161 protein-coding genes, 2 pseudogenes and 1 riboswitch (1 of these 164 running past the window's edge) are annotated in these 187,263 nt (G+C 70.9%); of the genes and pseudogenes, 100 read left to right on the plus strand and 63 right to left on the minus strand.

The genetic code is table 11. From position 1 onward, the window contains the following. On the plus strand, window positions 1-440 hold the 3' portion of the coding sequence (locus ABT001_RS08860; protein ID WP_351274430.1) for a ribonuclease H family protein. Its footprint begins 265 nt before the window's first position; only the last 440 of its 705 coding nucleotides appear in the window; its start codon lies off the left edge, out of view; the stop codon is at window positions 438-440. Between the two features lie 15 nt (window positions 441-455). Here the strand turns inward: ABT001_RS08860 and ABT001_RS08865 are convergent, their stop codons facing one another. Continuing rightward, window positions 456-905: an ATP-binding protein gene (locus ABT001_RS08865; RefSeq protein ID WP_351274818.1), complete on the minus strand. Its 450-nt coding sequence runs from the start codon at window positions 903-905 to the stop codon at window positions 456-458. A gap of 196 nt (window positions 906-1,101) precedes the next feature. Between ABT001_RS08865 and ABT001_RS08870 the strand changes: the two genes are divergently transcribed. From ABT001_RS08870 to ABT001_RS08885, 4 genes are all read left to right on the plus strand, one after another. After that, window positions 1,102-1,980 (plus strand): Scr1 family TA system antitoxin-like transcriptional regulator, encoded by an 879-nt coding sequence (locus tag ABT001_RS08870; RefSeq protein ID WP_351274433.1) that lies wholly within the window; start codon window positions 1,102-1,104, stop codon window positions 1,978-1,980. Between the two features lie 88 nt (window positions 1,981-2,068). Then, window positions 2,069-2,326, plus strand: a complete 258-nt coding sequence (locus ABT001_RS08875) for a WhiB family transcriptional regulator (protein WP_351274436.1) — start codon at window positions 2,069-2,071, stop codon at window positions 2,324-2,326. Between the two features lie 41 nt (window positions 2,327-2,367). Beyond that, window positions 2,368-2,724 carry a YkvA family protein gene (locus ABT001_RS08880; protein ID WP_351274439.1) on the plus strand — a complete coding sequence of 119 codons (357 nt, stop codon included), beginning with the start codon at window positions 2,368-2,370 and terminating at the stop codon, window positions 2,722-2,724. 37 nt (window positions 2,725-2,761) lie between these two features. Beyond that, window positions 2,762-4,663 carry a rhamnogalacturonan lyase gene (locus tag ABT001_RS08885; protein WP_351274441.1) on the plus strand — a complete coding sequence of 634 codons (1,902 nt, stop codon included), beginning with the start codon at window positions 2,762-2,764 and terminating at the stop codon, window positions 4,661-4,663. Window positions 4,664-4,720: 57 nt separating this feature from the next. Here ABT001_RS08885 and ABT001_RS08890 read toward each other — a convergent pair whose 3' ends face one another. Next, window positions 4,721-5,452, minus strand: a complete 732-nt coding sequence (locus ABT001_RS08890; RefSeq protein WP_351274444.1) for a VOC family protein — start codon at window positions 5,450-5,452, stop codon at window positions 4,721-4,723. Window positions 5,453-5,662: 210 nt separating this feature from the next. Here ABT001_RS08890 and ABT001_RS08895 point away from each other — a divergent pair, with 210 nt between their 5' ends. Beyond that, entirely contained in the window at window positions 5,663-8,098 is a 2,436-nt protein-coding gene (locus tag ABT001_RS08895) for a GH92 family glycosyl hydrolase (protein WP_351274447.1), read from the plus strand. Window positions 8,099-8,271: 173 nt separating this feature from the next. After that, window positions 8,272-11,598, plus strand: coding sequence for a LamG-like jellyroll fold domain-containing protein (locus ABT001_RS08900; RefSeq protein WP_351274450.1), 3,327 nt, complete (start codon window positions 8,272-8,274; stop codon window positions 11,596-11,598). Window positions 11,599-11,681: 83 nt separating this feature from the next. Here the strand turns inward: ABT001_RS08900 and ABT001_RS08905 are convergent, their stop codons facing one another. Then, window positions 11,682-12,701, minus strand: coding sequence for a LacI family DNA-binding transcriptional regulator (locus tag ABT001_RS08905; protein ID WP_351274453.1), 1,020 nt, complete (start codon window positions 12,699-12,701; stop codon window positions 11,682-11,684). 211 nt (window positions 12,702-12,912) lie between these two features. Between ABT001_RS08905 and ABT001_RS08910 the strand changes: the two genes are divergently transcribed. From ABT001_RS08910 to ABT001_RS08940, 7 genes are all read left to right on the plus strand, one after another. Beyond that, on the plus strand, window positions 12,913-13,758 hold the full coding sequence (locus tag ABT001_RS08910) for a phytanoyl-CoA dioxygenase family protein (RefSeq protein WP_351274456.1): 846 nt from the start codon (window positions 12,913-12,915) through the stop codon (window positions 13,756-13,758). Between the two features lie 265 nt (window positions 13,759-14,023). Continuing rightward, entirely contained in the window at window positions 14,024-15,109 is a 1,086-nt protein-coding gene (locus ABT001_RS08915) for an ABC transporter substrate-binding protein (protein WP_351274458.1), read from the plus strand. A 101-nt stretch (window positions 15,110-15,210) separates the two neighbouring features. Beyond that, on the plus strand, window positions 15,211-16,818 hold the full coding sequence (locus tag ABT001_RS08920; RefSeq protein ID WP_351274461.1) for a sugar ABC transporter ATP-binding protein: 1,608 nt from the start codon (window positions 15,211-15,213) through the stop codon (window positions 16,816-16,818). Beyond that, entirely contained in the window at window positions 16,815-17,813 is a 999-nt protein-coding gene (locus tag ABT001_RS08925) for an ABC transporter permease (protein WP_351274464.1), read from the plus strand. The genes ABT001_RS08920 and ABT001_RS08925 overlap by 4 nt, the downstream gene beginning before the upstream one ends. After that, window positions 17,810-18,853 carry an ABC transporter permease gene (locus tag ABT001_RS08930; RefSeq protein WP_351274466.1) on the plus strand — a complete coding sequence of 348 codons (1,044 nt, stop codon included), beginning with the start codon at window positions 17,810-17,812 and terminating at the stop codon, window positions 18,851-18,853. The genes ABT001_RS08925 and ABT001_RS08930 overlap by 4 nt, the downstream gene beginning before the upstream one ends. A 59-nt stretch (window positions 18,854-18,912) precedes the next feature. Beyond that, a complete protein-coding gene (locus ABT001_RS08935; protein WP_351274469.1) occupies window positions 18,913-19,950 on the plus strand; it encodes a LacI family DNA-binding transcriptional regulator in 1,038 nt (345 codons plus the stop codon). Further along, window positions 19,950-21,056 carry an aldose epimerase family protein gene (locus ABT001_RS08940; RefSeq protein ID WP_351274472.1) on the plus strand — a complete coding sequence of 369 codons (1,107 nt, stop codon included), beginning with the start codon at window positions 19,950-19,952 and terminating at the stop codon, window positions 21,054-21,056. The genes ABT001_RS08935 and ABT001_RS08940 overlap by 1 nt, the downstream gene beginning before the upstream one ends. Before the next feature lie 74 nt (window positions 21,057-21,130). Here the strand turns inward: ABT001_RS08940 and ABT001_RS08945 are convergent, their stop codons facing one another. After that, window positions 21,131-21,730, minus strand: a complete 600-nt coding sequence (locus ABT001_RS08945; protein WP_351274474.1) for a YdeI/OmpD-associated family protein — start codon at window positions 21,728-21,730, stop codon at window positions 21,131-21,133. Between the two features lie 127 nt (window positions 21,731-21,857). After that, a complete protein-coding gene (locus tag ABT001_RS08950) occupies window positions 21,858-22,844 on the minus strand; it encodes a LacI family DNA-binding transcriptional regulator (RefSeq protein ID WP_351274477.1) in 987 nt (328 codons plus the stop codon). A gap of 502 nt (window positions 22,845-23,346) precedes the next feature. Between ABT001_RS08950 and ABT001_RS08955 the strand changes: the two genes are divergently transcribed. The 15 genes from ABT001_RS08955 to ABT001_RS09025 all read left to right on the plus strand — a co-directional run bounded on the left by ABT001_RS08955 (window position 23,347) and on the right by ABT001_RS09025 (window position 39,479). Continuing rightward, window positions 23,347-24,270 carry a carbohydrate ABC transporter permease gene (locus ABT001_RS08955; protein ID WP_351274480.1) on the plus strand — a complete coding sequence of 308 codons (924 nt, stop codon included), beginning with the start codon at window positions 23,347-23,349 and terminating at the stop codon, window positions 24,268-24,270. Between the two features lie 3 nt (window positions 24,271-24,273). Then, window positions 24,274-25,215, plus strand: a complete 942-nt coding sequence (locus tag ABT001_RS08960; protein WP_351274481.1) for a carbohydrate ABC transporter permease — start codon at window positions 24,274-24,276, stop codon at window positions 25,213-25,215. A gap of 160 nt (window positions 25,216-25,375) precedes the next feature. After that, window positions 25,376-26,722 carry an ABC transporter substrate-binding protein gene (locus ABT001_RS08965; RefSeq protein ID WP_351274487.1) on the plus strand — a complete coding sequence of 449 codons (1,347 nt, stop codon included), beginning with the start codon at window positions 25,376-25,378 and terminating at the stop codon, window positions 26,720-26,722. 91 nt (window positions 26,723-26,813) lie between these two features. Continuing rightward, on the plus strand, window positions 26,814-28,907 hold the full coding sequence (locus ABT001_RS08970) for a beta-galactosidase (RefSeq protein WP_351274490.1): 2,094 nt from the start codon (window positions 26,814-26,816) through the stop codon (window positions 28,905-28,907). A gap of 365 nt (window positions 28,908-29,272) precedes the next feature. After that, window positions 29,273-30,457 (plus strand): S8 family peptidase, encoded by a 1,185-nt coding sequence (locus ABT001_RS08975; RefSeq protein WP_351274493.1) that lies wholly within the window; start codon window positions 29,273-29,275, stop codon window positions 30,455-30,457. A gap of 166 nt (window positions 30,458-30,623) precedes the next feature. Continuing rightward, window positions 30,624-30,941, plus strand: coding sequence for a cupin domain-containing protein (locus tag ABT001_RS08980; protein ID WP_351274496.1), 318 nt, complete (start codon window positions 30,624-30,626; stop codon window positions 30,939-30,941). A 117-nt stretch (window positions 30,942-31,058) separates the two neighbouring features. Next, window positions 31,059-31,964, plus strand: a complete 906-nt coding sequence (locus ABT001_RS08985) for a YihY/virulence factor BrkB family protein (RefSeq protein WP_351274498.1) — start codon at window positions 31,059-31,061, stop codon at window positions 31,962-31,964. Window positions 31,965-32,013: 49 nt separating this feature from the next. Next, complete coding sequence (locus ABT001_RS08990) at window positions 32,014-32,703, plus strand: GNAT family N-acetyltransferase (protein ID WP_351274500.1); 690 nt, start codon at window positions 32,014-32,016, stop codon at window positions 32,701-32,703. A 5-nt stretch (window positions 32,704-32,708) separates the two neighbouring features. Beyond that, window positions 32,709-33,587, plus strand: a complete 879-nt coding sequence (locus ABT001_RS08995; protein WP_351274503.1) for a substrate-binding domain-containing protein — start codon at window positions 32,709-32,711, stop codon at window positions 33,585-33,587. Window positions 33,588-33,724: 137 nt separating this feature from the next. Then, complete coding sequence (locus tag ABT001_RS09000) at window positions 33,725-33,988, plus strand: type B 50S ribosomal protein L31 (RefSeq protein ID WP_351274506.1); 264 nt, start codon at window positions 33,725-33,727, stop codon at window positions 33,986-33,988. A 197-nt stretch (window positions 33,989-34,185) separates the two neighbouring features. Next, window positions 34,186-36,036, plus strand: a complete 1,851-nt coding sequence (locus ABT001_RS09005) for an acyl-CoA dehydrogenase family protein (protein WP_502967446.1) — start codon at window positions 34,186-34,188, stop codon at window positions 36,034-36,036. After that, the gene (locus ABT001_RS09010; RefSeq protein WP_351274509.1) at window positions 36,033-36,203 is read left to right on the plus strand and encodes a hypothetical protein; all 171 of its coding nucleotides are present in this window, start codon (window positions 36,033-36,035) and stop codon (window positions 36,201-36,203) included. Before ABT001_RS09005 ends, ABT001_RS09010 begins: the two co-directional genes overlap by 4 nt. Before the next feature lie 78 nt (window positions 36,204-36,281). Then, a riboswitch (cobalamin riboswitch) is annotated at window positions 36,282-36,468 on the plus strand. A gap of 31 nt (window positions 36,469-36,499) precedes the next feature. After that, window positions 36,500-37,567, plus strand: a complete 1,068-nt coding sequence (locus ABT001_RS09015) for an ABC transporter substrate-binding protein (RefSeq protein WP_502967447.1) — start codon at window positions 36,500-36,502, stop codon at window positions 37,565-37,567. Further along, window positions 37,564-38,649: a FecCD family ABC transporter permease gene (locus ABT001_RS09020; protein ID WP_502967448.1), complete on the plus strand. Its 1,086-nt coding sequence runs from the start codon at window positions 37,564-37,566 to the stop codon at window positions 38,647-38,649. Before ABT001_RS09015 ends, ABT001_RS09020 begins: the two co-directional genes overlap by 4 nt. Further along, the gene (locus ABT001_RS09025; protein ID WP_351274511.1) at window positions 38,646-39,479 is read left to right on the plus strand and encodes an ABC transporter ATP-binding protein; all 834 of its coding nucleotides are present in this window, start codon (window positions 38,646-38,648) and stop codon (window positions 39,477-39,479) included. Before ABT001_RS09020 ends, ABT001_RS09025 begins: the two co-directional genes overlap by 4 nt. Window positions 39,480-39,540: 61 nt before the next feature. On the opposite strand, the gene ABT001_RS09030 is transcribed toward ABT001_RS09025, so the two are convergent. After that, window positions 39,541-40,497 (minus strand): PRC and DUF2382 domain-containing protein, encoded by a 957-nt coding sequence (locus tag ABT001_RS09030; protein ID WP_351274514.1) that lies wholly within the window; start codon window positions 40,495-40,497, stop codon window positions 39,541-39,543. A gap of 242 nt (window positions 40,498-40,739) precedes the next feature. Between ABT001_RS09030 and ABT001_RS09035 the strand changes: the two genes are divergently transcribed. Further along, entirely contained in the window at window positions 40,740-41,462 is a 723-nt protein-coding gene (locus tag ABT001_RS09035; RefSeq protein WP_351274517.1) for an adenosylcobinamide amidohydrolase, read from the plus strand. A 28-nt stretch (window positions 41,463-41,490) separates the two neighbouring features. Continuing rightward, on the plus strand, window positions 41,491-42,378 hold the full coding sequence (locus ABT001_RS09040; protein WP_351274520.1) for an NAD(P)-dependent oxidoreductase: 888 nt from the start codon (window positions 41,491-41,493) through the stop codon (window positions 42,376-42,378). A 30-nt stretch (window positions 42,379-42,408) separates the two neighbouring features. Here ABT001_RS09040 and ABT001_RS09045 read toward each other — a convergent pair whose 3' ends face one another. After that, the gene (locus ABT001_RS09045; RefSeq protein WP_351274522.1) at window positions 42,409-43,281 is read right to left on the minus strand and encodes an RNA polymerase sigma factor SigF; all 873 of its coding nucleotides are present in this window, start codon (window positions 43,279-43,281) and stop codon (window positions 42,409-42,411) included. A gap of 411 nt (window positions 43,282-43,692) precedes the next feature. Between ABT001_RS09045 and ABT001_RS09050 the strand changes: the two are divergent. From ABT001_RS09050 to ABT001_RS09060, 3 genes and pseudogenes are all read left to right on the plus strand, one after another. Then, window positions 43,693-44,498 (plus strand): annotated as a pseudogene (locus ABT001_RS09050) (GNAT family N-acetyltransferase). A 24-nt stretch (window positions 44,499-44,522) separates the two neighbouring features. After that, on the plus strand, window positions 44,523-45,722 hold the full coding sequence (locus tag ABT001_RS09055; protein WP_502967449.1) for a PP2C family protein-serine/threonine phosphatase: 1,200 nt from the start codon (window positions 44,523-44,525) through the stop codon (window positions 45,720-45,722). Window positions 45,723-45,849: 127 nt separating this feature from the next. Beyond that, complete coding sequence (locus ABT001_RS09060) at window positions 45,850-46,122, plus strand: hypothetical protein (RefSeq protein ID WP_351274525.1); 273 nt, start codon at window positions 45,850-45,852, stop codon at window positions 46,120-46,122. Window positions 46,123-46,489: 367 nt separating this feature from the next. Here ABT001_RS09060 and ABT001_RS09065 read toward each other — a convergent pair whose 3' ends face one another. Further along, the gene (locus ABT001_RS09065; RefSeq protein ID WP_351274527.1) at window positions 46,490-48,292 is read right to left on the minus strand and encodes a flavin-containing monooxygenase; all 1,803 of its coding nucleotides are present in this window, start codon (window positions 48,290-48,292) and stop codon (window positions 46,490-46,492) included. 196 nt (window positions 48,293-48,488) lie between these two features. Here ABT001_RS09065 and ABT001_RS09070 point away from each other — a divergent pair, with 196 nt between their 5' ends. After that, complete coding sequence (locus ABT001_RS09070; protein WP_351274530.1) at window positions 48,489-49,505, plus strand: SMP-30/gluconolactonase/LRE family protein; 1,017 nt, start codon at window positions 48,489-48,491, stop codon at window positions 49,503-49,505. A gap of 11 nt (window positions 49,506-49,516) precedes the next feature. Here ABT001_RS09070 and ABT001_RS09075 read toward each other — a convergent pair whose 3' ends face one another. Beyond that, window positions 49,517-50,107: a TetR/AcrR family transcriptional regulator gene (locus ABT001_RS09075; protein WP_351274532.1), complete on the minus strand. Its 591-nt coding sequence runs from the start codon at window positions 50,105-50,107 to the stop codon at window positions 49,517-49,519. Window positions 50,108-50,381: 274 nt separating this feature from the next. On the opposite strand from ABT001_RS09075, the gene ABT001_RS09080 reads away from it, so the two are divergent. After that, window positions 50,382-53,873, plus strand: a complete 3,492-nt coding sequence (locus ABT001_RS09080) for a phosphodiester glycosidase family protein (protein WP_351274535.1) — start codon at window positions 50,382-50,384, stop codon at window positions 53,871-53,873. Between the two features lie 98 nt (window positions 53,874-53,971). Here ABT001_RS09080 and ABT001_RS09085 read toward each other — a convergent pair whose 3' ends face one another. From ABT001_RS09085 to dhaK, 3 genes are read right to left on the minus strand one after another with little or no spacing between them, the layout of a single operon-like run. Then, on the minus strand, window positions 53,972-54,382 hold the full coding sequence (locus ABT001_RS09085; RefSeq protein WP_351274538.1) for a PTS-dependent dihydroxyacetone kinase phosphotransferase subunit DhaM: 411 nt from the start codon (window positions 54,380-54,382) through the stop codon (window positions 53,972-53,974). Continuing rightward, on the minus strand, window positions 54,379-54,996 hold the full coding sequence (gene dhaL, locus ABT001_RS09090; RefSeq protein WP_351274541.1) for a dihydroxyacetone kinase subunit DhaL: 618 nt from the start codon (window positions 54,994-54,996) through the stop codon (window positions 54,379-54,381). Before dhaL ends, ABT001_RS09085 begins: the two co-directional genes overlap by 4 nt. A 52-nt stretch (window positions 54,997-55,048) precedes the next feature. Next, a complete protein-coding gene (gene dhaK, locus ABT001_RS09095; protein WP_351274544.1) occupies window positions 55,049-56,041 on the minus strand; it encodes a dihydroxyacetone kinase subunit DhaK in 993 nt (330 codons plus the stop codon). Between the two features lie 217 nt (window positions 56,042-56,258). Here dhaK and ABT001_RS09100 point away from each other — a divergent pair, with 217 nt between their 5' ends. The 4 genes from ABT001_RS09100 (at window position 56,259) to ABT001_RS09115 (ending at window position 59,752) form a co-directional block, all read left to right on the plus strand. Beyond that, window positions 56,259-57,347, plus strand: a complete 1,089-nt coding sequence (locus tag ABT001_RS09100) for an NAD-dependent epimerase/dehydratase family protein (RefSeq protein WP_351274546.1) — start codon at window positions 56,259-56,261, stop codon at window positions 57,345-57,347. A gap of 235 nt (window positions 57,348-57,582) precedes the next feature. Next, entirely contained in the window at window positions 57,583-58,314 is a 732-nt protein-coding gene (locus ABT001_RS09105; RefSeq protein ID WP_351274548.1) for a glycosyltransferase family 2 protein, read from the plus strand. Next, window positions 58,311-58,970, plus strand: coding sequence for a TIGR04282 family arsenosugar biosynthesis glycosyltransferase (locus ABT001_RS09110; RefSeq protein WP_351274550.1), 660 nt, complete (start codon window positions 58,311-58,313; stop codon window positions 58,968-58,970). Before ABT001_RS09105 ends, ABT001_RS09110 begins: the two co-directional genes overlap by 4 nt. Further along, a complete protein-coding gene (locus tag ABT001_RS09115) occupies window positions 58,967-59,752 on the plus strand; it encodes a class I SAM-dependent methyltransferase (protein ID WP_351274553.1) in 786 nt (261 codons plus the stop codon). Before ABT001_RS09110 ends, ABT001_RS09115 begins: the two co-directional genes overlap by 4 nt. Before the next feature lie 316 nt (window positions 59,753-60,068). On the opposite strand, the gene ABT001_RS09120 is transcribed toward ABT001_RS09115, so the two are convergent. After that, window positions 60,069-61,352, minus strand: coding sequence for a molybdopterin-dependent oxidoreductase (locus ABT001_RS09120; protein ID WP_351274555.1), 1,284 nt, complete (start codon window positions 61,350-61,352; stop codon window positions 60,069-60,071). 173 nt (window positions 61,353-61,525) lie between these two features. Between ABT001_RS09120 and ABT001_RS09125 the strand changes: the two genes are divergently transcribed. Next, on the plus strand, window positions 61,526-62,941 hold the full coding sequence (locus ABT001_RS09125; RefSeq protein WP_351274557.1) for a hypothetical protein: 1,416 nt from the start codon (window positions 61,526-61,528) through the stop codon (window positions 62,939-62,941). Between the two features lie 31 nt (window positions 62,942-62,972). Here ABT001_RS09125 and ABT001_RS09130 read toward each other — a convergent pair whose 3' ends face one another. Together ABT001_RS09130 and ABT001_RS09135 are read right to left on the minus strand one after the other, a co-directional pair. Further along, complete coding sequence (locus ABT001_RS09130) at window positions 62,973-64,151, minus strand: glycoside hydrolase family 26 protein (RefSeq protein ID WP_351274559.1); 1,179 nt, start codon at window positions 64,149-64,151, stop codon at window positions 62,973-62,975. Between the two features lie 110 nt (window positions 64,152-64,261). Then, a complete protein-coding gene (locus tag ABT001_RS09135; protein WP_351274561.1) occupies window positions 64,262-65,551 on the minus strand; it encodes a cytochrome P450 in 1,290 nt (429 codons plus the stop codon). Between the two features lie 191 nt (window positions 65,552-65,742). Here ABT001_RS09135 and ABT001_RS09140 point away from each other — a divergent pair, with 191 nt between their 5' ends. Continuing rightward, window positions 65,743-66,216: a tyrosinase family oxidase copper chaperone gene (locus ABT001_RS09140; protein WP_351274563.1), complete on the plus strand. Its 474-nt coding sequence runs from the start codon at window positions 65,743-65,745 to the stop codon at window positions 66,214-66,216. Between the two features lie 17 nt (window positions 66,217-66,233). Next, window positions 66,234-67,094 (plus strand): tyrosinase family protein, encoded by an 861-nt coding sequence (locus ABT001_RS09145; RefSeq protein ID WP_351274566.1) that lies wholly within the window; start codon window positions 66,234-66,236, stop codon window positions 67,092-67,094. A gap of 86 nt (window positions 67,095-67,180) precedes the next feature. On the opposite strand, the gene ABT001_RS09150 is transcribed toward ABT001_RS09145, so the two are convergent. The 9 genes from ABT001_RS09150 to ABT001_RS09190 form a co-directional block, all read right to left on the minus strand. Continuing rightward, on the minus strand, window positions 67,181-67,462 hold the full coding sequence (locus ABT001_RS09150) for a chaplin (RefSeq protein WP_351274569.1): 282 nt from the start codon (window positions 67,460-67,462) through the stop codon (window positions 67,181-67,183). Window positions 67,463-67,573: 111 nt separating this feature from the next. After that, on the minus strand, window positions 67,574-68,743 hold the full coding sequence (locus ABT001_RS09155; RefSeq protein ID WP_351274572.1) for a GNAT family N-acetyltransferase: 1,170 nt from the start codon (window positions 68,741-68,743) through the stop codon (window positions 67,574-67,576). After that, a complete protein-coding gene (locus ABT001_RS09160) occupies window positions 68,740-69,408 on the minus strand; it encodes a YveK family protein (RefSeq protein ID WP_351274575.1) in 669 nt (222 codons plus the stop codon). Before ABT001_RS09160 ends, ABT001_RS09155 begins: the two co-directional genes overlap by 4 nt. Beyond that, window positions 69,405-70,556 carry a glycosyltransferase gene (locus ABT001_RS09165; protein ID WP_351274578.1) on the minus strand — a complete coding sequence of 384 codons (1,152 nt, stop codon included), beginning with the start codon at window positions 70,554-70,556 and terminating at the stop codon, window positions 69,405-69,407. Before ABT001_RS09165 ends, ABT001_RS09160 begins: the two co-directional genes overlap by 4 nt. Next, window positions 70,553-71,323 carry a polysaccharide deacetylase family protein gene (locus ABT001_RS09170; RefSeq protein WP_351274581.1) on the minus strand — a complete coding sequence of 257 codons (771 nt, stop codon included), beginning with the start codon at window positions 71,321-71,323 and terminating at the stop codon, window positions 70,553-70,555. The genes ABT001_RS09165 and ABT001_RS09170 overlap by 4 nt, the downstream gene beginning before the upstream one ends. Continuing rightward, on the minus strand, window positions 71,313-72,929 hold the full coding sequence (locus ABT001_RS09175; RefSeq protein ID WP_351274584.1) for a lipid II flippase MurJ: 1,617 nt from the start codon (window positions 72,927-72,929) through the stop codon (window positions 71,313-71,315). Before ABT001_RS09175 ends, ABT001_RS09170 begins: the two co-directional genes overlap by 11 nt. Continuing rightward, on the minus strand, window positions 72,926-74,287 hold the full coding sequence (locus tag ABT001_RS09180; protein ID WP_351274586.1) for an O-antigen ligase family protein: 1,362 nt from the start codon (window positions 74,285-74,287) through the stop codon (window positions 72,926-72,928). Before ABT001_RS09180 ends, ABT001_RS09175 begins: the two co-directional genes overlap by 4 nt. Before the next feature lie 3 nt (window positions 74,288-74,290). Beyond that, a complete protein-coding gene (locus tag ABT001_RS09185; RefSeq protein WP_351274588.1) occupies window positions 74,291-75,784 on the minus strand; it encodes a sugar transferase in 1,494 nt (497 codons plus the stop codon). Next, window positions 75,781-76,956, minus strand: coding sequence for a glycosyltransferase family 4 protein (locus tag ABT001_RS09190; protein WP_351274590.1), 1,176 nt, complete (start codon window positions 76,954-76,956; stop codon window positions 75,781-75,783). The genes ABT001_RS09185 and ABT001_RS09190 overlap by 4 nt, the downstream gene beginning before the upstream one ends. A gap of 586 nt (window positions 76,957-77,542) precedes the next feature. Between ABT001_RS09190 and pgm the strand changes: the two genes are divergently transcribed. Further along, on the plus strand, window positions 77,543-79,189 hold the full coding sequence (gene pgm / locus ABT001_RS09195) for a phosphoglucomutase (alpha-D-glucose-1,6-bisphosphate-dependent) (RefSeq protein WP_351274593.1): 1,647 nt from the start codon (window positions 77,543-77,545) through the stop codon (window positions 79,187-79,189). 52 nt (window positions 79,190-79,241) lie between these two features. On the opposite strand, the gene rho is transcribed toward pgm, so the two are convergent. From rho to ABT001_RS09220, 5 genes are all read right to left on the minus strand, one after another. After that, window positions 79,242-80,381, minus strand: coding sequence for a transcription termination factor Rho (gene rho / locus ABT001_RS09200; RefSeq protein WP_351274596.1), 1,140 nt, complete (start codon window positions 80,379-80,381; stop codon window positions 79,242-79,244). 288 nt (window positions 80,382-80,669) lie between these two features. Continuing rightward, window positions 80,670-81,659, minus strand: coding sequence for a methylmalonyl Co-A mutase-associated GTPase MeaB (meaB, locus tag ABT001_RS09205; RefSeq protein WP_351274599.1), 990 nt, complete (start codon window positions 81,657-81,659; stop codon window positions 80,670-80,672). A 22-nt stretch (window positions 81,660-81,681) separates the two neighbouring features. Beyond that, the gene (gene scpA / locus ABT001_RS09210) at window positions 81,682-83,922 is read right to left on the minus strand and encodes a methylmalonyl-CoA mutase (RefSeq protein ID WP_351274602.1); all 2,241 of its coding nucleotides are present in this window, start codon (window positions 83,920-83,922) and stop codon (window positions 81,682-81,684) included. Beyond that, on the minus strand, window positions 83,922-85,778 hold the full coding sequence (mutA, locus tag ABT001_RS09215; protein WP_351274604.1) for a methylmalonyl-CoA mutase small subunit: 1,857 nt from the start codon (window positions 85,776-85,778) through the stop codon (window positions 83,922-83,924). The genes scpA and mutA overlap by 1 nt, the downstream gene beginning before the upstream one ends. Window positions 85,779-85,945: 167 nt before the next feature. Continuing rightward, window positions 85,946-88,324 carry an ATP-binding cassette domain-containing protein gene (locus ABT001_RS09220; RefSeq protein ID WP_351274607.1) on the minus strand — a complete coding sequence of 793 codons (2,379 nt, stop codon included), beginning with the start codon at window positions 88,322-88,324 and terminating at the stop codon, window positions 85,946-85,948. Window positions 88,325-88,639: 315 nt separating this feature from the next. Between ABT001_RS09220 and ABT001_RS09225 the strand changes: the two genes are divergently transcribed. Together ABT001_RS09225 and ABT001_RS09230 are read left to right on the plus strand one after the other, a co-directional pair. Next, window positions 88,640-89,134: an SHOCT domain-containing protein gene (locus ABT001_RS09225; RefSeq protein WP_351274610.1), complete on the plus strand. Its 495-nt coding sequence runs from the start codon at window positions 88,640-88,642 to the stop codon at window positions 89,132-89,134. Between the two features lie 109 nt (window positions 89,135-89,243). Further along, entirely contained in the window at window positions 89,244-90,038 is a 795-nt protein-coding gene (locus tag ABT001_RS09230) for a tyrosine-protein phosphatase (RefSeq protein ID WP_351274613.1), read from the plus strand. Between the two features lie 41 nt (window positions 90,039-90,079). On the opposite strand, the gene ABT001_RS09235 is transcribed toward ABT001_RS09230, so the two are convergent. After that, on the minus strand, window positions 90,080-91,000 hold the full coding sequence (locus tag ABT001_RS09235; protein ID WP_351274616.1) for an alpha/beta hydrolase fold domain-containing protein: 921 nt from the start codon (window positions 90,998-91,000) through the stop codon (window positions 90,080-90,082). 200 nt (window positions 91,001-91,200) lie between these two features. On the opposite strand from ABT001_RS09235, the gene ABT001_RS09240 reads away from it, so the two are divergent. Next, window positions 91,201-91,683, plus strand: a complete 483-nt coding sequence (locus tag ABT001_RS09240; protein WP_351274619.1) for a GNAT family N-acetyltransferase — start codon at window positions 91,201-91,203, stop codon at window positions 91,681-91,683. Window positions 91,684-91,747: 64 nt separating this feature from the next. Here ABT001_RS09240 and ABT001_RS09245 read toward each other — a convergent pair whose 3' ends face one another. Continuing rightward, a complete protein-coding gene (locus ABT001_RS09245; protein ID WP_351274622.1) occupies window positions 91,748-92,134 on the minus strand; it encodes a VOC family protein in 387 nt (128 codons plus the stop codon). A gap of 260 nt (window positions 92,135-92,394) precedes the next feature. On the opposite strand from ABT001_RS09245, the gene ABT001_RS09250 reads away from it, so the two are divergent. After that, window positions 92,395-92,997, plus strand: coding sequence for a DUF6328 family protein (locus tag ABT001_RS09250; RefSeq protein ID WP_351274625.1), 603 nt, complete (start codon window positions 92,395-92,397; stop codon window positions 92,995-92,997). A 17-nt stretch (window positions 92,998-93,014) separates the two neighbouring features. Here ABT001_RS09250 and ABT001_RS09255 read toward each other — a convergent pair whose 3' ends face one another. Continuing rightward, window positions 93,015-93,842 (minus strand): VOC family protein, encoded by an 828-nt coding sequence (locus ABT001_RS09255; RefSeq protein ID WP_351274628.1) that lies wholly within the window; start codon window positions 93,840-93,842, stop codon window positions 93,015-93,017. Between the two features lie 103 nt (window positions 93,843-93,945). Beyond that, the gene (locus ABT001_RS09260) at window positions 93,946-94,284 is read right to left on the minus strand and encodes a DUF6479 family protein (protein WP_351274630.1); all 339 of its coding nucleotides are present in this window, start codon (window positions 94,282-94,284) and stop codon (window positions 93,946-93,948) included. An 88-nt stretch (window positions 94,285-94,372) separates the two neighbouring features. Here ABT001_RS09260 and ABT001_RS09265 point away from each other — a divergent pair, with 88 nt between their 5' ends. From ABT001_RS09265 to ABT001_RS09315, 11 genes are all read left to right on the plus strand, one after another. After that, window positions 94,373-95,338 carry an LLM class F420-dependent oxidoreductase gene (locus ABT001_RS09265; RefSeq protein ID WP_502967450.1) on the plus strand — a complete coding sequence of 322 codons (966 nt, stop codon included), beginning with the start codon at window positions 94,373-94,375 and terminating at the stop codon, window positions 95,336-95,338. 141 nt (window positions 95,339-95,479) lie between these two features. Beyond that, on the plus strand, window positions 95,480-98,752 hold the full coding sequence (gene fdh / locus ABT001_RS09270; RefSeq protein ID WP_351274636.1) for a formate dehydrogenase: 3,273 nt from the start codon (window positions 95,480-95,482) through the stop codon (window positions 98,750-98,752). Next, entirely contained in the window at window positions 98,749-99,651 is a 903-nt protein-coding gene (locus ABT001_RS09275) for a 4Fe-4S dicluster domain-containing protein (RefSeq protein ID WP_351274639.1), read from the plus strand. The genes fdh and ABT001_RS09275 overlap by 4 nt, the downstream gene beginning before the upstream one ends. After that, on the plus strand, window positions 99,648-100,580 hold the full coding sequence (nrfD, locus tag ABT001_RS09280) for an NrfD/PsrC family molybdoenzyme membrane anchor subunit (protein WP_351274642.1): 933 nt from the start codon (window positions 99,648-99,650) through the stop codon (window positions 100,578-100,580). Before ABT001_RS09275 ends, nrfD begins: the two co-directional genes overlap by 4 nt. A gap of 12 nt (window positions 100,581-100,592) precedes the next feature. Next, window positions 100,593-100,988, plus strand: a complete 396-nt coding sequence (locus ABT001_RS09285; protein WP_351274645.1) for a hypothetical protein — start codon at window positions 100,593-100,595, stop codon at window positions 100,986-100,988. A gap of 34 nt (window positions 100,989-101,022) precedes the next feature. Next, entirely contained in the window at window positions 101,023-101,595 is a 573-nt protein-coding gene (locus ABT001_RS09290) for a 2Fe-2S iron-sulfur cluster-binding protein (RefSeq protein ID WP_351274648.1), read from the plus strand. Further along, a complete protein-coding gene (locus ABT001_RS09295; protein WP_351274651.1) occupies window positions 101,592-102,587 on the plus strand; it encodes an FAD binding domain-containing protein in 996 nt (331 codons plus the stop codon). The genes ABT001_RS09290 and ABT001_RS09295 overlap by 4 nt, the downstream gene beginning before the upstream one ends. 42 nt (window positions 102,588-102,629) lie before the next feature. After that, window positions 102,630-104,726: a xanthine dehydrogenase family protein molybdopterin-binding subunit gene (locus ABT001_RS09300; RefSeq protein WP_351274654.1), complete on the plus strand. Its 2,097-nt coding sequence runs from the start codon at window positions 102,630-102,632 to the stop codon at window positions 104,724-104,726. 146 nt (window positions 104,727-104,872) lie between these two features. Continuing rightward, window positions 104,873-105,334 (plus strand): ATP-binding protein, encoded by a 462-nt coding sequence (locus ABT001_RS09305; protein WP_351274657.1) that lies wholly within the window; start codon window positions 104,873-104,875, stop codon window positions 105,332-105,334. A 149-nt stretch (window positions 105,335-105,483) separates the two neighbouring features. After that, window positions 105,484-106,890, plus strand: a complete 1,407-nt coding sequence (locus ABT001_RS09310) for an NADP-dependent succinic semialdehyde dehydrogenase (protein ID WP_351274660.1) — start codon at window positions 105,484-105,486, stop codon at window positions 106,888-106,890. Between the two features lie 31 nt (window positions 106,891-106,921). Then, window positions 106,922-109,309 (plus strand): phosphoketolase family protein, encoded by a 2,388-nt coding sequence (locus tag ABT001_RS09315; RefSeq protein WP_351274663.1) that lies wholly within the window; start codon window positions 106,922-106,924, stop codon window positions 109,307-109,309. 98 nt (window positions 109,310-109,407) lie between these two features. Here the strand turns inward: ABT001_RS09315 and ABT001_RS09320 are convergent, their stop codons facing one another. Beyond that, window positions 109,408-110,523 carry a baeRF3 domain-containing protein gene (locus ABT001_RS09320; RefSeq protein ID WP_351274666.1) on the minus strand — a complete coding sequence of 372 codons (1,116 nt, stop codon included), beginning with the start codon at window positions 110,521-110,523 and terminating at the stop codon, window positions 109,408-109,410. A gap of 252 nt (window positions 110,524-110,775) precedes the next feature. Here ABT001_RS09320 and glsA point away from each other — a divergent pair, with 252 nt between their 5' ends. Continuing rightward, window positions 110,776-112,128, plus strand: coding sequence for a glutaminase A (gene glsA, locus ABT001_RS09325; RefSeq protein ID WP_351274669.1), 1,353 nt, complete (start codon window positions 110,776-110,778; stop codon window positions 112,126-112,128). Between the two features lie 78 nt (window positions 112,129-112,206). Here the strand turns inward: glsA and ABT001_RS09330 are convergent, their stop codons facing one another. Then, window positions 112,207-113,019 (minus strand): endonuclease I family protein, encoded by an 813-nt coding sequence (locus tag ABT001_RS09330; protein ID WP_351274672.1) that lies wholly within the window; start codon window positions 113,017-113,019, stop codon window positions 112,207-112,209. Window positions 113,020-113,231: 212 nt separating this feature from the next. Here ABT001_RS09330 and ABT001_RS09335 point away from each other — a divergent pair, with 212 nt between their 5' ends. The 5 genes from ABT001_RS09335 to ABT001_RS09355 all read left to right on the plus strand — a co-directional run bounded on the left by ABT001_RS09335 (window position 113,232) and on the right by ABT001_RS09355 (window position 119,840). Next, complete coding sequence (locus ABT001_RS09335; RefSeq protein WP_351274675.1) at window positions 113,232-113,444, plus strand: hypothetical protein; 213 nt, start codon at window positions 113,232-113,234, stop codon at window positions 113,442-113,444. 70 nt (window positions 113,445-113,514) lie between these two features. After that, the gene (locus tag ABT001_RS09340) at window positions 113,515-114,672 is read left to right on the plus strand and encodes a methyltransferase (RefSeq protein WP_351274677.1); all 1,158 of its coding nucleotides are present in this window, start codon (window positions 113,515-113,517) and stop codon (window positions 114,670-114,672) included. A gap of 239 nt (window positions 114,673-114,911) precedes the next feature. Beyond that, window positions 114,912-115,802 (plus strand): oxygenase MpaB family protein, encoded by an 891-nt coding sequence (locus tag ABT001_RS09345; protein ID WP_351274679.1) that lies wholly within the window; start codon window positions 114,912-114,914, stop codon window positions 115,800-115,802. A 33-nt stretch (window positions 115,803-115,835) separates the two neighbouring features. Further along, the gene (locus ABT001_RS09350) at window positions 115,836-118,079 is read left to right on the plus strand and encodes a serine/threonine-protein kinase (RefSeq protein WP_351274681.1); all 2,244 of its coding nucleotides are present in this window, start codon (window positions 115,836-115,838) and stop codon (window positions 118,077-118,079) included. A 186-nt stretch (window positions 118,080-118,265) separates the two neighbouring features. Next, window positions 118,266-119,840, plus strand: a complete 1,575-nt coding sequence (locus ABT001_RS09355) for a phytoene desaturase family protein (protein ID WP_351274684.1) — start codon at window positions 118,266-118,268, stop codon at window positions 119,838-119,840. 68 nt (window positions 119,841-119,908) lie between these two features. Here ABT001_RS09355 and ABT001_RS09360 read toward each other — a convergent pair whose 3' ends face one another. After that, window positions 119,909-121,774 (minus strand): serine hydrolase domain-containing protein, encoded by a 1,866-nt coding sequence (locus ABT001_RS09360; RefSeq protein ID WP_351274686.1) that lies wholly within the window; start codon window positions 121,772-121,774, stop codon window positions 119,909-119,911. 254 nt (window positions 121,775-122,028) lie between these two features. Between ABT001_RS09360 and ABT001_RS09365 the strand changes: the two genes are divergently transcribed. After that, the gene (locus ABT001_RS09365; RefSeq protein WP_351274689.1) at window positions 122,029-123,528 is read left to right on the plus strand and encodes an acyl-CoA synthetase; all 1,500 of its coding nucleotides are present in this window, start codon (window positions 122,029-122,031) and stop codon (window positions 123,526-123,528) included. 33 nt (window positions 123,529-123,561) lie between these two features. Here ABT001_RS09365 and paaK read toward each other — a convergent pair whose 3' ends face one another. Next, window positions 123,562-124,851, minus strand: coding sequence for a phenylacetate--CoA ligase PaaK (gene paaK / locus ABT001_RS09370; RefSeq protein WP_351274692.1), 1,290 nt, complete (start codon window positions 124,849-124,851; stop codon window positions 123,562-123,564). Between the two features lie 214 nt (window positions 124,852-125,065). Between paaK and ABT001_RS09375 the strand changes: the two are divergent. Then, window positions 125,066-125,932, plus strand: a pseudogene (locus tag ABT001_RS09375) (alpha/beta fold hydrolase); the annotation flags it as partial. A gap of 126 nt (window positions 125,933-126,058) precedes the next feature. On the opposite strand, the gene ABT001_RS09380 reads toward ABT001_RS09375, so the two are convergent. Then, on the minus strand, window positions 126,059-127,696 hold the full coding sequence (locus ABT001_RS09380) for an FAD-dependent oxidoreductase (protein WP_351274694.1): 1,638 nt from the start codon (window positions 127,694-127,696) through the stop codon (window positions 126,059-126,061). A 272-nt stretch (window positions 127,697-127,968) separates the two neighbouring features. Here ABT001_RS09380 and ABT001_RS09385 point away from each other — a divergent pair, with 272 nt between their 5' ends. The 7 genes from ABT001_RS09385 to ABT001_RS09415 all read left to right on the plus strand — a co-directional run bounded on the left by ABT001_RS09385 (window position 127,969) and on the right by ABT001_RS09415 (window position 133,221). Beyond that, on the plus strand, window positions 127,969-129,087 hold the full coding sequence (locus tag ABT001_RS09385) for a TcmI family type II polyketide cyclase (RefSeq protein ID WP_351274696.1): 1,119 nt from the start codon (window positions 127,969-127,971) through the stop codon (window positions 129,085-129,087). 68 nt (window positions 129,088-129,155) lie between these two features. Next, window positions 129,156-129,599, plus strand: coding sequence for a cupin domain-containing protein (locus ABT001_RS09390; RefSeq protein WP_351274698.1), 444 nt, complete (start codon window positions 129,156-129,158; stop codon window positions 129,597-129,599). Next, a complete protein-coding gene (locus ABT001_RS09395) occupies window positions 129,596-130,867 on the plus strand; it encodes a beta-ketoacyl-[acyl-carrier-protein] synthase family protein (RefSeq protein ID WP_351274701.1) in 1,272 nt (423 codons plus the stop codon). The genes ABT001_RS09390 and ABT001_RS09395 overlap by 4 nt, the downstream gene beginning before the upstream one ends. Next, window positions 130,864-132,114, plus strand: coding sequence for a ketosynthase chain-length factor (locus ABT001_RS09400; RefSeq protein ID WP_351274703.1), 1,251 nt, complete (start codon window positions 130,864-130,866; stop codon window positions 132,112-132,114). The genes ABT001_RS09395 and ABT001_RS09400 overlap by 4 nt, the downstream gene beginning before the upstream one ends. 16 nt (window positions 132,115-132,130) lie before the next feature. Beyond that, complete coding sequence (locus tag ABT001_RS09405) at window positions 132,131-132,388, plus strand: acyl carrier protein (RefSeq protein WP_351274706.1); 258 nt, start codon at window positions 132,131-132,133, stop codon at window positions 132,386-132,388. Between the two features lies 1 nt (window position 132,389). Further along, on the plus strand, window positions 132,390-132,869 hold the full coding sequence (locus tag ABT001_RS09410) for an SRPBCC family protein (RefSeq protein WP_351274708.1): 480 nt from the start codon (window positions 132,390-132,392) through the stop codon (window positions 132,867-132,869). A 19-nt stretch (window positions 132,870-132,888) separates the two neighbouring features. Then, window positions 132,889-133,221, plus strand: coding sequence for a TcmI family type II polyketide cyclase (locus ABT001_RS09415; RefSeq protein ID WP_351274711.1), 333 nt, complete (start codon window positions 132,889-132,891; stop codon window positions 133,219-133,221). A 71-nt stretch (window positions 133,222-133,292) separates the two neighbouring features. Here the strand turns inward: ABT001_RS09415 and ABT001_RS09420 are convergent, their stop codons facing one another. Together ABT001_RS09420 and ABT001_RS09425 are read right to left on the minus strand one after the other, a co-directional pair. After that, window positions 133,293-134,378 (minus strand): methyltransferase, encoded by a 1,086-nt coding sequence (locus tag ABT001_RS09420; RefSeq protein WP_351274714.1) that lies wholly within the window; start codon window positions 134,376-134,378, stop codon window positions 133,293-133,295. Between the two features lie 34 nt (window positions 134,379-134,412). Continuing rightward, window positions 134,413-135,498 (minus strand): right-handed parallel beta-helix repeat-containing protein, encoded by a 1,086-nt coding sequence (locus ABT001_RS09425; protein WP_351274717.1) that lies wholly within the window; start codon window positions 135,496-135,498, stop codon window positions 134,413-134,415. A 122-nt stretch (window positions 135,499-135,620) separates the two neighbouring features. On the opposite strand from ABT001_RS09425, the gene ABT001_RS09430 reads away from it, so the two are divergent. Both ABT001_RS09430 and ABT001_RS09435 read left to right on the plus strand, forming a co-directional pair. Beyond that, a complete protein-coding gene (locus tag ABT001_RS09430) occupies window positions 135,621-136,022 on the plus strand; it encodes an ACT domain-containing protein (protein WP_351274720.1) in 402 nt (133 codons plus the stop codon). A 46-nt stretch (window positions 136,023-136,068) separates the two neighbouring features. Then, window positions 136,069-136,569: a hypothetical protein gene (locus tag ABT001_RS09435; RefSeq protein ID WP_351274723.1), complete on the plus strand. Its 501-nt coding sequence runs from the start codon at window positions 136,069-136,071 to the stop codon at window positions 136,567-136,569. On the opposite strand, the gene ABT001_RS09440 is transcribed toward ABT001_RS09435, so the two are convergent. Continuing rightward, window positions 136,508-138,772 (minus strand): terpene synthase family protein, encoded by a 2,265-nt coding sequence (locus ABT001_RS09440; RefSeq protein WP_351274726.1) that lies wholly within the window; start codon window positions 138,770-138,772, stop codon window positions 136,508-136,510. The genes ABT001_RS09435 and ABT001_RS09440 overlap by 62 nt on opposite strands. A 331-nt stretch (window positions 138,773-139,103) precedes the next feature. Continuing rightward, window positions 139,104-140,240 (minus strand): aminoglycoside phosphotransferase family protein, encoded by a 1,137-nt coding sequence (locus ABT001_RS09445; RefSeq protein ID WP_351274728.1) that lies wholly within the window; start codon window positions 140,238-140,240, stop codon window positions 139,104-139,106. Window positions 140,241-140,471: 231 nt separating this feature from the next. Here ABT001_RS09445 and ABT001_RS09450 point away from each other — a divergent pair, with 231 nt between their 5' ends. Next, the gene (locus ABT001_RS09450) at window positions 140,472-141,968 is read left to right on the plus strand and encodes a DNA-binding protein NsdB (RefSeq protein WP_351274730.1); all 1,497 of its coding nucleotides are present in this window, start codon (window positions 140,472-140,474) and stop codon (window positions 141,966-141,968) included. Window positions 141,969-141,999: 31 nt separating this feature from the next. Here ABT001_RS09450 and ABT001_RS09455 read toward each other — a convergent pair whose 3' ends face one another. After that, window positions 142,000-143,433, minus strand: a complete 1,434-nt coding sequence (locus ABT001_RS09455; protein WP_351274732.1) for a PP2C family protein-serine/threonine phosphatase — start codon at window positions 143,431-143,433, stop codon at window positions 142,000-142,002. Window positions 143,434-143,894: 461 nt separating this feature from the next. On the opposite strand from ABT001_RS09455, the gene rpmG reads away from it, so the two are divergent. Next, the gene (rpmG, locus tag ABT001_RS09460; protein ID WP_351274734.1) at window positions 143,895-144,059 is read left to right on the plus strand and encodes a 50S ribosomal protein L33; all 165 of its coding nucleotides are present in this window, start codon (window positions 143,895-143,897) and stop codon (window positions 144,057-144,059) included. Window positions 144,060-144,302: 243 nt separating this feature from the next. Here the strand turns inward: rpmG and ABT001_RS09465 are convergent, their stop codons facing one another. Beyond that, the gene (locus ABT001_RS09465; RefSeq protein WP_351274736.1) at window positions 144,303-144,803 is read right to left on the minus strand and encodes a tetratricopeptide repeat protein; all 501 of its coding nucleotides are present in this window, start codon (window positions 144,801-144,803) and stop codon (window positions 144,303-144,305) included. A gap of 61 nt (window positions 144,804-144,864) precedes the next feature. Between ABT001_RS09465 and ABT001_RS09470 the strand changes: the two genes are divergently transcribed. Next, the gene (locus tag ABT001_RS09470; protein WP_351274825.1) at window positions 144,865-145,578 is read left to right on the plus strand and encodes a VanZ family protein; all 714 of its coding nucleotides are present in this window, start codon (window positions 144,865-144,867) and stop codon (window positions 145,576-145,578) included. On the opposite strand, the gene ABT001_RS09475 is transcribed toward ABT001_RS09470, so the two are convergent. Continuing rightward, a complete protein-coding gene (locus ABT001_RS09475; protein WP_351274738.1) occupies window positions 145,575-147,317 on the minus strand; it encodes a glycoside hydrolase family 6 protein in 1,743 nt (580 codons plus the stop codon). The genes ABT001_RS09470 and ABT001_RS09475 overlap by 4 nt on opposite strands. Before the next feature lie 728 nt (window positions 147,318-148,045). On the opposite strand from ABT001_RS09475, the gene ABT001_RS09480 reads away from it, so the two are divergent. From ABT001_RS09480 to ABT001_RS09510, 7 genes are all read left to right on the plus strand, one after another. Next, window positions 148,046-150,886: a glycoside hydrolase family 48 protein gene (locus ABT001_RS09480; RefSeq protein ID WP_351274740.1), complete on the plus strand. Its 2,841-nt coding sequence runs from the start codon at window positions 148,046-148,048 to the stop codon at window positions 150,884-150,886. A gap of 101 nt (window positions 150,887-150,987) precedes the next feature. Further along, complete coding sequence (locus ABT001_RS09485) at window positions 150,988-151,503, plus strand: DinB family protein (RefSeq protein WP_351274742.1); 516 nt, start codon at window positions 150,988-150,990, stop codon at window positions 151,501-151,503. An 89-nt stretch (window positions 151,504-151,592) separates the two neighbouring features. After that, window positions 151,593-152,306, plus strand: a complete 714-nt coding sequence (locus tag ABT001_RS09490; RefSeq protein WP_351274744.1) for a DUF4230 domain-containing protein — start codon at window positions 151,593-151,595, stop codon at window positions 152,304-152,306. A 112-nt stretch (window positions 152,307-152,418) separates the two neighbouring features. Next, window positions 152,419-153,090, plus strand: coding sequence for a TNT domain-containing protein (locus ABT001_RS09495; protein WP_351274746.1), 672 nt, complete (start codon window positions 152,419-152,421; stop codon window positions 153,088-153,090). Between the two features lie 8 nt (window positions 153,091-153,098). Beyond that, window positions 153,099-153,356 carry a hypothetical protein gene (locus tag ABT001_RS09500; protein ID WP_351274748.1) on the plus strand — a complete coding sequence of 86 codons (258 nt, stop codon included), beginning with the start codon at window positions 153,099-153,101 and terminating at the stop codon, window positions 153,354-153,356. 80 nt (window positions 153,357-153,436) lie between these two features. Next, complete coding sequence (locus ABT001_RS09505; protein ID WP_351274750.1) at window positions 153,437-154,438, plus strand: alpha/beta fold hydrolase; 1,002 nt, start codon at window positions 153,437-153,439, stop codon at window positions 154,436-154,438. 52 nt (window positions 154,439-154,490) lie between these two features. After that, on the plus strand, window positions 154,491-155,003 hold the full coding sequence (locus tag ABT001_RS09510; protein WP_351274752.1) for a mycothiol transferase: 513 nt from the start codon (window positions 154,491-154,493) through the stop codon (window positions 155,001-155,003). On the opposite strand, the gene ABT001_RS09515 is transcribed toward ABT001_RS09510, so the two are convergent. After that, a complete protein-coding gene (locus ABT001_RS09515; protein ID WP_351274754.1) occupies window positions 154,997-155,800 on the minus strand; it encodes an AraC family transcriptional regulator in 804 nt (267 codons plus the stop codon). The two genes, ABT001_RS09510 and ABT001_RS09515, sit on opposite strands and share 7 nt — an antisense overlap. 87 nt (window positions 155,801-155,887) lie before the next feature. On the opposite strand from ABT001_RS09515, the gene ABT001_RS09520 reads away from it, so the two are divergent. After that, entirely contained in the window at window positions 155,888-156,319 is a 432-nt protein-coding gene (locus ABT001_RS09520; protein ID WP_351274756.1) for a DUF2000 family protein, read from the plus strand. Window positions 156,320-156,443: 124 nt separating this feature from the next. After that, on the plus strand, window positions 156,444-156,731 hold the full coding sequence (locus ABT001_RS09525; RefSeq protein WP_351274758.1) for a hypothetical protein: 288 nt from the start codon (window positions 156,444-156,446) through the stop codon (window positions 156,729-156,731). Between the two features lie 27 nt (window positions 156,732-156,758). On the opposite strand, the gene ABT001_RS09530 is transcribed toward ABT001_RS09525, so the two are convergent. The 5 genes from ABT001_RS09530 to ABT001_RS09550 all read right to left on the minus strand — a co-directional run bounded on the left by ABT001_RS09530 (window position 156,759) and on the right by ABT001_RS09550 (window position 161,439). After that, entirely contained in the window at window positions 156,759-157,190 is a 432-nt protein-coding gene (locus ABT001_RS09530; RefSeq protein ID WP_351274760.1) for a protein-tyrosine phosphatase family protein, read from the minus strand. Window positions 157,191-157,276: 86 nt separating this feature from the next. Then, a complete protein-coding gene (locus ABT001_RS09535; protein ID WP_351274761.1) occupies window positions 157,277-159,259 on the minus strand; it encodes a PTS fructose transporter subunit IIABC in 1,983 nt (660 codons plus the stop codon). Window positions 159,260-159,341: 82 nt separating this feature from the next. Then, the gene (pfkB, locus tag ABT001_RS09540; RefSeq protein ID WP_351274763.1) at window positions 159,342-160,289 is read right to left on the minus strand and encodes a 1-phosphofructokinase; all 948 of its coding nucleotides are present in this window, start codon (window positions 160,287-160,289) and stop codon (window positions 159,342-159,344) included. Continuing rightward, complete coding sequence (locus tag ABT001_RS09545; RefSeq protein ID WP_351274827.1) at window positions 160,286-161,047, minus strand: DeoR/GlpR family DNA-binding transcription regulator; 762 nt, start codon at window positions 161,045-161,047, stop codon at window positions 160,286-160,288. Before ABT001_RS09545 ends, pfkB begins: the two co-directional genes overlap by 4 nt. Before the next feature lie 137 nt (window positions 161,048-161,184). Continuing rightward, window positions 161,185-161,439 (minus strand): DUF6296 family protein, encoded by a 255-nt coding sequence (locus ABT001_RS09550; protein WP_351274765.1) that lies wholly within the window; start codon window positions 161,437-161,439, stop codon window positions 161,185-161,187. Between the two features lie 284 nt (window positions 161,440-161,723). Between ABT001_RS09550 and ABT001_RS09555 the strand changes: the two genes are divergently transcribed. From ABT001_RS09555 to ABT001_RS09570, 4 genes are all read left to right on the plus strand, one after another. Beyond that, window positions 161,724-161,990 (plus strand): DUF5133 domain-containing protein, encoded by a 267-nt coding sequence (locus ABT001_RS09555; protein WP_351274767.1) that lies wholly within the window; start codon window positions 161,724-161,726, stop codon window positions 161,988-161,990. A 179-nt stretch (window positions 161,991-162,169) separates the two neighbouring features. Beyond that, window positions 162,170-163,024, plus strand: a complete 855-nt coding sequence (locus ABT001_RS09560) for a PepSY domain-containing protein (protein WP_351274769.1) — start codon at window positions 162,170-162,172, stop codon at window positions 163,022-163,024. 308 nt (window positions 163,025-163,332) lie between these two features. Continuing rightward, the gene (locus tag ABT001_RS09565) at window positions 163,333-164,385 is read left to right on the plus strand and encodes a hypothetical protein (protein WP_351274771.1); all 1,053 of its coding nucleotides are present in this window, start codon (window positions 163,333-163,335) and stop codon (window positions 164,383-164,385) included. 217 nt (window positions 164,386-164,602) lie between these two features. Further along, window positions 164,603-165,370, plus strand: coding sequence for an NPP1 family protein (locus tag ABT001_RS09570; RefSeq protein ID WP_351274772.1), 768 nt, complete (start codon window positions 164,603-164,605; stop codon window positions 165,368-165,370). 51 nt (window positions 165,371-165,421) lie between these two features. Here the strand turns inward: ABT001_RS09570 and ABT001_RS09575 are convergent, their stop codons facing one another. Continuing rightward, window positions 165,422-165,853 carry a VOC family protein gene (locus tag ABT001_RS09575; RefSeq protein WP_351274774.1) on the minus strand — a complete coding sequence of 144 codons (432 nt, stop codon included), beginning with the start codon at window positions 165,851-165,853 and terminating at the stop codon, window positions 165,422-165,424. A 123-nt stretch (window positions 165,854-165,976) separates the two neighbouring features. Beyond that, on the minus strand, window positions 165,977-166,399 hold the full coding sequence (locus ABT001_RS09580) for a PPOX class F420-dependent oxidoreductase (RefSeq protein ID WP_351274776.1): 423 nt from the start codon (window positions 166,397-166,399) through the stop codon (window positions 165,977-165,979). Window positions 166,400-166,579: 180 nt separating this feature from the next. On the opposite strand from ABT001_RS09580, the gene ABT001_RS09585 reads away from it, so the two are divergent. Together ABT001_RS09585 and ABT001_RS09590 are read left to right on the plus strand one after the other, a co-directional pair. Further along, on the plus strand, window positions 166,580-166,846 hold the full coding sequence (locus ABT001_RS09585) for a hypothetical protein (RefSeq protein ID WP_351274778.1): 267 nt from the start codon (window positions 166,580-166,582) through the stop codon (window positions 166,844-166,846). 120 nt (window positions 166,847-166,966) lie between these two features. Beyond that, window positions 166,967-167,632, plus strand: coding sequence for a maleylpyruvate isomerase family mycothiol-dependent enzyme (locus tag ABT001_RS09590; RefSeq protein ID WP_351274780.1), 666 nt, complete (start codon window positions 166,967-166,969; stop codon window positions 167,630-167,632). A gap of 89 nt (window positions 167,633-167,721) precedes the next feature. Here ABT001_RS09590 and ABT001_RS09595 read toward each other — a convergent pair whose 3' ends face one another. Continuing rightward, window positions 167,722-168,612, minus strand: a complete 891-nt coding sequence (locus ABT001_RS09595; protein ID WP_351274781.1) for a TIGR03620 family F420-dependent LLM class oxidoreductase — start codon at window positions 168,610-168,612, stop codon at window positions 167,722-167,724. Between the two features lie 244 nt (window positions 168,613-168,856). Here ABT001_RS09595 and ABT001_RS09600 point away from each other — a divergent pair, with 244 nt between their 5' ends. Next, complete coding sequence (locus tag ABT001_RS09600) at window positions 168,857-169,930, plus strand: glycerophosphodiester phosphodiesterase family protein (RefSeq protein WP_351274783.1); 1,074 nt, start codon at window positions 168,857-168,859, stop codon at window positions 169,928-169,930. 218 nt (window positions 169,931-170,148) lie between these two features. Here the strand turns inward: ABT001_RS09600 and ABT001_RS09605 are convergent, their stop codons facing one another. Beyond that, window positions 170,149-170,748, minus strand: a complete 600-nt coding sequence (locus ABT001_RS09605) for a hypothetical protein (protein WP_351274785.1) — start codon at window positions 170,746-170,748, stop codon at window positions 170,149-170,151. Between the two features lie 467 nt (window positions 170,749-171,215). Here ABT001_RS09605 and ABT001_RS09610 point away from each other — a divergent pair, with 467 nt between their 5' ends. Both ABT001_RS09610 and ABT001_RS09615 read left to right on the plus strand, forming a co-directional pair. Next, window positions 171,216-171,419: a cold-shock protein gene (locus ABT001_RS09610; RefSeq protein WP_014158060.1), complete on the plus strand. Its 204-nt coding sequence runs from the start codon at window positions 171,216-171,218 to the stop codon at window positions 171,417-171,419. A 292-nt stretch (window positions 171,420-171,711) separates the two neighbouring features. Beyond that, the gene (locus tag ABT001_RS09615) at window positions 171,712-173,019 is read left to right on the plus strand and encodes a geranylgeranyl reductase family protein (RefSeq protein WP_502967452.1); all 1,308 of its coding nucleotides are present in this window, start codon (window positions 171,712-171,714) and stop codon (window positions 173,017-173,019) included. A 169-nt stretch (window positions 173,020-173,188) separates the two neighbouring features. On the opposite strand, the gene ABT001_RS09620 is transcribed toward ABT001_RS09615, so the two are convergent. The 3 genes from ABT001_RS09620 to ABT001_RS09630 form a co-directional block, all read right to left on the minus strand. Beyond that, window positions 173,189-173,824: an SMI1/KNR4 family protein gene (locus ABT001_RS09620; RefSeq protein ID WP_351274790.1), complete on the minus strand. Its 636-nt coding sequence runs from the start codon at window positions 173,822-173,824 to the stop codon at window positions 173,189-173,191. A gap of 116 nt (window positions 173,825-173,940) precedes the next feature. After that, the gene (locus ABT001_RS09625) at window positions 173,941-174,669 is read right to left on the minus strand and encodes a DinB family protein (RefSeq protein WP_351274792.1); all 729 of its coding nucleotides are present in this window, start codon (window positions 174,667-174,669) and stop codon (window positions 173,941-173,943) included. A 93-nt stretch (window positions 174,670-174,762) separates the two neighbouring features. Further along, entirely contained in the window at window positions 174,763-175,209 is a 447-nt protein-coding gene (locus ABT001_RS09630; RefSeq protein ID WP_351274794.1) for an anthrone oxygenase family protein, read from the minus strand. A 90-nt stretch (window positions 175,210-175,299) separates the two neighbouring features. Here ABT001_RS09630 and ABT001_RS09635 point away from each other — a divergent pair, with 90 nt between their 5' ends. Next, a complete protein-coding gene (locus ABT001_RS09635) occupies window positions 175,300-175,878 on the plus strand; it encodes a TetR/AcrR family transcriptional regulator (protein WP_351274796.1) in 579 nt (192 codons plus the stop codon). Window positions 175,879-176,086: 208 nt separating this feature from the next. On the opposite strand, the gene ccrA is transcribed toward ABT001_RS09635, so the two are convergent. From ccrA to ABT001_RS09660, 5 genes are all read right to left on the minus strand, one after another. Further along, entirely contained in the window at window positions 176,087-177,430 is a 1,344-nt protein-coding gene (ccrA, locus tag ABT001_RS09640; RefSeq protein WP_351274797.1) for a crotonyl-CoA carboxylase/reductase, read from the minus strand. 61 nt (window positions 177,431-177,491) lie between these two features. Then, on the minus strand, window positions 177,492-178,481 hold the full coding sequence (gene rfbB, locus ABT001_RS09645) for a dTDP-glucose 4,6-dehydratase (RefSeq protein ID WP_351274799.1): 990 nt from the start codon (window positions 178,479-178,481) through the stop codon (window positions 177,492-177,494). Continuing rightward, window positions 178,478-179,545, minus strand: coding sequence for a glucose-1-phosphate thymidylyltransferase (locus ABT001_RS09650; RefSeq protein ID WP_351274801.1), 1,068 nt, complete (start codon window positions 179,543-179,545; stop codon window positions 178,478-178,480). The genes rfbB and ABT001_RS09650 overlap by 4 nt, the downstream gene beginning before the upstream one ends. A gap of 333 nt (window positions 179,546-179,878) precedes the next feature. After that, the gene (locus ABT001_RS09655) at window positions 179,879-180,592 is read right to left on the minus strand and encodes a 4'-phosphopantetheinyl transferase family protein (RefSeq protein ID WP_351274803.1); all 714 of its coding nucleotides are present in this window, start codon (window positions 180,590-180,592) and stop codon (window positions 179,879-179,881) included. Window position 180,593: 1 nt separating this feature from the next. Continuing rightward, the gene (locus tag ABT001_RS09660) at window positions 180,594-181,361 is read right to left on the minus strand and encodes a thioesterase II family protein (RefSeq protein WP_351274805.1); all 768 of its coding nucleotides are present in this window, start codon (window positions 181,359-181,361) and stop codon (window positions 180,594-180,596) included. A 244-nt stretch (window positions 181,362-181,605) separates the two neighbouring features. Between ABT001_RS09660 and ABT001_RS09665 the strand changes: the two genes are divergently transcribed. Beyond that, window positions 181,606-182,850 (plus strand): cytochrome P450, encoded by a 1,245-nt coding sequence (locus tag ABT001_RS09665; protein WP_351274807.1) that lies wholly within the window; start codon window positions 181,606-181,608, stop codon window positions 182,848-182,850. Window positions 182,851-183,028: 178 nt separating this feature from the next. Then, a partial coding sequence (locus tag ABT001_RS09670; RefSeq protein ID WP_351274809.1) for a type I polyketide synthase occupies window positions 183,029-187,263 on the plus strand: 4,235 nt, incomplete at its 3' end.

Below are 187,263 nucleotides of genomic sequence, written 5' to 3' on the forward strand. Positions count from 1 at the left end.
GCAACGGCTGGAAGACCTCGGCGGGCAAGCCGGTCGCCAACCGGGAACTGGTGGTCGGCATCGACGAGCTGCTGAGCGGCCGCAGCGTGACCTTCCGCTACGTTCCGGCGCACCAGGTCGACGGCGACCCGCTCAACGCGGTGGCCGACCATGCCGCGAGTGAGGTGGCCGTCTCGCAGCAGGCGGCGGGTACCGCCCATGGCAGCGCGGAGATGCCGGTGCCGGCGCCCGCCCGCTCGACGAAGAGCCGGACGGCGGGAGCGGGGGCCGACAAGGGCGGGTCCTCGGCCGGCTCCACCGGACGGCCGCGCTCGGGCGGCACGATCCGGGCCAAGTTCGCGGGCCGGTGCCACTGCGGAAAGCCGTACGCGGCCAAGGACATGATCGCCAAGAATCCGAACGGCTGGGGTCACCCGGAGTGCCGGGCGGCGCTCGCCTGAGCTGCCACGGGGTGCTCAGACATCGGCCCAGACGAGGCGGCCGGACACGCTGGTGCGTGTGCCCCAACGCGTCGCCAGCGCGTCCACGAGCATGAGACCACGGCCGTCCTCGGCCACCGAGGCGAGGACGGAGGCATCGTCCGGGCCGCCCGAGACCACCGGGCCAGGGCCCTCCGTGCCACGTGCCCCGTCTGCGGGAGCGCCGCAGGGCTCCGCCTTCCGGGGACCGGGCAGGCCGGCCACGTGCAGCCTGCCGCGGTTCCACACGCAGATGCGCACCCGGCCGGGAGTCCGCAGCACGCGGCACCGGATCCGCCGGCCCGCGGTGTGCTCCACGGCGTTCGCGACCAGCTCGGTCATCACCAGGGCCGCCGTCTCGACGCGCTCGTCGGGCTCTCCCCATCCCCGCATGGCTTCCTGCACACGGTGCCTGGCGACAGGGACACCCCGGGGGAGTCGGGGGATCCACCAGCTCTGTGCGCTCCGGGCGCCCGAGCCCTCGGGGGCCGGACGCGTACGTATGACTATTTCCGACATGTACGTACTGTCCGCGCAAAGCGCATACTTTGCAAGAGACAGAATGTGGGGATGGGTCCGATTCGGCGGCTGCGACCGCTCCGACACCCCACCCCGCGCCGGAGCAGGCGAGGAAGGTGCGTGGATGAGGCCCCGGTCCGGCCCCACCGTCGAACACCGCGTCCTGGCGGCGCGCCTGCGGATGCTGCGGGAGCGTGCGGGCGTCAGCCTCCAGGCGGCGGCCGTGGCGCTGGGCGCCCACCCCGCCACGGTCCGGCGCATCGAACGCGCCGAGACCGGGCTCGACGCCCACCAGGTCCGTGTCCTCCTGGAGCGGTACGCGGTCCCCGCCGCCGAGGCCGAGCCGATCATGGCGGGGATCGCGGCCGCGAACCTGCCCGGCTGGTGGCACCGGTGGCGGGACACGCTGGAGCCGTGGCGACAGGAGGTCATCGGCATCGAGTCGTCCGCCGCGCTCATCCGGACCTGGCACCCCGCCCTGGTACCCGAACTCCTGCGCATCCCCGCCTACGAAGCCGTTCTGTGCCGGGCCCTGACCGGCGGTTCCCGGCGGCGGCGCGACCAGCACCTGGAACTGCTGGCTGAGCGCCGACGCCGGCTGGCGGAGCGCGGCGCCGCCCTCTGGGCCCTGATGCCCGCCGCGGCCCTCCACACGGATGTCGGCGGGCCCGCCGTGATGGCCGCACAGCGGGCGGCGCTGGAGGAGGCGGCCGGCCTGCGGCACCTCACCGTGCAGGTGCTGCCGCTCGACTCCCCGCCGCACCCCCTGACCGGGGTCCCGCCGCTCCACCTGCTCCGCGTCCCGGTCGCGGAGATCGGGGACCGGGCGATCCTGGAGATCCCGGGGGCCCGGGTGGACATCATCGACGAACCGGCCGCCGTCATGGACTACCGCATCCGGCTGGACGGAGCGTGCGCGATCGCACCACCCCCCGGTTCGCCCCTGCCCCCGCCCCTGCCCTCCGCCGGGCCGGAGGACAACCGGAACACCGGAAAGCCTTGAAGGACCGGCCAGTTGTGGTTTCGAACGCCCGATGACGGTCACGCGCACAGTGCGGAACCGAAACGGAGCCCGAGAAGGAGTGAGCGACATGGACAACTGGCGCATGCGCGCGGCCTGCCGCGAAGAGGATCCGGACCTGTTCTTCCCCATCGGCAGCAGCGGTCCCGCGGTCATGCAGACCGCGGAGGCCAAGACCGTCTGCGGGACCTGCCCCGTACGGGAAAAGTGCCTGGAATGGGCCCTGGAGAACGGCCAGGACGCGGGTGTCTGGGGAGGCATGGACGAGAACGAACGCCGTGCCCTGAAGCGTCGCCGTGCCCGGCAGCAGGCCAGGAGCCACGGGTGACGCCTCCTGGCCCCGGGCGCTCCGCCGGGAGACGATGAACCATGGACATCTCGGTCTGGCTCCTCATCGGCGCGCTGGCGCTCCTGCTCATGGCGGGTGCCGCAGCCGTCCTCCTGGTACGGGTGATCCGGGCCAGGAAGCTCCTCGTCGACGCGGGCGTCCCCTTGCGGAACAAGGCGCTCGTGTGGGCGGCGATGATCTACACCGTGTCGCCCGTCGACCTCCTGCCGGACCCCGTCTATCTCGACGACATCGGCTTCCTGCTGCTCGCCCTGCGCTCGCTGCACGCCGCGGCGGACGCGGCCCGCCCATGGCGGGGGAAGGCGGCCGGTGCGACGCCGCCGGGCGCAACACCGACGGAACGCGACGGCAACCTTTCGGCTTCCGGGAGCAACTGAGGGGGCGTAAGCCGTCCCCTGCCAGAAGGTGCCTCTCGTGGAGCCTCTGCTTCCCCCCTCCGATCCCCGCCCCCACCGCAGACGCCGCACCACCCGTACCCGTGCGCTGGTCGGCGCTCTGACGGCCGGGCTGCTCGCCGCCGGTGGCCTCGTAGCACTCGGCCCGGCCTCGCAGGCCGCCACCGCGCGGCAGGCCGAAGCGCTCGACCGCGGCGTCGTGAGCGTGCACACCGACAGCGGGAACCTCGTCAGCTGGCGCTGGCTGGGCACCGACCCCGACAACGTCTCCTTCAACGTCTACCGGGCCGGCACCAAGGTCAACGCCACCCCGGTCACCGCGTCCACGAACTACTTCCACTCCGGTGCGCCCGCCACCGCCGACTACACCGTGCGCGCGGTCGTCGACGGCGTGGAACAGGGTGACTCCGTGCACGCGGTCCAGTTCCGGGCCGGATACAAGGACGTACCCATCAGCCCGCCCGCCGGAGGGACGACACCCGACGGCGTGGCCTACACCTACGAGGCCAACGACGCGTCCGTCGGCGACCTGGACGGCGACGGCGCCCTCGACTTCATCCTGAAGTGGCAGCCCACCAACGCCAAGGACAACTCCCAGTCCGGCTACACGGGCAACACGATCGTCGACGGGATCCGTCTCGACGGCACCCGTCTCTGGCGGATCGACCTCGGGCGCAACATCCGCTCGGGCGCGCACTACACCCAGTTCCAGGTGTACGACTACGACGGTGACGGCCAGGCCGAGGTGGCGATGAAGACCGCCGACGGCAGCGTCGACGGCACCGGAAAGGTGATCGGCAGCTCCTCCGCCGACCACCGCAACTCCGCCGGATACATCCTGTCCGGGCCTGAGTTCCTGACGATGTTCAACGGGCGGACCGGCGCGGCGATGGGCACCGTCGACTACGTCCCCGCGCGCGGCACGGTGTCCTCCTGGGGTGACTCCTACGGCAACCGGGTCGACCGCTTCCTCGCCGGTACCGCCTACCTGGACGGCGCGAGGCCGTCCCTGATCATGGCGCGCGGTTACTACACGCGCAGCGTCATCGCCGCCTGGGACTGGCGGGGCGGAGCCTTCACCCGGCGCTGGACCTTCGACACGAACAGCTCGACCAACGCCGGCAAGGGCTACGACGGCCAGGGTAACCACCAGCTGTCCGTCGCCGACGCCGACGGTGACGGCAAGGACGAGATCATGTACGGCGCCATGGCCGTGGACGACAACGGCAGCGGACTGTGGACGACGAAGAACGGCCACGGCGACGCCATGCACGTAGGGGATCTCGACCCCTCCCGGGCAGGTCTCGAGGAGTTCAAGGTCGACGAGGACAGCTCGAAGCCGTCCTCGTGGATGGCCGACGCGAGGACCGGCCAGATCCTCTGGTCCACCCCGGCGGGCGGGGACAACGGGCGCGGCGTGTCCGGTGACATCTGGTCCGGCAGCGCCGGCGCCGAGTCGTGGTCCTCCGCCGTCTCAGGCGTGCGCGGTCCGAAGGGCAACGTGGTGACCAGCCGCAAGCCGTCCAGCTCCAACTTCCTGTCCTGGTGGGACGGTGACACCACTCGTGAACTGCTCGACGGCACCCACATCGACAAGTACGGCACGTCGGGCGACACCCGGCTGCTGACCGGGGCCTCGGTCCACTCGGGGAACGGCAGCAAGGCCACGCCCGCGATCTCCGGTGACCTCTTCGGAGACTGGCGGGAGGAGGTCGTCTGGGCGACCACCAACAACACGGCGCTGCGGATCTACTCCACGCCGCACGAGACCGGCACGAAGATCACCACCTTGCTGCACGACACCATGTACCGGACGGCACTGGCCTGGCAGAACACCGCTTACAACCAGCCGCCGCATCCCAGCTTCGCCATCGGCAGCGGGATGGCCACCGCGCCCCGGCCGAGCGTCATCACGCCGTAGCGCGCCTGCGGGCCGTGCCCCCTCTCCTCTTCGGGCGCGGCCCGCTCGTCGGCGGTCCTACTCGCCCGTGACGGGGTCGCGCCCCGTGAGGCAGTAGAGACCTCCCGCCGGGTCCCGCATCACCGTCCACCCGTCGCCCTCGCGCACGAACTCGGCGCCCCGCGCTTCGTGCCGCGTCCTTCCGGCGGCCAGGTCGGAACACGCCACGTCCAGGTGCGCGGAGGCGGCGCGGGGCTCCTCCAGACGCTGGACGAGCAGATGGACCGGAAGATCCTGGGACGGGCGGAGCACATGGAACTCCCGGTGGTCACCCGGGCGGGCGTCCCAGCCGGTCAGTCCCGCCCAGAACGCGACCTCCGCGTCGAACACGGCCGGTGACACGTCGAGGCAGAGCTGGTCCAGCCGGCTCGTGGCAATGCCGGGACCCGCGAGGATCGGGGGCCGCCGCTTCTGGCCGCGCCAGGGCACGACGCAGAAGGGCTGGCCGCCGGGGGAGCGGAGGACCGTCAGCTCCGTTTCCCGGGCCGTGATCTCCGCGCCCAGCCGGCAGGCCAGGGCGGTGAAGGCGGGCATGTCCTCCACCGCCAGATCGGGATGAGCCCCGCCCGCCCCGCCCACCGATTGGACCGCCAGGCAGGCGTCAGCCCCGCCCGGGAGCAGGGTGGTGAATTCGCCCCGCTCGCCCCACGGCGTGGAGACACGAGTCCCGGTGACCGCGCTCCAGAAGGCGGCGGCTCGCCCGGCGGCCGCCGCCGGGCGGTCGATGAAGGCGTACGTCCAGCGGATCACGGTGCTCCTCTGCGGTGGGCCCGACGCGGCTCCTGGCGGCCTTCATCGTGCCAGGACCAGGGCTTCGAAGGCCCGTTCATCCCTCGTTCACCGGTCGGATCCGCCCGTGGCGTTCCCCCGCACGCCGTGGGGACCTACGCTCGGCCCGAATCGATCAACGCTGGTCCGTGTTGACAACGTTGTCCACTTCTGTCGGAGGTATCCGAGAACATGCCCTCCAGAGCGTCCGCGGCCCGGCGCCTCACCGCACGGGCCGCCGCGATCGTCCTCACCGGCGCGCTCGCCGGCGCCGTCACACCGCCGGCCGCCCAGGCGGAGGTGCTCGTCACGCGTCCCACCGCCTACGTGGACCCGATGATCGGCACGGCGAACGGCGGCAACACCTATCCCGGAGCGGTCCGTCCGTACGGGATGATCGCCTGGTCACCGACCAGCACCACGGGCGACCAGACGAGCACCGGGGCGGCCAACGGTTACGAGTACGGGGTGACCCGGATGCGCGGACTGAGCCTCACCCACGTCAACGGGGCGGGGTGCAATCCCGGAGCCGCGGGTGACGTGCCCATCATGCCGTTCGTCGGCGATGTCACCTCGTCCCCTTCCGCGGACACCAGGGACGCCGTCTACGCGTCCGGCTTCTCCCACGACAACGAGCGTGCCGTGCCCGGCCGTTACACCGTCGGACTGGACTCGGGCGCCACGGCGGACCTGGCCGTCAGTGAACGCGCGGGAGTGGCGGACTTCAGCTTCCCGGCGGACAAGCCCGCCAATCTCCTCTTCCGGGTGTCGAACTCCCTCAACGGCAGCGAGGACGCCGAGGTCGACATCGACACCGCCCACCGCAAGGTGACCGGTTCGGTGCTCACCGGGGCCTTCTGCGGCCGTCGCGCCAACGGTGGTACCAACAACCGCAAGAGCTACTACAGGCTCTACTTCAGCGCCTCCTTCGACCGTGACTTCGCCTCCACGGGAACCTGGCGCGACGGCACCCTCGCACCGGGCGCGACCAGCGGAAGCGGTGGCGAGGGTTACGCCACCGGGGCCGACCGGGCCGGGCGCGGATCCGGCGGCTGGGTCGGCTTCGACACCGGGGCCGACGACGACGTCCGCATGAGGATCGGGATCTCCTACGTCAGTCAGGCCGGCGCCGAGGCCAATCTCCGCAAGGAGATCACGCCGAGGGCGAGCGTCGACGACGTGGCCCGGGCGGGATCCGCAGCCTGGGACCGTGAACTCGCCGCCGTGCGCACCGGGGGCGGGAGCGACGCGCAGCGCACCTCGTTCTACACCGCGCTGTACCACTCGCTGATGCAGCCGAACCTGATCAGTGACACCGACGGCCGCTACCCGGGCATGGACGGGAGGCCGCACCGCGTGGTGCGGGGGCAGAAGGCGCAGTACAGCAACTTCTCCGGCTGGGACCAGTACCGCGCACAGATCCAGCTCCTCGCCCTCCTCAAGCCGAGGATCGCCGGTGACTTCGCCCAGTCGCTGTACAACTTCGCCCGGCAGAACGGAGGCGTCTGGGACCGCTGGGTGCACGTCAACGGTGCCACGCACGTGATGACCGGTGACCCCACGGCCGCCACCCTCGCCACGTTCTACGCCATGGGTGTGCGCAACTTCGACTACGAGGGCGCCTTCGAGTCCCTGGCCCGCCAGGCCACCGTGCCCCACCTGGACGGCCTCTCCGACGCGGGCTGTCCCGGCCAGTGCACCGGCCAGCGGCCCAACCTCGCCCAGTACCTCGAATCCCACTACGCCGCCCATGACGTCTGCCACTGCTGGGGCGGTGCCGCCGAGACCCTGGAGGACGCGGTCGCCGACGCGGCGCTCGGGCGCTGGGCCCGGCTGCTGGGGCGTGACGAGGAGGCCGACGCCTTCGAGGAGCGCGGCACCTGGTGGCGCAACGTGTTCAACCCCGCGGCCGGCGACGGAGCCGGGACCACCGGCTACATCCAGGCGCGCAACCTCGACGGCTCCTGGGTGACCCCCTTCGGTCCGGGCAGTGACCGAGGCTTCGCCCAGGGGACCAGCGCCACGTACACCTGGATGGTCCCGCAGGACGTGCAGGGCCTGGCGGCAGCCATGGGCGGCCGGGAGACCGCGGCGAAGAGGCTGGACGGCTTCTTCCACAAGGCGGACGGTTCCTGGTCGGTCAAGGGCGGTGACGCGCTGCGCTACGACCCGACCAACGAGCCGGGCATCCACGCCCCGTGGCTCTACAACGCGCTGGGTCAGCCCTGGAAGACCCAGGAGACCGTGCGTGAGATCGTGAACACGGTCTACGGGACCGGCCCGCGCGGTCTGCCCGGCAACGACGACCTCGGCACGATGTCGGCCTGGTACGTCTTCTCGGCGCTCGGCATCTACCCGCAGACGCCGGGCAGCGCCACCATGCTGCTGGGGGCGCCGCTCTTCCCGTCCGCGGTGCTGGACCGGCCGCAGGGCGGGGACATCCGCATCAGCGCTCCGCAGGCCGATGCCACACATCCGTACATCGACGCGGTCAGCGTCGACGGGCGGGCGAGTGACAGGTCCTGGACGGACGCCCGGCTGGTCACCCGGGGCGGGTCGCTGACCTACCGGCTCACCGACCGGCCGAACACGTCCTGGGCCACGGGGCCTGCGGGCCTTCCGCAGTAGTACACCGGCCGTACCTGTTCCGGAGCCCGGTGGGCGGCCCCGTGCCGTCCTCCGGGCTCCGGCGTGCCCGGAGGGGAGGGCAGGAGGGGCCCGGATTTTCTATCGTTGAAAATTCTGGGTGCACGACCGTTGTCAGGTGTTTGAGGCTGTGGCTCAATGTTCGACTATGTGCAGTGCTCCGCGGTTCGGGGCACTTCGGCTTCTTCGACGAGGACGACGCCTTGATACGACAACTAGCCCGCCCCCGCACGCTCTTCAGATCACTCGCCTGTACGGCGGCGCTGCTGCTCCCTGTGGGGGCCATCCTGGTCCCGGCTGCCGCCGCGTCCCCCGCCGCGGGCACCGCCTCCGCACCGGCCGCCTCGGCGGAGGTCCCCTCCACCGAGGTGCGCGGCCTCAAGGGTGAGTACTTCGCCATGTCCGCCCCGGGCGCCCGCGACTTCGCGGAGCTCGGCGCCGTGGCACTCGACCCGGAGATCAACTTCCCCGGCCTGACCGGTGCGTTCGAGTCGGCCACCGGAAGGACCGAGCACACCACCGCCCGCTGGACGGGGCAGATCGAGGCCCCGGAGACCGGCGACTACACCTTCGCCGCCATCGGTGACAACGGCTTCCGGCTCTTCATCGACGACAAGGCCGTCATCGACCACTGGGAGCCGGACTGGGACAAGGAGCAGACCAGCGCGCCGATCGCACTCGAGGCCGGCGAACCGCACACGTTCCGGCTGGAGATGTTCCAGGACACCGGCGGAGCGAACATGTTCCTGCGCTGGTCCAGCGCGAAGCTCGCCAAGCAGCTCGTCCCCGAGTCGGCCTTCACCCCGCCCGCCGACTTCGAGGTCTACCCGGTCGGGCTGAGCGTCGCCGAGAACGGTCTGAAGCTGCAGGCCGCCTTCGACCACGACATCAGCGGCATCGAGGACGTGAAGGACCACCTCGCCGTCGAGGCGGACACCACGCCGATGCCCGTCAAGTCGGTCGCGAGGGTCCCGGGCAACCGCAAGGCCCTAGTCGTCACCCTCGATGCGGCCGTCCAGAAGGGCCAGCAGGTCAAGTTCGCGTACGACGGTGAGGGCGGCCTGAAGGCCGGCGACGAGACAGTCCCGGAGATCAGCCGCCGGGCGAAGAACCTCTCCACGCACCGGCTTCTCACCCCGTGGGGCGAGAAGGTCGACCGCAGGAACCCGCTGCCCGAGTACCCCCGCCCGCAGCAGGTGCGCGACGACTGGAAGAACCTCAACGGACCGTGGGAGTTCGCCGGGGCCGAGGCGGGCGAGCAGCCGGTCTTCGGCAGGAAGCTCGACGAGCGCATCACCGTGCCGTACCCCGTCGAGTCCCAGCTCTCCGGACTGGAGCGCCACGAGGACCACATGTTCTACCGCAAGCTGGTCACCGTGCCCAAGGGCTGGTCGGTCGGCAAGCGGAGCGGTGACGACCGGCTGAAGCTCAACTTCGGTGCCGTCGACTACCAGGCCCGGGTCTGGGTCAACGGCAAGCAGGTCGCCGAGCACACCGGCGGCTACACCGCCTTCAGCGCCGACATCACCGACGCCCTCAAGGGCAGCGGCCCCCAGGAGATCGTGGTCGCGGTCACCGACACCACGGGAGCCGACCAGCCCACGGGCAAGCAGTCCCCCAACCCCAGCGGCATCTTCTACACCGCTTCCTCCGGCATCTGGCAGACCGTCTGGATGGAGCCCGTCGCGCCCGCCGCCGTCGACTCCCTGAAGACGACGCCCGACATCGACAAGGGCCGGCTCGCCCTGACGGTCGACTCCGAGAACGCCTCGAAGTCCGCCCGCGTCACCGCCGTCGCCCGGGACAAGAAGGGCAAGGTCGTCGGCACCGTCACAGGCCCGGCCAACAGCGAGCTGAGCCTGCCGGTCGCCGGGCAGCACCTGTGGACGCCGGACGACCCCTACCTGTACGACCTCCAGGTCACCCTCAAGGACGGCCGCTCCAAGGACACCGTCGACAGCTACTTCGGGATGCGGTCCTTCGGCGTCGCCGAGGTCGGCGGCTACCAGAAGCTGGTGCTCAACGGGAAGCCGTTCTTCTCCCTCGCCCAGCTCGACCAGGGCTTCTACCCGGACGGCCTGAACACGGCGCCCAGCGACGACGCACTGGTCTTCGACCTGAAGGCCCAGAAGGACCTCGGCTTCAACTCCGTCCGCAAGCACATCAAGGTCGAGCCCGCCCGGTGGTACTACCACGCGGACCAGCTGGGCCTCCTGGTGTGGCAGGACTTCGTCTCCGGCAACCTCACCGGCGAGAAGGGCCAGAAGGCCTTCCTCGACCAGGGCGCCGAGATGATGGAGCAGATGCACAACTACCCCTCCATCGGAGCCTGGATCGTCTTCAACGAGGGCTGGGGCGAGTGGGACCGCACCGAGACCGGCAGGATCACCGAAAAGGTCCAGGCCGCGGACCCCTCGCGCGTCGTCAGCGCCCACAGCGGTGTCAACTGCTGCAACTCCAAGGGCGATTCCGGCAAGGGCGACATCATCGACCACCACGACTACAACAACACCGACCCGGCCTTCCCGGACGAGACGCGCGCAGCGATCGACGGTGAGCACGGTGGCTTCACCCTGCGCATCCCCGGCCGCATGTGGCCCGGCGCGCCCACCGCGATCTACAGCGGTGTCGCGGACAAGGACGCCCTGACCGCCAAGTACGTCGACAACACCCGCACGTACTACCTGGAGCAGGCCGGCGCCGAACTCTCCGGCTCCATCTACACCCAGGTGACCGACCTGGAGAACGAGCTCAACGGTCTCTGGACGTACGACCGCCGTGAGATCAAGGTCGACCCGGCGAAGGTACGGGCGATCAACGAGGAGGTCATCGCGGCCGGCGCGGCCGCCGGTGAGCGGGACGAGGTCAAGGGCGGCGGTGCCTGGTCGCTCGACGAGAACGAGGGCACCAAGGCAGCCGACAGCGGCCCGAACCAGAAGGACCTGACCCTCACCGAGGGGGCGTCCTGGACGCCCGGAGTGCGGGGCTCGGCGCTGAAGTTCGACGGCGACGGCCAGTACGCGCAGACCGACGGCCCGGTCGTCGACACCACCGGCGACTACACCGTGTCCGCCTGGGCCTCGCTCGACGCGCTGCCGGGCAACTACGCGACCGTCCTCAGCCAGGACGGCCGCCGCCAGGAGAACCCGTTCTACCTTCAGTACGGGCAGGGCGGCTTCGCCTTCTCCACCCCCGGCGCCCACCGGGCGCGGCTGGAGATCGAGCCCGAGCTCGGCCGGTGGTACCACCTCGTCGGCGTACGCGGCGGCGACGAGATCAAGCTGTACGTCGACGGCAAGCTCGCCTCCACCGCGCAGGCCGGGACCGCGGACGTCAGCACGGGCGCGCTGTCCGTGGGCCGGGCCAAGTGGTCGGGCGGCAACACCGACTTCTGGAACGGCTCCGTCGACCAGGTGCGGGTGTACGACAAGGCGCTCACCGACCAGGAGGTGACCGCGCTCCACGACGGCGAACAGCCGTAGGTCACCGGACCGGACGACGGTTCCCGGCGGTGCGCGGCGACAGCGCCCGCACCGCCGGGAGTTCCGGCGCGGCAGGCCCCGGCTCAGACGGGGAAGACCGCGGCGCCCGTGCTCTCCCGTACCAGCAGCCGGTGCGGGACGACGATCCGGCGCGCCGGCAGCGAGCCGAGCCGGCCGAGCACACGCTCGGCCAGGCACTGCACCGCCCGTTCGGCGATCTGCTCGCGGTCCGGGGCGATCGTGGTGAGCGACGGTGCGGAGAACCGGCCGTCCTCGATGTCGTCGAAGCCCATCAGTGCCACATCGTCCGGCACCCGCACGCCCTGTTCGGCGGCGACGCGCAGCGCCCCCAGGGCCAGTTCGTCGCTGAAGCAGAAGACGGCGTCGGGGCGCTCGGGCCGGAGCAGCAGCTCACGCAGGGCCCGGGCGCCCTCCGCGCGGTGCAGGTCGGTCACCTCGACCTCGGCCACCGGGCTCAGTCCCGCGTCCCGCAGCCCCAGCCGAAAGCCCTCGGCGCGCAGTTCGGCCGTGCCGTGGCCCAGCCCGGACTGCAGTCCGATCGCGGCGACACGCCGACGGCCCAGTGCGACCAGGTGGGCCGTTGCCGCCCGGGCAGCTGCCACGTTGTCCAGGGCGACGTGGTCGATCGAGCCGAGCGGATCCAGTTCTCCGAGGACGACCAGGGGGAGACCGCCCGCGAGCGAGGCGAGTTCGGCCGGCGGCGTCGACCACGGGCTGATGACCATTCCGTCGACCTGGTGGCCCTCCGAGCCGTCGAGGAGACGCCGCTCCAGGTCCGCCCGCCCGCCCGTCCGCTCCAGGAGGACCGTCCAGCCGCGCGCCTGCGCGGCGTCGATGAGATGCCCGGTCAGCGCCCCGAAGTAGGGGGAGTGGATCTCGGGGACGACGACCCCGATGAGCCCGGTGCGTCCCTGCCGGAGGTTACGGGCGGCGAGGTTGGGGCGGTAGCCCAGTTCATCCACCGCCGCCATGACCCGCGCACGTGTGTCCGGGGCCACGGCCGCCGCATTGCTCACGACGTTGGAGACGGTCCGGACGGACACGCCCGCGAGCGCGGCGACGTCCTTGAGTCTCGCTGCCACGGCCGGTGTTCCTGCCCCTCGGTGCGCGGGGGCGGCGGACCGCGCCCTCTGAGCTGTGCACCGTAACAGGTCCTGCGGCACACGGATGTTCCTCACTCTTGCCACGTTGTTTGCAACGTTGCAACATGAGGGCGGCGCAGGGCGGATCCAGGTCGGGATCCGCTGGGAGCAGCCTGTTGCGCCGCATCCCCCCGATGAGAGGACCACCGCCATGCACGAGGCCGCGACACCCGCCGCCCCGCACCCGTACCCGCACCCCGACGAGGCGGTGCGGGACCTGTACTCGGCAGGGATCACCGCGTGCCGGGGCGCGTTCACCCCGCAGTGGGCCGGCCTGATGCGGGAGGACATCGACAGCGCCTTCGCCGAGGCCCGCGGCAGGGAGGGCGGCGCCGTCGGCAGGGGACCCCACCGGTACTACGTCGAGATCCACCCCGAGCAGTTGCGCGGCTTCGTGGACCTGGTCGATCATCCCTGGGTGCGCGGGGTGTCCGAGGCCGTCCTCGGGCCCGACTACCGCATCGTCGAGCTGGGCTTCGACGTCCCGCTGGCCGGAGCGATGAACCAGCCCTGGCACCGGGACTTCCCCATGCCGGACGCGACACGCCACGGCCGCCGGCTGACCTCCCTGGCCTTCAACCTCACCGCCGTCGACACCCGCGACGACATGGGCCCGTTCGAGATCGCGCCCGGCACCCAGTGGGACGACGACGCGCGCTTCGACCACGGGATGTTCCCGCCCCGCGAGGACCACCCGCGCTACGCCGGGCTCGCCGAACGGAAGTACCCGCGACGGGGCGACATCTCGGCCCGTTCCGCCCTGACGGTCCACCGGGGCACGGCCAACCGGTCGTCGGACCCGCGCCCCGTCCTGGTGCTGGGCGTCGACGCCCCGGGTGCGGGCAACGACGCCCACCACGACATGGCGGTCACCCGGGAGTACTGGGCGTCCCTTCCCGGCCGGGTGCGGGCGCACCTGCAGTGCCCCGTCGTGGAGGAGCTGACCCCCCTCGTCCAGAAGCACACGATCGAGGGCCTGGTCATGGGCGAGGCCTGACGGGCACGGTGTGCGAGGCCCCGGGCGACACATTTTGGAAACGCGACGTCAACTCTCTTGCCGCTTGCGGCACCTCGCCTATATAACGTTGTAAACCGAGCCGCCGAGAGGCCGCACAAGCCCTCACGACCGCAGTTCCCGCAGCTCGCAGAGGGTCGTGAGGAATTGCAGCGCCATCTGCCGCCGAGCGGCCGATGCACCGTCCCGCCATGCCCGACCGCACACCGAAGGGTGTGCCGTCACCTCGCCAAGGAGCGTCCCGCGCATGATGACCCAGCGTCGATCCCGAACCCTCGCCGCGGCCTGCCTGCTCGCCGCCACCGCCACGCTGGCCGCTTCCGGCTGTTCCAAGTCGGAGACCACGGACAGCGCGGGCAGTGACAGCAGCCAGGGAGCGCAGGCGGCGGAGTCTCCCGAGGCCGCCTCCGGTCCCGGCTGTTCCCTGCAGAGCTACGGCGCACCCAAGATCGACCTCAAGGACGCTGTGGTCGGCTTCTCCCAGTCGGAGAAGGAGGCCAACCCCTTCCGCATCGCCGAGACCCGGTCCATCAAGGACGAGGCGGCCAGGATCGGCGTCAAGAAGCTGCTCACCACCAACGCGCAGTCGCAGCTGTCCAAGCAGATCAGTGACATCCAGGACATGCTCTCCCAGGGCGCGCAGTTCCTCATCATCGCCCCGCTGAACTCCGACGGACTGGAGCCCGCGCTCAAGGCGGCAGCGGCGAAGCAGGTGCCCGTCCTCACCATCGACCGCAAGGTCAACTCCACGGCGTGCAAGGACTATGTGGCCTTCCTCGGCTCCGACTTCGTCGAGCAGGGCAAGCGTGCCGCCGACGCGATGATCAAGGCGACGGACGGCAAGGGCAAGGTCGCGATCCTCCTCGGCGCCTCGGGCAACAACGTGACCACCGACCGGACCAAGGGATTCGTCGACCGGATCAAGGCCGAGGCGCCCGGCATCGAGATCGTCGCCCAGCAGACCGGCGAGTTCGCCCGTGACAAGGGCCAGCAGGTCATGGAGCAGCTCATCCAGTCCAAGCCCGACATCACCGCCGTCTACGCGGAGAACGACGAGATGGGCCTCGGAGCCGTCACCGCGCTGAAGGCGGCCGGCAAGAAGCCCGGCAAGGACGTCAAGATCGTCTCGGTCGACGGCACCCGCAACGCCGTACAGGCCCTTGTCAACGGCGAGTACAACGCCGTCATCGAGTCCAACCCGCGCTTCGGACCGCTGGCCTTCGCGACCGCCCAGAAGTTCTACGGCGGCGAGGAGATCCCCGAGAACGTCATCATCACCGACCGCGCCTACGACGAGACCAACGCCAAGGAATCGCTCGGCGGGGCGTACTGATCCGCTTCTGAACGCATCGGCCCCGGCCGCCGTGGCGCTCGCACCAGCTCACGGCGGCTCCCGGGCCCTCCCTCTTGGACAGCGGAAGGCCGAGAACACCCATGGCACCACCCGAAGCAGTACCTCAGGCACCGGAGGTGGCCGCGCCCACGGCCTCCACGGTGCTCGAAGCCCGCTCGGTGAGCAAGCGGTTCCCCGGCGTCGTCGCACTCGACGACGTCACCTTCTCCCTGCGCGCGGGGGAGACCCACGCGCTCGTCGGTGAGAACGGCGCCGGCAAGTCCACCCTCATCAAGGTGCTGACCGGCGTGTACCGGCCCGACGGAGGTGAGCTGCGGATGGCCGGCGAACCGGTCGGGTTCGCCCGGCCCTTCGAGGCCCAGCAGGCCGGAATCTCCACCATCTACCAGGAGGTCAACCTCGTCCCGCTGATGAGCGTGGCGCGCAACATCTTCCTCGGCCGTGAACCCAGGAACCGCCTCGGGCTCATCGACTTCGGCCGCATGCACCGGGAAGCAGGCGAACTGCTCGACGGGTTCGGCGTCCGGGCCGACCCCCGGCGCCCCCTGCACACCCTGGGGATCGGCACCCAGCAGATGGTCGCCCTCGCCCGGGCCGTCTCCGTCAACGCCCAGGTCGTCATCATGGACGAACCCACCTCCTCGCTCGAACCGCGCGAGGTGGAGACCCTCTTCCGGGTCATCGGAAACCTGCGGGACCAGGGCATCGCCGTCCTCTACGTCAGCCACCGCATGGACGAGCTCTACCGCGTCTGCGACCGCGTCACCGTCCTGCGCGACGGCCGCCACATCCACACCGGCGACCTCGCCGGCCTCGACAGGATGCAGCTCGTTTCGATGATGCTCGGCCGCGACCTGTCCGAGGTGCGCCGCTCCGGAGTCACCAGCTTCGGCGCGGAAGGGCACGAGGCGGCCCGTACGCCCGTCCTCACCGCGACCGGGCTCTCCAGCCGCCTCCAGCTCCACGACATATCCGTCTCCCTGTACGCGGGCGAAGTGCTCGGCCTCGGAGGCCTCCTGGGCTCGGGCCGCAGCGAGACGGCGAAGGCACTCTCCGGAGCGCTGCCCCTGGACGCGGGCGAACTCACCGTCGACGGCACCGCCTTGAAGCGCCTCACCCCGGCCGCCGCCATCCGGGCCGGCATCAGTCTGCTGCCCGAGGACCGCAAGGCCGAGGGCATCGTGCCCGGACTCTCCGTCCGCGAGAACATCGTGCTGGCCGCGATGCCTCGCCTCTCCACGGCCGGTGTCGTCTCCCGGGCCAAGCAGGACCGGATCGTCGAGATCTTCATGAAGCGCCTGCGGATCAAGGCGTCGAGCCCGGAGCAGAAGGTCGGCGAACTCTCCGGCGGCAACCAGCAGAAGGTCCTGCTGGCCCGCTGGCTCTGTCTGGAACCCAAGGTCCTGCTGCTCGACGAACCCACCCGCGGCATCGACGTCGGAGCCAAGGCCGAGGTCCAGAGCCTCATCGACGACCTCGCCCGCGAGGGCCTCGCGGTCCTGCTCATCTCCTCGGACATCGAGGAGCTCATCGAAGGCGCCGACCGCATCGTCGTCCTGCGCGGCGGAGCCGTCGCCGGTGAACTGTCCGGCGACGACGTGGCCGAGGACCGGCTGCTCGAAGTGCTCGCCGACCACGCACCGCAGCCGGCGGACCGGGCCCCGGCCACCCAGGAGGACCCCCGATGAACCGGACAGCCGTCGCCCCGCCCACGAAGGGCGACACCCCCAGGAAGTCCACGCACCCCCTGGACCGGCTGCGTGACCCCGCCTGGTACCAGAAGTACGGCGTCTACGTGGCCGTGGCGGTGGTGCTGCTCTTCAACGCCCTGTTCACCGAACACTTCATGACCGCCGACAACTTCCGTACCCAGCTCGTCCAGGTCGCCCCCATCGTCATCGTCGCCCTGGGCATGGCCCTGGTCATCGGCACCGAAGGCGTCGACCTGTCCGTCGGCTCGACGATGGCGCTCGCCGCCGCGTTCCTGCCGCTCTACCTCGGATACGGGCTCGTACCCGCGCTCGTGGTCGCCCTGCTGGCCGGCGCGGTCGTCGGCGCGGTCAACGGCGCACTGGTCTCCCTCGTCGGGCTCCAGCCCATCGTGGCCACGCTCGCCCTGTTCGTCGGAGGCCGCGGCCTGGCCCTGGTCATGGCCGACGGCCAGCTCAAGCAGATCGTCAATCCCGACCTGCTGTCGCTGGGCACCGGCTCCTTCCTCGGGATCCCGCTGGTCGTCCTGATCGCCGCCGTACTGGCCGTCGCCGTCGCCTTCCTGGTGCAGCGCACCACCTTCGGCCGGCAGGTCGTCGCCATCGGCGGCAACCGCTCCGCCGCCGCGCTCGCCGGGCTGCCCGTCAAGCGGGTCCTCATCGGCGTGTACGTGATCTGCGGAGTGCTCGCCGCGCTCGCCGGGATCCTCGCCACGGCCAGACTCACCGCGAGCGATCCCTCCTCGCTCGGCACCCTCATGGAACTCTCCGCCATCACGGCGGTCGTGGTCGGTGGAACCCCCCTCAACGGAGGCTCCGTCCGGGTCCTCGGCACCGTGGCGGGCGCCCTGCTCATGCAGCTCCTGCGCGCCACACTCGTCAAGCACGACCTGCCCGACTCCACCGCACAGATCGCCCAGGCGGCCATCATCATCGCCGCCGTCTACGTCGCCCGGGAGCGTCGGTCCCGATGAACGAAACCAAGCCCGCCACCGCGGCCCCGGCCCCCGGGCCGACGACGGCACCCCCGGCCCGCCCCACCGCCGGACCCGAACGGACCGGCCGGCAGCGCGCCGCCGAACTCCTTCAACGCCAAGGCGTCCTCGCGGTCCTGCTGGCCGTCGTGATCGCCGCCTCCTTCATCTACCCGACCTTCGCGTCCCTGGACAACGCCCGCGGTGTGACCATCCAGGCGTCCTTCCTCGCCGTGGTCGCGCTCGGCATGACGATGGTCATCATCACCGGCGGCATCGACCTGTCCGTCGGATCGGTCTTCGCCCTCGGCGGAGTACTCGCCGCCTGGGCCTCGCAGTACGGATTCCTCGCCGCGCTGCTGCTCCCCCTCGTGGTGTGCGGCGGAATCGGCCTGCTCAACGGACTCCTGATCGCCCGGGGCAACATGGCCCCGTTCATCGTCACCCTCGCCACCCTGCTGGGCGCCCGCGGCCTGCTGCTCGCCCTCACCGACGAGGGCGCCACCACCTACCTGGTGCCCAAGGGCTCGGCCTTCGCCGAGCTCGGCCAGGGCAGCGTCTGGGGCTTCGGCCACCCGATCCTCATCGCGCTGGTGCTCTTCGGAGCCGGCGGACTCGTCCTGCAGCGCACCTCGTTCGGGCAGACACTCTTCGCGGTCGGCGGCAGCAGTGACGCGGCCACCCTGATGGGCCTCCCCGTCGCCCGCACGAAGATCCTCGTCTACACACTCAGCGGCCTGCTCGCCGGGCTCGCCGGCGCACTCAACGCCGCCAGGCTCTCCTCCGGCGTCACCATCGTCGGGGTCGGCATGGAACTCGACGCGATCTCCGCCGTCGTCATCGGCGGCACCCTGCTCGTCGGCGGCGCGGGGTCCATCAGCGGCACGCTCTGGGGCGTCCTGCTGCTGGCGGTCATCCAGAACCTCATCAACCAGATCGGCTCGCTCAACTCCTCCTACCAGTCCGTGGTCAGCGGCGGCTTCCTTATCGTTGTGGTGGTGGCCCAGCGTTACCTGGCACGCAGTCGCAGAAGTACCTGACGACGGCCACGGGCCGAGGGCCGGACCACAGACCGAGTCGAGCCGAACCAAGGAGTGCCGTGGGCGTCAGCCTCAAGGACGTAGCGCAACGGGCGGGCGTGTCCATCAAGACCGTGTCGAACGTGGTGAACAACTATCAGCACGTCACACCCGCGATGCGCGCCAGGGTGCAGCAGGCGATCGACGAGCTCGGCTACCGGCCGAACCTCACCGCCCGTCACCTGCGCAAGGGCCGCACCGGCATCATCGCCCTCGCCGTCCCCGAATTCGGCAACCCGTACTTCGCCGAACTGGCCGGGGCGGTCATCGACGCCGCCGCCCGGCACGACTACACCGTCCTGGTCGACCACACCGCCGGCCTCCGGGAGAAGGAACTCCTGGTCAGCCAGGGATTCCGCTCCCATGTGATCGACGGCCTCATCCTCAGCCCCATCCACCTGGAGACCGAGGACCTGATGGCGCGCACCGAGACGGCGCCCCTGGTCCTGCTGGGCGAGCGCGAGTACGAGGCCCCGTACGACCACATCGCCATCGACAACGTGGCGGCGGCCCGCGCGGCCGTCCGTCACCTCGTCGGCCGGGGGAGCCGCAGGATCGCCTTCCTGGGCTCACGCACCGGCCGCGAACGCCAGCCCGCCCACCTGAGGCTGCGGGGCTGGCGCGAGGAACTCTCCGCCGCCGGGCTGACCCCGGACGAATCCCTCGTCGTCGTCACCGACGGCTACGGCCGCGAGGACGGCGCCGCGGGAATGGCGGAACTCCTGGACCGGGGGGAGCGCCCCGACGCCGTCTTCGCCTACAACGACCTCATCGCCATCGGCGCCATGCGGACCATCGGCGAACGCGGACTGCGCGTCCCGGACGACATCGCCGTCGTCGGTTTCGACGACATCGAGGAGTGCCGCTACACCTCCACCACCCTCACCACCATCGCCCCGGACAAGGAGGCCATCGCCCGTCTCGCCGTCGACAGTCTCGTCGAACGGCTCTCGGGCGAAGCCGGCGCCGAACCGCGCAGGCCACGCCCCGGCTACCGCCTCGTCGCCCGCGAATCCACCACGCCCCGGCCCCGATCCGGCCCCACAGAGGACCTCTGATGCCGCGCCCCACCGTGCACAGCACCCCTTTCGGCTCCGCCCAGGGAGCCCCGGTACACCTGTGGACCCTCGACAGCGGTACGGGAGTCCAGGCCGACGTGCTGACCTACGGGGCCACCCTGCACCGCTTCGACGTACCCGACACCGCGGGTGCCACCGCCTCCGTGGTCCGTTCGCTCCCGGCCCTCGACGACTACACGGCCGAGCACCCCTACTTCGGTGCCGTCGTCGGCCGTTACGCCAACCGCATCGCACATGGCCGCTTCACCCTGGACGGCGAGGAGTACCGCGTCCCCGCCAACGACCGCGGCCACGCCCTGCACGGGGGCCCCGAAGGCTTCCACACCAAGGTGTGGGACGCGAGCCCCGACCGTACCGACGACAGCGTGGCCGTCCGGCTCACCCTGCACAGCCCTGACGGTGACATGGGCTTCCCCGGCGCCCTGGAAAGCACGGTCACGTACACCCTCGACACCACCGGCACGCTGGCCGTCGACTACGCCTGCACCACCGACCGCCCCACGGTCGTCAACCTCACCAACCACGCATACTTCGACCTGGCCGGTCACGGCGATGTTCTCGGCCACCACCTGGAGGTGGACGCCGACACCTACCTGCCGGTGGACGGCGAGGGAATCCCTCTCGGGCCCCCGGCCGGGGTCCGGGGCACCCCCTTCGACCTCACGGCCCCGCGCGTGCTCGGGGAGCGGCTCGGCCATGACGACGAACAGCTCCGTGGCGCGGGCGGGTTCGACCACTGCTGGGTGCTGCGGAACACAGGTGGCGGTCTGCGCCGCGCCGCCCGTCTGACCGCGCCGGACGCGTCCCGCGTCCTGGAGGTGTGGACCACGGAACCCGGCATCCAGGTCTACACCGCCAACCAGCTCGACGGTTCCTCCACCGATGCCACCGGCCGCCGCCACGAACGGCACGGCGCGGTCTGCCTGGAGACCCAGCACCTGCCCGACTCACCCAACCGGCCCGATCTGCCCAGCCCCGTGCTGCGCCCCGGTGACACGGCGCGCAGCCGTACCGAACTGCGCTTCACGCACCTGCGGAACCGGTCGATCGCCGCCGAGGGCGGCGGGCTGCCGGACAGCCGGTGACGGCCGCCATGAGGTGTGACGGGCACGCCCTTCGCACGAGGCCCGGCAGCAGATCCTGAAAGCCCTCCCGGCCGTCAGCGGACCGGCTCTCCCGCGGCCAGCCTCGCCGTCATCCGGGCGAGCCGTGCGGCCCTCACCTCAGGGGTCCTCGCGGTCATCAGCTGGAGAAGTACGAGGTAACGCTCCGCCCTGGTGAGCTGCTCGAAGCGTGCGCCCGCCCTCCGGTCCGCGGCCAGGGTGGCAGCCAGGTCGTCGGGCACGGTGGCTTCACGCTGCGAGGGGTACGCGGCCGCCCACCGTCCGTCGGCCTGCGCCGCCCGCACCTCGGCCAGCCCGGACTCCCGCATCCGGCCGGCAGCCGTCAGTGCCTCGACCTTGCCGACGTTGACGAGGGACCAGTTGCTGCCCCGTCGGCGCGGCGAGATCCGCTGCAGGTAGAACTCCTGGTCCAGGGACTTGCGCTGCCCGTCGATCCACCCGTGGCACAGGACGGCGTCGACGACCTCGGCAGCGGTGACCGAGGCGATGCCCGAGTCCTTCTTGGCGATCTTCAGCCACAGCCCCGTCCGCTCCGCGTGGTGCCGCTCCAGCCAGTTCTCGAGCAGGTCGGCCCGTTCGAAGAGCAGCGGTTCGGAGTCGGCTCGGCCGTCGCCCGCATCCCGGTCCTGTGTCATCTCTGCGCCCGTCCTTCTTCCGTGCCGACGTCCTGGCGTCCAGGCTAGAAGGCACTCAGGACGGTTTCTGTCCTGTACCGGGCGGACGGGCCGACACAGACGTCGGTGGTCACACCCGGGAGTGGTCTCACCCGGGCGGCGGTGGGGCCGTGCTGGCCCGGACGACCAGCCGGGTCGGGACCAGGGTGGTTCCCCGTTCCGTCGTCTCGTTGCGGATCTGCCGCAGGACGCCGTCCACGCACTGTCGCCCTATCTCGGCGAAGTCCTGGTGGACGGTGGTCAGGGGCGGAAGGAAGGAGGCGGAGTCGGCGATGTCGTCGAATCCGACGACGCTGACGTCCTCCGGTACGCGCCTGCCCCGCTCCTGCAGGGCGCGCAGAACACCCAGTGCCATCTGGTCGTTGGCCGCGAAGACCGCCGTGCAGTCGGGGTCGGCCGCCAGGGCGAGGCCCGCCGCGTATCCTGACGCCGCCGTCCAGTCTCCGTCCACCGGCGGCGGGACGGGACGTCCCGCGTCCTGCAGGGCCTGCCGCCAGGCGTGGGCACGGCGCTGGGCCGCGTAGGACCCCGCGGGACCGGCCACGTGCATCACGGTCCGGTGCCCGAGATCGAGCAGATGCCGCACGGCCGCCCTGGCGCCTCCGGACTGGTCGGTGTCCACGACGCTGTAGCGGTCGCCGGCGTCGGAGTCGGCCACCACCACATGGGTGTGGGGCGGCAGCGAGATGGCGGCGTCGAGGAGACGGACTTCCATGATCACGATGATGCCGTCCACGACCTGTTCACCGAGCAGGGTCACGGCCCCCTTCACCCCTGTGCTGGTGGGAGTGGCGACGGGCAGCAGTGTGATCGCGTACCCCTGGTCCGCGGCGGAGGCGGAAATGGCTTCGAGGGTGCGGACGTTACCCGTCGTGGCCAGGGTGAACAGGATGACGCCCAGGGTGCGGAACTTCCCGCTCTTGAGCGCACGTGCGGCGCTGTTGGGGCGATAGTTCAGCTCCTTCATGGCCGTCAGGACACGTTCTCGTGTCTCCTCGGAGACCACCGTGTGGCCGTTGGAGACGCGGGAGACCGTCTGGGAGGAGACCCCCGCCCGTCGTGCGACGTCGGCCATGGAGGCCTCCTTGCGGGACGGCCGGTACGTGGCCTGTTCCTGTCCGTGCACTTGGTCAGCCTCCTCGTGGTCGTGTGAGCCTTTCGCCGTGTGGGCGCGCCGCTCCGGCCGCGGGACCGCCTTCTCACCGCGCGCGTCGAGGGTGTTCCGATCGGGACCCGCCCTGTCCCTGCGTACGCGTGTGGCTCGAATCGCGTGCGGACCGAGGGTTTGGGTCACCGGCATTTCTACCACTTCGGGCGTGTGCCGCCGACACATAGGCACGGTTGTTCGAGGCGCGGTGTGGGCGATGAGTCCCAACTCGTCTGCTTAGCAGGGAAACCGCGTCTTGACCATGGGATGAGAGACGTGTAGACATCACTTCACCGAAACATGTTTACGTAAACATCCGGACGGGTGTTTGCGTGGATATCGGCCTTCTCGCCAAGCACAGCGCCTCCACGACGTCCGGTGTCTCCATCCGGCCGGGGCCATGCTCAACGCCGGACCAACAGGAGTACCCATGACGGCCGTTACGCCGCTCACCACTGGACGCCGCCCACCAGCCGGAGGCGGTTCCCGCGCGCGGCGCGGGCGGATCGGGTGGGTCTTCGTCGGGCCGTTCATGGCCGTGTTCGCCCTCGTGTTCCTCGCCCCGATCGCCTACTCGCTGTATCTGAGCTTCTTCCGGGACCAGTTGGTGGGCGGCACGTCGTTCGTCGGTCTGGAGAACTTCCAGCGGGCCTTCGCGGACGATCAGTTCTGGGCGGCCGTGGGCCGGGTGACCCTCTTCCTCGTGGTGCAGGTCCCCGTCATGCTCGGCCTCGCGCTGCTCGTCGCCCTGGCCCTCGACAGCGGCAGGATCTACGGGAAGAGCTTCTTCCGGATCGCCGTGTTCCTGCCCTACGCCGTACCCGCCGTCGTCGCCACCCTGATGTGGGGCTTCATCTACGGGACCCGCTTCGGACTGGTCGGCAACTTCAACGACGCCTTCGGCGTGTCGCTGCCCGACCCGCTCTCGCCCTCCCTGGTGCTGGCCAGCATCGGCAACATCGTCACCTGGGAGTTCATCGGCTACAACATGCTGATCTTCTACTCCGCGCTGCGCGTCATCCCCAAGTCCCTCTACGAGGCGGCCGAGATCGACGGAGCGGGACAGTGGCGGATCATCGCCGCGGTGAAGATCCCCGCGATCCGCGGGGCCCTGGTGATCGCGACGATCTTCTCCGTGATCGGCAGCTTCCAGCTGTTCAACGAGCCCAGCATCCTGCAGGACCTGGCGCCCAACGCGATCACCACGTACTTCACGCCCAACTTCTACACCTACACGCTGTCCTTCTCCGGGCGGCAGCAGAACTACGCGGCCACGGTCTCCCTCGTCATGGGTGTCGTCACGATGATCATCGCCTACGCGGTCCAGCTGCGCGGCATGCGAAAGGAGGCGTGAGCGATGAGCGCCCCTTCCTTCACCGCCGAACAGACGCCCCGGCGAACCACCCACCGAGCCCCCGTGACCCGCCGCGCCCCGCGTCGGCGCCATTCGCCCGGCCGCCCGCGCCGCAGCGTGCTGCTCACGGTGCTCATGGGTGTGACCGCGCTCTACGCGCTCATGCCACTGGCCTGGCTCGTCATCAACGCGACCAAGACGCAGAACAGCCTGCTCGACTCATTCGGCCTCTGGTTCAGCGGCGATTTCGCCCTCTGGGACAACATCTCGCAGACGTTCACCTACGACGACGGCATCTTCCTCCGCTGGTTCCTCAACACCCTGCTGTACGTGGTCGTGGGGGCGGGCGGGGCCACGTTCCTCGCGGTCCTGGGCGGCTACGGTCTGGCCAAGTTCGACTTCGCGGGCAAGCGCGCCGTCTTCGCGACCGTCATCGGCGCGGTGGCAGTGCCCGCCACCGCGCTGGCGGTCCCGACCTTCCTCATGTTCAGCAAGATGGGGCTCACCGACACACCGTGGTCCGTCATCATCCCGTCCCTGATCTCGCCGTTCGGGCTCTACCTCATGTGGGTGTTCGCCGCCGAGGCCGTCCCCACCGAGCTTCTGGAAGCCGCCAGGATGGACGGCTCCGGCGAGCTGCGGACCTTCTTCCGCGTCGCACTCCCGCTGCTCACCCCGGGCATCGTTACGGTCCTGCTGTTCACCATGGTGCAGACCTGGAACAACTACTTCCTGCCCCTTATCATGATCAAGAACCCGGACTGGTACCCGCTGACACTGGGGCTGAACGCTTGGAACGAGCAGGCTTCCACCGCCGGCGGCCAGCCCGTCTTCAACCTGGTCATCACGGGCTCCCTGATGACCATCGTGCCGCTGATCATCGCCTTCCTGCTGCTCCAGCGCTACTGGCAGTCCGGACTGGCGGCGGGCAGCGTCAAGGGGTGATCCACACCCCGGCCTCCCCGGCCATAGAATCTCCGCGTCCCGGGACCGGCTCCCCCGGCCCCTCGGCCGGCGCGGTGTCCCACCCTTGTCCAGCCCCGCACCCCCGTGCGGCCGTTCGACGGTCTGTGCACCACCCTCACCACAACGGAGTGAAGCAATTATGAGAACCATGACCAGACGCGCGATGCGTGGCGTCGGCCTGCTGTGCGCGGCCGCGCTGAGCCTCACCGCGTGCGGGTCCTCCGACGGCGACGCCGGCTCGTCGGACAAGACCGTGTCGGGGGGAGACCTCCGCGCTGCGCTCAAGAAGGGCGGCTCCATCACGGTGTGGGCGTGGGAACCGACTCTGAAGCAGGTCGTCAGCGACTTCGAGAAGGAGTACCCCAAGGTCAAGGTGAAGCTGGTCAACGCCGGTACCGGCAACGACCAGTACACCGCCCTGCAGAACGCCGTGCAGGCCGGATCCGGAGTGCCGGACGTCGCGCAGGTCGAGTACTACGCCCTCGGGCAGTTCGCCCTCGGTGAGTCCCTCGAGGACCTGAGCCGCTACGGTGCCGGGGAGTTCGAGGACGACTACTCGCCGGGCCCCTGGAACTCGGTCACCGTCGACGACGCGGTGTACGCCCTGCCCATGGACTCGGGCCCGATGGCGCTCTTCTTCAACAAGAAGGTGCTGGACAAGCACCAGATCGCCACGCCCACCACCTGGGACGAGTACCTGGAGGCGGCGCGCGCCCTGCACGCTGCCGACCCCAAGGCCTACATCACCAACGACACCGGTGACGCCGGGTTCACGACCAGCATGATCTGGCAGGCCGGCGGAACCCCCTTCAAGACCCGCGACACCAACGTGACGGTCGACCTCGCCGCAGACAAGGGCGTCAAGGCCTTCACCCAGGTCTGGCAGAAGCTCATCGACGAGAAGCTCCTGGCGCCCGTCACCAACTGGAGTGACGAGTGGTACAAGGGCCTGGCTGACGGCACCATCGCCACCCTCGCCACCGGCGCCTGGATGCCCGCCAACTTCGTCTCGGGCGTCGCGTCCGCTTCGGGCGACTGGCGCGCGGCCGCGCTCCCGCAGTGGGAGAAGGGCGGTGAGGTCAGCTCCGAGAACGGCGGCAGCTCCCTCGCGGTGATGAAGGCCGGTAAGAACAAGGACCTGGCGTACGCGTTCAACGAGTACGCCAACCACTCGGAAGGCGTTCAGTCCCGCATCAAGAACGGCGCCTTCCCCGCGACCACGGCAGACCTGTCCTCGCCGTCGTTCCTCGACACCACCTTCCCGTACTTCGGCGGCCAGAAGGCGAACGAGATCTTCGCCCGGTCCGCCACCCAGGTGCCCGAGGACTGGTCCTACCTGCCCTTCCAGGTGTACGCGAACTCGATCTTCAACGACTCCGTCGGCAAGGCCTACGTCTCCGACACCAAGCTCGCCGAAGGTCTGCAGGAATGGCAGAAGGCCTCCGTCGCCTACGGCAACGACCAGGGCTTCAACGTCAACAAGTGACGTCCTGCAGCTGAACAGGCACAGGGCGGTCGCCCGACGGGCGGCCGCCCTGTGCCGTACCCGCACCTCGCACGTGTCCGAAAGGATCATCATGACCCCCGCATCCGAGCGCCACTGGCTGCGCCTCCCCTCCGACGACCGCCCCGCGCGCTTCGCCTACGGGGCCGACTACAACCCGGAGCAGTGGCCGCGCGAGGTGTGGAAGGACGACGTCCGGCTGATGCGCGAGGCCGGGGTCACCATCGTCTCCGTCGCCATCTTCTCCTGGGCACGCCTGCAACCGGCCGAGGACCGGTGGGACTTCGACTGGCTGGACGAGGTGCTCGACCTGCTGCACGACAACGGGATCGCGGTGGACCTCGCCACCGCCACGGCCTCGCCGCCGCCCTGGCTCACCACCCTGCACCCCGAGATCCTGCCGGTCACCCGCACCGGAGAGACCCTCTCCCAGGGCGCGCGACAGCACTGGCGGCCCACCTCACCCGTCTTCCGCAGGTACGCCCTGCGGCTGGTGGAGGCCATGGCCACCCGTTACGCGGATCACCCCGCCGTGGTCGCCTGGCACATCTCCAACGAGCTCGGCTGCCACAACATCTACGACTACTCCGACGACGCGGCCCAGGCGTTCCGCGACTGGCTGCGCGCCCGCTACGTCACGCTCGACGAGCTCAACCGGGCCTGGGCGACCTCCTTCTGGTCGCAGTACTACGGTGCCTGGGAGCAGATCCAACCGCCGCGGCTGGCCGCGAGCCACGCCAACCCGACCCAGCAGCTCGACTTCAAGCGGTTCTCCTCGGACGCGCTGAAGGACTATCTCCGGGCCGAGCGCGACGTCCTGCGCCGCATCACCCCCCGGATCCCCGCCACCACCAACTTCATGGTGATGGGGGGTACGAAGGGCATGAACTACCCCGAGTGGGCGGAGGAGATCGACTTCGTCTCCAACGACCACTACGCGCACCCCGGTCCGCAGCGCCTGGACGAGCTCTCGTTCTCCGCCGCCCTCACCCACTCCATCGCCCAGGGCCGGCCCTGGTTCCTGATGGAACACTCGACCAGCGCGGTCAACTGGCAGCCCGTCAACGTCGCCAAGCGCCCGGGTGAGCTCGCCCGTGACTCCCTGGTCCACGTCGCTCACGGGGCCGACGCGGTCTGCTTCTTCCAGTGGCGCCAGTCCGCGGCAGGCGCCGAGAAGCACCACTCCGCGATGGTGCCCCACGCCGGCCCGGACAGCGAGGTGTTCCGGGCGGTGACCGCCCTCGGCCGGACGCTGGAGTCCCTCACCCCGGTCACCGGCTCCGTACGGGAACCGGCACGCGCGGCCCTGGTGTACGACTGGCAATCCTGGTGGGCGGTCGAACGCGACTCCCAGCCGTCCTCCCTGCTGAACTACCGTCAGGAGGCGCTCGACTGGTACTCGGCCTTCCTGGCCCTGGGCGTCCGGGTCGACGTCGTCACGACCGCGGCCGACCTCACCGGGTACGACTTCGTCGCCGCCCCGGTCCTGCACGTCGTCCCGCAGGACCTCGCGGACCGGCTGGACGCCTATGTGCGCGGTGGCGGCCACCTCGCCACCACCTACTACTCGGGTGTCGTCGACGAGAACGACCACGTCCACCTCGGTGGATACCCCGGAGCGCTGCGTGATCTGCTGGGCATCCGCATCGAGGAGTTCGGCCCCCTGCTGGAGAGCGAGGAGGTACGGCTCGACAACGGCCTGACCGGCACGTTGTGGACCGATCGGATCGACGTGACCGACGCCGAGGTCACGGTGCTGGCGCACTACGGGACCGGGGACCTGGCGGGGCGGCCCGCCATCACCCGGCGCGCCCTGGAGGAGGGTGGTTCCGCCGCCTACGTCTCCACCCGGCTGGGCGCGCAGGGGCTGCCCGACGTGCTGCGCTCCCTGCTGTCCGGTGCCGGTGTGCACAGCGAGCTTCCCGCCGAGGTGCAGGGGCGGGTGGAGGTGACCGTACGGACCGACGGCTCCCACGCCTACTGGTTCCTCGTCAACCGCACGGACGAGCCCGTCGAGTTCGGCACGGTGACCGGCGAGGTCCTCTCGGGGACCTCGCCCGACGGCGACGGCCTGGTCCTCCCCTCGCGGGGAGTCGTCGTGCTGCGCCTGGCATCGGGTGCCACTCCCTTCCCGCAGGCCGGCCCGCAGGGGCAGACCGTCAGGTAGCGGATCACCTCGACCCCGCGCCCGAGCACCCTGGGCGGGACGGAACCGTCCCGCCCGGGGTGCTCGGGCGACCTGCCGGGCGGAGGCCCCGGCGGTCGTGTCCACGGGCGGGCTGTTTCCGGCCCGGTGGTCGTGAGCCTGCTGCGTGCGGCGGCGAGACCCCCGTCGGGGAGCGCCTGTCCTCGCTCGTGCGGAAGCCGGAACCTTTCATGCGATCGGCCGAATGGGCCTGCCCCGGCACCGATCGTTGCGCTGTCCGGCTGACGCGGCTCAGGCGCGCCGGGGGTGTGGACGAAGGGTCAGGTGTTCGCACTTCGCGGACCTGACGGGTCCGCGAACCGCTCCTCCACCCCAAGGGAGAACGCATGCGCCTGCGCGCCCGCTGGGCACCAGCCGCTCTGCTGCTGATCGCCCCCCTGATCGGCACCACCACGGCGACGGCCGACACCGGCGAGACCCTCGTACCGGTGCAGAAGTCGGCCCGGGCCGTGCCCGGTCAGTACATCGTCACCCTCTCGCCCGCGCAGAAGCTGGCCGCCATGGCCGAACAGCTCGGCGTCACCACCCTCTTCACGTACAGCAAGGTCCTGCACGGTTTCGCCGCCTCGCTCACACCCGCACAGCTCGAGCGGGTGCGCGGCGCCGTGGGTGTCCAGGGCGTCGAGGAGAACAGCGAGGCCTCCGTCTCGCCTCCGGCCGCGAAGGCGGCGGCAGGGAAGCGCGTGGTGGCCGGGAGTTGGGGCCAGGACCGTATCGACCAGCGGAACCTGCCGCTGGACGGCACGTACGACGTGGACGGCACGGGCCAGGGGGTGACCGCGTACATCCTCGACACCGGCATCGAAAGCGCGCACAGCGAGCTCGGCGGCCGGGTGGGCGCCGGGTACGACGCGATCGGTGACGGCCGCGACGGGGAGGACTGCAACGGTCACGGGACGCACGTGGCCGGGACCGTCGCGGGCGAGACGTACGGCGTCGCCCCTGCGGCCTCCCTCGTGCCGGTGCGGGTGCTCAACTGCGAGGGCTCGGGCACCTGGGCCGGGATCATCGCCGGTCTCGACTGGATCGCCCAGAACGCCGAGCAGCCGGCCGTGGTCAACGCCTCCCTCGGCGGCCCCGCTTCCTCGGCGGTCGACGACGCGTTCGACGCACTCGCGGAGCAGGGAACCCTGCCCGTGGTCGCGGCGGGCAACGAGAGCCAGGACGCCTGTGACGTCTCCCCGGCGCGCGCCGACGGTGTGCTGGCCGTGGCCGCCAGTGATGACCAGGACCGCCAGGCGACGTTCAGCAACTGGGGTACCTGTGTGGGGTTGTACGCCCCGGGCGTGGACATCGTGTCCGCGAAGCTCGGCGGCGGATCCACGACGCTGAGCGGTACGTCCATGGCCAGTCCCCACGTCGCCGGAGTCGCGGCCCTGTACAAGGAGCAGCACCCCGACGCGGCGCCGCAGGAGATCTCCGACCGGCTCACCGCGGAGGCGACCCCGGACGTCCTGACCGGTCTGGGCGCCGGATCTCCCGACCTGCTCCTCCACACCGGCGGTCTCTGACCCCCGGCCGGCTCCACGGAGCGGGGTCCGCGTGCCGCGGGCCCCGCTCTTCGCCGTGCCGGGTCTCCGCCCGGCCGTCCCGGTCCGCCGCCCTGCCGGACGACTCGTCGGCCCGGCCGCGCGGGAAGCGATAGCGGGGGAGCGGGGCCTGCGGCACAGTGGTCGTATGGATGATCTCAACGCTCTCGCCGACGAGCACCTGGCCGCGGCCCGCGCCGACGCGCACGGACGCAGCGCGCATCTTCTGCTGCGCCAGGCACCCCTGCGGCAGACGGTGATCGCGCTCACCGCGGGGTCCGCACTCGACGAGCACAACGCGCCGCCCGCCGCGTCGCTCCAGGTGCTGCGCGGCGCGGTCCGGCTCACCGCGGGTTCCGGGGACGTGGACCTCGCGGCAGGAGGGCTGCACCCGATTCCGCAGGAGCGGCACGGGCTGCTGGCGCTGGAGGACGCGGTGGTGCTGCTCACCGCCGTCAACGACTGAGCCGACCTGGAGTACACCCGCGGGGCCGAGGCATGAGAGAAAGGGGGCAGCCGGGACGCCGGGCACACCGGTGACGGCGTCCCGCCTGTCCGCCTTTCCTACCCCCGGAGCAGCCGCGTGCCCAGCAGGACCCACGACCCCGTCGCGGAACGAACCGCGCCCCCGGCCGGGCGCACCGCGCGGAGGCGCTGGCGCACCGCACTGCGCAGGACCCCGGTGTCGCTGTGGAACGACGACCTCTCCGACTGGGCGGCGGCCCTCACCTACTACGCCATCCTCGCGCTGCTCCCGGCACTCCTCGTCACCGTCTCCGTGATCGGCCTCGCCAACCCCGGTGCCACCCATGCCCTGATCGCCGACATCACGGCGTTCGCGCCGGCCGAGTCCGGAGCGGCCCTCCGGCGGCCTCTGGAAGCGGCGACCCAGGAGCGCACGGCGGTCTGGCTGCTCGTCGCCACCGGCAGCGTGAGCGCCGTGTGGTCCGCCTCCAGCTATCTGGCCGTCTTCCGCAGGGCCATGCACGCCATGCACCACGTGAAGGACACCAGGCCCGCCCTGCGCCAGGCCCACATCATCGTGGCGTCGGCCATCGGGCTGCTGGTGCTGCTGATGGCCAGCGCCGTCGCTCTGGTGCTCACCGGGCCGCTCGCGCGCTGGCTCGGCCGCAGGCTGGGCCTGGCGCAGGCGAGCGAGACGCTGTGGGCGGGGCTCAAATGGCCCGTGCTGCTCGGTCTGGTCGCCTGCCTCATCGTCGTCCTCTTCAGCACCGGTCCGCGTTCCGCGCGCAGCGTGCGGCAGGCACTGCCGGGCGGAGTCCTCGCCGCGCTGCTGTGGCTGATCGCCTCGGCCGGCTTCGCGCTGTACGCGACCCACATCGGGAGCTACAGCCGGCTGTACGGTTCGTTGGCCGGCCTGGTGGTGTTCCTGATCTGGATCTGGTTCACCAATCTGGCACTCGTGACCGGCGCCCAGTTCAACGTCGAGCTGGCCCGCGCGGACCATCGGGAGAACGAGGCCCACTGAAGCGCCCCAGGGCCTTGTGAGAGCGCTCCCAGGCTCGGAGTATGGGGTGATGACCCGTACCGCGTACGTACGCCCCTACCGCTCCGGCGACCGGGAAGCCCTCGCGGACATCTGTGTCCGCACGGCCGACAACGGCGGTGACAGCACGCATCTGTATCCCGATCCCGGACTGATGCCCGCGCTCTTCGCCGAGCCGTACGCCCACCTCGAACCTGAGCTCGCCTTCGTCCTGGACGACGGTTCGGGGCGCGCGGTCGGCTACGTCCTCGGGACCGCCGACACACGGCGCTTCGTGGACGCCTTCCGCGCGGTCTGGCTGCCCCGGGTGACGGCCCGCTTCCCCGAGCCCGAGGGTGAACCGGGTACGCCCACCGAGGCGATGACGGCACTTCTGTACCGCCCTGAGCGGATGATCCTTCCGGAACTGGACGAGTACCCCGCCCACCTGCACATCGACCTGCTGGCGCCGTGGCAGCGCAAGGGCTACGGCAGGCAGCTCATGGGTGCCTTCCTGCACGCGCTGCACCGGAAGGAGGTCAGGGCCACGCACCTGTCCATGCTGACGGCGAACACTCCCGCCAGGGCCTTCTACGACAGGCTCGGATTCCACGTGATCGATGTGACCGACCCCGGACCGCTCACCTATCTGGGGCGTTCCACGGAGGGTGTGGAGCCGAGGGGCTGGGCAGGTAGTGAGGGGCGAGCCAGGGAGACGGCCCGGGCCGGTTCGGAGGGGTGAGTGGCATGACGGAGCAGGGCACGTGGAGTTTCACGGACGACCGGGGGCAGTCGGCGGTGGCGGACCGTGTGCCGTCCCGGGTACTCGCGTACGTCCAGGCAGGGGCGACGCTGTGGGACTACGGGATACGCCCGGAGGGGATATTCGGCTCCGGGCACGACGGCGCCGAGCCCGACCGGGCGAAGACCGGCACGCTTCCGCTGGACGCCGTGGACTACCGGGGCGCGGGCGACAACCTCGACCTGGACACGCTGTTACGCGGCAGGCCCGACCTGGTCGTGGCGGTCAGCTACGGCCACGGCCAGCTCTACGGACTGGACCCGGACACCGCCAAGCACCTGGAGGAGCGTGTCCCGGTCGTCGTGATCGACGTGGGCCAGGCGCGCACCCTCGACCGGGTCGCCGAGCGGTTCGCCGAGCTCGCGCGCTCGCTCGGAGGTGCGACGGTCGCGGCCGCGGAGGGCGACCTGCGCGCCGCCCGCGAGCGACTCCGCGCGGCCGCCCGCACCCCCGGCGGACCCAGGGTGCTGGCACTCTCGCCCGCGAGCCAGGAGCAGGCGTACGCCGGCCGCCCCTGGATGTGGCCCGAACTGCGCGTCCTGGCCGAACTCGGGGTCGGCCTCGTGTCCCCGCCCGAAGGGGCCGGCGTCAACTGGGCCACCCTGGACTGGGCGGAGGCGGCGGCGCTGGAACCCCGCGTCGTCCTGGCGGACATCCGGTCCAACGCGGTTCCGCTCGCCGAGATCGCGGCCCCCGCCTGGGAGGCGGCCGGGCGCGCCGCGCGGATCGTGCCGTGGAATCCGGAACCCCTGTGCAGCCCACAGGCCCGTGCACGCTTTCTCGGGCTCGTCGCGGACGCGGTGGATGGGGCGGCGGGAGACTGAGTCCGGTTGCCGGGTAAGGGGCGGTCAAAGGCTGATCCGCTGCTCCGTACGGGCGCCCCGGATCGCGCACGCCCCCGCTGTTCGGGACGCTGGCCCGAACAGCGGGACGCGAGATCCCCGTACACCCAGGAGCAGACATGCAGAAGGACAAGCACCCGTCGTACCGTTCCGTGGTCTTCCGCGACCGCTCCGCCGGGTACGCCTTTCTGACCCGGTCCACCGCGTCGAGCGAGCAGACGATCGACTGGGACGACGGCAACAGCTACCCGGTCATCGACGTGGAGATCTCCGCCGAGAGCCACCCGTTCTTCACCGGTGAGGCGAGGGTGGTCGACACCGAGGGCCAGGTCGCCAAGTTCGAGCGGCGGTACGGCGACGAGGGGCGTGGCGACGCCTCGTGAGCCCCGGGGGCACCACGGCCCCGCGCCGGCGGGGCCACGGCTTTTCCGCCGGGCGCGACGGTGAGTGACCGTCGCACGGGCCGGCGCCCTGCCACCCGGGGAGGAGGAGCCGGCAGCGGCCCTGACCAGCGGGCCCGTCCCGGAGCGGCAGCGCCCGAAGGGGTGTCCTCGCCCGTGCCACGATCGTTGATTTCGTTATGACCGTGACCCTTACCGACATCGCCCCACCGTCCACCACCGAACTGCTGACCGGCGTCCTCCTCGGCCCCGAATTCCGTCGCGAGCACGGATTCTGGCAGCGGCTGATCAGCACAGAACCGTTCCGCCGCCCCGCGGGCGGAACGCCCGAAGAGCGACTGGAACTCGCCTACGACCGGTTGCGGATCCTCAACCTCTCCCTGGACAGCGGAGCACGCCTCGCCGCCGACCCCCGCGCGCTGGCCGCTCTGCACGCCTGGCTCGGCCCGGTGGACCCCGCGCTGACCACCGTGGCGGGCATCCACTACAACCTCTTCCTCGGCAGCCTCCTCGACCACGAGTGCGCGGGCCGCCGTGACCTGTCCGACTTCCTGACGATGCGGCGCATCGGCACCTTCCTCTGCACGGAGGTGGCGCACGGCAACAACGCGGCAGCCATGGAGACCACCGCGACCTATGACGCCGAGCGGGACGGCTTCGTCCTGCACACCCCGAACGCGGGCGCGCAGAAGTTCATGCCCAACACCAGCCCGGCGGGCGGAGCCAAGTCCGGACTGGTCGCCGCACGCCTGGTGGCCGACGGGTCCGACCACGGGGTGCGGCTCTTCCTGGTGCCCCTCACCGACGACGTACAGGCGCTGCCGGGCGTGCGCGTACGGCCTCTGCCGGCCCGGATGGGTAGCCCGGTGGACCACTGCCTGACCTCGTTCGACCGGCTCTTCGTGGCGCGGGACGCCCTGCTGGGCTCCGGTGAGGAAGGCGAGGCGACGGGGAAGTTCAGGACCGGTCCGGGGGACAGGCGGCGGCGTTTCCAGACCTCCATCGGGCGGGTCGTCCCCGGCCGGATCTCCATGAGCGCCTGCGCCGCGGGTTCGGCCCGCGCGACCCTGGCCGTCGCCGTGCGCTACGGCGGCCACCGGCTGATCTCCGGAACCAGGGGAGCGGCTCCGGTGCCCGTCAACGCGCACCGGACCCACCACGGGCCGCTCGCCTCGGCCATGGCCACGGTCTTCGCCATGAGCCTGCTCCACCGCCGGGCGCAGAAGCACTGGGAGACCTGCGGCGACGGGGACGGCCGGAGGGACGCGGGCAGGCTCGTCGACGTGGCCAAGGCGTGGATCACCTGGCGGGCCCGTGACGTCATCGTCGAGAGCCGTGAGCGCTGCGGTGCGCAGGCCTTGTTGGAGAACAACGGCATGACCGAACTCGTCACGGGGGTGGAGGGAGCCATCACCGCGGAGGGCGACAACATCGCCCTGTACGCCAAGGCCGCGGCGGAGATGCTCTTCGCGGCCGACCCCCGCGAGGACGGCGCCCCGGGCCCGGTCGCGTGCCGCGGTGACCTGGCCGATCCGCGCTTCCTGGGCCAACTCCTCGCAGCGGTCCAGGACATCTGGTTCGCCCGGGCGAGGCGCCGCGCGCAGCGTGCGCCCGACGTCGATCTCTTCCAGCGGTGGAACACGGCCGCGGGTCCCGCTCTGCGTGGGGTCGATGCCTACGCCTACCGGGAGGCAGCCGCGGCCTACGCGGAGGCGCGGGCGGCGCTGCCCGAGGGCGCCGCCAGGGACAGGCTGGGAGAGCTGGAGCGGCTGTTCGCCGTCGAATGGGTGGCCCGCAACAGCGGTGATCTGCTGGCCGCGGGTCTCCTGAGCGGGGATCAGGTCGAAGCCCTGCCGGAGACCGCCGAGCAGCTCGTCGCGGCCGTCGCCGCCCACGCCCGGCAACTGACCGAATCCTTCGCCCTGCCCGAGGCGCTGCTCGCCGACTGGCCGATCGCCGGACCCGGCTACGCGGAGGCCTACGACGACCCCCGCGGCTCCTGGAACGCCCGCCCGACGGACGCCCGATGAGCGCCGCGGTCAAGGGGCCGGCCGGGTACGTCCGCCTCGGGGAGCGCCTGGAGATCCTGGGGCTGCGCGTCGTTCTGCTGGCCTACTGGGGCACGGTGTCCGTGCTCGCGCAGCGGAGCGCGAAGCCGTGGCCGCGAGGCGGCGAATCGGTTCGCCCCAAGGGCTGACCCGCCCGAAGACCGGTACGGGGGGCGTCCGTCCGCCTCCGTACCGGCCGTCGGCCCCGAGGCCCACGACGTCCCGCGTGATAGCTTGCAGAAGCCAGTCACACTCCACGTGGAGTCAGGGAATCCGGTGCGAATCCGGAGCTGACGCGCAGCGGTGAGGGGGACGGGCGGGGCCACAGCCACTGGGACACCCTCGGGTGCACCGGGAAGGCGCCTCGTCCGGACGAACCCGAGTCCGAAGACCTGCTGGCACCCGCTTCCGCACCGGGAGCGGAACACCGTAGCGGGCTCCGCGCATGAGCCCAGAGACGCCGAGGGACTCCGTGCCGCCCATAGCCAGCACCGTACGCCGAACCACCCTGCTCCTCACGGGACTCGTCCTGCTGACCGCCTGCGGCGGCAGCGGATCCACCACAGCCGCGAAGAGCGGGGGCGGCGCCGGATACCCGGTGACGCTGAAGAACTGCGGACGCACCGTGACCGTCGACGCAGCCCCGCAGCACGCGGTCTCACTGGACCAGGGATCCACGGAGATCCTCCTGTCCCTGGGGCTAGCGGACCGGATCGCCGCCACCTCCACCTGGACCGACCCCGTGATGAAGGGGCTGGAGAAGGACGAGGCCGAGGTCCCCCGCATCGCGGAGAACCGCCCCTCCTCGGAGAAGGTCCTCGACCAGGAACCCGACTTCGTCAGCGCCTCCTTCGAATCGACCCTCGGCAAGGGCGGCGTAGCCCCCCGCGAGCAGTTCGAGGACCTCGGTGTGCCGACCTACGTCTCGCCCTCCGACTGCACGGCCAAGGACAACAGCGGGAGCGGCGACGGCTCCCGTACGGATCCGCTGACCATGGACAGCGTCTACACCGAAGTGCGCGAACTGTCCCAGGTGTTCGGCGTACCCGAGCGGGGCGACGCGCTCGTCCACCGCCTCGAGGCCCGTATCGGCGAGGCGACCGAGGGCATGGACGCCTCCGGAACCACGATGCTCTACTGGTTCGCCAACGCCGAAGCACCCTACCTGGCGGGCTGCTGCGGAGCCCCCGGCATCATCACCGAGGCGCTCGGCGCGAAGAACGTCTTCGACGACACCCACGAGGAATGGCCCCAGATCAACTGGGAGACCGTCGCCGACCGCGACCCCGACGTGCTGGTCATCGGCGACCTGACCCGCAAGTCGCAGACGGCCGAGAGCGCCGCGAAGAAGATCGAGTTCCTGGAGTCCAACCCCGCCACGAGGAACATGGACGCCGTGCGGCACAAGCGGTACATCCTGCTCAGCGGCCAGGCCATGAACCCCTCCGTCCGGACCGTGGAGGGCGTGGAGCGCGTCGCCGCGGGGCTGCGTTCGTTCGGACTCGCCGGGTGACGAAGACCGAACACGCCCCGGACCTACAGGTGGAGCCGCCGCCGCCGGCCCGCCCGGCCGCAGGCACCCGGATCCTTCGCGACGGTGTCCTGTGGAGCGCCGGGACCGCCCTGCTGCTCCTGTCCGTCGCGGTCACCGTCACGATCGGCCCCGCCCGCATCTCCGTCCCCGACGTCTGGTCGGCGGTGGCCTCCCACCTCGGCCTCACCGACGCGGGGCTGACCCCCATACGCGACGGCATCATCTGGAACCTGCGGATGCCCCGCACACTGCTCGCCGCGGTGTGCGGGGCGGGGCTCGCGGTGTGCGGGACCGTGATGCAGTCGCTGCTGCGCAACCCCCTCGCGGACCCGTTCGTCCTGGGCGTCTCCTCCGGGGCGTCCACCGGGGCGGTCGTCGTCGTCGTCCTGGGCGTCGGCGGGGGAGCGGTGTCGATCTCGGCCGGCGCCTTCGTCGGTGCCCTGTGCTCGTTCGCCCTCGTCCTGGTGCTCAGCCACGTCCTCGGCGGCTCCACCGACCGGGTGGTCCTCTCCGGGGTCGCCGCCATGCAGCTCTTCTCCGCGCTCACCTCGTTCGTCGTGATGACGGCCGCCGACGCGGAACAGACCCGGGGCGTGCTGTTCTGGCTGCTCGGCTCCTTGAGCGGCGTCGGCTGGGGAGACGTGTGGATGTGCTCCGCCGTGCTGGCCGTGACCCTGCTGATCTGCCTCGGACACGCCCGTACCCTCGACGCCTTCGCCTTCGGCCAGGACGCCGCGGCCGCCCTCGGGGTGCACGTGGCACGCACCCGGATCGTGCTGCTCTGCACCACCGCGCTGCTGACGGCTGCCCTCGTCAGCTCGGCGGGTGCCATCGGGTTCGTCGGCCTCGTCCTGCCGCACGCAGCCCGGGCACTCACCGGGTCCGGCCACCGGAGGCTGCTGCCGGTGACGGCGCTCACCGGAGCCGTGTTCCTGGTCTGGGTCGACACCCTGGCCAGGACCGTCCTCGACCCGCAGGAGGTCCCGGTCGGCGTCGTCACGTCCCTCATCGGGGTGCCCGCCTTCGTCCTGGTCCTCTACCGCACGAGGAGGAGCGCATGACCCGGACGGGCCCACCCGGAGACGGGCTGCGGGCCGCACGGGTCAGCAGGGAGGCCGGCGGACGGATCGTCCTCGACGACGTGAGCATCGCGCCGCCGCCCGGCACCACCGTAGGACTGCTGGGGCCGAACGGCTCCGGCAAGACCACGCTGCTGCGGGTGATGGCGGGCGTGCTCACCCCCGGCGCGGGCGTCGTCACCCTCGACGGCCGCACCCTCGCCGCGACCGGCAGACGAGAGGTGGCTCGACGCGTGGCCGTCGTCGACCAGCACGCGGTCACCCAGGTCGACCTGAAGGTGCTGGACGTCGTACGCCTCGGCCGCATCCCGCACCGGCGTGCCTGGTCCGCGCCCGGCACCGAGGACGAGACCGTCGTACGGGAGGCCCTGGCCCGCACGGGGCTGGCCGACCGTGCCGGACAGTCCTGGCACACCCTGTCCGGAGGCGAGCGCCAGCGCGTCCAGATCGCCCGTGCCCTGGCCCAGCAGCCACGTGAACTCCTGCTGGACGAACCCACGAACCACCTGGACATCCAGCACCAGCTGGAACTCCTGGCGCTGGTCGCCGCGCTGCCCGTCACCACGGTGGTCGCCCTGCACGACCTCAACCTGGCCGCGATGTTCTGCGACCGGGTCACCGTCATGAAGGAAGGCCGTGTGGTGGCCGGCGGAACGCCCTCGGAGGTGATCACCGAGGAACTCATCGCCGATGTCTACCGGGTGCGCGCGGTGGTGACGCCGGAAGGACCGGACGGGCGGCCGTCGGTGCGGTTCCTGCCGGGGCAAGCCGTCCACGGACGGCGGAAGTGTGACGAGAGGGCGGGCCCGTGAACCGCCCGGGTCCGCCCCTCGCTATGGCCGTGCGGCCTTTCGCCGCTGTCTGAGTGAGGGGTCAGCGACGACGTCCCTGGCCGAACTCGCCGCCCATGTCCTTGCCGCTGCCCGTGTCCTTGCCGTCCGCGTAGTCGATCTTCTCCTTGCGGAGCTCGGCGGAGACTTCCTTCTGCTCGGTGACCCTGCTGGTTTCGAGGTGGACCCGTTCCACGGGGACCGCCTCCTTGCGGACGGTGGCTCGTTCGGCGTGCAGGGTGACTTCCACGTCCTGCTCACCGAGTTCGCGCCCCTTCATGCCCGTCCCCTTCTCGCCGGGCTGCAGAGGCTCGCGGACCACACGTACCTCCTCGTGGGACACGGGTACCGTCCGGGTGACGTTCTCGGTCACGACGTACTTGTGCAGCCGCGCCCTCCCGCTCTCGTACTCCTCCGTGCCGACTTGGAGTTGCTCCTCGGACCGGATCATGTCCTGGCCCGCGGCGGACCGTTCGGCTCCGGCTCCCGCGAGCGGGCGCGACGTGGAAGAGGTGTCCATGTCGCGGTGCCTGCCCGTACCGGCGGTGGTGCCGGTGGCCTTCGCCTGGCCGGTGGTACGAGCGGTTCCGGCAGCGCCGGCAGCACCGGCCGCTCCCATGGCTCCCGTTCCGGTCGTCGTGCGCGCGTCACCGCGCGTTCCGGCGGTACCGGTGCCCTTCCTGGTCATCCCGTAGTGCCGGTACAGCTCCTCCTCCTCCGACACGGAGAGGTGTGCGTCCGCGTCCACCCGGGGCGCGTCCTTGACGCGGTCCTTCGGATGCGAGACGTGCAGGTCGGAGCCCACGCGGCGGGCTCCTGCCAGCGGTACGAAGCTCTCCTTCATACCGAACATGCCGGTCTTGACGGTGATCCAGTCGGGCTTGCCGGTGTCGTCGTCGACGTACACCCGGCCCACCGTGCCGACCTTCTCCCCGTCGCTGTCGTAGACGGTCAGACCGTCGAGTTCTCCGGAATCCGTGAAACCGTCAGCGGCTCCCATGGCCGATTCCTCCTCGCCCGGGCGCGTCCTGCGGTCGGTTCCAGCAGAGGAGGCGCGTCCGGATTCCATCGCGCCTCACCCGGTTGGACGGTGCAACTTCCCGGCCGGTGTGCGGAGCGGTCAGGAGCACCGGGAAGGGGCGGTGGCCCCGTTCCACGCGGGTATCGGCCCACGACGGGCGCTACGCCATTCGAGTGAGCACTCTCCCGGGTGCGCCGGATGTGCGGCCTCCGCCCCGCCGTATGATCGACGCGCTGCCGCCGACCGTCGGCCCGGCCGGTCAGGGGAGGTGCGCCATCGGATCCGCAGGAATCCACCTGCCCCGGCAGCGCGGCGAACTGCTGGCCCGGCACGAGGACGGTCACGGGCTCCACCATCTCGTCTGGCGGCTGGGGCCCGGCTGGCGGGTGTGCAGCAGCGCCGTGCTCGGCGGCGGCATCGGCCCCCGTGCCTGGATTCTGAACGCTCAGGTCCCCGGCGGTTACCCCCGGCTCGACCCCGACCGGCACCTCGCGGAGATCGCGGCGGCGGCCGAGCTCGACGGCCCGGGAGCCGGGCTGATGACGGCGGCCGATGTCACCGCGTACGCCGTCGCCGACGACGGGGGCGTGACCGCGACGGTCACCAGCGGCCTCGGCGTACGGGGATGGGCCGCCGCCCCCGCCGAAGGGACCGACGGTCCGCCGCAGCCCGGCACCGTCAACATCGTCGTCACCCTGCCCGTGGCCCTCTCCGACGCCGCCCTGGTCAACGCGGTGGCCACCGCCACCGAGGCGAAGGTCCAGGCGCTCGTGGAGGCCGGCCTCGACTGCTCCGGTACGCCGACGGACGCGGTGTGCGTGGCCGCGCCCGCCCCGGGAGGGCAGCCCGGCGAAGCGTTCGCCGGACCGCGCTCACGCTGGGGCGCGCGACTCGCCAGAGCCGTGCACCGCGCCACTCTGGAGAGCGCGCTGCGGCAGTCTTGAGGCCCGCACCGACGAAGGGAACCTCCCCATGACCACCGCATTCCCCGCCCCCGGCGCACCGACCGTCGCGGTCCTCGGCACCGGCATCATGGGATCCGGGATGGCGCGCAGCCTGCTCAGGGACCGGCTCCCCGTCCGGGTCTGGAACCGCACCCGCTCCAGGGCGGAGCCGCTGGCCGCCCACGGTGCCACCGTGACGGACACGGCGGAGGAGGCCGTGCGCGGAGCCGACGTCGTCCTGACGGCCCTGAACGACGGCCGGTCGGTGGCGGAGACCCTGACCGCCGCGACGCCGGGTCTGCGACCGGGGCAGACCTGGCTGCAGAGCTCCACGGTCGGCCTCGACGCCACGACCGACCTCGTCCACCGAGCCGCCGGACTGGGGCTGGTCTACCTCGACGCCCCGGTCTCCGGCACGAAGCAGCCCGCCGAGCAGGGCACGCTCACGGTGTTCGTCTCCGGCCCCTCCAGCGCCCGTGCGACGGCATCGCCCGTGCTGGACGCGATCGGGCAGCGAACCGTCTGGGTCGGGGAGGAACCGGGAGCCGCCACCCGGCTCAAGCTCGTCGCCAACACCTGGGTGATCAACATGGTCAACAGCGTGGCGGAGTGTCTCAATCTCGCCGAAGGGCTCGGGCTCGACCCGCGGCTCTTCCTGGACGCGATGAAGGGAGGCCCGCTGGACACGCCGTACCTCCAGGGCAAGTCCGCCGCGGTGCTCTCCGGTGATCTCAGCCCTAGCTTCGCGCTCTCCACCGCGCTCAAGGACTCCCGGCTGATCCTCGAGGCGGCCACGGCGTCCGGAGTGAGGCTCGACCTGGTCGCCGCGTCCGCCGAGCGTTTCACCCGGGCGGAAGCGGCCGGGCACGGAGGCCAGGACATGATCGCCACCTACTACGCCGGCCGTCCCGCATAGGCGTGCGTGACCTGATCCGTCGGTGGTGCGTCAGTCCTGGGCGAACATCCCGCTGCGCAGCTTGCGGAGAATGCGGCTGAGCAGCCGGGAGACGTGCATCTGTGAGATGCCGAGCTCCTCACCGACCTGGGCCTGCGTCATCTCCTGGCCGAACCGCATGTCGATGATGCGGCGCTCACGTGGGTCGAGCCCGCCGAGCAAAGGGGCGAGCGCATGGAGATTCTCCACCGTCTCCATCGCGGGGTCGGGCTCACCCAGTACGTCCGCGTAAGAGCGCCTTCCCGCAGCGTGCCCCGGGGCGTCCGCCGTGTCGGCCGGCATGTCGAGCGATCCCGCCGTGTACCCGTTGGCCGCGACGATGCCTTCGGTGATCTCTTCCTCCTCGAGACCGAGGTACTCGGCGAGCTCCCGCACCGTGGGATCCCGGTCGAGGTCCACGACCAGCGTCTCCTTGGCCTTCGCGAGGTCCACCCGCAACTCCTGCAGCCGCCGCGGCACATGCACCGACCACGTGGTGTCGCGGAAGAAGCGCTTGATCTCGCCGGTGATGTACGGAACGGCGAACGAGGTGAACTCGACCTCACGGGAGAGGTCGAAGCGGTCGATGGCCTTGATCAGACCGATGGTGCCGACCTGGACGATGTCCTCCATGTCGCCACTGCCCCGGTTGCGGAAGCGGCCGGCGGCGAAGCGTACGAGGGACAGGTTCATCTCGATGAGGGTGTTCCGGGCGTACTGGTGCTCGGGGGTGCCCTCTTCGAGCGCCCGTAGACGCTCGAAGAAGAGTTTCGACAGCTTCCGGGCGTCCTGCGGGGCGATCTGCCCGGCGTCCTCGATCCAGGGAAGCCCGACCGGGGCACCCGCGCGTCCCGTGCCCGCGGTCTGTGCAGTGCGCGCGGTCATCCTGTCACGCTCCTCAGGTTGTGGGCCATGAGGTGTGTGCGCCTGCCCGGAACGGTCCAACTCATGCGCGGGGAGGTGTATATGGGCCACGATCACGTCGCTGTCGGCCGGGGCAGGGCGTGATCGCTCCAAGGCGCGGCCCTCGGCCCCGGGGCACACAGAACCGCCCCACCGGTACGGGGGAGCCCGGTGGGGCGGTCATATCCAGAGTGCCACAGGCCGACGCCGGTTGGGGGCGTATCCCGCGCAGTGGTGCGCAATTCGCACTCCGGTACCGGGCATTCCGGCCTGCGATCCGGCGGACGCACTCTCGTTGCGGGTTCGTTAACAGGCCGGCGCCCGGGAATAGTCGCGGGGTGGGGGAGCCTTCCCTCCCTGTCGCCAACCGTCGATACCGACCGGAGAGAGTCCATGCCCCAGGCCGTCCCCCTGCCCACGAACCCGACCACGACCGTGGGCACGGAGCCGGCCCCGCGGGCGACAGCCCCCGAACCCGGCACCGGAACCGACGCGCGGCATCCGCTGGACAACCCTGCCCTCGCCTCGCTGACCGGTCCGCACGCCCGTTTCGCCGAACGGCGCGGCCGCGTTCTGCGCTACCGCCCCGACGTCACCCCGTGGCTCGCCCTGCCGGACGAGCCCGACGCCCAGGACTGGGCGGACGTCGCCGCGCTCGCGGGTCCCGGTGCCTCCGTCACCATCACCGCCTTCCGTGAACCCCCGCCGGCCGGCTGGGAGGTCGTCTTCCACGCCGAAGGCGTCCAGATGGTCGACGACACCGTGGACGCGGCCCCCGATCCGGAAGCCGTGCTCCTGGGCCCCGCGGACGTGGCGGAGATGCTGGACCTGGTCGAACGCACCCGCCCCGGCCCCTTCCTGCCGCGGACCGTGGAACTCGGCACCTATCTCGGCATCCGCCGCTCCGGGGTGCTGGTCGCGATGGCGGGGGAGCGGCTGCACCCGGCCGGCTGGACCGAGATCAGTGGTGTCTGCACCGATGGGCCGTCGCCCACGGCATCAGGGAACGGGGCGAGACGCCCTTCCTGCACGCCGCCGCGTCGAACACATCCGCCGTCCGGCTCTACGAATCCCTCGGCTTCACCCTGCGCCGCAGGACCTCCTTCCTCTCGGCGGTCGTCCCCCAGGACGCGGTGCCGGTCACCGACGCCAGGACCCGGGACCAGGGGACGGGTAGCTTGGAACACGTGGGGCGATAGGGACGAACAGGCGGGAGGCCTGCCGTGGTCATGGGGCTCCGGCGCCCGGGGGCGGCGCGCAGGCCACAGTTGCCCGGTACGGATCCGGGCGGGACGGCGGAGGGCACCTCCCGGATCGGCAGCCGGGCGCTCACGCTGTGGCTCCTCCTCCTGACCGTCGCGGTCGTCCTCCTGGACGCCCTCACGGGCAACGACCTCCCCCTCATCCCGCTCCTGGTCGTGCTGCCCGCGCTGGCCTCGGTCTTCTGCACCGTCCGCCAGACCACCGCCGTGGCGCTATGGGTCATGCTGGTGGTGGTCGGCTCCCGGATCGCCTCGACCGGAGCCTTCTGGGACGTGGTGTTCCTCCTCGGCTTCACGGGCGTCGCCAGCGCGCTGGGCGTCGTCGCCTGTGCCGCACGCATCCGGCACGCCACCGAAGTGGCGAGACTACGCTCGGCCGCCGTCGCCCTTCAGCGCCAGATCCTGCGCCCGCTGCCCATCGTCACGCGGCAGGTCTGTGCCCACGGCCTCTACGAGCCGATCGAGGAGGACCGCTTCGTCGGCGGCGACATCTACGAGGTCGTGCAGTCGTCGCACGGCACCCGGGTGATCATCGGCGACGTACAGGGCAAGGGTCTGCCCGCGATCGGTGTCGGGTTCGCCGCGCTCGGCGCGTTCAGGGAGGCGGCCGTCAGGGAGCCGGAACTCACCGCGGTGGCCGACGCGGTCGAGGACGCGGTCGTCCGGCACAACGCCTTCTCCGCGGAGACCGGTGAGGAAGAGCGCTTCGTCACGGCCCTGCTGCTGTGCTTCGACGGCGACGACCGGGCGCAGGCCGTCAACTGCGGCCATCTGCCGCCACGTCTGCTGCACGACGGGGTGGCGTCGGCGGTCACTCTGCACCGGACGTCCGTACCGCTGGGCATGGCGGATCTCGGCGGAGAGGCGCGCGTCGCCGAGCGGGTCGGCTTTCCGCGGGGCGCCGCTCTGCTCGTCTGCACCGACGGGGTGACCGAGGCGCGCGACGCGGCGGGGGGCTTCTACCCCCTGGACGAGCGCCTCGGTCGCTGGGCCGGGCGTGAGCCCGAGCAGGTCCTGGCCGCGCTCCAGACCGACCTGCAGAGTTTCTCCGGCGGGGTGCGCCGTGACGACGTCGCCGTACTGGTCCTGAGCCGGCCGCAGGAGGGTGAGAGCGTTCCGGCTGCCCTCCCCGGCCCGGACGAGCGCTCAGGCCCCGGATGAGCCGGACGGGCACGACGAGCACCGCGCCGGGTGCTGCGGGGCGGGCGTGCGTCGTCCCGGGCACAGTGGGTAGGCGAGGTGCCGTACCGGCCCCGCACCGAACGTGCGCACCGACGGGAGCGACGACATGACCGACCGCAGGCCCCAGGGAACGGCGTACACCGGGGCGAAGGGCAGCCCGCCGCCGACGCCCGCCGACATGCCCGACCAACAGGTCCAGGAAGGCGAGGACGCCCTTGACGTGATCCTCCCGCCGGGCGCCGAACGCCCCGGAGCGGATCCGGACACCGGGTCCGACGACGGCGGTCCCGACCCCGACGAGGCCGGCTCGGGCCGCGACGCCGCCCGCAACGCCGGCGTCCACCCGGAGCACCCGACCCCGGACGAGTCGACGGGGTGATGCGAGCCCGGCGGGCACGGCCCGGGGTCATCGGCCCCCCGGGCCGTGCCCGCGCCATGGGTACAATCGGGCCCATGGGCTCGTACTACTTCTTTCTCTGATCTCCGGCCAGGACGCCGCCGGGCGACTCCGACCGTCGCCGCGTGACCCACCGGGTCACGCCATGTGGCGCCGTCCTTTCCGTTGTCCGACACTCCGGCCCCGCAGCGCGCTTCCGTCCGTCACGGACGGCGATGTGCGTGCCGCCGAGGGCATGTCACTTCAGGGAAAGCACCCATGTCTCTTCAGCGCCCCCGCGCCCAACTGGCGATGAACGACGTCTCCAAGGGTGAACGGCCCCCTGACCCGCGCGGGCTAGGGCGGAGCCTCAGCGGACGGCCCTGGCCCGCAGGGCCTCCCCGATGGAATCCCCGCGCCACCGCTTCAGCAGCTCATGGAACGCGACGGCTCCGTGGGGGTAGGCGCTCGCGCTGTTCGGGCGGCCGAGCCCCTCACGGTTGTAGTAGCCGGGCGTGCACTCGGCGTGGAACCACTCGTGGTCCGCGGCGCCCTCGGCCAGCACGGCCGCCCAGGCGTCCTCGGCTTCGGGGGAGGGTTCGATGAGGGCGGACCCGTTCTCAGCCGCAGCGACGAGCGCGGCGGCGTGGACGGCCTGCTCGTCGAGTACGTGCGTGAAGTTGACGCTGCTGGCGTTGTGCAGGGAACCCATGTGGATCAGGTTCGGGAAGCCGTTGCCGGTGAAGCCGTGCAGGGTCCGCGGGCCCTCTTGCGCCCAGGCGTGCAGGAGTTGCCTGCCTCCCCGTCCGTGGACGGGGAGCCTGCCGGAGAGGATGCCGGAGACTCCCACGGAGAACCCGGTGGCGAAGATCAGGCAGTCGAGTTCGTACGTGACGTCCCCGACGACGGCACCGTGCTCGGTGATGCGCTCGATGCCGTGGGTGTCCGCGGTGTCCACCAGGGAGACGTTGTCCCGGTTGAACGCCGCGTAGTACTTGTCGGAGAAGGTGGGGCGCTTGCAGGCGTACCGGTACCAGGGCTTGAGCTTCTCCGCCGTGTCCGGGTCGGTGACGGTCCGCTCGACGCGGGCGCGCAGTTCGTTCATCTTCGCGGCGTCGGCGGCTTCGTAGGCGGCCTCGAAAGCGGGCCCCGCGCCGTCGCGCCGGAAGCTCGGCAGCAGCTTCTCCAGGAGCGCGGCGGAGGAGGTCCAGCCGTCGGACACGAGGTCCCGGTCGGCCGCCTCGCCGGAGACGATGCGCAGGAAGTTCTCGCGACGCTCCCGCGCCCAGCCGTCGCGGCCGGCGCCGACATCCTCCGCGGTGGTGCGGCGGTTGGCGCGTACGTCCACGCTGGAGGGGGTGCGCTGGAACACGTAGAGGTGCTGGGCGTCCTCGGCGAGCATCGGGATGGCCTGGACACCGGTGGCTCCGGTTCCGACGATGCCGACACGCTTGCTGGCGAGGCCGGTCAATCCGCCGTCCGGGGTGCCGCCGGTATAGGCGTAGTCCCAGCGCGAGGTGTGGAACGTATGGCCCTGGAAGGTCTCGACGCCGGGTATCCCGGGCAGCTTCGGCTCGGACAGGGTGCCGGTGGACGTGACGACGTACGTGGCGTGGAACGCGTCGCCTCGGTCGGTGGCCACGATCCAGGTCTCGGACGCCTCGTCCCAGGTGAGCGAGGTGACGGCGGTGGAGAACACGGCATCCGGATAGAGGTCGTACTTCTCGGCGATGCGCACCGCGTGGCGGCGGATCTCCTCGCCGGGAGCGTACTTCCACCCCGGCACGTAGCCGGTCTCGTCGAGCATCGGCAGGTAGACGTGCGACTCGATGTCGCAGTGGATGCCCGGGTAGCGGTTCCAGTACCACGTGCCGCCGAAGTCACCGCCCTTCTCCACGATCCGGACGCGTTCCACGCCCTGCTGCCGCATCCGCGCCCCGGCGAGGATGCCGCCGAACCCGCCACCGATCACGGCGACGTCGACCGTGTCACGCAGCGGCTCGCGTCCGGCCACTTCGTCCACGTAGGGATCGGCGGCGTAGTAGCCGAACTCGGCTTCCGTCCCGCGGTACTGGCGGGCGCCGTCGGTCCGTACGCGCCGTTCGCGTTCCAGGCTGTAGCGCCGCCTGAGCGCGGTGAGTTCGGTGGGGTCCGACGGCTGAGTGGTCATCATGTGGGGGTCTCACTCCATTCGACCGGCCGCCCCGGATCGAGCGGCCGTCCGCTACGGTAGCAACTACCGGACAGTGCTGTCCGGTTGCGGTGCGGGTGGACCACGGCACGCGTACAGGGCGCCTGTGCGCCGCCGTACGGGACACGCGGACCTCTCCGCCCACGGGCTCCCCCCAGACAGGAAGAGTGATCCCCCCATGCGACGACTCCCGGTCCGATCCCTCGCGGTGCTCGCCACCTTCGGCACGCTGGCCCTCACCGGATGCGGTACGGAAACGAGCGGCGGCGCCGCACCGGCCGCCGCCGGTGCGGACAGGACCGTCCGCGCTCACCAGGTCATGCAGTTGACGGAGGTCCACGACGAGACCGGGATGACCCTGCTGGAGGGCCCGACCTTCGACGAGAACGGCGACCTCTTCGTCGTCGACGTGACCGCGCCGGAAGGGAAGCCGAAGGTGATACGGGTCGACGTGAGGAAGAAGACGGCACAGGGGGTGCACACGGACGGACGGGGGGCTTACACCTCGGCACAGTTCGGTCCGTACGACGGCCGCCTCTACCTGACCGACTACGCCCACGGTGAGATCGTCAGCCTGGCCCCGGACGGAAGCGACCCGCGGACCTTCTTCTCCGGTGAAGTCGACGGAGAGAAGATGAACCCGGACGACATCGCCTTCGACGAGGCGGGCAACCTCTACGTCAGTGACTCACGCGGCCTGTCCACGGGGGACGCGCACGGACGTGTGGTCCGGATCGACCGGGACGGTGAGAAGGCCGTCGTCCTGGCCGACGGACTGGCCGCGACGAACGGGATCTCGTTCGACGCGGACCACCAGGGATTGTGGATCAGTGAACTCACGGAGAACCGGATCTCCTACCTCCGCCTCGACGGAGAGGGCAGCGTGACATCCCGGCACACCGCCATCCGCGTGGACGGCGGGATCGCCCAGACCGACTCGATCGCCGTGGACGCGGACGGCAACCTCTACCAGGCACTCCACGGCCGAGCGGCGATGGCGGTGTACGACCGGCACGGCGAGCGACTGGCGACCGTCGAGGTCCCCGCCCGCGCCGAGGGGCTCGAGTCGGCGACCAACGTGGCGATCACACCCGGTGGGACCAAGGCGTACATGACCGTCAGCGGGCCGGCCGGCGGATACCTGTACACCTTCGACGCGTTGGCGAAGGGCATCCGGCAGTCCAACGGCGGCTGACACCCCGGCTCTCACCCCTCGAAGGGCCGCACGGGTCCGACCTCGACACCGAGCAGCCGCCACGCGGCCTTCGCCCGGAGCTCCCGTACCTCGCGAGTGGGACCGCTGACGGCGCCGGAGACCATGGCGACGGCGAGCATGAGGTCGTCCGACGGACCCAGCCGGTGTCCCTCCGGCAGGCGTTGCCGCAGGGCGGACCCGACACGGTCCGACAGGACCAGGGCATGAGCGAGGGCTTCCGAGTGACCGGCGGCCCCGTCGGCGTGCAGCAGGCCCAGAAAGGCAGCCGACTCCGTCAGGTGCCAGGTCAGCACGCCGAGGACGTCGGGAAAACGCGCGCCCTCGGCCGAGGCCGCCTGTTCGACCTGCCGCACGTTCTCGTCCAGGACCGCGATCGCCACCGCCGCCCGGTCGGGGAAATGCCGGTACAGGACGCCTTGCCCGACCCCGGCGCGACGCGCGATCGCGGAAAGCGGGGCATCCAGCCCGTGGGCCGCGTAGATCTCCCGCGCGGCGACGATCAGCGCGTCTCGATTACGGGCAGCCGCCTTCGGCCCGTGGTTCGGGGGCCGCCGCTCGGCGGGCGTAAGGGGCTGAGTCATCCCGAAAGGGTACCGGCCGCGTGGCGGGGGAGGCGGATCCCGCCCCCGCGCACGGCTGCCGACGGGTCGTGAAGTGTGCGGTACGGCGTGGCGAAGGACCACCCGCCGGGGGATCCGGAAGGCTACGCGGTCCCGGACCGTCAGGGGTCACTCCTTCGCCGCGCGCTGTTCCCCCCGATGTCCCCGTCGCCCTCTGGTGCGTCCCACCGCGTCCGGTCATGCTGACCGCCGACAGCGCGTCCCGCGCGCAAACCGCTCTGCATCAGGAGGATTTGTGGGCCCTGGCACACTGCGCGGCACCCTGCGGCCACTCGTGCTGCTGGCGACCGTGGCGGCGACGGCGGTCGGGGCCGTCGCACCCGCCGCCGCCGACCCGGCTCCGGACCCCCGCCCGCACACCACCGCCGAGATCCTCAGACCCGTCGCCCCACCACCTGCGAGCCGCCCGTCCGGCGAAGCGAGATCCGTCGTGGACGGCGACGGCATCGAGACCGCCCGAGCCTCCCGCCCCCTCGCGCCCGGTGTCCGGCTGAGCTCGTACGACCGCCTCGAATCCGACAAGTGGCTACGGGTCGACGCCCTCTCGGTCGACCTGGACGGCAGCGGAGTACGTGCCGACTACCTCTCCTCGGGCAAGGTCGCGGACCGGCACACGGTCTCGGAGCTCGCCGCCGGGCACGACCCCGGACAGGGGCGCCGAACCGTCGCCGCGATCAACGCGGACTTCTTCGACATCAACCAGACCGGGGCGCCCCAGGGCCCCGGGATCAAGGACGGCGAAACGGTCCACTCCCCGGCCCCTGGCGCCAACCGCGCGGTGGGCATCGGACCGCGGAACGCGGGCCGAGTCCTGGAGCTGTACTTCGACGGCACGCTGACCCTCCCCTCGGGTACGCACCCGCTCGCCGCCTACAACGCGGCGAACGTACCGGCCCAGGGTGTGGGCGCCTACACGTCCGCCTGGGGCAGCGCCGACCGCGCGCTCGCCGTCGACGCCGCGCGGCCCGTGGCCGAAGTGGCCGTGCGCGACGGCAAGGTCGTCTCCGTGTCGGGAACCCCCGGATCGGGGCCGGTGCCCGAGGACACCGTGGTGCTCCTCGGCCGTGAGGCCGGGGCCGGACCGCTGACCGCCCTGAAGCCCGGCGACCCGGTCGGCATCACCTACCGGGCCCGCACCGACAGCGGAGCGGTACCGCGCACGGCCGTGGGCGGCCGGGAACTGCTCGTCGTCGACGGGGAGGCGCAGAACCACGACGGCGAGGGGAACAACACCGCGGCGCCGCGCACCGCCGTGGGCTTCTCCGAGGACGGCCGCACCATGCAGATCGTCACCATCGACGGCCGCCAGACCGACAGCGGCGGCGTCACCCTCACCGAGCTGGGCGAGATGATGCGGAAGGCAGGCTCGTACAGCGCCCTGAACCTCGACGGCGGAGGCTCCTCGACGCTCGTCGCCCGCGAGCCGGGAAGCGACGCGCTCCAGGTCGAGAACAGCCCTTCCGACGGCAGCGAGCGCACCGTCCCCAACGGTCTCGCGCTGACCGCCCCCGACGGCAGCGGGCGACTCGAAGGGTTCTGGGTCGAGACCCGCACGCCGGCCGCCGCCGCCCCCGGCGACGACCCGGTCACCGGAGGCCATCCCGAGCGGGTCTTCCCGGGTCTGACCAGGCGCCTCACCGCCGCCGGATACGACGAGACGTACGGACCCGCCGCCGGTACGCCGCGCTGGCGTGCCGTCAGCCCTGCGGTCGGCAGCGTCGACGACCGGGGGACGTTCACCGCCCGCCGCAGCGGCACGACCGACGTCAGGGCGGAACGCGCGGGGGCCCATGGTGTGACCCGGCTCACCGTTCTCGACCGGCTGGCCCTCATCCGGCCCACCACCACGCGTGTCGGCCTGGCGGACGCGGAGGCGACCGGGAGCTTCGGCATCGTCGGCCTCGACTCCCACGGCACGAGTGCTCCCGTGGAGCCCGCGGACGTCACCCTCGACTACGACCGCACGCGGTTCGCCGTCGCCGACGACGGCCGGGGATCGTTCACCGTCAGGTCCCTCACCGGCTCGGGAGCGGGACGGATCGAGGCCACCGCGGGGGGCGTCAGCACCACCCTCGCCGTGAGCGTCGGCCTCACCGAGCAGACCGTCTCGGACTTCGAGGACGCCGGCTCCTGGAAATTCAGCCAGGCCCGCGCGGACGGCTCGCTCGCCGCGACGCCTGACGGGCACACCGGTACCGGTCTCCGGCTCACGTACGACTTCACCCGGTCGACGGCGACGCGTGCCGCCTACGCCGCACCGCCCCGGTCCGTCGTCGTGCCGGGGCGGCCGCAGGCGTACACCCTCTGGATCAAGGGAGACGGCAACGGGGCCTGGCCGACCCTCCACCTCAAGGACGCCGCGGGCTCCGACCAGTTGCTACGGGGGCCGTACATCACCTGGACCGGCTGGCGACAGGTCACCTTCGCCGTGCCGCCGGGCGCGGCGACGCCCCTGTCGGTGCACCGCTTCTACCTCGCCGAGACGGCCGCGGCCCGGCAGTACACCGGTGAGATCGTCATCGACGGCCTGACCGCCCAGGTCCCGCCCGGCGTCGAACTCCCCGAACAGGCGCACCCCGCCGACCCCTTGATCGACACCGCGGCGGTGACCGAGGGCCGGGACTGGCGGTTCGCGGTGATGTCGGACGCCCAGTTCGTCGCACGCGAACCGGACAGCGCCATCGTCCGGCAGGCCCGCCGCACCCTGCGGGAGATCAAGGCGGCACAGCCCGACTTCCTGGTCGTGAACGGCGACCTCGTCGACGAGGGATCACCCGCCGACCTCGCCTTCGCCCGCCAGGTCCTCGACGAGGAGCTGGGCGACTCGTTGCCCTGGTACTACGTACCGGGCAACCACGAGGTGATGGGCGGGAAGATCGACAACTTCATCGCGCAGTTCGGTCCGGCCCGGCGGACGTTCGACCACGAGGGCACCCGGGTCATCACACTCGACACATCGAGCCTCAGCCTGCGCGGCGGTGGCTTCGCCCAGATCGAGGAGCTGCGTGCCCAACTGGACGCAGCCGCGAAGGACCGGTCGGTCGGTTCCGTGATGCTGATCGAGCACGTGCCCCCGCGTGATCCGACCGTGCAGAAGGGCAGCCGGCTGAGCGACCGCAAGGAGGCCGCTCTCGTCGAGCAGTGGCTGGCGGACTTCCGCCGCACGACCGGCAAGGGGGCGGCCCTCATCGGCAGCCACGTCGGGGTCTTCGACGCCTCGCGCGTGGACGGCGTCCCCTACCTGATCAACGGGAACTCCGGCAAGGCGCCGGCAGGACCCGCGGACGAGGGAGGCTTCACCGGCTGGTCGCTGATCGGCGTCGACCGCGTCCGGCCCGGCGAACAGGCCGCGGCGCGCCGCCGGCCGTGGGAGGGAGGGCCCGACTGGATCTCCGCACAGACCCGCGCCCACGTCGACGCGCTGACCCTGGACGCACCCTCCACGCTCGTCGTGGGGGAGCACACGCGGGTCGCCGCGCACGTCACCCAGGGCACCCGGACCGTGCCGGCTGCCTTCCCGCTCAGCGTGGACCGGACGGCCTCCCCGAACGTCCACATCGGGAAGGCGGACGGCGCCCGGCGCCGCCACGTCGCGGCTCTGGACCCCGCCACGGGCACGTTCTCCGCGCTCCGGCCGGGCGCCGTCACACTCGCGGTGACCGTCAACGGGGTCACCCGCCAGGTGCGGATCCAGGTCGTGTCAGGGGCGGTGGAGCCCGCCGCCTGACGCCCTGTCGCGTGACCGGCACCCCCGCACGGCTCCCGGACCTCGGCCGGGAGCCGTGCGGGGCCCTGCGCCGACTCCCGGCGGGCGGCGCGGCCCGCTCACACCTTGCGGTAGCCGTACGCGTCCGTGGCCGCCGCCTCCACGGTGTCCAGGTCGCCCCCGGCCGACGCCGTCACCAGCGCCGCCACCGCGCCCTCCACGAACGGCGCGTCCACCAGCCGTGCCCCGTCCGGAAGTTCGTCGCCCTCCTCCAGCATCGACTTCACCGTGAGCACCGCGCTCCCGAGGTCCACGAGCAGCGCGACCCCGGCACCCCTGTCGACCGTCCTGGCGGCTTCGGCGATCAGCTCCGCACTCGTCCCCAGCCCTCCGGCCGAGGTGCCTCCCGCCGCCGCCACCGGTGCCGTGGCACCACCGGCCGCCAGCCCTCGGGCCAACTCGACGACGGCCTCCGCCACCGCCCCGCTGTGCGAGACCAGCACGATTCCGACCTGCTTCTCCTCGCTCATGCGCCGCCTCCGCCGTTCGCCTCGTCGGCCTCGGCGAGGGCACCGACCAACAGGGCCGCCGAGGCGGCCCCCGGATCCTGGTGCCCGATGCTGCGCTCGCCGAGATAGCTCGCCCTGCCCTTGTGGGCCCGCAGCGGTACGGTCGCCAGAGCACCGGCCAGCGCGGCGTCCCGGGCCTCGCCGAACGAACCGCCCAGCACCTCGACGGCCGGCAGCAGCGCGTCGAGCATCGTCTTGTCCCCGGCCTGAGCCCCGCCGAGCTGGGCCACCGCGGCGACGCCCGCGCCGAGGGCCTCCGCCAGCTGACCGGGCGTCACCTCCGGAGCCTCACCCAGCGTCTTCCCGGTGCGGCGCAGCAGAGTGCCGTACAAGGGCCCGGACGCCCCGCCGACCGTCGAGATCAGTCGGCGGCCCGCCAGCGTCAGCACGGCACCCGGTGACGCGGGGGCCTCCTTCTCGAGAACGTCCCTCACGGCGGCGAATCCCCGCCGCATGTTGCTCCCGTGATCGGCGTCGCCGATCGCGGCGTCGAGCTCGGTCAGCCGGTCCGCCTCACGGTCGACGGCAGCCGCGGTGACGGCCATCCAGCGACGGAAGAAATCGGTGTCGAGCACAAGGTCTCCTGTTCCTCACACATGGGGGAAGGTCGCACGGCCGGACGTCCGTTCACCGGCCCCAGCGGAGCGCCGGCGTCTGTACAGGTGCGTCCCAGAGCCGCACCATCTCCTCATCCACCTGACAGAGCGTCACCGAGCACCCCGCCATGTCGAGCGACGTCACGTAGTTGCCCACCAGCGTACGAGCCACCGTCACGCCTCGCTCCGAAAGCACCCGATGCACCTCGGCACCGAACCCGTACAGCTCCAACAGCGGTGTCGCGCCCATCCCGTTGACCAGCACCAGTACGGGGCCACCGGGCCTGAGATCCTCCAGCACCGCGTGGACGGAGACATCGGCGATCTCCCCGGACGTCATCATGGGGCGGCGCTCCCTGCCGGGCTCGCCGTGGATGCCGATGCCCAGTTCCAGTTCACCCGCGGGCAGATCGAAGGTCGGCGTGCCCTTCGCCGGAGTGGTGACGGAGCTGAGCGCCACCCCGAAGCTCCGCGAGGACTCGTTCACCCGCCGGGCCAGGGACTCCACCCGCTCCAGCGGCGCACCCTCGTCGGCGAGCGCGCCGGCGATCTTCTCCACGAACAGCGTCGCCCCGGTGCCGCGCCGCCCCGCCGTGAACGTGCTGTCGGCCACCGCCACGTCGTCGTCGACCAGGACCCGGGCGACCTGGATGCCCTCGTCCTCCGCGAGTTCGGCGGCCATGTCGAAGTTCAGCACGTCCCCGGTGTAGTTCTTGACGACGAACAGCACGCCCGCGCCGCTGTCCACCGCGGCGGCCGCCCGCACCATCTGGTCGGGTACCGGCGAGGTGAAGACCTCGCCGGGGCAGGCCGCCGCCAGCATTCCGGGGCCGACGAACCCGGCGTGCAGAGGTTCGTGCCCGGACCCGCCGCCGGACACGAGCCCCACCTTCCCGGCCACCGGGGCGTCACGCCGGACGACGAGACGGTTCTCGACGTCCACGACGAGGTCCGGATGGGCGGCGGCCATTCCGCGCAGTCCGTCCGCGACGACGGTCTCCGGCACGTTGATGAGCATGCGCAACGGTTCCTCCTGGGGAGAGCGTGACGGCCGTCCGAGGGTGCCGACGGGCCGTCGGCGTGAATTCCGGTCCTCTTGTCCCGGGTGCGTGCGGCACCAGTATCGGAGAGACCCGGGTGATCGGGAAGCGACGCGTCGCTTCCCTCCTCCGCCTTACGGTCCTGTGACGTGGGCGCGCCGCGCCCGCTCTCCCGTCTCCGGGCGGCCTAGCGTGGCGGCCATGCGTGTACTGGTCACCGGCGGAGCCGGGTTCATCGGGTCGTACATCGTCCGGACTCTCGCCGCGGGCGGGCACGAGCCGGTTGTCCTCGACGCACTGCTGCCCTCCGCGCACGGCCGGGGCGCGTCCGGTACGTCCGTGGCCGGGCACCTGCCGCCGGGCGTCCGGACGATCGTCGCGGACGTACGGGACCGGGAGGCGGTCGCCGGAGCGCTGGCCGGGATCGACGCCGTGTGTCATCAGGCGGCGATGGTCGGTCTCGGCAAGGACTTCGCGGACGCGCCGGAGTACGTCGGGTGCAACGAACTCGGCACGGCGGTGCTGCTCGCCGGGATGGCGGCGGCCGGGGTCCGGGATCTGGTACTCGCCGGCTCGATGGTGGTCTACGGCGAAGGGCGTTACGACTGCCCCCGCCACGGCTCCGTACGGCCCGGCCCCAGGACCGTGGCCGACCTGGACGCGGGCCGGTTCGAGCCGCGCTGTCCCGCGTGCGGCGCGGAGCTGGTGCCCGGCCTGGTCACCGAGGAGGCGGCCGGTGACCCGCGCAACGTGTACGCGGTGACGAAGCTCGCCCAGGAACATCTCGCCGCCGCCTGGGCACGCGCGTCGGGCGGCCGGGCCGTCGCGCTGCGCTACCACAACGTGTACGGCCCGGGGATGCCGCAGGACACCCCGTACGCCGGTGTCGCCGCCTTCTTCCGTTCGGCCCTGGCCAGGGGCGAGGCCCCCCGGGTGTTCGAGGACGGTGGCCAGCGACGAGACTTCGTGCACGTACGGGACGTGGCGGCGGCCAACGCCGTGGCACTCGCTGCGCTGGGGGAGCGGGAGCCGGGCACCTTCGACGCCTACAACACGGGAAGCGGTACGCCGCACACCGTCGGCGAGATGGCGCGGGCCCTGGCCTCGGCCCACGGCGGTCCGGAGCCCGTCGTCACCGGTGAGTACCGGCTCGGGGACGTACGCCATGTGACCGCGGATTCGCGACGCCTCCGTGAAGAGCTCGGCTGGAAACCGGAGACGGAGTTCGGCGAGGGCATGCGGGAATTCGCCGCGGCGCCGCTGCGGAGCACCGGGGAGCCGGGTACCTGACAGCCGCCCCGGGAAGCATCGTCCCGGTCGCCTCTCGCGGTGAGCGTCGAGACGCGGTGTCGCGAAGCGTTCGGGCGTCGAGGCCCGTCATCCGCCCGCCCGACGTCATGGCCCGTGCGCCCCGCTGCCTCCCCGGCCGGTCGGAGGCGTTCTGCGGCCACCGCAGGGGCGATGTCCACGTTTCGTAAGAACTCGAAGCCTGAAATGTCTGTTTCTGCTCCGTAGGGTGATCGATGTGACCGACTCCTCACCGGCTGATCCCGCCGGCTCCCCCCGCGCCGACATCGTGCTGCCCTGCCTCGACGAAGCCAGGGCCCTCCCACGGGTGCTGGCCCGCGTTCCCGACGGATGGCGGGCCATCGTGGTCGACAACGGTTCCACCGACGGGTCGGCGGACATCGCCCGCTCGCTCGGCGCGACCGTCGTGCACGAACCGCGCCGCGGCTTCGGCTCCGCCTGCCACGCCGGGCTGCTCGCCGCCGAGGCGGAATACGTCTGCTTCTGCGACTGCGACGGCTCGCTCGACCCGGCGCTGCTCCCCGGCTTCGTCCGGCGGATCGCCGAGGGGGAGACCGATCTGCTTCTCGGCCGGCGCCGCCCCACGACCCGCGGCGCATGGCCGCCGCACGCCAGAGCGGCCAACATCGCTCTGTCCGGAATGCTCCGTCGTCGCACCGGACTCCGGTTGCACGACCTCGGGCCGATGCGAGCCGTACGCCGGGACACGCTCCTGGCGCTCGGCCTGACGGACCGTCGCAGCGGCTACCCGCTGCAGATGGTGGTGCGCGCGTCGGACGCCGGACTGCGCGTCGCCGAGACGGACGTGCCGTATCTGCCCCGGACGGGCAGGTCCAAGGTCACCGGCACCTGGCGGGGGACCTGGCACGCGGTGCGGGACATGCGTGCGGTGCTGCGGCAGCCGGAGCCGAGGGAACAGCTGGGCGTCAGGGCGGAGGCGTCCCGATGAGCGGGCCGGTGCCTCCTGCGGGTACGACGACCTTGCTGGTCATCGCCAAGGAGCCGGTTCCCGGCCGGGTCAAGACCCGGCTCTCGCCGCCGTTCAGCCCCGGTGAGGCCGCGGAACTCGCCGCTGCGGCGCTCGAGGACACCCTGCGGACCGTGCTCACCCTGCCGGCTCGGCGACGGGTCCTGGTGCTGGAAGGGCGCCCCGGTCCCTGGACGCCGCACGGCTTCGACGTACTGCCGCAGAGCGCGGGCCCACTCGACGAGCGCATCGCGGCGGCATTCGGCACATGTACCGGCCCGGCCCTCCTCATCGGGATGGACACCCCGCAGATCACTCCGGCGCTGCTGGCGCCCGCGCTCTCCCCGGGCGGCTGGGACGGCTGCGACGCGTGGTTCGGACCTGCCGAGGACGGCGGTTTCTGGGCGCTCGGCCTGGCCGCCCCCGACCCCGGCCTCGTGCGGGGCGTGCCGATGTCCCTCCCCGATACGGGCGAACTCCAGCGGGCGCGCCTGACGGACGCCGGCCTCACCGTCCGGAACCTGCCGCCGCTGCGTGACGTGGACACCGCCAAGGACGCGGTGCGCGTCGCCGCCGCGGCGCCCGACGGCCGGTTCGCCGCCGCACTTTCCCGCCTGGGCCGGGCGGTGGTCCGATGAGCACGGTGCTGCCGTCGGCGGGTCCGGGCCCCTCCACCCCCTGGGCGACCGATCCTTACGCACGGGCGCTGAGCCGCGGCCGCGGGCCGCTCTTCCTCAGGCGGGCGGACGGGTGGCTCCTGCCACTGGACATCGAGCGCTGGTGCGCGGACGCGGACGCCGCCGACCTGTCGGCACTCCGGCGCAGCGAGGGCCCGGTCATCGACATCGGCTGCGGGCCGGGACGGCTGGTGGCCGCGCTGTCCTCGCGTGGCCACCGTGCGCTGGGCATCGATGTGAGCGAGGCAGCCATCGGGCGCACCCAGCGGATCGGCGGCGCGGCGCTCCGTCGCAGCGTCTTCGAGCCACTGCCCGGCGAAGGCCGCTGGGGAACCGCCCTGCTCATCGACGGCAACATCGGTATCGGCGGTGACCCCCGTGCCCTGCTCCGCCGGGTGGCCGACCTGGTGGCTCCGGAGGGACTGCTCATCACGGAAGCGGCGCCCCACGAGGTGGACGAGACGGTCCAGGTACGCCTCGACGACGGCAGGGGGCAGGCCGGCCCGGCACCCCACTTCCCCTGGACCCGCGTCGGGGTGTCCGCGCTGCTCGGGTACGCGCGGTCGGAGGAATGGAGGCCCGTCGATCAGTGGGAGGCCGACGGCCGCCCGTTCCTCGCCCTGCGCCGCGCCCGGACGGTGCGTACGACGAGCAGGAGCGCCGACACGGCGAACAGCGCGGCCGTGATCAACAGCCAGTTGCCCAGGAACCCGTCGGGGGACGTCCCGCTCGCCGGTTCGTAGCGTTCCGCGTGACGCGTGATCAGAGGGAACCACATCAACAGGAGCAGCCCGGACAGGAACAGCGGTACGCGTACGAAGCCGACCAGCCCGCTCCGCCGCAGGCGAGGGAGTTGCAGCGCCCGGTCCGCCGACGAGTAGAGCGGGAGCAGCATCAGGTCGTGCACCAGGGCGGCGCCCACGAACCACACCAGGATCATGAGGGTGTCCCCGTCGAGGAGCCGCACCCCCGCGTAACCCGCGAGGGCGAACGACGAGACCATCAGCAGCAGATGCAGCGGCCCTTCCCCGTACCGACGGCGAGGAATCCGAATCCTCATCACAGCTCCCCGAACGTCAGACGGCTCACCCATTTGGTGTTCATCACGCCGGGGGCGGCCGGAACGATGACCCGCGCCGGGTATCCGTGATCCGGCGACAGGGCCTCACCGTTGACTCCCAGCGCCAGCAGGGAGCGCGGGTCGTGCACCTGGTTGCCCCGGAGGGCCACGGTCCGGAAGGGCCCGCTGCGCTGGAGGGATTCGACCAGCACCCCCGGTGGCGGCCCGTCGCGGAAGCCGGCGAGCGCGGCGAGGTCGCGCAGACGGACCCCGCGCCACCACTGATCGGATGTCGACCAGCCCTCCACACACGCGATGGGCAACGCCGCGCTGCGCTGCTCCAGGGCCAGGAGGTCCGCCCGGGAGAGGCGGACCTCGCCGGCCGGCCCGATGACGGTCAGCCGCCAGCGGTCTCCCGCGTCTGCCGGGACGATGCCCGCCTTCGCGGCCGTCCTGTTGATCTGGAAACCGTTGGGCCCCGGACCGGGCTCGGCCCCGCCGCGAGGGGTCAGCAGGGCGGTCCGCCGCAGCACGCCGTCGAAGCTGCGGCCGGCGGAGGTCACCAGCAGCAGCAGCGACCCCGCCCCCACGACGGCCAGCGCACCGCGCCGGGAGACGGTCGGAGCGGCGGGTCGGGGTGCGGCCAGTTCGTCGCTCCCCTCCGAGGGGATGCCGTGGCGCAGGACCCTCAGCGTCCGGGGCAGCTTCAGGCAGACGTGGGCGAGGAACGCGGCGAAGAAGACCCAGGCCCCGTAGAAGTGGAGCGGATAGAAGGATCCGGGAAACAGGTACTCCAACTGGATGTTCAGCAGGCCCGTGACCCATTCGAAGAGTGCCCCGCCCACCAGCAGCAGCAGCGAAAGACGCTCCAGCGCATGCCCGGCCGACCGTGCCGGCGGCAGCGCGAAGAGTTTGGGGATCACCGACCAGAGCTTCGCCAGCAGGACGGGGAAGAGGACGATGCCGAGGGTGACGTGGGTGCCCTGCGTCAGCCTGTACAGCCAGTGGGGCCCCGTGGGCCAGTCGAACAGGTAGAAGCCCAGCCATCCCTTGTCCGGCGTCTTGTCGTTCACCGCGGCGAGATCCGGGTTGTACGCCGCGTACGACAGAAGGCCGGTCACGAACAGCAGGGTGATCCCGGCGAGGAGCACCACACCGAGTGCGGCCGTGAACCGGACCCCGCGCACCGGACTGCGCCAGAAGGCGGGATCACCGGGTCGGAGGAGAGAGGGGTCGTGTTCGCCGGGAAGGTGTTCACCGGTTCGCTGACGTCTGTCGCCCATGCGCCGACGTTATGCCGGAGAGGTCGCTCCGCAGGGGGTACGACTCCTGACGAAAGTCTGACGCCGGCTCACGCCCGACAACCGGCCGGAGTCGCCGCCGCCGGATCTGACGGTTGTGTGACGCGACGGCGTCGCACCGCCCGCCGCGCCCCCCTGATGCGTAGCGTGCCCGCGTGACCACAGAGGAATGCAGCGACCCCATCAGGCCCCCCGAGCCATCCGCGGGGCCCCTCCGCACCACCGGGCCCGCCGGCCACCGTCGGGATCTGACAGCCGCCGCGGCGGGTGTCCTGCTGGTGGCCGTGGCCATGGCGGTCGGATGGGTGATCCAGGAAGGTGACGGCAGTCTGCAGGTCCACTGGCCGCCACTCCTGGCCACCTGGGACCCCCATCTCGGTCCCGGCACCCCGGCGGCCGTGGCGGTGGCGGTGGCCGTCGTCGCGTACGGGCCGCGGCTCGCCGTGAGGCTCCCCTGGAGGCGGCTGCTGCTCACCTGCTGGGCCGCCTCGGTGGCGTGGATCCTCTCCCTCGCCCTGATCGAAGGCTGGTACAGGGGGGTCGAGCGCAGGCTGACCACCAAGCACGAATACCTGCGCGTGATCGACCGCTTCGACGACATCGGTGCCGCCTTGCGCGGCTTCACCGACCACATCGTGATCGGCCCGCCGGGCAACTGGCCCGCCCACGTCGCCGGGCACCCGCCGGGCGCCACGCTGACCTTCGTCGGCCTGGACCGTGCGGGACTCGGGGGCGGCGCCTGGGCGGGCATGTGGTGCATCGTGCTCGGCGGCTCCGCCGCGGTGGCCGTCATGGTCGCACTGCGAGCGCTGACGGACGAACACCTCGCGCGCCGCGCCGCGCCGTTCCTCGTTCTCGCGCCCTTCGCCGTCTGGACCGGAACCTCGGCCGACGGTTACTTCACCGCGGTCGCGGCCTGGTCCGTCGCACTGCTGGCGCTCGCCGCGACCCGTACGGCCCGGCTTCCGGCAGCTGCGGCACTGGGCTCCGGACTGCTGTTCGGCCTCACCTGTTACCTCAGTTACGGTCTGACGCTCGTCGCGGCCCTGATCGCGGCCGTCCTCGTGCTGGCCCGGACGGCCCGTCCGCTCGGCCTCTTCGCACTCGGGGCGCTCGTCGTACCCACGGCCTTCACCCTGGCGGGCTTCAACTGGTGGGAGGCCTACCATCTGCTCGTCGAGCGCTACTACCAGGGCGCGGGCGGGACCCGCCCCTACTCCTACTGGGTCTGGGCGAACCTCGCCTGCACCACCCTGGCCGCGGGACTCGCCACCGTCGCCGGTCTGCGCCGTACGGCGGTCGCCGCGCCCGCCGCCCTGCGCGGACTGCGGTCAGGCTCGGCGACGGCCACCCAGCGGCTGGCCGTCCTCACCCTGGCCGCGTTCCTGGCCCTCGCCGTCGCGGACCTGTCCGGGATGAGCAAGGCGGAGACGGAGCGCATCTGGCAGCCCTTCGTGGTCTGGCTGATGCCTGCCGCCGCCCTGCTCCCCGACCTCGGCCGGCGTGGCTGGCTGACCGCCCAGGCGGTCGTCGCCCTGCTGGTCAATCACCTGCTGTGGACCGGGTGGTGAGCGCCGAGTACGTCACAGGGACGGCGTACGGTCATCGGTCGCGCAGGCAGAGCTCGCGATCGCCGACCCACTGACCGAGCCAGGCGCTCAGGGGGACGGTGACGCACCACCCGGGCCCGTTCGTCACCGGCGTCGGCGTGCCGGACCCGGGCGCCGTCGGTGTCCCGCTCGGAGCGGGTCCCGAGGGCGCGGTGGCGTCCGGCAGTCCGCTCAGCATCTCGCGGAACACCTGCGAGGACGCGGGATTCTCGGTGCACTGCCACACCCCGTGCGGGCAGTAGTCCGTGATCGTCTGGTACACCGGATCGTGCAGCTCGATCCATTCCAGCATGCGGCGCATGTACTCGGGGTTGTCGCCGTTGCGGAACAGCCCCCACTCGGGGAACGAGATCGGCTTGCCGTGCTCGGCCGCGAAGTCGACCTGTTTCTGCAGGCCGTACGGTTCGTTCACCTGCTCGTCGAAGGTCTGCGCCGGAGGCTGGTCGTAGGAGTCCATGCCGATGATGTCCACGACGTCGTCCCCGGGGTAGCACTCGGTCCAGGGCACGGCGTCCCGCCCCCTGCTCGGTGCGAAGTCGAAACGGAACTCCTGGCCGGACACGGACCGCATCGCGGTGACGATGCGCTTCCAGTACGCCTTCCACGCGTCGGGGTCGGGTCCGCACCGGTGCGTGTACGTCGTGCCGTTCATCTCCCAGCCGAGGACGATCACCGTGTCCGGCACGCCCAGCAGGACCAGACGCTCGGCCAGCGTGCGGAAGTGCCCGTCGAACCGGCCCTCGGCCCCGGCCCGCAGCAGACCACGCACCTCGTCGTCGGAGACGTGTTCCTCGTTCCGCTCCATCATCGGCGTGTTGAGGACGAACATCCGGTCCCGGTCCGCCTTCCGCCAGGCCGCCCACGAGGCGAGGAAGCCGGGGCGGCCCTCGATGTTCTCCCACAGGTCGCCCGGCAGATAGCTGTGTCCGACGCGCAGCTCCGTCCCGCCGAGCCAGCGGGACAGCTCACCCATCCGCCGCACACCCTCCGGCCCGTAGTCCAGGTAGGCACCGACGGCGGTCGTCCTGACCGGTTCCGGGGACCTCTGAGCGGTTCCCTTGCCGGTCTGGGTGTCACCGGTCCCGTGGCCGGCGAGGACCACGCCGCCGGCGAGGAGGCAGAGCGCGCTCGCGCCGACGCCGAAATTGATGAGACGGCCTTTCACGGGCACGGCTCCTCCTTGTATTGCGGCCTGGATCCGACCCTGCCGACCCTAAGGAGAATGATCCGACCAGGGCCGGTGGGCCGTCCGTGAATAGGCCATTCGCTGCTGACGGAAGCTCAGAGCCCTCCGTTCGGGTGAACCGTTCCGAAGGTGAAGGGCAGAGAACCGACCCGGTTGTCGAAATTCGAATCGACCAGAACCGGTTCGCCCGAGGTCCGGACATCTCCCGGCCGCATGAGAATTTCCCGGAAGAGCGCTTTCATCTCCAGCTTCGCCAGATGTGCCCCCAGACAGTGGTGAGGACCTCCACCGCCGTAGCCGAGGTGCGGATTGGGCGACCGGGTGATGTCGAACGCGTCCGGATCGTCGAAGACGGCCGGGTCCCGGTTCGCGGACGCGTAGAGGAGTACGACCTTCTCCCCCGGCAGGAAGGTGTGGCCGCCGAGCGTGTGCGCGGCCGCCACCGTCCGGCGGAACTGGATGATCGGCGTCGAGAGGCGGACGATCTCGTCGACCGCGCCGTCGGCGTAGCGGTCGAAGTCGGACACCAGGAGGGCCCGCTGTTCCGGATGCGCGGTCAGCAGGAGCATCCCGTGGGCGATCGCGTTCCGGGTGGTCTCCACACCGGCCACGAGCAGCAGCGAGAAGAACGCGCCCAGCTCACGCGAGGACAGGGCCCGTCCGCCGACATCGGCCCGGACGAGTGCCGAGATCACATCGTCCTCGGGGACGCGGCGCCGCTCCCGGGCGATGCCCGCCATCTCCCACTGCATGCGGGCCAGTGAGCGCAGACCGCGCCCCGGGACCCGCAGCCGGGCGCGGCCACGGCGACTGACCCCGACGTACTCCGACGCCTGGTCGACGCGGGCGGCGATGCCGGCCCGATGGCGTACGGGGATGCCCATCAGGTCGCAGATCACCTCGAACGGCATCCGGGCGGGCGCCGCACGCATGAAGTCACCCGGGCCATCGGCGACCATCTCGTCCACCAGCCGCCGCGCGACGGCGCCGATGTTCTCCTCGGCGGCGGCGAGCAGCCTGGGTGTGAAGGCGCGGGAGACGGTCCTGCGCAGACCGGTGTGCTCGGCACCGTCCATGTTGACCATGGAGTTGCCGAACAACGCCTTGGCCCAGGGCGCCGGTTCCGGAACGGTGGCACCGGGGGCGCTGGCGAAGACCTGCGGTTGCCGGCTGGCCGCCTTCACGTCAGCGTGTTTCACCAGCGCGCGGAACGGCGTGCGCGACCCCGTACGCGGAGTGAAGCGGACCGGGACGTCCAGTTCCCTCAGCCGGGCGAACGCCGACAGCCGCTCGGACCGCGGCAGCCGCCAGAACGACGGATCGGCCAGATCGGCACCGGCCGTTCCCCGCACGTGGTCGGTGGGCACCTGCGTCGGCGCGTTCATGTACAACCTCCGGGAGTTCGGACCGCCATGCTGGCCCGGCGGGCGGCGCGGAGCGGCAGACACGGCCGGGCCGGCCGGAGAATTCCCACGGTCGCGTGATGCCCCGCCGATCAGAACTGTTCGCGCCCCGTCTCGTTGCCCACTCGAGCACAACATTTCGCAGAAGCGGACAAAAGGGAGGTACGCCCACCATGGAACCGACCACCGGCACGTACACGGAGCCGGCCGGGGCACCGAGGCCCGCCCGCCGCGCGGTGCTGCGCACCGTCTTCACCGCGGTCGTGATCGCCGGAACCGGCGGCGCGCTCGCGCCGGTCCTCCTCCAAGGCCCGGAATCCGGAGACCGTACGCAGGAACGCGACGCCGTGGGGCCCGAGCGGTTCTCCGAGCGGTACAAGGGACGCGAGATCCGTGGCACGGGCACGCCCGTCGTGGCGGCCGGGACGCGGCCGTACACCGGTGAGGCGGGAGCCGTCGCGGCGGCGCACGGCATCGATGTCCGGGTCGACGGGAGGACGTTGCACGTGATGAGGCGGGCGGACGGGAGCTACCTCAGCGCCGTCAACCACTACGAGTCGTTCCCGACGCTCCTCGAGACGGCGCGCGCCGCGGTCGACGAGCTCGGCACCGCCCAGCTGCCGGCGGCCTCCCCGCACACCATCTGACCTGAGGACGAGCACAGGTGTACAGCCGCAAGAATCAGCGTGACCTCACGCGTACCGAGAAGAAGCGCCTGGTGGACGCGATCCTGGAGCTCAAACGCTCGGGTCGCTACGACGACTTCGTCGTCCTGCACCGGCAGTACTACGTCACCGACGCCGAGGGCAGACCACGGGCCGCCCATATGACCCCGTCCTTCTTCCCCTGGCACCGCAGATACCTGCTGGAATTCGAGAAGGCGCTGCAGGCCGTCGACCCCCGTGTGTCGGTTCCGTACTGGGACTGGACGCGGGACAGCACGCCGAGCGCCTCCCTCTGGGCGGAGGATTTCCTCGGCGGAAACGGCAGACCGGGCGACCGGCAGGTGATGACCGGGCCGTTCGCGTACCGGCGGGGGAACTGGCGTATCCGTGCCGGTGTCACCGCCGACCCCTTCCTGCGGCGCAACTTCGGCCGGCCGTCCGCCCCCGTCACCCTGCCCGGGGCGGCGGAGGTGGACCGGGCCCTGAGCGATCCGGTGTACGACGCCGCACCCTGGAACAGCGTCAGCACCACCGGTTTCCGGAACAGGATCGAGGGCTGGGGCATCAGGGGGAACCGCGGTGTGGCCAACCACAACCGGGTCCACCGCTGGATCGGCGGGTCCATGGCGGGTGCGGCGTCGCCCGACGACCCGGTCTTCTGGCTTCACCACGCCTTCGTCGACCTGCTCTGGACCCGCTGGCAGAAGGCGCATCCGCGCTCCCGCTACCTGCCGGCCCGTGCGCTCCCCGCCGGCGACCCGCAGCGGGACCGGGTCTTCGCGTTCGACCAGCCGATGCCCCCGTGGGGCGTGAGGCCCTCACAGCTCATGAGCCACTCCCGGCTCTACCGGTACGTCTGAGCCGTGCCGCCCGGCCCCGGGAACGGGCCGGGCCTCCCCCCGCCGCCGGAGGCGGAGAGGGGAGGCCCGGAGCGCCTCGGGGGAGATCAGTGGCCGTAGCCGTACTCGCCCTTGTCCTCGTGGCTGTCCGACACGTTCGCGCAGGTGTTGCCGAACGCCGGGTTCAGCAGGGCGATCACGTTCACCGTGTTGCCGCACACGTTGACCGGGATGTGGACGGGCACCTGGACGGCGTTGCCCGAAAGGACACCGGGGGAGTGGGCCGCGACGGCCCCCGCACCGGCGTCGGCGGTGGCCATGCCGGCACCGCCGGCGATCAGGGCACCGGTACCTGCCATGACGGCGGCCACCTTCGAGATACGCGACATCAGTTCTCCTTGAGAGATTCGGAACCGGCCGCCGAGCGTGCGGCCGGTATGCCCTGACAACGCCGCACTCGACAGACGGTAACGGATCGGCCCAAAACTCATCATCCCGGCTCAACCCCGGCCGAGGGCCGCGAGCCCCGCCTCCGGGAGCTGACTGAGCAGACCACGCCAGTCCCGCGCCCCGGGGAAACGGGACTTCACCGATTCGGCCGCCCGGTCCCGCACGGTCATCTGTGTCTCCCGCAGCCGCAGCAGCGGCTCCAGCGAGGAACGGGCCAGCAGCAGACGCTGATTGACGACCGGCACGGGGCCCCAGTGATTCTTGTACCGCTCCGAGCCGCGCAGCAGGCTCAGCACGCCGCGGCCCTGGCCGGCCCCGGACTCCCGCGCCAGCTCGCGGAGCAGCATCGAGGAGACATCCACCTTCCGCTCCCTGAGCCGAGGATCGGCGCCGTAGAGGTAACCCCCGGTCAACTGCGCGGACCGGAACGACAGATCGGCGGCCACCACCTCCCCGTCGAGCAGGAACTCCCGGACCGATGCCTCACCGTCGCGCACCATCCGGCGGGCGGAGCGCACCAGATGCGCGCAGAAACGGGGCCGCAGGTGCTCCGGGGTGACCCCCTTGCCGAGCCATTGGAGCTCGTGCAGCCGCAGCATGGTGCCGATCGCGCCCGCGACCCGGTGGACGGGCACCGAGCGGCACTCGATGCCCAGCGCGTCGATGCGGCGCAGTTTGGCCCGGGCCCGCTGGGCACGCGAACCGGTCATCCGGCCGATGAGGGCGTCGATCGGCTCGGCGGGCAGTTCCATGCAGGTCGAGTCAGCGCGGCTGCTCCGGGCACCGGACCACGCCTCGAACAGCAGGTGCGCCGAGGCGTCGGGCCGGACCTCCCGAAGGTCCACCACCGTGTGCGCGGCCGCCCGGTGCAGCCCGCGCTCCAGCGCGGTGACCGCCGCCCGGGTGTCCTCGCCGTCCACCAGGATGTCGGAGAAGTCGGAGATCGCGCCGCCCATCGGCACCAGCAGAGGCATCGGGCGGTGCACGAGCATCAGCGGCGCCGCGCCGATCAGACGCCTGCCCCGGCGCGCCAGTACGACCCTGAGCCGGCCGGGCGTTCCGTAGGAGAGCCACCACGAGTGGAGCCACGCGTGACTCTGGAACGGCGTGGCGGTGGGGCAGCGGCGGTGCAGCGCCTCCCACTCGGGGGCGAGGTCCGCGAAGTCCGGCAGATCCCGGCAGAGGGTGACGGTCAGCCGTCCGTGAGGGTGGGTGTTCATCGCACGAGCTCCCGTTCGTCGGCGGAGCCACCCTGGGCGGGGGCCGGTACCTGGGCGGTGGCGTCACGGCGCCCGGAGCGCGGGCGGACGAGCAGGACCAGTCCGCCGACCAGCCCGCCCGCGCAGCCGCCCACGGCCGTGCCGAGGGGCGCGGAGGGGGACACGGGATCGACGGGCGGCACGGCGTGCGAGAACTTGATCACCTTCACGCCTGTGTCCTTCGCGACATGTCCACTGCTGACGACCACCGCCTCGGTCACCGCGTTGGCGATGTCCGCGGCACGGTTCCGGTCGGCCGACGTACCGGTGACCGCGATCATCGGCGAGTCGGGGGAGGTCTCGGACCGCACGTGTGTGCGTAGTTCGCGGACGGGCTCCCCCGCCGCCCCCTTGGCGTAGGCGAGGGTGGCGTCGCTGGTGGCGAGGCGGCCGTACGACTGCGCGTACCCCAGGGCGGCCGCCGGGTCGATGTCCTTGCCCGCGGTGACCATCGCGTAACCGGTCGCCGCGTACTCGGACGGGGCGAGCATTCCGTACGAGAATCCGCAGGCGGCTCCGAGCAGGACCCCGGCGGGCAGGGGCCACCAAGGGGGCCGTGCGAATGCGGGGCGGCGCCTGCGCCACCGTCCGGGGGCGGCGGGCTGCTGCTCGGGCGACTCGGTCATGGCTTCGCTCTCTCGGTCGGGGAAACGGTGGCGGTGCCGACGGCCTGTGCGTAGACGTCCATGAGGCGCCGGCTGCTGAGTCTGATGTCGTACCGGTCCACGGCGGCGGGGGGCGGCAGTCTGCGGGCGCCGCTCCGCATGAGGCGGCACAGCGCGCCCGTCAGCTCGCTCGTGGGATCGGTCGTGCCGGAGGCCGGACCGATACGGGTCGCGCCCGGCACCCGGCCGGCCGGGAGGTCCTCGATGGCGGGACAGGCCGCGTGCAGCACGGGCAGCCCCGCGGCCAGGGCTTCGACGACGGCGAGACCGAAGGATTCCTCGCGGGACACCGAGACGAACGCGTCGATGCCGCTGAGTACCGCGGGGATGTCAGGGGCCGCGCCCGTGGTGCCGCACTCGCCGAGGAACCTGACCCGGCCGGTCACGCCGAGCCGGGCGGCGAGGGCGCGCAGCGGCACGGCTTCCGGCCCGTCCCCGGCCAGTACGAGCCAGGCACCGGGGAGAGCGGCGACGGCCCGGATCAGCAGGTCGAAGCGTTTGCCCGGGACCAGTCTGCCGACACCCCCCACCACGAAGGCGGCTTCGGGAAGCTGCAACAGGGCCCGCGTGGCACGCCGTCGCGCGCCGTCGAAACGGAAGTCCGCCACGTCGATGCCGTTGGGGACGGTGTGGATCCGCGCGGCCGGCACACCCCAGTCGCGCAGCCTGCCCGCGACGGTGTCGGAGACGGCGACCGTCGCCGCTCCGAGCCGCTCCGTGCGGAGGTAGAGCTCCCGGGTGCCGCGGGTGAGCGGCCGTCCCTCGATCTCCTCGCGCCCCAGTGAATGCTCCGTCGCGACCACGGTGGTCCCGGCGAGGCGCGCCGCGATCCTGCCGTAGACACAGGCCCGGTAGAGATGTGTGTGCACGAGGTCGTACGAACCACGCCGGATGAGCCGGGCCAGCCGGGGCACGGCGCCGAGGTCACGGTTGCTCCGCATCCCCAGGTCCCGGACACGGACGCCGTCGGCGCGCAGCCCTTCCGCGACCGCTCCCGGGTTGGTCAGCGTCACGACGTCGCAGCGCACCGGGAGATGGCGGAGCAGCAGACGCAACTGCTGCTCCGCGCCCCCGACACCGAGGCCGGTGATGACGTGCAGCGCCCTCATCCGGCGTCACCCGGCACCGGGGTACCGGCGGAGCGGGTCCGCAGCCGGTGCCGCACTTCCTTGGCGCGCAGGCGGACACCCCGGTCGGCGTGGCTGACATGCGTACGGGGAAGGGCGAGCGGTCCCGCGAGGGGTCCGGGGACGAGGGCGCAGCCGTAGGCGTATCCCGCCTCCCGTACGGACTCGACCACCCGCCGATCGGCCGTGCCGTACGGGTAGCAGAAGCCGGCGGGCGGCTGCCCGAGGACGTGGTGCAGCGCGTCCCGGCTGCCCCACGTCTCCTGGCGCAGTTCCTCGTCGGACAACACGGTGAGGTCCCGGTGGAGCATCCCGTGCGAGCCGACCTCCATACCCGCCGAGGCGACGCCCCGGACGCCCTCCTCGGTCAGCAGTGGTCTTCGAGGCCCCAGCGGATCCCAGTCGTTGGAGCCGCCGGGCCGTCCGGGGAGGACGAACACCGTCGCCGTGCAGCGGTGGGCGAGCAGCACCGGAAGCGCCTCGCCGAGGAAGTCGGCGTACCCGTCGTCGAACGTGAGCCCGACCAGCCCCCGTTCCCCGGCGGCCCGCGCACGCAGTAGCGCCGACATCCCGACGCCTCGCAGCCCCCGGCGCCGCAGCCAGGTCAGCTGCTCGTCCAGCCGGTCGGCGGAGACGGTGATGCCGTACGGATCGTCCGTGGGATCGCTCACCGAGTGATAGGTCAGGATCCACGGCCGGGACCGGAGAGGGAGCGCGGGGACACGGGGTGCCGAGGTGTCAGCGGCCATGGGGGAACCTCTGTCGGATGAGTGCCAGCAGATGAAGGGCTTCCGGGGCTCTGAACACGATCCCGGCGAGGAGGAAGGCCGTGGGGACGAGGAGGCAGCCGGCCGCCAGACCCGCCACCGGTCCGGGCGCCAGATCCGTGGCCAGCCGGCCGACGGCCGCGGCGACCGCCGCGGCGGCCGCCGGCCGGGCGAGGGAGAGGGCGACTGCCCCGGCCCGTACGGCGACCGCTCGCGAGCCCAGCCCCAGGAGCATCAGGAGGGCTGCCGTGCTGATGCCGACTGCGTTGGCCGCCGCGATGCCGTTCACGCCGAACGGGCCGGTCAGGAGCAGTCCGGCGACGGCGGTGACCAGCAGCCCCGCGCCCATCGCACCGAGCGGGTACCAGGTGGGCCGGCCGGTCGAGAAGAACGGCCGGCACAGGGCGCCGACCAGTGTGTGGCCGAGCAGCCCGAGTGCGTAGATCCGCATGACACCGGCCGTGGCGGCGGTGTCCGCGGCGTCGAAGGCCCCACGCTGGAAGAGGATTTCGACGATCTCGGGAGCGCAGCCGAGCACCGTCGCCGTGCCCAGCAGCACCACGGTGCCGGCCAGCGCGAGATCGCGTTCGACCCGTTGCCGTGCCCCCTCCCGGTCCCCGGCCGCCATGGCCCGCGCGACGACGGGGAAGGTCACCGTGCAGATCATCATGGACAGCACCATCGGCAGCTGTGCCACCTTCTGCGCGTAGTTGAGGTGGGAGATGGCCCCGTCCGGCAGTGACGAGGCGAGGAACCGCTCGACGAAGACCTGCGACTGACGGCTGACCACGAACAGGACGACCGGTGCCAGGACCGTCGTACCGAGAAGCGCGGAAGCCCGCGTCCGGGGCGCCCGCTTCCCGCGTCGCCCCGGCACCAGCCGCAGGAACGTGGGCAGCAGGGTGAGGACCATCAGCAGGCTGCCTACGGCCACCCCCGCGGCCGCGGCGCGCACACCCCAGACGGAGTGCAATGCCAGGGTCATGCCGATGATGCCGATGTTGTACGCGATGTAGACACCGGCCGGTGCCAGGAACCGGCCGTGCGCCCGCGACGCGGCGCTGAAGTACCCCGTGACACCGAACGTGAGCACGGTGACGGCCGTCAGCCGCGTGCAGTCCACCGCGAGCCGCGGGTCGTCAAGACCGGGCGCCAGGACGCCGACGGCCCAGGGGGCGCCCCAGATGAGCAGCCCGCCCGCACAGGCCAGCGCGGCGGACAGCCGGGGCAGGGTGCCGGCCACCAGTGCGCGGACAGGGTCCGGCCCCGGGTCCCCGGCGGCACGCCGGGTCAGGGCCAGGCTGAACGCGGGCACGAGCAGCAGTGCCATGCCGTCCTCGATCAGCAGCGTGGCCGCCATCTCCGGCACGGTCCAGGCGACCAGGAAGGCGTCGCTGGCATGACTGGCGCCGAAGAACCGGGCGATGGCCTGGTCGCGTACGAGCCCCAGCAGGGCGGCGATCACGGTCAGCCCTCCGGCGCCGGCCGCCGCCCGGGCCAGGAAGCGTCCTGGCCGCACGGGGGAGTGACGCGTGGATGTCCCGGTGACCGGCGCCCCCGCGGCCGGATCCGTGGCGGTCCCGCTCACGCGACGGTCGTCCTCTCCGGCTCCGCCAGCGCCCACCACGCAGCGAGCCCGAGCACGATGCCCGTGAGGACGGTGGAGGGGCCGCCGATATCGGCGTACAGAAAGTCGACCGTCTGCCAGGCCATCAGCCCGACGGCGGCGAGACCGCAGTCGACGGCCGCGGCTCCCCGGGCCCGGGCGAGCAGCAGCCTGCGCACGCCACCGACCAGGAGCGCCGCCCAGGAGCCCACGAGCGCGGTGAGGCCGATGAGGCCCTGCTCGCTGAGGACCAGCAGATACATGTTGTGGGGCGAGAGCAGCGGCTGCTTACGGAACTCCTGCCCGGCCCCCGCCGTGTCGCTGCCGGCGGAGAGTCCGATCGAGGCGTGCCCGTCCCGGTGCGCGGGGAAGCCCTTCAGACCGACGCCGGTCGCGGGTCGCTCGCGCCACATCCCCGCCGCGGCGGCCCACATGGTGTAACGGTCGTTGACCGACCGGTCGGGGGTGCTGGTCACCTGGGTGATGCTGGTGAGCCGCTGCGAGATCATCTCGGACCCGACACCGAAACCACCGACCAGGACGACTCCGGCCGCGCCCAGCACCGCCAGCGCGCGGACCGCCTGCCGTAGCCCGGTTGACGCGATCACGGCGAGGACCCCCGCCGCCGTGGCGATCCACGCGCCCCGGCTGAACGACAGGGCGAGCGGCACGGCCAGCAGCGCGGCGACCGGCGCGGCCCACGGCTTCAGCCGTCGCGGTGTGCCGGCGGGGGTGCGGAGCGCGAACGCGGTGGCCGCGACCAGACCGTAGCCGACGACCGTCGCCATGCCCATCACGTCACCGGGGCCGAACGTGCCGACCGCGCGGACGTCCTGCCCCATGTAGGAGGCACCGGAGCCGGTGACGTACTGGTGGACGCCCGTCACGCCCTGGACGGCCGCCGTCAGGACGAGCGCGCCGGTGACGGCCCGGAACCCCCGAGCATCCCTGACCAGGAGGAGCACGGCGGCCGGCACGAGGACGAAGACCTGCAGGTACCGCACGAACCCGGGCAGTGCCGCCACCGGGTCCGCGGCGGTGACCGCGGCCACGGCGAGGCCTACGGCCGGCAGCCCGAGCACGACCGCCGCGGCCGGTGTGAGCGGCCGCCGCCGCAGGAACACGAGGTGGCCGGCGCAGACGAGGACGGCCGCACCGGAGAGCAGATCGGCCGCCGGTACGACGAACGCGCCTCCGGTACCCGCGCCGTCGGACGGTACGCCCACGAGCAGGACGGCCGCGATGAGCGGCAGCAACGGCCATCGCCGGTGCCACCAGGGCGGGGCCGCCTCCTCCGAGGCGGCCGGCGGTGCGGGCGCCGTGGTCACGGTGAGCGTCACGGTTCAGCTGCCTCCGAGCCGGAACACCGAGCCGGCCGTGCGCGCCAGCACGCACACGTCCTGCCACAGCGACCACGTCTCGATGTACCGGTTGTCGAACCGGGCCCGGTCCTCGATCGAGGTGTCGCCGCGCAGACCGTGGACCTGGGCCAGCCCCGTGATGCCGACGGGCATCCGGTGCCGGGCCCGGTAACCGGGGTACGTCCGGCTGAACTGCTGCACAAAATAGGGGCGTTCGGGACGTGGGCCGACCAGGCTCATGTCGCCGCGTACGACGTTCCACAGCTGCGGCAGCTCGTCGAGCGACGTCCTGCGCAGCGTTCTGCCGACCCGGCTCATGCGCCCGTCCGCCGCCACGTTCCACCGCGTGGCCGACTCGTGCGCGTCGGCCGGGCGCAGCGTGCGGAACTTCAGAAGGACGAACGGCCGCCCGTGTCCGCCGACCCGCTCCTGCCGGAAGATGACTCCCGGTCCGTCGCACACGCGCACGGCGAGGGCGCAGGCGGCCAGCACCGGGGAGGCCACGATCAGGGCGACCGAGGCCATGGCGGCGTCCATGGCCCGCTTCACCCGGCGAGCCACCGGCCTGTGCGGTCCGGTGTGCAGTGACTGGGCAGCGAAGCCCCACACATGGTCCGGCCGCGGCCCGGTCCGGCACCGCGCGGCCGTCCCCTGATCAGTGATCAGCCACACCCGGCAGCCGTGCCGGGCGAACAGCGAGAAGAGCTCCGCCCCGTCGGGCACGGTCTCGGGCGGAACCGTGAAGACCGCGTGCCGTACGGAGTTCTGCACGACGGCCCGGCCGGCGTCCTGGACCGACGCGAGGACCGGCAGCGGCGCCGCGTCCGCCGGTACGTCGACCGCCTTGCCCGGGTCCGTGGCCGACACCGCCACCCTGCCGACCGGCCGCATCCCGTACTGCGTGTGCTCCTGCAGGACGGCGATGACCCTGGTGGTGACCGGACCGTCGCCGATCACCAGGGTGGACCGCGGATCGCGCGCCGCCGACCACAGCCGGGACCTGTGGACGACGGCGCGTGCCCCGAAGCTCACCATGGTCTGGACACCTGCCGCGCCGGCGAGTGCCCACCACCCGGTGGCGCGGAGCGGGTCCTGGGCGGCCACCGCCTCGGCGACGAGGTACCACTGCACCGCCGCCAGCCCGCTCAGCGCGGGCAGTTCCGCCAGGGCGGACGGGGAGAGCCTGGTGCGGTACAGGCCCCGGTACGCGTTCAGGAGCAGCTGGACGGCGGCCTGCAGGAGGACGACGACCGGGGGCCACGATCCGGGGGCGACCAGGACCACGGCCGGACCGAGCGCGAGCACGTCGCAGGCCATGAGCGTCACAGGAGCCCGCGGGTGGCTGCGGCCTCCGGCCCCCCGGGAGGCCGGAGCACCCGCGTGACCGCCGCTGCGCGGCGGCCGGATCGTGGTAGCCGCCTGCCGTACGGCAGTTCCCGGGGCGGCTCGGGGAACAGGTGCACTCTCCGTCGTCATCGCTCGGTGCGCTTCCTCGTCGTGGGGTGGGACTGGCCGACAAGTTCCTGGTAGAGGCGCAGAACCGCCCCGGCGGTCCTCGTCACGTCGAAGTCCGCCCGGGTGCGGCTCTGCGCCGTGCGGCCGAGCTCCGCCCGTAGGACCGGGTCGCTCAGCAGCGTGGTCAGCGCCGCGGCGAGGGCGTCGGGGTCCTCGGGCGGCACGAGGCAGTGGGGCAGCTGACAGGGGGGCAGGCTCTCCCGGGCCCCGTTGACGTCGGTCAGCAGGACGGGCGTGCCGCAGGCCATGGCTTCGAGGGGGGCCAGCGCCATCCCCTCCCAGCGCGAGGGCAGGACCAGCAGGTCCGCCGCGTGGATCCAGGGCCGCACATCGGGACTGGCGCCGGTGAACAGCACGCCGGGGGGCGCGGTACGCCGCAGGTCGTCCGCGTACGGCCCGTCGCCGACCAGGACCAGCCGCGCACCGTCCACCGACGCGGTGCGCCAGGCCCGCAGCAGGACGTCCTGGCCCTTCTGCCGGCTCAGGCGTCCGACGCACACGACGAGCGGCGCGTCGGGCGGGATCCCCCGGAGCAGCGGCAGTGAGGCGCGTGCCGACGCGGCGGCACCCTCGCGGGCGGGCCTGAAGCGGCCGAGGTCGATGCCGTTGTGGATCACGGACCAGCGGGCCGTGATGCCCGCGCGCTGACCTGCTCGGCGCTCGGACTCGCTGACGCAGACGATGCGGTGGCTCCACCGCGCACCGAACCGTTCCCACACCATGGCCAGTCCGGCGGCCCTGCCCTCCAGGGCCTCGAACGACCACGCGTGCGGCTGGAACACCGTCGGGATCCGGCCGCGCACGGCCAGCCGCCCGGCGAGTCCCGCCTTGGCGCTGTGGGTATGGATCACGTCGGGAGCACATGCGCGGATCAGACGGTTCGCCGTACGGATCTCCTGGCCCAGCCGGGGACCGGGAGCGCGCTCCGCCGGCCAGGCGTACACCCGGGCCCCGGCGTCGGACGCCCCGGCCGCCAGCGGTCCTTCGGGCGGGCAGGCCACGACGGGCCGAAGCCCTGCCCGGACCTGCTCCGCGACGAGATCGGTCACGACGCGTGCGACACCTCCGTCAACCGGCTGGACAAGGTGAAGGACCGTCAGGCGGTTTTCGTCGGTGCAACTCATCTGCAGCACGCATGGCTCTCTTTCACATGCCCGGAAGAGCCGGTCGGTGTGCACACCGGCGGCAAGGAATACAGCGGCGAGATCAAGAGGGTGAGACCGAAAGCACTGTGGCAGACCATGTGCGGGAAAACACGCATGACTCGCGTTCATGCCTATATGAGTTCTCCTGCGGCGTGTCGGGCGATCGTGACCGAATGTGTTCCTGGCTGAAGTGCAGGGTGAGCGTGCCGCGTGGTCGCCTTGCTAATTCAGGGTGGAAATCTGAGAAGGTCGGATGAGACTGACGGAAAGGTGCGGAGAATTGACGCCGAGTGGTGTTACCCGAGTGCGGCTTCCGGATTTCCGCCGATGCCGGGAAGCCGTGCCCGGCCGTCGGGGCGGCATTCGCCACTCCGGCCGCCCCCTGGCTCAGTTGTCCGCGTGAACCGGCCAACTGAGGTGGAAGCGCCCCGCGATCCACCACGCGCCGGATGTACTGCTGGTGCGGCCGAGTACCCGTGCGTGCGGCCGAAGAGGCAGTATCGCGGGTGCGACGCGTCATGATCGTCCACTCGGCGGCGGTCCGCGGACGCCTGATGAGGACAGAGGAGAATCGATGGTTCACGAACGGGCCGGTCAACCGGCGCAGCCCGGAGACCTGGTGGACGTGGCACGGCTGGTGACCGCCTACTACACGGTCCACCCCGACCCGGCCGAGCCCGGCCAGCGTGTGGCCTTCGGAACGTCGGGCCACCGCGGATCAGCACTCGCGGCGGCGTTCAACGAGGACCACATCGCCGCCACCACCCAGGCCATCTGCGACTACCGGGAGCGGCAGGGCACCGACGGGCCACTGTTCCTCGGCGCGGACACCCACGCACTGTCCGAACCCGCGCGGGTCACAGCCGTGGAGGTGCTGGCCGCCAACGGCGCCACCGTCCTGATCGACAGCGACGACGGCTACACGCCGACCCCGGCTGTCTCCCACGCGATCCTCACGTACAACCGTGACCGCACGGGCGGTCTCGCCGACGGCATCGTCGTCACGCCCTCGCACAACCCGCCCGCCGACGGCGGGTTCAAGTACAACCCGCCGCACGGCGGACCGGCCGGCTCCGACGCCACCTCATGGATCCAGGACCGGGCCAACGCCCTGATCGAGGGCGGGCTGAAGGAGGTCCGGCGGATTCCCTACGCCCGGGCCCTCGCCGCGGGCACCACCGGGCGGCACGACTTCCTGACCGCCTACGTCGACGACCTCCCGGCCGTGCTCGACCTGGACGCCGTACGTGATGCCGGCATCCGGATCGGCGCCGACCCCCTCGGCGGCGCCTCGGTCGCGTACTGGGGACGGATCGCCGAGCGCCACCGGCTGGACCTGACGGTGGTCAATCCGCTCGCCGACCCCACCTGGCGTTTCATGACGCTGGACTGGGACGGGAAGATCCGCATGGACTGCTCCTCGCCGCACGCCATGGCCTCGTTGATCGAGCGACGCGACGCGTACACCATCGCCACCGGCAACGACGCCGACGCCGACCGGCACGGCATCGTCACGCCCGACGGCGGACTGATGAACCCCAACCACTACCTGGCCGTGGCGATCCGTTACCTCTGCTCCCACCGCGAGGGCTGGCCGGCAGGCGCCGGCATCGGCAAGACCCTGGTCTCCTCCTCCATGATCGACAGGGTCGCCGCGGACCTCGGGCGCGGGCTGGTGGAGGTACCGGTCGGCTTCAAGTGGTTCGTCGACGGGCTGTTCGGCGGCACCCTGGGATTCGGCGGGGAGGAGTCCGCCGGAGCGTCCTTCCTGCGCCGCGACGGCCGGGTGTGGACCACCGACAAGGACGGGATCCTGCTCGCCCTGCTCGCCTCGGAGATCACGGCGGTCACCGGCTCCACCCCCTCCCAGCACTACGCCGAACTCACCGGCCGGTTCGGTGATCCGGCCTACGCCCGGGTCGACGCACCGGCGACCCGCGAGCAGAAGGCGGTGCTGGCCAGGCTCTCCCCGGAGCAGGTCACCGCGGACACACTGGCCGGTGAGCCGATCACCGCCGTGCTCACCGAGGCACCCGGCAACGGCGCCGCCATCGGCGGGCTCAAGGTCTGCACCGACAGCGCGTGGTTCGCGGCCCGGCCCTCCGGCACGGAGGACGTCTACAAGGTGTACGCGGAGAGCTTCCAGGGTCCCGGACACCTGGCCAGGGTCCAGGACGAGGCCCGCTCCCTGGTCGCCGACGCGCTGGGTGCCGCGGGTTGAGCTGCCGGACGGGCGTGCCCGGCAGCCGGGCACGCCCGCGGTGACCGTGCGGTCACGCGTCGGGGACGGTCCGCCTGACCTGCCGGAGGAAGGCGGCGTTGTCGGGGGTCCGGCGGATCCCGTCCAGCAGCGCTTCGAGCATGGCCTGGGCGTCCCTCGACCGGAGAGCGCGCCGCAGCCCCCGTACGGCGGTCAGTTCCGCGGCCGGCAGCAGGAGTTCCTCGCGGCGGGTGCCGGAGGGGGCGATGTCGACCGCGGGGAAGACCCGCCGGTCGGCCGACACGCGGTCGAGGCGGAGCTCCATGTTGCCGGTGCCCTTGAGCTCCTCGAAGAAGTAGTCGTCGGCCCGTGAACCGGTGTCCACCAGCACGGTGGCCAGGATGGTGAGCGAACCCCCTTCCTCGGCGAGCCTGGCCGCCCCGAACAGCTTCTTGGGGCCGGCGAGCGCCGCCGCGTCCACACCGCCGCTCAACGTGCGGCCGCCTGCTCCGGCGTTGTTGTTGTGCGCGCGGCACAGCCGGGTGAGGGAGTCGAGGAGGATCACGACGTCCTGGCCCTGTTCGACCAGCCGTTTGGCGCGTTCGACAGCGAGATCGGCCAGTGCGATGTGCTCCTTGGCGGGCCGGTCGAAGGTGGAGGCGTACACCTCGCCGCGCACGGAGCGGAGCATGTCCGTGACCTCTTCCGGGCGTTCGTCCAGGAGGACCACCATCAGATGGCACTCGGGATGGTTGGCGGCGACCGACGCGGCGATCTGTTGCAGCAGCACGGTCTTGCCGGTCTTCGGCGGTGCGACGATCAGGCCGCGCTGCCCCTTGCCGACGGGGGAGACGAGGTCGATGATCCTCGGGGCCGGGCCACCGCCCGGCCTCTCCAGGCGCAGTCGCTCCCTGGGGTGGAGCGGGGTGAGGTCGCGGAAGTGCGGGCGGCCCCGGAGCTCGTGCGCCGCACGGCCGTTGACGGAGTCGATGTCGAAGAGGGCGCGAGGGCGCTCGCACGTCCCCTCGACGACATCGCCCTGGCGCAGGCCGTGCCGCCGGATCAGTGCGGGCGACACCTGGACGTCGCCGGGGGAGGGATGGCCACCGTCGGTGCGCAGTACACCGTGCCCGTTGTTCGTGGTGTCGAGGACACCGGCGGTACGGACGGGCTGCTTCTGCGGGGTCACGGGGCGTTCGAGTGTGCTGGTCATGGTGGGTCCTTTCGCGGACAAGGCGAACGAGAGGTCCGGCGAAGGGCGAGGCGGTCGGAATCACGCCTCGTACGACGGGCGGAAGAAGCCCGAACCGGACGGAGAAGAAGTGCGAGGAGCTGGATCGCCGGTCGTAGAAGGACGGGCGCAACAGCGGGAGAGAAGCACTGGTGCCCGATGTGGGCAATCACGTGTGCTGAATGCACCGTACCACGCGCCCTGGGAAAGGTGGAAGGCCCCGGATCCGCCCATGGGCGGATCCGGGGCAGGCCTGCCCCGGATCCGCTCTCAGCCGTCCCCGCGGAACGCCCGAAGGATCTGCTCGGCCGCCAGTGTGGCCGTCAACTCGCCCTCGCGCACGCGCTGTTCGAGATCAGGGGTCAGTGCGCGCACCCCCGGATGGCCGCGCAGGCTGTCGAGCAGCTCGTCACGGACCATCGCCCACGTCCAGTCCACCTGCTGCTCACGGCGCTTGGCCGACAGCCGCCCGGTGGACTCCAGGAGCGTGCGGTGCTGCTCCAGCCGCTCCCACAGTGCGTCCAGCCCGGTCGATTCCCTGGCACTGCAGGTCAGTACCGGGGGAGTCCACGCGGCGTCCACGGGGTGCATCAGCCGCAGCGCGCCCGCCAGCTCACGCGCCGCCGAGCGGGCGTCACGCTCGTGCGGGCCGTCCGCCTTGTTGACCGCGATGACGTCGGCCAGCTCCAGGACGCCCTTCTTGATGCCCTGCAGCTGATCGCCGGTTCGGGCCAGAGTGAGGAGCAGGAAGGTGTCGACCATGCCGGCGACCGCCGTCTCCGACTGCCCGACCCCGACCGTCTCCACCAGTACGACGTCGTAGCCTGCCGCCTCCATCACCACCATGGCCTCGCGGGTCGCCTTGGCCACCCCGCCGAGGGTCCCGGCCGTGGGCGAGGGCCGCACGAACGCCCCCGGGTCCACCGCCAGCCGTTCCATCCGGGTCTTGTCCCCCAGGACGGAACCGCCCGTACGATTGGACGACGGGTCCACGGCCAGCACCGCGACCCGGTGCCCGAGTCCCGTCAGCAAGGTGCCGAGCGCGTCGATGAACGTGGACTTCCCCACCCCCGGCACGCCGCTGATTCCGATGCGCCTGGCCTGCCCGGCATGCGGCAGGAGCTCGCTCAGCAACCGCTGCGCCAGTGCCCGGTGGTCGGGACGGGTCGACTCCACGAGCGTGATGGCGCGCGCCACGAACGCCCGCTTCCCGTCGAGCACACCCTTGGCGTAGGCGTCGATGTCGATACGCGTATTCACCGTCGCAGCCACCGTCAGCGGCTCACAGCCGGTGGCCGAGCGCGGCACCGAGCCGCGTGACCAGGTCGTGGGCGGCGTCCGGGATCACCGTGCCGGGTGGGAACACCGCCGCGGCACCCGCCTCGTGCAGCGCCTCGACGTCCTGCGGCGGGATCACCCCGCCCACCACGATCATGATGTCCTCCCGGCCCTCGGCTGCCAGCTCCTCGCGCAGCGCGGGTACGAGCGTGAGGTGACCCGCGGCGAGCGACGACACACCCACGATGTGCACGTCCGCCTCGACCGCCTGCCGGGCGACCTCGCCCGGCGTCTGGAACAGGGGGCCGACGTCGACGTCGAAGCCCAGGTCCGCGAAGGCCGTCGCGATCACCTTCTGGCCGCGGTCGTGGCCGTCCTGGCCCATCTTGGCGACGAGAATGCGCGGACGCCGGCCCTCCGCCTCCTCGAAGCCGTCGACCAGGGCCCTGGTGCGGTCCACGGACGGGGACTCTCCTGTCTCTTTGCGGTACACGCCCGAGATCGTACGGATCTGGCCCGCGTGCCTGCCGTACACCTTCTCCAGCGCGTCCGAGATCTCCCCGACGGTGGCCATGGCCCGGGCGGCGTCGACGGCCAGCGCCAGCAGATTGCCCTCCAGCCCCGGCCCGGGGTCCTGCCCCGCCGCGGCGGTCAGGGCGGCCAGCGCCTCCTGGCAGGCCGTCTCGTCGCGCTCCTCGCGCAGCCGGCGCAGCTTCTCGATCTGCTGGGTACGCACCGAGGAGTTGTCGACCTTGAGCACGTCGATCTTCTCGTCGGTCTCCACCCGGTACTTGTTGACGCCGATGACGGGCTGACGTCCGGCGTCGATCCGCGCCTGCGTCCGGGCCGCGGCCTCCTCGATCCTGAGCTTCGGGATGCCCGCGTCGATGGCCTTGGCCATGCCGCCGGCCGCCTCGACCTCCTCGATGTGCTGCCAGGCCCGCCGCGCCAGGTCGTGCGTCAGCTTCTCCACGTACGCGCTGCCGCCCCAGGGGTCGATGACCCGGCAGGTGCCGGACTCCTGCTGGAGCAGCAGCTGGGTGTTGCGGGCGATCCGCGCCGAGAAGTCCGTCGGGAGCGCGAGAGCCTCGTCGAGCGCGTTGGTGTGCAGCGACTGGGTGTGCCCCTGGGTCGCCGCCATCGCCTCGACGCAGGTACGCGTCACATTGTTGAACACGTCCTGAGCGGTCAGGGACCAGCCGGACGTCTGCGAATGGGTGCGCAGCGAGAGGGACTTGGGGTTCTCCGGCCCGAACTCCCTGACCAGCTTCGCCCACAGCAGCCGTGCCGCCCGCAGCTTCGCGATCTCCATGAAGAAGTTCATGCCGATCGCCCAGAAGAAGGAGAGCCGCGGGGCGAACGCGTCCACGTCAAGACCCACCGCCTGCCCGGCCCGCAGGTACTCCACCCCGTCCGCGAGCGTGTACGCCAGCTCCAGGTCGGCCGTCGCACCCGCTTCCTGGATGTGGTAGCCGGAGATGGAGATGGAGTTGTAGCGCGGCATCTTCTGCGAGGTGAACGCGAAGATGTCGGAGATGATCCGCATGGAGGGGCCGGGCGGGTAGATGTAGGTGTTGCGGACCATGAACTCCTTGAGGATGTCGTTCTGGATGGTCCCGGCCAGCTTCTCCGGCGGTACGCCCTGCTCCTCCGCGGCGACGATGTACAGGGCGAGTACGGGCAGCACCGCGCCGTTCATCGTCATCGACACCGACATCCTGTCCAGCGGGATGCCGTCGAAGAGCTGTCGCATGTCGTAGATCGAGTCGATCGCCACGCCCGCCATGCCGACGTCGCCCGTCACACGGGGGTGGTCGCTGTCGTAGCCGCGGTGGGTGGGCAGGTCGAACGCGATCGACAGGCCCTTCTGTCCGGCCGCCAGATTGCGCCGGTAGAAGGCGTTGGACTCCTCGGCCGTGGAGAACCCGGCGTACTGACGGATCGTCCAGGGCTGATTGACGTACATCGTCGGGTACGGGCCGCGCAGGAACGGGGCGATGCCGGGATAGGTCCCGAGGAAGTCGAGCCCCTCCAGGTCCTGCCCGGTGTACAGCGGCTTGACCTCGATGCCCTCCGGGGTTTCCCAGAGCAGTTCGTCCTCGGACAGGCCGGCCGACTCCTTCACCGCGGCGTGCCACCTGTCCTCGGTGACCTCGGGGGGAGGCCCGCCGTCCAGCGCCACGTCGGAGAAGTCCGGCACGGGGGTCCCGGAAGGGACGGCGGGGGTCTCGGGGGTCTGCTGCATCACGCCACTCCCATGCGGTCGAGTTCGGAGGAGAGGACGGCGACCACGTCGCAGCCGGCGAACACATGGACGTCGGCTCCGGCGTACTCGTCCGGCCGCCCCGCGAGGAGGATCCTTTCGGCTCCCGCTGCCCTCAGGGCCGCCGCGACGGAGTCGGCGTGCTCGGCGTAGAGCGTGTCCGCCGAGCAGAGACAGGCGGTCGTCGCACCACTTGCGGTGAAGGCCGCGGCAACGGTCGACGCGTCCACCGAAATCGGCTCGTGGACGGGTTCGATGCCGCCCGACAGGAAGAGGTTCGCCGCGAAGGAGGCCCGGGCGGTGTGCACCGAGGCGGGCCCGAGGGCCGCGACGAACACCTTCGGGCGACTGCCCGTGGCCGCGAGGTGCGCGTCCGACCGGGCACGCAGCGCTTCGAACGCCTCGTCACGCCGGACCTTGGGCAGTCCGCCGCCCGGCGGTACGGCGGGGGCGGGATCGCGCTCCACCGGCCGCTCGTCGAGAGCCGGGAACGTGCTGACCCCGGTCACCGGCTCCTTGCGCCGTGCCAGATCCCTGCTCCGTGCCGCCCAGGTGGCCGCGAGCCGCTCCTGGACCATGCCGGAGCGCAGCGCGGCGGCCTGACCGCCGGCCCGCTCGATCTCCTGGAAGAACGTCCAAGCGGCAGCCGCGAGTTCGTCGGTCAGCCGCTCGACGTACCAGGAACCGCCCGCCGGGTCCGTCACCCGGGCCAGATGGGACTCCTCCATCAGGATCGTCGACGTGTTGCGGGCGATCCGACGGGCGAACGCGTCCGGCAACCCCAGCGCGTGATCGAACGGCAGTACGGTGACGGATTCGGCTCCGCCGACGCCCGCGCCCAGACAGGCCAACGTCGTCCGCAGCATGTTCACCCACGGATCACGACGGGTCATCATCACCGACGAGGTCACGGCGTGCTGCCGCTGCGCCCCGGCGTCCGGAGCCCCGCAGACCTCGGCGACACGGGCCCACAGCCGCCGCGCCGCCCGCAGTTTCGCGATCGTCAGGAACTGGTCGGCCGTCGCCGCGTACCGGAACTCCAGCTGTGCGCACGCCGCCTCGACCGGGAGCCCGGCCGCCGTCAGCGCCCGGAGGTAGGCGACACCGGTGGCGAGCGAGAGCCCCAGCTCCTGGGCCGCCGAGCCGCCCGCCTCGTGGTACGGCAGCGCGTCGACGGCCAGGGCGCGCAGCCCCGGGTACTCGCGGGAGCACAGCAGCGACCAGTCGACGGCACCGCTCAGCCCCGGCTCCGTGCCCGTACGCGCGGCCCCACCGAGCGGGTCCACCCCGAGGCTGCCCCGCGCGGCGTCCTTGGCGACGCCCCGGGCCTCGTAGAGCCCGAGCAACTCCCGGACGGCCGGCCCGGGATCGGGGCCGGGGTCGAGCGCGACGGGCGCCAGGTCGAGGAGGACGCCTTCCAGCGCACGGGCCAGACCGGCGACCGGCACCCCGCCGGGCCCGCCCACGGCCAGCCAGAGGGAGGTGACGCCGTTCTCCAGGTCGCCGAGCACGGCCTCGTTGAGGCGCACGGGATCGGCCAGCGCGTGGCGCTGGCGCACGTCCCACCCGTCCGCGGTGTTCCCACGGGCCCTGCCGCCCCGTATGAAGGGTGCGAAGCCGGGCAGGCCGGGGTCCGGCACTGCGTCGTCGGAGGTGTACAGCGGGCGGACTGTGAGCCCGTCCCCGAGCGCGGTGGACAGTGCTTCCTCGGCGGCCGAACCCGTGACGTCCTTACCTGACCTGCGCAGTACGCCTTCGGCAAGGCTCTGCCACTGATCGTGGGAGGGGTCGGGGAACTCGGCGGCCAGGGGAAGCCCGTCAGCAGGCAGGACCGTCATGCTCAGATGCTAGGTCAGCACTCTGACGGGCAGCAGGGCTACCGACTGTGACCTTGAACTCTCCGAAATGTGCCTGGATCATCCGGGTGATACGGCCTTGTCCCCGGGAACGTGTCCGGAGGCGTAGCCCGACGCCGCGCACAGGACTTGGCGTCGGGCGGCCCCGGTCAGGCGCTCACGTAAGCCGCGAGGTGCTCGCCGGTGAGGGTGGAACGGCCGGCGACGAGGTCGGCCGGCGTGCCTTCGAAGACGATCCGGCCACCGTCGTGGCCGGCGCCGGGCCCGAGATCGATGATCCAGTCGGCGTGCGCCATGACCGCCTGGTGATGCTCGACGACGACGACCGACTTGCCGGAGTCGACGAGCCGGTCGAGCAGGCCGAGCAACTGCTGGACGTCGGCGAGATGGAGACCGGCGGTCGGCTCGTCGAGGACGTAGACGCCGCCCTTCTCTGCCATGTGGGTGGCCAGCTTGAGCCGCTGCCGTTCACCGCCGGACAGCGTGGTGAGGGGCTGGCCGAGGCTGAGGTAGCCGAGCCCCACGTCGGCGAGCCGGCGGAGGACACGATGCGCGGCCGGAGTGCTCGCGTCTCCGGTGCCGAAGAACTCCTCGGCTTCGGCGACCGACATCGCGAGCACCTCGCTGATGTCGCGGCCGCCCAGACGGTATTCGAGCACCGAGGCGTCGAAACGCTTCCCCTCGCAGTCCTCACAGGTCGTCGCGACACCGGCCATCATGCCCAGGTCGGTGTAGATGACGCCCGCGCCGTTGCACGTGGGGCAGGCACCCTCGGAATTGGCGCTGAACAGGGCCGGCTTCACACCGTTGGTCTTGGCGAACGCCTTGCGGATCGGGTCGAGCAGCCCGGTGTACGTGGCCGGGTTGCTCCGCCGTGAACCCTTGATCGGGCTCTGGTCGACCGACACCACGTTCTCCCCGGGCGGGATCGACGCGTGCACGAGCGAGCTCTTGCCGGAACCGGCGACACCGGTGACGACGGTGAGCACCCCGAGGGGGATGTCGACGTCGACGTCCCGCAGGTTGTGCGCCGACGCCCCGCGGATCTCCAGTACGCCGGTGGGCTTGCGCACCGACTCCTTGACGGCTGCCCGGTCGTCGAAATGGCGCCCCGTGACGGTGTTGCCGGCCCTCAGCCCCTCGACGGTGCCCTCGAAACAGACGGTGCCGCCCGCGCTGCCCGCCCCGGGGCCGAGGTCGACGACGTGGTCGGCGATGACGATGGTCTCCGGCTTGTGCTCCACGACGAGCACCGTGTTTCCCTTGTCCCGGAGCCGCAGCAGCAGCTTGTTCATCCGCTGGATGTCGTGCGGGTGCAGCCCGATGGTGGGCTCGTCGAAGACGTAGGTGATGTCGGTGAGCGAGGAGCCGAGGTGGCGGATCATCTTGACGCGCTGCGCCTCGCCGCCCGAGAGCGTGCCCGCGGGCCGGTCGAGCGAGAGATAGCCGAGGCCGATCTCCGAGAACGAGTCGAGGGTCTGCTGGAGCGCCGCGAGCAACGGCGCCACCGAGGGCTCGTCGATGCCACGCACCCATTCGGCCAGATTGCGGATCTCCATGACGCAGGCGTCGGCGATGCTGACCCCCTTGATCTTCGAGGACCGCGCGCCCTCACTGAGCCGGGTGCCGTCGCACTCGGGGCAGGTGGTGAAGGTGACTGCCCGCTCCACGAACGCCCGGATGTGCGGCTGCAGCGCCTCCTTGTCCTTGGACAGGAAGGACTTCTGGACCTTGGGGATCAGCCCCTCGTAGGTGAGGTTGACGCCGTTGACCTTGACCTTGACCGGCTCCCCGTAGAGGAAGGCCTGCAGTTCCTTCCTGGTGTACCTGCGGATCGGCTTGTCCGGGTCGACGAAGCCGGACTGGGCGTAGACCTGCACGGTCCACTGACTGTCCGACTTCCAGCCGGGGATGGTGAACGCGCCCTCGGAGAGTGACTTGGAGTCGTCGTAGAGCTGGGTGAGGTCGATGTCGGAGACGGAGCCCCGGCCCTCGCAGCGCGTGCACATGCCGCCGGTGCGGTTGAAGGTCGCCTTCACGGTCTTCGTTCTGGCGGCGCCGCGTTCGACGGTGATCCCGCCGCTCGCCCGGACCGAGGCGGTGTTGAAGGAGTAGGCGCCGGGCGGGCCGATGTGTGGTGTGCCGAGCCGGCTGAAGAGGATGCGCAGCATGGCGTTGGCGTCGGTGGCGGTGCCGACGGTCGACCGGGGATCGGCACCCATCCGCTGTTGGTCGACGGTGATCGCGGTCGTCAGGCCGTCGAGGACGTCGACCTCGGGTCGCGCCGGCGTCGGCATGAAGCCCTGGACGAAGGTGCTGTAGGTCTCGTTGATCATCCGCTGCGACTCCGCGGCGATGGTGCTGAAGACCAGAGAGCTCTTGCCCGAGCCGGAGACGCCGGTGAACACCGTCAGCCGACGCTTGGGGATCTCGACACTGACGTCCTTGAGATTGTTCACGCGTGCGCCGTGCACGCGGATCAGTCCGTGGCTGTCGGCGACATGCTGCGCGTCCTTGCGGGAAGCCATGCTCGTCCTGTCTCCATCTGTCACGCGGGCCGCGTGGTCGCGGCCGTGGTCGTCGTCCATGGGGCGGCGGTGTCCTGGGCGGAACCGTCGGCCCCGGGCCGGTCGCACCGGGGACGCGGATCACGCTACGGGCGGCGGGGGGTGTGTGCTTCTTCATTCCTGACCGGTCGTGGGCGATCTCGCCGCCGGCCCGGAACCTGGGCATCTCTTCTGTCATCTTTTTTCACAGTGCGTAAGGGATTGCCCGAAGTTAAGCTGCTGTCGAACCCAGAACCGATGCGGAACCGGTTCGGAACCGCAGGGGAAGGACGCGCCGTGGCCGTGGGACCCGTGGAATACCTCGTCGTCACCTTTCCCGTCGGACACTTCGCCGACGCGATCGCGCCCGTACTGGCCGACGCCGCCGCGTCCGACGCGGTACGCATCCTCGATCTGGCCTTCGCCCACAGAGCGGAGGGCGGGGCCCTCGAGCCCGCAGGGCTGCGGGAGATGGACCCGCAAGGGCTGGTGCCCTTCGACCCGCCGGACGACCCGCCGGCCGGACTGCCGCGGATCACGGCTCTCGACGTGCTCGGACGTCTGCCGGAGGAGAGCTCCGCCGCGCTGATCGTGTGGGAGGACCTCTGGTCGGTTCCGCTCACCCGGGCGGTCCAGGAGACGGGGGGCCGACTCCTGGCACATGAGCGGGTCCCGGCGGACGGCGGGGACGACGTCATCACGCTGCTCGAGAGGCTCGCCGAGCTGAAGCGGCACGGTGTCCTGACCGACACGGAATTCTCCGAGCAGAAGTCGAGGATCCTCGCCGACTGATTCGCCACCTGCCGGTGAGCCCCGGCTCCTCATGTTCCCTTTGTCGATATGCGCACGCCGTGCGACGTTGATTCCGACCTGCAGTCTGTCGGGAAAGAGGCAGTTCATCGTGCAGACCGCCCGGGCCGTCCCCGCCTCCACCGTTGTCAACCTCCGTGATCTGGGTGGCATCGCACTGGGGTGCCACCGCCACCTACGGCAGGGCATCCTCCTCCGCTCGGGACCACTGAGCGACTTCCAGGAGCACGACATGGCGGTGGCCGCACTCGGCATCCGCACCGTCGTCGATCTGCGTAGCGCCGAGGAGCGCCGCCGGGAGCCCGACCGGCTCCCGGCGGGCGCGAGGCTCTTCGTGGCCGATGTGCTCGGCGACAACCCTGGAGTGGCACCGGCGCGGTTCAAGGCGCTGCTCAGCGACCCCGCCGGAGCGGCCGGTCTGCTCGGCGGCGGCAGAGCGGAGGAGCTGTTCGCGCAGACCTACCGGAAGATGGTCCTCTCCCCGGGGGCTGCCGCCGCCTACCGCGCCTTCCTCGACACCGTCGCGGATCCGCGGGCGAGGCCGTTGCTCTTCCACTGCGCGACCGGCAAGGACAGGACGGGCTGGGCCGCCGCGCTGCTGCTGATGACGGCGGGGGCGTCGCGTGAGGTCGTACGCGCGGAGTTCCTCGCGGTGAACCGGGCGGTGCGCGCCGCCTTCGGTCCTGCCGTACGCCGCTTTCTCGACGAGGGCGGCGACCCGGACATCGCCTCCGCGGTCATCGAGGCCCGGCCCCGGTATCTCGAAGCGGCCCTCGACGCGATGGACGAACGCTGGGGCGGGCTCGACGGCTATCTGACCAAGGCGCTGCGCTTCCCCCCGGCGCTGGCCGAGCGGCTGCGTGAGGACCTCTCCGTCCCGGTCTGACGTGCCGCCGGGTACCGGGTACCGGCGGCGAGGGGTCCGCCTCAGGACCCGGCGGCCTTCCCCGGAGCGGTCACGGGCGTCAGCGCGGCGGCCAGGAAGTCCAGTGATGCCGACGCCTCCGCGGGGGAGGGCCAGTGGTTGAGGTGGCCGTGCGGCATGCCCCGCGCGACGTGCAGGCGAACCGGCACGCCCACGGAGGTCAGCTGCCGTCCGAGCAGCTCACCGGAGGGCCTGAGCTCGTCGTACTGGGAGAGGGCGACAACTGTGCGCGGCAGACCGTCGAGACGGGCGGCGCCCGGGAGTGCCAGCCGGGGGAGATCCGTCGTCCGGCCCACGTAGGCGGCGACCATCTCGTCCACCGTCGCGGGTGGGAAGCGGTGGATGCCCGGCATCCCCTCCATCTCGCGGATCGTTCCGGCGTCGAGCGCCGGGCTGGGGTAGTGCGCGAACGGATAGGCGAGGAGAAGCCGGTCGGCGGGCAAGGAGGCGTCACGGCCGCGGATCGCGCAGCCGAGCGCGAGTGCAGCTCCGGCGCTGGCACCCCCCAGGGCCCGAATCTCCCCCTCCGACGGAGGGAACTCCGTGGCGAGCCATTCCCACGCCGCGTACGCGTCGTCGAGGGGGACCGGAAAGAGGATGCCGTTCCCGGCCAGCCGGTAGTCCACCGACACCACGCGGGCCGATGCCCGTGCGGCTATCTCCCCGCTCACCAGGTGTGCTTCCGGCCAGTCGAGCGTGCCCCTGCTGAAGCCTCCGCCGTGCATCCAGAGCAGGGTGGCGGTGGGCCGGGTGGCCGGATTGTAGACACGCAGCGGGACCGCGCCGTGGGGGCCCCGGGCGATGACGTCCTCGGTGGTCACGGAATCCGGTATCGGCGGCGGGACCGTCTCGTCGTTCCGGGGCTTCAGGTACAGCGGCTCCGGTCGGGTCGGTGTCTCTGCGGGTGCGGGGCGGCGGGTCACTGAGGGCTCCATGGGCTGTCGTCGTGGCTTCCCGGGCGCGGCTCCCGGGTGCGTACGTGCCGGTGTGGAGCCGCGGACAGGTCTCCCCGTGCACGGGTGGCGGCCCCGTCGGGGCGAGCGTCCTCGATCATGCCATCGGCCGCGTCCGTGCCCCTCGCCGCCCGAGGCGGCCCATGCCCGAAGTGCGTGATACTCGCGTCATGAGATCGAGCATCACGGGGCGATCCGGCGGGGTCCGGATCCGACGCGCCACCGCGCGGGACGCCAAGCGGCTCACCCGCCTGGTCACCCGGTCGCGCGCCTACGAGGGCCCGTACGCGCCCATGGCCGAGGGATACAAGGTCGGCCCGGATTACATCGAGGCGCACGAGGTCCATGTGGCCGTGGACGACGACGGCCGGGTGCTCGGGTTCTACGCGTTGGTCCTGTCCCCGCCGGAGATCGACCTGATGTTCGTTGCCGACGACGCCCAGGGGCGGGGTGTCGGCCGGCTCCTCGTCGGCCACCTCCTCGACGAGGCGCGTGGCGCGGGCCTGACCGCCGTGCGTGTGGTCGCGCACCCGCCGGCCGAGGGCTTCTACCGCAGCGTGGGTGCCGAACGCACCGGTACCGTCGCGGCCCGCCCGCCCGCCGTGATGTGGGACCGGCCCGAGCTGACGCTCACGGTCGACGGCGGACCCTGAGGCGGACGGCCCGACCGGATCAATCGGCCGGGCCGGGGCACATCCGCCGTGGGCGGCGGGACTCCTACGACCAGCCACCGTACGGACGGGTGATGATTTCCATCCCGTGACCGCTCGGATCGGGGAAGTACACCCCGCGTCCGCCGTCGTTGTGGTTGATCTCGCCGGGGTGCTTCCGATGGGGATCGGCGTAGTACGTGATCCCCTTCTCCTGGATGAGGCGGAAGGCCGTGTCGAACTCCGCCTCCGAGATCAGGAACGCGTAGTGCTGCACGGTGATCGATCCCGCGGGAACGGTCGCGAAGTCGAGCGTGACGCCGTTTGCCAGAACGACCGGGATGAAGGGGCCCCACTCCGTTCCGACGGTGAGACCCAGGATGTGCGCCAGGAACTCGGCGGACTCGCGGTTGTCCCGGCTGTGGACGATGGTGTGATTCAACTCGACTGACACGGTGGAATGCCTCCAACGGGCATCTCACGGGCTACCTCCACGCCTCACCCGGCCGGTGACCGACGCGCGATGCCGTAGGCCGATCCTAAGCGAGTTGTCACAGTGCGTCGAGGTCTTGGCCTATGGGAGGGCGTCGTCTCCTGGCCCCTCCGGCCGCTCCTGTGGTGGTGGTTTCCCCGGCGGCTGCCACCATGGGGAAAAAGGATTCGCCGCAGTTCCGTGGGGAACCCGTACCACCTCTACGAGGTGGGGAGGCATCGATGGGACACATACCGTCGGGCGACGGCGGCACCGGGAGGGACCGGACCGCGAGGAACCCGCGCAGCGGACGGCAGGAGACCGACGAGGAGCGGGCGGACCGGCAGTGGAGCGACCTGCTCCAGGAACTCCGGGTCGCGCAGACCGGCGTCCAGATCCTGTTCGGGTTCCTGCTCGCGGTGGTCTTCCAGCCACGCTTCGCCGAGCTCTCCACCGTCGACCGGAACATCTACGTCGTGACCGTCATGCTGGGGTCGGCGACCGCCGCCGCCCTGATCGGGCCCGTGTCGTACCACCGGCTGCTCACCGGCCGCCGGCTGAAGCCGCAGACGGTCACCTGGGCCTCCCGTGTGACGAAGACGGGGCTCGGCCTGCTCTTCTGCACGATGTGCAGCACGCTGCTGCTCATCCTGCGGGTCGCCCTGCACAACGAGGCGGCGCTGTGGCTGGTGGGCGGGATGGCCCTGTGGTTCCTGGTCTGCTGGTTCGTGTTCCCGCTGTGGGCCATCGCCCGTGACGGCGGCCGTCGGCAGGCCGGCGGGGGAGAGGGCCGGGACTCCCAGCACACGGACACGCACATCCAGGACACCGACCCGCGCTCCTGACCCGGGCGGGCCCCGCGTCACTCCTCGTCAGCGTCCGCCGGGCTCCGTACGTCCGTCACCGTGAAGAGCCCGCCGTCAGGATCGCGCAACGTCGCCTCACTGCCGTGCTGCACGCCGCGCCGCTCCATGAGGGTCCCGCCGTTGCGCTCCGCCGCGAGGGCCGTCGCTTTCACATCGGCCACCGGGAACTGCACCTGCCAGTGCGGGCGCACCTGCGGGTCGGGAGCGGCTTCCACGGCACCTGAGCTGATCCGGGCCAGTGGGCGCCCGTTGCAGCGTACGAGCACCTCTTCCTTCACGTACGCCACCTCGCAGCCGCCGGGCTCGCCGCTCTCCCAGCCGAGGACCTCGCCGTAGAAGATCGCGGCGTCGAAGGCGTCCCGGGTGCGCAGCCGGAGCCAGGCGTGTGCCCGGTGACCGGACGGCGCGAGGGTGGCGGCGCGCCCTGTCCACTCCCAGACGCCGAAGGACGCGCCGTCCCGGTCCGCGGCCAGGACCGCACGTCCCTGTCCGACCGTCAGCGGGCCCACGCCCACGGTTCCACTGCGCTCCCGGATGCGGTCCGAGACGACATCGGCGTCCCGGACGGAGAAGTAGGGCATCCAGGCCACGCCTACCTGATAGGCGGACGCGACCGCGCCGATGCCCGCTACCGGCACCCCGTCGGAGCGCGCCATCAGGAAGTCCCGGCCCAGCGGTCCGGGGCGGAACGTCCAGCCGAGGACGGCGCCGTAGAAGCGCTGTGCGTCCTCGAGATCGCGTGTCACCAGGTGTACCCAGCACGGAGCACTCGCACCGCTCAGCACCGCCGGTTCCGGCACGGTCCGCGGATCGCCAGGAGTCATGGTCCACTGCCTTATCGGTTCTGCGGCATGACTTCTTCGGTGCCGCGCGGCCAGATCCAGCCTCATGCGCACCGGCGACTCCCGCAACCGGCACCCTGGTGCGTCAGTCGCGCCGGGGCTCGTCCTCCGGCGGCGGGATCACCTCGTTACCGCGGTCACTGAGCTCGTAGGGCGAGAGGGCGCGGCCGTTGGCGGGAAAGCGGTCCGAGCCGTGCAGCCCGCTCTCCTGGATCTCCGTCCGGTGGTCCGGACGCGGGGGCTGCTCATCCGGGCGCGGTGGCCGTGACTCCTTGTCCCGGCGCCTCATCCCGAACCAGAAGGCCCCGATCAGCAGAAGCACCACCAACAGGCCGATGACGCCGAGGACCACACCCATCGTGCCCGGCCCGTCGGCGCCGCCGGTGCTGGCGAGCGATTCCCATGCTCCGTTCGTTACGTCCATGCATGGCGCATACCCCGGGACGTCGATCGCAGACAGCCATTGACATGAATTCATGTTTTATGGCGATGTAATGGTGAATGTGTTTCATATGGTTCAAGTCGGCTACACGATGATGACCGAGCAAGCAGGCCCCCGCGCCCTCGTCGATGACGTGGTCGCGGCGGAGGCGGCCGGCTTCGACTTCTCCGTCACCTCCGATCACTACTTCCCCTGGCTGGCTTCCCAGGGGCACGCGCCCTATGCCTGGTCGGTCCTGGGAGCCGCCGCGCAGGCCACGTCCAGAATCCCGCTGATGACGTACGTGACCTGTCCGACCACGCGTTACCACCCGGCGGTGGTCGCGCAGAAGGCGGCGACGCTCCAACTTCTGGCCGAGGGCCGTTTCCGCCTCGGCCTCGGCTCCGGCGAGAGCCTCAACGAGCACGTCGTGGGCGCGGGGTGGCCCTCGGCCCACGTCCGCCTGGAGATGCTCGAGGAGGCCGTGCGGATCATCCGAGCGCTGTTCGACGGAGATCACGTCACCCACCACGGCACCCATTTCGACGTGGAGAACGCCAGGCTCTGGGACCTGCCCGACCGCCGTGTCCCCATCGGCATCGCTGTCTCCGGGGAGAAGTCCTGCGCACTCGCGGGCGCACTGGGCGACCTGGTCATCGCGACCGAACCCAGGAGCGAACTGCTGGGTGAGTTCGACCGTCACGGCGGAACGGGGAAGCCCCGCGTGGGACAGGTGCCCGTCTGTTACGACACCGACCGAGGCGCCGCGATCGCCCGCGCCCACGACCAGTTCCGCTGGTCGCTCGGCGGCTGGAAGGTCAACTCGGAGCTGCCCGGCCCCGCGGCCTTCGACCAGGCGACCCGCTTCGTCCGTGAGGACGACATCACCGAAGCGATCCCGTGCGGCTCCGACGTCGAGGCGTTCGTCGATGCCGTGCGTCCCTACAGCGAGGCCGGCTTCACCGAGGTCGCACTCGTCCAGATCGGCGGGGCGCAGCAGCGGCCCTTCATCGACTGGGCGCGGCGCACGCTCCTCCCGGCACTGCGCGAACTGTAGGCCCCGACCCGTGCGTGCGCCGGGCCGCTCACCGGGTACGAGGTCGTCGCGGGCCCGCCCGCCCGAGAAGCCGCTCGTGTCGCCGACACGGAGCCGTGGGGTGAGCCTGGAGTCAGTCCCCGGACCGCTGGAGGAAACACGATGGGAGCACGCAACCCGCTCGGCCGCTGGCCCGTGTACCGGCAGCTGACCGGTCGAGACCCTCTGGGCAGAGGGCAGGCGGTCGTCTCGCGGGCGACGGAGGAGACCCGGCCGCGCACCGCCACGGCCGACCGTGTGGTGAAGTCCGTCTGCCCGTACTGCGCGGTGGGCTGCGGCCAGCAGGTGTACGTCAAGGACGACCGGGTCGTGCAGATCGAGGGCGACCCGGACTCGCCGGTCAGCCGTGGCCGACTGTGCCCGAAGGGCTCCTCGACGCTGCAGCTCACCACCGGCCCGTCCCGCCGCCACCAGGTGCTCCACCGGCGCCCGTACGCCACCGACTGGGAGCCGCTCGACCTGGAGACCGCGATGGACATGGTCGCGGACCGTGTCATCGAGACCCGGCGCAGGACCTGGCAGTGGGAACACGAAGGGCTCCGCACGGCACGCACCCTGGGCATCGCCGGTCTTGGCGGAGCCACCCTGGACAACGAAGAGAACTACCTGATCAAGAAGCTCTTCACGGGCCTCGGCATCGTGCAGGTGGAGAACCAGGCACGGGTCTGCCACAGCTCCACCGTGGCCGGCCTCGGTACCTCGTTCGGCCGGGGCGGGGCCACCACCTTCATGCAGGACCTCCAGCACGCCGACTGCGTCATCATCCAGGGGTCGAACTTCGCCGAGGCCCACCCGGTCGGCTTCCAATGGGTGATGGAGGCGAAGGCCCGCGGCGCCCGGATCATCCATGTGGACCCGCGCTTCACCCGCACGAGCGCTCTGTCCGACCTCCACGTGCCCATCCGGGCCGGCAGCGACATCGCGTTCCTCGGCGGCGTCATCAACCACGTGCTCACCGAGGAGAAGGACTTCCGGGAGTACGTCCTCCACTACACGAACGCCGCGACGCTGATCGGCGACGACTTCCTGGACACCGAGGACCTCGACGGTGTCTTCTCCGGCCTGGACGAGGAGCGGGGCCACTACGACCCCCGCTCGTGGCAGTACCGGGACACCGAGGTGCGCGCACCCTCCGGGAACGTGGACGAGCTGCACGAGGACCGGGCCGGGAGCGACGACGCGCGGAGCCGGGTGCACTCCGCGGCGGGCTCCGAGACCCATGGGTCGGGAGGCCCGCGGGCCGAGGCATGGCCACCGCGCGACGAGACCCTGCAGGACCCGAGGTGCGTCTACCAGATCCTCAGACGCCACTACGCGCGCTACACCCCCGAGATGGTCGAGGAGATCACCGGGGTGAGGCGGGAGGTCTTCCTGGAGGTCTGCGACGCGCTCACCTCCAACTCCGGACGTGAGCGGACCACCGCCTTCGCCTACGCAGTGGGCTGGACCCAGCACACCACCGGCGCCCAGTGCATCCGCGCCGCGAGCGTGCTCCAGCTGCTCCTGGGCAACATCGGGCGGCCGGGCGGCGGCATCCAGGCCCTGCGCGGGCACGCGTCGATCCAGGGCTCCAGCGACATCCCCACGCTCTTCAACCTGCTGCCGGGCTATCTGCCGATGCCGCACGCCCACGCCCACGAGAACCTGGACGCCCTCATCCGGGCGAGCCGCACGGACAAGGGCTTCTGGGGTGGTATGCGGGCCTACTTCGTCAGCCTGCTCAAGGCCTACTACGGCGACGCGGCCACTGCCGAGAACGACTTCTGCTTCGACCACCTGCCCCGCCTCACCGGCGCCCACGGCACGTACGAGACGGTGATGGGGCAACTCGAGGGGGAGTGCAAGGGCTACTTCCTCATGGGGGAGAACCCGGCCGTCGGCTCCGCCAACACCCGGCTGCAACGGCTCGGGATGGCCCAGCTCGAGTGGCTGGTCGTCCGCGACTTCTCGCTCATCGAGTCCGCCACCTGGTGGAAGGACGGCCCGGAGACGGAGACCGGGGAGATGACCACCGAGAAGATCGGTACCGAGGTCTTCTTCTTCCCGGCGGCCGCCCACACCGAGAAGTCCGGCTCCTTCACCAACACCAACCGGTGGCTCCAGTGGCACCACGCCGCCGTCGAACCCGAGGGAGACGCCCGCAGCGACCTCTGGTTCACGTACCACCTCGGCCGGCGCATCAAGGAACGGCTCGCGGCCTCCACCGATCCGATGGACCGCGCCGTCCAGGACCTGACCTGGGACTACCCGGTCGACGGGCCGCTCGACGAACCGGTATCGGCAGCGGTCCTGGCCGAGATCAACGGGCACGGCCCGGACGGCGCGCCCCTCTCCGCCTACACCGAGCTCAAGGACGACGGCTCGACCAGGTGCGGCTGCTGGATCTACTGCGGGGTGTACGCGGACGGCGTCAACCAGGCCGCCCGCCGCAGACCCCACACGGAACAGGACTGGGTGGCGGCCGAGTGGGCCTGGGCCTGGCCCGCCAATCGGCGCATCCTCTACAACCGGGCGTCGGCAGCCCCCGACGGCAGCCCCTGGAGCGACCGCAAGGCCTGTGTCTGGTGGGACGAGATCGAGGGCCGGTGGACCGGACACGACGTCCCGGACTTCGTCCCCGACCGAGCGCCCGGCCACGTGCCTCCGCCCGGAGCCGAAGGTCCCGACGCCCTGCGCGGGGACGACCCGTTCATCATGCAGGCCGACGGCAAGGGCTGGCTCTACGCCCCCTCCGGCCTGGAGGACGGCCCGCTCCCCACGCACTACGAGCCGCAGGACTCGCCTTTCACCAACGCGCTCCACCCCTCGCGCTCCCGCTCACCCGTCAGGAAACTGCACCCCCGCGAGGGCAACCGCTACCACCCGAGCGGCGACGAACCGGGCGCGGACGTGTATCCGTACGTCGTCACCACCCACCGCCTCACCGAGCACTTCACGGCGGGAGGGATGAGCCGCTGGTCCTCCTATCTGTCCGAGCTGCAACCGGAGTTCTTCTGCGAGGTGTCGCCGCAGCTCGCGCAGGAGAGAGGTCTTGAGCACGGCGGCTGGGCGACGATCGTCACGGCCCGCAACGCCGTCGAGGCCCGCGTCCTGGTGACCCGCCGCATCACACCCCTGACCGTCCGGGGCCGCACCGTGCACCAGATCGGTCTGCCCTTCCACTGGGGTCCCAACGGGATCACGACCGGTGACGCGGCCAACGAGCTGGTGGCCATCGCGCTCGACCCCAACGCCCTGATCCAGGAGGACAAGGCGCTCACCGCCGACATCCGGCCCGGGCGCAGGCCCAGGGGCCCCGCACTGCCCGAACTCGTCGCGGACTACCGCCGCCGGGCCGGGATCACGGAGACGACCGGAACGCAGGAGACGACGTGAAGGACAATCTCTTCAGCGGGCCCGAGCCCGACCCCGCGGGCGACGCCGGACACGAGAACGCCCCTCCGCGCGTCGGGTTCTTCACCGACACCTCCGTCTGCATCGGCTGCAAGGCGTGCGAGGTCGCCTGCAAGGAATGGAACGCCCTCCCCGAGGACGGGCTCTCACTGACCGGGATGTCCTACGACAACACCGGCGGACTGGGCGCCTCCACCTGGCGGCACGTCGCCTTCATCGAACAGCCCGTACCCGCAGGGCGTACGGAACTGCCGCTCGCCGACACGGACCCCGGGAAGGCGGAGGACACCTCCGGGGTCCGGTGGCTGATGTCCTCGGACGTCTGCAAGCACTGCACCCATGCCGCCTGCCTGGACGTCTGTCCGACCGGATCACTCTTCCGCACGGAGTTCGGCACGGTCGTCGTCCAGGAAGACATCTGCAACGGCTGCGGATACTGCGTGCCCGCCTGCCCGTACGGCGTGATCGAGCAACGCCCCAAGGACGGAAGGGCGTTCAAATGCACCATGTGCTACGACCGCCTCGGCGCCGGCCAGGAACCCGCGTGCGCCAAGGCGTGCCCCACCGAGTCCATCCGCTTCGGCCCGCTCGACGAACTGCGCGAGCGCGCGGCGCTGCGGGTGGAGCAGCTCCACGAAGCCGGCGTCACCGAGGCCCGGCTGTACGGCCACGAACCGGACAACGGCGTCGGCGGGGACGGCGCGTTCTTCCTGCTCCTGGACGAACCCGAGGTGTACGGACTGCCCCCGCACCCCGTCGTCACCACCCGGGACCTGCCGGCCATGTGGCGTCACGCGGGCATCGCCGCCCTGTCGCTGGTCACGGGCGCCGCCCTGTCCTTCGCGCTTCCCGTACTCACCCGAAGGAGTGGCCGGACATGACGACCAGCCCGCCCAGGAGAACGGCCGGCCACGAGGAGCTCGCCTCGTACTACGGTCGGCCCGTCATCAAGCCGCCGTCATGGTCCGCCCAGGACATCGCCGGGTACTTCTTCCTCGGCGGACTGGCCGGCGCCGGCTCCGTCCTCGCCGCCGGGGCCCATCTGACCGGCCGCGGCACCACGGCCACCGCGTTGAAGGTCTCCTCGCTCGCCGCCGTCAGCCTCTCCGCGGCCGCACTCGTCCACGACCTCGGCCGCCCCTCACGGTTCGCCCACATGCTGCGCGTCTTCAAGCCGACCTCTCCGATGAGCATGGGCTCCTGGCTGCTCTCCGGCTACGGTCCCGCCGCAGGGGCGGCCGCCCTCACCGCGGTGAGCGGCCGGCTGCCCAGGACCGGTGCCGCGGCCACCACGGCCGCCGCGGTGCTGGGCCCCGCCCTGGCGACGTACACCGCGGTCCTGGCCGCCGACACCGCCGTGCCCGCATGGCACGGGGCACACCGTGAACTCCCCTACCTCTTCGGGGCGTCGGCCACGGCCGCCGCCGCCGGCATGGCCCTGGTCGCCGGGCCCGTCCACGAGAACGCCCCGGCCCGGTACGCCTGCGCGCTCGCCGCCGTCGCCGACGGCGCCGCGAGCCGTGCGGTGGAACGGCGCCTCGGGTCCGTCGCGGTGACCTACCGCGAGGGCCGTGCCGGGACGCTGATGCGCGCGGCACGCGGGCTCACCGGGGCAGGGGCGGCGGTGGCCCTCCTTCTCGGACCCCGCAGCCGGCCCGCCGCCGTCGGCGCGGGCCTCGCGCTCCTCGCGGGATCGGCCTGCACGCGCTTCGGGGTCTTCGCGGCGGGCATCGCCTCCGCCGAGGACCCCGCCCACACGGTCGGCCCCCAGCGTGAGGCCGCCGAGCAGCGCTCCCAGCGCTCACAGTGAAAGGAATCCAGGGTGAACAGCACGCAGGAACAGACAGAGGAACACCAGGAGAGCGGCGACGTCGTGGTGGCGGTGACCGGCTGCCCGAAGGAGGATGCGCGCACCGTGTTCGACGTACTGCGCCGCTCGTTCGTCTCCGACCGCCCGGCGAGCGACACCCCGGAGGACGCGTCGGACACCCGCCCCACCGTGTGGACGGCGACCGTCGACGTCTCGGAGACGAAAGCCGGTCCAGGGCCCGCGCGGCTCTCCGCACCGGTGATGGTCGAGGCGCAGGGGGGCTACTGGGCGGTCGACCGTCTCCGTAAGCACCTGGCGGACGCCTTCACCGTCCGGCTCGTCGGAACAGCGGCGGGCGACCAGGAACAGGAGATCCGGCTGCGGCTGGAGAGCCACCGCCCCGCATGACGACCGCACGCCCCGACCCGGAAGGTACGCGTACATGGATGCCACCCCTGGGACCGTCGACCCGGAAGCGGCACGGGCGCCGTCGCCCGCCGACAGCTCCACCTTCACCCTGCACGTCAACGGCACGGCACGGAGTCTGACACTGGACCACCGCACCACCGTGCTGGACGCGCTCCGCGAGCACCTCGGACTCACCGGCGCCAAGAAGGGCTGCGACCACGGCCAGTGCGGAGCCTGCACCGTCCTGGTCGACGGCCGACGGGCCAACAGCTGTCTGCTGCTGGCAGTCGCCCAGCAGGACGCTCACATCACCACCGTCGAAGGGCTGGCCGACGGCGACCGGCTGCATCCGCTCCAGTCCGCCTTCCTGGAGAGGGACGCGCTCCAGTGCGGCTACTGCACCCCGGGTCAGATCTGCTCGGCGGCCGGCATGCTCGGTGAGGCCAAGGACGGTTTCCCCTCGCACGTCACCCCGCGGGCGGCACTCGTCGCCGGAGGGCAGGTGCCGCTCGACGCCGACGAGATCCGCGAACGGATGAGCGGCAACCTCTGCAGGTGCGGCGCCTATCCGCACATCGTCGAAGCCATCGAGGACGTGGCCCCGTGAAACCCTTCGCCTATCTGCGCCCCGCCACCGTGGCCGAGGCCGTCCGGGCCGGCGCCGGGCACCCCGGAGCACGCTTCCTCGGCGGCGGCACCAACCTCGTCGACCTGATGAAGCTCGGGGTGGAGTCACCCGGCCTGATCGTCGATCTCGGCCGGCTCCCGCTGGACCGGGTGACACGGACGGACGACGGCGGCCTCCGGATCGGCGCGACCGTACGCAACAGCGATCTCGCCGCCCACCCCGACGTACGGAGCGGCTGGCCGGCCCTGTCGCAGGCGCTGCTGGCCGGTGCGTCCGGGCAGCTCCGCAACACCGCCACCACCGGCGGGAACCTGCTCCAGCGCACCCGGTGCCCGTACTTCCAGGACGTCACCAAGCCCTGCAACAAGCGGTCTCCCGGCTCGGGCTGCCCGGCGCGGGAAGGAGCGCACCGAGATCTCGCGGTGCTCGGCCACTCGCAGGACTGCGTCGCCACCAACCCGTCCGACATGGCGGTCGCCCTCGCGGCACTCGACGCCGTCGTCCGACTGCACGGGCCCGAGGGGGAGCGGATCGTGTCCGTCACCGACTTCCACCGACTGCCCGGCGACAACCCCGACCAGGACACGGTGATCCGCCCGGGCGAGCTGATCACCGACGTGGTGTTGCCGCCGTCCCCCACCGGGGCAGTCTCGCTGTACCGCAAGGCCCGGGACCGTGCCTCGTACGCCTTCGCACTGGCCTCCGTCGCCGTCGTGGTGAGCGTGCGCGACGGCCATGTGGAACGGGCGTCGCTCGCCTTCGGCGGGCTCGCGCACCGGCCGTGGCGAGCCCGGGTGGCCGAGGACGTGCTGCGCGGGGCTCCCGCGACCGAGGACACCTTCGCGCGTGCGGTGGACGCCGAACTCGCGGCGGCCAGGCCCCTGCGCGACAACGGTTTCAAGGTGGACCTGGCCCGTCGGCTGGCCGTCGGTGCCCTGACCGGTCTCACCACCCGGGCGGCGTCCGCCTGATCCCGTCCCACGGCACATCCCGACGAACCGAGGAATTCCGTCATGAGCGACTCCCCCCATGCACTGGGCGCGCCCGTAGTACGCCGCGACGGCCGGGACAAGATCACCGGCGCCGCCCGCTACGCGGCGGAACACACCACGCCAGGCTCTCTGTACGGCTGGATCGTCCCCGCCACCGTCGCGAGCGGGCGGATCACGGCGATCCGTACCGCCGACGCGCTCGCTGTACCCGGGGTGCGCACCGTGCTGACCCACCACAACGCGCCACGGCTGAAGGAGCCCGACGACCCGATCCTCGCCGTGCTCCAGGACGACCGGGTGCCGCACCGCGGCTGGCCCGTCGCCCTCGTCGTCGCCGAGAGCCTGGAGTCCGCGCGGGCCGGCGCGGAGGCCGTGCACGTCGAGTACGCCACCACCGGGCACGACGTCGTCCTCACCGCGGGCCACCCCGGCCTCTACACCCCCGAGGAGGCGAACGGTGGCCACCCGGCCCTGCGTGAACGCGGCGACACCCTGAGCGCGTTCGACGCCGCACCCGTCCGGATCGACGCCACCTACGCGCTGCGGGGGCTGCACAACCACCCCATGGAGCCGCACGCATCCACCGCCCGGTGGGCCGACGGACACCTCACCGTCCACGACTCCAGCCAGGGATCGACCGCCGTCCGCGACGGTCTCGCCCAGGCCCTCGGGATCGACCGGGACACCGTCACCGTGATCTCCGAGCACGTCGGCGGCGGCTTCGGTTCCAAGGGCACCCCGCGTCCCCAGGCCGTACTGGCCGCGATGGCCGCACGGCACACCGGGTGTCCGGTCCAGCTCGCCCTGGTCCGGCGGTCCATGGCGGCGGTCGTCGGGCACCGCGCACCCACCCTGCAGCGAGTGCGTCTGGGTTCCGACCGGGAGGGGGTCCTCACCACCGTCTCCCACGAGATCGTCACGCACACCTCCCGGATCAAGGAGTTCGTCGAGCAGGCAGCCGTGCCCGCCCGCGTCATGTACGCCTCTCCCCACAGCCGCACCGAGCACCGGGTGGTGGCGCTCGACGTGCCCAGCCCGTCCTGGATGCGCGCGCCGGGGGAGGCCTCGGGCATGTACGCGCTGGAGTCGGCCATGGACGAACTGGCCTGCGCTCTCGGCATCGACCCGGTCGAGCTCAGACTGCGCAACGAACCCCGGACCGAACCCGACAGCGGGCGGCCGTTCAGCAGCCGCAACCTCGCGGCCTGCCTGACCGAGGGGGCCCGGCGCTTCGGCTGGGCCGACCGGGACCCGCAGCCCGCCGCTCGTGAGGAGGGACCCTGGCTGCTCGGCACCGGCGTCGCCTCGGCGACGTACCCCGTACTCGTCTCCAGGTCGGCGGCCTCCGCGCAGGCCGCTCCGGACGGCACCTACCGTGTCGGTGTCAACGCCACCGACATCGGCACCGGCGCCCGCACCGTCCTCGCCCAGATCGCCGCCTCGGTCCTGGACACGCGCCTGGAGAACGTGACGCTCGACATCGGCAGCAGCGACCTGCCCGTCGCGCCCGTCGCGGGCGGTTCCGCGGGCACCGCCTCCTGGGGCTCCGCCGTGCACAAGGCCACCGGCGCCCTGGTGCGACGGCTCGCCGAGCACACCGGACCGCTGCCACCGGAGGGCATCACCGTCACCGCCGACACCGGCGAGGAGACGGCACAGGAGTCCCCGTACGCACGGCACGCCTTCGGCGCACACTTCGCCGAGGTCGCGGTCGACTCCCTCACCGGCGAGGTAAGGGTCCGCAGGCTGCTCGGCATGTACGCAGCCGGACGCATCCTCAACCCTCGTACGGCGCGCTCCCAGTTCATCGGCGGCATGGTCATGGGCCTCGGCATGGCCCTCACCGAGGGCAGCACCATGGACCCGGCCTTCGGTGACTTCACCGAGAGCGACCTGGCCTCCTACCACGTGCCGTCCTGCGCGGACGTCCCCGACGTCCAGGCACACTGGATCGACGAGCACGACCCGCATCTCAACCCGATGGGCAGCAAGGGCATCGGCGAGATCGGCATCGTCGGGACCGCGGCCGCCATCGGGAACGCCGTGCGGCACGCCACCGGCGCCCGGCTGCGCGAACTCCCCCTGACCCCGGACAAGCTCCTGCCCTACCTGCCGTGACGCCCGGCCCTCTCGGTTGCGCGACCGGCCCCCTCGGGCCACCCTGATGAGTGACCCAGAAGTTATTACTGCTCACGCTTCGTGTTCGGGGGTCGTTGGTTCAAACGGGGTGAAGCACGTGGGCCTCGCGGTGAGGAGCCTCGACGATGACCGTTCCACTCGACCGGCACTATCAGGTCGAACTGCAGGTGTCGGCAGAGCGCATTTCCCAGGTGGGGCGCATAGTCGCCGCGCACCTTCGTCACTGGAGTCTCGAACTGCACGTCCGGCCTGTGTGCCGGGCCGCGGAGGAGCTCCTGACGAACGTCCAGCGACACGTCGGCGACGACAGCGAGTGCGTCGTCGAGCTCCGCTGGACCGGCCGGCACCTGACGGTGTCCGTGGCCGACAACGATTCCCGGATGCCCCGGCTGCTCGACGGCGGTGGCGGCGGGCTCAGCCGCGTCATGGCCCTGAGCGACAGCTGGGGTACCTGCCGGACCGGCGACGGCAAGGTCGTGTGGTTCACACGCTACGCCGAGACGCCGCACACCGTGGGACTGCTCCCCGAGACACCGCTCCCCGGCGGCCGTACGTTCCTCAGCAGCCCGGCGGCCGAACTCGTGTGACGAACAGCCCGGTGCCGGCCCGGCCGGTGCGGACGGTGTGCCCAGGGCACGCATGATCCGCGCCGACCGGGTACGCGTGCGTGAAGGGCCGCGCTGCGCGCGGCGGCGTGGCGCGGCACGGTCGGAGAACAATGCAAGGAGGCACTCCCATGCCCATCGCGACGGTCGACCCCGCGAACGGCGAGACGCTCAGGACATTCGACGCACTGGACGGTGAGGAGACGGAACGCAGGCTCGCCGCCGCGCACCGGGCGTTCCGCGCCTACCGCACCACGGAATTCGCCGAGCGTGCCCGTTGGCTGAACCGGGCCGCCGATCTCCTCGACGAGGACCAGCAGGACATCGCCCGGACCATGACCACCGAAATGGGCAAGCCGGTCAAGGCCGCCCGCGCCGAGGCCGCCAAGTGCGCCAAGGCGATGCGCTGGTACGCCGAGAACGCCGAACGGCTGCTCGCCGACGAGCACCCCGACGACACCGACGTCAAGGACTCCGGCGCCTCCCACGCCCGGGTCCACTACCGGCCGCTGGGCGTCGTGCTCGCCGTGATGCCGTGGAACTTCCCGCTCTGGCAGGTCATGCGCTTCGCGGCACCCGCCCTCATGGCGGGCAACACCGGCCTGCTCAAGCACGCCTCGAACGTGCCACAGACCGCTCTCTACATCGAGGACCTGTTCGCCAGGGCGGGGTTCCCCGCCGGCTGCTTCCAGACCCTCCTCATCGGTTCGGGCGCCGTCGAGGCGATCCTGCGCGACCCGAGGGTCGCCGCGGCCACGCTCACCGGCAGCGAGCCGGCCGGCCGTGCGGTCGCCTCCGTCGCGGGCGACGAGGTGAAGAAGACCGTGCTGGAACTCGGCGGCAGCGACCCCTTCGTCGTCCTGCCCTCGGCGGACGTCGGGAAGGCCGCCGGGACCGCGGTGACCGCCCGCGTCCAGAACAACGGCCAGTCCTGCATCGCCGCCAAGCGCTTCATCGTCCACGAGGACGTGTACGACGCGTTCACCGAGCGGTTCACGGCGGGAATGCGGGCCCTGACCGTCGGCGACCCGCAGCAGGAGACCACCGACGTGGGACCGCTCTCCAGCGAACAGGGCCGCGCCGACCTGGAGGAACTCGTCGAGGACGCCCTCGGGAAGGGCGCCACCGCGCTGTGCGGGGGCCGACGGCCCGAGGGGCTGGACCGTGGCTGGTTCTACGAGCCCACGGTTCTCACCGGGGTCACCCCGGACATGCGCATCCACCGGGAGGAGACCTTCGGCCCGGTGGCGACGCTCTACCGTGCGGCGGACCTGGACGAGGCACTGGAAATCGCCAACGACACACCGTTCGGGCTGAGTTCCAACGTCTGGACACGCGACGAGGGGGAGATGGACCGCTGTGTGCGTGACCTGGATGCCGGCGGGGTCTTCTTCAACGGAATGACGGCCTCCCACCCCGCACTGCCGTTCGGCGGGGTGAAGCGCTCCGGCTACGGGCGGGAGCTGGCGGGGCACGGCATCCGCGAGTTCTGCAACGCCACGACGGTCTGGTACGGCCCCGGCCCGGACACCGCCTAGCCATGCCCCAGGGACCCCAGGGAGACGTCTCATGACCGACGCCCGCACACCGTCCGGGGCATCCGCCCTGTCCGACACCGAGATCTCGGCACTCGACGCGCACTGGCGTGCCGCCAACTACCTGGCGGTCGGCCAGATCTATCTGATGGCCAACCCGCTCCTGGAGGAGCCGCTGGCCCCCGAGCACATCAAACCGCGGTTGCTCGGCCACTGGGGCACCTCACCCGGGCTGAACCTCGTCCACACCCACCTCAACCGGGTCGTCAAGGAACGGAACCGGAAGGTGCTCTGCGTCTGGGGGCCCGGGCACGGCGGCCCCGCCGTCCTGGCCAACTCCTGGCTGGAGGGCAGCTATGCGGAGACGTATCCGGACGTCAGCCGCGACCGTGCCGGAATGGCGGCCCTGTTCAGGCAGTTCTCCTTCCCTGGTGGTGTGCCCAGCCACGTCGCCCCGGAGACCCCGGGCTCCATCCACGAGGGCGGCGAGCTGGGATACGCGCTCGCCCACGCCTACGGAGCGGCCTTCGACCACCCCGAGCTGCTGGTCGCCTGCGTCGTCGGGGACGGGGAGGCGGAGACGGGGCCGCTGGCCGCGTCGTGGCACTCCGACAAGTTCCTCGATCCCGTGCACGACGGGGCCGTCCTGCCCATCCTCCACCTCAACGGTTACAAGATCGCGAACCCGACGGTGCTCGCCCGGCTGCCCGAAGGAGAACTCGACGCACTCCTGCGCGGGTACGGTCACGATCCCCTCTACGTCGAAGGGGACGAGCCCGCCACGGTCCACCGTGCGCTGGCCGCCGCCATGGACCTCGCCGTGGACCGCGTCGAGGAGTACCAGCACACCGCCCGTACCGAGGGCGCGTCCGCACGCCCCCGCTGGCCCATGATCGTCCTGCGTACGCCCAAGGGCTGGACCGGACCCGAGGCTGTGGACGGCCTCCCCGTCGAGAACACCTGGCGTGCCCACCAGGTCCCGCTGCCCGGGGTCAGGGACGACCCCGATCACCTGCGCATGCTCGAGCAGTGGATGCGCTCCTACCGGCCGCAGGAACTCTTCGACGCGGAGGGCCGGCCCACCGCCCAGGTCCTGGACTGTGTCCCCGAGGGCGCCGCCCGGCTCGGCTCGACGCCGTACGCCAACGGCGGGCTGCTCCTGCGGGATCTGCCGCTCCCTCCTCTGGAGGACCACGCGGTCAGGGTCGACAGGCCGGGGACCGTCCTGCACGAGCCCACCCGGGTGCTGGGCGGCCTGCTCGCGGACGTCATGGCGGCCACCGCTGAGCGCAGGAACTTCCGTGTGGTGGGACCCGACGAGACCGAGTCCAACCGCCTGGGCGCGCTCTACGGGGCCACCGGCAAGGCATGGCAGGCGGAGATCCTCCCGACCGACGAGCACCTGGCACGCGACGGCCGGGTGATGGAGGTGCTCTCCGAACACCTCTGCCAGGGCTGGCTGGAGGGGTATCTCCTCACCGGGCGGCACGGGTTCTTCTCCTCGTACGAGGCATTCGCCCACATCGTCGACTCGATGGTCAACCAGCACATCAAGTGGCTGCGCACCTCGCGTCGGCTGCACTGGCGGGCGCCCATCGCCTCGCTGAACTACCTGCTCACCTCGCACGTCTGGCGCCAGGACCACAACGGCTTCTCGCACCAGGACCCCGGCTTCGTCGACCACATCCTCAACAAGAGCCCCGAGGTCGTCCGGGTCTACCTGCCGCCGGACGCCAACACGCTGCTGTCCACCGCCGACCACGTGCTGCGCAGCCGCGACTACGTCAACGTGATCGTGGCCGGCAAGCAGCCCGGCTTCGACTGGCTCACGCTCGACGAGGCCCGCGCGCACTGCGCCCGGGGGGCCGGGGTGTGGGAATGGGCCGGTACCGAGGACGGCAGCCGCGAGCCCGACGTCGTGCTGGCCTGCGCCGGAGACGTACCCACCCTGGAGGTCATGGCCGCGGCAGGCCTGCTGCGGCGTCATCTCCCGGAGCTCGCCGTGCGCGTGGTCAACGTGGTCGACATGACCCGGCTGCTGCCTCACGAGGAGCACCCGCACGGGATGCCGGACGCGGAGTACGACTCCCTCTTCACCCGGGACAAGCCGGTGATCTTCGCCTACCACGGCTATCCCTGGCTGGTGCACCGCCTCGCCTACCGGCGCGCGGGACACGCGCACCTCCACGTCCGGGGCTACAAGGAGGAGGGGACCACCACCACGCCGTTCGACATGGTGGTCCGCAACGACCTGGACCGCTACCGGCTGGTCATGGACGTGGTCGACCGGGTGCCCGGTCTGGGCGTACGCGCTGTCGCCGTCCGGCAGGCCATGGCGGACGCCCGCACCCGGCACCACGACTGGATCCGGGAACACGGCACGGACCTGCCCGAGGTGGCCGACTGGACCTGGGAGGGGTGACTCCTCCGTACCACCAGCTCCGGCCGGCCTGCTGAGTCGCGGGCCGGCCGGAGGGGGTGGGCGCCGGTGGTCCTGCCGTGGCGGGCGGGACCTCGCGGTCAGAAGCGCAGAGCCGCCGCGATCCGGCCGTGGCCGGCGAGGGAGTCGTCGGCGACGAACACCGCCTCGCCACCGTTGTCCAGCACCGTCTCGATGAGCTCGTCCACGATGTCCTCGCGGATCCCGTCCTCCTCCGGCGCCACGTCCGCCGGGTCCACGGCCTGAAGGTGGTTGTCGGTGACCCGGACCACCTGCTGGAAGTGCTCCTCGACGGCGACGACGGCCACCCGGCCTTCCCGGGCGGCTGCCCAGACCTCGTCGAGGCCGCCCGTGAAGGACTTGGCGCCGCGGGCGGTGTCGAGCCTGTCCAGGACGGCCGCGTCGGCCTGCTCGCGCCAGTCGTCCCTCGCCGCCTCCAGTTCCTTGGCCAGCTCGGGCGCGGTCGTTTCCGCCGTCGTTCCCTTCGGGACCTTGCAGGCGGCCGACTTGGCGCATTCTCCGACGTCCTCGAGCAACGAGAGCGCCTGCGGCAGTCCGACCAGGAACAGCGGCCGGGGGTCTGCCGTGAGTACGCCGCGTAGGCTGCTGTCCACCGTGCGGAAGAAGCTGCGGGTGTCCTCGCTGGAGTAGATGCTCGGAGCCCCGCCGCTCCGCGCCTGACGCTCCGGGTCGAAGTTCTCGTGCGGCGGGCTCAGGGGGAATCCGCCCCGCTCCTCCGCGCGCAGCGACTCGTTCGTCCCCGACCAGAGTGCGGCGTGCTCGGCGGAAACGCCGAGGACCCAGAAGAGACGCGCCCCCGCCTTGGCCGCGACGAGATTCCGCGTGAGGTAGGAGTCGCTCAGGACGACGCGCTCGGGCGCTGTGCGCGGCAGCTGCCAGATCTGGTACTCCTCCGTGTCGGCCAGGATCACCAGTGAGTCCAGGGCGCGTCGCTGGTCGATGTCGGCGACCGCGCGGTCCAGCTGAGCCCTCACGGCCTTCTGGGCCTCGCGGGACACCTGGGGATCGGCGTCCAGACGGTTGCCTGCCTCGGCCACGAGATTCCGCAGCCGCACGGCGTCCTGGGCGTTCTCGGGTGCTCCGCGGTGGGTCGGCATCGTCAGGGACAGGGCCGGACCGGGCCTGGCCGCGCGAAGCTTCCGCAGCAGGCCGGGCGTCAGGGCATCCGTATCCATCGTTCCCTCCCGGAGGGGTTCGGGGTCCTCGGTGCTGGAGCCGCCCTTGGCGCAGGACGGGGCATTCGACGAGTCAATTCATACCTTTTGATCCTAGTATGGGCGAATTATTCACTTGCTTTTCGGAGGTGCCTGCGATGTCCACGCTCACCGTGTGGAAGTTCCGGACCGCCGACGAGGCGGGATGACGGCGGAGGGGCCGCTCATCGAGGGGGCGGCGGGAGGGGCCGTACGGCGGCGGGCGGATCCTCGGTGAGCGCGTCCGAGGCCGTCACGGACGCGCTGCGCGAACTCCACGGACGCTTCGCCGGCCTGCGGGAGGGCCGACGGGCCGACTACATCCCGGAGTTGGCCAGGTCGGAGCCCGACGACTTCGGGCTCGCCCTCGTCAGTATGGACGGGCACTCCTACAGCGCGGGCGCGGCGGACACCCCCTTCACCCTGCAGTCCGTGTCCAAGCCCTTCGTCTACGCCCTCGCGCTGGCCTCCCACGGCCTCGACGAGGTGGGCCGCTGGGTGGGTGCCGAACCGAGCGGTGAGGCGTTCAACGCCATCAGCCTGGAACCCGGCACCGGGCGGCCGGCCAACGCGATGGTCAACGCCGGCGCCATCGTCACCACCGCCCTGGTCCCCGACACCCGGGCGGTTCCCGCGTTCCAGCGCATCCTGGCCTGCCTGAGCCGCTTCGCCGGGCGGAAGCTCGACGTCGACGAGGACGTGTACACCTCGGAGGCCGCCACGGGGGACCGCAACCGGGCCCTCGCCTACCTGATCCGCAGCGCCGGGACCCTGCCCGCCGATCCGGTGGCCGCGGTGGACACCTACTTCCGCCAGTGCGCGGTGCGGGCCACCGCCGTCGATCTCGCCGTGATGGCCGCCACCTTGGCGCACGGCGGGGTCAATCCGGTCACCGGGGAGAAGGTGGTCACCCCGGAAGTCGCGGCTCAGGTCCTCGCGGTCATGGCGACCTGCGGGATGTACGACGCTTCCGGCGACTGGCTGCTGAGGGTCGGGCTGCCTGCCAAGAGCGGTGTGTCGGGCGGTCTGATCGCCGCCGGGCCCGCCCGCTTCGGTCTGGCCTCCTACAGCCCGCTCCTGGACGGGGCGGGCACCTCGGTACGCGGTCACGCCGCACTCGGCGCGCTCTCGGAACGCCTGGGGCTGCACCTCATGAGGAACCCCGCGCTGCCCGGTTCCACCGTCACGCTGGTCACCACGGCCGATGTGCTGCCCTCGGCCCCGTCCGGCAGACGGGAGCGTGCCCTGCGTGAACGCGTGGGTGTCGTCGCGGCCCAGGGCGCCCTCGACTTCACCGCTGCCGAGCGTGTGCTGTACGCCCTGGACGAGTCCGGGCCGGAGCGGACGGGGTCGGTGGTGCTCGACCTGCGTGAGGTGACCGGCGCGGACGCCCTCGCCGTCGCGCTGCTGCACGCCGGGCTGTCCCGGCTCGCCCGGGAAGGGCGGCGTGCGGCCGTCGTCGATCCGGGCGCCCGGCTGGGACCGCCGGACCTGGTCAGGGAACGGACCGGCCAGGACCTGCCGCGCTTCGCCTCACGGGAGGAGGCCGCGGAACACTGCGCGCAGGCCATGGCCGGACCAGGGTGACCACCTGTCGTGGAGCAGGCCGGAGGTCACATCGGCCTGCCGTCCTCCTCGCGCGTGGGAGGCGTCACCGGCGGGTCTCTACCAGATGGCCTCGACCCACTCCGGGTGGTCTATGAACGGATTCCGGTTGTGCTGGTACCGATCGAATATGACCTCGTTGCGGTTCTGCTCGAAGCTGTCCGGCGGGTCCTCCTGGTTCCACTGCTTCAGGACGGAGAGCCGCCCGATGTTGGGCGCCGAACCGTTGCTCACGCTGTCGTTCGGCTCCAGGTCGGCGAAGGAGTCGCCGCCCTCGTACCGCACCGCCATGTAGAGGATCATCCGGGCGACGTCACCCTTGACCGCGTCACGCGGTTCGAAGGAGTCGCCGTCGGTGTAGTTGCCGGGTGCGCCCGAGACGCTGCTGCCGCCGTTGTCGAAGTCCTTGTTGCCGCGGGTGGAGTTGACCTGGACGTCCTCGGGGCGCAGGTGGTGGATGTCGGTCCCGGGGCCGGTCGCGGTGCCGAAGTCGCCGTGGGACTTCGCCCAGACGTGTTCCCGGTTCCAGTCGCCGACGTCGCCCCCGTTCTCGCTCTTGGACTGCGAGCGGCCGGTGTAGAGGAGGATCACGTTGGAGGAGTCGGCGGGGTCCTCGTCGGTCGCCTTGAGCGCGTCCCAGACCTGGCTGTAGGAGAGCGTGGTCTGGTCGCTGATGATCGTGTGCAGCGAGCTCTTCAGGGCGGTGCCCGTCTTGCCCAGGGCGTCCTGGTAGTAGGCGTCGTCGAGAGCGGCGGGGGACCCCGCGGCCGTGGGAGTGGCGGCGGGCGCGGCGGAGGCGACGCCTGCGAGTACGACGACCGAGGCGGCCGCCGCTAGTAGTGGACGCGCGTAGAAACGGCGACGACTGGACATGTGGGGTGTCCTCTCCGAGGTTGCGGAACGGTGTCGTGAGTGCCGGACGTTGTCTGCTCGGTCGGGAGCCTTCCACACGCACGGTGCCGGTCGTGTGAACGGTGCGTATTCATCATGTGCGGGTCAAGTGACGGCTTTCTCGGGTCCGGGGGGGCATCGGATGCGCGGATGCCTCCCCGGCGCGAGAATTGCCCCAAGGACGAGGAGGCGGTATGAGCGAAGAGTCCGAATCCGTATCCGTATCCGTGCCGGAAGTGCGGGGGGTGACCCCTGACCGTCTGCTGCACACCGGTGGCGGGGACCAGCCCACCGCGGAGGATCTGGTGCTCGCATCGGGGCGGGACCTGACCCCCGAGAACCTGGAATGGGCACAGCGCAGGCTGTCCGAGGAGGGCCGGTCGGCGATGGACAAACGGCTCCCGTAGGACCCGCATCACAACCCGGTGGCGGGGAGCGTGCGAAGCGTCCCCGCCACTCGGCTAGCCTGAACGGCATATGAACCGTTTGACGACGTCACAGGGCGAATTCGATCTCGCCCGCTTTCCCGAGAACCCGCGCGACCCGCTCCGTGCTTGGGACGCCGCCGACGAGTACCTGCTGCGGCGGCTGGAGGGGGCGGAGGGGAGCGAGCCGGTCTCCCCGTCCGGCACCGTGGCCGTGGTCGGAGACCGCTGGGGGGCCCTGGCCACGGCGCTGGCGGTGCACGATCCGGTCCAGGTCACCGATTCGTACCTCGCCCTGCGGGCCACCCGGGCCAACCTGGCCCGCAACGGCGCCGACCCGGACTCGGTGCGCGTCCTGTCGGTGCGAGACACCCCGCCGGAGCGGGTGGACCTGCTGCTCGTGCGGGTCCCCAAGAGCCTCGCGCTCCTGGAGGACCAGCTCCACAGACTGGCACCCGCCCTGCACGCCGGGACGATTGTCATCGGCACGGGCATGGTGAAGGAGATCCACACCTCCACCCTCAAGCTGTTCGAGCGGATCATCGGGCCCACGCGCACCTCCCTCGCGGTGAAGAAGGCGCGGCTCATCTTCTGCACCCCTGATCCCACCCTGGCCAGGACCCCCAGCCCCTGGCCGTACCGCTACGACCTGCCCGACGGCATCGGCGTGGTCTCCGGACGCACCGTGACCAATCACGCCGGAATCTTCTGCGCGGAACGCCTGGACATCGGCACCCGCTTCTTCCTGAAGCACCTCCCGGAGCGCAAGGGCCCCGACCGCGTCGTCGACCTCGGCTGCGGGAACGGCGTCCTGGGCATGTCCGCGGCACTGACCAACCCCGACGCCGCCGTCACCTTCATCGACGAGTCGTACCGGGCCGTCGCATCGGCCGAGGAGACCTTCCGCGCCAACACCGGCCCGGACGCCGAGGCGGAATTCCTCGTGGGCGACGGCATGGCGGACGTGCCGCCGGGAAGTGTGGACCTGGTCCTCAGCAACCCGCCGTTCCACTCGCACCAAGCGGTCACCGACGCCACGGCCCGGAACATGTTCCACGGAGCGCGAGCCGCCCTGCGCCAGGGAGGGGAGCTCTGGGTCGTGGGCAACCGCCATCTCGCCTACCACACCCAGCTGCGCCGGATCTTCGGCAACTGCGTCACCGTCGCCGGCGACCCGAAGTTCGTCGTTCTGCGAGCCGTCAAGCGCTGACCGCTGTCAGGTGAGGTCCTCCCGGCCCGGCCAGGACGGCACCCCGGGCGCGGGCTCCTCCCGGCCCGCCCCGGGGGAGTCCGGTTCTCCTCGGCCACCGGTCCCCCTGGGCGCAGCCCCACTCTCCCCGGACATGCGCGGCCGCGGTGTGCATGCAACCGCGCCGGGGCATCATCATCCTGCGAGTCACGATCTTCCCGGCACGCCCGTTCCACCGGCCGAACGGAAGGAACGAGCCGATGCACGATCCGGACCCGGGGCTCTTCGGCCCTGACTCCGTCACCTGGCAGATGCACGGGGACCCCATGATGTGGGTCGCAGGCGTTCGCGCCCTCTACCTCCAGGCGCTCCACCCGCGCGCCGTCCGAGGCGTGATGCAGAACTCGGACTTCCGCAGGGACGCCTGGGGACGGCTCATGCGCACGGCCGACTTCGTCGGCGCCCTCACCTACGACACCACGCGGGACGCGGAGAAGTACGGTGCACGGGTCCGCAAGATACACCGGCTCCTCAAGGCCACCGATCCGGACACGGGCGAGGTCTACGGCATCGACGAACCGGAACTGCTGCTCTGGGTGCACTGCGCCGAGGTCGACTCCTACCTCCAGGTCCAGCGCCGCTCCGGCTTCCCGCTCGGCGACACCCAGGCCGACCGCTACGTCGACGAGCAGCGGGAGAGCGCCCGCCTCGTCGGGCTCGCCCCGGCAGGCGTTCCCGACACGACAGCGGCGCTCGCCGCCTACTTCGAAACGGTCCGTCCTCTGCTCGCCGCCGGTGCCGAGGCGTCGGACGTGGACGACTTCCTGCGCGACCCGCCCGTGCCCGCCCTGCTGACCCCGGCACGTGCCCTGCTCTGGCGGCGAGTGGCCGCGCTCGCCTACGACTCCCTGCCCCCGTACGCCCACGAGCTGTACGGCAGGGCCGCACCACCCACGGCAACGGTCGACCGCCGCCTGCGCACCACCGGCACCGCCCTGCGCCGCATCCCCGCCCGCCTCCGCTGGTGCCTGCCACCCGGGCACATCGTGAAGGCGATGGCACGGCTCGGCCCCGGTAGCCGACCCGCCGCGTACAAACTCCGCAGACAGGCAGCCATACTGGACGGGCCGGGGAGGGCGCAGCAGCAGTAACGAGCAGCGAAGCAACGGGGGCGACAACAGGCGATGGCGGACACCAGGCTGATCCAGAGCCGGTACCGGCTGCTCGATCTGATCGGGCGCGGAGGCATGGGCGAGGTGTGGCGTGCGCGCGACGAATCGCTGGGCCGGCAGGTCGCCGTCAAGTGCCTGAAACCGATGGGGCCGCAGCACGACCAGGCCTTCACCCGCATCCTGCGCGAGCGTTTCCGCCGTGAGGCACGGGTGGCCGCGGCGCTCCAGCACCGCGGAGTCACCGTCGTCCACGACTTCGGCGAGTCGGACGGTGTCCTCTACCTGGTCATGGAGCTCCTGGAGGGCCGCAACCTGAGCCAGCTCCTGGAGGACAACAAGCAGCACCCGCTGCCGGTGGCCGATGTGGTCGACATCGCGGAGCAGGTGGCGGACGCCCTCGGCTACACCCATCAGCAGGGCATCGTGCACCGCGACCTCAAGCCCGCGAACATCATGCGGCTCGACGACGGCGCCGTGAAGATCTGCGACTTCGGGATAGCCAGGCTCGGCCACGACATCGGCTTCACCTCCCGCCTCACCGGCACCGGCATCGCCATGGGCACCCCGCACTACATGTCGCCCGAGCAGATCAGCGGAGGGGAGGTCGACCACCGCAGTGATCTCTACTCCCTGGGCTGCGTGCTGTACGAGATCGCCACAGGCGTACCGCCGTTCGACATGGACGACGCCTGGGCCGTGCTCGTGGGCCACCGGGACACCGCTCCCGAGCCGCTGCGTACCCACCGCGCCGAACTCCCGGGGTTCTTCGACAAGGTCGTCCTGGACCTGCTGGCCAAGACGCCCGGCGAGCGGCCGGCCGACGCAGGCGCCCTGCGGCAGCGCATCGTGCTCGGCCGCACCGGTGAGCAGCCGGAGGCAGGCTGGATCCGGACCGTCCCACCGGTCCTGCTCCAGCATCCGGCCGGTGCGAGGCAACTGCCCTCCTGGACCCGGAACATGACCACCGGTCACAAGGCGACCGGTGCGACGCACACCGGTACGGCCGCCATCGACCACGCCGCCGCGCTGACCGGGGCATGGACCACAGGGAACGGTCACGCTCCCACGGGCGGCTTCCTGCCCGCGGGGCCGGTCCGACCCACGCCGTCACCCGAGCTGCTGGCCGGCCTGGCCGGCCGGCACAGCGCCGGACTCAGCCTGGGACGTCTCGGCCACTGGAAGGAGGCGGGCGACGTCCACCGCGCGGTCGCGGCCGAACGTGAACACGCGCTCGGCCCCGATCACCCCGACACCCTCGCCAGCAGATACGAGGTCGGATTCACCCTCAGCCACACAGGACGCGCCGCGGACGCACTGCGCGAGTTCGGCCGGGTCGCCGACGGCCGGGAACGCACCCTGGGCCCCGACCATCCCGAGACCCTCGCGGCCCGGCAGGAGACGGCGTACGTCCTCGGCCAGCTGGGGCGGCACTTCGAGGCCCATCAGGTCTACGCCGCGGTCCTCGCCTCGCGGGAGCGCTCCATGGGGCCGGACCATCCCGACACCCTGCGCTGCCGTCACAACCTCGCCTTCAACCTCAGCAGGCTGGGCCGCCTGGAGGACTCGTACCGCATGGCCCGCGAGGTGGCGGACGCGCGGGGCCGGCTGCTCGGCGCCACCCACCCGGACACGCTGGTCACGTTGTACGAAGTGGCGTACACACTCGGCCGGCTGGACCGCTGGGCCGAAGCCCTGCAGACGTACCGCGACGTGGCGCTGGCCCGCGCGGCCGTACTCGGCGCCGACCACCCCGACACGCTGGCGGCGCGTTACGAGGCGGGCATCAGCCTCGGCAGGCTGGGCCGCAGCGCCGAGGCACTGGAGCTCTACCGCGCCCTGGTGGAGGACCGCACCCGGGTCGGCGGTCCCGACGACCCCGAGACGCTGCGAGCCAGGCACGGACTCGGCGTCAACCTGGGGCGGATGGCGCGCTGGGAGGAGGCGCTCGCGGAATCACGCGAGGTCTGCGCGATCCGGGAACGCATCCTGGGGCCCGATCACCCCGACACCCTCGTCAGCCGCCGTGAGGTCGCCGTCGGGCTGGGCTGGCTCGGCCGCTGGGCCGACGCGCTGACCGACTACCGTGCGGTCGCCGAGACCCGTGAACGGGTCCTGGGTGCCGATCACCCCGACACCCTCGCGAGCCGCAACGACGAGGCGCACTGCCTGGAACAGCTCGGCCGCGGCACGGAGGCGGTGGATCTCTACCGGAGGGCCGCCGACCTGCGCCGGCAGCGCGGGGTGCCGCCGCACTGACCTCGGGCCACGGTGCCCCGCGCACGGTGGAGATCACGCGGCGAACCGATCGGGGCCCCGTGGTGCGGCGGCTCTCGGCCGACGCACCGGACGACCCGGGCACCCTGCCCGCAGCCTGACCGGGTGCGCCGTCGGCCACGGCCCGTGCCTCTGTCCGGAGATGATCCTCCCGTGTTACGAAGGGACATGCCCGCAGACGTGACGTCCTCACCAGGATCCCCCGCCCACGCCGCCTACGACGCGGTGATCGTGGGCGGTGGCCACAACGGCCTGGTCGCCGCCGCCTACCTCGCCCGCGCCGGGCAGTCCGTACTCGTCCTGGAACGTCTCGGCAGCACCGGGGGAGCGGCCGTGTCGACCCGGCCTTTCGACGGGATCGACGCCCGGCTCTCCCGCTACTCATACCTCGTCTCGCTCCTCCCGCGGAAGATCGTGCGCGATCTCGGCCTCGACTTCGCCGTACGGAAGCGCACTGTCTCCTCGTACACGCCTGCCGTGCGCGGCGGCCGGCCCACCGGGCTGCTCGTCGGGGGTGAGGGAACCCGGGAGTCCTTCGCCGCGCTCACGGGCGACGACAGGGAGTTCGACGCCTGGCAGCGCTTCTACGGGATGACGGGCCGGGTCGCCGAGCGGGTGTTCCCGACTCTCACCGAACCCCTGCCGGCACGCGATGTCCTGAGGGCGCGCGTCGACGACTCGGCTGCCTGGCGCATGCTGTTCGAGGAACCCGTCGGTGTCGCCGTCGAGGAGACCTTCACCGACGACCTGGTCCGCGGAGTCGTGCTCACCGACGCGCTGATCGGCACCTTCGCCGACGCACACGACCCCTCCCTGGTCCAGAACCGCTGCTTCCTCTACCACGTGATCGGCAACTCAACGGGGGACTGGGACGTCCCGGTCGGCGGCATGGGTGCGCTCACCGAGGCGCTGGCCGGCGCGGCCCGGGCGGCGGGAGCCGAGATCCGTGTGCTGCACGAAGCGACCCGCATCGAGACCGACGGCACCCGTGCCGAGGTGACGGTCCGCTCACCCGACGGGGAACATGGCGTCGGCGCCCGCCGGGTCCTGGTCAACGCGTCGCCGCAGGCACTGGCCGAACTCCTCGGTGACCTGCCGCCGGCGCCTGCCGAGGGAGCCCAGCTGAAGGTGAACATGCTGCTGACCCGGCTGCCGCGGCTGCGCGACCACTCCGTCGACCCGCGCCGGGCGTTCGCCGGGACGTTCCACATCGCCGAAGGGTACGAGCAACTGGCCACCGCCTACCGCGAGGCGGCCGCCGGACGGTTGCCCGGCGCCCCGCCTTCCGAGATCTACTGTCACTCGCTGACCGACCCGTCGATCCTCGGGCCCGATCTCGCCGCGCGCGGGTACCAGACCCTCACCCTGTTCGGACTGCACACCCCCGCCCGGCTGTTCGCGGCGGACAACGAGGCGACACGCGCCTCCCTGCTCGCAGCGACCCTGGCCGAGCTCGACGCCCACCTGGAGGAGCCGATCGCCGACTGCCTGGCCCTCGACGCCGAAGGCAGGCCGTGCATCGAGGCGAAGACCCCCCTCGACCTGGAGCGCGAACTGAGGCTGCCCGGCGGCCACATCTTCCACCGGGACCTGTCGTTCCCGTACGCCACCGAGGAGACCGGCCGCTGGGGCGTGGAGACCGGCCGCCCCAACGTCCTGCTGTGCGGGGCGGGCGCCGTGCGCGGCGGCGGGGTCAGCGGGGTACCCGGCCACAACGCCGCGATGGCGGTGCTGGGTCGGTGACCGCCCCTGACCGCCTGCCTTGACGGTCGCCTGGCTGTTGTACCCGTCGTTCCAGGCCGGGTGCGTACTCAGTCGGAGGAGAGGCTCCACCCGCTCGCCTCGAACCGTCCGGCGTCGCCGTGCCTGTTCCCGTCGAAGAGTGTCCGGCCGTCGTCCTCGACCCGGATCTCGTCCACGTAGACACCGCGCCCGACGTACGACCGGTCGGTGACGTACCGCCAGCGGAGCCGCAGTTCCGTGCCCCGTCCCTCCGCGAGGTCCGCCTTCAGCCGGTGCCAGACGCGCCCCGAATACCCGGAGACCGAACCGTCCGGATGGGGCCGGGGCTCCCGGGGCCCGTCTTCCTGGACCGGCACGGTGGTGAACGGCACCGGCTTCCATGTCGCTCCGGAGTCGGACGAGGCCTCCAGGTGGAGGGCGTCCGAAATCGGCTCGGTGTCCCACCACAACGCGCACCTCAGCACCGGACGCGAGGAGAGCGGACGCAGCGCGGGCAGCGTCAGCGTCACGGTGGAGGAGCCCGCCATGCCGGAGAACCAGGCAGTGCGGCCCCCGGCCGGGCGTACGGGAACCGCGCGCGCCATCCGGTCGGCCGCGGCGACCCGCGGGGCGCTGCCCGAACGCCAGCTGCGCACCGGATGGACCGAGTTGCCCAGGACGATCAGGAACGAGTCCGTCGTCGGGTCGAGGACCAGGCTGGTGCCGGTGAAACCGGTGTGTCCGGCCGTGCGCGGGGTGGCCATGGCCCCCATGTACCAGTGCTGGTAGAGCTCGAAGCCCAGGCCGTGCTCATCGCCGGGGAACGCGGTGTTGAAGTCGGTGAACAGCAGCTCCACCGACTCCTCGGACAGGATGCGGGACCGGCCGTAGATCCCGCCGTTGAGCAGGGTGCGGGCGAGCACCGCCAGGTCCCAGGCACACGAGAAGACGCCCGCGTGGCCGGCCACCCCGCCCAGGCTGTACGCGTTCTCGTCATGGACCTCACCCCAGACCAGTCCGCGGTCCAGCCCCGACCAGGGCAGCCGGGCGTCCTCGGTCGCCGCGATCTTCGGCTTCCAGGAGGCGGGCGGGTTGTACCGGGTCCGGTGCATGCCGAGCGGACCGGTGATCTCCTCGCGGAGGAGAACGTCCTGGGCGCGACCGGTGATCTTCTCCAGGATCAGTTGCAGAGAGATCAGATTGAGGTCGGAGTAGAGGTACTTCGTACCGGGAGCCGAAGCCGGGACCTCGTCCCAGAGCAGGCGCAGCTTCCCCTCACGGGTCGGTTCCTCGTAGAGCGGGATCCAGGGCCGGAAGCCTGATGTGTGCGTCAGCAGCTGACGGACCGTGATGTCCTGCTTGCCGCCGCCGGCGAATCCGGGGAGGTAGGAAGCGGCCGTCGCCTCGAGTTCCAGTGCGCCCCGCTCGATCTGCTGCACGGCGAGGATCGAGGTGAACAGCTTGGACACCGATGCGAGGTCGAAGACCGTGTCCTCGGCCATGGCGATCTGCTGCTCCGGCGGGAACTCCACCCCGGTGTCGGTGCTCTCGTCGTAGGCCGCATAGCGCACCGCCCGGCCGATCGGCCGGTGCAGTGCCACGGTGCCGCCGCGGCCGGCGAGCAGGACCGCGCCCGCGTACCAGGGGTGAGTGGGGGAGTCGGTCAGGTACTTCTCCGCGTCTGCGACCAGCAGGTCGAGCTGGTCCGGCAGCAGCCCGGCGCGCGCGGCCGGCCCTCGGCGCAGTGTCGTTCCGCCCCGTGCTGGTCCCATGCTCGTCCCGGTTCCCGATATCGCACCCGGAGTCCCGCCGCCCGGCGGCCCCGCGGCCCGCTCGGCGCCGAACGCCGACCCCGCGAGGGGAAGCGGAGCGAGGGCGAAAGCTCCGCCCAGCGCCAGTATCCCGCCCCCCACCCTCCGGCGGCTCATTCCTCGTCCCGACACGTCTCCGGCCATCCGGAATCCCCTTCCCCTCATGTCGAAAACACCTGGGCGAAAGTAACTTTCGAAATTGCGTGCGGTGATGAAACTTCCTGCCGAAGCAGAGGGTACTGGCCCCGACGCCGCCCGTAGGGCCCCTGACGGCAAAGAATGTGACGCCACATCCAGTGACGGGCAGGTCCCGCCCGCGCGGCCGACGAGGCGGGCCGGACCCGACACGGGTGTTCCGGACCCTTGACCCCCGGCGACCCGCCACCCAGGATCACGCCATGACCGGTGTACGCAGCAGCACAGTGGACGGCGTCCTGACACGCAGCGCACGGCGCGCCCCCGGGCGCACCGCCGTGCGGTACGCCGAGAGGTCATGGACCTACGCCGCCCTGGACGAGGCCGTCAGCACGGCGGCCGCCGTGCTGACCTCCGCACACGGGCTGCGGCCCGGTGACCGGGTGGCGTCCTACGCCCACAATTCGGATGTGTACCTGATCGCCTATCTGGCCTGCGCCAGGGCCGGGCTGGTCCATGTGCCGGTCAACCAGAACCTCACCGGCGAGGACCTGGCGTACATCCTCCGTCAGTCCGGCAGCGCACTCGTCCTCACCGACCCCGGTCTCGCCCCGCGCGTCCCGGACGGCCACGACGTACTTCAGCTGCGCGACGCGCCGGGCTCACTCCTCGGTGAGCTGGACACCCCACGCCCCTTCACCCCGGTGCGCGAACCCGGCGCCGACGACCTGGTCCAGCTGCTCTACACCTCCGGCACGACGGCCCGCCCCAAGGGCGCGATGATGACGCACGGTGCGCTGGTCCACGAGTACGTCAGCGCCGTCACCGCGCTCGACCTGCGCGCCACCGACCGTCCGGTGCACTCGCTGCCCCTCTATCACTCCGCGCAGATGCACGTGTTCCTGCTGCCCTACCTCGCTGTGGGCGCCGAAAGCATCATCCTCGACGCCCCGGACGCCGGCCGGATCTTCGACCTGGTCGAGGAGGGGCAGGCGGACAGCCTCTTCGCGCCGCCGACCGTCTGGATCGGGCTCGCCAACCATCCGGAATTCGCCACCCGCGAGCTCGGGGCCCTGCGCAAGGCGTACTACGGTGCGTCGATCATGCCCGTGCCCGTCCTCGAACGTCTGCGTGAGCGCTTGCCGGAGCTGGCGTTCTACAACTGCTTCGGCCAGAGCGAGATCGGCCCCCTGGCCACCGTCCTCGGCCCGGACGAGCACGAAGGGCGGATGGAGTCCTGCGGGCGGCCCGTGCTCTTCGTCGAGGCGAAGGTGGTCGACGAGCACGGCAAGGAGGTGCCCGACGGCACGGCGGGCGAAGTGGTCTACCGCTCCCCTCAGCTGTGCCAGGGCTACTGGGACAAACCGGAGGAGAGCGAGGAGGCCTTCCGTGACGGCTGGTTCCACTCCGGTGATCTCGCCGTGCGCGACTCCGAGGGATACTTCACGGTCGTCGACCGGGTCAAGGACGTCATCAACTCGGGTGGCGTGCTCGTCGCCTCCCGGCAGGTCGAGGACGCGCTCTACACCCATCCCGCGGTGGCCGAGACAGCGGTGGTCGGGCTGCCCGACGAACGCTGGATCGAGGCCGTCACCGCGATCGTGGTGCTCCGCGGGGAGGCGACCGAAGCCGAGCTGATCGCGCACGTCCGAGAGGAACTGGCCCACTTCAAGGCGCCGAAGAGAGTCCTGTTCGTCGGCGAACTGCCACGCAACGCCAGCGGGAAGATCCTGAAGAGGGAGTTGAGGGACACGTACTCCTGACCACCGCGTCCCTCCCGGCCGGTGAGCGGCTTCTCAGTCGGCCTCCCGCAGGTCCACGATCCGCTTGATCTTGCCGACCGACCGTTCCAGCGTCTCCGGAGCGACGATCTCGACCCCGACGCCCACACCGATCCCGTCCTTCACGGCGGCCGCGATCGACAGCGCGGCCGCCTCGCGCTCCGCCGTCGTGGCGCCGGTCCTGGCCTCCGCCCGCACCGTCAGGGCGTCCAGCCGCCCCTGCCGGGTCAGCCGCAGCTGGAAGTGCGGGGCCACCCCGGGAGTCCGCAGCACGATCTCCTCGATCTGTGTGGGGAAGAGGTTCACCCCGCGCAGGATCACCATGTCGTCGCTGCGCCCGGTGACCTTCTCCATCCGGCGGAAGACGCGCGCCGTACCCGGCAGCAGCCGTGTCAGGTCCCGGGTCCGGTAACGGATCACCGGCATGGCCTCCTTGGTCAGCGAGGTGAAGACCAGTTCGCCCTTCTCCCCGTCCGGCAGGACCTCACCGGTGAGGGGGTCGACGACCTCCGGGTAGAAGTGGTCCTCCCAGACGTGCAGCCCGTCCTTCGTCTCGACGCACTCCTGCGCCACACCGGGGCCCATCACCTCCGACAGTCCGTATATGTCGACGGCGTCGATGGCGAAACGCTCCTCGATCTCGCCGCGCATCCGCTCGGTCCACGGCTCGGCGCCGAAGATGCCGACCTTCAGTGATGTCGAACGGGGATCGACCCCCTGGCGCTCGAATTCGTCCAGCAGCGTCAGCATGTACGAAGGCGTGATCATGATGATCTCGGGCCGGAAGTCCTGGATCAGCCGCACCTGACGTGCCGTCATGCCACCGGAGGCCGGAACGACGGTGCAGCCGAGGCGCTCCGCCCCGTAATGCGCTCCGAGTCCCCCGGTGAACAGGCCGTACCCGTAGGCCACATGTACCTTGTGGCCCGGGCGCCCGCCCGCCGCCCTGATCGACCGTGCCACCACGTCGGCCCAGGTGTCCAGGTCGCCCTCGGTGTACCCGACCACCGTCGGCTGCCCGGTCGTGCCGCTGGAGGCGTGGATCCGCCGCACCCGGTCCTCGGGAACGGCGAACATCCCGAACGGATAGTCGGCGCGCAGGTCGGACTTGGCGGTGAACGGGAAGCGGGAGAGATCGGCGAGCGTGCGGCAGTCCTCGGGACGCAACCCCGCCTCGTCGAAGGCCGCACGGTAGAACCCGACGTGCTCGTACGCGTGCCGCAGCGTGGCCCGGAGGCGCTCCAACTGCAGGGCCTCGAGCTCGTCGCGGCCGAGCCGCTCGCCGGCGTCCAGCAGCGCGGTCATACGGATCATCCCCTCGCCGACCGGCGACCGACCGTTCGGTCGCCTCCTGGGAGCAGTAATTCAGGAGGCGGGGGGTCATGGCAAGGCCGGGGTGCGGCCTGTGGACAACTCCTGGCCGGAAGCCCGGCTCGCACCGGGCCGCCGCACCCGTCATCCGACTCGCGGCGGGCGTACGCACCCCCATCGGACCGCGCGACCTGTTTGGATGACACCCATGCCGATCTTCAGCTCGTACGACGGAACGGAACTCGCCTACCACCTGGTGGGCGAAGGTGAACCGCTGATCTGCCTGCCCGGCGGCCCCATGCGGGCGGCCCGCTACTTCGGCGACCTCGGTGGTCTGTCCGGAGTGCGGCAGCTGGTGCTGCTCGACCTGCGGGGCACAGGGGACTCCGCCGTCCCGCAGGACCCGTCGACGTACCGCATCGACCGGCTCGTCGACGACGTCGAGGCGCTTCGCGCGCACCTCGGTCTCGAACGGGCCGATGTGCTGGGCCACTCGGCCTCCGGAGAACTCGCGGCCCTCTACGCGGCGAGGTATCCGAAGCGGCTGCGTTCCCTCACCCTCATCACCTCCGGTACGGGCACCCTGGGGCTGCCCGCCACCGACCAGGACCGGCGCGACGCCGCCGAGCTGCGCGCCCACGAACCCTGGTACGCGGCGGCCAGGGCCGCGTTGGAGGAGATCCAGGCCGGACGTGCCACGCCCGAGGCCTGGGCCGGAATCCGGCCGTTCATGTACGGGCGCTGGGACGAGGCGGCCCGCGCACACGCCGCCGCGTCCCCCGCGCAGCGGAACGCCGAGGCCGGTTCGCTCTACTACCCGGAGAGCGGCCTCGACACCGGAGCCACGGTCGCCGCACTGCGGTCACTGCCTGTCCCCGTGCTCGTCCTCGCGGGAGAGTACGACGGCGGGCCCAGCCCCGACCGCGCCGCGGAACTCGCCGCACTCTTCCCCCGGGCGGAGTTCGTCGTCCAGCGGGGCGCGGGCCACTTCCCGTGGATGGACGGTCCCGGCGACTTCGTCCGCACCGTCGCCGCCTTCCTCGCCCCCGACGTCAGCAGCGTTCAGGCGGACGGATCGTCCCCTCCGTCGACGCCCAGCTGAACGCCCCGGACCAGGCCGCCCGCGAGCGCCTGGGCGAGATCAGGTCGTTCGGCATCGGCTGACGGGCCGCCCGAGGAACCCGTCAGCCGTACCTGCCCCTCAGCCGCGGTGGAGCAGAGTCACCATGACCTCGTACAGGGTCGCCTCGGGGTCGGCGACCGCGCCCTCGGAACGCCAGGCCACGAATCCGTCGGGGCGCACGAGGACGGCGCCTTCGGGGGACGTGCCGTGCGAGGCGGCCCAGTCGGCCCCGTCTTCGGGCGCCAGGTCCGCACCCGGGGCGGAACCGATCCCGAGGGCGGCCAGGGGGACCGCCAGACGCTTCGCCACCTGCTCCGCAGCCGCGCGCCAGTCCGCATGCCGCGCATCGCTCAGCAGCACGAACGACTTCTCGTAGAGGTCCAGGGTCGACACGCGCCCGCCGTCACGGCGGAGCCACATGTGCGGTGCCCGGGTGCCGGGTTCACCCGTCAGGCCCATGCCCTCCGGTACCACCGGAAGGCCCGGGTCGACGCCCAGGACGGCGCCCCGCACATAGCGGTATCCGAGCGCGACCGTGAGCATGCCACCCTTGCGGCCGTCACCGCCCGGGCCCGGGGAGCCGGCGTAGCCCGGGTGGCTGTGCTCTCCCGAACGGGCCGACGCACGCGCACTCGTCGCCTTCGCCACCGGCAGCCGCTCCTCCTCGTACGTCCGGAGCAGCCCCGGCCCCGCCGCCTCGCCGATCACGGCAGCCAGCTTCCAGGCGAGGTTGTGCGCGTCCTGAATACCGGTGTTGGAGCCGAAGGCCCCGGTGGGGGACATCTCGTGCGCCGAGTCACCGGCGAGAAAGACCCGGCCGGAACCGTACCGTTCGGCGACCCGCTCGGCCGCGTGCCACGGGGCCTTGCCGGTGATCTCGATGTCCAGGTCCGGCGCTCCGACCGCCCTGCGGATGTGCTCCGCGCACCGCTCGTCGGTGAAGTCCTCCAACGTCTCGCCCCGGTCGGGCCGCCACGGCGCGTGGAACACCCACCGCTCCTCGTTGTCCACCGGCAGCAACGCCCCGTCCGCCTCCGGATCGGTCAGGTAGCAGACGATGAAGCGCCGGTCGCCCACCACGGAGGCGAGCCGTCGGGAGCGGAACGTGATGCTCACGTTGTGGAAGAGGTCCCCAGGACCCGTACAGCCGATGCCCAGCTGCTCCCGGACCGGGCTGCGGGGTCCGTCGGCCGCGACGAGGTAGTCGGCGCGCACCGTGGTGTGCTCCCCGCTCCCGCGGTCCTTCACCACGGCGGTGACTCCGTCCGTGTCCTGCTCGAAGGTGAGCAGCTCGGTGGAGAACCGCAGGTCGCTGCCCTGCGCCCGGGCGTGCGCGACCAGCACGGGCTCCAGGTCGTTCTGGCTGCACAGGCACCAGCCGCTCGGGCTGAACCGCGCGAGTCCGCCGCCCGGGTCGATCTCCTTGAACAGCCACTCCTGGTCGTCCCCGGTGAGCGACCCGGCCTGCAGGATGCCGTGATTGTCCGCCAGCACGGATGCCGCGTCCCGGATCAGCCGCTCCGCGCCCGCGGTCCGGAACAGCTCCATCGTGCGGACGTTGTTCCCGCGCCCCCGCGGGTGCGTCGAGGTGCTGCCGTGTTTCTCCACCAGCAGGTGACGGACGCCGAGCCGGCTCAGGAAGAGGGAGGCGGACAGGCCCACCAGGGAGCCGCCCACGATGAGGACCGGTACGCGGAGGTCGACGTTCTCGTTCATCAGTAGCTCCAGCTCGGACGCGTGACGGATGCAGTGTCCATGCCCTCGCAGGAGGACTTCGGCCGGGCCACGGGTGCCTCCTCACCTGAACGGTTCATAAATCTCGCGCCACCCGTAGAGCCGTTCCACGATCAGTCGCGGGAGCGATGCCCGCGAAGCGGGGCGGACGTCACACGCCGGCGAGCAGGGACCTGCGCCGCTTCCACCGAAACCGACGGATGACGAGGGGCCACGTGACGTGGCCGCCGCACCGTCTCGAAGGAGAGCGAAAGATGACAACCCTCTCGGAACGGATATCTCAGTCCGCCTTCGACGGTTCGAGGCTCCGGGTCATACTGCTGCTGGACCTGCACGACGGCGCCCAGAACCAGTTCCTCGAGGCGTACGAGCACATGCGCAACCAGGTGGCCTCGATCCCCGGACACATCAGCGACCAGCTGTGCCAGTCCATCGAGAACCCCTCGCAATGGCTGATCACCAGCGAGTGGGAGAGCGCGCCGCCCTTCCTCGCCTGGGTGAACAGCGAGGAGCACGTGGCGACGGTACAGCCGCTGCACAGCTGTGTACGCGACACTCGATCCCTCCGCTTCAGCGTTCTGCGGGAGACCGGGGCCGCGTTCGAGAACAAGCCCGAGCCTCTCAAGGGCCGCCTCCAGTCCGCCCCGCGGCTGGGCGACGGCGTCGTGCGCCACGCGCTCACCTTCACTGTGAAGCCCGGCACGGAGGAGATGGTCGCGAAGATCCTCGCCGACTACGACTCCCCGCAGGCGCGCGTCGACGAGAACACCCGGCTGCGCCGCACCTCGCTCTTCATGCACGGGAACCGGGTCGTGCGCGCGGTCGAGGTCGAGGGCGACCTCATGGCCGCCCTGCGCCACGTCTCCCGCCAGCCCGAGGTCAGGGCCGTCGAGGAGGCCATCAACCCGTATCTGGAACAGGACCGCGACCTCAGCGACCCCGACTCCGCCCGGATGTTCTTCACCCGGGCCGCGCTCCCGACCGTCCACCACGTGACGGCCGGCCGTCACGCCCCCGAGGACGTCCAGCGGCACTCGCTGTTCTACCAGGCAAAGGAAGGCTGCGGCATGGCACTGGCCCGGCTGCTCGCAGGCCAGGACGAGGAAGCGGCGGACGACGTGGCCAGCCCCATCGAGAGCAGCACCATCTTCCAGCGCGACGACATCGTGGTGCGGCTCCTCGAAGTGAGCGGCCCACTCGACGCACAGCCCGCACAGGCACTCGGCATCGGCGGTGACCGCAAGGCGGCCACGCTCGGCCGGCTGCTCGACGGTGGTGCGAACGGCATGCCGACGACCGACCAGGAGGCCGCGCGCTTCCTCGCGCAGGCCGAGATGAACCTGATCACCGACCGCCGGGCCACCGAGTCCTGAAGCCCACCGGCAGTGGGGCCACCCCGTGCTGCCGCCACACCGCACAACGTGCATGGAGGAGAACAGCCATGACCACCCACCGGCCTCGCATCGTGGACCTCAGCGAGACTCAGCACAACCGCAGGCGCGGCGGCGACCTGCGCGCCATGCTCACCCCCACGGCGGTGGGCGCCACCAGCGGCTTCATGGGACTGGCCACCGTCGCACCCGGTGACCGCATCGGCGAGCACTACCACCCGTACTCCGAGGAGTTCGTGTACGTCGTGGACGGACTCCTCGAAGTGGACCTGGACGGCGAAGCGCATGCGATGCGGCCCGACCAGGGCCTGCTGATCCCGCCGCACGTCCGTCACCGCTTCCGCAACGTGGGTGACGTGGAAGCGCGCATGGTCTTCCACCTCGGCCCGCTCGCCCCGCGCCCCGAGCTCGGCCACGTGGACACCGAGGTCACGGAGACCGCGGACACCGGCGACGGCTACGCGCCGCCAGAACGAACGGGAGCGGCGTCATGACCCGGCGGCGCGTGGCAGTCACCGGGGTCGGCGTCGTCGCGCCCGGTGGAATAGGTGCCCCGGCGTTCTGGGATCTGCTCGCCGACGGCCGTACGGCGACACGCGGCATCACGCTGTTCGACCCGGCACAGTTCCGTTCGCGTATCGCCGCCGAGTGCGACTTCGATCCAGTCGCCCACGGCCTGGACGCGGACCTGATCGCCCGCTCGGACCGGTACATCCAGTTCGCCCTGGTGGCGGCACGCGAGGCCCTGGGCGATGCCGGACTCGACCTCGAGAAGGAGGACCCCTGGCGCATGGGGGTGTCCCTCGGGACTGCGGTCGGCGGCACCACCCGCCTGGAGCACGACTACGTCGCCGTCAGCGGCAGCGGCGCGCGCTGGGACGTCGACCACCGGCCGGCGGGCGCCCACCTGGAGCGGGCGTTCGCGCCCAGCACCCTCGCGTCCGCGGTCGCGGAGGAGGTCGGCGCGCACGGGCCGGTGCAGACGGTCTCGACCGGCTGCACCTCAGGCCTCGACGCGATCGGGTACGCATTCCACTCCGTCGAGGAGGGCCGGGTCGACATCTGTGTCGCCGGGGCGTCCGACACACCGATCACCCCCATCACGGTGGCCTGTTTCGACGCGATCAAGGCGACCTCGGCGAACAACGACGACCCGGAGCACGCCTCCCGGCCGTTCGACGCCCGCCGCGACGGCTTCGTCATGGGTGAGGGCGGCGCCGTCCTCGTACTCGAGGAGCTGGAACACGCGCGGGCCCGCGGCGCCACCGTCTACTGCGAGATATCCGGCTACGCCACCTTCGGCAACGCCTACCACATGACCGGGCTGACCACGGAAGGGCTGGAGATGGCCGAGGCCATCAACACCGCTCTCGCGCACGCCCGTCTGGACAAGACGCAGGTCGACTACGTCAACGCGCACGGCTCTGGAACCAAGCAGAACGACCGGCACGAGACGGCAGCGGTGAAACGGGCCCTGGGCGCGCACGCGTACAAGGTGCCGATGAGTTCGATCAAATCGATGGTCGGCCACTCCCTCGGCGCCATCGGCGCGATCGAGATCGCCGCCTGCGTCCTGGCGCTCAAGCACCAGACGGTGCCGCCGACCGCCAACTACGAGACCGCGGACCCCGAGTGCGATCTCGACTACGTACCCCGCACCGCACGGCCCCTCAAGCTGCGCAGCGTGCTCTCGGTCGGCAGCGGCTTCGGCGGGTTCCAGTCCGCCGTCGCGATGACCCGATCAGGCGGGAGGACCCCATGAACACCCCGGCAAACCGGAACTCCGTCATCACGGGAATCGGTGTCGTCGCCCCCAACGGGATCGGCGCCGGTGCTTTCTGGAAGCAGACCCAGGACGGTGTCGGCGTCCTCGACCTCATCTCCCGTGAGGGCTGCGAGAATCTCCCGCTGCGGGTCGCGGGCGAGGTCAGGGACTTCGACCCGGTCGCGTACATCGAGGAGCGCTTCCTCGTCCAGACCGACCGGTACACGCACTACGCGATGGCCGCCGCCGACCTCGCCCTGGACGACGCCCGGCTCGGACGCGCGGACTACGAAGGCGCGCCGTTCAAAGTGGGCGTGGTCACCGCCGCCGGCTCCGGAGGCGGTGAGTTCGGCCAGCGCGAGCTGCAGCGGCTGTGGGGTGACGGCTCCCGCTTCGTCGGCCCCTACCAGTCCATCGCCTGGTTCTACGCTGCCAGCACCGGTCAGATCTCGATCAGGGGCGGTTTCAAGGGGCCGTGCGCGGTCGTGGCCAGCGACGAGGCCGGCGGACTGGACGCGCTCATGCACGCCGGACGTTCCATCCGGCGGGGCACGGACGCCGTCGTCGTCGGCGCGGCCGAGGCCCCGCTCGCCCCGTACTCGATCGTGTGCCAGCTCGGTTACGACGGCCTCAGCCTCTGCGACGAACCCACCCGTGCCTACCGGCCGTTCACCGCGGACGCCTGCGGATTCGTACCGGCGGAGGGCGGCGCCATGCTGGTGGTCGAGGAGGAGGCGGCGGCCCGCGACCGAGGCGCACGCGTCCGTGCCGAACTCGCCGGCCACGCCGCCACCTTCACCGGCGCGGCCCGGTGGGACGATTCCCGCGCAGGGCTGGCCCGGGCGATCGAAGGGGCGCTCCGAGAGGCGGACTGCGCTCCCGAGGAGATCGACGTCGTCTTCGCGGACGCGCTGGGTGTGCCCTCCGCCGACCGGGCCGAAGCCCTCGCGATCGCCGATGCCCTGGGCCCGCACGGACGGCGCGTCCCGGTGACCGCACCCAAGACCGGTACGGGCCGCGCCTACTGCGGCGCACCCGTACTCGACACCGCTGCCGCCGTGCTGGCCATGGAACACGGCCTGATCCCGCCGACGCCCAACGTCTTCGAGGTGTGCCACGACCTGGACGTGGTCACAGGGCGTGCGCGCCCGGCCGAACTGCGTACGGCGCTCGTGCTGAGCCGCGGGCTGATGGGTTCGAACTCGGCCCTGATCCTGCGCCACCCCACCGACACCCCGCTCTGAGAAGGAGTAGCCCCTCATGACCGCTCGACTGACGTACGAAGAACTGGCCACGCTGATGAAGAACGGTGCCGGCCTCACGGTCGACCCGTCCCAGATGGCGAGCCGCCCCGAGTCGGCCTTCGACGAGTACGGCCTGGACTCGCTCGGCCTGCTCGGCATCGTGGCCGCGCTCGAGAACCGGTACGGCCACCCGCTGCCGGTCGACGCCGACCGGTGCAAGACGCCCGGCGAGTTCCTCGACCTGGTGAACAACACCCTCGTGACAGGAGCCTGACGTGTCCGGACACACCGAGAACGAGATCACCATCGCTGCTCCCCTGGACCTCGTCTGGGACATGACGAACGACCTCGAGAACTGGCCGCAGCTGTTCAGCGAGTACGCGGCCGTCGAGGTGATCAAGCGTGAGGGCCAGAAGACCACCTTCCGGCTCACCATGAAGCCCGACGACAACGGCAAGGTCTGGAGCTGGGTCTCGGAGCGCACCACGGACCGCCAGGGACGCAACGTACGCGCCCGGAGGGTCGAGCCCGGTCCGTTCCAGCACATGGACATCCGGTGGGAGTACTCCGAGGTTCCGGGCGGCACACGGATGCACTGGCGCCAGGACTTCGCGATGCGTCCCGACGCACCGGTGGACGACGCCTGGATGACCGACAACATCAACCGCAACTCGCGCGTCCAGCTGGAGCTCATCCGCGACAAGATCGAGCAGCGCGACCGGGAACGCCGTGCAGCCTCGGTCCCCGCCAACTGATGCCCGGAAAGGCAGCCGGATGCACCACGCACTGATCGTCGCCCGGATGGCGCCCGAATCCGCACCGGACATCGCGAGGCTCTTCGAGGCTTCGGACAACACCGAACTGCCTCATCTCGTAGGCGTCAACAGACGAACTCTGTTTCAGTTCGGCGATGTGTACCTGCACCTGATCGAAAGCGACCGGCCCCCGGGCCCGGAGATCGCCAAGGTGACGGAACATCCGGAGTTCAAGGCCGTCAGTGAGCAGCTGACCGCGTTCGTGAGCCCTTACGACCCGCAGACCTGGCGGGGCCCGAAGGACGCGATGGCGCAGCAGTTCTACCGCTGGCAGCGCGACGGCTCCGCCTGACACACGAGATCGCCCCGGGTCCGGCACCTCTGTGCCGGACCCGGGGCGATCAGCGCGCGCCGGGGTCCGTGCTACGGCACGACGCACTCGAACGCGTGCAGGTACGCGTTGACGGGATGGACCTCGCCGACCCGCAGGCCCGCATCCGTCATCCGCCCGACCAGGCTCTCCCTGGTGTGCTTGGCGCCACCGACGTTCAGCAGGAGCAGCAGGTCCATGGCGGTGGTGAACCGCATCGACGGGGTGTCGTCGACGAGGTTCTCGATGATCACCACACGGGCGCCCGGACGAGCCGCGGCGACCACGTTGGCCAGGGTCCTGGCGGTGCTCTCGTCGTCCCATTCGAGGATGTTCTTGATGATGTACAGATCCACCTCGAACGGGATGTCCTCACGGCAGTCCCCGGCAACGATCCGCACCCGGTCCGCGAGCCCGCCGCCGTCCCGCAGCCGCGCGTCCGCGCGCGCCACGACTCCCGGCAGGTCCAGGAGGGTCCCGTGGACCGAGGGGTGCTTCTCCAGCAGGCTGGCGAGTACGTGCCCCTGACCGCCGCCGATATCGGCGACCGAGGACACCCCGGTGAGGTCCAGGAGGCCGGCGACGTCCTGCGCGGACTGGACGCTGGACGTGGTCATGGCGCGGTTGAACACCTGGGCCGACTCGCCCGCGTCCTGGTGGAGATAGTCGAAGAAGCCCTTGCCGAACGTCTCCGGGAAGACGCTCGTGCCGGAGCGCACCGCGTCGTCCAGCCGCGGCCAGACCTCCCAGGTCCACGGCTCCGTGCACCACAGGGCGATGTACCGCAGGCTGTTCGGGTCGTCCTCACGCAGCAGCCGGGACATCTCCGTGTGGACGAACTTCCCGTCCGCAGTCTCACCGAAGATCCCGTAGCAGCACAGGGCGCGCAGCAGCCGTCGCAGAGGCGCGGGCTCGGCGTCCACGATCAGGGCGAGCTCAGGGGCGGATGCCGGCTTCTCACCGAGCGCGTCGGCGATGCCCAGCCGGGCCGCCGCACGAACGGCGGCCGCGCAGGCCGCTCCGAACGCGAGCTCCCGCAGTCGCATGGCCGGCGGCGGGGTGTGGGCGGCGTCAACCTGCGGCGCCGGGGGAGGAGTGACGACGGGGGTGGTGTCGGGGGTGGGGCTCACTGTTGTCATACCGTCTCCTTTCTCCTGGTGCGGTGCCGCGCCGTCATCCGGCGCACATGCCGGCCGGGACGGACGTCCCGCACGTGTTGCGGACGAAGCTGTTGCCGGTGCCCGCGGTGTCGCGGTCGGCGAGGTCGGCCGGCTTGTTGCCGCGTACGCGGTTCTCGCTGATGGTGTTGTCGGTGTTCAGCGCGCCGACGAAGCTCTTGAACAGCAGGATGCCGCCGGAGAGCGGGGTCGAGCCGACGTTGCCCCTGATGTCGTTGGAACGTACGGTCGTGGCCTCGCTGCCGGTGAGGACGATGCCGGACCCCTGGATGGCGGACAGACGGGGGGTCGCCGGACAGAACTTGTTGTTCTCGAGGATCCGGTTGCCGCTGATCGTCATCGCCCCGGCCGCAGGCTTGGACTCGTCGCCCACGACGAACACACCGCTGCAGTTGCCGGTCATGGTGTTGCCGTCGATCACGAGGTTCCGGACCCGGCGGGCGGTGACACCGATGCGGTTCCCGCTCACGGAGTTCTCCACGATCCGGGTCCCGCCGGTGTCGGTCGCTCCGCCCTCCTCGGTGACCGAGTTGGCGACGAAGACGCCCGCGTCGCCGTTGCCGGTGGCGATGTTGTTCCGGAAGTAGCCGCGGGTGGACCGCTCCTGTGCGATACCCCAGGTTCCGTTCTCGCGGGCGGCCACCCCGTGGACGGAGAGCCGGTCCGTCCAGGACGCCCAGACCCCGCTCTTGTCGAAGCCGGACACGGTCAGCGAACGGATACGGACGTCGTCGACCGTGTGCCCCTTCGTCCCGATGACGCAGATGCCGTTCCCACCCGCGGCACAGGCGTGTGCGGCCTTGGTGCCCTTCGCGGCTGCCGGCACGATCACCGTCCGCTCACCGGTGCCGCGCAGGGTCAGGCCGGGAGTGGTGATCAGGACGCTCTCGCGGTACGTGCCCGGCAGGACGACGACGGTGTCCCCGGGCCTCGCGGCGTCCACCGCCGTCTGGATCGATTCGCCCGGACGCACCACACGGTCACTGTCACCGGACGCGACGGAAGGGACAGCCGCGAGGCCCAGGGCCGTGGCCGTGGCGACGCTGATGCCCGCCAGGCATTTCATGTGTCTTTTACTCATGAGCCGAAGTTATGGGCGATCAACCCCAGGTGCCACGCAAGGTGAGCGTATGGACACATGGCGTGCCTGAATGGCTTACGCCCCCGGCGCCCACACCTTCCGCACCGCCGTAGCGTGGCCTCATGACCGGCGAACGCGATCTTCGAAAACTGCTGCACGGCATGCGACCGGAGCTGAGACCCGGCCGCTTCGTCTATACGACCGTGCCCGACGGCAGGGTGCCCGTCGGCGTCGCTCCGGTGGTCACCGTCGCCGAGCAGGAAGGGCTGACCCTCGTCGTCCCCGAGGCGCAGGCCGTGGCATCGGGACTGGCGTGGCACTTCGAAGCCGGCTGGATCACGCTCCGTGTGCATTCCGCGCTGGACGCCGTCGGACTGACCGCAGCGGTTTCCCTGGCCCTCACGGACGCCGGGATCAGCTGCAACGTGGTCGCCGGATTCCATCACGACCATCTGTTCGTGCCGTACGCACGTGCGATCGAAGCGGTTCAGGTGCTCGAAGCGCTGGCCGTGGAGTCCGCGTAGGAGTGCCCGGCTCCGCAACGTGAGCCGGGACACGTAACATGGCCCCATGTCCTTCCTCCGCCGCCGTAGCGCCGCCACACCCGCGGGCCCGGACTTCGACGTCCTGGCCATGGATCCGGGGGACTGGCCCGGCAATCTCGGCGCCGGTCTGCTGCCCGCTCCTGACGGGAGCTGCCAGGGTGTGTTCCTGCGCTACGACCTGTTCGGCGGCCGCGGCCCCGCGATGATCATCGGGAATCTCCCGGAGGGCTCACCGGCCCGCGAGACCGAGGAGGGCCAGGTCCCCTTCGAGGTGGCCCAACTGCTCCTCGCCCTGGAGAACGACGAGCCGGTCGAAGTGACCGGCACCGAGGACATGCCCGTCATGCAGGGAGACAGCCTGCTGATCGTGCGCCGGATCAAGCTCTCCGAGAGCCGGATCTCCTGCGTCCAGTTCGACCGGAGCGACGGCGTGCTCGTCACCATCGCCAGCTGGGACCGGCCGATCACCGACGATCTGTACGCCTTGCTGAAGCCACTTCCCGCGGAGCTGTTCCAACAGGGCTGAAGTGTCCCCGCGGCGTCAGCAGCCGTGTCACCCGCGCTGCTGACGTCCCCAACCCCGTGGGCCCGCTGAGGTGCCACGGGGTTCCGGTGCCCCGGCGAAGATCCTCCTCGCGGTAGCGCCGGCAGTCCCGGTGCCAGATCAGGATCCCCGCCAGCCAGTGTTGGAGCTCCACCACATAGCCGGCCAGGACCTCCCGGGCCTCCGCGCCCAGGCCGAAGTCGTCGTACAGGACCGGTAGTTCCTGCTCGGCCACGTGCTGGAACTGGCGCATCCGTGAATTCATCAGATCGTGCACGATCGCGACACCCGTCGGATAGTCCACCCCGAAGAAGTTCTGCACGACCAGAACGCCGTTGTGCACCTCACCCTCGTACTCGATCTCCTTCTGGTACGAGAACAGGTCGTTGAGCAGACATGCGTAATCCGCTGCCGCGTTCTCCAGGGACCGCATCGGTCCGCTGCGGTAGACAGCGTCCGGCACTTTCCTGCCGTGTCCCAGCCGGCACAGGCTCATCGTCAGGTCCGAACCGAACGTGGCCCGGCGCATCTCCATGTAGTCGACCGGATCGGGAATCCGGTTCTGTGCCTGGTTCGCCAGCTCCCAGAGCCAGCTCGCCGTCATCGACTCCACCGCCTCGCGGAAGGCCCGGCGCCCGCTCCCGTCCATCGGGCCCGCGGTCCGCTCCCAGAGATCGGCAAGGCCCCGCTCCAGCGCGTTGACAGGCTCCGGCACGGACGCCCCGTCCAGTGGCATGAAGAGCGACAGCCGCTCGTTGGCCAGTCGTGCCCCGGCCAGATCACGGGTCCGGCCGTGCACCACCGGGAACCAGTCGTCGCCGTACGTCCCCCAGGTCAGCCACCCCGAGGACAGATCGAGCTCGTCCGGAGTCGCATCAGGCTGCAGCCCCGCCGCGCAGAGCGGCAGATCCGTCGCGACGAGCCGCTCCTCGTCCCAGATGTGTGAACCCGGCACACCCGGCTGCGCCTCCAGCAGTCCCATCCGGCGCGACCACTCCACGATCCGCACCCGTGCCCCGTCCAGATGCGGGCTCAGCGTCGTGCTGAACGGCAGGTCGAAGTCGGGCAGCAGGGACGGGCCGACGTGCTGGTACGGCGCATGGGAGTGGCTGCGCCTGCGGAACGTCTCCGAGCGTGGGGTGAAGCGGAGCGAAGCGGCGGCCATGCCGAAACCGGGCACGCTCTGCCCCCCGCCGCCACCGTTCATGTAGCGGCTGGAGCGCATGTGCCACTCATGACCGCCGGACTGCCAGTCCTGGAGCCCTTTCACATACGCCAGGACAGCGACGGTCTCGTCGGCGGTCAGGCCCTTCTCCGCGCACAGCGGACCGAGTTCGGTGAGGGCGGTGTTCTCGAACTGCTGGAGGCGGGACGTCAACAGATCGTTGACCGCTTCCGCCGCCTCCTGGGTCGAGCAGCTCAGGAACCTCTCCAGGACCAGTACGCCGTTGCTGTTCTCGCCCTCGTCCTCGACCTCACGCTGGTACGAGAACAGATCGTTGCGCAGATGCACGCCGTCGGAGAACGCGTCCCTCAGCACCCGCAACGGGCGCGACGCCGCCACCGATTCGGGCACCTCCGCGTTCGCCGCGTACTCGACCAGCCCCGCCGACCAGGGCGCTCCGCCCACCTTGCGGCGCATCTCGATGTACTCGACAGGGTTGGCGATCCGTCCCTCGTTGATGTTCGAGAGCTCCCACAGGGATTCGTTGAGCAGATTCTCCGTCGCCTCGGCGAACCGGGCCCGCCAGGCATCGGACATGCCCGGCACGGTCCTGGCCCAGAGATCGGCCAGCCCCGCTTCCACCGGATTGGTCGGCTCCGGCGTCGCCGCACCCCGCTCCATGGGCATGAAGGCGGGCAGCCTGTCCAGATACCGCTTCCCGCCCTCACGGTCAGGGGTGCGTTTGAACAGTTCGAGGAAGTGGTCGTCGAAGAAGAAGACCCACACGTACCAGTCGGTGACCAAGGACAAGGCCTCTGCCGAGCAGTCGGGATGGGTGTAGGAGCAGAGCAGCGCGTAGTCGTGGGATTCGAGGTCCGTCTCTTCCCAGATACCGGAGCCCTCCAGCATCCCCATTCCACGCGCCCACGTACGGGTGTGGCTCCGGGCCGACTCCAGATGAGGATTGAGACGTGCCGGGTACGGCACGTAGAAGTCCGGCAGTGAGAAGGGCTGTGCCATGTGTGTCCGGCCTTTCGAGAAATAAGCGTGGCCCACGTGGGCCGGTTCTGTCGGCGCCAGAGCTACCCTTCGGCCATCCGGGGCACGCACAGCGCGGAATAGTCACACGAATTCGGGTCCGGCGGCACACTGCACCCCGGACGGCCGGGGCGAGCACGTGCGACCGGAACGTTCACGGTCTGGATCAAGAGCGTCGATCTGCCCGGCAGGGAAGTAACGCGGTTCCGTACAACAAGGCGGACACCGGAACGGCGCACTGCGGGACCCGTGTGTCGGCACCGGTCCCGCAGCGCGCTTCCCCCCGTCCGTCAGGCCGGTCGAACCGGCGTGGTCAGCGTGTGCCCACTGCTGCGCGCACGGCCCGTCGGGCCATCGCGCAGTCGTCGTGCAGCCTGCGCAGCAGCAGCCGTTGCTCCTCGCCGGAGGACAGCACACCGTGCCGTGACTGCCCGCTCCCTGCCGGAGCGCCCTCACGCATGGCACGCTGGACAGCCGTTTCGTATGTACGGATCTCCCGGGTCAGTACGATCATGAGGTTGACCAGGAACGCGTCACGGGCGGCGGATCCTGCCGCCTGCGCCAGCTGACTGATCTGGCGCCGTGACGCCGGTGCGTCACCCAGTACGGCCCAGAGCGTCGCGAGGTCGTATCCCGGCAGGTACCAGCCGGCGTGCTCCCAGTCGACCAGGACGGGCCCGGTGGGTGGCAGCAGGATGTTCGAGAGCAGCGCGTCGCCGTGACAGAACTGGCCCATGCCCTGCCGCCCGCCCGCATGGGCCAGACCGTGCAGCAGCTTCTGCAGGTCACCCAGATCGCGATCGGTGAACAGTCCCAATTCGTGGTAACGGGCGATGCGTGAGGCGTAGTCCAGGGGCGCCTCGAACAGACCGGCCGGTGGCCTCCAGGCGTTGACCTGGCTGACCGCTCCGAGGACGGCCCGCAGGTCCGCACGGGGCGGCGCCTCGGCGGGATGCCTCGTCAGCGCCGCGACGCGGCCGGGCATCCGCTCGATCACCAGGGTGCAGTTCTCCGGGTCGGCGGCGATGAGCCGAGGGACCCGGACCGGCGGGCGGTGCCTGACGAACGCGCGGTATGCCGCTATTTCGTGCCGGAACCGCTCCGTCCACGCGGGGGAGTGATCGAGTAAACACTTGGCCACCGCGGTCGCCCGGCCCGTCGTGCCCACGATGAGCACCGAGCGCCCACTGCGTCGCAGCACCTGCACCGGATTGAACTCCGGGCAGATGCGGTGCACCGAGGCGATGGCCATCCGAAGCTGCGCACCCTGAGGGCCCGACAAGTCCAGTCTGCCGCTCAGCGGCTGGGAGCCCGGCCCCGCCGCCCGCCGGGTCCTACCCGCGCCGGACGCCGGTGACGCGGCGCGGGGGTCGAGATAGGGCCCGCCACCCGCCCCCAGGGGACGAAGTGGCCGGGGCGGGGCGGACACGGAGGACGATGCTGTGTACATGGGCGAGACAGATCCCTTCGTGCGCCGACAAGTTGCGTGCGCCGCCCCGGCCGGCGGCCGTTCGGCACCCTGGGGAGTACCTAGGGCTGCCGGGCGGGGTGGCGCTTTCCTACCTGACACCGGACGGTGGGTGGCACAACATCTAGCGACCCCTGGCGAACCCTGGCGAATATTCGCCGGGCATCCGCCAGGGAGCTAGGGTCAAGTCAGCCGAGAACCTGGGGGCTTGACGTGACCGGAGAACCCAACACCCGTCTGTCCGACCTGTTCGGCCTGGCCGGCTGGTCCAAGGGCGAACTCGCGAGAATGGTGAACAGGCAGGCGGCGGCCATGGGCCACCTCCAACTGGCCACCGACACCTCGCGGGTGCGGCGATGGATCGACATGGGGGAGTGCCCCCGAGATCCCGTGCCGGACGTGCTGGCGGCTCTGTTCACCGAGCGGCTCGGCCGTGTCGTGACCATCGAGGACCTAGGGTTCGGCCGGCGCGGGCGTGTGGGGAAGCGGCGAAAAGCCGGGACGGAAGACAATCCCGACGGTTTGCCGTGGGCGCCCGAACGGACGGCAGCGGTCCTCACCGAATTCACGGGAATGGACCTCATGCTCAACCGACGCGGCTTGGTGGGCGCGGGCGCCGCGCTCACCGCTGGCTCAGCCATCACCGGCGCCATGCACGACTGGCTCCACTCCGATCCGGCTCCGGCGGCCCGGGGCTCCCGACTCAACGACCCCCTGTACGCCGACAACGCCGGCTTCGACCTCTACGAGGCGGCGCCCATCGGTTCCGAGGAGATCGAGGCCCTCGAGCGCTCGGTCGAGGTGTTCCGGGCCTGGGACGCCTCCAGAGGAGGTGGGCTCCAGCGCAAGGCGGTGGTGGGCCAGCTCAACGAAGTGGGCGGCATGCTCGCCTACCACCACCCCGAGCATCTGCAGCGCCGTCTCTGGGGCGTCGCCGCCAACCTCGCGGTTCTCGCCGGCTGGATGTCTCACGACGTCGGCCTCGAGCCCACCGCCCAGAAGTACTTCGTGATCGCAGCCCACGCGGCGCGTGAGGGCGGCGACCGTCCCCGGGCGGGCGAGGCGCTCTCCCGCGCCGCTCGTCAGATGGTCCATCTGGGTCGCCCGGATGAGGCACTGGACCTGATGAAGCTCGCCAAGTCCGGTTCCGGGGAGGAGACCCTCCCGCGCACCCGCGCGATGCTGCACACCATCGAGGCCTGGGCTCAGGCCGCGATGGGACGAGGGCAGGCCATGCGCCGTACCCTCGGCGAGGCCGAGGAACTCTTCGTCTCGGACAAGGGCGATGTACCGCCCCCGAGCTGGATGCAGATGTTCGACGAGGCGGACATGCACGGGATGCAGGCCCTGGCCTTCCGTACGCTGGCCGAGCACGACCCAGGGGTGGCCTCCACCGCCCAGCGCCACGCCAAGCAGGCACTCGACCTGCGGATAAACGGCCGCCAACGATCCAAGATCTTCGACTACATCTCGCTCGCCTCGGCATGCTTCATCGCCGACGACCCCGAACAGGCCGACCGGTACGCACGGCTCGCTCTGGTGTCGATGGGGGAGACCTCCTCACTCCGGACCTGGGACCGGCTGCGGGAGATGTACCGGCTCACCGGCCAGTTCGCGGGATATGCCAAGATCGAAGACCTGCGCGAGGAGATCGAACTCGTACTGCCCCGCCAGGCGTCCGGCAAGAAGACCAAAGGCTCCCAGATCTGACCCGGCGGGCACGGGGTGATCCAGAGGTTCTTCACGCGTCGACGCGCGCCACCAACACGCAGGCGTCGTGCAGCCGTTCGGCCGATCCGAGCGCCTCGATCAGGACCTGTAAGCAGTCCTGTGCTGTGCTGGCCCGCGCGAACCGAGGCGCCAGTCCCAGAAGCATGTCCGGGTCGGTGCTCCGGTCGCCCCGCCGTGTCAGTCCATCGGTGTGCAGTAGGAGCACATCGCCGGGAAGCAGGTCTACCTGGTCCTGCTCATAGGTGACTCCGGATGCGGCCCCGAGAAGCACTCCGTCAGGTGCTGGCAGAGGACGCCCCACTCCGTTGCGGAACAGCAGCGGTGCGGGGTGCCCTGCCTGTGCCCAGACGAGCGTGCCGCTCGCGGAGTCGAAGCGACAGCACACGGCGCTCCCCAGGGCAGGCTGTGCCGAGCATTCGATCAGTTCGTTCAGATGGCCCATGGCCGTGCCCGGGTCGACGCCCGCGACGGCCATGCCTCGAAGCGCGCCCAGCAGCATCGCCATGGCCGATGTGGCCGGGATCCCATGGCCGGTGAGGTCACCGACGGTGAGCAGAGTCCTGCCGTCCGGGAGCGGCACAGCGTCGTACCAGTCGCCGCCGATCAGGTCGCTCGAACCCGACGGCAGGTAGTGGGCGGCGAGGTCCAGGCCGCTTGCGCCAGGGCCGGAATCCGGCAGTGAACCGTGCCATGACGGAAGGACGGTCTTCTGGAGTTCGACTGCCACCCGGTGTTCGGTCCTGGCCATCTCCTGCCGGCGTCGCACCGTGTCCCGAGTCCTGCTCACGATGTGCTGGCTGCGCCGTAGCCTGCTGACATCGCGCAGGACCGCCCACATGGAAGCGGTGCAGCCGTCCCCGTCGAGGACGGGTTCGCCCATCATGTGCAGGGTGCGCAGACCGCCGTCGGGCAGCAGGATGCGGAACTCCCCGTCTATCGGCCTGCCGTCCACCAGACACTCGGTCACCATCGAGGTCAGGAGGGGCTGGTCCTCCGCGAGCAGCAGGGAGGGCAGCTCGTCCAGAGAGAGGGCACCTGCCTCCGGAGCCCTGTCGAAGATCTGATACAGCTCGTCGGACCAACTGACCTCGTCGGTGAGAAGGTTCCAGTCGGCACTGCCGACCCTGCTCAGGAGCGAGCCCGGCGGCGGGGTGGCCGGCGCCTCCGCGGTGGCCTCCCGCGCGGGTTCGGCGGTCATGGCCTGGGGGATGCCGTCCCGTAGCTGTCCCAGATGCTCGCCGAGGTCGTCGAGCTGATGGACGGCGAGCTCGCAGAGCGCCCGCTGCCAACGCACCTGAGGATCCTCGTCGTCGACCACGGAACTGTCGCGCCGGACGGCGTCCACGTCGCCGCGCAGCAGTCGGGTCCGGTTGATCAAGGCGTCGACGGCATCCCGCTCGGGCGGCTGGGGGGCGGGGCGGTCCGCAAACAGATGGGACGGCATCTGGTACTCCGATACAGGCGGTACGGCCGGTTCGTGGGGTGGACCGGAACACGACTGTTGCACAGGCTTGGGGGCCCCGTAAGGGGTTTGGCGACACTCGATACGTTCTTGCTTTCGGCATATGCCGACGGCTGAGCGAGGTAAGGGTCCGGCGAACAGCCTTGCCCTTGGAGGGGAGTTGACGCAAGTCGCCCGGCGTGAGCCGTCAGGCGTACGCCCGCGTGTGCGGTCCCACGCGGCTCGCGCAGGCCGGGATCTGGGCATACGCGGAATTGCGGCCCTGTCGTTCCCGTATTGGCCCGCACCGTTATTCGATGGCGTGTTCGAGATAGCGATCAGAGGTGCGTGAATCATTCGTTCGGGCGCGGGAATGATGATGCACTCGTACGTGTTGTGGGAGGCGAAGTGAAAACGACACCCATTCTGATCCTGGGGTGGGGTCGACACCGTCTGGAGGTCCCATGCCGCGCAGCGATACCAGGCCCGTCGTTCTGCTCAGGTCCACGGCCGGAACCGGCCACACCTATGTGACGCGGAAGAGTCGCCGGAATGACCCCGACCGACTGGAACTGCGGAAGTTCGACCCGGCCGCAGGGCGTCACGTCGTCTTCCGTGAGGCCCGTTGAGAGGCGGCGGTGCCACCGATTCGCCGCAGGGGTCTGCCCCGGCCTGCGCGGTCGTGGGGTGGATCACGCCAAGGCATCCCGATTCCCGGGAACGGTGAGTGGTGGTTTATCGTTCATATATGCGTGGGGTGAGGGCAGGAACCCGCTGAGCGGGTGTCCGTCATCACCTCCGCCCCCGAGCCGCCCCGGCTGGATTCCCCCGATCCGGTCGGGGCTCCCCCTTTCTCCCCGCGGCCCGCAGGCTCACATCGTCCGCGTGAGGTCGGCCGCGTAGTGCTCGATGGCGGGCCGGTACTGCTGTACCTGCGGGCTGTCGCTCGTCGTCGCCAAAAGTCGCAGCAGAAGCTGCATGGCCTCGTGATGCTCGCCGGTGTTGAACAGGGCCATGGACAGAAAGGTCCGCAGCGCCCCGTCGTCCGGGAATTCCGACACCCCGCTCCGGAGCGTCTCGACGGCCTGCCCGAACCTGCCGAGGACGCGGTAGGTGCTGCCGAGGCCCAGTAGCGCCCCGCGGCGTTCCCCGTCGGTGAGGCCGTCGCCCTGCAGGCACCGTTCGTAGTACGGCACCGCCTCCGCTTCGAGGCCGAGCACATCGTGGACCCAGGCGGTCTGATAGGCGACGTCCGCCGCGGCGGGGAACGTCGCGGTGAGGGCGAGGAGACGCTCCCTGGCCTGTTCGGGGTGCCCCTGTTCACGCAGTCGCACGGCTTCCGCCAGTAGCTCGTCCTTCTTCCGTGTGCTCATGCGCACATGGTCGCACCCGGCCCCGGGTGTGGCCGCCCGGGTTCGGGGCATCCGCTCCGCCATGACAGCAGAGGTGGGTCCCCGTGGTCGACGCAGGAATGCCGGTCGTCTGCTCCTGCGCGCGACAGCCCTGGCCGTGACGTTCCTCGCGCTCGTCGCGTTCTCCGTGGTTCTGGCGAAGGTGACGCTCACACCGTCACCGGCGTCGGAGGATCTCGTGACGTCCAACCTGAGGCCGGGGCGGTCACTGCGGCAGTACGCGGAGGACTACACCTTCCTCGCTGCGTGCAAGCAGGCCGGCGGAAATCTACTGCTCGGAGCACCGTTCGGCGTGCTGCTGCCGATCCTGGTACCGCGGCGGCTCCGGATGATCCGGATGACCGTGCTGACGGTCCTGGTCATGGCTGTCGTCGAGCTCACTCAGGGCGCACTCGTGGCGGGGCGGGCTTTCGACATCGATGACGTGATCCTCAATACGGCGGGCGCGCTGCTGGGATACGCGGTGGTGGGGCGCCGCATCAGCCACCGCTACCACGTCCTCTCGGACGAACCGGCTGCGGCGGTGGCCGTGAAGCCCGCACGGCGGGCTCCGGCCGGAACCGGGCCCGCCGCCGGGAGCAGGACGAAGCGCGGTGGCGGACCCGGGACCGGGCCCGCCGCACGCCGGAGCGCGTCCGCGCCGGTTGCTCGCGGACGCGCTCTGTTCGGCAGGTGGCGCGGTCGTCGGGAGGGCCCGGGCGGGGAAGCACCCGGAGCCCGCCGACGAGGGGCCTAGAGCGCCGGGTAGGCGTTCTTCATGAGCTCCTGGAACTGGGCCGAGAACCACTTGCCGGAGACCGGAGCGTCACCCAGGGCCCCGGACATGTTGTTGTTGTTGCGGGCGTTGCCCTCGTACGTCGGGTCACACATCCGGTCGAACCCCTTGCCCTCGTCGTTCGGGATCTGCTTGCTGGATCCGTCCGACTCCCCCGGGGGCTTCATCCAGACGTACGCGTCGATTCCCGCTTCCGGAGCTGCCTGCGGTCGCTCGCCGAGCCCGGCTCCGGACTGGTTGCACCAGTTGCCCAGGTGGATGCGCCGGTCGTAGCGTCCCCCGTCCACATAGGTGTCGACATTGGTGGAGGCACCCGGACCGCTCGGCCGGTTCGCACCGCCCCAGCCGTTGCGCGAGGTGTCGATCAGCATGCCGATGTCGGAGTTGAAGCCGACCGAGACCAGCTCGTTGCGGAATGCCTGGGCGAACGACAGTTCGTCCGTGTAGCGGTTCCAGTCGACCCACTTGGACTGCCGCACGGAGGTTCCGTTCACGGCGTCGTCGATGGAGAAGTTCTCCTCCTTGAGGGCGCTGTAGTTGGCCGTGTTGGTGATGAAACCGTGCACGTCGTTGACGGTCGCGCCCTCGGCGGTCGCGGCCTCGTGGAAGATGTCGGCGGAGGGGCCGAAGTTGTCGTCCCAGCCGATCCAGCCGTGGTGCCCCGCGTCGATGTAGTTGTAGACGTTCGGCGCGTCGCCGAGCTTGTTGAGCGCGTAGCCGACGCCCTTGACGTAGTTGCCGTTGGCCTTCATGACGTCACAGGCGGGCGTGGCGGTGGGCCGGCCGCCTGCGTTGGTGACCAGGTTCGGCAGGGAGTCGATCTCGACGGTCGTGACGATGCGCAGACCCGCGTACTTCTCGTCGGCCAGGATGGCCGCGATCGGGTCGATGTACTCGGTCTTGTACCGGTCGATCTCGGTGGGGCCGAGCTCGCCGTTGGAGGCGAGCGCCGCGCAGTCGCGTCCGGGCAGGTTGTAGATGACGACCTGGACGACGAGTTCGCCGGAACCCTTCTGGGTCAGGGCCTCGTCCAGGTGGTCACGCAGGCCCATCGCGCCGTTGGCGCCCTCGATGGCGGCGATGCGGTCGAGCCACACCCCGGTCGGCTGGTCGGCGATCCTGCTGCCGCCCGGCTCCGCCTTGGCGTTGTCCGACCACTCCGGGTTCACGTAGACCTCGGCACCCTGGTAGGGGTTGTCGGCCTGGGCACCCTCGGGCGGGTCGGTCGGGTCCGGGGGATCGGTCGGACCCGTGGTGCCTCCGTCGCAGGTGACGCCGTTCAGCTTGAACGTCGCGGGCACGGTGCTGTTGCCGCTCCCGGTCGCGTTGAACCCGAAGGTGGCGGAGGACCCGGTGGCCAGGGCGGCGTTGTAGCCGGCGTCCTTCGCGGTGACGGTGGTCCCGCTCTGCGAGACGGTGGCGTTCCAGCCCTGACTGACCTTCTCGCCGCCCGCGAACGCCCACTGCAATTGCCAGCCGGATACGGCGTCGCCCAGGTTCTTGACGGTCACCGAGGCCGTGAGACCCCCGTTCCACTGGTTCTGGATCTTGTAGTCGACGGTGCAGCCTGCTGCCGCGGCGGCGGAGGCCCCAAAGGGTGCCACCGCTGCCGCGGAGCCCGCCGCGGCGGCGACGAGTGCTCCTGCGGCGATGAGCGCCGTTCGGGATCGGCGCAGGGTGGTGCGGCTCGTGCGGCTCATACGAATTCCGTTTCCTCAGCTGTCGAGGGCGCGCAGATGATCGCGCAACCCGATTCCTTACGGGGTGGGGATACCGTCGTAGTCGCTGAACAAGGACCGGGCCGTGGAGCGGTCCCAGGTGGTGCGGACACGCCGGGGGAGGGGTTCCTGGTCATCGGACCCTGTCTCCGGTGCGCACTGTGAACTCGTTGCTACGGAGGCCCGTTCGGGCCGTCCGTCGGCGGGGACGGGAGATCCACCGGACCGGTGGAGCCGGTCGGATCCGTGGTGCGGAGCGCGCCGTCGGACATGTCGGAGCGCTGCTCCGGGGAGCAGCCCGAACAGGTCCGAAAAGCGCGGGGAACGGTGCTTGAGCGGCTCCTCGCAGATCGTGCGTGCCCCCTACGGCACGCCGACTGTGGAACCGCTCCCACTGGTGTGGCTTGACGTTAGAGCGTCAAGTGGTGTCGGTCAACACACCAGTTCCCATCTCTTGCTATCGAAATTATTCGAGTCTTCAAGCGTCTTGACTCTCTTTTTCCTCATCCTCATGCTGGGAGCGCTCCCACTGGTTCAAGGCTTGTGCTCAACCCCGCACACCCCCCATGTCGCCGAACCGCGAGGAGGTACCGCGCATGCCATCGGGACGCGTACGGAGAACCTGGTTACCGAGGAGACCCGGCAGAACCGGAGCCGGGAGACGCCGCTTATGGACCGCGACAGTCGCGGCATTCGCCCTTCCCCTGGGTATGACCGCCGCGGCCGGCGCCCCGGCGGCCCAGGCGGCAGCCGTCCAATGCAGCGTCGACTACAGGGCCAATGACTGGGGATCGGGCTTCAGCGCCGAACTCACCGTCACCAACCGGAGTTCCGCCGCGATCAACGGCTGGACCCTGGCCTACGACTACGCGGGCAACCAGAAGCTCACCAACGGCTGGAACGGGACCTGGGCCCAGTCGGGCAAGACCGTCACCGTCAAGAACGCGAGCTGGAACGGCTCCATCGCGGCAGGGGCCGCCGTCACGACGGGCGCGCAGTTCACCTACAGCGGCACCAACACCGCACCGTCCACCTTCGCCGTCAACGGCACGGCGTGCGTGGGTGCCCACCAGCCACCGATCGCCGTACTCACCAGCCCCGAGCCGGGCGCAGTCTTCTCCGCCGGCGACACCGTGCCGCTCGCGGCCACCGCGGCGGCCGCCGACGGGGCGGGGATCAGCAGGGTCGAGTTCTACGACGACACCGAGCTGCTCGGCACCGACACCACGTCCCCCTACACCTTCGACGCCGAAGGACTGTCCGCGGGCGGTCACTCGGTGTACGCCAGGGCGTACGACAGCCTCGGCGCATCGGCGGAGTCGACCCCTGCGGGAATCACCGTCGTCGCGGGCCCGGCAGTCGTCGCGACCCCTGCCCAACTGGGCGTGCAGCAGGGAGGGTCGGGGACCTTCGACGTATCGCTGTCCACCGCGCCCTCCTCGCCGGTCACCGCCACGGTGGCGCGGACCGCGGGCAACTCCGGTCTGAGCGTCACCGGCGGCGCGAGCCTCACCTTCACGCCGTCGAACTGGTCCACACCCCAGAAGGTGACCGTCTCGGCCGACGGGTCCGGCACAGGGGCCGCGACCTTCACCGTCACGGCCCCGGGCCACAGCAGATCCCAGGTCACGGTCACCCAGATCGCCGAGGCGAAGGAGTACGACGCCCGCTTCCTCGACCTGTACGGGAAGATCACGGACCCGGCCAACGGCTACTTCTCCTCGGAGGGCATCCCCTACCACTCCGTCGAGACCCTGATCGTCGAGGCGCCCGACCACGGACACGAGACGACGTCGGAGGCGTACAGCTATCTGATCTGGCTCCAGGCGATGTACGGGAAGATCACCGGGGACTGGACGAAGTTCAACGGTGCGTGGGAGACCATGGAGACATACATGATCCCCACCCACACCGACCAGCCCACGAACGGCTCGTACAACGCCTCGAAGCCCGCCACCTACGCACCCGAGCACGACACACCCAACGAGTACCCGGCAGTGCTCGACGGGTCGGCGGCCTCCGGATCCGACCCGATCGCCTCCGAGCTGAAGAGCGCGTACGGCACCGACGACATCTACGGAATGCACTGGATCCAGGACGTCGACAACGTCTACGGGTACGGCAACACGCCCGGTAAGTGCTCGGCCGGCCCCACCGAGACCGGCCCCTCGTACATCAACACCTTCCAGCGCGGGGCACAGGAGTCGGTCTGGGAAACCGTCACCCACCCGACCTGCGACAACTTCACCTACGGCGGGGACAACGGCTACCTCGACCTGTTCACCGGGGACGCCTCCTACGCCAAGCAGTGGAAGTTCACCAACGCACCGGACGCGGACGCCCGTGCCGTACAGGCCGCCTACTGGGCGGACGTCTGGGCCAAGGAACAGGGCAAGTCGGGTGAGGTCTCGGCGACCGTCGCCAAGGCGGCGAAGATGGGCGACTATCTCCGCTACTCGATGTTCGACAAGTACTTCAAGAAGATCGGCGACTGCGTCGGCCCGACGACCTGCCCCGCGGGCAACGGCAAGGACAGTGCGCACTACCTGATGTCCTGGTACTACGCCTGGGGCGGCGCCACCGACACCTCCGCCGCCTGGTCCTGGCGCATCGGATCCAGCCACGCCCATGGCGGCTACCAGAACCCGATGGCGGCCTACGCGCTGAGTTCCGTGGCCGGTCTCAAGCCCAAGTCGGCGACGGGCCAGCAGGACTGGGCCAAGAGCCTGGACCGGCAGATGGAGTTCTACCAGTGGCTCCAGTCCGACGAGGGAGCCATCGCGGGCGGTGCGACCAACAGCTGGAAGGGCAGCTACGCCCAGCCCCCGGCCGGCACACCGACCTTCCACGGCATGTACTACGACGAGAAGCCGGTCTACCACGACCCGCCGTCCAACCAGTGGTTCGGCTTCCAGGCGTGGTCCATGGAACGCGTCGCCGAGTACTACCACGAGTCCGGCGACGCCCAGGCCAAGGCCGTACTGGACAAGTGGGTCGACTGGGCTCTGTCCGAGACGACCATTAACCCGGACGGCACCTATCTCATGCCGTCCACCCTCAAGTGGTCGGGCGCGCCCGACACCTGGAACGCGGCGAGTCCGGGTGACAACTCCGAGCTCCACGTCACGGTCGCCGACTACACCAACGACGTCGGAGTGGCCGGCGCCTACGCCAGGACGCTGACCTACTACGCCGCCAAGTCCGGTGACGCCGAGGCGAAGGCGACGGCCGAGGGCCTGCTCGACGGCATGTGGAGCCACTACCAGGACGAGGCGGGGGTCGCTGTTCCCGAGACCCGTGCCGACTACAACCGCTTCGACGACCCGGTGTACGTCCCGAACGGCTGGACGGGCGCCATGCCCAACGGTGACACCGTCGACAACGACTCGACGTTCCTCTCCATCCGGTCGTTCTACGAGGACGACCCGAACTGGCCCAAGGTGCAGGCATATCTGGACGGCGGAGCCGCTCCGGTCTTCACCTACCACCGGTTCTGGGCACAGACCGACGTGGCACTGGCTCTGGGGGCGTACGCCGACCTTCTGGAGTGAGTGACCGCGGTCCTCCACAGGGATTCCGGCCGCCGTCCGGCGGCCGGAATCCCGCCCATAAGTGTTCGCGCGAGCCCGCCGTCGGGAGGCATGATCACACGATGACATGGACAGCTCCCGAAGCCACGCGCACCATCGGACCGCTCACCGGCGGTGAACGCGAGACACTGACCTATTTCCTGGCCTTCTACCGCAGTACCTTGATGCAGAAGTGCGCGGGCCTGACGGGCCGACAGCTGGCCGAGCGGACCGTCGAGCCGTCCGGTCTCACCCTGCTCGGGCTGATCCGGCACATGGCCAAGGTGGAACGCACATGGTTCCGCGAGGGACTCGCGGGCCTGTCGGTGCCCCCGATGTACGACCCGGAGAAGGGCAAGGACGCGGACTTCGAAGACCTCGCACCGGACCGCGCCCCCGACGACTACGCCCGCCTCGTCGAGGAGATCCGTCTCGCCGACGAAGCGGCGGCGGCCGCGTCGCTCGACACGACCTTCACCCGGCGGGACTCCGTCTACTCGCTGCGCACGGTGTACGTCCACATGATCGCCGAATACGCGCGCCACATCGGGCACGCCGACCTGCTGAGGGAACGGCTGGACGGCACCACGGGAGCCTGAGCCGTCCCCCGACCGCGTCCCCGTACAGGATCTGGCGTATTCGGCCGCCCCGACGGACTGAAAACCCCGGATGGGGTCACACGGCAGGAATGACGTCCACCGACGTAAGGACAGACAGCACCGGGGACCCGGGCCCCGGTGGAACGCCGCGCCGCCGGGCCCGCCTGCGAGGATGCCTGCCGTTCGCCGGGGTGTGCGCCGCGGCGCTCGTCCTCCTGCTGCTGGGTTCCCGGATCAGCCTGCTCCCGGGGTTCGGTGGTCTCCTCGAAGAGGAGACCACCGACCGCTCCGGGCCCGCGGTGCTCAAGTCCATCCAGGACATGAGCGCGTACGAGGCCGCGTCCGGCAACTTCCAGGTCGTCGTCGACCTGGAGAAGGACGCCAAGTTCCTGCCCGACGCCATCCGGGGCACCCGGACGCTGTACGTCGGCGCGGGCAGCGTGGGATCCTCCGTCGACCTCGGCAGGGCCGGGCCCGACAGCGTGACCGTCAGCGAGGACCGCACCACGGCAGGACTCGTCCTGCCGCACGCGGTTCTGGGCAAGCCCGCCCTGGACCCGGACCGCTCCTACGCCGTGTCCAAGCAGCGTGGCCTCCTCGACCGGCTCGGTGACTTCTTCTCCGACAACCCAGGCAGCGAACAGGCGGTCAACAAGCTGGCCGCCCAGCACATCGGAAAGGCCGCCGAGGAGAGCGGCCTCACCGAGCGGGCCGAGAAGAACACCGCGTCGATGCTCCAGGGCCTGCTCGGTTCGCTCGGATTCGAGAAGGTCACCGTGCGCTTCACCGACCCGCAGGGCTGACCTCCCCGCTGCGGCCGGACACCGCACGGCATGGCGTAAACGCGTTGTGCGGTCGGGCGGTTACCCTGTGCGAGCTCGCTGAGAGCTCGTCGATCTCCGAGGGGACCCCCGAATGAACCGTATCCGTACCGTACTTGCCGCGTTCGGCATCGCCGTAGGCCTGGTCGGCGCTCCCGCCGCGAGCGCCGCACCGCAGGACAGTCGCACCGTGGCGGCCGTCCGCCACGACCCCTGCACCGGTGAGTTCCTCGGGGACGCGCGGTTGGGTCCCAAGTGGCTGCCCTCCACGAAGCAGGCCCCGGTGGGTCCGCTGCTCAAGGGCTACAAGCGCACGGGCAGCCTGTCCCCCTCCGCCTTCCTGACCAAGTACTGGCAAGGCCCGGCGGACACGGGCACCTGGAAGTATCCGCCCAACGACGGCTTCGCCGAAGTCAACGGTGAGATCGACAAGGAGCCCGCGAAGCTGAGTACCGGTCAGCGCCTTGACCGCTTCGGATCGGAGTACGGTGCCTACCTCGCACCGGCCGGCGACGCCTACAAGGAGCGCGCCCTGCCCCCGCAGAACCTCAACACCCGTGAAGCAGCGACCCCTTGCGACTACCGCGTCTACAAGGTCGCCAAGCCGTTCTGGGTCTGGCAGGGCAGCATCGCACCGTGGTTCGAGCAGCCCGGCGGGGGCCGGCAGATCAAGCTCGACGCCGTGTTCCTCGACCCGGGCGAGGGCCAGAGGCTGAACGTGAAGTGGCTGCTCGACCACGCCTACCTCACCGTCGCGAGCACGTAGTACCGGCCGTGGAACGCCGGGAACTGCGCGCGGCACTTCGGGCGGCAGGCGTGGCCGACGGTTACTACCGCATCGAAGGCGTGCACGAACCGGCGCCCACACCACCGGACTTCCTCTTCCTGAGGAAATCGCCCGACGGGGTGTGGGAGACCGGCGCGTTCGAGCGGGGCACCCACGAGGTGATCGCCCGTCATCCTGATGAGGCGGCGGCCTGCGCGCACCTCCTGGACCTGCTGGTCCGACGGGCCGCGACGGATTTGCCGTAACGGCAAGTTCTCTTGGTCGGTGGTACCCGGGCGTCGAATGATGGTCACGCAGTCCGGCCCCGAGAGTCCCAGGAGACACCATGTCGCAGCCCGTCGCCGAACCCTCCACCACGGTCCCGGGGGCGGTCCACCGCCTGGTGGACGTCCCCGACGGCCGGATCCATCTCCTGGAACAGGGGACCGGCCCTCTCGTCCTCATGATCCACGGCTTCCCCGAGACCTCGTACTCCTGGCGCCACCAGCTCTCCGCGGTGGCCGCGGCGGGCTACCGCGCGGTCGCCGTCGACGTACGGGGCTACGGGCGCTCCTCTGCTCCCGCCCGCGTGGACGCCTACCGGATGACGGCCCTCGTCGCCGACACCGTCGGCGTCGTGCACGCCCTGGGCGAGGAGACCGCGACGCTCATCGGTCACGACTGGGGCTCGAACATCGCAGCCGACAGTGCGCTGCTGCGGCCCGACATGTTCACCGCCGCGGCCATGCTCAGCGTCCCCTACGCGCCCTGGAACGCGATCCGGCCCACCGACGGATTCGCCCGTATCGGCGGCACCGAAGAGTTCTACGTCAGCTACTTCCAGCAGCCCGGCCGCGCCGAGGCGGAGATCGAGCCCGACGTACGCGGCTGGCTGGCAGGCTTCTACACCTCCCTCTCCGGCGACACGATGCCCCCGCCGGGAACGGACAGCCCGTTCTTCGTGCCCGAAGGAGGGGCCATGCGGGACCGTTTCACCGGCGGCGCCCTGCCGGCGTGGCTCACGGAGGAGGAACTCGACGTCTACAGCGCCCAGTTCGAGCAATCCGGCCTGACCGGCGGGCTCAACCGTTACCGGAACGTCGACCGTGACTGGGAGGACCTGGCCGCCTGGGACGGAGCCCGCCTCGCCTGTCCCGCCCTCTTCATCGGGGGCGCCCTCGATTCCTCCACCACATGGATGGCCGATGCCATCGCAGCCTTCCCCACGACCCTCCCGGGCCTGGTCTCCTCGCACATCCTCGACGGATGCGGCCACTGGATCCAGCAGGAACGGCCCGCCGAGGTCAGCGCTCTCCTGACCGAGTGGCTGCACACCGTGCACGCCTGACGGCAGCGTGTCGAAGTCGAGGCCTCGTGCACGGACCGGCGATGGTGGCTGTATGAACAGTGCAGGCATTCTCGCTGATGCGTTCGAACGTATTCATGAAGCGGTGCACGCCGCCGTCGAAGGGCTCCCTCCTGAGGACCTCGACGCCAGGCTCGACGACGGGGCGAATTCCATCGCCTGGCTCGTGTGGCATCTCACGCGCGTCCAGGACGACCACGTCGCCGACGCGGCAGGGACCGACCAGATCTGGTTCGCGAAGGGCTGGGCCTCCCGATTCGAACTGCCCCTCGAGAAGGGGTCGACGGGTTATGGCCACAGCAGTGCGGAGGTGGCTTCCGTGAAGGTGGCGTCGGGGGACCTGCTCCTCGGCTACTTCGACGCCGTGCACGAGCAGACCCTCGGATTCGTCCGCGGACTCGACGGACGGGCGCTCGACCGCGTCGTGGACGAGGCGTGGTCGCCGCCGGTGACCCTCGGTGTGCGGCTGATCAGCGTCATCGCGGACGACCTGCAGCATGCCGGTCAGGCGGCGTTCGTCCGCGGTGCTCTGGAGCGCCGTCAGTAGTCGGTGGATCCGGCGCGCGCGTAATGTCCCGGACTCGTCCCGACTACCCGCTTGAAGTGCCGGGAGAGGTGGGACTGGTCGTAGAAGCCGGCCGAGGCCACGACCTCCTGCGCGGGCATCCCGCCCAGCAGCAGGCGCCGGGCCAGATCGACGCGACGCCCGGTCAGGTACTGGTGCGGGGCCATGCCGAACTCCCGGCTGAAGGCCCGCACCAGGTGCGTGTGATGGGTGTGCAGCCGCTCCGCCGCGTCGCGGAGTGTCAGCCCTTCGACGAAGCACTCGTCGAGCAGCTCCCGGAGCGCGTGCGCGACCCGGCGGTCGGGCACCCTCGGGGCGGCCGGCTCGTCGCGCAGGTGCTCGGAAAGGCGTTCGGAAACGAGCGCGAGACGGCTCTGCGCCTCCAGCTCGTCACCGGGATTCTCGAGCGTCCGGTGGAGCTGGTGCACACGACGTCGCAGCTGCGGATCCCGAAGGACGGGTCTGCCTACCGCGCGCCCGATGAGATCCGCGTCGATCTGCGCGGTGTTCAGATACAGCACGCGCTTGCGGAACCCTCCCGGAGTCGCCGCGCCGCCGTTGTGCGGGACGTGCGGAGGCAGCAGAGTCACCACCGAACTGGGCGCCCCGTGCTCATGGCGGTCCAGGTCGTACCGGACCAGTCCCTCGTCGACGATGAGCAGGGTCCACGCGTCGTGTGTGTGCATGGGGTACGCGTGATCGGCGAAGTGCGCGTGGAAGACCTCGTCGATTCCCTCGACGCGCGGACGCCACGCTGTGATGTCCGGACGTGCACCCATGGGTGCATGGTACAAGAGCTGCGCCGCCGCACAGACCTGCAAACTTCGTACAAGACCGAGGACGGCCCGGCCGGACAGACTCCTCACATGACCGACGACAACGCACCCGTCCGCTTCGACACCAAGATCGCTGTGCTGCTCCGGGACGACCTCGAGACCTGGCAGCGGCTCAATGTCACCGCCTTCCTGGTGAGCGGACTCGGCACACGGATGCCCGAGGTGATCGGCGAGCCGTACGCCGACGCCGACGGCACGTCCTACCTGCCCATGTTCCGGCAGCCCGTCCTCGTGTTCGCCGGTTCCAAGGAGCTGCTGACCACCGCGCACACCAAGGCGGTCGGCCGCGGTGCGACGCTGGCCGTGTTCACGTCCGACCTCTTCGCGACCGGCCACGACGAGGCCAACAGGGCCGCGGTCAGGGCGGTGCGCAGGGATGGCATGGACCTGGTGGGGCTGGCCGTGTACGGTCCGCGCAACGCCGTGGACAAGATCCTCAAGGGCGCCTCCATGCACCCGTGACCCGGCGTCTCGGCGTCACCGCACGGATACGCACGGGTGCACCCGTGCGAGTGATGGTCCCCGGTGCCATACTCGAGTCAAGTCCGCTTGACAGGCTTGTCATCGTCCCGAAAGGCGACGCGTCATGAACTGGGCATCGTGGACCACCCTCGGTGTCTTCGCGGGAACCGGCGGAGTGCGCACCGAAGAGGTAGGTGTCGTGAGCGGTGATCTGACCGTACACACGACGTGGACCGAGGATCAGGCCGAGGTGGCCGTGCAGTACAGCGGTGCGTCGGACTGGTTCACACTGGCCGGCAGTCCGGTGCCGTGCCCGTCGGAGGAGGCGAGCAGGTCCCTCCACCAGAATGTCGTCGAGGCGGTACGCGCCGGCGGCGGAGCCACGGTTCCGGTTCCGCACACGGTGGAGTGACCTCCGCGGCCGGCGCTTCGACCGGCGTCATCCCGCGAAGCGCACCACATACCGCCGCTGCCAAGGGGTTTCCACCGCCTTGGGGTGATAGTGCCGACGGACGTAGGAGACAGCGTCCGGTGCCGGTACCCCGTCCAGCACGGCCAGGCAGGCCAGAGCCGTACCGGTACGCCCCCGGCCCCCTCCGCACACGACCTCGACCCGTTCATCCGGAGCCCTGTTCCACGCCTCCCCGAGCGCGGAGCGCGCCGCTTCCCGGTCGGCGGGGAGGCGGAAGTCCGGCCAGCGCAGCCACTGGGATTCCCAGCCCACCGGGGGCGGAGGGCCGCCCAGCAGATGGATCGTGAACGTGGGTTCGGGCCCCGCGGGAAGCCGACGCCTCAGACCGCGGCCACGGACCAGCCGGGCGGATGGCAGCCGCATGACGCCCTCACCCGCCGGATCCCATGTCTCCGTCACGCTCACTCCTCGGGGCCGGTGTCCTCGCCGCGACGTCTGCGGACAGAAGGCTAGCCCTTCCGTCCGCAGAACGCCGGTGACAGAGATCAGGCGGCCACGGTGACACCGGATCCGGAGTCGCCCTGCGCCGAGCTCTCCGGGTTCCGCCGCATGCCCTTGAGTCCGACGACGAGGGCGGTGGACACCGCCGTGCCGGCGGCGATCGCCAGCAGGTAGAGGAGCGGCTCACCGATGAGCGGGACGACGAACACACCCCCGTGCGGGGCGCGGAGCGTGCAGCCGAACGCCATGGACAGTGCGCCGGTGACCGCACCGCCGGCCATCACGGACGGGATCACGCGCAGGGGATCGGCCGCGGCGAAGGGGATCGCGCCCTCCGTGATGAAGGAGGCGCCGAGCACCCACGCCGCCCTGCCGTTCTCCCGCTCGGTCCGGGTGAACAGCCCGCGTCGCACGGTCGTGGCGAGGGCCATGGCGAGCGGAGGAACCATGCCGGCCGCCATGACCGCGGCCATGACCTTGAGGCTCCCGGGGGTCGGGTCGGCCAGGCCGCCGACGGCGAAGGCGTACGCCACCTTGTTCAACGGGCCGCCCATGTCGAAGCACATCATCAGGCCCAGGACGACGCCCAGGATGACCGCGTTGGACCCCGACAGCCCGTTCAGCCAATCGGTGAGGGCGTTCTGGAGGGAGGCGATCGGCTTGCCGACCACGATGAACATCAGGAAGCCGACCGCGATCGACGCGAGGAGGGGGATGACCAGCACCGGCATGATTCCGCGCAGCGTGGGGTGCACCTTCACCCGCTGGATCGCCATCACCGCCGCACCGGCCAGCAGACCCGCGACCAGGCCACCGAGGAAGCCCGCGTCGATGGTGAGCGCGATGGCGCCGCCGACGAACCCGGGGACGAGTGCCGGCCGGTCCGCCATACCGTAGGCGATGTATCCCGCCAGTACCGGGACCAGGAAGCCGAAAGCGGCCGTGCCGATCTGGTTGAGCAGGGCTGCCCAGCTGGCCGCCTCGCCCCAGGCGAAGTGGTCGGCCACCGACTTCGCGCTCGCGATCTCGTAGCCACCGATGGCGAAGGAGAGAGCGATGAGCAGCCCACCGGCCGCGACGAACGGCACCATGTAGCTGACGCCGGACATCAGATAGGTCCGCAGCCGGACACCGAAGTGCCCGGATGTCCCCGCTGAACCGCTCGCACCGGTGTCCGAGTCGTCGCGGCCGTCGGGAACCCGGCTGACCTCCCCCCGTCCGGCCTTGCGCCGGGCCTCGGCGATCAGTTCGCCGGGCCGGTTTATCCCTGCCTTGACCCCGGTGTCGACCACCGGCTTGCCGCCGAACCGCGCCTTCTCCCGCACGTCGACGTCGTGTGCCCAGATGACCGCGTCCGCTGCGGCGATCACCGCAGGATCCAGCCGCTCGAACCCGGCCGAGCCCTGCGTCTCGACGTCCAGCAGTACACCCTGGGCGCGGGCGGCGGCCTCCAGCGACTCGGCGGCCATGTAGGTGTGTGCGATGCCGGTCGGACAGGAGGTGACCGCGACGATGCGGAACGGCTCGGCCGTCTCCGGCGCGGTGGACGCTTCCTCCTCCCGGCCCGGCTGCGGCGTGGCGGGAACCTCTTCGCCGCGGATCAGGGCCGCGGCGGCGGCGGGATCGCCCTCCGCCCGCAGAGCGCCGGTGAAACCGGCGTCCATGAGGAGCCGCGCGAGGCTCGACAGGATCGTGAGGTGGTCGTCGTCCGCACCCGCGGGCGCGGCTATCAGGAAGACGAGATCCGCAGGCCCGTCCGCGGCACCGAAGTCGATGCCCGCCGAGCTGCGGCCGAAGGCCAGCGTCGGTGCGGTGACATGCTCGCTGCGGCAGTGCGGAATGCCGATGCCCCCCTCCAGACCGGTCGGCATCTGGGCCTCGCGTGCCGCCACATCGGCGAGAAAGCCGGTGAGGTCGGTGACACGGCCGGCCGCGACCATCCGTTCGGCCAGTGAACGGGCAGCCTCGGCCTTCGTCTCGGCGGACAGATCGAGATCGACCAGTTCCGCGGTGATCAGCTCACCCATCGCGGGGCTCCTTGCTCGTGGACCGCCCTGGGGACGGCGCGGGGGACGGGGAGTCGTACGGCTCGGACAGGGGGCACGGCGGTCATGGGGCCTGCCCCGTGAGTGCCAGGTCCACGGGGATGTCCCCGGTGGCGAGCACCGAGGACGGATCGAGGTCGGCGGGTGTGGGCATGGCGCTGCCCGGCAACTGCACGGCCGCGGCACCGTGCGCCACCGCGGCGGAAAGCGCCTCCCGGCCCGTTCCGCCGGCGGACAGGAACCCCGCGAGTGAGGCGTCGCCCGCACCGACGTCGCTGCGGACGCACTCCACCCGCGCCCCGGCGAAATGCGCACCGGCTGGTTCCACCAGCAGCTGACCGACCGGACCGAGACTGGCGAGCACCGACCGGGCCCCGAGCTCGCACAGTTCGCGCGCGGCCTCGAGGGCGTCACCGACAGTCGCGAGCTGTCGGCCCACGGCCTCGGTGAGTTCCTGCGTGTTCGGCTTGATCACGTCCGGTCGCTGGGGCAACGCCGCCATGAGGGCCGCACCGGAGGTGTCGAGGGCGATCCGGACGCCGGCGCGGTGACTGCGGGCGACCAGTTCGGCGTACCACTCAGGCGGCAGGCCGCGCGGCAGGCTTCCGCAGCAGGCGATCCAGTCCGCGCCCGCCGACCGGGCCCGGACGGTGTCCAGGAGGCGCTCGGCCTCGGCGGTGGAGATCTCGGGACCCGCCGCGTTGACCTTCGTCAGGGTTCCGTCCGGTTCGACGAGGGCGATGTTGACGCGGGTGCTGCCGACGATCGGTACGCCGACGGCCTCGATGCCGTGTTCGCCCAGCAGCCGGGCGAGCAAAGCCCCCTCGGGGCCGCCCAACGGCGCGACGGCCACCGTGCGGTGCCCGGCGGCGGCGACCGCGCGGGAGACGTTGACGCCCTTGCCGCCGGGATCGACGCGGTCCGCGGTGGCCCGGAGGACGGCTCCGCGGGTGAGTCCCGGAAGCTCGTACGTGCGGTCCAGGCTCGGGTTGGGGGTGACGGTGAGGATCATGCGCGTACCACTTCCGTGCCCCGGCTCTCGATGGCTTCGGCGTTCTCGGGGCTCAGCCCGGTGTCGGTGATCAGCAGGTCGACGTGGGAGAGATCGCCGAAGCGCGCGAAGTGTTCCTGGCCTGACTTGCCCGAGTCGGCGAGGAGCACCACCCTGCGGGCAGCAGCGATCACGGCACGCTTCACGGCGGCCTCGGCGAGGTCCGGAGTGGTCAGGCCGCCTTCGGGAGAGAAGCCGTTCGTGGCGAGGAACACGACATCCGCGTTGATCTCGGCGTATGCGCCGAGCGCCCAGGCGTCCACTGCCGCGCGGGTGCGGTGCCGCACCCTGCCGCCGACCAGATGCAGCGCGATCCCCGGGTGGTCGGAGAGTCGCGCGGCCACAGGGAGGGCATGGGTGACCACGGTGAGGCGGGAGTCGACCGGAATACCGGCCGCCAACCTGACGGTCGTCGTGCCGGCGTCGATGATGATGTTGCCCTCGGCCGGGAGCTCGCCGAGCGCGGCGGCGGCGATGCGGTCCTTCTCGTCGGCCGCCACGACGTCGCGTTCGGCGAGGTCCGGCTCGAAACCGAGCCGTCCAGCGGGGATCGCACCGCCGTGCACCCGGCGGAGGAGTCCCGCCCGGTCGAGAGCCTTGAGGTCACGCCGGACCGTCTCCGCGGTCACCTGGAACTGTTCGGCCAGGGACAGCACATCGACGCGCCCGCTCTCACCGGCAATGCGGAGGATTTCTTGCTGCCGCTCCGGTGCGTACATGTGGTTACGTATCCGTTCCATGCCCGAGTCTGTGGTTTCACCGGCAGACTACGGTCCTGCTTCAGGAAAGTAAACACATTCGGACTGTGAGCGGGCGTGAACGGACGCGTAGTAGGGGGGCGGGTGCGCGGAGCTCCTCAGTCGGTGCCGTGAGCGGCCGTTCCCGGCCCGAGTGGCCGGGCCAGCAGCGGTGCGCCCAGGACCTGGTGGCCGCCGCTGGCCAGCATCCGCACCTCGCAGCGCTCGCTTATCTCGGCGCGAACGATTCCGGTCTCGTCCTCGTAGACCGGGTAACCGCCGGCACCGGAGCGTGCCGTCAGCCGGACGACGACCACGTCGTCCTCGGCGCCGCCCGCCTGGAATATGAGCTCGTAACTCTCCGGATAGTCCATGACCGCATGACCGACCTCCCGACCGGGCCGACAGAAGCCGCTCGCCCGTCACCCCCATTGTTTCCCACCGGAGCGTATGGCGCTTCGGCGGGAAGGGCGGGTGACCTTCCGTGACTGCGGATGCGGAACGGGTGAGGCGGGGTGACCATCATCTGCAAGGGATCGGACGCGTGCTGTCGGCTTCGCACGGCCGCCCGTGACGCCAGGCGGGTGCCGCCGGCGCGATCGGACTTCGTCGGTGCGGGGCCCAGGGGCTCCCGGCCGCCCTGTGGAGAGGAACTGCCGTGCTGATGGCCAATCCCGCAACGCTGCGGAATCTCGTCAAGCGCTACGAGGCACTGCGTAGCATCCATGCACGGCTTGGCACTTCCGAGAGCGGCCGTCGGCTCGACGACGTCTCGTACACCCTCTGCGTCACCACAGGGACCAGGACCGTGCCCGACGCCCTGGCCGCCGCGGCGGCGCAGTTGCGCGTGGTCCCGTCGGCAGGATCGCTGGGGCCGGGGCCGGGGCCGGGGTCGAGGTCCGCCGAGGTGCAGCTGACCGCCTGACGCGCACAGCGCCGTGGGGAACGGCGCCGGTTCTTCTGAACCGGCGCCGTTCGTCCGTGTGGACGATCCATGGGTGCCCGGACGCACGACACGCCGAATGGGCGGACAGCGCCGTCGAACGGGTGACACCCGTCGGTCGAACAACATGACAGTCAGCAGAGGCGGCTAGTCATGCAGGCATGAGATTTGAGCCCCGCCGAACCAAGACCGTTTCCCCGCGTACCCGCCGGCTCCGCCTCGCCGGAGGCGCCCTGTGTGCCACCGCTCTCGCCGCCACTCTCGTGACCGGCTGCGGTCAGGACAGCGGTGACAGGACAGCCGCAGAGACCTCAGAGGCTGCGAAGGTCCTTCCGAACCAGACGACCAGTCCTTCCGGGAGCGTTTCGGGCAGTCCGTCCGAGACGGCGCAGCTGACCGAGGACCAGAGCAAGCGCAAGGAACTGCTGTCGACCGTCAAGGTCACCTTCGACAAGGCCGCCACGACGGCCGTCGGTGAGGTGTCGGGCGGCAAGCTGACCGATCTGGACCTCGAGGGCCTCGACGACGAGGACGACGCCAGCGGCAGCCCCAGCCCGACCGGCAGCCCGACCGGCAGCCCCAGCCCGGACGGCGCCAGCCCGAGCCCCGAGGCCAGCGTGAGCCCGAGCGGGACCGGCAGCCCGAGCCCGAGCGGCAGCGCCGGCAGCCCCAAGTGGGTCGCGGAGGTCGTCGAGGAGGACGGCACCGCACACGAGGTGACCATCGACGCGGTGTCGGGTGAGGTCATCGATTCAGCGCCGGACGCCGATCAGAGCGACGCCGACAAGAAGGAGCTGGCGGACCGGATCTCCAAGGCGACGCAGACCCCCGAGCAGGCCGCCAAGGTCGCCACGGACAAGACCAAGGGCTGGGTCACCTCGATCGGCCTTGACGAGAACGACAGCAAGGCCCTCGTCTGGCAGGTCGATGTGGTTTCCGAGGACTACAAGAAGACCACCTTCGACGTGGACGCGGCCAAGGGCACGATCACGGACGAGCAGGTCGACGACGACTGATCACAGCACGAACGGGTACATCGGTGGCGGCCGCGGCGCGGTGCGCCACCGATGTGCGTTCCCGGCGGCGGCGACCGCACGCGGTCTGTGCGGGCCGTTCACCGGAGGTCTCGCCGGCGCGTCCACATCGTCCGCCGATGGACACTCGTGTCATACGTCGGTACGAACGGTGACCTCGGTCCCCGGCGCGCGTTGTACAGGGCGTGCCTCTTCCTCCTCCCAGCTCGCACCCCGCCCCGGCCGCACCCGCGGTGCAGCCGAAGCCCTTCCTGCTGACGCCTCGTCAAGGGGAAGCCGCCCGTACGCTCATGGCCTACGTGGGATCGCTGCCACTGAAGGGGCCCGACGCGCGGCTCCTCGCGGCGGTCGTCGCCATCCGCGCGGCGCGGAGCGGGATCGGCAATCTCACCGGCCAGGACGTGCGGTCACTCCGCCTGGCCGATCCTGAGGGAGCCGTCACCGCCTTCGGCGCACTCGGCTGGCAGGGGCAGGAGGCCCTGCTCGGCGAAGACCTCGTCACTCCCGTGGGGGTCACCGTGCCGGATCTCGGCGGGCATCCGGACGCGAGGCTGCCCTTCGGCAAGGTGATGCGTTCCAGGGTGTCGGGCTGGACCGTCCGGACCCTCTCGGCCAAACCGGTCAAGAAGACCTCGACCGCCGCACGGCTGGCCGCGTTGTTCCTGGCTGCCCACGGACCGGCCGACGAGTACGGCACGCTGCCCGCCCTTCTGCCCGAGGAGTGCGGGGCCGCTCTGCCCGAACTGCTCGCCAAGGGATTCCTGCGGGAGTTGGACGGTGACCGCTATCTGCTGGCCGAAGCCGTGCGGCATCTGTCCGGGACGCGTCCTCCGGCCGACACCCCGCGCGTCGTGCGGGACGAGCCGGAGGAGCAGCTGAGCTGGGACGAGTGGAAGGACCGGGCGAGCGTGGCTCTGCGGGCACACGTGGAGGCGGTGGAGCGCTGTCCCCGGTGTTCCCTCTCCACGGCCAGGGTCTCGGAGGCCTTCATGCGGAAGGCGGTCCCTGCCCAGTTCAAGGAGAAGGTGCGCGCGGCCTTCAGTTCGTGGGAGGCCAGGTGTCCCGATCAGGGGCCTGCCGCCGCCGAGTTCGCAGCCGCGTTCCGCGCGTCGCACGGCCACGGCCCCTCGGTCAAGCAGCTCTGCGAGGCACTGGGCTGGGGGAAGATGTCACGGGACCTGCGGATCTTCGTCATCCGTCGGCTGATCGCCGACGGATGGCTGATGAACACCGATCCGGTGCCTTGGACTCTGCGCCCGGGCAGGGCCGTCCAGGCCGGCGCGTCCGGCGCCGCGGCCGCCGGAGCCCTCCGTCCACGTGGAGGCGCGGGGCGGCGGGTGTGACGTTCTGGCTCACCTCGCCCCGACGTCACGTTCACCAGGGCGACAGGCAGTGTCCGTCCCGCGGGAAGTGTCTGTTCAGCAGGGGCGATCCGGGTTGGTCGACGGCGGAACTCCGTGCCGAAAGCGGCCGGTCCGCAGGGTTCAAGATGATTGCGGTGGGCATGTCAGGCGTAGCGCGCGTGCCCCCCACAGTCACGCGCCCGACCCGGAGGACTCAGTGAGCAGCAGCGCACCGATACGTAAGGCCGCCCTCGTCGTGACCAGTGCCGTCGCACTGGTCATCGCCACCGCGAGCAGCGCGTTTGCCGCCCCGCCGACAGCACTGCCCGCGAACGCGGACGCCATGGAACAGGCCTTCCAGCCGGCGTACGACTACGACACGGACGGCTGCTATCCCACGCCGGCCATCGGCGCGGACGGAACCATCGCACCCGGCCTCAACACCACGGGTGCGGTCAACGGCAGTTGCCGCGATGCGGTGGATCTGGACAACACCAACGGCTATGCCCGTTCCAAGTGCAACAACGGGTGGTGCGCGGTGATGTACGGGCTCTACTTCGAGAAGGACCAGGCGGTGGCCGGCAGCGGGCTCGGCGGGCACCGGCACGACTGGGAACACGTCGTGGTGTGGGTCCAGGACAACGAGGCACGCTACGTGTCCACCTCCGCCCACGGAGACTTCGACGTCCACGCAGGCGACCAGATCCGCTGGGACGGGACTCATCCCAAGATCGTCTATCATAAGGACGGTATCAGCACCCACTGCTTCCGCCCGGCGAATTCGAACGACGAGCCGCCGGAGAACCACTACCACGAATGGCGGTTCCCGAGTCTCGTCGGCTGGAACGGGTACCCGGCAGGACTGCGGGACAAGTTGGTCCAGGCGAACTTCGGCAGTGCGACCTTCGGCCTCAAGGACGGCAGTTTCGCCGCCCACCTGGCGAAGGCGCAGCCGGCCGGAATCCCGTTCGATCCCTACGCCTGACGCACGGGGACGGGGCGGGCGGGCTGTGCGAGCCCGCCCGCCCCGTCACGTTCAGCGCGCGGACAGCTCCGATGGAGCCTCCTGGATCATCCAGCCGTTGCCGTCCGGATCGGCGAAGGACATGAACGAATTCCAGGTGTCGCCCCTGCCTTCCTCCCAGCCCGTCACCCCCACATGCCGGATCGGGGAGACATCGACGCCGCGGCCCACCAACTCCTCGCGCGCGGCCACGATGTCCGTCACGCAGACCTGGAGCCCCTGCAGCGTGCCGGGCGCCATCGCCTTCTCGCCGGGAAACGCGGGCATACCCCGGAGCAGGGCGATCGAACACCGCGAGCCCGGAGGTGTCATCTGGATGATGCGCATACCCGGGGCGACCTCGTCGTCCAGATCCAGCTGGAAACCTGCCTTCTCGGTGTAGAACGCCTTTGCGCGGTCCATGTCGGTGACGGGGACCGGAATGACCTCGAGGGTCCAGTTCATGGAACCTCCTCAGCGGAGTCGGAGTGCCTGGCCGAGGGGATCGTCCTCGGTGCAGCCGGGACAGCGGGGCGCCGTGGTGAACAGAGGGCGGCGCACCGCGGGTATGCAGGATGACCCGGTCCGCTATGTCGCCGCCTGCGAGCTGTCCCGGAAGCCACCCCAGCCGTGCCAGCGGTCGATCTCGATCCAGGCGTTGACGCGGGCGCGGACCCGGTCCGCGTACGGCTGGCCGAGGTACTGCCGGGACAGCCGGTCGATGCCGGCAAGCCCCTCGTCGTCGCTCACCTCGACGACACGCCCGATCAGGGTCACATGGGTGTACCAGTCGGACTCGTCGAGCACGGTCAGGGTGACGCGCGGATCCCGGCGGACGTGCTCGAGGCGCTTGCGGCCCTCATCCATGTTGACCAGCACCCGCCCGTCGTCCCACAGGTACCAGGTGGCCGCCGACACCGGCTGCCCGTCCGAACGAAGGGTCGCGATCACAGCCGGGTTGGGCTTGCGCAGCATGGCTACCGCGTCGTCGGGAAGAGGCGGCTTCGACATGTTCTCTCCTCAGTCTGGTGCTGGGCACCCTCCCTGGCCGGACTCTTCGGAGGGCGTGTCTCCACGCTGCCACACGACGGGTGTGTCGTCCGGCATCGCCCCACGCCCCACGCCGCGCGTCCGCGGTGAGCAGCCGTACGGCGGCGGGGGATTGTCAGTGGCGGCTGTGATGCTGGGAGCATGGACGAACTGATGAGGCGCCGCGTCTACGGCGCCGACCACGACGACCCCGATCCGGGGCCCCGGCCCGGGCACGACTACGTGGAACTGGTGGCGGGTCCGCTGGACGGGCTGCTGCTGGACGTGACCGGCTGGCCGCAGCAGCGCCTCGCCGCAGGGGCCGCGCTCGGCACGGAGCTGGGGAGATTCGGTGCCGGAGGACGCGCCGTGTACGGCCCGGTAGCAGCCGACCCGAAGCGCTGGGCCTGGGAGGCGGACAGCCCGTGAGCCGGCCGCATCCCCACCGTGGGCCGCGACCGTGTCCGACACGGCCGGGAGGCCCGGCCGAGCTGTCCGTTCCGCCGGATGTACGTCGTAGTACAGCGTTCATGACAGGAGACACACCCGATGACAGATTCGAGCCCGTCAGCAGACCGCAGCCGCGGGGGAGTGGCCTGGCCGCTGGTCCACGCCGAACGGGCTGCGCTGGCGGCCGACCTGGCGGGCCTCTCCGACGCGCAGTGGACGACACGTTCGCTGTGCAGTGAACTGACGGTGCGTGAGGTACTGGCACACCTCACCGCAGGGGCGAGCCTCACCGCTGTGCGGTGGATGACAGGTGTGATCAGATGCCGCTTCGATTTCGACAAGCAGGTAGCCGTACGCCTGGCCGAACAGCTGGGAGTGTCTCCGGGCGAGACACTTGAGCGGTTCCGGCGTGTCGTACCGAGCACGACGAAACCGCCGCTCCCTGTCATAGCCATGCTCGGTGAGACGCTCGTGCACGGGGAGGACATCCGGCGCCCCTTGGGCATCCACCGCGACCACCCGGTCGAAACGGTCACACGGGTCGCCGACTACTACCAGGGGTCGGACCTGGTGGTCCTTGCCAAGGGACGCATCCGTGGCCTGCGCCTCGTCGCTCAGGACGGCCCCTTCACCACCGGTGCCGGACCTCTCGTGTCGGGAACGACCTTGGCTCTGGTGATGGCCATGACCGGGCGTGCGGCGTATCTCGACGACCTGGAGGGCGACGGGGTCGGCCTCCTTCGAGAGCGCGCGGCAACGGCGTGATCCGGCCTCGCTCGAAGGCCGAGGACCGTGAGGGGTTCCCCCGGTGCGGTGGTCGTTCCGCGACTGACGGGCAACCACCGCACGCGGTCCTACGGTGCGTCGTTGAGCGCCCCGGCCAGTTCACGCCATTCGGCCCGCGGCAGGCCACCGCCGCCCTCGTCGGCGGTGAGCACCTGGAGCGCCAGGTGATCGGCGCCCGCGTCGAAGTACTCCCTGGCCCGGGCCTGCACGTGCTCGGCGTCCCCGAGGGCGAAGAGTGCGTCGAGCAGCCGGACGCTGCCGCCACCGTCGAAGTCGCTCTCCTCGAATCCCAGGCGCAGCAGGTTGGCCGTGTAGTTGGGCAGCTGCAGGTACATCGACAGCATGTTCCGGGCGGTGGTGCGGGCCCGGTCGATGTCGGTGTCGAGGACCACCGACAGTTCCGGTGCGAGCAGCGCGTCGGGGCCGAGCGCTGTACGTGCCTCCGCGGTGTGTTCCGTGGTGACGAGGTAGGGGTGTGCGCCCAGCGCGCGGCCGGAGGCGAGGTCCAGCATCTTCGGGCCGAGCGCGGCGAGGACCCGGCTCCCTTCGCCCACCGGCGGGGCCGCGGCGTCGAGGGCGTCCAGATAGGCGACCATCGCGCTGTACGGCTTCGCGTACTGCGGCACCATCGGGCCGTGGCTGACACCCAGGCCGAGCACCAGCCGCCCGCGCCGGCGTGCGTCGATCGTGGCGATCCCCGCGGCCACCTCCTCGGCGGTGTGGTCCCAGATGCTCAGGATGCCGGTGGCCACGGTGACCGAGCGGGTGGCGGCGAGGACCGCTGCGGCGTCCTCGACCGAGGGATTGCCCCCGATCCAGAGCGTTCCGTACTTCAGGTCTTCGAGCTCGGCGGCCGCTTCCGCGATCGCTTCCCTGCCGGCGTCGTCCGTTCGCGACCCGTGCAGGGCGCTGCTCCAGATGCCGACCCGTCCGAATGTCTCGCGCTTCTCAGAAGTCATGGTGTGATCAACAGCGATCCGGACCAGCTATTCCCGGCCGGGCGGGGTTCATCCGAATGGAGCTGGAGACATCATCTTCCGGAACCGGGCCCCGAGCCGGGAGGCGGCCGTCCCCCCCGGAGGGGCGCCTCGGCGGGCTCCGTTTCGCGGACGTTCACGGTGTCCTCACCGCGGGTCCTCGTCCGTGCCGGATCCCCAGGGTTGGCTTCGCGTCGTCCGGTCCGACGCAACAGACGAGGCACACATGTCCCTGAGGCACGCAGTCGCCGGCCTGGCCCTCCTTCCCGCACTCGCTGTTCCGGCGTCTGCGCAGGCGGCCGTGGCCCCCCATGAACGCGAGCCGGTTCGCGGGGCCGCGTTCGACCTGCAGGCCCACCGCGGAGGCCTCGGACTGACCACGGAAGGGTCTCTGGAGGGTTTCGCCAAGGCGATCCGCCTGGGTGTCAGCACCCTGGAGCTGGATACCCAGGTCACCAGGGACCGGAAGGTCGTCGTGACGCACGACCGGCAGGTCAGCGCTCAGAAGTGCAGGGACACCGGGCCGCTGGAAACCGGGGACCCGATGTATCCGTATGTCGGCAAGTACATCAAGGACCTGACGCTCGCCCAGGTCAGGACGATGAACTGCGGGTATCAGCAGCTGCCCGGATTCCCCGAGCAGGAGCAGGTCAAGGGCTTCCGCATGGTTGAACTGAGGGACGTGCTCGGCCTCGTGAAGAGCTACAAGGCCAAGCGGGTCAAGCTGAACATCGAGACGAAGGTGGAGGCCGGGGCACCGGAGCAGACCGCGCCGCGGCGGCTGTTCGTACGCCGCGTCTTCGAGGAGATCCGCCGTTCCGGCATCCAGAGGCAGGTTTCCGTCCAGTCCTTCGACTGGGGGGCGTTGAAGGAGATGCACAGGCTCGCACCGGCCTACCCCCTGGTGGCGCTGACGAACTACGACTTCCTTGAGGTAGGGAAGCCCGGAGCCTCTCCCTGGCTCGGCGGGATCGACGCCGACGACTTCGGCGGAGACTTCGTGAGGGCTGCGGCTTCCGTTCCCGGTGTGACCGCACTGTCCCCGAACTACGGCTTCCCGCAGAACGGCACGATCGCGGACCCCGCCTTCCGGTTCTATCCCGACAGGAAGATGATCCACGACGCCCACCGGCGCGGACTGAAGGTCGTTCCCTGGACCTGTGACGACCCGGCCACCATCGAGGCGCTCATCGACATGGGCGTCGACGGGATCATCACCGACTACCCCGACCGTGTGAGGGACATCATGGCGGCCCGCGGGATGCGCCTGCCCACGGCGTATCCGGCGCCACGTCACTGAGGCCCGGCGGGGCGTCGCCGAACTGCGGGACGCCGCAACTCCGCGTCGTGGGTCCCGAACACCAGAGGCGGGACGCGCGACCGGCATGTTCGCCGCAACCGATGAGGGGAGCGGTCACCGTCCGCGCGGCCGCGAGTCCGGCAGCCCTGCCGACCCGGCCGCTACGAAACGGTTGTGGGCCGGACTGCGTCAGGTGGGCCCGACGACGCGCGCATCAGCTATCCGGCCGACGCCGCGGCTCCATCGCCCTTCGCGGACGCGACGGGGCTGTAGTAGACGGAGCGTCCCTGCTTGGAGCGCTCCAGCAGCCCGTGCGCGACCCCTTGCTCAAGGGTGTTGCGCACGACGGTGACCTGGGTCGTGCGCTGAGGGTAGGCATCGGCCAGGGCGGCGGCCACTTCGGCGGCGGACTTCGGTTCCCGCTGGTCCGCGAGATATCCGGTGACCAGCTCGCGCCACGTCGGCTCGCCGGCACCCTTGGGAGCTGCCGCTCCCTTGTCGGCGGTCCGCTGCTTGGCGCGGACCCGGGCCTTCGGCTCGTCCCCCTTCCGGGACGTGGCCTTCCCCTTGGCGCGACGAGCGGCGGGCACGGAGGCCGCAGCCTTGCGGCCCTTGCCGGCGGACTTTCCGTTACCGCCGAGCACCTCCTGCATCTTGACCAGGATCTGCTCGCCCTCTTCCAGACGGACGAGCTCGTCCTGCAGCCGGGTCAGCTCGGCACGCGTACGTTCCTGTTCGCTCCGGTTCGCCGCCAGGTCATCCGTGATCCGCTGTGCATAGTCTGCGCTGATGGTGGATGTGAGAGTGTTTTCGGACATCTGTCCTCGTCTTCCGTCGTGTCTCAAACATGCGTGGCGGTCGATGTTACCGACACAGATGAAGGTATCGCCCCAGTGGATACCGATTCGCCATGGGTGCGGACAGGCTTCTGCACGCGACTGTCGGCAGCCGGGAGTGAGCCACTTCCGGGCACACGAGGCGCAACAGTGCCGAGGTGCTGCGGTGTTGGCTCGAAACAGCGCATAGGAGACCGCGGTCGGAGCGCGGGAGGGGGAGTCGTCTCGTCTCGTCGCGTGCCGTAGGAGTGAGTCAGGGGCACCGGACGTACACATCGCGTCGTTGCTCTCTGGTGGGGGGCGGTTTCGCCATGTAGCGTCACTGCCAGATGTCGTGGTTCGCCGTACCAGCCCGCGCTTCGGTGCGGGCGTTTTGCTGTACCGGTACGGATCATGGCGCCTCCGGGGCCGCGTGGTGCGGATTCGGATCTCAACGGGAAGGCACGAGCATGGCCAGCGGAACCGTCAAGTGGTTCAACGCCGAAAAGGGTTTCGGCTTCATCCAGCAGGACGGCGGCGGGCCGGACGTCTTCGCGCACTACTCCGCCATCAACGCCACCGGCTTCCGTGAGCTCCAGGAAGGCCAGGCAGTCACCTTCGACGTCACCCAGGGCCAGAAGGGCCCGCAGGCGGAGAACATCACGACCGCCTGAGCCCGTAGGTCGAGTCGGTCCAGGCCCTCGGAGCACGATCCGGGGGCCTGAACCGGTGTCAGCCGGTGCGGACGTGCGTGGGGAGCGGACGGACCGCCGTGCCCCTCCCCGGATGCCGATGACATGGGGAGCCTCCTCGCCACTTGCCCGAGAGGGTGTTCCGGACTCAGGCCGGGTATGAATCCGACGCGTAGGCCCGGAGCCGGGTCCGTCGGCCGAACGGTGATGCGGCGACATGCCGGATCTCCCGACCCGCCCATCGAGGAGTCAGCAAGTGGAACCAGGCGAGGACATGGGCACCGGAGACCAGCAGGCCCAGGTGATCGTGGTGGGGGCGGGACCGGCAGGTTCGGCTGCGGCGCTGCACCTGGCGCGGGCCGGTGTGGACGTCACCCTGCTCGAGAAGGGCACCTTCCCTCGGGACAAGGTGTGTGGGGACGGCCTCACTCCGCGAGGCGTGCAGCAACTGGTGCGTATGGGCGTCGACATCGACGCTCCGGGCTGGATGCGGACCAAGGGCATGAGGTGGGTGTGCGGAGGCCGTCAGGTGCACATCGACTGGCCCAGCTCCGGCAGCCACCCGGACTTCGGACTCACTCGTTCCCGGCACGACTTCGACGACATCCTGGTTCGGCAGGCCGTTGCCGCCGGTGCCCGGTTGTGCCTCGGAACGAAGGCGACGGGCCCCCTGACGGACCGTGCCGGACGCATCATCGGTGTGAGCACCGTAGCCGGAGCTGGCAAGCGGCCGAAAAACTATCACGCCCCCCTGGTCATCGCCGCCGACGGTGCCTCCGCCCGAACAGCGCTGGCTATGGGGCTGGAGCGCGATCCGGGCAAACCCATGGCCACCGCGGCTCGCCGTTACTACCGCAGCGAGGCCCGCACCCACGACCCCTATCTGGAGCTCTGGGCCGATCTCATCTGTTCCCGTACCGGCCGGGATCTGCCGGGATACGGATGGATCTTCCCGCTCGGTGACGGCCGCGTGAACGTGGGCCTGGGCGCACTGCCGCACCGCGGTCACGGCACGGTCGATCTGCGGGCCACCATGGACCGATGGCTGTCACGGATGCCCTCGCACTGGGAACTGCGGGAGGAGAACGCCGACTCGCCGTTGCGCAGCGCCGCGCTGCCCATGGGTTTCAACCGCACACCGCAGTACCGTCGCGGACTTCTGCTGGTCGGGGACAGCGGCGGCATGGTCAGTCCGTGGAGTGGTGAAGGCATCGTCCAGGCCATGGAGGCGGGTGAGGTGGCCGCCGAGACGGTCGCTCTCGCTCTGCACCGGCCGGACGGTCCTGGCCGTGAGCGGGCTCTGCATCAGTACGCGAGCGAAGTGAACCGGCGTTGGGGGCGTTACTACCGGCTCGGCAACACCATCGCCGATCTCGTGTTCGCTCGTTACGGTTACCGACCGCTCCTCAACCGCCGGGTCATGGCCTCACCCACCCTGGTGCGCACCCTCGCCCGGTTGCTCACACATGGAACCGACGCACCCTCGGACGACCTGATCGACAGTGTTGTCCGAGGCGTCGTACGGATGGTGCCCGCACCGAGGACCCGACCCGGGCGAGCTTTCGACGCGTCCCGTCGGTAACCCCTGCCCTTTCCGGCGGGCCCGGTCCCGGTGAGCGCCTTCAAGTGATCACCGCCGGTGGACCATGGTGCCGTGATACGTCCCTATGACCTGTCCGAGTGGGAGCTCGTCCGGCCGGTGCTGCCCGACTCATCACTCCTGATGTGGGCGTGCGGGGTGACGAACGAGATCAGTCCATGTCCTCCTCGTCCTCCTCCATGCTCGCGTACCCGGAGTGGAACAGCGCGGAGAAGCTGGGGTACTTCGTCGTGTCGCCGTACTTCGGTGCGAACTCGTAGGCGGCCCACTCGCCGTCCGGCCCGACGTCGGTCGGATCGAGCAGCCAGAAGTCCTCGCCCCGGGCGATTTCGACGGACCGGCGGAACAACTGAACATCGTCCTCGTTGCCGGGTATCGAGTCGTAGATCTCGGTCACGCGGCTGCCGGCCTCGCTGTCCCGCATCCACACGACGCGGCCGCACGGGTGGACGTCGTCCACCCAGCGATCCAGGCGCGTCCACCCGTCGCTGGCCGAGAAGAATCCCCGCAGACTCGGTGGGAACCGCACTCCGAGCCGCTCCTCGGATGCCACCAGGGCTTCCTCCCGAGCAGGGGCTTCACCCAGCCACGGCTCAACCCGTTCCCCTCGATCCAGGGCCTCCAGCTGGTCGTCGTCCAGCAGATCGACCAACTCTTCATCGTCGGCACAGACCTTCACGTACAGCTCGCCGTATCGCTCCAGAAAGGCACGCCACTCCTCCGGCGTGGTCAGAACAGCGGCAACTTCATTCTCTTCAGGCTCAGTTGTCTCACTCACACCGATCATGGTGTCAGGTGGGTACGACAATGCCGTTGGCTGCCGGCCGAACTCCGTGCGAGGTGTGACTGGGCGGAATATCTGTCACCTGGGCGCGATACTGTCACTCGGTGTGGCAGAGGGCTTCATCCGGTGAGCTGGGGCGTACCGAAGCCGGCCCGCCGTAGGTCGCGGAGCAACGCGATCTCCACCATGTGGTGGATGAATTCGAGGTTGGCCCCCGCCAGTACGGCGACGAACGGGTCGCCGGGGTCGGAGCCGTACGGGTACTGCGAGAAGCCGACCGTGTCGAGCTGCTCGTCGGTGAGGGAGGCGACGCTGTCGCGCCAGCGGTCGATCAGATCCCAGAACCTCTGGAGGGCGAGTGCGGCGGACGGGGTGAAGTCGACCAGCAGCTTCGGATCCTGCCGTCGCGCACCGAAGGTCCACTCCCATTGGCCCGCGAAGCAGGAGTGCAGGTGACCCAACCGCCAGGCGATGGTGGTCACCGGCGTTCTGTCGGGCTCCGGTTCACCGGTGTGGGCCAGGACCTGTTCGACCCGCTCGACGCTCACGCTCCAGTCATCAGCGATCTTCGTGACCGGCATTCCGCCGGCAGCCTGCCGGGAGACCTCGGCGTACTCGTTCGCCGGGATGTCCGGGGCGCCCTTGTCGAGCAGCCAACCGCCAGGCCCGTACGCCCTGGGCGTCGCTGCCTCGTCGCGGCGTCGTACCGACCAGCAGCCGGCCACCGGCTCCCATAGGTACTCCTCGTCACCGAGCCCCGTCAGCCGCACCTCGGCCATCTCCCTGGCCTGGTCGAACTGTTCGAGCAGTACGTCCAGACGGTCGGTCCGCGCGCCCTCGTTCTCCATGTCCGGCTCCCCTCGGCGGCGCTCCGCGCGTCACTGTGCTCAGGCGGAAGCTAATAGCTCACCCCATCCGACGCCACCGATTTCCCCGACCGCTCAGGCGAGGGCGGTGACCAGGACGGCGAAGGCGGCGATGATGACGGCGACGCGGACGTAGTGGAAGCGGTCCCAGCGATTCATCTGTTCCTTCCAGTCGTCAGGCCGGTTCTCGGCGGTCCAGGTCTTGCCCCGGTTGTTGATCGGGACGAGCAGCAGGAGCGACATGACCACGCTGAGCGTCAGCAGCACGCCGGCGGTGACGACGAGTCCGGCGCCCGCACGGTGCCATCCGGCGATGGCCCACACCGCGACGAGGGCGAGCGAGCCGATGTACCAGAACGGCATGACGGCTCCGAGCATCCGGCCGCCGTGGCTTCGGCCGCGTTGGCTGCTGTCGTCGGGTAGGGCGTCGAGGATCGGATTGATCACGAAGGCTACGGAGAACTCCACTCCCACCATCAGGCCGACAATCACGGTGGTGGCGATCTCAAGTGCGTCGAGCATGACTGCCCCTTCTGAATCTAGTGTTGCTAGATGATGAGGCAACGCTAGTGCTGCTGCCGCTTGATTGTCTAGCGGTGCTAGAATCGGCGCATGTCGGTACAGGAACGCAAGGAACGTGAACGGGCGGGCCGCGAGCGCCTCATCGTGGCGACGGCTCGTGAACTCGCCGAGCAGCAGGGCTGGGACGCGGTCACCACCCGTCGGCTCGCCGAGCGCATCGAGTACAGCCAGCCCGTCCTCTACAGCCATTTCCGCGGCAAGCGTGAGATCATCGGCGCCGTCGCTCTGGAGGGCGCCGCCGAAATGGCCGCAGCGCTGCGGGTCGCGGCTTCCGCCGCGGACGGCCCGCGCGCCCGGGTCACCGCCCTCGCCCGCGTCTATCTCGACTTCGCCGACCTGAATCCGGCGGTCTACGACGCCATGTTCCAGCTCGACGGCGGCCTGGTGTTCGCGGACGAGGAGACCCCGGAGCCCTTGAAGAACGCCTTCGCCGCCCTGCTGGAGACGCTCGGTGAGGTCGCGGGGGACGGCGTCCACCCGGCACTGTTCACCGAGGTGTTCTGGGCGGCCCTGCACGGGCTGGCGACCCTGACCCGGGCGGGACGGCTGCCCGGAGTGGACGCCGAGCGGAGAGCCGAACTGTTGGTGGACCGGCTCGCCGTGGTCTGAGCGTCGTACGGCAGGGCAGCGGGGGTTTTCGGGCCCGGCTGCCTGACCGCGGCATCACTTCAGATCACTCGCGATCGGAGCGGGCACGGGCCTCCGGCAAGGAGGGGCGCCGAAACCGAGAGCCGGTGGCGTCACCGTTCGCCCAGCGGACCCGCGCCTACTTCCTCGTACGGGTGCACGTGCACCCGCCGCCGTCGACTCACCCGTCTCAGGTGCCGGTCGGCCGGAAACGGTTGATGGCGTCGATGTGCCGGGCGCGCATGACCGGGTCACTGACGCCCAGTCCCTCGTGCGGGGCGAGGGCGAGGACGCCGACCTTGCCCTGGTGCAGGTTGTGATGGACGTCGTACGCGGCCTGGCCGGTGTCCTCCAGGGAGTACACCTTGGAGAGCGTCGGGTGGATCCTGCCCTTGGCGACAAGCCGGTTCGCCTCCCAGGCCTCGCGGTAGTTGGCGAAGTGCGAGCCGATGATCCGTTTCAGCGACATCCACAGGTAGCGGTTGTCGTACTCGTGGTGGAAGCCGGAGGTCGAGGCGCAGGTGACGATCGTGCCGCCCTTGCGGGCGACGTACACACTCGCGCCGAAGGTCTCGCGGCCCGGGTGCTCGAAGACGATGTCGGCGTCCTCGCCGCCGGTGAGCTCACGGATGCGCTTGCCGAACCGCTTCCACTCGCGGGGGTCCTGCTCGCGCTCGTTCTTCCAGAACGCGTAGCCCTCGGCGCTGCGGTCGATGATCGACTCGGCGCCCATCGCACGGCAGATGTCCGCCTTCCGCTCGCTGGAGACGACGCAGATCGGGTTCGCTCCGCCCGCGAGGGCGAACTGGGTCGCGTACGAGCCGAGTCCGCCGCTCGCGCCCCATATCAGAACATTGTCGCCCTGCTTCATGCCGGCGCCGTTGCGCGAGACCAGCTGGCGGTACGCGGTCGCGTTGACCAGGCCGGTGGAGGCGGCCTCCTCCCAGCTCAGGTGCTTCGGTTTGTGCATGAGCTGATTGGACTTGACGAGGGCGAGCTCGGCGAGCCCGCCGAAGTTGGTCTCGAAGCCCCAGATGCGCTGCTCCGGGTCGAGCATCGTGTCGTTGTGCCCGTCCGAGGACTCCAGCTCCACGGACAGGCAGTGCGCGACGACCTCGTCGCCCGGCCGCCAGGCGTTCACGCCCGGCCCGACGCGGAGCACCACCCCCGCGAGGTCGGAGCCCAGGACGTGGTAGGGCAGGTCGTGACGCTTCGCCAAAGCGTTCGATCTCCCGTAGCGCTCCAGGAAGCCGAACGTCGGCAGCGGCTCGAAGAGGGAGGACCACACGGTGTTGTAGTTGATGGAGGACGCCATGACGGCGACGAGAGCCTCACCCGGCCCGAGGTCGGGGGTGGGCACTTCGGAGACGTGCAAGGACTTCCGGGGGTCCTTCGCCGCCGACACCATCTCGGCGAACATATCGGTCTCGTCCTTGCGCACCACCACCCCCCGATAGCTCTCCGGGACGGGGAGGTTCCCGAAATCGGCCGGACTTCCGGAGCCGGAGAGTATGGCGTCGACGATTCTGTCCACTGTGTCACCTTCGCTTGCGTGATTGCCTGACGTGGTGTGTGTCCCTGCGTGCTTCGTTCCCCTACCGCTCCGCCGTGGTCTCCATGAGCCGCACAAGGGGTTCCCACCAGGCCCGGTTGTCCCGGTACCAGGCGACGGTGCCCTCCAGGCCCTCGGCCAGGTGGTGCCGGGCAGCCCACCCCAGCTCGGTGCGGATCTTCCGGGTGTCCACCGAGTACCGGAGGTCGTGGCCCTGGCGGTCGGGTGCGGGATGCACCATGCTCCAGTCCGCTCCGCAGGCCGACAGCAGACGCTCCGTCAGGTCTCGGTTCGTCAGCTCCTCGCCGGCCCCGATGTTGTAGATCTCCCCGGCCCGGCCTGCGCGGAGTACCGCGATCAGGGCGTGGCAGTGGTCCTCGACGTGCAGCCAGTCCCGGACGTTGAGCCCGTCGCCGTAGAGCGGGACCTTGAGGCCCTCCAGCAGCCGGGTGGTGAACAGCGGAATGATCTTCTCGGGGAACTGGTAGGGCCCGTAGTTGTTGGAACACCGGGTGACCCGCACGTCGAGGCCGTACGTCCGGTGGTACGACAGCGCGATCAGATCGGAGCACGCCTTCGACGCGGAGTAGGGGGAGGTGGGCTGCAGCAGGTGCTCCTCCGGCCACGACCCCTCCGCCACCGATCCGTAGACCTCGTCGGTGGACACGTGGAGGAAGGTCGTTCCCTTCCGGAGCGCCGCGTCCAGGAGCGTCTGCGTCCCCAGGGCGTTCGTGCTGACGAACTCGGTGGCGCCGGACAGGGAACGGTCGACGTGCGACTCGGCGGCGAAGTGCACCACGGTGTCCTGGCCGGGCACCAGCGTGGAGACGAGCTCCGCGTCCCGGATGTCGCCCTGGACGAATTCGAACCGGGGGTCGGCGGCCACAGGGGTCAGATTCTCCCGGTTGCCCGCGTAGGTGAGGGAGTCGAGCACGGTGACGGCCGAGACCCCGAGTGGGTCCTCGGTGCCGAGCAGCATCCGGACGAAACAGGATCCGATGAAGCCGGCGCCGCCGGTGACGAGAATTCTCATGGGGTGATCTGCACCTCGCTGTGGTCTCCGAGGACGAGACGATGGGTTCGGGAAAGGTGGTCCGCGCGGCCCACCCGGGCGTCCCTGCCGATCAGGGAGGCCTCTATCCGGCCGACCCCCTCGATCGTGGAACCCGCCAGCACGATCGAGAACTCGATCTCACTGGCGTCGATCACGCAGTCCGCGCCGACCGATGTCGACGGGCCGATGTACGAGGCGGTCACCCGCGCACCGGCGCCGATCACGGCCGGGCCGACGATCCGGGAACGGGAGACCACGGCGCCGTGCTCGATCCGGACCCGGCCGATGATCTGGCTCTCCGCGTCCACGGTCCCGTCCACGCGCGGCTCCAGCAGCTCCAGCACCGCACGGTTGGCCTCCAGCATCTCGGAGACGCTCCCGGTGTCCTTCCAGTAACTGTTGATCATGGTCGAACGTACGCGGAACTCCTGGTCGACGAGCCACTGGAGCGCGTCGCTGATCTCCAGCTCCCCGCGCGCCGACGGGGTGATGGCCCGCACCGCCTCGTGTACCGCGGGGGTGAAGAGGTAGACGCCGACCACGGCCAGATCGCTGGCCGGATTCGTCGGCTTCTCCACCAGTCGGACGACGTGCCCACGGGCGTCGAGTTCCGCGACGCCGTAGGCGCTGGGGTTCTCCACGCGCGTGAGCAGGATGCCGGCGTCGGGCCGCTCGGTCCGGAAGTTGTGGATCAGGTCCTGGATTCCGCCGAGGATGAAGTTGTCGCCCAGGTACATCACGAAGTCGTCCTCGGCGAGGTAGTCGCGTGCCACGAGCACCGCGTGGGCCAGGCCGAGCGGTCTGTCCTGGGGAATGTAAGTGATCTTGGCGCCGAACCCGCCGCCGTCGCCGAGCGCGGCACGGATCTCGTCGGCGGTGTCGCCGACGATCACCCCGATGTCGGTGACACCGGCGTCCACGAGCATTTCGATGCCGTAGAAGAGAACGGGTTTGTTGGCCACCGGAACGAGCTGCTTGGCGCCGGTGTGGGTGATCGGACGCAGCCTGCTGCCAGTGCCGCCCGCGAGTACGAGTGCCTTCATGCCGGATAGTCCTTGCCCTGCTCGACCCCCATGGAGCAACCGGGCGGGTGCGTCCGAGCCGTGACGGGGGAGAGACACGGATCGGGCAGTGGAAAGGCTCTCGCCGTGCCGGCGCGGAATGCTGAACCCCTCGGGAAGCTACGCATGTGCGGCCGTCCGGGGAACCCCTACCGTCTCGTGCGGCCCATGCGTTCCAGCCCCGAACTCCCAGCCGGCACAGGCGGCGGACGATAGGGGTTTCGCACCGGCCGGTCGATGACCGGCCGGGCTGCCCGTGGGCAGGGGCCTACGGACTTCCGGCCGGAACGCCCCGAACGCCGGGACCACGTGACGCTACGACGCCGTCGCGGGCGGCTGCCCCGCCGTACGGGACACGCGTCCGGGCGTGTGCGCGGGCGCGAGCACGGCGATCGCGGTTCGTACGAGCCCGGACCCGACCAGCCACCGCCCGGTGAACCCGGTCAACGGGTCGCCGGACGTGGTGTGGCCGGGCACCAGCAACCGTGCCTCGAAGGAACCCCCGGGATCGATCACGATGTCCGCCTCCTCGAAGGCCAGCCACCGGCCGGTCAGCGGGAACCACGCCTTGTAGACGCTCTCCTTCGCGCTGAACAGCAGCCGATCCCAGTGCACCTCGGGCCGCTCCCGGCGCAGCGACTCGTGCCGCTCGTGCTCCGCCGGCAGCGCGATCGCGTCGAGAACGCCCTCGGGGAGTGCCCCGTGGGGCTCCGCGTCGACACCCACGGACCGGAATTCCGAGGCGAGACCGACCACCGCCGCCCGGTAGCCCACGCAGTGCGTCATGCTGCCGACCACCCCGCCCGGCCACTGCGGCGCCCCGCGCACCCCCGGCACCAACGGGGCCGGGGGCACGCCCAGTTCGGCCATGGCCCGCCGGGCACAGTGGCGCACCGTGGTGAACTCCAGCCGCCGCTTGTCCACGGCCGGGGCGATCACCGCCTCCTCCTCCGGGTACAGAGTGGCGTCCGGCGTGTCCTCGTACGTCTCCGCCACACTCAGCCCGCCGGGGAGGATGGTACGGAGCACGTCAGCTCCCGGCCGTGGCCGACGGCGCCAGTCGGTCGGCGATCGTCCCGATGACGGCCGGTGCGTGCGCGTTCAGGTAGAAGTGGCCGCCCGGGTACACGTTCATCTCGAACGGGCCCGTGGTGTGGTCCGCCCACCGGCTCACCTCGTCGACGGTCGCCTTCGGGTCGGCGTCGCCGGTCGACGCGTACACCGGAACCGACAGCGGGGAACCGGGACGGTACCGGTAGGTCTCCGCGGCCTTGTAGTCCGAGCGGATCGACGGCAGCACCATCCGCAGTACCTCCTCGTCGTCCAGGAGGTTCGACTCAGTGCCGTTCAGCCGCTTGATCTCGGCGATCAGCCCGTTGTCGTCACGCTCGTGGACCCGCTCGTCCCGGTGAGCGGAAGGCGCTCTGCGGCCTGACACGAACAGGGCGGCCGGCGGGGTGCCGCGCTCCTCCAGCCGCAGGGCCAGCTCGAACGCGAGCGACGCGCCCATACTGTGCCCGAACAGCGCCAACGGCTTGTCCGTGTACGGCCGTACGACATCGACCAGCAGGTCCGCCAGGTCGTGCAGGGACTCCACGCACGCTTCCGTGCGGCGGTCCTGGCGGCCGGGATACTGCACGGCGAGGGCCTCGACGCGCGGCGAGAGACTGCGCGACACCGGGAAGTAGTACGTGGCGGAGCCGCCCGCGTGCGGCAGGCAGAGCAGCCGCACCGGAGCGTCGGGTGCAGGGTGGAAACGCCTGACCCACAGATCGCTCTTGTCAGCGGTCGATATCATCGTTGCTCTCTTTCCTTCACCGGAGAACAGGCCCCACGCCCCCATGTGCGCGGACTTGAGGATGCCCTGAAACTCGCAGCAGCGCACGGACCCGGACAACCCCTAACCCCCGCGCGGGTGCGACGCGCCGCCGCCGGACGCCGCGTCCCCGCCCAGCGGTTAGGGGTTGAGGCTAGGGGTGCGTACGCCAGTAGCGTGACGGCGCGGGGCAGGTCGGCTCCGGACGCGCGGTAGGGGTGGCGGAATGACGGAACTCGAGGCGGAACGCAGGGCGCGCTACCAGGCGACCGTCGTTCAGGACTTCCTGCGCACGGCGGCCGCGGGAGGCGATCCGTACGCGGGAATCCTTCTGGTGCCGGACGATCCCTATCCGCTCTACGACGAGATCCGCGCACGGGGGACACTCGACCGGAGCGCGGTCGGCGCCTGGACGACCACCAGCCACCGCGTCGCCAACCAGATCCTGCGCGACCGACGGTTCGGCGTACGAAGGGCCGACGGCACCAAGGCCCCCGAATTCATGCCGTTCGACAACTCGATGCTCGGCCTGGACCCGCCCGACCACTCCCGCCTGCGCAAGCTGGCCACGCCCTCGCTCAACCCGAGGCGGCTCACCCACTGGCAGCCGCATGTGGAGCGCTTCACCGACGAGCTCCTCGACGAGATGCTGGCGGGCCGCGACCGGGTCAACTTCATGCGGTCCTTCGCCCAGCAGCTCCCGCTGCGGGTGATCGGGGACCTCGTCGGCATCCCGCCCCGGCACCGGCGGCTGTTCTTCCGGCTCAGCCGCCGCATGGCCTATCTGCTCGACGGCGTCGCCACCGTAGCTGCCGCGCAGGACGCCATGGCGGCCATCACCGAGATGACGGTCATGTTCCACGACATCGTCGCCGAGCGGCGTGCCGACCCTCAGGACGACCTGATCAGCGACCTCCTTCCGGCGGTGGACGACGGACGGCTGACCATGGACGAGCTGGTCCCCCTGTGCATGTTCCTGCCGCTGGCCGGCACCGAGACCACCGTCAACCTGATAGGCAACGGCCTGCTCGCACTGCTCGGACATCCCGAACAATGGCAGATGCTGGTGGCCGACCCTTCGCTGGCGCCGGCGGTCGTCCGCGAGACCCTGCGGTTCGACACCCCCGTTCAGCAGTACCGGCGTATCGCCCACACGGACATCGAGCTGGAGGGCCGGCTGGTCGCCGCCGGCGAGGAGGTGGCGATCTGCGCCGGGGGAGCGAACCGGGACCCCGAGGTGTACGCCGACCCCGGGCGGTTCGACATCACCCGGGACCCGGGCCCGGAGAACCTGTCCTTCTCGGCCGGCATCCACTTCTGCCTCGGCGCCGCGCTGGCCCGCATGGAGGCGGAGATCGCCCTGGCCGCGATCGCCGCCCGGGTGCCGGACATCCGTCGCGCGGGACCGGTGCGCAGGCGGGGATCCTTCATCGTCCGGGGCATGCTCCAGTTCCCCGTCAGCCTGCGCTGAGCGCCTCCGGCAGGCGTGAAGTGCCCCTCCGGGATAAGGGGCGGCCTCCCCGGCTAGGGGTTGTCCGGCTTCACGGCGTCTCCATAGCGTGCGGTCGCGGACGTTCCGGAAGGATCGACCGCGGCAGGGCGGCTCCGGGTGGACCGTGGCCGATGGGGAGCCTGGGAGGTGCCGGCAGATGGCAGACGAAGAGACGCTCCGCGAGTACCTCAAGTTGGTCACGGCGGATCTGCGTCGTACCCGGCAGAGGCTTCGCGACCGCGAGACCGCCGACCAGGAGCCGATCGCGATCATCGGCATGAGCTGCCGCTACCCGGGCGGAGTCAACTCACCCGAAGACCTTTGGCAGTTGGTGTCCGAAGGGCGTGACGCCATCTCCGGGTTCCCCGACGACCGGGGATGGGACCTCGCTCGTCTCTTCGAAGGCGACGCGGACGGCTCCGGACACAGTCATGCCCGGGAAGGCGGCTTCGTCCACGACGCGGACGAGTTCGACGCCGACTTCTTCGGCGTGTCCCCACGCGAGGCACTGAGCATGGACCCGCAGCAGCGCCTGCTGCTGCGCGCCGCATGGGAGGCGTTCGAGCACGCCGGCATCGACCCGCACTCCGTCCGAGGCAGCCGTACCGGAGTGTTCGCGGGCACCAACGACCAGAGCTACCTGCGTCTCCTCGCTGGCGAACCCGGCACCGAGGGATACCAGTTGACCGGCGGCGCGACCGCCGTGGTGTCCGGCCGCGTCTCCTACACCCTCGGCCTGGAAGGGCCCGCGGTCACCGTGGACACCGCCTGCTCCTCCTCGCTGGTCGCCCTCCACCTGGCCTGCAGGTCGGTGCGCAGCGGCGAGAGCACCCTCGCGCTGGCCGGCGGCGTCACCGTCATGGCCACACCCGGCGTCTTCACCGAGTTCAGCAAGCAGCGAGGGCTCGCCGCCGACGGCCGTTGCAAGTCGTTCTCGGCGGACGCGGACGGCACCGGCTGGTCCGAGGGCGTCGGCCTCCTCCTGGTGGAACGGCTGTCCGACGCCGTCGCCAACGGCCACGAAGTGCTGGCCGTGGTGCGCGACTCGGCCGTCAACCAGGACGGCGCCTCCAACGGGCTCACCGCCCCCAACGGCCCCTCCCAGCAGCGAGTCATCCTCCAGGCGCTCGCCGGAGCCCACCTCTCCCCGTCCGATGTCGACGTCGTCGAGGCGCACGGCACCGGCACCAAGCTCGGCGACCCCATCGAGGCGCAGGCCCTGCTCGCCGCCTACGGCCAGGACCGGCCCGAAGGGCGTCCGCTGCTGCTCGGCTCGGTCAAATCCAACATCGGGCACGCGCAGGCCGCGGCCGGCGTCGCCGGCATCATCAAGATGGTGCAGGCCCTGCGCCACGAAGAGCTGCCCCGGACCCTGCACGTCGGCGAACCGACGTCCGAGGTCGACTGGGCGGCGGGCGCGGTCGAACTCCTCACCGAGCCGAAACCCTGGCCCAGGGGCGAGCGCTCCCGCCGCGCGGGCATCTCCGCGTTCGGCGTCAGCGGCACCAACGTGCACACCATCATCGAGGAAGCGCCCGCTGCTTCCGAGGCGGCCGAGGAGGCGTCCCGGGCATCGGGGCCGGTCGAGCAGGACATCGCCGCAAGCCCGACGGCGTGGCTCCTGTCCGGCCGCTCCGCCGACGCGCTGCGCCGGCAGGCCGAGCGGCTGCTGCCGGTGGCGGCCCAGGCCGCGCCGGCCGATGTGAGCTTCTCACTGGCCACCACACGGGCCTCCCTGGACCACCGCGCCGTCGTGCTCGGCGACGACCGCGACCAGCTGCTGGCGGGCCTCCGTGCCCTCGCCGACGGCGAGGACGCGCCGTCCCTGGTGCGCGGGGAGGCGGGTACGGGTTCCCTGGCCCTGCTGTTCACGGGTCAGGGGTCGCAGCGGGTGGGCATGGGGCGGGAGCTCTACGATACGTTCCCGGTGTTCGCGGACGCTTTTGACGCGGTGTGCGCCCGGGTGGATCTGGGACGTCCGCTGCGTGAGGTGGTGTTCGAGGACGGCGCGGCGCTGGGGCGGACGGTCTACGCGCAGGCTGGTCTGTTCGCTCTTGAGGTGGCGTTGTTCCGGCTTCTGGAGTCGTGGGGTGTGGCTCCGGATGTGCTGGTGGGTCATTCGGTCGGCGAACTGGCGGCTGCTCATGTCGCCGGTGTGCTGTCGCTGGATGATGCCTGCCGGCTGGTCTCCGCGCGTGGCCGGTTGATGGACGCGTTGCCCGAGGGCGGAGCCATGCTCGCGGTCGAGGCGGCCGAGGGCGAGTTGGAGTTGCCGGAGGGCGTGGACCTCGCAGCCGTCAACGGGCCCACCTCGCTGACTGTTTCGGGTGCCGTCGAGGCAATCGACGTGCTGGAGGAGCGTCTTCGTGCGGAGGGGCGGCGGGTCAAGCGGCTGTCCGTCTCGCACGCGTTCCACTCGTACCTGATGGAGCCGATGCTGGCCGAGTTCGCGGCGGTGGCCGAGTCACTGACGTACTCCAGCCCGTCGGTCACCGTCGTGCCGACCGCTTCGGGTGCGATGGACACCCCGGACTACTGGGTGCGCCAGGTCCGTGAGCCGGTGCGCTTCGCCGACGCGATCGCCTCGCTTCCCGGCACCACGACCTTCCTCGAACTCGGTCCCGACGGTGTGCTTTCGGCGGCTGTCCAGCACCTCGTCGAGGGTGCGGTCGCCGCAGCCGTGCTGAGCGCCGACCGGGACGAGCGCGCCACGTCGGCGAGGGCGCTCGCAACGGCCCATGTCCTAGGGACCGCCGTCGACCGGGCGGAGGTCTTCGCCTCCCCTGGCGGGCGGCGCATCACCCTGCCCACCTACGCCTTCGCCGCCGACCGTCACTGGCCGTCCGGCGTCTCCTGGGCGGGTGACGTCTCCTCGGCGGGCCTCGGCGTCACCGGCCACCCGCTGCTCGGCGCGGGCATCGCCCTCGCGGAAGGGGACGGGTATCTCTTCACCGCCCGGCTCTCGTCGGCGTCCCAGCCGTGGTTGCGGGAGCACGTGGTGCACGGCCGGATCCTGCTCCCCGGCACCGCCTTCGTGGAGCTGGCGGTACGAGCGGGTGAGCAGGCGTACGCCGAGCGGATCGACGAACTGGTCCTGGAAGCACCGCTGTCGGTGCCCGACGACGGTGCCGTCCAGGTACAGCTGTCGGTGGGTGCGGCCGACGCCGATGGCAGGCGGACCCTCACCGTGCACTCCCGGGTCGAGGACGCCGGCGCATTCGACGGCTGGTCGGACCGGCCCTGGACCAGAAACGCCTCCGGCGTCCTCGCACCCCGGGACCGGAGCGTCGCCGAGGACCCCGAACTCGCGGGCGTCTGGCCGCCCGAGAACGCCGTTCCCGCCGACCCGGGCGCCCTGTACGAGGGCCTCACGGCTGCCGGACTGGTGTACGGCGACCTGTTCCGCGGCGTCCGCGCCTGCTGGACCCGCGGCGACGACGTCTTCGCCGAACTGACCCTGCCCGAGAACGCCGCCACCGGCTTCGGACTGCACCCCGCCCTGCTGGACGCCGCGCTCCAGGCGGCAGCCGTACGCGGCGGCGACGGCGGAGCGGGCCTGCCCTTCTCCTGGGCCGGGGTCACCCTCTGGGCGTCCGGTGCCACCACGCTGCGCGCCCGGATCTCGCCCGCGCACGACGGCGACGGCGTAACGGTGCTGGCGGTGGACCCGGGCGGCAGCCCGGTCGTCAGCGTGGAACGCGTTCTGACCCGCCCCGCACCGGCCTTCGCCGACGAGGTGGCGCAACGGCCCGACGACCTGTACCAACTGGACTGGACCCCCGTCCCCGTGACCGGGCCCGAGCCGGGCGGGCTCGCCCAGTTCGGCGCCGACGATCTGCTCCCCGGCCGGTCCGGCACCCTCGACGACCTGGCCGAGGGCGGGCGGCTGCCCACCCACACGGTGCTGTCCGCATGCGCGGAGGACACCCCGGGCAACGACGCGCAGGCCGTGCTGGCCCGTACCGGTGAAGTGCTCCTGCAGCTGCGGACCTGGCTCACCGACGAGCGGTACGAGGAGACCTGCCTGGTCGTGGCCACCCGAGGCGCCGTAAGGGCGGTGGCCGCCGACACCGTCCCCGATCCGGCGGGCGCCGCCGTATGGGGGCTGGTGCGTTCGGCGCAGTCCGAGCACCCCGGACGGATCCTGCTGGTCGACCTGGAGCCCCGTACCGAGGAAGACGTCCGTACGGGAGACGACAGCCGTGCCCTGGCCGCCGCCGTCGCGTCCGGCGAACCGCAGGCCGCCGTGCGTGGCGGCGCCGTCCTCGCGGCGCGACTGGTCGTGGCAGCACGTGCCCTCACTCCTCCTGGTGGGGGGGCTTGGCGTGTGGGGGTGGTGGAGCGTGGGTCGTTGGAGGGGGTGGGTCTGGTTTCGGCTCCGGAGGTGGAGGG

Origin of the sequence: Streptomyces sp. NPDC002793 (assembly GCF_040295485.1) — a bacterium.
GTDB lineage: Bacteria > Actinomycetota > Actinomycetes > Streptomycetales > Streptomycetaceae > Streptomyces.

Coding starts and splice junctions, on each gene's coding strand:
- ABT001_RS08870 (WP_351274433.1), top strand. CDS start 1,102: ATGAGGCCCCGGTCCGGCCCCACCGTCGAACACCGCGTCCTGGCGGCG.
- ABT001_RS08875 (WP_351274436.1), top strand. CDS start 2,069: ATGGACAACTGGCGCATGCGCGCGGCCTGCCGCGAAGAGGATCCGGAC.
- ABT001_RS08880 (WP_351274439.1), top strand. CDS start 2,368: ATGGACATCTCGGTCTGGCTCCTCATCGGCGCGCTGGCGCTCCTGCTC.
- ABT001_RS08895 (WP_351274447.1), top strand. CDS start 5,663: ATGCCCTCCAGAGCGTCCGCGGCCCGGCGCCTCACCGCACGGGCCGCC.
- ABT001_RS08910 (WP_351274456.1), top strand. CDS start 12,913: ATGCACGAGGCCGCGACACCCGCCGCCCCGCACCCGTACCCGCACCCC.
- ABT001_RS08915 (WP_351274458.1), top strand. CDS start 14,024: ATGATGACCCAGCGTCGATCCCGAACCCTCGCCGCGGCCTGCCTGCTC.
- ABT001_RS08920 (WP_351274461.1), top strand. CDS start 15,211: ATGGCACCACCCGAAGCAGTACCTCAGGCACCGGAGGTGGCCGCGCCC.
- ABT001_RS08925 (WP_351274464.1), top strand. CDS start 16,815: ATGAACCGGACAGCCGTCGCCCCGCCCACGAAGGGCGACACCCCCAGG.
- ABT001_RS08930 (WP_351274466.1), top strand. CDS start 17,810: ATGAACGAAACCAAGCCCGCCACCGCGGCCCCGGCCCCCGGGCCGACG.
- ABT001_RS08940 (WP_351274472.1), top strand. CDS start 19,950: ATGCCGCGCCCCACCGTGCACAGCACCCCTTTCGGCTCCGCCCAGGGA.
- ABT001_RS08945 (WP_351274474.1), bottom strand. CDS start 21,730: ATGACACAGGACCGGGATGCGGGCGACGGCCGAGCCGACTCCGAACCG.
- ABT001_RS08950 (WP_351274477.1), bottom strand. CDS start 22,844: ATGGCCGACGTCGCACGACGGGCGGGGGTCTCCTCCCAGACGGTCTCC.
- ABT001_RS08955 (WP_351274480.1), top strand. CDS start 23,347: ATGACGGCCGTTACGCCGCTCACCACTGGACGCCGCCCACCAGCCGGA.
- ABT001_RS08960 (WP_351274481.1), top strand. CDS start 24,274: ATGAGCGCCCCTTCCTTCACCGCCGAACAGACGCCCCGGCGAACCACC.
- ABT001_RS08965 (WP_351274487.1), top strand. CDS start 25,376: ATGAGAACCATGACCAGACGCGCGATGCGTGGCGTCGGCCTGCTGTGC.
- ABT001_RS08970 (WP_351274490.1), top strand. CDS start 26,814: ATGACCCCCGCATCCGAGCGCCACTGGCTGCGCCTCCCCTCCGACGAC.
- ABT001_RS08975 (WP_351274493.1), top strand. CDS start 29,273: ATGCGCCTGCGCGCCCGCTGGGCACCAGCCGCTCTGCTGCTGATCGCC.
- ABT001_RS08980 (WP_351274496.1), top strand. CDS start 30,624: ATGGATGATCTCAACGCTCTCGCCGACGAGCACCTGGCCGCGGCCCGC.
- ABT001_RS08990 (WP_351274500.1), top strand. CDS start 32,014: ATGACCCGTACCGCGTACGTACGCCCCTACCGCTCCGGCGACCGGGAA.
- ABT001_RS08995 (WP_351274503.1), top strand. CDS start 32,709: ATGACGGAGCAGGGCACGTGGAGTTTCACGGACGACCGGGGGCAGTCG.
- ABT001_RS09000 (WP_351274506.1), top strand. CDS start 33,725: ATGCAGAAGGACAAGCACCCGTCGTACCGTTCCGTGGTCTTCCGCGAC.
- ABT001_RS09005 (WP_502967446.1), top strand. CDS start 34,186: ATGACCGTGACCCTTACCGACATCGCCCCACCGTCCACCACCGAACTG.
- ABT001_RS09010 (WP_351274509.1), top strand. CDS start 36,033: ATGAGCGCCGCGGTCAAGGGGCCGGCCGGGTACGTCCGCCTCGGGGAG.
- ABT001_RS09015 (WP_502967447.1), top strand. CDS start 36,500: ATGAGCCCAGAGACGCCGAGGGACTCCGTGCCGCCCATAGCCAGCACC.
- ABT001_RS09025 (WP_351274511.1), top strand. CDS start 38,646: ATGACCCGGACGGGCCCACCCGGAGACGGGCTGCGGGCCGCACGGGTC.
- ABT001_RS09030 (WP_351274514.1), bottom strand. CDS start 40,497: ATGGGAGCCGCTGACGGTTTCACGGATTCCGGAGAACTCGACGGTCTG.
- ABT001_RS09035 (WP_351274517.1), top strand. CDS start 40,740: ATGATCGACGCGCTGCCGCCGACCGTCGGCCCGGCCGGTCAGGGGAGG.
- ABT001_RS09040 (WP_351274520.1), top strand. CDS start 41,491: ATGACCACCGCATTCCCCGCCCCCGGCGCACCGACCGTCGCGGTCCTC.
- ABT001_RS09045 (WP_351274522.1), bottom strand. CDS start 43,281: ATGACCGCGCGCACTGCACAGACCGCGGGCACGGGACGCGCGGGTGCC.
- ABT001_RS09060 (WP_351274525.1), top strand. CDS start 45,850: ATGACCGACCGCAGGCCCCAGGGAACGGCGTACACCGGGGCGAAGGGC.
- ABT001_RS09065 (WP_351274527.1), bottom strand. CDS start 48,292: ATGATGACCACTCAGCCGTCGGACCCCACCGAACTCACCGCGCTCAGG.
- ABT001_RS09070 (WP_351274530.1), top strand. CDS start 48,489: ATGCGACGACTCCCGGTCCGATCCCTCGCGGTGCTCGCCACCTTCGGC.
- ABT001_RS09075 (WP_351274532.1), bottom strand. CDS start 50,107: ATGACTCAGCCCCTTACGCCCGCCGAGCGGCGGCCCCCGAACCACGGG.
- ABT001_RS09085 (WP_351274538.1), bottom strand. CDS start 54,382: ATGAGCGAGGAGAAGCAGGTCGGAATCGTGCTGGTCTCGCACAGCGGG.
- ABT001_RS09100 (WP_351274546.1), top strand. CDS start 56,259: ATGCGTGTACTGGTCACCGGCGGAGCCGGGTTCATCGGGTCGTACATC.
- ABT001_RS09110 (WP_351274550.1), top strand. CDS start 58,311: ATGAGCGGGCCGGTGCCTCCTGCGGGTACGACGACCTTGCTGGTCATC.
- ABT001_RS09115 (WP_351274553.1), top strand. CDS start 58,967: ATGAGCACGGTGCTGCCGTCGGCGGGTCCGGGCCCCTCCACCCCCTGG.
- ABT001_RS09120 (WP_351274555.1), bottom strand. CDS start 61,352: ATGGGCGACAGACGTCAGCGAACCGGTGAACACCTTCCCGGCGAACAC.
- ABT001_RS09135 (WP_351274561.1), bottom strand. CDS start 65,551: ATGAACGCGCCGACGCAGGTGCCCACCGACCACGTGCGGGGAACGGCC.
- ABT001_RS09140 (WP_351274563.1), top strand. CDS start 65,743: ATGGAACCGACCACCGGCACGTACACGGAGCCGGCCGGGGCACCGAGG.
- ABT001_RS09150 (WP_351274569.1), bottom strand. CDS start 67,462: ATGTCGCGTATCTCGAAGGTGGCCGCCGTCATGGCAGGTACCGGTGCC.
- ABT001_RS09155 (WP_351274572.1), bottom strand. CDS start 68,743: ATGAACACCCACCCTCACGGACGGCTGACCGTCACCCTCTGCCGGGAT.
- ABT001_RS09160 (WP_351274575.1), bottom strand. CDS start 69,408: ATGACCGAGTCGCCCGAGCAGCAGCCCGCCGCCCCCGGACGGTGGCGC.
- ABT001_RS09165 (WP_351274578.1), bottom strand. CDS start 70,556: ATGAGGGCGCTGCACGTCATCACCGGCCTCGGTGTCGGGGGCGCGGAG.
- ABT001_RS09170 (WP_351274581.1), bottom strand. CDS start 71,323: ATGGCCGCTGACACCTCGGCACCCCGTGTCCCCGCGCTCCCTCTCCGG.
- ABT001_RS09185 (WP_351274588.1), bottom strand. CDS start 75,784: ATGACGACGGAGAGTGCACCTGTTCCCCGAGCCGCCCCGGGAACTGCC.
- pgm (WP_351274593.1), top strand. CDS start 77,543: ATGGTTCACGAACGGGCCGGTCAACCGGCGCAGCCCGGAGACCTGGTG.
- rho (WP_351274596.1), bottom strand. CDS start 80,381: ATGACCAGCACACTCGAACGCCCCGTGACCCCGCAGAAGCAGCCCGTC.
- scpA (WP_351274602.1), bottom strand. CDS start 83,922: ATGCAGCAGACCCCCGAGACCCCCGCCGTCCCTTCCGGGACCCCCGTG.
- mutA (WP_351274604.1), bottom strand. CDS start 85,778: ATGACGGTCCTGCCTGCTGACGGGCTTCCCCTGGCCGCCGAGTTCCCC.
- ABT001_RS09220 (WP_351274607.1), bottom strand. CDS start 88,324: ATGGCTTCCCGCAAGGACGCGCAGCATGTCGCCGACAGCCACGGACTG.
- ABT001_RS09240 (WP_351274619.1), top strand. CDS start 91,201: ATGAGATCGAGCATCACGGGGCGATCCGGCGGGGTCCGGATCCGACGC.
- ABT001_RS09250 (WP_351274625.1), top strand. CDS start 92,395: ATGGGACACATACCGTCGGGCGACGGCGGCACCGGGAGGGACCGGACC.
- ABT001_RS09255 (WP_351274628.1), bottom strand. CDS start 93,842: ATGACTCCTGGCGATCCGCGGACCGTGCCGGAACCGGCGGTGCTGAGC.
- ABT001_RS09260 (WP_351274630.1), bottom strand. CDS start 94,284: ATGGACGTAACGAACGGAGCATGGGAATCGCTCGCCAGCACCGGCGGC.
- ABT001_RS09265 (WP_502967450.1), top strand. CDS start 94,373: ATGGTTCAAGTCGGCTACACGATGATGACCGAGCAAGCAGGCCCCCGC.
- fdh (WP_351274636.1), top strand. CDS start 95,480: ATGGGAGCACGCAACCCGCTCGGCCGCTGGCCCGTGTACCGGCAGCTG.
- nrfD (WP_351274642.1), top strand. CDS start 99,648: ATGACGACCAGCCCGCCCAGGAGAACGGCCGGCCACGAGGAGCTCGCC.
- ABT001_RS09290 (WP_351274648.1), top strand. CDS start 101,023: ATGGATGCCACCCCTGGGACCGTCGACCCGGAAGCGGCACGGGCGCCG.
- ABT001_RS09300 (WP_351274654.1), top strand. CDS start 102,630: ATGAGCGACTCCCCCCATGCACTGGGCGCGCCCGTAGTACGCCGCGAC.
- ABT001_RS09305 (WP_351274657.1), top strand. CDS start 104,873: ATGACCGTTCCACTCGACCGGCACTATCAGGTCGAACTGCAGGTGTCG.
- ABT001_RS09310 (WP_351274660.1), top strand. CDS start 105,484: ATGCCCATCGCGACGGTCGACCCCGCGAACGGCGAGACGCTCAGGACA.
- ABT001_RS09315 (WP_351274663.1), top strand. CDS start 106,922: ATGACCGACGCCCGCACACCGTCCGGGGCATCCGCCCTGTCCGACACC.
- ABT001_RS09320 (WP_351274666.1), bottom strand. CDS start 110,523: ATGGATACGGATGCCCTGACGCCCGGCCTGCTGCGGAAGCTTCGCGCG.
- ABT001_RS09330 (WP_351274672.1), bottom strand. CDS start 113,019: ATGTCCAGTCGTCGCCGTTTCTACGCGCGTCCACTACTAGCGGCGGCC.
- ABT001_RS09335 (WP_351274675.1), top strand. CDS start 113,232: ATGAGCGAAGAGTCCGAATCCGTATCCGTATCCGTGCCGGAAGTGCGG.
- ABT001_RS09340 (WP_351274677.1), top strand. CDS start 113,515: ATGAACCGTTTGACGACGTCACAGGGCGAATTCGATCTCGCCCGCTTT.
- ABT001_RS09345 (WP_351274679.1), top strand. CDS start 114,912: ATGCACGATCCGGACCCGGGGCTCTTCGGCCCTGACTCCGTCACCTGG.
- ABT001_RS09350 (WP_351274681.1), top strand. CDS start 115,836: ATGGCGGACACCAGGCTGATCCAGAGCCGGTACCGGCTGCTCGATCTG.
- ABT001_RS09355 (WP_351274684.1), top strand. CDS start 118,266: ATGCCCGCAGACGTGACGTCCTCACCAGGATCCCCCGCCCACGCCGCC.
- ABT001_RS09360 (WP_351274686.1), bottom strand. CDS start 121,774: ATGGCCGGAGACGTGTCGGGACGAGGAATGAGCCGCCGGAGGGTGGGG.
- ABT001_RS09365 (WP_351274689.1), top strand. CDS start 122,029: ATGACCGGTGTACGCAGCAGCACAGTGGACGGCGTCCTGACACGCAGC.
- paaK (WP_351274692.1), bottom strand. CDS start 124,851: ATGACCGCGCTGCTGGACGCCGGCGAGCGGCTCGGCCGCGACGAGCTC.
- ABT001_RS09380 (WP_351274694.1), bottom strand. CDS start 127,696: ATGAACGAGAACGTCGACCTCCGCGTACCGGTCCTCATCGTGGGCGGC.
- ABT001_RS09385 (WP_351274696.1), top strand. CDS start 127,969: ATGACAACCCTCTCGGAACGGATATCTCAGTCCGCCTTCGACGGTTCG.
- ABT001_RS09390 (WP_351274698.1), top strand. CDS start 129,156: ATGACCACCCACCGGCCTCGCATCGTGGACCTCAGCGAGACTCAGCAC.
- ABT001_RS09395 (WP_351274701.1), top strand. CDS start 129,596: ATGACCCGGCGGCGCGTGGCAGTCACCGGGGTCGGCGTCGTCGCGCCC.
- ABT001_RS09400 (WP_351274703.1), top strand. CDS start 130,864: ATGAACACCCCGGCAAACCGGAACTCCGTCATCACGGGAATCGGTGTC.
- ABT001_RS09405 (WP_351274706.1), top strand. CDS start 132,131: ATGACCGCTCGACTGACGTACGAAGAACTGGCCACGCTGATGAAGAAC.
- ABT001_RS09415 (WP_351274711.1), top strand. CDS start 132,889: ATGCACCACGCACTGATCGTCGCCCGGATGGCGCCCGAATCCGCACCG.
- ABT001_RS09420 (WP_351274714.1), bottom strand. CDS start 134,378: ATGACAACAGTGAGCCCCACCCCCGACACCACCCCCGTCGTCACTCCT.
- ABT001_RS09425 (WP_351274717.1), bottom strand. CDS start 135,498: ATGAGTAAAAGACACATGAAATGCCTGGCGGGCATCAGCGTCGCCACG.
- ABT001_RS09430 (WP_351274720.1), top strand. CDS start 135,621: ATGACCGGCGAACGCGATCTTCGAAAACTGCTGCACGGCATGCGACCG.
- ABT001_RS09435 (WP_351274723.1), top strand. CDS start 136,069: ATGTCCTTCCTCCGCCGCCGTAGCGCCGCCACACCCGCGGGCCCGGAC.
- ABT001_RS09440 (WP_351274726.1), bottom strand. CDS start 138,772: ATGGCACAGCCCTTCTCACTGCCGGACTTCTACGTGCCGTACCCGGCA.
- ABT001_RS09445 (WP_351274728.1), bottom strand. CDS start 140,240: ATGTACACAGCATCGTCCTCCGTGTCCGCCCCGCCCCGGCCACTTCGT.
- ABT001_RS09455 (WP_351274732.1), bottom strand. CDS start 143,433: ATGCCGTCCCATCTGTTTGCGGACCGCCCCGCCCCCCAGCCGCCCGAG.
- rpmG (WP_351274734.1), top strand. CDS start 143,895: ATGCCGCGCAGCGATACCAGGCCCGTCGTTCTGCTCAGGTCCACGGCC.
- ABT001_RS09465 (WP_351274736.1), bottom strand. CDS start 144,803: ATGAGCACACGGAAGAAGGACGAGCTACTGGCGGAAGCCGTGCGACTG.
- ABT001_RS09470 (WP_351274825.1), top strand. CDS start 144,865: ATGACAGCAGAGGTGGGTCCCCGTGGTCGACGCAGGAATGCCGGTCGT.
- ABT001_RS09475 (WP_351274738.1), bottom strand. CDS start 147,317: ATGAGCCGCACGAGCCGCACCACCCTGCGCCGATCCCGAACGGCGCTC.
- ABT001_RS09480 (WP_351274740.1), top strand. CDS start 148,046: ATGACCGCCGCGGCCGGCGCCCCGGCGGCCCAGGCGGCAGCCGTCCAA.
- ABT001_RS09485 (WP_351274742.1), top strand. CDS start 150,988: ATGACATGGACAGCTCCCGAAGCCACGCGCACCATCGGACCGCTCACC.
- ABT001_RS09490 (WP_351274744.1), top strand. CDS start 151,593: ATGACGTCCACCGACGTAAGGACAGACAGCACCGGGGACCCGGGCCCC.
- ABT001_RS09495 (WP_351274746.1), top strand. CDS start 152,419: ATGAACCGTATCCGTACCGTACTTGCCGCGTTCGGCATCGCCGTAGGC.
- ABT001_RS09505 (WP_351274750.1), top strand. CDS start 153,437: ATGTCGCAGCCCGTCGCCGAACCCTCCACCACGGTCCCGGGGGCGGTC.
- ABT001_RS09510 (WP_351274752.1), top strand. CDS start 154,491: ATGAACAGTGCAGGCATTCTCGCTGATGCGTTCGAACGTATTCATGAA.
- ABT001_RS09515 (WP_351274754.1), bottom strand. CDS start 155,800: ATGGGTGCACGTCCGGACATCACAGCGTGGCGTCCGCGCGTCGAGGGA.
- ABT001_RS09520 (WP_351274756.1), top strand. CDS start 155,888: ATGACCGACGACAACGCACCCGTCCGCTTCGACACCAAGATCGCTGTG.
- ABT001_RS09525 (WP_351274758.1), top strand. CDS start 156,444: ATGAACTGGGCATCGTGGACCACCCTCGGTGTCTTCGCGGGAACCGGC.
- ABT001_RS09535 (WP_351274761.1), bottom strand. CDS start 159,259: ATGGGTGAGCTGATCACCGCGGAACTGGTCGATCTCGATCTGTCCGCC.
- pfkB (WP_351274763.1), bottom strand. CDS start 160,289: ATGATCCTCACCGTCACCCCCAACCCGAGCCTGGACCGCACGTACGAG.
- ABT001_RS09545 (WP_351274827.1), bottom strand. CDS start 161,047: ATGTACGCACCGGAGCGGCAGCAAGAAATCCTCCGCATTGCCGGTGAG.
- ABT001_RS09550 (WP_351274765.1), bottom strand. CDS start 161,439: ATGGACTATCCGGAGAGTTACGAGCTCATATTCCAGGCGGGCGGCGCC.
- ABT001_RS09560 (WP_351274769.1), top strand. CDS start 162,170: ATGAGATTTGAGCCCCGCCGAACCAAGACCGTTTCCCCGCGTACCCGC.
- ABT001_RS09565 (WP_351274771.1), top strand. CDS start 163,333: ATGGCCTACGTGGGATCGCTGCCACTGAAGGGGCCCGACGCGCGGCTC.
- ABT001_RS09575 (WP_351274774.1), bottom strand. CDS start 165,853: ATGAACTGGACCCTCGAGGTCATTCCGGTCCCCGTCACCGACATGGAC.
- ABT001_RS09580 (WP_351274776.1), bottom strand. CDS start 166,399: ATGTCGAAGCCGCCTCTTCCCGACGACGCGGTAGCCATGCTGCGCAAG.
- ABT001_RS09585 (WP_351274778.1), top strand. CDS start 166,580: ATGGACGAACTGATGAGGCGCCGCGTCTACGGCGCCGACCACGACGAC.
- ABT001_RS09590 (WP_351274780.1), top strand. CDS start 166,967: ATGACAGATTCGAGCCCGTCAGCAGACCGCAGCCGCGGGGGAGTGGCC.
- ABT001_RS09595 (WP_351274781.1), bottom strand. CDS start 168,612: ATGACTTCTGAGAAGCGCGAGACATTCGGACGGGTCGGCATCTGGAGC.
- ABT001_RS09600 (WP_351274783.1), top strand. CDS start 168,857: ATGTCCCTGAGGCACGCAGTCGCCGGCCTGGCCCTCCTTCCCGCACTC.
- ABT001_RS09605 (WP_351274785.1), bottom strand. CDS start 170,748: ATGTCCGAAAACACTCTCACATCCACCATCAGCGCAGACTATGCACAG.
- ABT001_RS09610 (WP_014158060.1), top strand. CDS start 171,216: ATGGCCAGCGGAACCGTCAAGTGGTTCAACGCCGAAAAGGGTTTCGGC.
- ABT001_RS09615 (WP_502967452.1), top strand. CDS start 171,712: ATGGGCACCGGAGACCAGCAGGCCCAGGTGATCGTGGTGGGGGCGGGA.
- ABT001_RS09620 (WP_351274790.1), bottom strand. CDS start 173,824: ATGATCGGTGTGAGTGAGACAACTGAGCCTGAAGAGAATGAAGTTGCC.
- ABT001_RS09625 (WP_351274792.1), bottom strand. CDS start 174,669: ATGGAGAACGAGGGCGCGCGGACCGACCGTCTGGACGTACTGCTCGAA.
- ABT001_RS09630 (WP_351274794.1), bottom strand. CDS start 175,209: ATGCTCGACGCACTTGAGATCGCCACCACCGTGATTGTCGGCCTGATG.
- ABT001_RS09635 (WP_351274796.1), top strand. CDS start 175,300: ATGTCGGTACAGGAACGCAAGGAACGTGAACGGGCGGGCCGCGAGCGC.
- rfbB (WP_351274799.1), bottom strand. CDS start 178,481: ATGAGAATTCTCGTCACCGGCGGCGCCGGCTTCATCGGATCCTGTTTC.
- ABT001_RS09650 (WP_351274801.1), bottom strand. CDS start 179,545: ATGAAGGCACTCGTACTCGCGGGCGGCACTGGCAGCAGGCTGCGTCCG.
- ABT001_RS09660 (WP_351274805.1), bottom strand. CDS start 181,361: ATGATATCGACCGCTGACAAGAGCGATCTGTGGGTCAGGCGTTTCCAC.
- ABT001_RS09665 (WP_351274807.1), top strand. CDS start 181,606: ATGACGGAACTCGAGGCGGAACGCAGGGCGCGCTACCAGGCGACCGTC.